Source organism: Chryseobacterium ureilyticum, from assembly GCF_900156735.1.
GTDB classification, from domain to species: domain Bacteria; phylum Bacteroidota; class Bacteroidia; order Flavobacteriales; family Weeksellaceae; genus Chryseobacterium; species Chryseobacterium ureilyticum.
In genome coordinates, this window is record NZ_FTOL01000002.1 from 1 (window position 1) to 230,686 (window position 230,686).

At 33.9% G+C, this 230,686-nt stretch carries 218 protein-coding genes, 1 tRNA gene, 1 other RNA gene and 3 pseudogenes (1 of these 223 cut by a window edge); 73 read left to right on the forward strand and 150 right to left on the reverse strand.

Annotated features, from left to right (window positions below; genetic code table 11):
* The 3 genes from BW983_RS06165 to BW983_RS06175 all read right to left on the reverse strand — a co-directional run.
* Nucleotides 1-1,130, reverse strand: a 1,130-nt coding sequence (locus BW983_RS06165; protein WP_228408975.1) for a DUF6443 domain-containing protein, incomplete at its 3' end; no start/stop codon positions are given.
* 6 nt (nucleotides 1,131-1,136) lie between these two features.
* Nucleotides 1,137-4,496 carry a hypothetical protein gene (locus BW983_RS06170; protein ID WP_139329238.1) on the reverse strand — a complete coding sequence of 1,120 codons (3,360 nt, stop codon included), beginning with the start codon at nucleotides 4,494-4,496 and terminating at the stop codon, nucleotides 1,137-1,139.
* Between the two features lie 3 nt (nucleotides 4,497-4,499).
* A complete protein-coding gene (locus BW983_RS06175; RefSeq protein ID WP_076550893.1) occupies nucleotides 4,500-6,098 on the reverse strand; it encodes a T9SS type A sorting domain-containing protein in 1,599 nt (532 codons plus the stop codon).
* A 515-nt stretch (nucleotides 6,099-6,613) separates the two neighbouring features.
* Between BW983_RS06175 and BW983_RS06180 the strand changes: the two genes are divergently transcribed.
* Both BW983_RS06180 and BW983_RS06185 read left to right on the forward strand, forming a co-directional pair.
* Nucleotides 6,614-9,415, forward strand: a complete 2,802-nt coding sequence (locus BW983_RS06180) for a GH92 family glycosyl hydrolase (protein WP_076550894.1) — start codon at nucleotides 6,614-6,616, stop codon at nucleotides 9,413-9,415.
* Between the two features lie 84 nt (nucleotides 9,416-9,499).
* On the forward strand, nucleotides 9,500-10,207 hold the full coding sequence (locus tag BW983_RS06185; RefSeq protein ID WP_076550896.1) for a hypothetical protein: 708 nt from the start codon (nucleotides 9,500-9,502) through the stop codon (nucleotides 10,205-10,207).
* A gap of 40 nt (nucleotides 10,208-10,247) precedes the next feature.
* Here BW983_RS06185 and BW983_RS06190 read toward each other — a convergent pair whose 3' ends face one another.
* Both BW983_RS06190 and BW983_RS06195 read right to left on the reverse strand, forming a co-directional pair.
* Nucleotides 10,248-10,970, reverse strand: a complete 723-nt coding sequence (locus BW983_RS06190) for a phytanoyl-CoA dioxygenase family protein (RefSeq protein ID WP_076550897.1) — start codon at nucleotides 10,968-10,970, stop codon at nucleotides 10,248-10,250.
* 6 nt (nucleotides 10,971-10,976) lie between these two features.
* Nucleotides 10,977-12,227 carry a dicarboxylate/amino acid:cation symporter gene (locus BW983_RS06195; protein ID WP_065394854.1) on the reverse strand — a complete coding sequence of 417 codons (1,251 nt, stop codon included), beginning with the start codon at nucleotides 12,225-12,227 and terminating at the stop codon, nucleotides 10,977-10,979.
* Nucleotides 12,228-12,447: 220 nt separating this feature from the next.
* On the opposite strand from BW983_RS06195, the gene BW983_RS06200 reads away from it, so the two are divergent.
* The 4 genes from BW983_RS06200 to BW983_RS06215 all read left to right on the forward strand — a co-directional run bounded on the left by BW983_RS06200 (nucleotide 12,448) and on the right by BW983_RS06215 (nucleotide 18,376).
* Nucleotides 12,448-12,936, forward strand: coding sequence for a BON domain-containing protein (locus tag BW983_RS06200; protein ID WP_076550899.1), 489 nt, complete (start codon nucleotides 12,448-12,450; stop codon nucleotides 12,934-12,936).
* A gap of 10 nt (nucleotides 12,937-12,946) precedes the next feature.
* Nucleotides 12,947-13,366, forward strand: coding sequence for an SH3 domain-containing protein (locus BW983_RS06205; protein ID WP_076550900.1), 420 nt, complete (start codon nucleotides 12,947-12,949; stop codon nucleotides 13,364-13,366).
* A 74-nt stretch (nucleotides 13,367-13,440) separates the two neighbouring features.
* Complete coding sequence (locus tag BW983_RS06210) at nucleotides 13,441-16,143, forward strand: TonB-dependent receptor (protein WP_076550902.1); 2,703 nt, start codon at nucleotides 13,441-13,443, stop codon at nucleotides 16,141-16,143.
* 373 nt (nucleotides 16,144-16,516) lie between these two features.
* Nucleotides 16,517-18,376, forward strand: a complete 1,860-nt coding sequence (locus BW983_RS06215) for a CocE/NonD family hydrolase (protein ID WP_076550903.1) — start codon at nucleotides 16,517-16,519, stop codon at nucleotides 18,374-18,376.
* A 170-nt stretch (nucleotides 18,377-18,546) separates the two neighbouring features.
* Here BW983_RS06215 and BW983_RS06220 read toward each other — a convergent pair whose 3' ends face one another.
* From BW983_RS06220 to speB, 3 genes are all read right to left on the reverse strand, one after another.
* Nucleotides 18,547-19,158, reverse strand: a complete 612-nt coding sequence (locus tag BW983_RS06220; RefSeq protein WP_076550905.1) for an alpha-ketoglutarate-dependent dioxygenase AlkB family protein — start codon at nucleotides 19,156-19,158, stop codon at nucleotides 18,547-18,549.
* Between the two features lie 250 nt (nucleotides 19,159-19,408).
* Entirely contained in the window at nucleotides 19,409-20,251 is an 843-nt protein-coding gene (locus tag BW983_RS06225; RefSeq protein WP_076550906.1) for a bifunctional helix-turn-helix domain-containing protein/methylated-DNA--[protein]-cysteine S-methyltransferase, read from the reverse strand.
* Between the two features lie 69 nt (nucleotides 20,252-20,320).
* On the reverse strand, nucleotides 20,321-21,181 hold the full coding sequence (speB, locus tag BW983_RS06230; protein WP_076550908.1) for an agmatinase: 861 nt from the start codon (nucleotides 21,179-21,181) through the stop codon (nucleotides 20,321-20,323).
* A 186-nt stretch (nucleotides 21,182-21,367) separates the two neighbouring features.
* Here speB and BW983_RS06235 point away from each other — a divergent pair, with 186 nt between their 5' ends.
* Nucleotides 21,368-22,027 (forward strand): HAD family hydrolase, encoded by a 660-nt coding sequence (locus BW983_RS06235; protein ID WP_076550909.1) that lies wholly within the window; start codon nucleotides 21,368-21,370, stop codon nucleotides 22,025-22,027.
* A 116-nt stretch (nucleotides 22,028-22,143) separates the two neighbouring features.
* Here the strand turns inward: BW983_RS06235 and BW983_RS06240 are convergent, their stop codons facing one another.
* From BW983_RS06240 to BW983_RS06260, 5 genes are all read right to left on the reverse strand, one after another.
* A complete protein-coding gene (locus BW983_RS06240; protein ID WP_076550912.1) occupies nucleotides 22,144-23,538 on the reverse strand; it encodes a type III PLP-dependent enzyme domain-containing protein in 1,395 nt (464 codons plus the stop codon).
* 122 nt (nucleotides 23,539-23,660) lie between these two features.
* Complete coding sequence (locus tag BW983_RS06245) at nucleotides 23,661-24,536, reverse strand: tyrosine-protein phosphatase (RefSeq protein ID WP_076550914.1); 876 nt, start codon at nucleotides 24,534-24,536, stop codon at nucleotides 23,661-23,663.
* Between the two features lie 155 nt (nucleotides 24,537-24,691).
* The gene (locus tag BW983_RS06250) at nucleotides 24,692-25,339 is read right to left on the reverse strand and encodes a thiamine diphosphokinase (RefSeq protein ID WP_076551751.1); all 648 of its coding nucleotides are present in this window, start codon (nucleotides 25,337-25,339) and stop codon (nucleotides 24,692-24,694) included.
* Entirely contained in the window at nucleotides 25,329-25,898 is a 570-nt protein-coding gene (locus BW983_RS06255; protein WP_065394867.1) for a cob(I)yrinic acid a,c-diamide adenosyltransferase, read from the reverse strand. The genes BW983_RS06250 and BW983_RS06255 overlap by 11 nt, the downstream gene beginning before the upstream one ends.
* A gap of 213 nt (nucleotides 25,899-26,111) precedes the next feature.
* A complete protein-coding gene (locus BW983_RS06260) occupies nucleotides 26,112-26,693 on the reverse strand; it encodes a hypothetical protein (protein WP_076550916.1) in 582 nt (193 codons plus the stop codon).
* A 175-nt stretch (nucleotides 26,694-26,868) separates the two neighbouring features.
* Here BW983_RS06260 and BW983_RS06265 point away from each other — a divergent pair, with 175 nt between their 5' ends.
* Complete coding sequence (locus BW983_RS06265) at nucleotides 26,869-27,360, forward strand: DinB family protein (protein ID WP_076550918.1); 492 nt, start codon at nucleotides 26,869-26,871, stop codon at nucleotides 27,358-27,360.
* Nucleotides 27,361-27,487: 127 nt separating this feature from the next.
* On the opposite strand, the gene BW983_RS06270 is transcribed toward BW983_RS06265, so the two are convergent.
* The 3 genes and pseudogenes from BW983_RS06270 to lptB all read right to left on the reverse strand — a co-directional run.
* The gene (locus tag BW983_RS06270; protein ID WP_076550920.1) at nucleotides 27,488-28,441 is read right to left on the reverse strand and encodes a helix-turn-helix transcriptional regulator; all 954 of its coding nucleotides are present in this window, start codon (nucleotides 28,439-28,441) and stop codon (nucleotides 27,488-27,490) included.
* 42 nt (nucleotides 28,442-28,483) lie between these two features.
* Nucleotides 28,484-30,211: an ABC transporter ATP-binding protein gene (locus BW983_RS06275; protein WP_076551752.1), complete on the reverse strand. Its 1,728-nt coding sequence runs from the start codon at nucleotides 30,209-30,211 to the stop codon at nucleotides 28,484-28,486.
* 504 nt (nucleotides 30,212-30,715) lie between these two features.
* Nucleotides 30,716-31,441 (reverse strand): annotated as a pseudogene (gene lptB, locus BW983_RS06280) (LPS export ABC transporter ATP-binding protein); the annotation flags it as partial.
* Nucleotides 31,442-31,689: 248 nt separating this feature from the next.
* Here lptB and BW983_RS06285 point away from each other — a divergent pair.
* The gene (locus BW983_RS06285; RefSeq protein ID WP_076550924.1) at nucleotides 31,690-31,872 is read left to right on the forward strand and encodes a bacteriocin; all 183 of its coding nucleotides are present in this window, start codon (nucleotides 31,690-31,692) and stop codon (nucleotides 31,870-31,872) included.
* Between the two features lie 68 nt (nucleotides 31,873-31,940).
* Here BW983_RS06285 and hemB read toward each other — a convergent pair whose 3' ends face one another.
* On the reverse strand, nucleotides 31,941-32,930 hold the full coding sequence (gene hemB / locus BW983_RS06290; protein ID WP_076550926.1) for a porphobilinogen synthase: 990 nt from the start codon (nucleotides 32,928-32,930) through the stop codon (nucleotides 31,941-31,943).
* Nucleotides 32,931-33,048: 118 nt separating this feature from the next.
* Between hemB and BW983_RS06295 the strand changes: the two genes are divergently transcribed.
* The 3 genes from BW983_RS06295 (at nucleotide 33,049) to BW983_RS06305 (ending at nucleotide 35,728) form a co-directional block, all read left to right on the forward strand.
* The gene (locus BW983_RS06295; RefSeq protein WP_065394873.1) at nucleotides 33,049-33,399 is read left to right on the forward strand and encodes a T9SS type A sorting domain-containing protein; all 351 of its coding nucleotides are present in this window, start codon (nucleotides 33,049-33,051) and stop codon (nucleotides 33,397-33,399) included.
* 103 nt (nucleotides 33,400-33,502) lie between these two features.
* On the forward strand, nucleotides 33,503-34,414 hold the full coding sequence (locus BW983_RS06300) for an ABC transporter ATP-binding protein (protein ID WP_076550929.1): 912 nt from the start codon (nucleotides 33,503-33,505) through the stop codon (nucleotides 34,412-34,414).
* Between the two features lie 3 nt (nucleotides 34,415-34,417).
* Complete coding sequence (locus tag BW983_RS06305; protein WP_076550931.1) at nucleotides 34,418-35,728, forward strand: ABC transporter permease; 1,311 nt, start codon at nucleotides 34,418-34,420, stop codon at nucleotides 35,726-35,728.
* A gap of 239 nt (nucleotides 35,729-35,967) precedes the next feature.
* Here BW983_RS06305 and BW983_RS06310 read toward each other — a convergent pair whose 3' ends face one another.
* The 8 genes from BW983_RS06310 to BW983_RS06345 all read right to left on the reverse strand — a co-directional run bounded on the left by BW983_RS06310 (nucleotide 35,968) and on the right by BW983_RS06345 (nucleotide 43,767).
* Nucleotides 35,968-36,639: a porin family protein gene (locus BW983_RS06310; RefSeq protein WP_076550933.1), complete on the reverse strand. Its 672-nt coding sequence runs from the start codon at nucleotides 36,637-36,639 to the stop codon at nucleotides 35,968-35,970.
* 17 nt (nucleotides 36,640-36,656) lie between these two features.
* Nucleotides 36,657-37,529, reverse strand: coding sequence for a succinate--CoA ligase subunit alpha (gene sucD / locus BW983_RS06315; RefSeq protein ID WP_047488432.1), 873 nt, complete (start codon nucleotides 37,527-37,529; stop codon nucleotides 36,657-36,659).
* Between the two features lie 90 nt (nucleotides 37,530-37,619).
* Entirely contained in the window at nucleotides 37,620-38,522 is a 903-nt protein-coding gene (locus BW983_RS06320; RefSeq protein WP_076550935.1) for a UDP-3-O-(3-hydroxymyristoyl)glucosamine N-acyltransferase, read from the reverse strand.
* A gap of 66 nt (nucleotides 38,523-38,588) precedes the next feature.
* Nucleotides 38,589-39,152 (reverse strand): elongation factor P, encoded by a 564-nt coding sequence (gene efp / locus BW983_RS06325; RefSeq protein WP_076550937.1) that lies wholly within the window; start codon nucleotides 39,150-39,152, stop codon nucleotides 38,589-38,591.
* A gap of 101 nt (nucleotides 39,153-39,253) precedes the next feature.
* Entirely contained in the window at nucleotides 39,254-40,048 is a 795-nt protein-coding gene (gene lpxA, locus BW983_RS06330; protein WP_076550939.1) for an acyl-ACP--UDP-N-acetylglucosamine O-acyltransferase, read from the reverse strand.
* Nucleotides 40,049-41,446: a bifunctional UDP-3-O-[3-hydroxymyristoyl] N-acetylglucosamine deacetylase/3-hydroxyacyl-ACP dehydratase gene (locus BW983_RS06335; protein WP_065394880.1), complete on the reverse strand. Its 1,398-nt coding sequence runs from the start codon at nucleotides 41,444-41,446 to the stop codon at nucleotides 40,049-40,051.
* Nucleotides 41,439-42,470 carry a UDP-3-O-(3-hydroxymyristoyl)glucosamine N-acyltransferase gene (gene lpxD, locus BW983_RS06340; protein ID WP_076550941.1) on the reverse strand — a complete coding sequence of 344 codons (1,032 nt, stop codon included), beginning with the start codon at nucleotides 42,468-42,470 and terminating at the stop codon, nucleotides 41,439-41,441. The genes BW983_RS06335 and lpxD overlap by 8 nt, the downstream gene beginning before the upstream one ends.
* A gap of 85 nt (nucleotides 42,471-42,555) precedes the next feature.
* Nucleotides 42,556-43,767 carry an HD domain-containing protein gene (locus tag BW983_RS06345; RefSeq protein ID WP_076550943.1) on the reverse strand — a complete coding sequence of 404 codons (1,212 nt, stop codon included), beginning with the start codon at nucleotides 43,765-43,767 and terminating at the stop codon, nucleotides 42,556-42,558.
* A 262-nt stretch (nucleotides 43,768-44,029) separates the two neighbouring features.
* Between BW983_RS06345 and BW983_RS24265 the strand changes: the two genes are divergently transcribed.
* From BW983_RS24265 to BW983_RS06365, 4 genes are all read left to right on the forward strand, one after another.
* A complete protein-coding gene (locus tag BW983_RS24265) occupies nucleotides 44,030-45,670 on the forward strand; it encodes a S41 family peptidase (RefSeq protein ID WP_076550945.1) in 1,641 nt (546 codons plus the stop codon).
* A 132-nt stretch (nucleotides 45,671-45,802) separates the two neighbouring features.
* The gene (porX, locus tag BW983_RS06355) at nucleotides 45,803-47,347 is read left to right on the forward strand and encodes a T9SS response regulator signal transducer PorX (RefSeq protein WP_076550947.1); all 1,545 of its coding nucleotides are present in this window, start codon (nucleotides 45,803-45,805) and stop codon (nucleotides 47,345-47,347) included.
* 108 nt (nucleotides 47,348-47,455) lie between these two features.
* Nucleotides 47,456-47,746: a YciI family protein gene (locus BW983_RS06360; protein WP_076550949.1), complete on the forward strand. Its 291-nt coding sequence runs from the start codon at nucleotides 47,456-47,458 to the stop codon at nucleotides 47,744-47,746.
* A complete protein-coding gene (locus tag BW983_RS06365) occupies nucleotides 47,746-48,510 on the forward strand; it encodes an exodeoxyribonuclease III (RefSeq protein WP_076550951.1) in 765 nt (254 codons plus the stop codon). Before BW983_RS06360 ends, BW983_RS06365 begins: the two co-directional genes overlap by 1 nt.
* Nucleotides 48,511-48,581: 71 nt before the next feature.
* On the opposite strand, the gene BW983_RS06370 is transcribed toward BW983_RS06365, so the two are convergent.
* From BW983_RS06370 to BW983_RS06515, 30 genes are all read right to left on the reverse strand, one after another.
* Nucleotides 48,582-48,953 carry a septal ring lytic transglycosylase RlpA family protein gene (locus BW983_RS06370; protein ID WP_065394887.1) on the reverse strand — a complete coding sequence of 124 codons (372 nt, stop codon included), beginning with the start codon at nucleotides 48,951-48,953 and terminating at the stop codon, nucleotides 48,582-48,584.
* An 817-nt stretch (nucleotides 48,954-49,770) separates the two neighbouring features.
* Nucleotides 49,771-50,529 (reverse strand): hypothetical protein, encoded by a 759-nt coding sequence (locus tag BW983_RS06375; RefSeq protein ID WP_076550953.1) that lies wholly within the window; start codon nucleotides 50,527-50,529, stop codon nucleotides 49,771-49,773.
* Between the two features lie 25 nt (nucleotides 50,530-50,554).
* Nucleotides 50,555-51,172 (reverse strand): hypothetical protein, encoded by a 618-nt coding sequence (locus tag BW983_RS06380; RefSeq protein WP_076550954.1) that lies wholly within the window; start codon nucleotides 51,170-51,172, stop codon nucleotides 50,555-50,557.
* A 406-nt stretch (nucleotides 51,173-51,578) separates the two neighbouring features.
* Nucleotides 51,579-52,880 (reverse strand): 30S ribosomal protein S12 methylthiotransferase RimO, encoded by a 1,302-nt coding sequence (gene rimO / locus BW983_RS06385; protein WP_076550956.1) that lies wholly within the window; start codon nucleotides 52,878-52,880, stop codon nucleotides 51,579-51,581.
* 96 nt (nucleotides 52,881-52,976) lie between these two features.
* Nucleotides 52,977-53,522 carry a dTDP-4-dehydrorhamnose 3,5-epimerase gene (gene rfbC / locus BW983_RS06390; RefSeq protein ID WP_076550957.1) on the reverse strand — a complete coding sequence of 182 codons (546 nt, stop codon included), beginning with the start codon at nucleotides 53,520-53,522 and terminating at the stop codon, nucleotides 52,977-52,979.
* A 20-nt stretch (nucleotides 53,523-53,542) separates the two neighbouring features.
* The gene (locus BW983_RS06395) at nucleotides 53,543-54,508 is read right to left on the reverse strand and encodes an MraY family glycosyltransferase (protein WP_084184360.1); all 966 of its coding nucleotides are present in this window, start codon (nucleotides 54,506-54,508) and stop codon (nucleotides 53,543-53,545) included.
* The gene (locus BW983_RS06400) at nucleotides 54,505-55,410 is read right to left on the reverse strand and encodes an NAD-dependent epimerase/dehydratase family protein (RefSeq protein ID WP_076550959.1); all 906 of its coding nucleotides are present in this window, start codon (nucleotides 55,408-55,410) and stop codon (nucleotides 54,505-54,507) included. The genes BW983_RS06395 and BW983_RS06400 overlap by 4 nt, the downstream gene beginning before the upstream one ends.
* Nucleotides 55,407-56,228: a glycosyltransferase gene (locus tag BW983_RS06405; protein ID WP_076550961.1), complete on the reverse strand. Its 822-nt coding sequence runs from the start codon at nucleotides 56,226-56,228 to the stop codon at nucleotides 55,407-55,409. The genes BW983_RS06400 and BW983_RS06405 overlap by 4 nt, the downstream gene beginning before the upstream one ends.
* Nucleotides 56,228-57,622 carry a hypothetical protein gene (locus BW983_RS06410; RefSeq protein WP_076550962.1) on the reverse strand — a complete coding sequence of 465 codons (1,395 nt, stop codon included), beginning with the start codon at nucleotides 57,620-57,622 and terminating at the stop codon, nucleotides 56,228-56,230. The genes BW983_RS06405 and BW983_RS06410 overlap by 1 nt, the downstream gene beginning before the upstream one ends.
* A 32-nt stretch (nucleotides 57,623-57,654) precedes the next feature.
* Nucleotides 57,655-58,479, reverse strand: coding sequence for a 2OG-Fe(II) oxygenase (locus BW983_RS06415; protein WP_185116860.1), 825 nt, complete (start codon nucleotides 58,477-58,479; stop codon nucleotides 57,655-57,657).
* Nucleotides 58,479-59,357: a hypothetical protein gene (locus BW983_RS06420; RefSeq protein WP_167369967.1), complete on the reverse strand. Its 879-nt coding sequence runs from the start codon at nucleotides 59,355-59,357 to the stop codon at nucleotides 58,479-58,481. The genes BW983_RS06415 and BW983_RS06420 overlap by 1 nt, the downstream gene beginning before the upstream one ends.
* Before the next feature lie 32 nt (nucleotides 59,358-59,389).
* Nucleotides 59,390-60,241: a glycosyltransferase gene (locus tag BW983_RS06425; protein ID WP_076550967.1), complete on the reverse strand. Its 852-nt coding sequence runs from the start codon at nucleotides 60,239-60,241 to the stop codon at nucleotides 59,390-59,392.
* Nucleotides 60,238-61,290 (reverse strand): EpsG family protein, encoded by a 1,053-nt coding sequence (locus BW983_RS06430; RefSeq protein WP_076550969.1) that lies wholly within the window; start codon nucleotides 61,288-61,290, stop codon nucleotides 60,238-60,240. The genes BW983_RS06425 and BW983_RS06430 overlap by 4 nt, the downstream gene beginning before the upstream one ends.
* 29 nt (nucleotides 61,291-61,319) lie before the next feature.
* Nucleotides 61,320-62,384, reverse strand: coding sequence for a glycosyltransferase family 4 protein (locus BW983_RS06435; protein ID WP_076550971.1), 1,065 nt, complete (start codon nucleotides 62,382-62,384; stop codon nucleotides 61,320-61,322).
* A 6-nt stretch (nucleotides 62,385-62,390) separates the two neighbouring features.
* On the reverse strand, nucleotides 62,391-63,638 hold the full coding sequence (locus BW983_RS06440; protein ID WP_076550973.1) for an O-antigen translocase: 1,248 nt from the start codon (nucleotides 63,636-63,638) through the stop codon (nucleotides 62,391-62,393).
* 25 nt (nucleotides 63,639-63,663) lie between these two features.
* A complete protein-coding gene (locus BW983_RS24335) occupies nucleotides 63,664-64,257 on the reverse strand; it encodes an acyltransferase (protein ID WP_076550975.1) in 594 nt (197 codons plus the stop codon).
* A complete protein-coding gene (locus tag BW983_RS06450; protein ID WP_076550977.1) occupies nucleotides 64,250-65,353 on the reverse strand; it encodes a DegT/DnrJ/EryC1/StrS family aminotransferase in 1,104 nt (367 codons plus the stop codon). Before BW983_RS06450 ends, BW983_RS24335 begins: the two co-directional genes overlap by 8 nt.
* Nucleotides 65,350-66,282, reverse strand: a complete 933-nt coding sequence (locus BW983_RS06455) for a GNAT family protein (RefSeq protein WP_076550979.1) — start codon at nucleotides 66,280-66,282, stop codon at nucleotides 65,350-65,352. The genes BW983_RS06450 and BW983_RS06455 overlap by 4 nt, the downstream gene beginning before the upstream one ends.
* Nucleotides 66,279-66,953, reverse strand: a complete 675-nt coding sequence (locus BW983_RS06460; RefSeq protein WP_167369968.1) for an SDR family NAD(P)-dependent oxidoreductase — start codon at nucleotides 66,951-66,953, stop codon at nucleotides 66,279-66,281. The genes BW983_RS06455 and BW983_RS06460 overlap by 4 nt, the downstream gene beginning before the upstream one ends.
* A gap of 28 nt (nucleotides 66,954-66,981) precedes the next feature.
* Nucleotides 66,982-67,974: a 3-oxoacyl-ACP synthase III family protein gene (locus tag BW983_RS06465; protein WP_076550983.1), complete on the reverse strand. Its 993-nt coding sequence runs from the start codon at nucleotides 67,972-67,974 to the stop codon at nucleotides 66,982-66,984.
* Nucleotides 67,974-68,390 carry a sugar 3,4-ketoisomerase gene (locus BW983_RS06470; RefSeq protein WP_076550985.1) on the reverse strand — a complete coding sequence of 139 codons (417 nt, stop codon included), beginning with the start codon at nucleotides 68,388-68,390 and terminating at the stop codon, nucleotides 67,974-67,976. The genes BW983_RS06465 and BW983_RS06470 overlap by 1 nt, the downstream gene beginning before the upstream one ends.
* Nucleotides 68,380-68,784, reverse strand: a complete 405-nt coding sequence (locus BW983_RS06475; protein ID WP_076550988.1) for a sugar 3,4-ketoisomerase — start codon at nucleotides 68,782-68,784, stop codon at nucleotides 68,380-68,382. Before BW983_RS06475 ends, BW983_RS06470 begins: the two co-directional genes overlap by 11 nt.
* Nucleotides 68,785-68,786: 2 nt before the next feature.
* On the reverse strand, nucleotides 68,787-71,150 hold the full coding sequence (locus tag BW983_RS06480) for a GumC family protein (RefSeq protein WP_076550990.1): 2,364 nt from the start codon (nucleotides 71,148-71,150) through the stop codon (nucleotides 68,787-68,789).
* Between the two features lie 75 nt (nucleotides 71,151-71,225).
* Nucleotides 71,226-72,518 (reverse strand): nucleotide sugar dehydrogenase, encoded by a 1,293-nt coding sequence (locus tag BW983_RS06485; protein WP_076550992.1) that lies wholly within the window; start codon nucleotides 72,516-72,518, stop codon nucleotides 71,226-71,228.
* A gap of 66 nt (nucleotides 72,519-72,584) precedes the next feature.
* Nucleotides 72,585-73,403: a polysaccharide biosynthesis/export family protein gene (locus BW983_RS06490; RefSeq protein WP_076550994.1), complete on the reverse strand. Its 819-nt coding sequence runs from the start codon at nucleotides 73,401-73,403 to the stop codon at nucleotides 72,585-72,587.
* A 37-nt stretch (nucleotides 73,404-73,440) separates the two neighbouring features.
* Nucleotides 73,441-75,369, reverse strand: a complete 1,929-nt coding sequence (locus BW983_RS06495) for a polysaccharide biosynthesis protein (protein ID WP_076550996.1) — start codon at nucleotides 75,367-75,369, stop codon at nucleotides 73,441-73,443.
* A 128-nt stretch (nucleotides 75,370-75,497) separates the two neighbouring features.
* Nucleotides 75,498-76,634: a DegT/DnrJ/EryC1/StrS family aminotransferase gene (locus tag BW983_RS06500; protein WP_076550998.1), complete on the reverse strand. Its 1,137-nt coding sequence runs from the start codon at nucleotides 76,632-76,634 to the stop codon at nucleotides 75,498-75,500.
* A 22-nt stretch (nucleotides 76,635-76,656) separates the two neighbouring features.
* Complete coding sequence (locus BW983_RS06505) at nucleotides 76,657-77,121, reverse strand: regulatory protein RecX (RefSeq protein ID WP_394333182.1); 465 nt, start codon at nucleotides 77,119-77,121, stop codon at nucleotides 76,657-76,659.
* Nucleotides 77,122-77,173: 52 nt separating this feature from the next.
* Nucleotides 77,174-78,439: a serine hydroxymethyltransferase gene (glyA, locus tag BW983_RS06510; RefSeq protein WP_076551755.1), complete on the reverse strand. Its 1,266-nt coding sequence runs from the start codon at nucleotides 78,437-78,439 to the stop codon at nucleotides 77,174-77,176.
* 149 nt (nucleotides 78,440-78,588) lie between these two features.
* On the reverse strand, nucleotides 78,589-79,494 hold the full coding sequence (locus tag BW983_RS06515) for an NAD(P)/FAD-dependent oxidoreductase (protein WP_076551000.1): 906 nt from the start codon (nucleotides 79,492-79,494) through the stop codon (nucleotides 78,589-78,591).
* A gap of 181 nt (nucleotides 79,495-79,675) precedes the next feature.
* Here BW983_RS06515 and BW983_RS06520 point away from each other — a divergent pair.
* Nucleotides 79,676-79,906, forward strand: a pseudogene (locus BW983_RS06520) (IS982 family transposase); the annotation flags it as partial.
* Nucleotides 79,907-79,938: 32 nt separating this feature from the next.
* Here the strand turns inward: BW983_RS06520 and BW983_RS06525 are convergent.
* Nucleotides 79,939-80,529, reverse strand: a complete 591-nt coding sequence (locus BW983_RS06525; protein ID WP_076551003.1) for a DUF6624 domain-containing protein — start codon at nucleotides 80,527-80,529, stop codon at nucleotides 79,939-79,941.
* 79 nt (nucleotides 80,530-80,608) lie between these two features.
* Between BW983_RS06525 and BW983_RS24340 the strand changes: the two are divergent.
* Nucleotides 80,609-81,010 (forward strand): annotated as a pseudogene (locus BW983_RS24340) (transposase); the annotation flags it as partial.
* Between the two features lie 30 nt (nucleotides 81,011-81,040).
* Here the strand turns inward: BW983_RS24340 and BW983_RS06535 are convergent.
* The 5 genes from BW983_RS06535 to BW983_RS06555 form a co-directional block, all read right to left on the reverse strand.
* On the reverse strand, nucleotides 81,041-82,564 hold the full coding sequence (locus BW983_RS06535) for a glycosyltransferase family 39 protein (protein WP_076551007.1): 1,524 nt from the start codon (nucleotides 82,562-82,564) through the stop codon (nucleotides 81,041-81,043).
* Nucleotides 82,565-82,713: 149 nt separating this feature from the next.
* Nucleotides 82,714-83,925 carry an efflux RND transporter periplasmic adaptor subunit gene (locus BW983_RS06540; RefSeq protein ID WP_076551009.1) on the reverse strand — a complete coding sequence of 404 codons (1,212 nt, stop codon included), beginning with the start codon at nucleotides 83,923-83,925 and terminating at the stop codon, nucleotides 82,714-82,716.
* Nucleotides 83,926-84,045: 120 nt separating this feature from the next.
* Nucleotides 84,046-85,317: an ABC transporter permease gene (locus BW983_RS06545; protein WP_076551011.1), complete on the reverse strand. Its 1,272-nt coding sequence runs from the start codon at nucleotides 85,315-85,317 to the stop codon at nucleotides 84,046-84,048.
* A 32-nt stretch (nucleotides 85,318-85,349) separates the two neighbouring features.
* Nucleotides 85,350-86,579: an ABC transporter permease gene (locus BW983_RS06550; RefSeq protein WP_076551012.1), complete on the reverse strand. Its 1,230-nt coding sequence runs from the start codon at nucleotides 86,577-86,579 to the stop codon at nucleotides 85,350-85,352.
* A gap of 77 nt (nucleotides 86,580-86,656) precedes the next feature.
* Nucleotides 86,657-87,346, reverse strand: coding sequence for an ABC transporter ATP-binding protein (locus BW983_RS06555; protein WP_065394913.1), 690 nt, complete (start codon nucleotides 87,344-87,346; stop codon nucleotides 86,657-86,659).
* A gap of 424 nt (nucleotides 87,347-87,770) precedes the next feature.
* Between BW983_RS06555 and BW983_RS06560 the strand changes: the two genes are divergently transcribed.
* From BW983_RS06560 to BW983_RS06570, 3 genes are all read left to right on the forward strand, one after another.
* A complete protein-coding gene (locus BW983_RS06560; RefSeq protein ID WP_041461620.1) occupies nucleotides 87,771-88,745 on the forward strand; it encodes a ribonucleotide-diphosphate reductase subunit beta in 975 nt (324 codons plus the stop codon).
* 121 nt (nucleotides 88,746-88,866) lie between these two features.
* Nucleotides 88,867-89,157, forward strand: a complete 291-nt coding sequence (locus BW983_RS06565) for a hypothetical protein (RefSeq protein WP_076551014.1) — start codon at nucleotides 88,867-88,869, stop codon at nucleotides 89,155-89,157.
* A gap of 54 nt (nucleotides 89,158-89,211) precedes the next feature.
* A complete protein-coding gene (locus tag BW983_RS06570) occupies nucleotides 89,212-90,870 on the forward strand; it encodes a ribonucleoside-diphosphate reductase subunit alpha (RefSeq protein ID WP_076551016.1) in 1,659 nt (552 codons plus the stop codon).
* A gap of 318 nt (nucleotides 90,871-91,188) precedes the next feature.
* Here BW983_RS06570 and BW983_RS06575 read toward each other — a convergent pair whose 3' ends face one another.
* Entirely contained in the window at nucleotides 91,189-94,374 is a 3,186-nt protein-coding gene (locus BW983_RS06575; RefSeq protein ID WP_076551018.1) for a TonB-dependent receptor, read from the reverse strand.
* Nucleotides 94,375-94,669: 295 nt separating this feature from the next.
* Between BW983_RS06575 and BW983_RS06580 the strand changes: the two genes are divergently transcribed.
* From BW983_RS06580 to BW983_RS06590, 3 genes are all read left to right on the forward strand, one after another.
* On the forward strand, nucleotides 94,670-96,805 hold the full coding sequence (locus BW983_RS06580) for a T9SS type A sorting domain-containing protein (RefSeq protein WP_076551020.1): 2,136 nt from the start codon (nucleotides 94,670-94,672) through the stop codon (nucleotides 96,803-96,805).
* Between the two features lie 100 nt (nucleotides 96,806-96,905).
* Nucleotides 96,906-97,796, forward strand: a complete 891-nt coding sequence (locus BW983_RS06585; RefSeq protein ID WP_076551021.1) for a DUF72 domain-containing protein — start codon at nucleotides 96,906-96,908, stop codon at nucleotides 97,794-97,796.
* A 177-nt stretch (nucleotides 97,797-97,973) separates the two neighbouring features.
* Nucleotides 97,974-98,204: a hypothetical protein gene (locus tag BW983_RS06590; protein ID WP_076551023.1), complete on the forward strand. Its 231-nt coding sequence runs from the start codon at nucleotides 97,974-97,976 to the stop codon at nucleotides 98,202-98,204.
* Nucleotides 98,205-98,290: 86 nt separating this feature from the next.
* On the opposite strand, the gene BW983_RS06595 is transcribed toward BW983_RS06590, so the two are convergent.
* Nucleotides 98,291-98,809, reverse strand: coding sequence for a hypothetical protein (locus tag BW983_RS06595; protein ID WP_076551756.1), 519 nt, complete (start codon nucleotides 98,807-98,809; stop codon nucleotides 98,291-98,293).
* A 134-nt stretch (nucleotides 98,810-98,943) separates the two neighbouring features.
* Between BW983_RS06595 and BW983_RS06600 the strand changes: the two genes are divergently transcribed.
* Nucleotides 98,944-100,188: a porin family protein gene (locus BW983_RS06600; protein ID WP_076551024.1), complete on the forward strand. Its 1,245-nt coding sequence runs from the start codon at nucleotides 98,944-98,946 to the stop codon at nucleotides 100,186-100,188.
* Here the strand turns inward: BW983_RS06600 and BW983_RS06605 are convergent.
* The 6 genes from BW983_RS06605 to BW983_RS06630 form a co-directional block, all read right to left on the reverse strand.
* A complete protein-coding gene (locus BW983_RS06605; RefSeq protein ID WP_076551026.1) occupies nucleotides 100,185-100,829 on the reverse strand; it encodes an HD domain-containing protein in 645 nt (214 codons plus the stop codon). The two genes, BW983_RS06600 and BW983_RS06605, sit on opposite strands and share 4 nt — an antisense overlap.
* On the reverse strand, nucleotides 100,826-101,671 hold the full coding sequence (locus BW983_RS06610) for an alpha/beta hydrolase family protein (protein ID WP_076551027.1): 846 nt from the start codon (nucleotides 101,669-101,671) through the stop codon (nucleotides 100,826-100,828). Before BW983_RS06610 ends, BW983_RS06605 begins: the two co-directional genes overlap by 4 nt.
* A 90-nt stretch (nucleotides 101,672-101,761) precedes the next feature.
* Nucleotides 101,762-102,652 carry a ribokinase gene (locus BW983_RS06615; RefSeq protein ID WP_076551029.1) on the reverse strand — a complete coding sequence of 297 codons (891 nt, stop codon included), beginning with the start codon at nucleotides 102,650-102,652 and terminating at the stop codon, nucleotides 101,762-101,764.
* A gap of 68 nt (nucleotides 102,653-102,720) precedes the next feature.
* Entirely contained in the window at nucleotides 102,721-103,356 is a 636-nt protein-coding gene (locus BW983_RS06620) for a DUF4241 domain-containing protein (RefSeq protein ID WP_076551030.1), read from the reverse strand.
* Between the two features lie 9 nt (nucleotides 103,357-103,365).
* Nucleotides 103,366-103,728: a GIY-YIG nuclease family protein gene (locus tag BW983_RS06625; RefSeq protein ID WP_076551032.1), complete on the reverse strand. Its 363-nt coding sequence runs from the start codon at nucleotides 103,726-103,728 to the stop codon at nucleotides 103,366-103,368.
* 73 nt (nucleotides 103,729-103,801) lie between these two features.
* Nucleotides 103,802-106,417, reverse strand: coding sequence for a valine--tRNA ligase (locus tag BW983_RS06630; RefSeq protein WP_076551033.1), 2,616 nt, complete (start codon nucleotides 106,415-106,417; stop codon nucleotides 103,802-103,804).
* Between the two features lie 128 nt (nucleotides 106,418-106,545).
* Between BW983_RS06630 and BW983_RS06635 the strand changes: the two genes are divergently transcribed.
* Entirely contained in the window at nucleotides 106,546-107,010 is a 465-nt protein-coding gene (locus tag BW983_RS06635; protein WP_076551035.1) for a DUF1573 domain-containing protein, read from the forward strand.
* Between the two features lie 320 nt (nucleotides 107,011-107,330).
* A complete protein-coding gene (locus tag BW983_RS06640; RefSeq protein WP_076551037.1) occupies nucleotides 107,331-108,200 on the forward strand; it encodes a polyphosphate kinase 2 family protein in 870 nt (289 codons plus the stop codon).
* 58 nt (nucleotides 108,201-108,258) lie between these two features.
* Here the strand turns inward: BW983_RS06640 and rnpB are convergent.
* An RNA gene (gene rnpB, locus BW983_RS06645) (RNase P RNA component class A) lies at nucleotides 108,259-108,583 on the reverse strand.
* A gap of 185 nt (nucleotides 108,584-108,768) precedes the next feature.
* Between rnpB and BW983_RS06650 the strand changes: the two genes are divergently transcribed.
* The 3 genes from BW983_RS06650 to BW983_RS06660 are packed head-to-tail and all read left to right on the forward strand — an operon-like array spanning nucleotide 108,769 to nucleotide 111,610.
* On the forward strand, nucleotides 108,769-109,260 hold the full coding sequence (locus BW983_RS06650) for an RNA polymerase sigma factor (protein ID WP_045500386.1): 492 nt from the start codon (nucleotides 108,769-108,771) through the stop codon (nucleotides 109,258-109,260).
* Complete coding sequence (locus BW983_RS06655) at nucleotides 109,253-109,927, forward strand: MFS transporter (protein ID WP_076551038.1); 675 nt, start codon at nucleotides 109,253-109,255, stop codon at nucleotides 109,925-109,927. Before BW983_RS06650 ends, BW983_RS06655 begins: the two co-directional genes overlap by 8 nt.
* A 60-nt stretch (nucleotides 109,928-109,987) precedes the next feature.
* On the forward strand, nucleotides 109,988-111,610 hold the full coding sequence (locus BW983_RS06660) for an AMP-binding protein (protein ID WP_076551040.1): 1,623 nt from the start codon (nucleotides 109,988-109,990) through the stop codon (nucleotides 111,608-111,610).
* A 165-nt stretch (nucleotides 111,611-111,775) separates the two neighbouring features.
* Here BW983_RS06660 and rpoN read toward each other — a convergent pair whose 3' ends face one another.
* From rpoN to BW983_RS06690, 6 genes are all read right to left on the reverse strand, one after another.
* On the reverse strand, nucleotides 111,776-113,239 hold the full coding sequence (gene rpoN, locus BW983_RS06665) for an RNA polymerase factor sigma-54 (RefSeq protein ID WP_076551042.1): 1,464 nt from the start codon (nucleotides 113,237-113,239) through the stop codon (nucleotides 111,776-111,778).
* A 159-nt stretch (nucleotides 113,240-113,398) separates the two neighbouring features.
* Nucleotides 113,399-114,847 carry an asparagine--tRNA ligase gene (asnS, locus tag BW983_RS06670; RefSeq protein WP_076551044.1) on the reverse strand — a complete coding sequence of 483 codons (1,449 nt, stop codon included), beginning with the start codon at nucleotides 114,845-114,847 and terminating at the stop codon, nucleotides 113,399-113,401.
* A gap of 194 nt (nucleotides 114,848-115,041) precedes the next feature.
* Nucleotides 115,042-115,701, reverse strand: a complete 660-nt coding sequence (locus BW983_RS06675; protein ID WP_076551046.1) for an LA_2272 family surface repeat-containing protein — start codon at nucleotides 115,699-115,701, stop codon at nucleotides 115,042-115,044.
* Between the two features lie 11 nt (nucleotides 115,702-115,712).
* A complete protein-coding gene (locus tag BW983_RS06680; protein ID WP_228408976.1) occupies nucleotides 115,713-116,309 on the reverse strand; it encodes a hypothetical protein in 597 nt (198 codons plus the stop codon).
* Nucleotides 116,306-116,956 carry a hypothetical protein gene (locus BW983_RS06685; protein WP_076551050.1) on the reverse strand — a complete coding sequence of 217 codons (651 nt, stop codon included), beginning with the start codon at nucleotides 116,954-116,956 and terminating at the stop codon, nucleotides 116,306-116,308. The genes BW983_RS06680 and BW983_RS06685 overlap by 4 nt, the downstream gene beginning before the upstream one ends.
* Before the next feature lie 141 nt (nucleotides 116,957-117,097).
* Nucleotides 117,098-118,810, reverse strand: coding sequence for a S41 family peptidase (locus BW983_RS06690; RefSeq protein ID WP_084184370.1), 1,713 nt, complete (start codon nucleotides 118,808-118,810; stop codon nucleotides 117,098-117,100).
* Nucleotides 118,811-119,080: 270 nt separating this feature from the next.
* Here BW983_RS06690 and BW983_RS06695 point away from each other — a divergent pair, with 270 nt between their 5' ends.
* A complete protein-coding gene (locus tag BW983_RS06695) occupies nucleotides 119,081-120,007 on the forward strand; it encodes a helix-turn-helix domain-containing protein (protein ID WP_076551053.1) in 927 nt (308 codons plus the stop codon).
* Nucleotides 120,008-120,127: 120 nt separating this feature from the next.
* A complete protein-coding gene (locus BW983_RS06700) occupies nucleotides 120,128-120,565 on the forward strand; it encodes a hypothetical protein (RefSeq protein ID WP_076551055.1) in 438 nt (145 codons plus the stop codon).
* A gap of 141 nt (nucleotides 120,566-120,706) precedes the next feature.
* On the opposite strand, the gene rimM is transcribed toward BW983_RS06700, so the two are convergent.
* From rimM to BW983_RS06730, 6 genes are all read right to left on the reverse strand, one after another.
* Nucleotides 120,707-121,249, reverse strand: a complete 543-nt coding sequence (gene rimM / locus BW983_RS06705) for a ribosome maturation factor RimM (RefSeq protein ID WP_076551063.1) — start codon at nucleotides 121,247-121,249, stop codon at nucleotides 120,707-120,709.
* A 14-nt stretch (nucleotides 121,250-121,263) separates the two neighbouring features.
* A complete protein-coding gene (locus BW983_RS06710) occupies nucleotides 121,264-121,818 on the reverse strand; it encodes a 30S ribosomal protein S16 (protein ID WP_065394937.1) in 555 nt (184 codons plus the stop codon).
* A gap of 108 nt (nucleotides 121,819-121,926) precedes the next feature.
* On the reverse strand, nucleotides 121,927-122,511 hold the full coding sequence (locus BW983_RS06715; RefSeq protein ID WP_076551065.1) for a hypothetical protein: 585 nt from the start codon (nucleotides 122,509-122,511) through the stop codon (nucleotides 121,927-121,929).
* Nucleotides 122,512-122,514: 3 nt separating this feature from the next.
* Nucleotides 122,515-123,024, reverse strand: coding sequence for a nitroreductase family protein (locus BW983_RS06720; RefSeq protein WP_076551067.1), 510 nt, complete (start codon nucleotides 123,022-123,024; stop codon nucleotides 122,515-122,517).
* 46 nt (nucleotides 123,025-123,070) lie between these two features.
* Nucleotides 123,071-123,706, reverse strand: coding sequence for a DoxX family membrane protein (locus BW983_RS06725; RefSeq protein ID WP_076551068.1), 636 nt, complete (start codon nucleotides 123,704-123,706; stop codon nucleotides 123,071-123,073).
* Between the two features lie 118 nt (nucleotides 123,707-123,824).
* A complete protein-coding gene (locus tag BW983_RS06730) occupies nucleotides 123,825-124,274 on the reverse strand; it encodes a hypothetical protein (RefSeq protein WP_076551070.1) in 450 nt (149 codons plus the stop codon).
* A 75-nt stretch (nucleotides 124,275-124,349) separates the two neighbouring features.
* On the opposite strand from BW983_RS06730, the gene BW983_RS06735 reads away from it, so the two are divergent.
* The gene (locus BW983_RS06735) at nucleotides 124,350-124,796 is read left to right on the forward strand and encodes a DUF805 domain-containing protein (protein WP_076551072.1); all 447 of its coding nucleotides are present in this window, start codon (nucleotides 124,350-124,352) and stop codon (nucleotides 124,794-124,796) included.
* Nucleotides 124,797-124,844: 48 nt separating this feature from the next.
* Here BW983_RS06735 and BW983_RS06740 read toward each other — a convergent pair whose 3' ends face one another.
* Nucleotides 124,845-125,375 (reverse strand): SRPBCC family protein, encoded by a 531-nt coding sequence (locus tag BW983_RS06740; protein ID WP_076551074.1) that lies wholly within the window; start codon nucleotides 125,373-125,375, stop codon nucleotides 124,845-124,847.
* 212 nt (nucleotides 125,376-125,587) lie between these two features.
* Here BW983_RS06740 and BW983_RS06745 point away from each other — a divergent pair, with 212 nt between their 5' ends.
* From BW983_RS06745 to BW983_RS06775, 7 genes are all read left to right on the forward strand, one after another.
* Nucleotides 125,588-127,606 (forward strand): M3 family metallopeptidase, encoded by a 2,019-nt coding sequence (locus tag BW983_RS06745; RefSeq protein ID WP_076551076.1) that lies wholly within the window; start codon nucleotides 125,588-125,590, stop codon nucleotides 127,604-127,606.
* A gap of 219 nt (nucleotides 127,607-127,825) precedes the next feature.
* Complete coding sequence (locus BW983_RS06750) at nucleotides 127,826-129,112, forward strand: hypothetical protein (protein WP_076551078.1); 1,287 nt, start codon at nucleotides 127,826-127,828, stop codon at nucleotides 129,110-129,112.
* Nucleotides 129,113-129,237: 125 nt separating this feature from the next.
* On the forward strand, nucleotides 129,238-129,621 hold the full coding sequence (locus BW983_RS06755; protein WP_139329241.1) for a tetratricopeptide repeat protein: 384 nt from the start codon (nucleotides 129,238-129,240) through the stop codon (nucleotides 129,619-129,621).
* Nucleotides 129,622-129,648: 27 nt separating this feature from the next.
* On the forward strand, nucleotides 129,649-130,068 hold the full coding sequence (locus BW983_RS06760; RefSeq protein ID WP_076551081.1) for a hypothetical protein: 420 nt from the start codon (nucleotides 129,649-129,651) through the stop codon (nucleotides 130,066-130,068).
* A 124-nt stretch (nucleotides 130,069-130,192) separates the two neighbouring features.
* Nucleotides 130,193-130,870, forward strand: a complete 678-nt coding sequence (locus BW983_RS06765; protein ID WP_076551083.1) for a M949_RS01915 family surface polysaccharide biosynthesis protein — start codon at nucleotides 130,193-130,195, stop codon at nucleotides 130,868-130,870.
* Between the two features lie 74 nt (nucleotides 130,871-130,944).
* On the forward strand, nucleotides 130,945-131,145 hold the full coding sequence (locus BW983_RS06770; RefSeq protein ID WP_185116861.1) for a YqaE/Pmp3 family membrane protein: 201 nt from the start codon (nucleotides 130,945-130,947) through the stop codon (nucleotides 131,143-131,145).
* 117 nt (nucleotides 131,146-131,262) lie between these two features.
* The gene (locus BW983_RS06775; protein WP_076551087.1) at nucleotides 131,263-131,994 is read left to right on the forward strand and encodes a class I SAM-dependent methyltransferase; all 732 of its coding nucleotides are present in this window, start codon (nucleotides 131,263-131,265) and stop codon (nucleotides 131,992-131,994) included.
* Nucleotides 131,995-132,035: 41 nt separating this feature from the next.
* On the opposite strand, the gene BW983_RS06780 is transcribed toward BW983_RS06775, so the two are convergent.
* On the reverse strand, nucleotides 132,036-133,484 hold the full coding sequence (locus BW983_RS06780) for an MFS transporter (RefSeq protein ID WP_076551089.1): 1,449 nt from the start codon (nucleotides 133,482-133,484) through the stop codon (nucleotides 132,036-132,038).
* 39 nt (nucleotides 133,485-133,523) lie between these two features.
* Complete coding sequence (locus BW983_RS06785; protein ID WP_076551091.1) at nucleotides 133,524-134,087, reverse strand: TetR/AcrR family transcriptional regulator; 564 nt, start codon at nucleotides 134,085-134,087, stop codon at nucleotides 133,524-133,526.
* A 249-nt stretch (nucleotides 134,088-134,336) separates the two neighbouring features.
* Between BW983_RS06785 and BW983_RS06790 the strand changes: the two genes are divergently transcribed.
* Both BW983_RS06790 and BW983_RS06795 read left to right on the forward strand, forming a co-directional pair.
* Entirely contained in the window at nucleotides 134,337-134,714 is a 378-nt protein-coding gene (locus tag BW983_RS06790; RefSeq protein WP_076551092.1) for a VOC family protein, read from the forward strand.
* 247 nt (nucleotides 134,715-134,961) lie between these two features.
* Nucleotides 134,962-135,576, forward strand: a complete 615-nt coding sequence (locus BW983_RS06795) for a hypothetical protein (protein WP_076551094.1) — start codon at nucleotides 134,962-134,964, stop codon at nucleotides 135,574-135,576.
* Nucleotides 135,577-135,583: 7 nt separating this feature from the next.
* Here the strand turns inward: BW983_RS06795 and BW983_RS06800 are convergent, their stop codons facing one another.
* Complete coding sequence (locus tag BW983_RS06800; RefSeq protein ID WP_076551096.1) at nucleotides 135,584-136,597, reverse strand: NAD-dependent epimerase/dehydratase family protein; 1,014 nt, start codon at nucleotides 136,595-136,597, stop codon at nucleotides 135,584-135,586.
* A 59-nt stretch (nucleotides 136,598-136,656) separates the two neighbouring features.
* Entirely contained in the window at nucleotides 136,657-137,232 is a 576-nt protein-coding gene (locus tag BW983_RS06805; protein WP_076551098.1) for a Crp/Fnr family transcriptional regulator, read from the reverse strand.
* 130 nt (nucleotides 137,233-137,362) lie between these two features.
* On the opposite strand from BW983_RS06805, the gene BW983_RS06810 reads away from it, so the two are divergent.
* Nucleotides 137,363-139,729: an outer membrane beta-barrel family protein gene (locus BW983_RS06810; protein WP_076551099.1), complete on the forward strand. Its 2,367-nt coding sequence runs from the start codon at nucleotides 137,363-137,365 to the stop codon at nucleotides 139,727-139,729.
* 86 nt (nucleotides 139,730-139,815) lie between these two features.
* On the opposite strand, the gene BW983_RS06815 is transcribed toward BW983_RS06810, so the two are convergent.
* Both BW983_RS06815 and BW983_RS24485 read right to left on the reverse strand, forming a co-directional pair.
* On the reverse strand, nucleotides 139,816-140,181 hold the full coding sequence (locus BW983_RS06815; protein WP_076551101.1) for a hypothetical protein: 366 nt from the start codon (nucleotides 140,179-140,181) through the stop codon (nucleotides 139,816-139,818).
* Complete coding sequence (locus BW983_RS24485) at nucleotides 140,181-140,315, reverse strand: hypothetical protein (RefSeq protein ID WP_262484586.1); 135 nt, start codon at nucleotides 140,313-140,315, stop codon at nucleotides 140,181-140,183. The genes BW983_RS06815 and BW983_RS24485 overlap by 1 nt, the downstream gene beginning before the upstream one ends.
* A 100-nt stretch (nucleotides 140,316-140,415) precedes the next feature.
* Between BW983_RS24485 and BW983_RS06820 the strand changes: the two genes are divergently transcribed.
* The 5 genes from BW983_RS06820 (at nucleotide 140,416) to BW983_RS06840 (ending at nucleotide 144,288) form a co-directional block, all read left to right on the forward strand.
* Nucleotides 140,416-141,036 carry a TetR/AcrR family transcriptional regulator gene (locus BW983_RS06820; RefSeq protein WP_076551102.1) on the forward strand — a complete coding sequence of 207 codons (621 nt, stop codon included), beginning with the start codon at nucleotides 140,416-140,418 and terminating at the stop codon, nucleotides 141,034-141,036.
* Nucleotides 141,014-141,511 (forward strand): GNAT family N-acetyltransferase, encoded by a 498-nt coding sequence (locus tag BW983_RS06825; RefSeq protein WP_076551104.1) that lies wholly within the window; start codon nucleotides 141,014-141,016, stop codon nucleotides 141,509-141,511. Before BW983_RS06820 ends, BW983_RS06825 begins: the two co-directional genes overlap by 23 nt.
* Before the next feature lie 379 nt (nucleotides 141,512-141,890).
* Entirely contained in the window at nucleotides 141,891-143,090 is a 1,200-nt protein-coding gene (gene tyrS / locus BW983_RS06830; protein WP_076551105.1) for a tyrosine--tRNA ligase, read from the forward strand.
* 165 nt (nucleotides 143,091-143,255) lie between these two features.
* The gene (locus BW983_RS06835) at nucleotides 143,256-143,804 is read left to right on the forward strand and encodes a hypothetical protein (protein WP_076551107.1); all 549 of its coding nucleotides are present in this window, start codon (nucleotides 143,256-143,258) and stop codon (nucleotides 143,802-143,804) included.
* A gap of 25 nt (nucleotides 143,805-143,829) precedes the next feature.
* Nucleotides 143,830-144,288, forward strand: coding sequence for a GNAT family N-acetyltransferase (locus BW983_RS06840; protein WP_076551108.1), 459 nt, complete (start codon nucleotides 143,830-143,832; stop codon nucleotides 144,286-144,288).
* 142 nt (nucleotides 144,289-144,430) lie between these two features.
* On the opposite strand, the gene BW983_RS06845 is transcribed toward BW983_RS06840, so the two are convergent.
* From BW983_RS06845 to panD, 8 genes are all read right to left on the reverse strand, one after another.
* Nucleotides 144,431-145,942, reverse strand: a complete 1,512-nt coding sequence (locus BW983_RS06845) for a helix-hairpin-helix domain-containing protein (protein WP_076551757.1) — start codon at nucleotides 145,940-145,942, stop codon at nucleotides 144,431-144,433.
* Between the two features lie 5 nt (nucleotides 145,943-145,947).
* Nucleotides 145,948-147,216: a PP2C family serine/threonine-protein phosphatase gene (locus BW983_RS06850; protein ID WP_084184372.1), complete on the reverse strand. Its 1,269-nt coding sequence runs from the start codon at nucleotides 147,214-147,216 to the stop codon at nucleotides 145,948-145,950.
* A 12-nt stretch (nucleotides 147,217-147,228) separates the two neighbouring features.
* On the reverse strand, nucleotides 147,229-148,272 hold the full coding sequence (locus tag BW983_RS06855; RefSeq protein ID WP_076551110.1) for a TerY-C metal binding domain-containing protein: 1,044 nt from the start codon (nucleotides 148,270-148,272) through the stop codon (nucleotides 147,229-147,231).
* Nucleotides 148,273-148,290: 18 nt separating this feature from the next.
* A complete protein-coding gene (locus BW983_RS06860) occupies nucleotides 148,291-148,929 on the reverse strand; it encodes a vWA domain-containing protein (protein WP_076551111.1) in 639 nt (212 codons plus the stop codon).
* An 82-nt stretch (nucleotides 148,930-149,011) separates the two neighbouring features.
* Complete coding sequence (locus BW983_RS06865; RefSeq protein ID WP_076551113.1) at nucleotides 149,012-149,692, reverse strand: TerD family protein; 681 nt, start codon at nucleotides 149,690-149,692, stop codon at nucleotides 149,012-149,014.
* Between the two features lie 25 nt (nucleotides 149,693-149,717).
* Nucleotides 149,718-150,293: a TerD family protein gene (locus BW983_RS06870; protein WP_065394963.1), complete on the reverse strand. Its 576-nt coding sequence runs from the start codon at nucleotides 150,291-150,293 to the stop codon at nucleotides 149,718-149,720.
* Between the two features lie 179 nt (nucleotides 150,294-150,472).
* A complete protein-coding gene (locus BW983_RS06875) occupies nucleotides 150,473-151,498 on the reverse strand; it encodes a lysylphosphatidylglycerol synthase transmembrane domain-containing protein (RefSeq protein WP_076551114.1) in 1,026 nt (341 codons plus the stop codon).
* A gap of 3 nt (nucleotides 151,499-151,501) precedes the next feature.
* Nucleotides 151,502-151,852, reverse strand: a complete 351-nt coding sequence (panD, locus tag BW983_RS06880; RefSeq protein ID WP_029294648.1) for an aspartate 1-decarboxylase — start codon at nucleotides 151,850-151,852, stop codon at nucleotides 151,502-151,504.
* Nucleotides 151,853-152,251: 399 nt separating this feature from the next.
* Here panD and BW983_RS06885 point away from each other — a divergent pair, with 399 nt between their 5' ends.
* The gene (locus tag BW983_RS06885) at nucleotides 152,252-152,542 is read left to right on the forward strand and encodes an HU family DNA-binding protein (RefSeq protein ID WP_047097388.1); all 291 of its coding nucleotides are present in this window, start codon (nucleotides 152,252-152,254) and stop codon (nucleotides 152,540-152,542) included.
* A 297-nt stretch (nucleotides 152,543-152,839) separates the two neighbouring features.
* Here the strand turns inward: BW983_RS06885 and pdxH are convergent, their stop codons facing one another.
* Nucleotides 152,840-153,481, reverse strand: coding sequence for a pyridoxamine 5'-phosphate oxidase (gene pdxH, locus BW983_RS06890; protein ID WP_076551116.1), 642 nt, complete (start codon nucleotides 153,479-153,481; stop codon nucleotides 152,840-152,842).
* Between the two features lie 24 nt (nucleotides 153,482-153,505).
* Here pdxH and BW983_RS06895 point away from each other — a divergent pair, with 24 nt between their 5' ends.
* Together BW983_RS06895 and BW983_RS06900 are read left to right on the forward strand one after the other, a co-directional pair.
* Nucleotides 153,506-154,054 carry a YqgE/AlgH family protein gene (locus BW983_RS06895; RefSeq protein WP_076551117.1) on the forward strand — a complete coding sequence of 183 codons (549 nt, stop codon included), beginning with the start codon at nucleotides 153,506-153,508 and terminating at the stop codon, nucleotides 154,052-154,054.
* A gap of 102 nt (nucleotides 154,055-154,156) precedes the next feature.
* Entirely contained in the window at nucleotides 154,157-154,738 is a 582-nt protein-coding gene (locus tag BW983_RS06900) for an N-acetylmuramoyl-L-alanine amidase family protein (protein WP_076551119.1), read from the forward strand.
* A gap of 83 nt (nucleotides 154,739-154,821) precedes the next feature.
* Here the strand turns inward: BW983_RS06900 and BW983_RS06905 are convergent, their stop codons facing one another.
* From BW983_RS06905 to BW983_RS06965, 13 genes are all read right to left on the reverse strand, one after another.
* Entirely contained in the window at nucleotides 154,822-155,637 is an 816-nt protein-coding gene (locus tag BW983_RS06905; RefSeq protein ID WP_076551120.1) for an aminotransferase class IV, read from the reverse strand.
* A 78-nt stretch (nucleotides 155,638-155,715) separates the two neighbouring features.
* The gene (locus BW983_RS06910) at nucleotides 155,716-156,102 is read right to left on the reverse strand and encodes an START-like domain-containing protein (protein ID WP_076551122.1); all 387 of its coding nucleotides are present in this window, start codon (nucleotides 156,100-156,102) and stop codon (nucleotides 155,716-155,718) included.
* Nucleotides 156,103-156,318: 216 nt separating this feature from the next.
* Nucleotides 156,319-156,885: a hypothetical protein gene (locus BW983_RS06915; protein ID WP_076551124.1), complete on the reverse strand. Its 567-nt coding sequence runs from the start codon at nucleotides 156,883-156,885 to the stop codon at nucleotides 156,319-156,321.
* Nucleotides 156,886-156,943: 58 nt separating this feature from the next.
* Complete coding sequence (locus tag BW983_RS06920; RefSeq protein ID WP_076551126.1) at nucleotides 156,944-158,020, reverse strand: hypothetical protein; 1,077 nt, start codon at nucleotides 158,018-158,020, stop codon at nucleotides 156,944-156,946.
* A gap of 67 nt (nucleotides 158,021-158,087) precedes the next feature.
* Complete coding sequence (locus BW983_RS06925; protein ID WP_076551759.1) at nucleotides 158,088-159,263, reverse strand: aspartate aminotransferase family protein; 1,176 nt, start codon at nucleotides 159,261-159,263, stop codon at nucleotides 158,088-158,090.
* Nucleotides 159,264-159,452: 189 nt separating this feature from the next.
* Complete coding sequence (locus BW983_RS06930) at nucleotides 159,453-161,195, reverse strand: OstA-like protein (RefSeq protein ID WP_076551128.1); 1,743 nt, start codon at nucleotides 161,193-161,195, stop codon at nucleotides 159,453-159,455.
* 3 nt (nucleotides 161,196-161,198) lie between these two features.
* A complete protein-coding gene (locus BW983_RS06935) occupies nucleotides 161,199-161,672 on the reverse strand; it encodes a Fur family transcriptional regulator (protein WP_027374694.1) in 474 nt (157 codons plus the stop codon).
* A 67-nt stretch (nucleotides 161,673-161,739) separates the two neighbouring features.
* The gene (locus BW983_RS06940; protein WP_076551130.1) at nucleotides 161,740-163,731 is read right to left on the reverse strand and encodes a KUP/HAK/KT family potassium transporter; all 1,992 of its coding nucleotides are present in this window, start codon (nucleotides 163,729-163,731) and stop codon (nucleotides 161,740-161,742) included.
* A gap of 116 nt (nucleotides 163,732-163,847) precedes the next feature.
* A complete protein-coding gene (locus BW983_RS06945; protein WP_076551132.1) occupies nucleotides 163,848-164,828 on the reverse strand; it encodes a pyruvate dehydrogenase complex E1 component subunit beta in 981 nt (326 codons plus the stop codon).
* A gap of 271 nt (nucleotides 164,829-165,099) precedes the next feature.
* The gene (locus BW983_RS06950) at nucleotides 165,100-165,717 is read right to left on the reverse strand and encodes a hypothetical protein (RefSeq protein ID WP_076551133.1); all 618 of its coding nucleotides are present in this window, start codon (nucleotides 165,715-165,717) and stop codon (nucleotides 165,100-165,102) included.
* A 1-nt stretch (nucleotide 165,718) separates the two neighbouring features.
* Nucleotides 165,719-166,216: an RNA polymerase sigma factor gene (locus BW983_RS06955; RefSeq protein WP_076551135.1), complete on the reverse strand. Its 498-nt coding sequence runs from the start codon at nucleotides 166,214-166,216 to the stop codon at nucleotides 165,719-165,721.
* Between the two features lie 99 nt (nucleotides 166,217-166,315).
* Nucleotides 166,316-166,735, reverse strand: a complete 420-nt coding sequence (locus BW983_RS06960; RefSeq protein WP_076551136.1) for a DUF2147 domain-containing protein — start codon at nucleotides 166,733-166,735, stop codon at nucleotides 166,316-166,318.
* A gap of 242 nt (nucleotides 166,736-166,977) precedes the next feature.
* Nucleotides 166,978-168,906 carry an LTA synthase family protein gene (locus tag BW983_RS06965; protein WP_076551138.1) on the reverse strand — a complete coding sequence of 643 codons (1,929 nt, stop codon included), beginning with the start codon at nucleotides 168,904-168,906 and terminating at the stop codon, nucleotides 166,978-166,980.
* An 89-nt stretch (nucleotides 168,907-168,995) separates the two neighbouring features.
* Here BW983_RS06965 and BW983_RS06970 point away from each other — a divergent pair, with 89 nt between their 5' ends.
* The 5 genes from BW983_RS06970 (at nucleotide 168,996) to BW983_RS06990 (ending at nucleotide 172,098) form a co-directional block, all read left to right on the forward strand.
* A complete protein-coding gene (locus tag BW983_RS06970) occupies nucleotides 168,996-169,709 on the forward strand; it encodes a CDP-alcohol phosphatidyltransferase family protein (protein WP_076551140.1) in 714 nt (237 codons plus the stop codon).
* 50 nt (nucleotides 169,710-169,759) lie between these two features.
* On the forward strand, nucleotides 169,760-170,524 hold the full coding sequence (locus tag BW983_RS06975; protein ID WP_076551141.1) for a 3'-5' exonuclease: 765 nt from the start codon (nucleotides 169,760-169,762) through the stop codon (nucleotides 170,522-170,524).
* A gap of 2 nt (nucleotides 170,525-170,526) precedes the next feature.
* Complete coding sequence (locus BW983_RS06980; protein WP_076551143.1) at nucleotides 170,527-170,925, forward strand: putative signal transducing protein; 399 nt, start codon at nucleotides 170,527-170,529, stop codon at nucleotides 170,923-170,925.
* Between the two features lie 70 nt (nucleotides 170,926-170,995).
* On the forward strand, nucleotides 170,996-171,601 hold the full coding sequence (locus BW983_RS06985; protein WP_076551144.1) for a fumarylacetoacetate hydrolase family protein: 606 nt from the start codon (nucleotides 170,996-170,998) through the stop codon (nucleotides 171,599-171,601).
* A 59-nt stretch (nucleotides 171,602-171,660) separates the two neighbouring features.
* The gene (locus BW983_RS06990; protein WP_076551146.1) at nucleotides 171,661-172,098 is read left to right on the forward strand and encodes a universal stress protein; all 438 of its coding nucleotides are present in this window, start codon (nucleotides 171,661-171,663) and stop codon (nucleotides 172,096-172,098) included.
* Nucleotides 172,099-172,181: 83 nt separating this feature from the next.
* Here the strand turns inward: BW983_RS06990 and BW983_RS06995 are convergent, their stop codons facing one another.
* Nucleotides 172,182-172,415 carry a DUF6341 family protein gene (locus tag BW983_RS06995; RefSeq protein WP_076551147.1) on the reverse strand — a complete coding sequence of 78 codons (234 nt, stop codon included), beginning with the start codon at nucleotides 172,413-172,415 and terminating at the stop codon, nucleotides 172,182-172,184.
* A gap of 42 nt (nucleotides 172,416-172,457) precedes the next feature.
* Here BW983_RS06995 and BW983_RS07000 point away from each other — a divergent pair, with 42 nt between their 5' ends.
* Both BW983_RS07000 and BW983_RS07005 read left to right on the forward strand, forming a co-directional pair.
* Nucleotides 172,458-173,363, forward strand: coding sequence for a DUF6427 family protein (locus BW983_RS07000; RefSeq protein ID WP_076551149.1), 906 nt, complete (start codon nucleotides 172,458-172,460; stop codon nucleotides 173,361-173,363).
* Nucleotides 173,364-173,369: 6 nt separating this feature from the next.
* On the forward strand, nucleotides 173,370-173,954 hold the full coding sequence (locus BW983_RS07005) for a DUF3109 family protein (RefSeq protein WP_076551150.1): 585 nt from the start codon (nucleotides 173,370-173,372) through the stop codon (nucleotides 173,952-173,954).
* A gap of 77 nt (nucleotides 173,955-174,031) precedes the next feature.
* Here the strand turns inward: BW983_RS07005 and BW983_RS07010 are convergent, their stop codons facing one another.
* The 13 genes from BW983_RS07010 to BW983_RS07070 form a co-directional block, all read right to left on the reverse strand.
* Nucleotides 174,032-176,887 carry a M16 family metallopeptidase gene (locus BW983_RS07010; protein ID WP_076551152.1) on the reverse strand — a complete coding sequence of 952 codons (2,856 nt, stop codon included), beginning with the start codon at nucleotides 176,885-176,887 and terminating at the stop codon, nucleotides 174,032-174,034.
* Nucleotides 176,888-177,039: 152 nt separating this feature from the next.
* Entirely contained in the window at nucleotides 177,040-177,726 is a 687-nt protein-coding gene (locus BW983_RS07015; RefSeq protein ID WP_076551154.1) for a hypothetical protein, read from the reverse strand.
* A gap of 167 nt (nucleotides 177,727-177,893) precedes the next feature.
* A complete protein-coding gene (locus BW983_RS07020) occupies nucleotides 177,894-179,228 on the reverse strand; it encodes a trigger factor (protein ID WP_076551155.1) in 1,335 nt (444 codons plus the stop codon).
* A gap of 176 nt (nucleotides 179,229-179,404) precedes the next feature.
* Nucleotides 179,405-179,956, reverse strand: a complete 552-nt coding sequence (locus tag BW983_RS07025) for a hypothetical protein (RefSeq protein WP_076551157.1) — start codon at nucleotides 179,954-179,956, stop codon at nucleotides 179,405-179,407.
* A gap of 27 nt (nucleotides 179,957-179,983) precedes the next feature.
* Nucleotides 179,984-182,368: a TonB-dependent receptor gene (locus BW983_RS07030; RefSeq protein ID WP_076551158.1), complete on the reverse strand. Its 2,385-nt coding sequence runs from the start codon at nucleotides 182,366-182,368 to the stop codon at nucleotides 179,984-179,986.
* Between the two features lie 273 nt (nucleotides 182,369-182,641).
* Nucleotides 182,642-182,848, reverse strand: a complete 207-nt coding sequence (locus tag BW983_RS24345) for a hypothetical protein (RefSeq protein ID WP_228408977.1) — start codon at nucleotides 182,846-182,848, stop codon at nucleotides 182,642-182,644.
* A 294-nt stretch (nucleotides 182,849-183,142) separates the two neighbouring features.
* A complete protein-coding gene (locus BW983_RS07040) occupies nucleotides 183,143-185,074 on the reverse strand; it encodes an ABC-F family ATP-binding cassette domain-containing protein (RefSeq protein ID WP_076551160.1) in 1,932 nt (643 codons plus the stop codon).
* A 164-nt stretch (nucleotides 185,075-185,238) separates the two neighbouring features.
* Complete coding sequence (locus BW983_RS07045) at nucleotides 185,239-186,585, reverse strand: phospholipase effector Tle1 domain-containing protein (RefSeq protein WP_076551161.1); 1,347 nt, start codon at nucleotides 186,583-186,585, stop codon at nucleotides 185,239-185,241.
* A gap of 152 nt (nucleotides 186,586-186,737) precedes the next feature.
* Nucleotides 186,738-187,415 carry a response regulator transcription factor gene (locus BW983_RS07050; protein WP_076551163.1) on the reverse strand — a complete coding sequence of 226 codons (678 nt, stop codon included), beginning with the start codon at nucleotides 187,413-187,415 and terminating at the stop codon, nucleotides 186,738-186,740.
* The gene (locus tag BW983_RS07055; protein WP_228408978.1) at nucleotides 187,384-188,055 is read right to left on the reverse strand and encodes a sensor histidine kinase; all 672 of its coding nucleotides are present in this window, start codon (nucleotides 188,053-188,055) and stop codon (nucleotides 187,384-187,386) included. Before BW983_RS07055 ends, BW983_RS07050 begins: the two co-directional genes overlap by 32 nt.
* A 110-nt stretch (nucleotides 188,056-188,165) precedes the next feature.
* Nucleotides 188,166-188,789, reverse strand: coding sequence for a hypothetical protein (locus BW983_RS07060; RefSeq protein WP_076551167.1), 624 nt, complete (start codon nucleotides 188,787-188,789; stop codon nucleotides 188,166-188,168).
* Nucleotides 188,790-188,804: 15 nt separating this feature from the next.
* Nucleotides 188,805-189,578 (reverse strand): hypothetical protein, encoded by a 774-nt coding sequence (locus tag BW983_RS07065; RefSeq protein WP_228408979.1) that lies wholly within the window; start codon nucleotides 189,576-189,578, stop codon nucleotides 188,805-188,807.
* Nucleotides 189,579-189,642: 64 nt separating this feature from the next.
* Nucleotides 189,643-190,263 (reverse strand): DUF5715 family protein, encoded by a 621-nt coding sequence (locus BW983_RS07070; RefSeq protein WP_076551170.1) that lies wholly within the window; start codon nucleotides 190,261-190,263, stop codon nucleotides 189,643-189,645.
* A 220-nt stretch (nucleotides 190,264-190,483) separates the two neighbouring features.
* Here BW983_RS07070 and aqpZ point away from each other — a divergent pair, with 220 nt between their 5' ends.
* Nucleotides 190,484-191,200, forward strand: coding sequence for an aquaporin Z (gene aqpZ, locus BW983_RS07075; protein ID WP_065395408.1), 717 nt, complete (start codon nucleotides 190,484-190,486; stop codon nucleotides 191,198-191,200).
* Nucleotides 191,201-191,248: 48 nt separating this feature from the next.
* Here the strand turns inward: aqpZ and BW983_RS07080 are convergent, their stop codons facing one another.
* From BW983_RS07080 to aceB, 14 genes are all read right to left on the reverse strand, one after another.
* Nucleotides 191,249-191,794 carry a hypothetical protein gene (locus tag BW983_RS07080; protein WP_076551171.1) on the reverse strand — a complete coding sequence of 182 codons (546 nt, stop codon included), beginning with the start codon at nucleotides 191,792-191,794 and terminating at the stop codon, nucleotides 191,249-191,251.
* Between the two features lie 159 nt (nucleotides 191,795-191,953).
* A complete protein-coding gene (locus BW983_RS07085) occupies nucleotides 191,954-192,943 on the reverse strand; it encodes a LuxE/PaaK family acyltransferase (RefSeq protein WP_076551173.1) in 990 nt (329 codons plus the stop codon).
* A gap of 191 nt (nucleotides 192,944-193,134) precedes the next feature.
* The gene (locus BW983_RS07090) at nucleotides 193,135-193,905 is read right to left on the reverse strand and encodes a UDP-2,3-diacylglucosamine diphosphatase (protein ID WP_076551174.1); all 771 of its coding nucleotides are present in this window, start codon (nucleotides 193,903-193,905) and stop codon (nucleotides 193,135-193,137) included.
* Nucleotides 193,906-193,929: 24 nt separating this feature from the next.
* Complete coding sequence (locus BW983_RS07095; RefSeq protein ID WP_047097353.1) at nucleotides 193,930-194,376, reverse strand: 6-pyruvoyl trahydropterin synthase family protein; 447 nt, start codon at nucleotides 194,374-194,376, stop codon at nucleotides 193,930-193,932.
* Nucleotides 194,377-194,473: 97 nt separating this feature from the next.
* Complete coding sequence (locus tag BW983_RS07100; RefSeq protein ID WP_076551176.1) at nucleotides 194,474-195,730, reverse strand: erythromycin esterase family protein; 1,257 nt, start codon at nucleotides 195,728-195,730, stop codon at nucleotides 194,474-194,476.
* Nucleotides 195,731-195,757: 27 nt separating this feature from the next.
* On the reverse strand, nucleotides 195,758-197,200 hold the full coding sequence (locus tag BW983_RS07105; RefSeq protein WP_076551177.1) for a serine hydrolase: 1,443 nt from the start codon (nucleotides 197,198-197,200) through the stop codon (nucleotides 195,758-195,760).
* Nucleotides 197,201-197,312: 112 nt separating this feature from the next.
* Nucleotides 197,313-197,981, reverse strand: coding sequence for a DUF6624 domain-containing protein (locus BW983_RS07110; RefSeq protein ID WP_076551179.1), 669 nt, complete (start codon nucleotides 197,979-197,981; stop codon nucleotides 197,313-197,315).
* A 122-nt stretch (nucleotides 197,982-198,103) separates the two neighbouring features.
* Nucleotides 198,104-198,487, reverse strand: a complete 384-nt coding sequence (locus tag BW983_RS07115) for a hypothetical protein (RefSeq protein ID WP_076551180.1) — start codon at nucleotides 198,485-198,487, stop codon at nucleotides 198,104-198,106.
* Between the two features lie 27 nt (nucleotides 198,488-198,514).
* Nucleotides 198,515-199,039, reverse strand: coding sequence for a hypothetical protein (locus BW983_RS07120; RefSeq protein WP_076551182.1), 525 nt, complete (start codon nucleotides 199,037-199,039; stop codon nucleotides 198,515-198,517).
* 19 nt (nucleotides 199,040-199,058) lie between these two features.
* On the reverse strand, nucleotides 199,059-199,967 hold the full coding sequence (locus BW983_RS07125; RefSeq protein WP_076551183.1) for a DUF2268 domain-containing putative Zn-dependent protease: 909 nt from the start codon (nucleotides 199,965-199,967) through the stop codon (nucleotides 199,059-199,061).
* 63 nt (nucleotides 199,968-200,030) lie between these two features.
* A complete protein-coding gene (locus BW983_RS07130; protein WP_076551185.1) occupies nucleotides 200,031-200,426 on the reverse strand; it encodes an acyl-CoA thioesterase in 396 nt (131 codons plus the stop codon).
* 130 nt (nucleotides 200,427-200,556) lie between these two features.
* Nucleotides 200,557-201,126: an OmpH/Skp family outer membrane protein gene (locus BW983_RS07135; protein ID WP_076551186.1), complete on the reverse strand. Its 570-nt coding sequence runs from the start codon at nucleotides 201,124-201,126 to the stop codon at nucleotides 200,557-200,559.
* A gap of 184 nt (nucleotides 201,127-201,310) precedes the next feature.
* Entirely contained in the window at nucleotides 201,311-202,591 is a 1,281-nt protein-coding gene (aceA, locus tag BW983_RS07140; RefSeq protein WP_065395014.1) for an isocitrate lyase, read from the reverse strand.
* A 24-nt stretch (nucleotides 202,592-202,615) separates the two neighbouring features.
* Nucleotides 202,616-204,190 carry a malate synthase A gene (gene aceB / locus BW983_RS07145; protein ID WP_076551188.1) on the reverse strand — a complete coding sequence of 525 codons (1,575 nt, stop codon included), beginning with the start codon at nucleotides 204,188-204,190 and terminating at the stop codon, nucleotides 202,616-202,618.
* A 126-nt stretch (nucleotides 204,191-204,316) separates the two neighbouring features.
* Here aceB and BW983_RS07150 point away from each other — a divergent pair, with 126 nt between their 5' ends.
* From BW983_RS07150 to BW983_RS07160, 3 genes are all read left to right on the forward strand, one after another.
* Complete coding sequence (locus tag BW983_RS07150) at nucleotides 204,317-205,789, forward strand: helix-turn-helix domain-containing protein (RefSeq protein WP_076551189.1); 1,473 nt, start codon at nucleotides 204,317-204,319, stop codon at nucleotides 205,787-205,789.
* Nucleotides 205,790-205,877: 88 nt separating this feature from the next.
* Nucleotides 205,878-206,531, forward strand: coding sequence for a ComF family protein (locus tag BW983_RS07155; protein WP_076551191.1), 654 nt, complete (start codon nucleotides 205,878-205,880; stop codon nucleotides 206,529-206,531).
* 94 nt (nucleotides 206,532-206,625) lie between these two features.
* Nucleotides 206,626-207,312 (forward strand): alpha/beta fold hydrolase, encoded by a 687-nt coding sequence (locus BW983_RS07160; protein WP_076551192.1) that lies wholly within the window; start codon nucleotides 206,626-206,628, stop codon nucleotides 207,310-207,312.
* Between the two features lie 4 nt (nucleotides 207,313-207,316).
* Here the strand turns inward: BW983_RS07160 and upp are convergent, their stop codons facing one another.
* On the reverse strand, nucleotides 207,317-207,967 hold the full coding sequence (upp, locus tag BW983_RS07165) for a uracil phosphoribosyltransferase (protein ID WP_065395019.1): 651 nt from the start codon (nucleotides 207,965-207,967) through the stop codon (nucleotides 207,317-207,319).
* Between the two features lie 155 nt (nucleotides 207,968-208,122).
* Nucleotides 208,123-209,433 carry a ribosome biogenesis GTPase Der gene (gene der / locus BW983_RS07170; RefSeq protein WP_076551194.1) on the reverse strand — a complete coding sequence of 437 codons (1,311 nt, stop codon included), beginning with the start codon at nucleotides 209,431-209,433 and terminating at the stop codon, nucleotides 208,123-208,125.
* Nucleotides 209,434-209,690: 257 nt separating this feature from the next.
* Here der and BW983_RS07175 point away from each other — a divergent pair.
* Nucleotides 209,691-209,761: transfer RNA gene (locus BW983_RS07175), tRNA-Gln, on the forward strand.
* Nucleotides 209,762-209,888: 127 nt separating this feature from the next.
* Here the strand turns inward: BW983_RS07175 and BW983_RS07180 are convergent.
* From BW983_RS07180 to katG, 4 genes are all read right to left on the reverse strand, one after another.
* Nucleotides 209,889-210,653, reverse strand: coding sequence for a GLPGLI family protein (locus BW983_RS07180; protein ID WP_076551195.1), 765 nt, complete (start codon nucleotides 210,651-210,653; stop codon nucleotides 209,889-209,891).
* A gap of 61 nt (nucleotides 210,654-210,714) precedes the next feature.
* On the reverse strand, nucleotides 210,715-210,894 hold the full coding sequence (locus BW983_RS07185; RefSeq protein WP_139329242.1) for a hypothetical protein: 180 nt from the start codon (nucleotides 210,892-210,894) through the stop codon (nucleotides 210,715-210,717).
* A 195-nt stretch (nucleotides 210,895-211,089) separates the two neighbouring features.
* Nucleotides 211,090-211,278: a hypothetical protein gene (locus BW983_RS07190; RefSeq protein ID WP_167369969.1), complete on the reverse strand. Its 189-nt coding sequence runs from the start codon at nucleotides 211,276-211,278 to the stop codon at nucleotides 211,090-211,092.
* A 522-nt stretch (nucleotides 211,279-211,800) separates the two neighbouring features.
* Nucleotides 211,801-214,077 (reverse strand): catalase/peroxidase HPI, encoded by a 2,277-nt coding sequence (gene katG / locus BW983_RS07195; protein ID WP_076551199.1) that lies wholly within the window; start codon nucleotides 214,075-214,077, stop codon nucleotides 211,801-211,803.
* A gap of 431 nt (nucleotides 214,078-214,508) precedes the next feature.
* Here katG and BW983_RS07200 point away from each other — a divergent pair, with 431 nt between their 5' ends.
* Nucleotides 214,509-214,976 (forward strand): heme-binding domain-containing protein, encoded by a 468-nt coding sequence (locus tag BW983_RS07200; RefSeq protein ID WP_076551201.1) that lies wholly within the window; start codon nucleotides 214,509-214,511, stop codon nucleotides 214,974-214,976.
* Nucleotides 214,977-214,980: 4 nt separating this feature from the next.
* The gene (locus BW983_RS07205) at nucleotides 214,981-215,391 is read left to right on the forward strand and encodes a thiol-disulfide oxidoreductase DCC family protein (protein ID WP_076551203.1); all 411 of its coding nucleotides are present in this window, start codon (nucleotides 214,981-214,983) and stop codon (nucleotides 215,389-215,391) included.
* 130 nt (nucleotides 215,392-215,521) lie between these two features.
* Here the strand turns inward: BW983_RS07205 and BW983_RS07210 are convergent, their stop codons facing one another.
* Nucleotides 215,522-216,961 carry an alpha-amylase gene (locus BW983_RS07210; protein ID WP_076551204.1) on the reverse strand — a complete coding sequence of 480 codons (1,440 nt, stop codon included), beginning with the start codon at nucleotides 216,959-216,961 and terminating at the stop codon, nucleotides 215,522-215,524.
* 187 nt (nucleotides 216,962-217,148) lie between these two features.
* Between BW983_RS07210 and BW983_RS07215 the strand changes: the two genes are divergently transcribed.
* Together BW983_RS07215 and murA are read left to right on the forward strand one after the other, a co-directional pair.
* On the forward strand, nucleotides 217,149-217,811 hold the full coding sequence (locus BW983_RS07215) for a DUF4290 domain-containing protein (protein WP_076551206.1): 663 nt from the start codon (nucleotides 217,149-217,151) through the stop codon (nucleotides 217,809-217,811).
* The gene (murA, locus tag BW983_RS07220; RefSeq protein WP_065395026.1) at nucleotides 217,811-219,118 is read left to right on the forward strand and encodes a UDP-N-acetylglucosamine 1-carboxyvinyltransferase; all 1,308 of its coding nucleotides are present in this window, start codon (nucleotides 217,811-217,813) and stop codon (nucleotides 219,116-219,118) included. Before BW983_RS07215 ends, murA begins: the two co-directional genes overlap by 1 nt.
* A 395-nt stretch (nucleotides 219,119-219,513) precedes the next feature.
* On the opposite strand, the gene BW983_RS07225 is transcribed toward murA, so the two are convergent.
* Both BW983_RS07225 and BW983_RS07230 read right to left on the reverse strand, forming a co-directional pair.
* Nucleotides 219,514-219,825: an NIL domain-containing protein gene (locus tag BW983_RS07225; protein ID WP_065395027.1), complete on the reverse strand. Its 312-nt coding sequence runs from the start codon at nucleotides 219,823-219,825 to the stop codon at nucleotides 219,514-219,516.
* Between the two features lie 160 nt (nucleotides 219,826-219,985).
* Nucleotides 219,986-220,633 carry a YiiX/YebB-like N1pC/P60 family cysteine hydrolase gene (locus tag BW983_RS07230; protein ID WP_139329243.1) on the reverse strand — a complete coding sequence of 216 codons (648 nt, stop codon included), beginning with the start codon at nucleotides 220,631-220,633 and terminating at the stop codon, nucleotides 219,986-219,988.
* Between the two features lie 117 nt (nucleotides 220,634-220,750).
* On the opposite strand from BW983_RS07230, the gene BW983_RS07235 reads away from it, so the two are divergent.
* Entirely contained in the window at nucleotides 220,751-221,449 is a 699-nt protein-coding gene (locus BW983_RS07235) for a response regulator transcription factor (protein WP_076551207.1), read from the forward strand.
* A gap of 10 nt (nucleotides 221,450-221,459) precedes the next feature.
* Entirely contained in the window at nucleotides 221,460-222,827 is a 1,368-nt protein-coding gene (locus BW983_RS07240; RefSeq protein ID WP_076551209.1) for a HAMP domain-containing sensor histidine kinase, read from the forward strand.
* Nucleotides 222,828-222,901: 74 nt separating this feature from the next.
* Here the strand turns inward: BW983_RS07240 and BW983_RS07245 are convergent, their stop codons facing one another.
* Complete coding sequence (locus BW983_RS07245) at nucleotides 222,902-223,753, reverse strand: EamA family transporter (RefSeq protein WP_076551210.1); 852 nt, start codon at nucleotides 223,751-223,753, stop codon at nucleotides 222,902-222,904.
* Between the two features lie 440 nt (nucleotides 223,754-224,193).
* Here BW983_RS07245 and BW983_RS07250 point away from each other — a divergent pair, with 440 nt between their 5' ends.
* Genes BW983_RS07250 through BW983_RS07265 form a run of 4 tightly spaced genes read left to right on the forward strand, consistent with a single transcriptional unit; the run spans nucleotide 224,194 to nucleotide 230,165 of the window.
* A complete protein-coding gene (locus tag BW983_RS07250) occupies nucleotides 224,194-224,676 on the forward strand; it encodes an MgtC/SapB family protein (protein WP_076551212.1) in 483 nt (160 codons plus the stop codon).
* A gap of 4 nt (nucleotides 224,677-224,680) precedes the next feature.
* Entirely contained in the window at nucleotides 224,681-225,778 is a 1,098-nt protein-coding gene (locus BW983_RS07255; protein ID WP_076551213.1) for an efflux RND transporter periplasmic adaptor subunit, read from the forward strand.
* A 42-nt stretch (nucleotides 225,779-225,820) separates the two neighbouring features.
* Complete coding sequence (locus BW983_RS07260; protein ID WP_076551217.1) at nucleotides 225,821-228,916, forward strand: efflux RND transporter permease subunit; 3,096 nt, start codon at nucleotides 225,821-225,823, stop codon at nucleotides 228,914-228,916.
* Entirely contained in the window at nucleotides 228,906-230,165 is a 1,260-nt protein-coding gene (locus BW983_RS07265) for a TolC family protein (RefSeq protein WP_228408980.1), read from the forward strand. The genes BW983_RS07260 and BW983_RS07265 overlap by 11 nt, the downstream gene beginning before the upstream one ends.
* A gap of 100 nt (nucleotides 230,166-230,265) precedes the next feature.
* Here BW983_RS07265 and BW983_RS07270 read toward each other — a convergent pair whose 3' ends face one another.
* A protein-coding gene (locus BW983_RS07270; RefSeq protein ID WP_076551220.1) for a DUF1801 domain-containing protein crosses the window boundary here: on the reverse strand, nucleotides 230,266-230,686 show its 3' portion. It continues 35 nt past the right edge of the window; 421 of the gene's 456 nt are visible here — the last part of the coding sequence; the start codon falls outside the window, past its right edge; its stop codon occupies nucleotides 230,266-230,268.

Consider the following 230,686-nt stretch of genomic DNA (forward strand, 5'->3'; position numbering starts at 1 on the left):
GGATAAGTATCATAGTAGTTGATACTTAAAATGGTTTCAATATCAACAAAATATCCATTACTATATTGAATCTGCATCCCGTTTTTAGTAAATCCTGAACCACTCCTTCCCTCTACAATGATAAGGTTTTCTGCCTGAGCCTGCATACTTGTTCTGCTTCCTCCTCCAATGATTCCGGTATAAGCAACTCTTCCCAATGATTCATATTTAGTAATCAACCATTTATTCTTCTCTCTCATATTGGCATCCTGAGTCATAATAAGTCTATCGGCTTTGTCATACACCATAAATTCCCAGCCTTTGCCGGGAAGCTTCTTTTCTACAAGTCTCCCTCTGCCATCATAGCGGTATTGATAATACAACTTTTCTTTTGTTGAATTATCGATAGTCGGTGCTGATGCTAAAGGAGGAATAACAAAAGCAAGTTGGTCGTATTCATTATAAACATAGTAGGTATCTGCATTTTCTGAGACACTTACAACTTTCCTTACCAAAATAACCTGTCCTTTTCCGTTTTTAAATTCTATGGTTTTGTTGCCGTCTTCGTCAGTTATGGTGTTTTTGTATAATTGTGCAGGCAGAAAATATTGATTCAGTTCAATCGCAGTTTCTGTCCTTCCTTCGATCCATGTGGTGATGGTTTTATATTGCCTTACATAATCTTCATGAATATTGGCATCATAATCAAATTTAACAGGCTTTCCCGTCCAGTCATTTCCTACCTGAATCTGTTGCTGGATTCTGTCCAAAGGAGAATTCTCCAATATTTTTTCGGAATAGATTTTCTCTCCACCATAGATGGAAGATGCATTTCCCAGAGGTGAGGTATAAACTCCACCTGACTGCGTTCCTGATTGAGGAATGGGAAGAAAATCTTTTGCATGTCTTCCAAACTGGTCATATTCGATATGAGTGACAACATCTTTTCCTTGGGGAGAGGCGTTTACACCAATCACCTGCTTAGGTCTGCCAAGTCCGTCGAAATATTGAACGGTTTCAGAGGATTTTGTAGCCTGGGTTCCACTATAATCCAGATACGTTTTTGTTTGAACATAGTTTTCGGTGTTGGATACCTGTGCTTTTACAGTCCCAAACATCAGAAATCCTATGGGAATTATGAGTTTTTTCATCGATGATTAGTTTTTATAGTTGTACTTCATTTCCTTCAGCACTTTTCCATCCACATCCACTACTTTCTCAAGTCTGTTTGCGGAATCATAAAGATATAATTCTCTTATTCCTGATGGTGGGGTGATACTTCTTACTCCAATCAATGGATCATAAGTATAGGTTGTAACCTTATTATTAGACAGTCCATTTCTGAAAGTATTAAGGGCATTCAATAAATCCGTTTCATCATTATTTCTACCTGCTGATGCATCAAGATTAGAAGCATTTACAAGAGTACTAATAAGCGATTGAGAAACATCTGCATATCTGGCATTCTCTATTTTAGCAATTGGATATGTGTTGTTATATCCCCAGATAATCACTGTAGAAATACCATCTTTGGTAGTATACTGTTGAAGATTACCTTTATCATCATATTTGTCATAGGTGATTTCTGTGGAAACAACATCTAACAAATCTTTTGAATTCACTTTATAAGGTAAGGTCAATCCTGACGTTTTCATATCTGCTTCTGCTTGATTAACAGGATATAAAGTTTCAAATTTTGATAAAGTTTTCTGATTATTAGCTATAGATTGGGTAGTTACCGTTTCTAAAGGAATGCCCACCATGTTTTTACCTACCATAAATTCATTGCCTTTTTCATGAGCATAACCATATGAAGTTTCATTAACTTTCAAATCCGGAAAAGTTACTTTTTGTGATGTTTGTTGATAATGTAAAGGATTATTATATAAGTACTCAACAGTGGTTCTGGCAACACCATTATCAAAGTTTTCATTAGTTGTTACTTTTGACAGGTAATAATCATGTGAAAAGAACTTATATTGAAGTACTTCTCCAAACATTCTAAGGTCTATAGGAGGAAAGTAGTAGATTCCATAATCTAATGGCTTGCCAAAGCACGGATTAAAGCCAGTATTATTCTTTACTATATCTGAAGCTGTACATTTATAGGTCTTTTTTGAAATCATTTGAGTATCACCATACTTAATTCCTGTAAAATTCAAAAATTCCTCTTTTTTACTAGTATTATAGAAATATTCGTTTATTACTTCCTTAACCGGGCTTAATACTCCGTTCTTAAGAATCAAATCTTCTGTCTTTTTAACAAGTCCTTTATTCCATTTTGAATTAGAATAATTTCCTCCTCGGTAAATTCCTTCTCCAAATATATTTGATGCTATTGGGTCACTTCCTGCAACGTATTCAGTAAATGTCCCCCCTTTTTCAAAGTTTAATCCACCATAACTTTTTGTTACATACTCATACCCTACATTTTGTGATTCATTTCCAAAAAGAGGAATTAAGCTGTTCGAAAAAATACTAACATATTTGTAAGGTGTATATTGGTAAAACATTGGATTGAGCTCAGTTGGCGGGCAATAATGTACCCCTTGTGTATACTTCCAAAGAACAGGCATAAAAGAGCTTACACCAGAAGATTTATGAAGCTGATTTTTATGAGAATAGTACCATTTTTCAACTTTTGGAGATGAAGAGACATTATCATAATGTTCTATTTTCTCTACACGGTTTCCTCCGATAGAAAGATTAGTATCCACAACACTATCAGGAGCATCAATATACCTGAAACTAACTCCACCTCCAAAACATGGTCTTGATACGCTGATGGAAACTTGATATTCTACAGACGCTTTAGCATCAAGATAATATTCATTCGATCCCCCTGGATAATAATAAGGACTTACTTCATTTATATAGCCAAGAGAACTTAAGGTACTTAACTTTTCAAATTGCCCTGTTGAAAGATTTTTAACCTTAATGTAAACCCGAACCTGATGCGTCATAGCAGAACAATCCTGATTAAATTTAGCTCCTCCAGAAAATTTTATCATCTGAGATTTTCCAGAATAAATTTTTTTCGTGGTTGTATTACTATCAGTTATATCATCTGTCAATACTGTCATATAATCAAATTTAGTGGGGGCTGGGGTTATCTTAGTTCCCCATTTAGTATGTGGCTCATAGAATATTTTACTATATCCTTTAGTGGGATAAGTAATTTTTGACAACAAACCTGATTGTGAAAGATTAGTATCAATCTCTCTATTTGCAAAGGAAAAATTAATAAAATCCAAATAATAATGATCTACTTTTCCAATCAAGTGAGAGTTTTGTGTTGCCCCATTAAAATATCCCCAAAAATCCTGAGCATTAGATAATCTTCGTGGAAGAAGTTCAGGATTAATATATTCAAATTTATATTGTTTAGTATTTGTTTCAGAATAAACTTTTGTTAAAAACACCCTATTGTTTGATGTTAACAAATATTCCATTTTATAGGTATCAATAATAGTTGGATTACCGTTACCATTTTCTTGCAAATTTTTAATTTCATGCAAATATCCTGATCGATTCTCTTGTGTATTTTCTCCTAAAGGAGCATAATTAAATTCCAAAACATTCTGATTGATATTATTTCGTATTTTTTTTAGACGATGGCTATCATAAGATACAATTGTAGAGGTTTTCTTCATTCCGTTTATGGAAGCAAAAGGAATTCCTTGATCAGAAGAACAATTAATAGACATCATCGTATCAAAGAAGTTATAAGTATTATTATTATTTGCAGTATATCTAAGTGGATCGGGACCATATTCAAAATAGACAATGTTATTTTTTGTATCCTCAATACGAGTAAGGAAATATGCAGATTCAAAAGAGACTTCTGAAGGGACCCATCCTACACCTTGCACCCTGCTTTCACTGGATTCAGTGACAGTGAAATAATATTTTATACCTTGCGGTGATATAATTAAAAAGCCTTCAGGAATCTTTTTTATTTTGAAATCACTTTTTTTCTCCTGAATCCAAGTGTCGGCTCCATCTCGTACAAATGATGTGGAAAATACTCCGGGTATATTTACTCTATATAAATCTTTTTCCGTATCAAAGTTTTCCATCATACTGGTATATTCATAAAAGTTAAGCTGTAATGCTCTATACCCTGTGGCTTGATCTTCAGTCTCATCTTTTTGCCAAAGTGCACCATTTAAAGGATCCTCTTTATCTCTTACAATTTTAGAAATTATACCATTAGCACTCATTGTCCAACCCAGCCCCGGAAGAGAAGTATACTCATCTACTTTTATTCCGTTGCTTGAATATTTAAGAGATACGGGCACTTTTATGTCTCCTATTGAATATTCATAAAGAGGAATATCCTGCATCATAGTACCGGTATATTCTCCAATATTAACATTTCCGTAAGTCCCTAAGTTATAAGAGTCCGGAGAAGAAGGAAAAATATTGATGCTTGTATTAATATTGTTATTAGGACCTTGAGAATATCCTTTTATAAATAAAGCCAACAGTAATGTTATGTAAATTTTCTTTTTCATTGTTTACTTCTTTATCAGCTTCGCATTCGCTGTTTTGTTATCATTAGTTTTTATAGTAATCAAATAAGCTCCCTGAACCAAAGCCTGGGTATTAATCTTAGTTACCTTGTTCTTCGTTTTCAGGTTTTGTAACTGCCTCCCACCCATATCATACAACATAATTTCACCTTCTTTAAAATCAAAACCGATTTCTACATAAGCGTAATCTGTGACTGGATTTGGATAGATTTTGATGTCATATTTTTCAATCAGGTCATTCACCTGTTTATCGCCTAGTTTTACGATTTTCCAATTCTCTTTACCTAATTCTTCAGCACTGGTTCCGGCAAGAATAATAGAGCCATCTCTGTTTAGTTTTAAATCTGAAAGTCTTTCTTCTCTTTTTCTGGATTCGCCTTTCACATGTTTTCGCCACTGTTCATTTCCATTTCCATCAAGATATAGCATCAAGAAAGTTTCATCATCCGTTTCTATTCTTCCTTCGGCTTGAGTATAACCACCTAATAAAATTCCTTTTGAAGATTTATCATCTGCTGAATGAATCACGCTCATACCCATTAAAACATCCCTGTTTTTAAAGTTGTAGGATTTTTGCCATTGTTCATCTCCTTTTTCGTTCAAAGCAATCAACCAAAGGTCTGTTCCTTCTTCAATTCCTACGGTTTTATTTCCTGATCTATCTGATCTGGACTCTCCACCAATAATATAACCATTGGAGGTTAAAGCAAGGGTTCTGAGATGGTCATCTTCTTTTCCACCATAGTTCTTTTCCCATTCTACTTTTCCGTTCTTGTCCAATTTTACGATCCAGTAATCTCCTTCCCCGAAATTGCTGCTGGCTTTTGGCATCTGGCTGATTTTAGAGGTACCAGGATCACCTGTTTTAGGTCCCAAATCACGAACCTCGGAACTTCTTGAGTAAATTCCCAATAAAGCTCCGCCATCTCTGGTCGGAATCATTTTCTCTACTTCATCCAGACCTTTCCCGCCAAGGATAATTTGTGATAATTCTTTACCGTCTTTATCCAGTTTAATGATTAAAACATCTTTAGAACCGTAGCCTTTTGCTGAGTTTTGTACATTTCCTGCTACAATAAAGCCTTGATCCATAGTTTGAATAACAGCTCTTGCTTCTTCATCGGAAGAACTTCCCAAGGTTTTCTGCCATAATTCATCCCCAAATTCATTGATTCTGATCAGCCAGATATCCGATCCGCCCTTTGCTTCATCTTTTTTATCCAGTCCTTTTGCTGAATAAGAAGTTCCAGCCAAAAGGAATCCTCCATCTTGCGTCGTTACGGTTGCTGATAAATAATCGTGGTCTTGTCCTGAGAAATACTTTTCCCATGACTGTTCGCCTTGTTGGTTCAGTTTAACCAAGTGGAAATCGTAGCCGTTGTTCTGCTTACTTCCAGCCTCCAGCTTCCCGCTTCCTGACTGAATAGCGCTCCCTGTAATAAGATATTGCTGATCGATGGTTGTCGTTACCTGGCTTAAGAAATCCTGAGTAGAGGATTTGATATCTTTTTGCCAGAGAACTTCCTGAGCAGAAGTGCTCAGAATTGTGCATACAAGAAATGCACTCGTATAAAGTTTCTTCATGTTTATATTTTAAGTATTGGAAATTAGTGTTTTAAGAAAGTATTAAACAATATATTGGTTATAATTGCTTAATACTGATCATAATACAACCTATTTTACGAAACAAATTCAATGTTAAATTACATTTCACTGATTTACATTCAGAAATAGATTGAATATTCCTGTACTTTGACCGTAAAATCATTTAAAAAAGAGTATTGAATGATACCTGAAAAGATATCTAAGGATTATATTGAGTTATCATTGTTATTAGTTTAATGGTTAGTTTTTTTTTGCGAAAATAGTATTTTTAAACAACTACAGATCATATTAATGTGATTTAATATTAAAATACTCCCTTGAGTTTTATCATCTATTTGTTATTCTTTCACAAAGCTACTACAGTAAAGCGACAGAACCTGACGCAATATATCCGCTTTTCTACAAAAGATACTTATAAAGTTCTCATTATAAAACAAAAAAGAACCTTGAGACATACTTACATTTTCAATATATTCGCTACATAAAATCAGAACATGAAAAACAGGCTGGTCGCATTTTCTATATTGATTACTCAAATTATTTATGCGCAAAATTATTCCCAATATGTAAACCCATTTATTGGTACAGGAGGTCACGGACATACCTTTCCCGGGGCAATCGTTCCTTTCGGAATGGTACAGCTTTCCCCCGATACAAGAATTGACGGAAGTTGGGATGGCAGTAGTGGTTATCATTATTCAGATTCTGTGATTTATGGTTTTTCTCATACTCACCTCAACGGAACAGGAGTTTCGGATTACGGAGATATTATGCTGATGCCTACCATGGGAAATCCAAACTTGAACAGCAAAGATTATTTTTCGAAGTTCTCTCACAAAAATGAAAAGGCTTCCGCTGGATTTTACAGTGTAAAGCTGGATAAAAATAATATAGACGTTCGCCTGACAACAACAAAAAGAGTCGGATATCACGAATATACTTTTAATAATGCAGGAAATGCTAACATTATACTGGATCTCAACCATCGTGATAAGCTTCTCGAAGGGGAAGTAAAAATCATTGATGATAAGACCATAGAAGTTTTCAGAAGAAGTGAGGCTTGGGCAACCAATCAATACATTTATGCAAGAATTGAGTTTTCAAAACCAATGAAAATTTCCAAGAAGGAAGTGAATGGCAAAAATGAAAACAACCTGTTGTCCGGAACAAAACTGGCTCTTGCATTCTCCACAGATGTTAAAAAAGGAGAAAAAATCAATGTAAAAGTGGCAATTTCTCCTACAGGATATGAAGGTGCAGAAAAAAATATGCTTGCAGAAAGTCAATCCTTGAATTTTGAACAGGTAAAAAAACAGGCAGTTGCCGATTGGGATAAAGAATTGTCGAAAATAGAAGTAAAGTCTGACGATAAAAATAAATTGTCTGTTTTCTATACAGCGATGTACCATGTTTTTACCCAGCCGAATATCAATATGGATGTTGACGGAAGATACAGAGGTCGTGACAACAAGCTTTACTCAGCCAAGGATTTTGATTATTACACCGTATTTTCACTTTGGGATACTTTCAGAGGAGCACATCCTTTAATGACTTTGATCGACAGAAAAAGAACGGCTGACTTTATCAATACTTTTATCAAACAATATGAACAGGGCGGAAAACTTCCGGTATGGGAATTGGCTTCCAATGAAACGGAATGCATGATCGGTTACCACTCTGTTTCCGTGATTGCAGATGCGATGGCAAAAGGGATCAAAGGATTTGATTATGAAAAGGCGTATCAGGCTTCAAAAAATTCTGCTATGCTGGATATTTTTGGTTTAAATGCTTACAAACAGAATAACTACATCAGTATTGATGATGAGCATGAAAGTGTTTCCAAAACCGTGGAATATGCTTATGATGATTGGTGTATTGCCCAAATGGCAAAGATTTTAGGCAAGAAAGAAGATTACCAGTACTTTATGAAACGTTCTCAGAACTGGAAAAATCTCTACAATCCTAAAAGTGGTTTCATGCAGCCAAGAAAGAACGGAAACTGGTATGAACCATTTGATCCGAGAGAGGTCAACAACAATTATACGGAAGGAAATTCATGGCATTATTCTTACTCTGTACAGCAGGATATTCCGGGGCTTATAGCAGCTCATGGCGGTAAAGAAAAATTTGAACAGTTCATTGATGCTATTTTTGCTGCACCCGACAAAACTACAGGTAGAGAACAGGTAGATATTACAGGTTTAATGGGACAGTATGCACAGGGAAATGAACCCAGCCATCATATTGCTTACCTATACAATTTTGTAGATAAACCGGAAAAAACAGATGCTAAAATAAAATACATCCTCGATAATTTCTATAAAAACACGCCGGACGGGCTGATCGGAAATGAAGACTGCGGACAGATGAGCGCATGGTACATTTTAAGTTCTATGGGAATCTATTCTGTAACACCCGGATTACCTGAATGGGAAACGACAACTCCTTATTTTGATGAGATTAAAATTCATCTGGAAGACGGAACTACAAAAACCATTACGAAAAATACAGGTAAAGCAGAACTTAAAAAACTGGGATTTGAAAATATAAAACCTATCAGTGAATCCAAATATGCACAACTCACGGCTTCCCCAGTGATTGCTGCAGACAGAATTTTTGATTTTTCCACTAAAGTGGAGATTACACCGTTAAATCTAGGTGACAAAATCTATTATATGACTATGGATGAGAGTGATGCCAACAAAAGAAAAACATTTACAGCCTACAAAGGACCTTTCACCATTACGAAAACGACACAGGTTCATGCGTATGCGGAAAGAAAAGGCGAAAAAAGTTCAGTGACTGTAGCCAATTTCAACAGAAGACCTAATTATTGGGATATCAATATCCTTTCAAAAGCAACTCCTCAATATACAGCCAACGGAAAACTGGCATTAATCGACGGAATCAGAGGGGATGTCAATTGGAGAAAAGGTGAATGGCACGGATATCAGGGACAGAATTTTGAAGCAATAATTGATTTTAAATCTCCACAACAGATCACATCATTGTCATCCACTTACCTTCAGGACAGCAAAGCATGGATCCTGATGCCTTCTAAAGTAGAATATTACGCATCAATGAACAATAAAGATTTTATCCTTCTGAAAACAATCGATAACAATATTGATCCAAAAGATGAAAAAGTACAGCTTAAAGATTTTACCACTGAAATTCTTCCTACTGAAACAAGATATATTAAGGTAAAAGCATATTATTACGGAAAATTACCGGAATGGCATCAAGGAGCTGGCGGAGAAGCCTATATCTTTATTGATGAAATTTCCGCGAAATAAAAACAATTACAATACATGAAAAAGTTATCATTACTTCTATTCTTGTTTTTAAGTTTTATAAACGTTTCAGCATGCAAATGCGTCATGAGTAATTTTGCAGAAAATTATTTAGATGCTGATGTTGTGGGCGTTATCAAAATCCTGAAAGTATATGGTGAAAACGCTCAGCAAAGAACCTATAAAGCAGATATTGAGTTCGAGAAGTTATACAAAGGAGCGAAATTCACAACATTGAATGTAAGAGGATTAATCGGTAATTCGTCCTCTGCAGCTTGTGAAAAAGATGTAAAACCTAATGAAAGATATTTGATTTTATTAAAAGGATCAAACAAGAATTTTTCTATTTCCTCATGTTCTCCGATGTCTCAACTACCAGAGAAACCTATCAAGGACGAAAGCATTGAAATGGAAAAATTAAGCAATGTCTTTTCTTATTTAGACAAGAATAAATTCAAATTTAAAGGGCTTCAATTTACTTATTACTATGATGAAACAATGGGAGCCAATACAAGATCCGAACTTTCAAAAATAAGAAACTTCAAACCCAAGCAGCCATTTGCCATATACAAAGTTAAGTTGAATGATTCTTTCAAAATTAAAGAAATTACACCGATGACAACTTTTGGAAGCAAAGACAAAACTATAGAAGCCATCATGAAAAAAAATCTGACTATTGAAACCCCAATGTTTAAAGATACTTCAGAAAAAAATGAATACCTGGTATTACTTTTTTACAACAAACAAAATATCAAAACAGAGAACAAAGAGATCATATCTGATTCCTGGTTCTAAAAAAATAGCCTCTTCACTTTTGAAGAGGCTATTTTTTATCTTAATTCATTCTTTCTGCCCATTGAAGAACTTCCGGAAGTTCCATATCGGAAAATTCAATATGAATGACTCTTCTTTTTTTCCCATTAGTTGTTCTGTTTGAGCCATGTAGTGTAAGAGGTTTCATAAGCATTATTCCTCCTTTTTCCACATTACAGATTTCTTCAGTTTCTACTGTCCAGTCAATAGTTTCCGGTCTGTAAATTCCTTTACTATGAGACGTTGGAATCACTTTTAACGCTCCGTTACTTTCATCTGTATCATCCAGATGAATTCTGATGGTATAAATATTTTCCAAAACATTTAATGGAGGCTGAACCGCAAACTGATTCTGTTTTGTAGTCCAGGGACCAAAACCAGATAATTCCAGCTTCTTATCAACGGAAATGGTCAGATCCTGATGATAAGCCACATACCAATTAGATGTTTCAGGTTTATCAAAATAGATACTTTTAACCACAAAATATTTTTCTCCAAAGATATTCTTTACAACCTCTTTAATATTATCATTAAAGATGAAGTCTTTTATCTCTGGAATTTCCTTTAAAAACTGTCTTATTGCAAAAAGATCTTCTGACTTCCTGAAGTTGTCTCGTGAAGTATCAATATGATCTAAAACATTAATTATTCGTCCGACTTCTTCATCAGAAAAGACCTTGTTTATAACTGAAAAGCCATATTTTTCAATATGGCTTTTGTATGTTTCTAAGTTTTTTAAACTCATTGATATTTAAATTTTGTCTAAAGGTTCGGTTAACTGACCTTCCCACTTCGATACCGCTGAAGTCGCTAATGTATTTCCTAATACGTTCGTCATACTTCTTCCCATATCACAGAAGTGGTCAATTGGTAAGATCAATGCAATTCCTTCTGGTGGAATACCAAACATTGAACACGTTGCCACAATGATTACCAAAGAAGCTCTCGGAACTCCGGCAATTCCCTTTGAAGTAAGCATCAGTACCAAAAGCATCGTGATCTGCTGTCCAAGCGTCATTTCAATACCGTAGATCTGTGCAATGAATATAGAAGCAAACGTCATATACATCATACTTCCATCAAGGTTAAACGAATATCCTAAAGGTAAGATGAAAGACACTACTCTGCTGTTACATCCAAATTTCTCAAGCTCTTCAACCAATTTCGGGAATACCGCTTCTGAACTTGTTGTAGAAAAGGCGATCAATAAAGGCTCTTTAATTCTTTTTAATAAATCAAATAAACGGTTTCCTAAGATAAAGTATCCAACCAGTAAAAGAACCAGCCAAAGCACACCTAACGCAAAGAAGAAGTCTCTTAAATAGATGGCATATACTTTAAAGATTTCAAAACCGTTGGTTGCCACTACCGCTGCAATAGCTCCCAATACCCCAAGAGGAGCAAACCACATAATATACCCTACCATTTTAAGAATACCATGAGCCATGATATCAAAAAGCTTTACTACAGGCTTAGAATATTCTTCTCCTAAATTGGCTAAAGCAACCCCAAACATAATGGCAAATACCACAATCTGTAATACCTCATTGGTAGCAAAGGCTTCAAATAAACTTTTTGGAATCATGTGCTTTACAAAATCTTCTAAAGAAAAGCTTTTACTGCTTTTCAATAGTTCATCTGCTGAAGCAACATCCTGAATTGGTAATTTGGTAACATGTCCCGGCTCAAGCCAGTTCACAAGGATCAACCCGATGAAAAGGGAAACCAAGGAAGCGGAAATAAACCAAAGCATAGCTTTTGTTCCTACTCTTCCTATCATTTTGATGTCACTCATTTTGGCAATTCCCACTACAAGAGTTGTAAAAACCAAAGGCGCAATGATCATCTGTACCAGCCTGATGAATACGGTTCCCAATAATTTTATATTCTTGGAAAAAGGTTCTGCACTCTCCGGATATTTCACGTGTACAAGTCCTCCAATCCCTACTCCCAGGATAAGCGCGATGATAATTGCTATAAAAAGTTTATTCTGTCCTTTCATATATATAGTTCAATTTGCGCAAATATAATGGTTTTTGAATTGACAGAAGATTTTCTTCAATGTCTGTTAATTTTACATTAAGTTTTTAATACCTAAAAATTAAAACACTGATTCAGAAAATATTGTAAAAATTTTAAGAAAGATTTATTGAATTTTTATTCTTTTGGTACAAATTTTATTATTACATTTGATTGTATAACAACATTAATAAATATACAATATGAAAAAAACTATCGCAATGGCTGCATTAGCTGTAGCTGTATCTTTCGGGGCAGTTTCTTGTAAAAAGAAAGTTTCTGATGCCGATCTTCAGACTCAGGCTACAACTGTAGTAACTTCTAATCCCAATGCTTCTGTTGAAGTAAAAGAAGGTGTGGCTCACTTAAGCGGAACTTTCGCGGACCAAGCGTCTAAAGATGCTATGATTGCACAATTAAAGGCAATTCAAGGAGTAAAAGACGTAATGGATATGTCTAAAGTTGAAGTAACTCCAGCTCCGGCACCTGTTGAAACTAAATCTGCTGTAGATCCTGCTGTTCAGAAAAAAGTTCAGGATGCTGTAAAAGATTTCCCTACTGTAAAAGTAGAAGTTATCAATGACGAGCTTACCCTTACAGGAAATGTTTCTCAGGAGCAGGCTAAAAAAATTAAGCAGTCTGTTGACGCTTTAAAAGTTGGTAAAGTTAAATTTAACTACACTGTAAAATAATTAATTTAAGATGAGTACATTACAAGATAAATATTCAAGCGTAGTATCAGCTGCTCAGTCTGCTGGAATTTCAAATCTACAGGTTCAGGAACAAGACGGAATTTTATATGTTTCCGGAGATGCTTCCAATACCGCTGCAAAAGACGCAGTTTGGAATGCTTTAGGAGCTATTGATTCTACTTATTCAGCTTCAGATATCAATATTGACGTACAGGTTGCAGGTCTTGCTTCAGGTGCTTCTCTTGTTGTTGCTACTGAAGAGTCTAACTTAAACATCAGACAGGAGCCTTCTACTGAAGCTGCTGTAGTAGGTAAAGCTGCAAAAGGAGCTTCTGTAACTTTAATTGAGCAGACTTCTGATGACTGGTGGAAAGTAAAAACTGCCGACGGACAGGAAGGATATGCTTATTCAAGATATTTAAAAGCATAAAAAATTATAGAAATTTTTCTAGGAAACATCCCAATCTTGGGATGTTTTTTTATTTTTACGCTTTGAAATGCTAAATGAAGAAAATCTTACTGCTATTGTTTGGGTTATTCAGTTTTCTGATGATTCATGCCCAAAAACTGCATATTGACGGAAAAGTAACTGATCTGGAAAAGAAGCCTGTAGAAAATGCGACTATTTATCTGCTCAAGGCTAAAGATTCTTCAATCATCAATTATACGGCAACCAATAAAGAGGGTAAATTTTCATTAAAAATAGATGAGGTAAGTGAACCGTCCCTTTTAAAAATTGATACCGAAAAGTCATCCTATTCAAAATCATTTGAAAAGATTGAGCAGTCTTTATCTTTAGACGATATAACTCTTGAAAGCAAAAAAATAATCAATATTGATGAAGTAAAGATTACCGTTTCTCCAGTCAAAATAAAAAATGATACCATAGAATTCAATGCTTCAGCAATCAAAGTACGTCCTGACAGTCAGGTTGAAGAACTTTTAAAGCAGATTCCGGGGGTAGAGGTCAGTAATGACGGAAAAATTACAGCTAATGGTAAAACCGTAGATCAGATTATGGTCAATGGCAAAGTATTTTTTGATAAAGACGGTAAAATTGCCCTACAGAATCTTCCTGCTGATATTATTAAAAACATTCAGTTTACCACTACCAAAACCAAGGAGGAAGAACTTACCGGAAAAGCTCCTAAATCTCAAAATACAACCATCAATTTCAACATTGATGAAAAGAAAAATAAAGGACTTATGTCCAAAATACTTGCTGGCTATGGCTCAGATAAACGATATGAAGGCAATGTTTTTCTAAATTATTTTAAAGGAGATACCAAGATCAGTCTTTTAGCTTCCTCCAATAATATCAATTCAAAAAATGCTTCGGCAGATAATGTTTTTGATAGTATGGGACGTGGCGGTGCGCAGAAAAGTGCCGGTGGAATTCAGAAATATTCCACGATTGGGCTGAATTATAATGATAAACTTGGAAAAAATTCGGATCTCGATAACCTTAGTTTAAGATATACGGATTCTGATGGAGAAACCCGTTCAAAAGTATCCAAAACTACTCTTCTTCCCAATAATACCCTTCAGACCAACTCTGAAAGCAGCAATAACAGCGAATCCAAACAATATAATTTTAATGGTTCTGTGCGAATCAATCTGGATTCATTGACTAATATTTACATCTCTCCTTCTTTTTCAAAGACAGAAAATTTCAGCTTAGGAAATTCAAAATCGTTTACTTTAAAAGATGATAAGCTTCTGAATGAAAGTCAAAGTTCAACCCAGACCAAAGGAGACAATAATACATTTGGCTCCAGCGTTTATTTATTCCGAAATTTTAAGAATAAAAGGAGAACCTTAACTGCGACGATCAACAGCAGTATTTCAGAGTCTAAGAATGATAATATTAATCAGTCTTTAAATACATTTTACGGTGACTCCGGTACGACTACAGATAATCGTAATCAACTGCAAAAAACTTTATCACAAAACAGTAATTACAGCTTCAGCACAGAATATACGGAACCTATCTCGGATTCTGCGACTGTAACTCTTGGGTTACAATATAGCTCAAAACTGTCACGAGATCTAAGAGATTTCAATGATTTTGATCCTATTACAGGAAAATATTCTCAATACAACACCAACCTTTCGAATAGTGTGGATCAAACGTTTAATCAACTTTCACCGTCTCTTTCTGTTTATTTACACAAAAAGAAATTCAATAGTTGGGCAACTGTGAATTTTGATATTTCAGATATGGATGTCAGTTCTGTATTCAAAGGTCAGGAGTATGATTTACAGAAAAATTTCGTCCTTCCAAGATATGCAGCCAACTTTCAATATTCTTTTGCAGAACGAAAATCATTGTCATTAACCAATTCGGCAAGTTTCACAATTCCTGATCCTGGAAAATTAATTCCTTATAGAGATGAAGCCAATCCATTAATTACTTATACCGGAAATCCTGATCTGAAAAACACATGGGCAAATGAAACAAACCTTTCCTTCAACAGTTTTAATATGATAAAAAATATTAATTACTATATCGTTGCTGGATTTACCTATAGAAATAATGATGTGACTAATTTCTCCCAGTACGACAGCTCCGGAAAGCAGATTGTCACTTACAGTAATATCAGTGGAAATAAAACGTTCAACGTAAGCTTCGGTTTAACCAAAATTTTTAAATGGAATGATAATAAACTTAGCATTTCACCAAAATTCGGGATGAATTATAGTTACAACAACGGGTTTATTGAAGGTGAAACTTTTAAAAGCAGATCATATAACTTTACGCCAGGGCTGAATCTAAATTATGAGATTAAAAATAAATTTACAATAAAACCATCTTATAGTCTTGGATACAGCTTTTCAGATTATACCAACTATAATGTAGACAGAGCCAATACAGCAATTCAATCTTTAAAACTTGAAATGACCAATTATCTGTTCCAAAGCAGATTCGTCATAGGAAATGATTTTTCATACAATACAAACTCCAACATTGCACCCGGATTTAAAAAAGATTTTTATTTCTGGAATACGAGTTTGGGATATTCATTCTATAACAAACAATTTACCGCGAGAATTAAGATTTATGATGTTTTGAATCAAAATCAAAGTGTTAAAAAGACCATTACAGATTCTTATTTTGAAGACCGTGAAGAGCTAATCCTGAAACGATACGTCATGTTTTCTCTGAGTATGAAGCTTAATAAATTTGCAGGCAAAAAGAAAAAATAAACACCATACTTTTATATATATTTTTAGAAACGGTCGGGAAAATTCCTGACCTTTTTGTTTCACAAAAGTTTTTATAATACCTAAGTTATTTTTGAGTGGCTACTAACTGTTTGAGAAGCACACTTGAGTTTTTTGAAAATCTCCATTCTTCACTTACTTTTCTACTGAAACACTAATATTCCCCTCCGCTGGAGGGGTGTCAAAAATTCTTTAATTTTTTGACGGGGTGGTTACATCCGCACAACGCCTAAAACTTTTATACCTTTCACAATCAGAAGTAAAAATTCAATATAAATCTATTTTTGAAAGAAGATTCGTCTGATAAAATACTATGAAAGTATTTTTATTTCTAAATTAGCCACAAATTTTACTTATGAAGACCCATATTTCAGTTTTATTCATTCTCTTTTTCATTCTTGGAAAGGCTCAGAAAGCGGAACAGCCAGACAGTTTTGTGAAAGATAATTTTACCAAGAAAGAGTTTTATATTCCAATGCGTGACGGCGTTAAGCTTTTCACAGCTGTTTATATTCCAAAAGATGCTTCCAATAAAAATAAATATCCGTTTCTGATGCAGAGAACATGCTACAGCATCGCTCCATACGGAGAAAATGAATATAAAACGAAAGTAGGTCCCAACTCTTTCCTGATGAAAGATAAATATATTTTTGTGTATCAGGATGTACGTGGAAGATATATGAGTGAAGGAACGTTTACAAATATGACCCCACAAGTGGAACATAAAACAAAAAAGGATGTTGACGAAAGTACAGATACTTACGATACTATTGAATGGCTTTTAAAGAATGTTAAAGATAATAATGGCAAGGTGGGACAATTCGGAACTTCTTATCCAGGATTCTATACTGCTGTAGGGACATTGGCACAACATCCGGCATTGGTTGCTTCTTCTCCTCAGGCTCCTATTTCCGACTTCTGGAACGATGATTTCCTTCACAACGGAAGATTTATGCTTGGGTATTTCAGAACATTCCCTGTTTTCGGAGTACAGAAGACAAAACCTGAAAATAAGGCATGGTACATGGATTCTTTTATTAAGCAGACTTCAGAAGACGGCTTAAAATTCTATAGAGATATGGGAACTCTGAAAGATGGTTATGAAAAATATTATAAAGATAATTTCTTCATGACAGAAATTATGAACCATCCCAATTATGATGAATTCTGGCAGAAAAGAGGATTATTACCTCATTTAAAAAACATCAACCATGCGGTAATGACCGTTGGAGGTTGGTTTGATGCAGAAGATCTTTCAGGACCTTTAAATATCTATAAAACCATTGAGAAGACAAGTCCTAAAGCTAAAAACACAATTGTGATGGGACCTTTCTCACATGGTGGCTGGTCTCAGGAACAAGGGAAGCATTTCCATAGTGAAACCTATTTTGGAGACAGCATTGCTACTTATTATCAGAAAAATATAGAAACAAAATTCTTCACTCATTATCTGAAAGGAAATACAAAAGAAGATGCAGGACTCCCTGAAGCCTTGATGTATGACACCGGAGCAAAAGTGTGGAAGGAATTCACTTCTTATCCTCCTAAAAATGCACAGAAGGTTAATTTCTATTTAGCTGATAAAACTTTAAAAAAATCATCAGGACAAGGTTTTTCAGAATATTACAGTGACCCGAATAATCCTGTTTTAAGCTCTGATCATTTAAAGGATTTCAATGGTTTTACACCAAAAAATTATATGTCGGAAGATCAGCGATTTTCTGTTGGAAGACCTGATGTATTAACGTTCACTACGGATGCTCTGACAGAAGATATTACTTTCGCTGGAGAAATCATGGCTAAGCTTAACATTTCCTCTTCTTCTACGGATGCAGACTTTGCGGTAAAGCTGATTGATGTTTATCCTGAAGATTTTAAACCCTCAGAAAAGAAAGACGGAGTTATTTATGGAAACTACCACCAGATGGTAAGAAGCGAGATTATGCCTGCAAGGTTCAGAAATACTAAAGAGAAAGGAGAAGCGTTAGTTCCTGATCAGAAAACAGCTGTAAATTTCAGACTTCAGGATGTAGTTCACACCTTCAAAAAAGGACACAAAATTCAGATTCAGATCAGCAGTACGTGGTTCCCGCTTTTTGCTTTAAATCCACAGAAGTTTATGGAGAATCCAAATTTTGCCACGAAAGAAGATTATACTAAAGCATTGATTAAAGTGTTTGGTGACAGTTCTATTGAAGCTGAAATCTTAAAATAATTAAAAACGCTGTTCATCTGAACAGCGTTTTTGTTTTTTGGGTATCTCGCGGATTAAGTTGATTTTGTGAATCATTATTATAAAAGAATAATTTCATTTCCCACTGATTGCACAGATTTTCACAGATGATTAAGCGAACATCTGCATGATTTGCTGAATCTGCGAGAGTTTTATTCTTCAATCGTCCTGAAAGTAAGGTTTACTCTTGGAGTTTTTACTTTTGTTGTGGGAGGAAGCCTGTGAAGCCAGTTTTCTTGAGTGGTTCCTTTCATAATTAATAAACTTCCGTTTTCCAGGAATATTTCTACCTTTTCTTTTGTTGTTTTATGTTTGAATAAGAATTTTCTTTCTGCTCCAAAAGTCAGAGAAGCAATTGCTCCGTGCTTTTTCAAATCTGTTTCTCCATCACTGTGGTATGCCATACCTTCACTTCCGTCATGGTATAAATTAAGCAGACAGGAATTGTAAGTTTCACCTGAAACTTCTTCACATTTTTTCTTTAATTTCAATAATTCCGGGGTCCAGAATTTGGCATATTTCGTTCTGTTGGAATAAGTATATTCAAATTCTTTTTCTCCGAACCATGCTACTTTTCGCTTGGTTAAAATTAATTTACCAAAGACTATTGCCTCATCATGCTGCCAGGGAATCTGATTGAAAAGATAATCATAATAAATATCAGCCTCCTCTTGTGAGAAAACTTTTCCATAATACAGAACCGTTCCATCATTGGGAAGGAGACTTAAAGGATAATCTGGTGTTTCATCGAACAGGCTGAGCATTATTTTTAATTTTGGTAATACAAATTACGTAATGTTTTTTGGAAAGGAAATCAGGATTGAACCACCCCGTCAAAAATTCTTTGAATTTTTGCCACCTCTCCAGAGGATGGGAATGTTTCCTCCTTCAATTGAAATATAAGTAAAAATTGGAAATTTTCAGAAAACTTAATTGTACTTTTCAAACACTTAGTAGCCACTCAAAAATAACTTAAGCGTTCAAGAACTTTTGTGTCTTTTATGATTAAAAATACTAAGAGTAAAGCTGTGAACTCTCCCAGCCCACCATCATTTGTTTTCTCTCACTTCCCCATCTGTAGCCACCAAGATGCCCCGTAGACTGAATAACACGATGACAAGGGATAAGAAATGCTACAGGATTACTTCCTATTGCGGTTCCCACTGCTCTCGAAGCTTTTGGATTTCCTATTTTTTCCGCTAAAGTTCCATAGGTTGACAATTTTCCCATGGGAATAGTCAACAAACTTTCCCAGACTTTAAGCTGAAAATCGGTTCCTTTTAAATGAAGTTTGATGGTGTTGAGTTTCGTCCAGTCTTTATCGAATATGGACAGTGCATTTTTCTGAAGCGAATCCTGCTTTTCAAAAAAAGAAGCATTAGGAAATTTATGTTGTAAATCCCCTAATGCTGTTTCTTTATCATTTTCGAAAGCCATATAGCAGATTCCTTTCTCTGTGGAAGCTACCAGAATATTTCCAAATGGACTTTCTGAAAAACTATAATTAATGACAAGGCTTTTTCCACCATTTTTATATTCAGCCGGAGACATCCCTTCTATTTTTACAAACAGATCATGCAATCTGCTTGTGCTGGAAAGTCCCGTTTCATAAGCGGTATCAAAAATACTTGCCTTTTCTTCCTTCAATAAATTTTTAGCATGCTCAAGACTAATGAACTGTAAAAATTTCTTCGGACTTGTTCCTGCCCAATCCGTAAAGATTTTCTGAAAATGAGCCGGACTCAAGTGAATATTCTCTGCCACTTCCTCCAAGCTTGGCTGAAGTCTGAAATTGCTCTGGATATATTCTATCGCTTTGGCAATTCTGTTGTAATCTATTTGATTTTGTGTGGACATCTTACTATGTTTTTATGTCACAAATTTCCAAAGAATACACGACAGAAAAAATCCGATTCTTGCGGAATTTTAGTTATTGTTATTATAAATATCGTTATAAGCAAGCATTTTATAATATAACTTCGCTGCAAGGAAAGCTGTTGGCTTAGCCATTGGAGAATCCATTAATTCTACAATATCAAATGCTACTACGTTACATTTTTCGAATACTTTTCTTAATAATTCCAATGTTGGATACCATTGTAATCCACCTGGCTCAGGAGTTCCTGTAGATGGAGCAATAGAAGGATCAAAAGCATCAAGGTCAATCGTAATATAAACGTTTCCTGAAACTTTTTCCAATACGTCATTTACCCAATTCTCATTATTAGCAATTTCGTGAGCAAAGAATACTCTTCCTTCCGGTAAATACTGAGCTTCTTCTGCATCCATAGAACGGATTCCCACCTGAACTAAGTTATGCTTTTGATTAGCTTCAAACACTGCACAAGCGTGGTTAGAAGTAGAACCATGGAACTCAGGACGTAAATCTGTGTGAGCGTCCAATTGAAGAACTGTAAGATTTTCAAATTTCTCTCCTACTGCACGGATAGAACCGATAGAAACAGAGTGTTCACCACCAAATAAAGTGAATACTTTTCCTTCATTGTTCAAAAGCTCTTTTGTTTTTTGATAAACAGCTTCTGTCATTGCTTCAGGGCTAGAGTTTTCAGAAACCTCTCCAGCTAGATATACCCCTTGAAGATAAGGTTCAGTTTGAGTTTCAATATCATAAAGCTCCATGTTTTCAGAAGCATCTAAGAATAACTCAGGACCTTTATCTGCTCCTTTACCCCATGTTGAAGTTCCATCGTAAGGAACAGTTACCAACATTACTTTCGAATTCTCTAACGTTGCGTTTTCCTCGGGAATTCCTGCGTATGTTTTCATATATAATTATTAATTAAAAAATTAAATGATTGAAAAATTAAAATACTCCGCAAAGATACAAAATACTCGTTGAGTTAGAGATGAACTATTGTTTGTTATGAATTTTTAATCCTCATTCTGATTTTTTAGTTTTTAAATGTTCTTATGTTTAAATTTTAAAAGTTATTTTTGTGAAAAACTTAGAATATGTCTTTAAAAGCTGTTCTTTTCGATATGGATGGAGTGATTGTAGACACAGAACCATTGCATAGAAAAGCTTATTTCAAAACTTTTGATGAACTGGAAATTGCAGTTTCCGAAGATTTATACACTTCTTTTACAGGAGCTTCTACCAAAAGGGTTTCAGAAACTCTGATCAAGGAATTTAATTTAAATCAGACTTACGAATCCATTGCAGGAATTAAAAGATCTCACTTCAAGGATTATTTTTATAATGATGATGAATTTGATTTGATCCCCGGAGTAAGAAATCTTATTCAGCATTATCATGAAAATGGGATAAAGCTGATTCTCGCTTCTTCTGCAACCATGACTACCATCAATATGGTTTTTGAAAAATTCGGGCTTGAAAAATACTTTAGTGGAAAAATCAGCGGTGCAGATTTAAAAGAATCAAAACCTCATCCTGAAGTTTTTCTTCTTGCTGCTGAAATGGCTGGAGAACCTGTAGAAAACTGTATGGTAATAGAAGATTCCACCAATGGAATTCTAGCCGCCCACAGAGCTAAAATATTCTGTGCAGCTTATAGAAGTCCGCATTCTAAAAACCAGGATTACACATTGGCTGATACGGTAGTTTCTGATTATGAAGAACTGGAACTGGATAAAATTTCAAAATATTTTTAAATAAAAAAAGCTCTCAGAATCTGAGAGCTTTTGCTTTGTATAAGTTTTGGCTAAAGCCAATGGGCTTATTATTTTTTTGTAAACGGGCTAAAGCCCGGTTTCTATTGATATAAAAATTATTTATACCCAAGAAGTCTCAATACATCTTCCGGTTCTTGTTTTTCACGGAAAATTTCATATTGTAATTCACCATTTTCATCTTTCTGAATCAGGACGTGTCTTGGCTGAGGCATCAGGCAGTGGTGTACTCCACCGTAACCTCCGATCGTTTCCTGATAAGCTCCTGTATGGAAGAATCCGATATACAAAGGCTTCGTATCACTGAAAACCGGTAAATAAATAGCATTCGTATGCTGCTCAGAGTTATAATAATCATCTGAATCACAAGTTAATCCCCCTAGGAATACTCTTTCATAGCTATCTTCCCAACGGTTTAGCGGAAGCATGATAAAGTGTCTTGAAATCGCCCATGTATCAGGAAGTGTTGTCATGAAAGAAGAATCGATCATATTCCACTTTTCTCTGTCATTCTGACGTTTCTGAGAAATAATTTTGTAAAGGTTTGCTCCACTTTCTCCAACTGTAAAACTTCCGAATTCAGTATAGATATTAGGTTCTTCCACCCCTTCTTCTTCACAGAATTTCTTGATCTGAGAAACAATTTCCTCAACCATGTATTGGTAATCGTAATCAAAATTTAAAGAGGTTTTGATTGGAAAACCACCACCGATATTCAATGAGTCTACTTCGGGAGCGATTTTTTTCAAACGTGCATATACACGAAGACATTTGTACAATTCGTTCCAGTAATAAGAAGTATCTTTGATTCCCGTATTGATAAAGAAGTGAAGCATTTTCAATCTTGCATTCGGGTGTTCAGCAATCTTCTGGCTGTAATAAGGAATGATATCTTTATATCCGATTCCTAATCTTGAGGTATAAAATTCGAACTTTGGTTCTTCTTCTGAAGCGATTCTGATCCCGATATTGAAGGTAGAATCTATACTTTCTGTAAGCTTATCCAGTTCACGGTAATTATCCAGAATCGGAGTAATGTTTCCAAAACCGTTATTGATCATATCTGAAATCTTTGTCAGATAATCATCCGTTTTGAATCCATTACAGATTACCTCAATGTTTTTATCTACTTTTCCTTTCTCATAAAGAGATTTTACAATATCCATATCATAGGCAGAAGACGTTTCTATTGAAATATCATTCTTCAATGCCTCTTCCAATACGAAATTGAAATGACTGGATTTTGTACAGTAACAGTAGGTATAATTCTTTTTATATTCAATTTTTTCAAAAGCCTCTTTAAACCAGCTTTTGGCTTTCTGAATATTTTGAGAAATTCTCGGCAAATAGCTAATCTTTAGCGGAGTGCCAAATTGCTCAACAACGTCCATTAATGGAACATCGTGAAACAACAAATTGTTCTCAGAAACATTAAATTCCTCCGTAGGAAAATATAATGTCTGATCAATAAGTTCCGAGTACTTTATTTTCATTTCTAAACAAGTGAATTAAGAAATGCAAAATTGCTAAAAAAGTTTGATTTTTGGATGTTAAAATTATTATAATTTTAAATAATCCCCCAATATTATATCTTACAGAAATTTATTCCTGATAATCAGTGGGTAAACTTTTGAATATACTCCTCTCTTTTTGCCTCAGAAATACCCAGTACCTGCTGGATATAAGCATCTGTGGAACCATATTTTTTATTGATCTCATCAAAAGCGGCATCAAGATATCTTTTTTCAACCCAGCTCAGTTTTTCCAGAACCTGTAAATCCATTTTCGGATACAGGAAATGTAAGTTGTTGGCAAGGCTCATTCTCTTCTCTACCAAGCCTTTTCTAAAGTTGTTGGATAAAAGATATTCATTATAAATGATTTCTTTATCAAACTTCAATATTGTTAAGATCAAAGCTGTGATAATTCCGGTTCTGTCCTTACCCGCAGTACAGTGATAGAGTACGGGTTCTTTAGATTCAAGAATTTCGTTGATGATTGTTTTGATCGTTGCGGGATTTTCAGTGACATATTCACGATAAAAGTCGATCATTCTTTTATCAGCATCGGAAGCATTCACCTTTCCTTTTAAAACAAGTTTTCTTGCCTGTGACAATTGATCTCCTTCATCTTCAAAGGCTGAATATTTTTTATAAGTAATTCCGTTTGGAAGCTTATCCGGTTTATCCAAAATCTCTTTTGAATTTCTTAAATCAATGATTTCTTTTATTCCAAGTTTTTCCAATTGGTCAAAAGATTTATTTTTAAGTTTATGAAGGTGGGCACTTCTGTAAAACGTTCCTTCTTTTAAACTTCTTCCTTCTGAATTTTTAATGTTCCCTACAGCACGGAAGTTGTGGACCTTTTTGATCTTAATAGTCTTTTCTGTTTCATTTTTCCCATATTCAGGTGTTTCAAAATTCTGTGTTTTACATGAGAAAACACAGAATAATGAAATAATGACAACTGGTATTTTAATAAATGTATTCAATCGTTTTCGGATTTACCACAAAAGACAAAAAAATCACTTAAGTCTTTTGTCGTTTAAAGGTTATTTTAGATTTTGGCTAAAGCCAATAGACTTTATTTTATTTTTATTAAACGGGCTAAAGCCTGTTTCTATTGATAATTTTCTCGGAAATATAATTAATAGATTGTTGGATATTCTATCTCGTTGATACCAACAAAAAACAACACATCTCCTGATTCATATTCTACCGAAACTTCATCTTCAATAGCAAAATTACGGGTTCCAATCCTTGAGGTGATATTTAAACTTCCGTTTGTTAAAGACCAATTGAGCCCTTTGGTTGTTATGTTATTTACCGATGGAAAAGGATAAAGGGAAATCATTTTGTTCTTTACACCTTTCAATTTAAAATCGTTAGGAATAAAATAATATTCTGAAAACTCATCATAAAATTTAATCTTCATACCATCTTTGAAGGCATAAGCAACCGTCAAATTTCCAAGAAAATGATCCTGTTCTCCTCCACTTCCTCCAAAAACATCTACATCTGAAAAACCTTTTTCCATAATAATTTCCAGAGCCTTATGAAAATCTGTCTTATCCTGATCTAGAGTAAGAATAAATTTATCCTGATACATATCCTCATCCGATCCGGAATGAGAGTCAAAATCACCGGAAATAAAATCAAGTTTATCTAAAGGAAAGCCCATTCTTTTAAGATAGTGAAATGCACCATCAGTACAGGCTATTAAACCATACTTTTCTGGATTGGGTAAAGATTTCGGAGCATCTCCGTTGATGAAAAGTAATACTTTATCTCTCATTCGGGTTCCAGTATTCTTCCGGTTCATTATTTACTTTTGAAATATATCTTGCCAATACGAAAAGATAATCTGATAGTCTGTTTAAATATTTAATCAATTCCGGACGTACTTCCTCAGCTTCATTTAAGAAAACCAATGAACGTTCTGCTCTTCTGCAAATTGTTCTTGCTGCATGTAAAAACGTTGCCGGTTTTCCTCCGCCTGGAAGAATAAAATACTGAAGAGGTTCCAATTTTTCATCAAAAGCATCCATCCATTGTTCCAATTCTTCAATTTCCGTATCTGAAATAATGATCGGAAGACGGGATTTCCCATTTGCCAACATCAATTTATCCACGGGTGTTGCTGCTTCTGAACCTACCGTAAATAAATCGAACTGAATTTTTTTCAGTTGCTTTAAAACTTCTTCATCCTCAATATGGCTTTTTGCAATTCCGATGAATGAATTTAACTCATCAATATTTCCGTAGCTGTCTACTCTTGCACTTGCTTTGGAAACTCTTGTTCCTCCATAAAGTGCAGTCTGACCTTTATCTCCTGTCTTTGTATAAATTTTCATACTACTAAAATACTTTTTTTTGTACAATGTAAAAAGTAAAATGTACTGATGATGTACTTATCAGGTATTACAGGTATTATTTGTAAAAAGCTAAACTACAAAAAACACGAATCTTTGATTTTTACGAATATTTATGTTAAAAATGAAAAAACATTCAAATCTATAGGTAATCTGGAAGTAAAAAATGACCGGTTAAAAACCGGTCAATCCAAATTATTTATTTACCTCTACGTATTGTATGATGGTCTGATTTTTTGGGTTGTAGATGATTGTACTACTGTTAGGGAATCTTTTCAGCTTATAATACTGAATGCTTTTATCTGTTTTGATATCTTCTAAAAAGCTTGTATCAAAAGTATTTTCAGGTAAAAATTTCGAAACAAGACTGATTTTACTGATAATACTTTGTCCATCAATTTTTCTTGCGGTTTTTTCTGATTTACTTTCATCAGAAGTTGCCTGTTTTTCTAAAAAAGGAAGTAATACAGCTATATCAGCTTTGTATTTAAAAACATATCCTTCAGTTCCTGTAGGGAGTTTTATCTTTTTGCCTTTCTCTTCTGAAATCAGGGATTCTGAATTAGGGAAAACTTCATTAAATTTTACATCCTGAGAGTTTGTGATAGAGTTTATAGACTCATTGACTGTCTTTTTAACGGTTTCCTCTACTGCCTGCTGAGCTTTTTGCTGCACTTTTTCAGTAGTTTCCTGAACTGTCTGATCTATTTTCTCCTCAATTTTGTTGCATGATACTAATAAAAAGGTTGTCACTACAGACAAAATATACTTCTTCATAATTTTAATTAATCAATTTGTTTTTATTAATATACTTTCTTCTAACGGAAAAGTAAGGTGTAATATTTTAGCAAAGAAATAAAATATTTTTCAGCATTAAAAATCCTGCTGACAAACTGTTGTCATTACCTACTCCTACCTTTGTATCAACAATAACAAACAAAAACGATACATTATGACAACTACAGCAACCGCTACACAGCAATTCATGACTACTGAGCAATTATTAAAAGACTGGCAGGGACACAGAAACCTGACAAGAAGAGTAATCGATGCTTTTCCTGAGAAGGAATTATTTGAATTTTCCATAGGTGGAATGAGACCATTCGCTAAAATGGCAGTAGAACTTATCATGATTGGAGGAACTGCTTTAAAGGGAATCGTTGAAAACAAAACGGACGCTTATAATGAAGAAGGTTTTAATCCAACAACAAAAGCAGAGATTCTAAAAAAATGGGACGAGGAAACTGAAGTGATCAATCATTATTTCAGACAAATCTCTGAGGAAAGATTCCAGGAAACTTTTAATTTATTTGGTGAATATGAATTCCCGGTATATGAGAATATTCTTTATTTCGTAGATAATGAAATTCACCACCGTGCACAAGGATATGTTTATCTGAGAGCTTTAGGAATGGAACCTCCTTTCTTCTGGGAAAGATTTTAATAATTAAGCAAGCGGTAAAATTGCGAAAGAGAAAAATAAATTTACTTTTTTGCAACGTTACTTTTTTACTTCAAACCATTTCATCTATTTGCATAATCTTAACCTCAACATATAATTTGTTGAGGTTTTATTGATGCCTTCCCATCATATTGGTAAGAAGTTCTTTCAATCTTGTACGAAGGCTTTCCGGTTCAAGAACTGTAGCATAATCTGCAAAAGTAATTACCCAACGTGGAAATCCGTCATTAATCCATTCTGTCTCAAAGGTAAGTTCAACACCTTGGTCGGTTTCTACCTCTTCAATCAAGCCATAGTATTTTTTTGAATTCACAAGGTGAGCCATTATCTTTTTATCCACCAAAAGTTTAGCTTTCACTTTATTCCCATGTGATTTTCTGTAATCATTGATCTGTCCGTATTCCTGTAAGAAGGGAGTTTGTGTTTTATAAATTTTCAGAATCCGGTCTACTCTGAACTGCCTGAAATCATTTCGTAGTGTACAATATGCCATAATGTACCAAAAATTAAATTCAAAGAAAATCCCAACAGCTTCAATAGTTCTGTTGGAAATTTTTGAATCTACAGTCTGATATTCTATATTTAACTGGGTCTTCTCGGCTATACTTTCCAAAATAATAGGAATGACATTTTTCAGAGAGTCTTCAGTCTGCTGAGTATGAAAATTAAAAACGTCGATCTGTTTCTCAATATTCTGAATTAAATTTTTATCGGAATGCCTCAATACAGAGCGTACTTTCTCCATTGCCGTCTGATAATGATTTCCCAAACTCTGATGGGAGAATTTCTGCATAAGCTTTTCGGCAGTGATAAAGCTCAGGACTTCTTCTTTAGTAAACATGATCGGAGGAAGTTTATAGCCATCCATCAATGAATATCCGTTCCCTGCTTCTCCTACAATTGGTATTCCTGCATTTTCCAATGTTTTCACATCCCGATAGATGGTTCTGATACTGACATCAAATTTTTCAGCAAGATCCTGTGCTCTTACAACAGATTTTGATTGCAGCTGAGTAAGAATTGCCGTTACTCTGTCGAGTTTTTTAAGATAGTGATCGTTCATGTATTGTCGTTGCCGGCTGAAGGTTTACAGTAAGCAAAATTATTAATTATCTTTTAGAGTATTCACCAGTTTATCCAGATTTAAGCTGCGTGCTGAAGCATCAAAAATTTCGCGATAAGTACCGTCTTTACTATAAAGTTCGTCATGAGTTCCGTTTTCCACTACTCTTCCTTTTTTCATGACATAAATAATATCTGAGTCTAAAATCTGGGATAGTGAATGGGAAATAATGACAACAGTCCTTCCTTCTTTTATGGCATCAAGGGAGTTTTTGATTTGCTCAGTAGCAATGGCATCAAGACTTGCGGTAGGCTCATCCAGAAAAATAATAGGTGGATTTTTAAGGAAAAGCCTTGCAATGGCTATTCTTTGCTGCTGTCCTCCTGAGAGTTGGGTAGCATCATGTTTATATCCATCGGGAAGATCTATAATCTGCTCATGTAAATATGCTTTTTTAGCCGCTTCCTGAATTTTTTCAAAATCAGCATTCATGTCTCCGTAACGGATATTGTCTTCAATACTTCCCTGGAAAATATGATTCTTTTGGAGAACAAGCCCTAAATCACTTCTCAGAAAAGTATTATTATATTCATCAAGATTTACATGATCAAGCAAAATTTCCCCGGAATCCGGAAGATAGAATTTACATAAAAGATTGATAACCGTAGATTTTCCGGCACCACTCAATCCAACAAGCGCAGTAGTTTTTCCATGTTCAATTTTCATAGAAACATTGTGTAATGCTTTTGTTCCGTTGGGATAAGTAAAGTCAACATTCTTCAGTTCAAAGGTTCCTTTGATATCTTTTTCTGTGAATTTTCCATTTGGTTCGGCTTCATTATCTGCATTGAGAATTTCAAAATATCCTTCCGCATAGATCATTGCATCATTCATATCATCATAAATCCTGTGCAATTGACGAATAGGTGCTGAAACATTATTGAAAAGCATAATATGAAGCATAATTGCCCCAATCGTCATCTGCTGATCAAGTACCAGATAAACAGTAAGAAGGATAATTAAAACGACTCCAAACTGTTCAATAAAAGTCTTTAAGCCATCATAAATAAAGTTGGTTTTTCTTGTAAACATCTGACTTTCCATCAGCTGCATCTGTAAATCATACTGCTTCTTTCCTTCAAATTTTTCACGGACAAAACTTTTAATCACCATTATGGAATTGATAAGATTCAACAGACCCGAAGTCTTCTTTTCTCTCTGATTTCTAAGCTGTCGACGTACTCCTCCTAATTTTTTTGCCTGTAAGGAGCTTATATAAAAGTAAATCGGGACAATAATCGTAGAAACTGCTCCTACATATACATTCTGCATATACATGATTATCAAAGCAATAATAGCATTGGAAAACAGAGGTAAAATATCAATGAAAAAGTTCTGAACTAATTTTGTTAAACTTTCAATTCCGCGGTCTATTCTTATCTGTAACTTTCCCGATTCATGGTTTTCATCATTGAAATAGGCGACACGATAGGTTAAAATTTTATCAATAGCCGATTGAGCCAGAACCGAACTTACATTGATTCTGATCTTTTCACCATAAAATTTCTGCCCGAAATTGATAAAAATATTCAACAGTTCCTTCCCTAATAAGATGATAGAGATGATGATCAGAATATGAATACCTTCTGTCATTGGATGTGGAAGATGGGTAAGTTTCGTCACCTCATCCACGGTATACTTCAATACAATTGGGTTTACCTGTGCCGCCAAAGCGCCTAGAAAAGTAAGAAACAACGTTCCGTAGATCATTAATCTGTAAGGTCTGATGAATGGAACAAGCTGTTTATAAATCCCGAATAAAGTGACTGTTCTGTTGAATGGTTTTGCCATAGGAATTATTTAAACTGAAAAACGTACCGTTTCCAAGAGAAAAGGTACGTTTTTATTATGGTTTTAAGCAAATATTAATCCGGGAATTTATCCTTCGTACATATATGTCGTCAGATAGTGCAATTCCGGTTTACCTGCTTCTTTAGATTCTGTTTGTGCCTGTTCCAAAGAATAATTGGTATTGATCTCTTTTTTCTGAAATACAAATGAGTTATTGGCATTTTTATCTACTACATCATTAAAGATATGCTCGATTTCAGAATTCGCAAGGGAAGCGAAACTGATATCTTCAAAGCCATACATCAATCTAAGATCATCATACTGCTTGAAGTTTTCATCTACAAATCCCTGTAACTGACTTTTAGAATCAAAATTACCTGCCCAGATATTATAAGCATATTTTTTCTTCTTCGGTTTATCAAGAATACTTTGATACACGAAGTTTTCTCCAAGATAAGCTTCTCTTACCTGTGGATCATTGGCAAGATCTTCCGGAAGTCCTTCCTTAAGAATTTTACCCTCAAACATGATATAGGTTTTGTTGGTAATCGCCAGCGTCTGCTGTACGTTGTGGTCGGTGATCAGAATTCCGATATTTTTATCAACAAGACTTCTTACAATCTTCTGAATATCTTCCACCGCAATCGGGTCTACCCCTGCAAACGGTTCATCCAAAAGGATAAAGTTTGGGCTTGTAGCAAGACAACGGGCAATTTCCGTTCTACGTCTTTCTCCACCGGAAAGAAGATCCCCTCTGTTTTTACGAACGTGTTGTAAAGAGAATTCTTCGATTAGCTCATCGCATTTGATTTGCTGCTCACGTTTTGAAAGCTTTGTCAACTGCAATACTCCCATAATATTCTCTTCAACGGATAATTTTCTGAAAACAGAAGCTTCCTGAGCCAGATAACCGATTCCTTTTTGGGCTCTTCGGTACATTGCATCTGTGGTAATTTCCTGTTTATCCAGAAAAATTTTTCCTGAAGTGGGCTTAACCAACCCTACGATCATATAAAACGATGTAGTTTTCCCTGCTCCGTTGGGACCAAGCAAACCAACAATTTCTCCCTGCTGAACCTGTACAGAAACGCCTTTTACAACTTTTTTAGGACCGTATTCTTTGATTAAGTTTTCTCCTCGTAAAATCATAGCGCAAATATATCAAAAATGCAAACAAGTTTGAATACCCCGAAGCATTGTTTATATCTGATTTAACGTTCATCATCTTAATTGTTAAATTTATTTACTTCTAACCTCTCAATTTTCCACATATAATTAGCCATATCTTAATTTAAAATATGCCATAAAGACACTTTTTTTTGCAAAAAAGATTAAATACTTCATCACCGTGTGATATTTTTCATTATCTTAGGCTCACAAACTAAAAAATAATTATCATGAAAAAATTAAGTAAAAAAGATTTGAAGAATATCAGTGGGGGAGCTATTCGTTTTCCTGATTCAGAAGGCAGATGTCCGGCTGGTTGGTATTTATGCCCTACTAATATCTGTGTGGATGATAAAGGTGGAGAAAAACCAATTCATGAAGGGCATCCTCATTACACAGCGTGTTTTGGATAACAAGATATCATTATACAAAAAAAGAGATTGCTTTATCAGCAATCTCTTTTCTATTAATGTAAAATTGATTATTTGTTAAGGATCATAGCTGCTTCCTTAGCAAAATAAGTAAAGATCATATCCGCACCTGCTCTTTTGAAGCAAGTAAGGCTTTCGATGATCGTTTTATCATTATCAAGCCAACCGTTTTGAACAGCAGCTTTTACCATTGCATATTCACCGCTTACGTTGTAAACTGCTATCGGCAGATCAATCGCTTCACGTACTTTGGAAACAATATCCAGATAAGGAAGTCCCGGTTTGATCATAATCACATCGGCACCTTCTTCAATATCTTTAAATACTTCATTCATTGCTTCACGCGAATTGTGATAATCCATCTGATATGTTTTTTTATCCTTTGGAATTTCCATGTCATCTTTCGGTGCACTGTCTAAAGCACTTCTGAAAGGACCATAGAAAGAGCTTGCATATTTTGCAGCATAACTTACAATCCCAACATCAGTAAATCCACTTTCTTCTAATGCTTCACGAATCACCTGTATTCTACCGTCCATCATATCACTTGGCGCGACAAGATCAGCCCCTGCTTCTGCATGAGATACTGACATTCTTGCCAAAGCATCATTAGTAGCATCATTTAAGATATTTCCGTTTTCGATAATTCCGTCATGTCCATAGATTGAATAAGGATCTAGAGCTACGTCAGGCATTACCACCATTCCCGGTACTGCATCTTTGATCGCTTTGATCGTATTCTGCATTAATCCGTTTTGGTTCCAGGCTTCTTTTCCTGTATTGTCTTTCAGATGTTCAGACACTTTCATGTACAAATTGACAGCTTTTACGCCTAAAGAAAATAATTCCTTACATTCTTTCACTGTTAAATCTATGCTTCGCCTAAAAATTCCCGGCATCGATGGGATCGGTTCTTGCATGTTTTCGCCCTCCATTACGAAGATCGGCATTACAAAATCATCAGTTGTAAGCACATTTTCTCTTACCAAACTTCTGATAGATTCATTAACTCTAAGTCTTCTATTTCTTGAATGTATCATTTTGGAATACTTTTTGAATAAGTTTCTACAAATTTACTACAAGTTCTATAAAAAACTATTGTACGAGATTATAGAATTTGTTATATTTGTTATATATATTAGAGAAAATATAAATTTGATGAAAAAACTTTTACTTTTAATTTTATTTGTAGGCACTTTTGTTGGATTTTCCAACAATTTACAAGCTCAGCTTAGAGAGCCGAGTTCCATCTCACAGAAAGCTGATGATGGTGTTCTACTTGCCTATCCAAATCCTGCAAAGGACTTCCTTATCATTAAGGCAAAGGATTCTTCTTTAAGAATCAAAAGTGTGACTTTTTATTCTATTTTGGGTATGCAAGTCGCTAATTATACAGTCAATATGAATTCCGGCGAGATTAATATTGAAAAATTAAAACCCGGAAAATACATGATTCGTTATATTTTAAGTGACAATACGCAGAAAGTTACTCAAATCGTGAAACAATAAAATAAAATCCTGATAATCATCAGGATTTTTTCTTTTGCAATAATTTATTTTAATATTTCCGTAACTTTAGGAACTTTTTTATACTAATTGTAAAAACAATTTAATGCTTAAAGCTGAACATATTAAAAAGACCTATAACGCCGGAAAAAAGGTCGCACTGGATGATTTTAGCATCCATGTTCCAAAAGGCAGTATTTATGGGCTTTTAGGACCCAATGGAGCCGGAAAAACTTCTTTCATTCGTATCATCAATCAAATTACTCAGGCAGATTCCGGAGATATCTTTATCAATGGTGAAAAACTGAATCCAAGCCATATCAAAGACATCGGTTATATGCCGGAAGAAAGAGGTCTTTATAAGAATATGAGTGTAGGGGATCAGATTCTTTATTTCGGGGAATTAAAAGGGATGAGTAAAAATGATGCTCTGAACGAAGCCAAAAAATGGTTTGAAAAACTGAATATCGACCAATGGTGGAAGAAAAAACTCTCTGAACTTTCTAAGGGGATGGCTCAGAAGATCCAATTTGTGGTAACGGTACTTCACAGACCTCATCTTTTAATTCTTGATGAACCATTTTCAGGTTTCGATCCTGTAAATGCTAACTTAATTAAAGACCAGATCATTGATCTTAAGAATAACGGAACTACGATTATTCTTTCTACCCACAGAATGGAAAGTGTGGAAGAGATGTGTGACTATGTTGCATTGATTAATAATTCCAAGAAGATCATTGACGGAAGAGTTTTTGATGTAAGGGAAAAGTTCAAGAAAAATATTTTTGGAATTACTCTTTCCGAAGTAAACAACGAACAACTTGAAAGTTTTAAGAACAAGTATGAGATCTTCAATTTCACGAATGAAAACAGTCTTGTTTCTTTTGATCTGAAAAATGAAGCGGATCAGAATAATATTCTTGTTGATCTTGTGAATGTAGGTAAGGTAAGATCATTTGATGAAAGAATTCCTAGTATGAATGAAGTGTTTATTAATGCTGTAAGTAACCATTCTTAATTTATGAATAATATTTTTTTAATTACAAAGAGGGAGTTTCTTACACAGGTTAAGAAAAAATCCTTTATCATATTGACTTTGTTGGCTCCAGTAATGATTATTGCTTTTGGTGCGGTTATCGGGCTGATGTTCAAAGCCAATGAATCTCACAGCATCATTGAGGTGGTTGACAAAAGTGGATTATTTATTAATCAGCTTAAATCCAATGACAAACTTAATTATGTTTTTGTTTCTGCTGCGGATGAAAAGTCCAAGATCAATAATTTAAAAGGAAATGAATCGCTAGATGGCGTTCTTATCCTTCCCGAGTTAAGAGGTCAGAATTATGACGAGCTTGAAACAGGAACAAGGTTAGTGATCAACAGTAAAATGGGGTTTGATACGAAACAGAAAATTGTTTCTGATATCAGTAATGTTGTGAAAAAAGAAAAAATCAAGCAACTTGGTATTCAGGAAGTACAGCTTAATGATCTTGATAAAAGTTTCAGCTTAAAAACGATTAATGTTGCGGATAACAATAAAGAAGATTCTGATTTAACTTTTGGGGTAAAATCCGGGCTTAGTATGGTTCTGATGTATGTTACCTTTATGTTTATCATTATCTACGGAGTAAGAGTTATGCGTAGTGTTCTGGAGGAAAAGAACAATCGTGTAGTGGAAATCATTATTTCATCCGTGAAGCCTTTTGAGCTGATGATGGGTAAGATTCTTGGGGTAACTTTAGTTGCTTTAACACAGTTCTTAATCTGGATTACAATGTCTGTGATTGGTGCTTTGGTTTTAAATACAGGGTTTTCTCCTCTTCAGCAAACTGTACCAGCCGGAAGTGAGCAGATCACAAGTAAACTGGATATGACGCAGCTTGCTACTCAAATTTCCCATAGCTTATTGGAAATGAATTTTCCGCTGATTATTTTTGTATTCATCGTATTTTTCCTTTTAGGATATATTTTCTATAGCTCTATTTATGCAGCTATTGGTTCTGCGGTAGATAATGAAACTGAAACTCAACAGTTCACTTTATTTGCTATTTTACCATTAACACTGGGAATGTATGGAAGCTTCTCATTAATGAATAATCCTGACGGTCCGCTAGGATTCTGGTTATCGATCATTCCGTTCACTTCCCCTGTAGCAATGATTGCAAGGATACCTTTTGGGGTTCCTGCTTGGCAGATTGCATTATCTATTGTTTTATTATTAGGAACAACTGTTTTTATGATATTCCTTGCCGGAAAAATTTATCGTGTAGGTATTTTAATGTATGGTAATAAAGCAACTTTAAAAGAGCTTTGGAAGTGGATTAAGGGATAGTTATAGAAGAATCACTAAAAGGCTTGAAAAGGCTAAAAAATAAGAAGGATAAATTCACAGTCATTGTAAATTTATCCTTTTTTATTTGACTAAAGGAAGCATCGTTATTATAGAATCTTCTGATAAAAGATAATCTTAAATTTGTTGTTGCACATTTTGTTATTTTACCAATAAAGAAATAAAAAACAAAAAATCCCGGAAATTACTTTCCGGGATTTTTATATTCTGATGAATAACTTCTATTTGAATATATAGCTTAAAGTAAGCGCTACAACCTGCTCAGATTTTTTCTTGTCGCTACCTCCTTTTTCTTTTGCAAGACCAGGGAAAGTATCAGACAGTCCTAAATCATATTTAAGAGCTACTTCCAGCTGTCTCTTGTAGCTATATCCTATTCCTAGTCCAAGTCCCCAATTAAAGCTTTTTGCTTTACCGTTCACTCCCGGTGCCTGTGTAGGATCTGTAACATCCGGATCGTAGTAAGGTCTGTTAGCAGGTGGATTTTTAACATCCTGGCTTACCAGAAAGTTAAACCTTGGACCTACCAATCCAAAGAATTCAGATGCAGATTCAGAGAAGTATCCTTTAAAGTATAAAGGAACACTTAAGTAGTTATTAGCATATACTGCATCGTAACCATCTTTTCCTTTTGCATCTTTATCCTTACCTGTTTCTCCTGCACCGTAATACAGAACTTCAGGCTGAATGTAGAATTGGTTTGCCTTTCCTACCGGAATCAAAGCTAAAGCACCACCTTGGAAGGTGTATCTTGGACCTGAAGGGTTATGGGCATTTGCAACTCGGGAATAGTTTAAACCTCCTGTAAGACCGAATCTTGTGTTTTTCCACTGCACTTGTGCAAAGGATAAAGCAGAAAGAGTCAAAGCTGAGGCTAATAAAAGTTTTTTCATATGTTTTGGTTTTTGTATTATCCTAGAATTTTCGCTACAGTAGCACCAATATCAGCAGGAGAGTCAACAACGTTGATACCGTTTTCTCTCATGATTTCCATTTTTGCCTGAGCTGTATCTTCTGCACCACCTACGATAGCACCAGCGTGTCCCATAGTTCTTCCTTTTGGAGCTGTTTGTCCAGCGATAAATCCAACAACAGGTTTAGTAGATCCGCTTGCTTTGTACCATCTAGCAGCTTCTGCTTCTAATCCTCCACCGATCTCACCGATCATTACAACAGCTTCAGTTTCAGGGTCATTGATGAATAATTCCAAAGCTTCTCTTGTAGTTGTACCGATGATTGGGTCACCACCAATACCGATAGCTGTAGAAATACCGTAACCTGCTCTTACTACCTGATCAGCAGCTTCGTAAGTAAGGGTACCTGATTTTGAAACGATACCTACTTTACCTTTTTTGAAAACGAAACCTGGCATAATACCAATTTTAGCTTCTTCAGAAGTAATGATTCCAGGGCAGTTTGGTCCGATTAATCTGCAGTCTCTGTCAGCGATATAAGATTTTACTTTTACCATATCAGCTACAGGAATACCTTCAGTAATACATACAATTACTTTGATCCCTGCTTCAGCAGCTTCCATGATAGCGTCTGCTGCGAATGCCGGTGGTACGAAGATAATACTTACGTTTGCTCCTGCTTTTTCAACAGCGTCAGCTACTGTATTAAATACTGGCTTTCCTAAGTGCTCGCTACCTCCTTTTCCTGGAGTAACACCACCTACTACGTTTGTTCCGTATTCAATCATCTGGCTAGCATGGAAAGTACCTTCGTTCCCTGTAAATCCTTGTACAATTACTTTAGAATCTTTGTTTACTAAAATTGACATTTTATTGTTGTTTTAATTTATTTATTATTTTATTAATGCTCACAAATTTACTCAAATTTCTTTGATTTTGGATAAAACCTTTGGAATAGTTTATTTGAGATTTCTCAGTTTTACTTCTTTTTTCAGGTAAGTTTTGAAATCTTCTGCAAACATCCCAATATAGGTACCTTTTTCCAGGTCTCTGTTCACTCCGGTTTTGCCTAAAAGCACAGATCCGCTTTCAATTTTATTCCCGGAAGCGATCCCAACTTGTCCCCATAATGTTACTTCATCTCCAATCACGCAGCATCCTGCAATTCCAACCTGAGAAGCGATAAGACATTTTTTTCCGATAATGGTATCATGTCCTATCTGAATCTGATTATCTAAAACAGAACCTGCTCCAATGATGGTAGAGTCTGTAACACCTCTGTCAATGGTACAGTTATTCCCTATTTCAACATTGTTTTCAATAACAACATTTCCTACAGAAATCAAACGGTCAAAGTTTCCGTTAAGCTTTCTGTAATAGAAGGCATCACCTCCCAAAACGGTTCCTGACTGTATGATCACATTATCACCAATCTCTGTTCTGTCGCCGATCACAACATTAGGGAAAATTAAGGTGTTTTTTCCAATTTTCACATTGTTTCCGATCACTGCTGAAGAATGTATTTTTGTACCTTCTCCAATTTCAACGTCATGAAGTTCTTCGATGAAATTGTATATTCTTGTAAAATGAGTATTGATTTTATTAAAATCCCTGAACGGATCATCAGAAACCAGAAGTGCCTTTCCTTCCGGGCATTCTACTTCTTTATCAATTAAAATAATAGTAGCGGCAGAATTTAATGCTTTATCATAGTATTTAGGGTGATTCACGAATACGATCTCTCCCGGTTTTACCATATGAATTTCGTTGGACCCTAAGACTTCAAAGTCTTCAGGACCTACAAATTTTGAGCCTATTAAATCTGCAATTGTTTTAAGTTTTTGTGGAGAATGAAACCTCATAACAATGTTTTTCTTATAAAACAAAATTCGGACTGCTAATGCAACCCGAATTTATGTAAATTTTATTTATTTTACTCTTTCTAAGTAGCTACCGTCTTCAGTGCTTACTTTAATTCTGTCTCCCGGCTCAATGAACAAAGGAACCATTACTCTTGCTCCTGTTTCAACGATTGCGTTTTTAAGAGCGTTTGTTGCAGTGTTTCCTTTTACTCCCGGATCAGCCTCAATAACATCTAAGTATACTGACTGAGGAAGTTCAGCAGAAAGTGGAGTTTCATCAGCTTCTTTCAAAATGATTGTTACTTCTTCACCAGCTTTCATAAACTGAGCGTTTTCAATCATCTCTTTGTTGATATATAACTGAGAGAAATCTTCGTTATTCATGAAGTGGAATCCGTTCTCATCATCATAAAGATACTGGAACTTTCTTGTGATTACTTTTACTTCATCAATTTTATGTCCTGCAGAGAAAGTATTATCAATTACTTTCCCGTTAGTTACTGACTTTAATTTTGTTCTTACGAAAGCAGGTCCTTTACCTGGTTTTACGTGAAGGAACTCGATTACTTTAAAAATATCATTGCTATACTCGATGCAAAGACCTTTTTTGATATCGTTACTTGTTGCCATTAATATATATTATCTTTTTTACTTAATTTTTATCGGCATCAATAAGCAAATTTACTGTCTCAGCTTTCTTTGCCTTTTAGCCCTTTTGCTGTTTAGCTTTATTAGTTGCTGTCTTTGCTTGTTCCGTAGCCTTTCACAATACCTCTTGGAGAGTTTTGGATAAACTGTAGAATCTCATCTCTTTCAGCGGTAGGTAACATTTCTTTTTCGATGTATGCCAATGCCTGAGAAACGTTCATCTTCATTTGGAAGATTGCTCTGTAAATTTTTTGAATTTCAAAGATTTTTTCATTAGAAAAACCTCTTCTTCTTAAACCAACAGAGTTGATACCTGCATAGGAAATAGGATCTCTTGCTACTTTTACGTAAGGTGGAACATCTTTTCTGATCAACGATCCACCGGAAATCATCGTGTGTTTTCCTATTTTACCGAACTGCTGAACTGCTGATAAACCTCCCATTACTGTAAAGTCACCGATTTCCACGTGTCCTGCAATACCACAACCATTTGCAATGATTACATTATCACCGATAATACAATCGTGGGCAACGTGTGAAGTCGCCATAATCAGGCAGTTGCTTCCTACTTTGGTATAACCTAAAGCTTTTGTTCCTCTATTTATTGTTACACATTCTCTTAGAGTGGTATTATCTCCAATAATGGTTCGTGTATCTTCACCATCGAACTTTAAGTCCTGAGGAATTGCTGAAATTACAGTCCCGGGAAAAATCTTACAATCTTTTCCTATTCTTGCTCCATCCATGATGGTAACATTGGGACCAATCCATGTTCCTTCTCCAATTTCTACGTCCCCTGCAATTGTAGTAAAAGGTTCTACAACTACATTTTTGCTGATTTTCGCACGTTTATCTACGGCTGCTAATTGATGGATCATTTAATCAACTTTATTTTTTGCAACTTGAGCCATTAGCTCTGCTTCTACTGCCACTGTGTCTCCTACATATCCGTACCCCTGCATGTGAACGATACCTCTTCTGATAGGCTCTATCAATTCAATTTTGAAAATAATAGTATCTCCCGGAACTACTTTTCTCTTGAACTTCACTTTATCAATTTTGATAAAATAAGTAGAATAGTTTTCTGGATCTGGTACACTTGCCAATACTAAAATACCTCCTGTCTGAGCTAATGCTTCTACCTGAAGTACACCAGGCATTACAGGCTCTTTAGGGAAATGCCCAACGAAGAAAGGTTCGTTCATTGTTACATTTTTCAGCCCTACAACATGAGAATCTGATAATTCAAGAACTTTATCGATCAATAAGAACGGAGGTCTGTGAGGCATAAGCTTCATAATACCGTTGATATCAAATACAGGTTCTTTCGTTAAGTCAAAATCAGGAACATTTTTTTTCTTCTGTAATTTCCACTGACGGTTCAGTTTTTTTGCAAACTGAGTATTTACGAAGTGTCCTGGCTTGTTAGCAATTACTTTACCTTTAATTTTCACACCTGCTAAAGCTAAGTCACCGATTACATCAAGTAATTTGTGTCTTGCAGCCTCGTTAGGATAGTTTAGGTTAAGATTATCAAGAATACCGTTTGGTCTGATAGACACATTGTCTTTACCAAAGGCTTTTTTAAGTTTTTCTGTAGTTTCAGGAGTAAGATCCTTATCTACGTAAACGATCGCGTTGGAGATATCTCCTCCTTTGATCAATCCGTGGTCTAAAAGCATCTCCAATTCATGTAAGAAACTGAATGTTCTTGCTGAAGAGATTTCGTCTTTAAATTCGGAAATATTTTTAAGAGTGGCATTTTGAGTTCCTAACACTTTAGTTCCAAAATCTACCATCGTAGTTACTTCGTATGTATCGGAAGGGATGATTGTGATCTCCGAACCTGTAGCCGGGTCACTGTAAGTAAGAACTTCTTTTACTACTAAATATTCTCTTGCTACATTTTGTTCTACTACACCTACACTTTCAATGGCTTCAACAAAATATTTTGAAGATCCGTCTAAAATAGGTGGCTCGGATGCGTCCATTTCCAACACTGCGTTGTCTATGTCACAACCTACAAGTGCAGCCAAAAGGTGCTCACAGGTAGTGATTTTTACGCCAAGCTTTTCTAATGTTGTTCCTCTTTCTGTTGCTACTACATAATTAACATCAGCTTCAACCTGAGGATTGCCCTCTAGATCTGTTCTTACAAATACAAATCCCGTATTTTCTTTTCCGGGTTTGATGGTAAGTTTTACTTCTTTACCAGTATGAAGACCTTTTCCAGAAAGTGTTACCTCTTCCTGAAGCGTTTTTTGCATATCACTCATTAGTATGATCTTTTGAGTTATTCTCAAGATTATTTATTCTGTTTACTATTCCAGGTAAGTTCCTGAAATGAACATAGCTTCTCAAATAGTCATTGTAGCTGATTGCTGGTGAGCCATACAATGTTTCTCTATCATTAACACTGGAGTTCACGCCACTCTGAGCCTGAATTTTCACCTGGTTTCCGATTTTGATATGTCCAACAACTCCTACCTGACCTCCAATTTGGTTCCAATCTCCGATGGTAGTGGAACCTGCAATTCCGGCTTGTGCTGCAATTACATTATTCTGTCCGATTTTCACATTGTGAGCAATCTGGATCAGATTATCAATTTTCGTTCCTTTTCCAATGATTGTAGAGCCGATTGTCGCTCTGTCTATACTACAGTTAGAACCGATTTCAACGTCATCTTCAATAATTACATTACCAAGCTGTGGAATCTTTTTAAATCCCTCAGCTGTTGGCTGAAACCCGAATCCGTCTCCCCCTACTACAGTATTGGAGTGAATAACACAGTTGTCCCCAATAATACAGTAATCGTAAATTCTGGCACCACTGTCTATTTTACAGTTTTTACCAATTTTTACTCCTTTCCCGATATATACGTGTGGATAAATCTGCGAACCATCACCGATTTTAGCTTTTTCAGAAACATAAGTAAATGCTCCTATATAAACTTGATCACCTATCACCGCAGAATCGTGGATAGATGAACCATCTTCAATACCTTCTTTTCTTCCTCTCATTTCCTGATACAAATTCATCAGAACCTGAAAAGATAAGTAGGCATCTTTTACTACGATTAAGGTAGGTATATAATTATTTTCATTCAGAAGTTTTTCCGAAACGATGATAACAGAGCACTTTGAGGTATCTAAAAAATGAGAAAATCTATCTTGTGCTATAAAAGAAAGATGTCCTGATTCCCCATTTTCAATTGGAGAAACCCCTGTAATAAGTGCATTCTCATCACCTATTATTTTTCCGTCAATAAAACTTGCAATTTGCGAAGCTGTAAATTCCATATTCTGCAAAGATAAGAAATTCTATAATTTGCAAACATTTTTTGAATTCAGATCGTAAATTTTAATATTATTTAAGAGTCTCCCTTTATATATCTCTCGGAAACATAAGGATATAGCGTGTTGTTTTATTCATCATTAATCCTGATAAAAGCTGGTCTTCAGACTCATGAAGCTTTATTCTTTTGCCATTTTTCTGCAGCAAATAGATCGGTTGCTTTTCCCTGTCATAAGGCAAAAGCTTTCTTTTTATCTCATGTACCAATTCTTTACCATTATCTATTCCAAAAAATTCATTGATATTTTTTACTTTTTCATCAATAACTTTTTCCTCGAAAGGATGTGATGATATAATTGTTTTAGGAAGATTTCTCTGAATAACGCATTTACACCAATAAGATAACACAAAATCATCTGAATTCTGCCATTCTTTCATTGCCTGAATAACATCATTATCATCCAGCTGAGTAAAACGTTCTACATCTTCGTCCGTCGCAGCACTTTTTTCTCTATATAAAAAGTATTTAAGATTTTCAGTTGCGGGAAGTTCAATGCCCTGAGAGATCAGATATTTGGCTCTTTCAAGAATTTTCACCAAAAGAAACTCCGCCAAAGCAGATGTTTTATGATAATATACCTGCCAATACATGAACATTCTTGCAGTTAAAAAATTTTCTATGGAATAAATTCCCTTCGCATCAATAACCAACTCTCCTTCCTCACAAACATTCATCATAGAAATAATCCTTTGTGTATTGATATTTCCTTCTGAAACACCCGTAAAGAAACTATCTCTTTTAAGATAATCCAGCCTGTCCACATCCAATTGCGAAGATATAAGCTGATTAAAAAACTTTCTGTGATATTTTCCCTGAAACATTTCGATTGCCATGGATAGATGACCGTCAAATTCTTCATTTAATTTATTCATCAGCAAAAGCGAAAGGTTTTCGTGATGCCAGTCGTCCATCAGCATACTTTCTAATGCGTGAGAAAACGGTCCATGCCCAATATCATGCATTAAAATTGCCAACATAGCTCCTTTTTCCTCTTCCTCAGAAATTTTCACCCCTTTCTGCTTTAATGTTTCCAATGCCGTAAACATCAGATGCATTGCTCCTAAAGCGTGATGAAACCTTGTATGCGTTGCTCCCGGAAAGATCAGATTCAAAAGTCCGGTCTGCCCTATTCTTCTTAATCTCTGAAAATAGGGATGTTCAACAATATCAAATAAAATTTCGTGGGGAATTTTTATAAATCCATGAACAGGATCGTTGATAATTTTTAGCTTATTCTGCATTGAATCGTCAATATTAGTAAACAAAGTTAGGGATTTTAAATTTGAAGGATGATTAATTTAGTATTAAATGGAAGGAAGGTGGGAAATGGATACAGGAAGTTATTCTGAACTCATTATTACTTTTAAGTAAAATGATTTAAATACTTTTTTAAATTAATATAGAAACTCAATACTCTTAGTTTCCTCCTATTTATTAATTATTATTAAACCCTTGCTCTTGTTACTTTAAACGTTTACCTTTGAGAAAAACCGATACCTTTTGATGAGAAAATATTTTCTTTTCATTTTATTATTTTTAAGCTTACCATTTTCCGCTCAGATTTTATCTGAAAATCAAAAACTGGAATCCCTCTGCAAAGTTTGGGGATTTTTAAAATATTACCATCCCAATGTTGCTGCAGGCAATATAAACTGGGATCAACAGCTTTTTCAAAAGATTAATGAACTTGAAAAAATCAATAATAAGACAGAACTTAACAATCTCTATTCTCAATGGATAGACAGTTTAGGAAAAATAGATATATGTAAAGATTGTTTAAAGGAAGACAATGCTCCCTATTTTCTGAAAAACTTTGATCTGACTTGGATAGACAACTCCGATATATTTTCCAAAAGTACTTCTCAGAAACTTCATTATATTCAAAACAACCGAAATACCGGAACTAATTATTATGTAGGAAAAGGCGGAAGAAAGATATATTTCAAAAATGAGAATTCTTATGGTTCAAAATTTACATCAAGCTCAGTAAGTTTATTGGAACTATTCCGATACTGGAATTATGTAGAATATTTCTTTCCTTATAAATATGAAACAGATCAAAATTGGAACACCGTTTTAATAGAAATGATTCCTAAGTTTCTTTCTGTTGATAATGATACCCACTATCATCTTGCATTAGCTGAACTGGTCACCAAAACTGATGATTCTCACGCCTATTTATTTTCAGCACCCATAAGTCTTCATTTGTATGGATCCAAAAAACTTCCTGTAGAATATTCTTATGCGGAAGGGAAACTGGTGATTACAAAGATCAATGCGAATCATTTTCATGAAAAAACACCATTAAAAGTTGATGATGTGATTTATGACATCAATGGACAAACTATTCCTCAGGTCATTAATAGTCTAGGCAAATATATTCCTGCCTCCAATTCCTGGGGAAAGGTGAATAAGATTAAAAACAAACTTATTTTCAGTAAAGATGATTCACTCACTCTTAAAGTTGAAAGAGAGGGGCAAAATATAGAAATTACCGTTAAAACATACTTTCCAAAAGATATTCTTATCAAAAAAACACCTGCTCTCAAAAAGTGGAAATTCATAGATCAGGAAAAGAAAATAGGTTATGTTAATATGGGAATCATTACCAAAGATGATTTGAATGAAATGTACAAAAACCTGAAATCTGCGGAATCTATCATTTTTGATCTTAGAAATTATCCTAAACTGACAATCATTCCATTAAGTGAGATGCTTCTTCCCAACGCCAGCTTTTATTATCAGTTTAATTTCCCGGAAACAAATTATCCTGGCAAATTTTATAGCAGAATCAACAGTATTGGCAGAAAGAATCCTGATTATTATAAAGGAAATGTAATAGTTTTGGTAGATGAAAATACCCAAAGCCAGGCAGAAACCACTACAATGATGTTCAAGCAGCATCCCAAGGTAAAGGTGATTGGCAGCAATACTTCTGGCGCCAATGGTGATATTATTAAATTTAAAATTGCGGATCTTGATACTTGTTTCACAGGACTTGGAGCTTATTATCCTGATGGCAGAGAAACACAACGAATAGGAATCATTCCAGATATCATTATAAAGCCTACATTAGAAGGAATTAAAAACGGTAAAGATGAAGTTCTCGAAAGGGCTTTACAATATATAAAGACTAATGAATAGATAGCCCAGAAAGATGAAATATTATACAGTATTTTCATTTAACTAATATTTAACTTTTAATCTTTCGATTTTGTGAGATTTTAAAAGGATTTGGTCAACATTTTGATAGAATAATCATGTAAAAAATAAATTATGTCAGAAAAGATATTATGGATCGATGATGAAATAGATTTACTTAAACCTCATATCGTATTTTTAGAAAAGAAAGGTTACCAGGTAACCCCTGTAAATAACGTGAACGAGGCTTTGGAACTTATGGATTCAGAGAAATTTGCATTAACACTAATTGATGAAAATATGCCTGGAATTTCCGGGTTAGAAGCTATACCTATGATCAAAGAAAAGGATAGTGCCTTAAAGATCGTAATGGTTACCAAAAGCGAAGAAGAACATATTATGGAAGAGGCAATCGGTTCTCAAATTGCCGATTATATCTTAAAGCCGGTAAATCCAAACCAAATATTACTTTCATTAAAGAAAAATCTTCAACAGGAAAATCTGGTGGAGCAAAAAACCATCTTACAGTACCAGCAGGAATTCAGAAACCTTTCTATGGAACTTTCTTATTTGAGAACGTATCAGGAATGGGCTGAATATTACAAAAAAATCTTAAGCTGGGAAATCAAGTTTGATAAGGTAGCAGACAATGAATTTGCGGATCTTTTACAATCTCAGAAAGAAGAAGCCAATATTCAGTTTGCTAAATTTATTGAGAAAAACTATGAAGACTGGCTTACGGATTCAGACAAACCTATGATGAGTCACACTCTTTTCAAGGAAAAAGTAAAACCAGAGGTTGAAAAAGATAAAGTTCTTTTATTAATGGTAGACAATCTTCGTTACGATCAATGGAAAGTGATAGAACCGTTGTTCACGAAGTATTACAATAAGATTTCAGAAGATTATTATTACAGTATTCTTCCTACCGCTACTCAATACGCAAGAAATTCTTTCTTTGCAGGTTTGATGCCGTCAGAAATTCAAAAAAGATTTCCAGATAAATGGTTTAACGACAATGAAGAAGGAAATAAAAACGAATTTGAACGTGACTTCCTGGAAGATCAGATGAAAAGAATCGGGCTTGGTTCTAAATCTATGAAGTACCTTAAAGTACTGAATGCTGATTTTGAAAGAAAGATCTATGATGATTTTAATCAACATAAGAACAATGATTTACTTGTAATCGTTTATAACTTTATTGATATTCTTTCACATGCTAAAACTGATAACCATATTGTAGATCAGCTTATCCGTGATGATAAAACTTTCCGCTCCCTGACTTTCAATTGGTTTGAAAACTCTTCATTATTGAAGATTATTAAAGCTGCAGCTGAAAATGGGTATAAGTTGGTGATCACTACCGACCATGGAACAGTTTACGTTAAAAAACCAAGTAAAGTAGTTGGAGACAGAGAAACATCTACCAACATCCGATATAAAACAGGTAAAAGTTTAACTTATGATGACAGTGATGTTTGGGCTATTACCAATCCGGAAAAACTTTTCCTTCCAAAAGGAAACTTAAGTTCGAAATATATTTTTGCGAAAAACAATACCTTCCTTGCCTATCCTAAGAACTACAATCACTTTGTAAATTACTATAAAGAAACTTACCAGCATGGTGGAATATCATTGGAAGAATGTATTATCCCTATAAGTGTTTTAGAACCCAAATAGTTTTTTTCATAGTTTATTAATTTTGGGTTTAAGCGGGAAAAATCGGTTGATTTTTCCCGCTTATTTTTTATAGTCTTCAAGAGTTCATATCTTCGTAAAAAATAAATCATGTTTATTATTTCGCTTACCTATAGGGTTGCTCTTGAGAATGTAGAACAGCATATTCCGGAACATAATATCTTTCTGCAGAAATATTATGATTCAGGACTTTTTATTGCTTCAGGAAGAAAAGAGCCGCGAACTGGCGGTATTATCATCAGCAATGCTCAATCTAAAGGAGAAGCTCAGGAAATCATCAAAGAAGATCCGTTCTATATTCATCAGATTGCGGATTATGAGATCACTGAATTTATTCCATCAAAATACAACGAAAACTTTAAAATCTTTATAAAAGACTAATGAGATTAATTACATACAATGTCAACGGAATCAGGGCCGCTTTTATCAAAGATTTCCTTGGCTGGCTAAAGACTGCAGATCCGGATGTGATCTGCATTCAGGAAAGTAAAGCAGGAAACGATCAGATAGACATCGAGAGCCTTGAAAAATTAGGCTATCACAGTTATTGGCATTCGGCAGTAAGAAAGGGCTATAGTGGCGTTGGAATTGCCTCAAAAATCAAACCTAATCACATAGAATATGGTTGCGGTATTGAAAACTATGATAATGAAGGAAGAGTTATCCGTGCAGACTTCGATGGTTTCTCTGCTATTTCAGTCTATGTTCCGTCTGCATCTAATATTGAGCGACTTGAATTTAAAATGCAGTTCTGCCATGACTTTCTTGCTTATATCAGAAACCTAAAAAAGGAAATTCCAAATCTTATTATATCGGGAGACTTTAATATCTGCCACGAAGCAATCGATATTCATAATCCTGTTGGCCTAAAGAACGTTTCAGGATTCCTTCCTATGGAAAGAGAATGGATGACTAATTTCATCAATGAATGTGAATTGATTGATAGTTTCAGATTCTTTAACAATGAACCGGATAATTATACATGGTGGAGCTACAGACAAAATTCAAGGGAAAGAAACAAAGGCTGGAGATTGGATTATAACTTTGCATCTTATAGCTTAAAAGAAAAGCTTACAAGAGCTGTTATTTTAAAGGAAGCTGTACATTCTGACCATTGTCCTGCTTTACTAGAATTAGATATATAATAACAAGCGAATATCTACCAACGCAAAAGCCAGCTGAAATCAGCTGGCTTTTTTTAATTTAAATCATAAAATTAATCGACAATTTCATATTCAACCGGAATTGTACCATGACTGATATCTCCGATCTCATCGAACGCAGCTTTAGACATGTCTAAAGATCTTGATGAATGGTAAGGTCCTCTGTCATTAATTCTCACTATTACCTCTTTACCATTTTTAAGGTTTGTTACCTTAACATTTGTTCCAAATGGAAGCGTTCTGTTTGCTGCAGTAAACTTTGAGTTATCAAAAATTTCTCCGCTAGCGGTTTTTCTACCGTTAAATTTATCGTGGTAGTACGATGCATAACTTGTTTTTTTCGCATCTAAGGTATTATTCGTAAATGAATAAACTCCTAAGGTTGAAATCATCATTATGATTACGAGAATGAATCTTTTCATCATTTTGAACTTTTATTGGTTTTGACGGAGCAAAAGTATCAGGAATCTTTTTATCTCCCTATTTCAATTGTTAAAAACTGTTAACGAAACAAAAACAAAATGTTAATTAACTCTGTAACCACCTATAAATAGGGACTTTGAAAGACACTGTTAAAAAGTGTTAAAAAAAATATCAAAATGTTAATTTTTTTAACTAATTAGCGCATAATTTCATAATTTTTCAAAAATTAAAGTACTAATAATCAAGTGTTTAAATAAAATAAAAAATTACTTTTTTTAGGTGAAAAATTAATGATAGAAATAAAAAATCTTAAGATTTAAAATCACCCAAACCACCCCTAAACAAAAGGCTGAATGACATTTAGCTTATACTTTAGTTCTTATTTTAACAGTAAAAATTATCTTTAAAAATATAAAAATTCAATACTGACTTATATTTTAAATAAAAAACATTTGGATTTCAATAAATTAAATGACCATCTATGCTCATCCGAATACTTCAAAAATAAGTTTAAAAGATCATATCAGAAAATTATTAGTAATAAAAAATGAATTATTTTATACTTAAATCTTTGTGATATGATGGTAATTTAAAATTACAGAAGTATTAGAGAGCTAAAATTGACATCACTTTAAATAAGAACCCCAAGTTTAATATTTATATATAATAAGCCATTTTAAGCTTTAAAAAGCTGTTAAAGGAGCTAATCATCTTCTCATAAGAAAAGCTAGTAGTAAGGTTCTCATAAAAGAATTAAGGTATATAAAACAAAAAAACCAATGATTGCTCATTGGTTTCTATATAATTAAAATATTAATCTTATTTGATGTATTCTAATACGTAGTCATACGTATCAGCAGGATATACGACAGACATGCTAGGAGAACCTGTAATAGCATTATTTGTAGCACCGATATTATAAGAATAAAGGTCTCTTGAATAAACTACTTTATTTCCTGTTCCGTTCACTTTATAGATAGTAATTCCATATAAAGAAGTCATACCTGTAGGTGAAGGGATAGTCACTGAAGTAGAAGTACCTGTTGTTGTAAAGCTTCCTTTGATTGCATATACTTGCTTATCAACTCCTGTACTAACATTGATTAATGTATTAGTAGCTACTTCATTAGTTCCGATAGTTACTTTAGGTGAAGCACCTACAGCAATCCACTGACCTGTAGTAACAGCTGTTGGAGACCCAGGATTTGAAAAGTAATAAAAACCAGGTGCAACAGGTTGGTTACCAATACCAGATCCAGTCGCAGGAGTATTACCAGTTGCAGTATTATAAACAATAATACCATCAAATCTATTAGGGTTATTTCCCGCTAAAAAACCTCCGTTATTAGTAAGAACTAATTGTGTTAAATCTGTTCTAGGGAATAGCATACCTTTTCCTAATGTACTGCTTCCATTCCAGGTAACAGAACTCGCTGCATCTAAAAATGCTGTACTACTATTAATTGAAGCATTTGCAATAGTTTGGTTTGCCTTAATTTGAGCCTGTGTATTAGTACTAAACATAAAAGCACATACAGCAAAAGCCAATCCTAATTTAGAATAAATATAATTTTTCATAAATCTGTAATTTTAAAAATAAATCTTACTGAAGACTGTCACTATACCAAAAAACACCATCTGTAATTAAGCTAACACCTGTAGCATTAACGATTACACCTGCACCTGTTGATTTATAATCAGTACTTGTAATAGTAGGACCAACACCACCAGTAACTTCAAAGATTTTGACAGTCTTACCTGCCATAGCCAAAGTAGGAGTTGGCAACGTAACGCTACTAATTGTTGTAGAATTCAGTATTACACAATTTCCAACATCAGTTGGTAAAATAGCAGCTACAGTCCCAGTAGTAATAGTTCTAAAAGTAGGAACAGTAGGAGTAACTACACCACCAATTCCGATCCATGTATTTGTAGTCTGACCATCATAATAATAGAATCCAACTGCAGTTACATTAGCTGTTTTAGTAGTAGCTGTACCGTCAATAGTAGTAACAAAAGCAAGCGCACCATTTTGAGCAGCAGTGTAAGCATTATCTTTTGCTAATAACTGAGCTCTTGTCATACGAGGGACCAATAAGGCATCAGGTCTAGCATTGTCTGTTGTATTTGCTACAACATCTAAAGTAGCGGCAGGTGTGGTTGTGTTAATCCCCACTCTCCCTTGCTGAGCCTTTGAAAGCGCCGTAAAGGCAACGAGCATAGTCGCTGTTAATAAAAATTTTTTCATAAGTTTTTAAAGATTTTAATTACATTATTTTTCATCAATATTTCCAAAAGGAAGATACATCTCAATTTGTTATCATCTTGAAACTAATATACATAAAATACTCTTTCAATGAAATTTTATTTCATTTTGATGAATAACTTACTGAAAGCATATGATTTAAAAACATTGCTTATTGTGCAAATTTAAGACATAATTTTTTAATTTGTATACTTTATAAAAGAAATTTAAATAAATCTTAATACCTTAAAAATACAACAAATTGAAAATCAAACATATATTATTTTTCAACGAAAAATATCTATGTTAAAATCCATTAATATTTCAGTTTTTTATCAATCAAAAAGTATTTTTTACTTCCTGATTAATAACCATTTATAGTTTATAGCAGTTCACCATATAAGTCAAATTCTTCGGCTGAAGTAATTTTCACATTTGCAAACTCACCGATAGAAATATAAGTATCTTCTGCAGATACTAAAACAGTGTTATCTACATCAGGAGAATCATATTCTGTTCTTCCGATAAAGTAGTTCCCTTCTTTACGGTCAAAGATACATCTGAATACTTTTCCTATCTTCTCTTGGTTCTTTTCCCAAGAAATCTGAGATTGTAATTCCATAATCTCTTCTACTCTTGCTTCTTTTACTTCCTGTGGAATATCATCTTCCAATACGTGTGCCGTAGTATTTTCTTCATGAGAGTATGTGAAACATCCTAACCTGTCAAATTTCTGTTCTCTCACCCAATCTTTAAGTTCCTGGAATCTTTCCTCTGTTTCTCCTGGATATCCTACAATAAGGGTAGTTCTGATTGCCATATCAGGCACTTTTTCTCTGAATTTTCCTAAAAGAGCATCTGTCTTTTCATGAGTAGTTCCTCTCTTCATTGATTTTAACAAATCAGAATTGATATGCTGAAGCGGAATATCGATATAGTTACAAACTTTCGGTTCTTCACGGATAATATCTAAAACATCCTCAGGGAAACCACTTGGGAAAGCATAATGAAGACGGATCCATTCCACACCTTCTACTTTTACCAATTCTTTTAGTAAATCACCCAGTGCACGTTTTTTATAAAGATCCAATCCATAGTAAGTAAGGTCTTGTGCAATAAGGATTAATTCTTTTGTCCCTTTTTTTGCTAATTTCTGAGCTTCAGTGACTAACTTTTCAATAGGTGTTGAAACGTGACCACCTCTCATCAAAGGAATAGCACAGAAAGAACATGGTCTGTCACATCCTTCTGAGATTTTAAGGTATGCATAATGCTTTGGAGTAGTTGTTAACCTCTCCCCTACCAGTTCATGTTTATAATCTGCTCCTAAATGCTTCAATAATACCGGAAGATCTCTTGTTCCAAAATACTGATCTACGTCCGGTATTTCTTTTATCAAATCCGGTTTATATCTTTCGGAAAGACAACCTGTAACAAAAACCTTTTCTACCTCACCTCTGTTTTTTGCGTCTACATAATCAAGAATCGTATTGATGGATTCTTCTTTTGCATTATCAATAAATCCGCAGGTATTGATTACCACAATATCTCCACGGTCTTCGTGAACCACTTCTTTACCATTGGCTTTCAGCTGGCTCATTAATACTTCGGAATCGTATACATTTTTGGAACATCCAAGTGTCACTACATTGATTTTCTTCTTCCCTACAGATTTTGTACGCATCTTTTTGATTTTGAGTGTGCAAAGATACAAAATATTGATAGAGTAAAGATTATAAAAATAAAAACCACTTTAAAAAAGTGGTTTTTAGGGTTTTATTTAAAAGTTACCTTCAGCAAATGTTGGTAAAACTCTGTCTTTATCAGATAGCTGAATCACATCTAGAGGCAATTTCCAGTCTATATTAAGATCCGAATCATTCCAGATAACACTACCTTCTGAATCTTTATTGTAAAAATTATCACATTTATACGAGAAAATAGCGGTTTCACTTAATACTGAAAATCCATGAGCAAATCCTCTCGGAACATAGAGTTGAAGTTTGTTCTCCGGAGTTAATTCTACACCAAACCATTTTCCGAAGGTGGGAGATTCTCTACGAAGGTCTACAGCTACATCAAAAACTCTTCCTTCAAGGCAAGATACCAATTTTGCCTGAGCGTGTTCTCCTTTTTGAAGGTGCAGTCCTCTCAATACACCGTAAGAAGATTTAGAAATATTATCCTGTACAAAGTGACCATTCATGCCTGTAAGCTCTTCAAATCGTTTTTCATTGTACTTTTCAAAGAAATAACCTCTATCATCTTCAAAAATAGTTGGTTCAATAATATAACAATCCTTTAAAGGAGTTTCTTTTATTTTCATATTTAAGTTTTTATTCTATTTTATAAACTGTATTTCTTTTTTAAACTCAATTTTAATCCCAAATATAAACATCCTGTAGGGATAAAAATTATGGGTAAAATACCCCAAATCGGGAGCTCTGACTGTATTAAAAATATATTTATTATTAATTGTACAAAAGCATATGTACTACTGATCAGTAAATGAGATACTTTTTTTTCATTAGCAAAAAGCTGATATAAATGCCTTCTATGAGCCTCAAAAATATTTTCCTTTAACAGAATTCTTTCAATAATAGTAAGTACAACTTCCACTCCATAAATAGATAATAGTAAAATATAATTGTACTCACCAGTCTTCATAATCAGTAAAGTAATCAAGCCAATTACCCAAAAGCCAATTCCCATACTCCCCACATCTCCTGCAAAGCATTTTGCTTTCTTTCTAAAATTAAAGAATAAAAAAACAAGGCAAGCTAATATTGGATAATAGATAAAGTCATGATCTGTAAACTGTACAATTTCTTTATTAATATAAGCTAATGAGCTTAATGTTACAAGGCTATAAATACCCGTCATACCATTAATACCATCCATAAAATTATAAGCGTTCAATGTACCTATAATTAGTATAAATAAGACAGGCCATACCCAGAAAGGCATCAATACAAAGGCTCCCGTAAAGTATAATAACAGAACAACTGAAATTAAGTGAACAGCAAGCCTTATTTTATTAGATAACGTCTTAATATCATCAATAAAGCTTATGGTACATATGGCAAGAAGCCCAAGACCAAAAGACCAATATTCTTCTATAATCAAATTGAAGTTAAACACTGCAAAAATAATAAATGCTACAGGAAAGATAATTCCCCCTCCTCTTAAAGTAATTTGAGTATGAGCACTTCGGTGATTAGGTTTATCAATAATGTTATATTTATCAGCTATTTTGAAATACACAAGCATCGCAATAAATAGAGCAGCTACTATCACTAAATATTCAATCATTTGTTTTTAAAGCTTTTTATAGTTTTCAGAAGACCTTGTTCTGCAGAAATAGGTAATTTCTTTATATCTAAGGCGTTTTTTATCTTTTGATTAGAAACTTCATAACTTTCTGTTAGCTTTTTCAATCTTTCAGAATTTAATGGAAGTTTTATTTTATCTCCAAACTTTGCCATTGAAGAGATCATCCCTGAAGGTAATTTCCATAGTTTACTTTTTCTTCCAGAAGCTTTTCCGATAATCTCAATTAAATGATTCGTAGAAATACTTTCATCGTCTGCAAAGTTATAAATCCCCGAAGGAATATTTTTGTTTTTAAGGATTTCAAGTATTAAAAAGTTTAAATTATCAATACTTAAGAATGATCGTTTATTTTCAAACGCAGCCAAAGGCCATGGAATACCTTTTTCTACAACTTTATATAAAAGATTCAAGTTTCCTTTATTCCCTGGACCGTGAATCATAGAAGGCCGTATTATAAAAAGTCTTTTATCTTGCGGTAAGGTTTGAGATAAAAGATATTCTTCGGCTAAAAGTTTAGATTTTCCATAGGGAGTCTGCGGAGATGAAAAATGTTTCTCATCTAAAATACCATCTACAGTATCTGCCACAGCTTTTACACTACTAAAATAAATAAAATCTTTACTGTCTGAATTCAGAAACTCATCAAAAAGTTTTCTTGTAAGCTTAGTATTTACGTTAAAATATTCTTCATCTGCAGAGGTATTTTGAGTATCGTGTGCTTTTCCTGCAAGATGAATTATAGCATCAGATGATTTATCAATAAGCTTTTCCCAATAAGGAAATCTTAATGAAAGCCCTAATATTTCAATCTTATCATCGGATAAACATTGTGAAAGATTTTGCCCTACAAAGCCTGTGATTCCTGTTATGATGACTTTCACTTAAATTGTTTTAATGTTTTCTTATTAATTTCTCTTCTTTCTGAATCAAAAAGCCAACCATATTTATTAAAATAATGAATACAGGATTTAACAAAAATTTTAAAAAGATGCTTACTTTTATTGGCTCCAGATTCATATTCGTGAATTACAGAAGCAGGCTGAAATACAATAGTTTTATAACTTTGATTTATTCTCCTTGAAATATCCCAATCCTCAAAATACATAAAAAAAGCATCATCATACATACCTTTTTTCTTTAAAGCATCACATCTGAATAACGTAAAACATCCTGATAGAACTGGAGCTTCATATATTCTATCATCCTCTACAAATCTTAATTCATATTTATTGATAAAGGAGTTATATATAAAATCAGGTTTCTTCAATTTCCGAAGAAGTATATCAATAGGAGACGGTAATAATTTAGGTAAGTTTTGTTTTGATAAGTCTGTATTTAATACTTTCGGCATCATCATTCCGATATCATCATGAGATTCCATGTATTCAATCATTGGATTAATTGCATCTTCATTTAAAATAATATCAGGATTGATTACAAAATGATATTTTGAATTTAATTCTAAAGCTTTAGTAATTGCTAGATTATGCCCAGCACCAAAACCCTTATTTTCAGGAGTATGAAAATAATGTAGAGGAAATTGAAAATATTCATTTTTTAATTTTCCCAATTCATTTGTAGGAGAGTTGTCTATAAGATATAGTTCTATATTTTTTGTATAAAAAAATATATGATCAACTAATTTTTTTATCTCAGAGTAATTGCTTCTATATAAGACAATTGAGGCTGAAAACACCATTAAGGATTAATTTTTATTGTGTTAGGTGGCAAATTCACTAATACTGATTTATCTGCCTTAACTTCTTTAAGGTTTGTTTTTTTTATATGATATTGAGCAACTTTTTTTAAATCAGGTCTCGTTAAAGAAAAAGAAACATCATTTAAGTTATTCTTCTGAAAATTGGAAATATTTATTTTTTTAACGTTATAAAACAAAACATCATTTGCATTAACATTTAAAGTTTTAAAATTTAAAGAAATATCAGCTGAGCTATCTAAATCACCAAAGAATATTGATTTATCTCTAAATTTCCCAGTCAAATCTACCTGATCAATATTGACAAAATTTTTGCCTTTAAATGCTCCTTTTATTCCTTTATTTAAGGTTTTGTCATTTGCGTTTATTTTCACATTATTAATCTGTATATTACTGTTATATCCATAAATATAAATAGCAGAATTATCAAATCTATAATCATTAAAATTTCTTTTAGAAATATCAATATCAACATTTTCAACTTCTACTTTCTGACAAGCTTCAAACCATAAAGCTCCAGATGGATTGTTTGAATAGGATTTGTTTAAATTATTTCTTATTATTATATCTTTTGCTTTAAAAAATGAATTTCTATCAGGAGTTACAGCGGTTGATCCATAATTTTCAACTTCAAGCTTATCAGCGTAAAAATTGCCATAAGAAACTACAAAATTGAATGAAGATTGCGCCATAAATACACCATCCTTGGTACTTCTCTTTTTTTTATCAAGTAAAATATAATCAGGCAACTGTCCTACATTTTCTGCGTATGCATATCCTATAGTGGTTTGCCCTAATGCATTTTTCCCTTCATCATTAGAGTGATATATATCAAATGTTTTATTACTAATATTCTTAAAATATAGATTATCCATATTAACTGTACCATGAGTAACAATAGTAATACAACTTCCAGCATGTATGTTAATCATTTTCAGATTTGTAATAACATATTTAGCAGTTTCTTCTAATCCTATAATATAAAATACATCTGGAGTTTGAGGATAAATACTTGGAATATTGTTTTCTTTACCTAAAGTATACCAATTTTCAAGTCCTTTTTTATAAGTATTTCGTCCTCCATCAATAAAAATATTTTCTAATATAACATTAGGACTTTTTAATACAAATCTGCCCTGATCCTTATAGTCTTCACCTAATATGAAATTAAAATTTTTAAGATTAGCATAAGAAATAGTCAGATCTATAGAAGTTAAAATTCGATAAGTCCTATTTTTACCATCAATAATATTTTTTTTCTCCGCATTATCCTGAATAGCAGCATAAAAAGCTTTAGTATCATCAGTAATACCATCACCTTTAGCTCCATAATTTTTTATATCAACAATTGATTGAGCATTAAAATTAAAAGCCATTAAACTGCACATTAATAAAAAGCAGAGTCTCATTATTCTTTTTCTTTTTTATAAATATGTTTTGTTTCAACAATTCTTTTACCTGTTATTCTTCTAATTCCTTGTCTAAGAAAAGCATCTAAACGTAAAAGCACATTCTTAACAGGCTCCTCAGGTCTTCCATAAAATGAAGTTACGTGAAAATATTCATGGGATTCTGCTGGTTTTTTAGAAAAATAATAATTTGACACACAACATCTTTTTCCATCAGTTACAACCTTACTTACAGAGTGTATAGAGGTTTTATTTGTAATCATTAAAACTAATCTGTTAAATTTAGAATGTATAGTCCTTTGCTTGGAATTCATTCCATTATCCCATAACTCAAGATTACCTCCAAATTCTTCCTTCCATTCAGGTGTTACATAGTATAATAAATTAAGAACCCTATAATTCTCTTTACCATTATCATGAGAATTGTCTAAGTGCGGGTTCAAAAAGTTCCCTGTTGCCATTAAACTAATACCTCCAGCATAAAGATTACTATCTGGCAACATTTCTTCTAAGCTTGTAATTTCCTCTACTATTTTAACAATTCTCTCATCTTGAAATGCAAAAACAATTTCTTCTAATAATGAATCATATAAATCCATTTGAGCAGCAATTCTTTTATTTTCTCTAAGAGATTTGTATGTTTTCATTTCTTCAGGACTAGGAAACTTACTGTAAATTTTCATAGCTATATCCTGAGGAAGCAAGTCATCAATTACACATGAATTAATTCTCCCTGATTGTAAAAATTCTTCTCTATAAATATTTTTATTAGCAGATAATTTTTCAAGTATTAAATCCGCTATATTTTTCCTGGTTAATTCCATTATTTAAGTATTTTATTAATTTTATTAGGTTTTTTAACAAATTGACGCATATCTCCTTTAGGTAAATCCCATCTATTATAACCGTTATCTTTTCTACTATTTTTACCAAATTTGAATATTTTTCCTTCTTCAGTTACAACGGCAAGATTGTATCCCAGGTTATGTGCTAATACAGACATTTTAATCTCTCCTTCTCTAATCAATAATAATTTATCTGCTGTATCTTCTCCAGGAAATTTACCATTGTTAAAATTAACAATTTCTTTTAATACATCAATTGTGGTTAAATAAAAAAAGCTTTGAAGATGCGGGATAAAATTATTTCTAATTAATGATTGTCCCATCCTTGTCGAATAAGATATTCCTAAAATAGCCACATCCTTATTATCTTCCATATAATTTATATAATCTTCCAGAAAATCTTCTGGAGAAATTGAATTCACAGAAGTATTCGTCAAAATCAAATAAGCATTTTTTTCATTTTCAATTTTATTAAAAAAAAACGAATATCCTGAAAAGTCCATTCCAAAGTTACTTACAAAATCAACATTATCTGTATTAGAATGTACAAAATCAAACTCCTTATACTTTTCTTCCTCAGACATAGTAACATTTACATACTTTTTGAACCCATCTACTTTTTGTTTTTTAAATCTTTCTAATTGATAATATAGACCACATTCAAAAGTCGGGATTTTTTCATGAATAGATTTACTTCTTTTTAGTCCATACCCTCCCCATTCATGTATATTTATATATATTTTTTTTTCCTCTATCTCTTTTCTCTTCTTTAGAATATTCAATTTCTCTTTTGAGCTATTGAGATTCTTATATAACTCTCTAATATAAATAATTGGAAAAAGAAATAGTTCTAACACTATCAATAAAAAGAATTTTATCTTATGTTTATTCATTTTCTATTAAAAATATAATTACTGAAAAATATTTTAAAAAATATAATTTTCTTTGTATCTAAAAATAATCTTGTTGTTCTTTTCAGTGCAAGAAGATGGTAGAAAAATATATCTGTTGTTTCATGAGTTTCAAATCTTTTTACATCTGCAAGAAATATTTTATATCTTTTGATAACTTTATTGATATCCGATTCAAATAAAGAAAAGTTTTGAAATCCCTGAACATCCAAAACATAGTATGATGAGAATTTACGTTTATAACGTTCTATAAATTGAAAATCGGCTCCATCCACCTTTACATTTTCATTGTATCCTCCCACTTCATCAAACTTATCTAAGCGAACACATAATCCGCTATTTACAGGTGATGTTTTATTAAAGTAGTGTATTCCTGGATCGATTGTCTTTGCAAACCTGCCCCATTTATGTTTACTTATAAAAGGAGACATTATCTTCCCATTTTCAATATTAAGAACCGGTACAAACATATAAATAGATTCATACTTATTCATTGCACGTAAATATAATTCTAAAGCATTTTCCGGAAATTCAGTATCCTGATCTAATAGAAATAACCATTTTTTATTATTTTGAGACGCATACTCTGCAGCACAATTATAAGCCTTACTTAAGCCTGAATTTTTAGGATCATTAATATATTCTGTAGACCATTGTTCGTATTCCTCTAGTTTCTGAGGTATTGGACTGTTGTCATACACAAATAGAGATGCTTTTTCAGTTATATTTAAAGTGTTTAAAGATTTTGTAACGGTCTGAAAACTTTCACTGTTATTGAGAGTTTCATTGTAAAGAACAATTACAAATTGTATATCATTTATATTTATCATTTTTTGAATATTAATAAGGTTTCAGCTCTAAAATGGAAAAAAAGAAGCATAAATGCGAATAGATAGATGCTAAATTTCAATAGTACAAAGGTCATGTCTTTTTTTACATATGAATATAGTACAAATGGGATTACAACCATTTCAACAACTCCGAAAAGCTCATTAAACCTCATTGCTAATGTGGTAACTTCGGAGAGTTGAACAAGAAGTATTTGAGATATTATGTAAACTTTAAGTAATATAATAGCATATTTATTTTTTTCATATATTTTCTCAATATTAAATAAAAGGATATAAGTAAATATAAAACGAAATATAACTAAAGTATTAAATACATTTACTTTCTCACTACCAACCTCTTTTCCTGCATTAAAGTAAACTTCAAGTTTTTTTTGTATTAATTCTAAGCTAAAAATTTTTGCAAGTCCTAAAGGGGTAAATCCTATAAATAATAAAATATAAGACAATGGTAACAGAAGTTTCCATACTTTGGTATTAATTTTTTTAGGATCTAAAAAGTATAAGAATAAAATAGGTATCCCCGAAAAATGAAAAGAAACAGCCAAAATCGCAAATAGATAGAAAAGTTTCATATTCCTATCATACAATGGAATTAGAGACAACAATAAAAATGCCGAACAAATTGCGGCTCTAATCTGAGTAAGATCTTGTAAAATGTATGTATTACATATATAAATTACTATCGACAGGAAAAAAAAATCTGTCATCTTTCTAATCGCCATTAATTTCAGATAAACTCCAATTAATGCATATATGAATAATAACCAAACAAAATTTCCTGAAAATATTTTTATAGTATTGACAATTATAGTGAATGTATATTCTAGATTTTCAAGACTTTTGGCATTATTAAAAGAATAAAGATATAAAGGCTGATCTCTATCAAAATCAACTCCTCTAAAAGTAGCAAACAAAATAAGACCTATAGTCTGTAAGATATAAATATACTTTTTAACGATTGGATACCTTATTGGCAAACAAGAAATTAAAACATTAATAATAAATAATAAAAGAAATAAGTTTAACATTTAAATGACTATTAATCTATATAAATAATCTATTGTGAAAAATAGGTTAGCATTTTTTGGGATATAAGCTTCCAATCAAATTGCTCTATATTAGTAAAAGCTCTATTTTTCTTTAATTCAGCTAAAATAGGATTATCAATAAATTCCATAACTGCATCTTTAATAGCTTCACTATTTTTTATAGGGACCATAAAAGCATTATCCAGACTAGCCGGGTAATAACCGGTAGTAATCACCGGCACACCGCAAGCCATAGATTCTATTACAGGATAATGAATTGCTTCCATTTGTAATATACCTCCACAAATATAAGCATCTAAAGAATTATAATATTCGGCTAATTTATGATCTCCATCTGGAGTAACTACTTTTATTCCTTCAAAATTTTCTAAATCTTTTTCTCCAAAAGCAATATGCAATTCAATTTTTGTTCCAAGTTCTTTCCTTAATAGTTTGAATGCTTCTAATATATAAATAGTCCCTTTATGGATTTCTGATCTACCGATTGTTCCTAAAATTATTTTATTACCATTTTTAGATAATGATAATGGCTTAAAAGTATTCAAATCTAATCCAGGAAAAACCACTTTGTCCGTTTTCAACTCTTTATAATTTTGGTACATCAAAGCATTAACTATAATATCCAAGCCTAGCGTATAGGAATTTTTGCTTATTCTTCTTAAAATATAGTTCTTTAACCCTTTTTCTCCATAAAATTCTGGTTCATATGCTTGTACATAGTAACACTTCTTTGCTTTAATTTTAGAATTCTTTACAGGTAAAGCACTGAAAGAATGATTGGCAAGAACTACATCTGCTTCTAAAGTATCTAGTGCTTTTCTTAGAAATTTTCGAAGTCTAAACATCCCAAAGGTTAATACGGCAGAATCATTATTTTGATGTTCTACTACATTTCCTTTGTTATCATAATATAATAGTTTTGCTTTAGTAGGAAAATAAGGGAGATCACCATTAACATAAGATAAGAAAATGACGTCATGCCCTTCTTCAATCCAATAGTTTGACAATTTTGATAAAACCCGAAAGCCCCCTGATTTTCCAAAAGAACCTACAAGTGGAATAATTATTTTCATACGAAATTAATTTTTTGAAAAAATTAAATTTTTAAAAATACAAATCATTGTTATTAAGTGCATAAAATAAATAAGACAATACGATTGTGTAGCACCTATAACCCCATTTAAATTGATAAAATAATAAGAGATTAAAATTAATAAAATAGCGAAAACTGTTTCTGTAATAATATACATTTTAGTCATTGATTTGGCTATCATTAAAAATCCAAGCAACCAACTCATTATTTTAAAAAAGTCTCCTAAAAGTTGCCAAAAGAAAAGGTCCTTCATAGGATAAAATTCTTTTGTAAACAAAATATTAACTATTAATTCTCTAAATAAATAAATCAATACTAAGCATACAAATATTATCGGAGTAATTATTTTATATGTTTTAAAAATTTCTTTCCTTAAAAGTGAATCTACTTTTATTTCTGATAATTTGGGAAGATAATATACTCCCACAGATGTTGTAACAAACAATAAATAAAGTCCTGATATTCTATTAATTCCCTCCCAAAACCCCGCTTGTTGTATTGAATATTTGTTTATAATATAGCCTCTAACAAGCATTTGAGTAACAGGTACAGTAACAACTGATATTAAAGCCATTAAAGAATATGAAGAGTATTTTTTAATAGTTAACTTATCCCATTTACCTAAAAAAAATTCTTTACTAAACCAAAAATATTTTCTAATAAAAAAAATAGTTACAAACAGGATAATACTCTGATAAGTTACATTTGCAATAAGAGCTCCTTTGAGTTGAAATTTCACAACTAAAAAAACGGTAAATAAAAGGCCTAAAATACTTGTAATAATATTTATAATTACAAATTTTTTAAATTCTTTAAATCCATTTAAAATTGATAAAAAATAATTGTTTAGAGATAGAGGTAATAAACTTATTCCTAAAAATATAAAAACATAATAATACTTAGGATCTAATAAAATAATTTTACTGAGGTAAGAACAAAATACAATAATTAGTAATCCCAAAAATAAGGATAATACAAAAGTGATTTTAAAACCAACATATAAGAATTTTTTTAAAATAGTTTCTTCATTTTTAAACTCTGAAACATACTTTATTACCCCATTATTAATACCTCCTGCTCCAAAGGTTGTAAATATGCTGGTAACATTTTGTAGCTGTCCTATTAACGCTACACCACTAGGGCCAATAATAGATGCTACTATTTTTACACTTATATAACCAGTAATTATTTTTATGAGAGTAGAAAGACCAGTAAAGGAAAATATTTTGAACATTAAAATTTAGTATTTTAGAGTGATATTAATTTGTAATCTCTCTTATTATTTTAGCTGGTACTCCACCTATAATTACATTAGCTGGAAATTTCCCTGAAACAACTGATCCCACCGCAACTATTGAATTGTCACCAATAGAACTATTCTTAAGAATAACAACATCATTTCCTATCCAAACATTCCTTCCAATAAATATTTCACCTATCTTTCCTATTTCACTTCTTTTAGATGGGTCAATTCCATGAGCTTCAAAATCCATAATTGTAACATTTTGCCCTATAAGTGTCTTAGACGATATGACAATTTTATTAGCCGCACAAATAAATAGATTATTATTAGTCTGAACATCATCCTCAATTATAATCTGGGAGTTTTTTTCTCTGGGCTGAAACTCTATTACCCCCTTATAATTATATCCTCCTCTTTTTATTCCAAATAAACAATTTTTACCTACAGTAATTTTTCCTTCTCCTCTAACCAATAATAATTGTCCTAGAGATGGAGTTTCTGAGAATTTTATTTTTCCTAATCTGAACAAGTTTCTGGTAACAAAATAATAAAAATAGTGATGATATTTAATGAGTTTCAAATAAATAAAAACGACCTTAGCTTTAAACATAATTATTTAATTTGTCAATTACTTTGGTTATTTCTTCTTCACTCATTACCGGACTAATTGGCAAACTTAAAACCTCATTATGAATTTTCTCACTGATTGGAAATGATAAATCATTCCATTCTTCATATGCTTTTTGCTTATGTGGTGGGATAGGATAGTGAATAATTGTTTGTACTCCGCTTTCTGTAAGATAAGTCTGAAGTTCATCTCTTTTCTCTGTTCTGATTACAAAAACATGCCATACATGCTCTTTTTCATCTGCAGGATATTCTGGAAGTATAATAGCTGGATTTTTAATTCCTTCTATCATTTTTTTAGCAACTTCTCTTCTTATATTATTTTCATTGTCAATATACTTCAGTTTGACGTCTAATACAGCTGCTTGAATTTCGTCCAGTCTAGAATTTAAACCTTGATAGATATTAACATACTTTTGATTTGAACCATAATTAGCAAGTGCTCTTATAGCTTTTGCTAACTCATCATCATTGGTCGTCACTGCTCCAGCATCACCTAAAGCACCCAAATTTTTCCCTGGATAAAAACTAAAACCTGCAGCATCTCCAAGATTACCAGCTTTTATTCCATTCCATTCTGCACCAATTGCCTGAGCATTATCTTCTATAATTTTAAGGTGATGCTTTTCGGCAATTTTTTTAAGATTATCAGAAAAAACAACTCTTCCCTGAAGGTGAACTATAAGAATTCCTTTGGTTTTAGGCGTGATTTTTTCTTCGATTTTAGAAATATCAATATTATATGTATTGATTTCCGGTTCTACTAATACAGGAACTAGCCCGTTATCTGAAACAGCAAGAATAGAAGCTATGTAAGTATTCGAAGGAACTATAATCTCATCTCCCTTCTTCATGATTCCTAATTCAATATATGCTCTGAGAATCAAACGTAAAGCATCTAATCCATTGGCTACTCCAATAGCATGTTTTGATCCAATATATTGAGCTAATTTCTCCTCAAAGATTTTCACTTCCTCTCCTAACAGGTACCATCCTGAGCGGAAGGTTTTAACAATTCTATCTTCAATCTCCTGCTGATAAGCCAGGTTGATTTTTTGTAAATCTAAAAACTTAATCATCTTTGTTTGTATGTTAAAATATGTGAAACTTTACCTAATTTACATCCTAGTTTTTCATAAGAGTGAATTACTGCCTTATTTGTAGATGCGGGATGCATAAGAGCAAATTCTGCTCCTTGTTCTCTTAAGTGATAAGCCATTTCCGAAATCAACTTAACATACCATCCTTGATTGGTTTTGGATGATACAGCACTTAGTACCATTTTAGAAACTTTAGTATCAATATGATCCCACCAATTCTTATAATACTTTGCTGTTAAAAATGAATCTGCAGGTACACCTTCTTCATTAGGAACCATCACATAATCTGCAAAACCTTTCACTGATTCTTCTGCAAATACTCCCAGAAAACTATCTGCAATGACAGGATCTAGGCAAACATCTGCATGAAATCTGTCAAAAGGATTAACCATTTCAGAGGAAACTCTTTTCAAATTTGTAATATCAGATTCTTGAGCTTCTCTAACAGCATATCTATTATTTTCAAATTTATTGAGTTCTAAATAATATGTCATTCTTGTTTCTACAAGCCTAAACATATTCTCATTAAGAGCCTGAATAACAAAAATATCTTCAGAAGGAATTTCAATAAAAATGTAATTATCTTTTACAACATTTTCTTTAAAAGCTAAAATAGCTTTCAATAAATTATCATAATTAGTTTCATTGAAAAGGATATACGTAAGCTTAAGAGTAGGCATTTTAAAAAAATCACTGTCCCATTCTAAAAATTCATAGAAGAAATTATAAGTATGGCCTTCTACATCCACACTATATAGCTTACCTTCATTCATTTTCAAAAGAATGTCATTTTTAACGAAATATTCAAATGATTTCTCAATAGTATTTCTAAAAAAACTTGTGGGTGAATAATGCAATAGTTCATTCTTTCGAAACTCTATCTGTCTTTCTATTATTTCTTTAATCATATTAATGCTCCATTTAGGTCAATTGATGAACCATTGATATACTCACAATTGATTAGATAATCTACTGTTTTAAAAATATCAATAGGTTCACATAATTTTTTAGCTGGTATCTGCTTAACTAGATTTTCAAGAAATTCTTGTGGTACCTGATTGATCATTCCTAGTTCACTATACCCCAAATTAATATTATTAATCGTTATATTCAGTCCTGCATTCTCTTGAGCTAACGATTTAGACATTCCCCATAATGCTGATTTAGATGCTGCATAAGCACTTATTCCAGGAGTACCTTTAGAGGCAACAACAGAGGAAAAATTAATAATTCTACCAAATTTCTGAGAACGCATTATTGGTAATACTGCTCTTATACAATTGAACGAGCCTACTAGATTTACATCAATCACTTGTTTCCATGCATCAGGATCTGATTTATGTGCAAATGCATTATAAGTAATTCCTGCGCAATTGATTAGAGTAATATTTTCTAATGACTCAGTATTACTTTCAATCCAATTTGAAACCTCTTGGTAATCTGTAACATCTACTTTAGAAAGTTCATCGGCAGAAGTGGAAGTACTGTTATAAGTGCCTAAAACTTTAACACCTAAAGATTTATATTTTTCGTATAGGAATTTACCTATTCCTTTTGATGCTCCAATAATTATAATCATAATTGTGTATATATTTTTATTACTAAAACTACATCCATCTGATAATAGATGCTCCATAAGTCCAGCCACTACCTACAGCAGCAAAAAGAATAATATTTCCTTTTTTTATCTTTCCTGCTCTATGTAGTTCGTCTAATAAAATAGGTAGAGTTCCACCTGAAGTATTAGCATATTTATCCATATTTGTCATTACTTTTTCAAAAGGTAATCCAATTATTTCAGCTGTTTTTTGTAAAATTTTTATGCTTGGTTGATGTGGTACCATTAAATCTATGTCATCAATTGAGAGCCCTGTATCTTCTAAAACCTGCATAATAGCTTTTGGAAGCACTTTTGTTGCTGTTTCATAAACAGCACTTCCATTCATTTGAAAGAAATGTTTCTTTTCATCCAATGTTTCTGAAGTTGCAGGAAACTCTGACCCACCTCCTGGAATTGTAAAATTTTCTTTACCTCTGCCATCAGAGTAAAGACGATAAGCTAAAAACCCACCATCATCCTTACAATGAGAAATAACAGCTGCTCCTGCTCCATCGCCAAAAAAGACAGCATCTCTCCTTGTCCAATCTGTAATCTTAGAAAATGTATCTGCACCAATGATGAGAACATTATCATAAACCCCGCTTGCCACATATTGTGAAGCAACCGACATACCAAATAGGAAACCACTACAAACTGCTGAAATATCAAATGCAGCAGCATTATAAGCTTGTAATTTATCCTGAACGATACATGCCGTTGAAGGAGCTAAACGATCCGGAGTGGCAGTTGCTACAATGATTAAATCTATATCATCTTTAGTCAACCCAGCATTACTAATTGCTCTTTCACCTGCCTTCCATGCTAAATCACTGGTAGCTTCGGTATCATCTGCTATTCTCCTTTCCTTAATGCCTAAATTTTCAAATATCCAATCAGCATTTGTATGTAAAATAGTTTCTAAATACTCATTCGTATATATTGTTTCTGGCACATAAGATCCAGTTCCAATAATTTTAACATTTCTAACTAATTGTTTCATTATTTCAAAAATTCTAAGAAATTATTATAGTCTCTGATATAGTCTTTTTCATTATAAGTATGGGACGCTAAGACTAAACAAATAGCACCAGAGGAAAAATTAACCTCTGAAGCCCATATACCTGGAGGAATATGTAGTCCCATATTTGGATTATTTAGAAAAACCTGTCTTTTATAAGTACCATCATCCAATTCAACTTCAAAACTTCCGCTCGCTGCAATGAGAAATTGATGACATTCTTTATGGGCATGGGCTCCGCGGCTTTCACCACCAGCTATATCATAAAGATAGAACACTCGCTTTACATTAAAAGGAAATGAAGAATTGTTCTCAACTACAGTAAGATTTCCTTCTGCAAAATTGATTTTTCCCAAATCAATTACACTACAATCAAATACTGAAATATTATTTTTCATTGACTAACGTTTTAAATTCTTCAAAATCTCTAATATAATCTTCGCTATTATAAGATTTATCTGATACTATAAGAGCTAATGAATTGGTAGAAAAGTTTTCTAATCTTCGCCAATACATTTTGGGGATATATAGACCATAATAAGATCTATTTAAAGAAAATCTCTCTTCTTTTATACCATCGTTCAATACTATATCAAAGCTTCCAGAAAGAGCAATAATAAATTCCTGTTGTTCTTTAAATGCATGGCTGCCTCTTACTTCTCCTCCTGGCACATCATAAATCCAGTAAGTTCTTTCTATTTCAAAAGGTAATTGATTAGGATGCTCAAAAAAAGATAGATTTCCCCGAGGGTCAACAATTTTAGGTAATGTAATAAGAAGTGGTTTATCCATAATTAAAATCTATTTTTAAGTTTTGTAAACCAGTTTTGTTCTTCAGCGTGGTACCCATAACCATATTTATTACCGTATCCAAAATAATCTTTATCTACATCATTTAAAATGAAACCAACATTTTTGATTTTCTGACTACTGATACTCTTATTAGCAAAATCAATTAATGCATTTTCTGTATATTGAGACCTTGTTACATATAACGTAACATCAGCCATATCAGCAATAAGGAACGTGTCTGTAACTAACATTAAAGGTGCTGTATCTAAAATAATATAATCGTATTTATCTTTCAGTTCTTCAATTAAGTTTTGATAACGACCATTTGTAAGAAGCTCTGTAGGATTTGGAGGAATACTTCCTGAATAGATAACGTCTAGATAAGGATTAAATGTCGAAACATGTACAATCTCTTTATTCGTTATCTTTTCATTATACAAATATTCTGTAAGACCTAATAATCCTTTTCTAGCCGGATTGTATCTCTGAAGCTGTGGGTTTCTGATATCCGAGCCAATAATAATAACTTTTTTGTTTGGAGTAGCCAAAGTAAGTGCAAGGTTTACAGAAACAAAAGTTTTACCTTCACCTTTTACCGTTGACGTAACGAAGATAATTTTAGCATCTTTCTTTTTAGGAATCATAAAATTCATATTTGTGATAAGAATTCTAAATGCTTCTGCTAAAGGAGAAAGATCATTAAGTTTTACCAATTCATCCTGACCTCTTAATAAGCCTGGAATTTCACCAATTACCGATTTACCATGAGAAAGTTTCTCAAGATCACTTCTTGATTTTACTTTATTGTTAAGAAGATCTTTAACATAAACAATTAAAAAAGGAATAGCAAAACCACAAACTAACGCTCCCAAAAGTATAAGTATCTTTTTGGGTGCAACAGGCTTAGGCGAAGCATAAGCATAATCAACTATTCTTGCTTTGCTAGCCGTTACAGCTAAAGAAATTGCAGTTTCTTCTCTTTTTTGTAATAGAAGTAAGTATAAATTTTCTTTTATTTGCTGCTGTCTCTCAATACTTCTAAACATTTTTTCCTGTGCAGGAATCTTAGTAATTTTTGAACTGATTTTATTCTGTTCTCCTTCATATTGATTTTTAGCCAGTTGAATTCCAGTTCTATTTTTAATAAGACTTTCCATTACAGAACCTTTTAAAGAAGAAATCTGTTTATTAAGATCTATTATTAATGGGTTTTGAGGCGTTGCATTTTCTAATAATCGATTTCTTTCCAATACTAATTGATTATAAGCAGAAATATTTGTAGCTGCTGTAGTATTGTTTAAGCCAACATTAGTAGGTAAAACCTGGCTGTTACTTTGCTTACTCATAAAATCGATCAAGGCATTTGTCAATTCAAGCTGAGATTCCAAATCAATTTGTTTTGCTCTTGCTTCTGCAGAAACCTCTAGATTAATTTTAGCTTCTGTTCCTAAATCTGTAATTTGATTATTAGATTTGAACCTTTCTTTTTCATTTTCTACCTGTCCTAATTCATTAGAAATAATATTAATCCTGTCATCTATAAAATCTTTTGTTTTTTTAGATTCTGAATTTTTATCTGAAATTGCTTCGTTGTTATATGCTTCAACTAATTTGTTTACTATATCTTTAGCTTTAGATACATTTGCATAATTCAAAGATAACCCTATTACTGTTGCATCTTTATTTACTAAAGCAACATTTAATATTTTTTGTAAATTATCTACGGCACCATCAACAGTTGCATAAGAGATGTACACATCGCCCATTTCACCAGCCTCTATTTTATTAAATTGGGTATTTTTTAGAATAAGAATGTTAGCATAAGGAAGATTAATAAGTTTGTTAAACTTAGTTTTAACTTCAGGTAATTCGTCACTTGATAAGGTAATATTATCACCAGATATTTTTATTAAAATTGGCTTTTTAGGCCCTTTTGTAAAAGGTTTTTCATTAACAACTTCAATTGTAATAGGAGATGTATTTTTATAGAGTTCTTTTTCTTTTAAACCATATTTGGTATAAACTGAAGTTTGTAATCTTAATTGTTTTACAACTTCGTGCATCAATTTTTTTGATTTAAAAATTTCAATTTCATTTTCTATACTATTGGTTCCCATTCCTCCCAGAACCGATAAATCTTGCAATACACCGAAATCTCCGCCCCCAGAAGGAGCTTTTTTAGCATCTTTGATAAGTACAGATGATTGGATACTAAATACTGGTGTAGCTAGTTTTAAATAAAAATAACTGATAATTAATGATAGTATAGGGATAATAACAAACCATATCCAGTTTCTTATATAAGGTTTGATTAATTCCTGAATATTAATATTTTTCTCTGAGTCTTCAATAACTGGATTATCCATTATTTAGTTTTAAATTTTACAAATTGCTTTGTTATTAATTATAACAACAAAAATTGATTAGTTTTATTATTTAAATTATAGTCTTGCATCAACTAAACTTCTATCAATACAAGCTTTAGTATCAAAAATAACACTATCTTTCTTTCTAAGTTTTTCAAAATCTAAGCTCAAAAACTCTTTATGAGAGACGGCAATGATAATAGAATCATATTTTTTATCTTTCGGAAGTTGATCAAGAATAGAAACACCATATTCTTGTTGAACCTCTTGTTTATCAGCCCAAGGGTCAAATATATCCACTCCAATTCCATAGTCTTTTAATTCGTTATAGATATCAATTACTTTGGTATTTCTAACGTCGGGGCAATTTTCTTTAAAGGTCACCCCTAAAATTAAAGACTGAGAGTCTTTAATAATATTACTTTTTGCAATCAATAACTTAACCACTTTAGAAGCTATGAACTTTGCAATTGAGTCATTTACTCTTCGACCAGATAGAATAACATCCGGGTGATATCCCAATTGCTCAGCTTTATGTGCAAGATAATATGGATCTACAGATATACAATGTCCACCAACAAGACCTGGCTTATATTTAAGAAAATTATATTTTGTACCTGCAGCTTCTAAAACATCATTAGTATCGATTCCCATTCTATCAAATATTAATGCCAGCTCATTCACAAAAGAAATATTTACATCTCTTTGAGCATTTTCAATTGCTTTTGAAGCCTCTGCTACTCTAATACTTGGCGCTTTATGAGTACCTGCTGTAATAATTTTTTTATATAGATCGTCAATTTCCTGCGCTATTTCGGCAGTTGACCCGGATGTGACTTTCATTACGCTTGTTAAGGTATTGATTTTATCCCCGGGATTGATTCTTTCAGGAGAATATCCTACAAAAAAATCTTCGTTAAACTTTAATCCGGAATATTTTTCCAAAATCGGAACACATTCTTCTTCTGTACAACCAGGAAAAACAGTAGATTCAAATATAACAATATCTCCTTTCTTAAGAATTCCTCCCAACATCTTTGAAGCAGTAAGCAATGGATTCAAGTCTGGAGCATTATATTTATCAATAGGTGTAGGTACCGTTACAATAAAAACATTGCATCCGGTAATTTCATGAATATTATTTGATCCTATATAGCCAATGGTTCCTTCTGATTCATTATAACGGTTTAAACAAAATTTAAGTTTATCTATATCCGCTTCTAATGTTGTATCATGACCATTATTAAGTTCATTAATTCTTTCTTTATTAATATCAAACCCCCAAACTGGGTAATGATGAGCAAACTCCAAAGACAAAGGTAATCCTACATATCCTTGTCCGATAATGGCTATATTATATGATTTCATTCTTTTGTGATTCTTTCAAAAAATTAAATTAACACTTATATTTTTGGTAATTTAATTACTTTACTTTTATTTTTTAAATAAACCTATAACAACAGCAATAGCTGTAACACCGATAGAAATAGCAGTCAGGTAAAGACCAGTATTAGGGTTCTGTCTTGATGCAATTTCTTTTGCTTTAGTTGACTGAACAATGATAGCATCACCCTGTTTTAAGTTAAAAAACGGAGAATTAATTAAATTACCATCCTGTAAATTAATTCTGCCATGAGTAACTGTTCCATTTTCAGTCCTTATTACCAATACGTCTGACCTTTTTCCATACCCGGTTAAATCACCAGCAAGCCCCAGTGCATTCAGAATAGTCGCCTGTCCATTAGCAACCGTATAATCTCCTTGTCTGTTAACTTCCCCAAGTACTGTAACTTTAAAATTTGTAAGTCTAACACTTATAGTAGGGTTAATAACATATTGACTTACTTTTTCTCTTAATTCATTTTTTACATCAATCAGAGTTTTATCTTTTGTAGTAATTGTACCAATTATTGGAAAGTCTATATTACCATTATTATCTACAATATAAGTAGGTCCCGATATTGTTGTCATTCCTTGATTAGGTGTATTCCCCCCTGCATAGGTATTGGTTTGAATCATTTCAGAGGAAGAATAATTCTGATTAAACGGCTTTACTACATCCATATCTTTAGCAGTAATCATGATAACCAGCTGATCTCCTGCTTGAATGGTATTTCCAGAATTTTTCGCAGATGATTCAATAGCCACTTGTTCTATATTCTGCATATAATTTAAATCATTCTGAGCATTATCTTTAACCTTACATGATACTAATAAGAGTATAGAAAACAGTCCTAATATTCTACTTTTCATATTTTAAAATTGTACAAATATACATTTATATTTTTTCCTATTTATCCAAAACCTCGTAGATCGAATTATTACTTATGAATTCTGGTACAATCAGTTTTAGAATCTTAACAACTTCTACTTTTTCCTGCATTATAGAAGCTTCTGTTATATGATTCACCAGACGTTCTATTTCCGAAAACGACATCGTAGGATCTTTAGAAATCATAATTTTTTCATTATGTGTTGGAAGAGTTTTTGCATTATCACTTAACAACTCCTCGTATAATTTTTCTCCGGGTCTTAACCCTGTATAAATAATTTTGATATCAATATTAGGTTCAAAACCTGACAATTTGATCATCCTTCTTGCAAGATCAAGAATTTTCACTGGTTCACCCATATCGAAAACAAAGATCTCACCTCCCTGCCCCATAGTTCCAGCCTGAAGAACCAATTCACATGCTTCAGGAATAGTCATAAAATATCTTACAATATCAGGATGGGTAATCGTAACCGGTCCTCCTGCTTCAATTTGTTTTTTAAAATGAGGAATAACAGACCCATTTGATCCTAATACATTTCCAAATCTTGTTGTAATAAATTTTGTTGTGTTTCCTTCAGCATGTTGTAAAGACTGAACAAATAATTCAGCTGCTCTTTTGGATGCTCCCATTACATTAGTAGGATTTACCGCTTTATCTGTTGAAATCATTACAAATCTGTTTACCTTGTAACGACTGGATAAAACAGCAATATTCTTTGATCCTAAAACATTTACGCGAATTGCTTCATTTGGATTATCTTCTACAAGAGGAACGTGCTTATAAGCTGCTGCATGATATACCATGGAGAAGTTGTAAGCCTGAAATAATGGTTCTACTCTATGAATATTGGAAACATCTGCTAATACAAATTTAAATCTGATATGAGGAAACTTTTCCTTCATTTCAAGCTCAATATCATATAAAGGTGTCTCAGCTTGATCTAAAACAACAATTAAAGATGGTGTAAACTGAGCAACTTGTCTTATAATTTCACTACCAATAGATCCTGCCCCCCCTGTAACTAATACATTCTTACCATAATGCCTGCTCTTTACCTCTTCGTTCTCAATCTTAATAGGTTTTCTGTTAAGAAGGTCTTCAATTTGAAGGTTTCTAATGGAACCTCCTAAATCACTATCTCTTAACTTTCGTACCGAAGGGGCTTTAAAAACATTTAGGTCTTTTTCAAGAAATAGATTTACCCAAGAATTCATTTCATTTTTGGACATCATTTCCTTTACGATAATTACCCCATCAATGACAAGGTCCTCTTTTGTATTTTGTTCAATTCTTTCTTTTGTATAAATTGGCTTGCCTAGAAGTGATGCTCTTTTTGAATCTGATCTTTGAGTCAAAAAGCCTACTACATGATAAGGAAGATTAGGGTTATCTAAAATGGCTCGTGCAATTGCTATGGACTGTTCATCAATCCCTAATACTAAGATTCTTTTTTTCAAAGCACTTCTTCTGTATTCTCTTACGATATGAAAAAATTCTTTAACATAAAGCCTGAAAAGAAATAACCCCATAAAGGATATAACAAAGTACAGAACAAGGTAAGGTGTTAAAATAAACTTTCCACCTGTAATCCAAAAATACGCCACATTAATTGTAGCAACGACAAACATTGTACAAAAACATGATACAAAAAGTTTAAAAAGATCTATAAAAGTAGAATGTCTGATAATCCCAGCATAGGTCTTAAAAACATACATAAAAACTGTGTTTATCAATATAATAAAAGCAAAAACAACGCTTTTATCACTATGATAAACAAATTCTCTTTGAGTAATTTTCTCTATTATATATGTAGAAAGAAATAAAGATACTACAAGAATAATAATATCTATTATTAGTATAATCCACCTAGGAAGATACCTGACATCTGAGAGATTGACAACATTATCTCCTCCGAATATTTTTTTTCTGAAAGAATTATACATTGTCTTTATTTGTGTTCATATATTATTAGTACGGTACAAAACCTTTATTAAGTTAATCATTAATCTTAGGCATTCCTGCAAAATTAAAATAAAATTTCATCAAACTGCTAAATCTAAATAAAATAAATCTAGACTCTGATATCTGTCAATAAATCTCTTATTTTACTTTTGCTTTCATCAGTCAGATTAGTGCCTGATGGTAAACATAAACCCTTGTCAAAAAGTATACCACAAAGATTATTACCAAAAAATTTATATCCACCAAACAAAGTCTGCAGATGCATTGGCTTCCATAAATATCTGGTTTCTATATTATTTTCAATAAATATTTTTTTGAGTTTTTCTTTTGTAATCTGGTAATTATTTTCTTCAATTGTAATTGTATTCAGCCAGTAATTGGAATAGAAGTCATCATTGGGTTCTGCAAAAAGATCAATTTCATCATAATTTTTAAAAATTTCATTATAAAAACTATGATTTTCTCTCCTTTTTAATATCCTATCTTCCAAAACTTCCATCTGCCCACGACCAATTCCCGCGGAAATATTACTCATTCTGTAATTATATCCTACTTCTGAATGACTATAATAGTCTCTATTTTCTTTTGCCTGCGTTGCAAGATAAAGTGCCTTATCTGTAAGCTGTTGATTTCTCGAGATAAGTATTCCTCCTCCAGAAGTTGTAATAATTTTATTCCCGTTAAAACTTATAATTGACAAATCACCAAAAGTTCCACAGGGTCTATCTTTATACTTACTGCCTAAAGCTTCCGCACTATCTTCAATGATAGGAATTTCATATTTTTTGGCTATTTCTGTAATCTCATCCACCATAAATGGCATTCCGTAGAGAGATACTGCAATAATAGCTTTCGGTTTTTTACCTTGTTGCAAACAATATTTAATGGCATCCTCTAAAGCATTAGGACACATATTCCAGGTAGAAGCTTCACTGTCTATAAAAACAGGAATAGCATTTTGATAAAGGACAGGGTTAGCAGAAGCGACAAAAGTGAAAGATTGGCATAAAACAAAATCTCCTTCTTTAACATCCAACAATCTCAAGGCAATATGTATTGCTGCAGTGCCGGAAGACAGAGCTGTTACAAATGAATCATACCCAAGATAATCTTCAATAGTTTTTTCAAATGCATCTATATTTGAACCATATTGAGAGATCCAGTTGGTATCAAATGCATCTTGTATATATTTCAATTCACTTCCTCCCAGGTGTGGAGGTGATAGCCAGATCTTTTCCCCTTGCAAGCTTTTTGTGTTTGTTTTTTAATCAGTCAAAAATATCATTTATTTTCTCATATTCAAAGCCTCTGCTCATCAAATATTTTATTGTCTTTGATTTTCGTTGATATTCCTGTAATCCTTTTTGTTTGGACGAATAATCTTCGTAAATTCTCTGAATTGTCTTAAAATAATCCTCTTCATATATTTCATCAAAACACATATTCATGAGTTTTTCAGAGATCTGTTTCTGCTTAAGATTCATTTTAATCTTATTTCGTCCCCAATGTTTGATGTAAAACTTTCCTCTGATGTAGCTTCTTGTAAACCTTTCTTCATTAAGGTAGTTTTCTTTCATCAGATAAAGAATGATTTCTTCTTTTGCTTCATCAATCAACAAAAACTCTTTCATTTTCTGTTCTACCTCTGCATGACAACGATCTTGGTACACACAATAGTTAACCAGTTTCAATTTAATTTCTTCAAAAGTAAAAGACTTCTTTTCCATATGGATAAAAAAAGAATGAGCTTACCGCCCATTCTTTATATGATATTATATTCTATTATTAGTAGTTGAATAATGCTTTTCCTTCCATTAATTCATTAACTTTCTTTCTTACAGATGTAAGAACTTCTTCGTTTTTGATATTATCTACAACTTCAGAGATTAATTCTGCGATAGTATCCATATCATTTTCTTTAAGTCCTCTTGTTGTAATTGCCGCAGTTCCTAATCTGATACCAGATGTAGTGAACGGAGATTTATCATCGAAAGGAACCATGTTTTTATTACAAGTAATATCAGCAAGTACTAGTGCTTTTTCAGTTTCCTTACCGTTTACTCCTTTATTTCTAAGATCTACAAGCATTAGGTGATTATCTGTGCCACCGCTCACAATATCAAATCCTCTATCGATCATCGCTTTTGATAATGCCTGAGCATTAGCTTTAACCTGTTTTGCATAAGTTTCAAACTGCCCGTCTAAAGCTTCACCGAAAGCAACTGCTTTACCAGCGATCACATGTTCTAGTGGTCCACCCTGAATTCCTGGGAATACAGCACCATCCAATACCTGGCTCATCATTTTAGTTTCTCCTTTTGGAGTTTTGTGACCATAAGTATTTTCAAAGTCTTTCCCCATCATGATCATACCACCTCTAGGACCTCTTAAAGTCTTGTGAGTAGTAGTAGTTACTACGTGGCAGTGCTCAAATGGAGAGTTTAATAATCCTTTTGCTACTAAACCTGCCGGGTGTGCGATATCTGCCCAAAGTGTAGCTCCGATTTCATCTGCAATCTCTCTGTATTTAGCATAGTCAAGGTCTCTTGAATAAGCAGAGAAACCAGCAATCATCATTTTCGGTCTTTCTCTTAAAGCAACTTCTCTCATCTGATTGTAATCAATAAGACCAGTTTCTCTTTCTACTCCGTAAGAAACCACTTCATATTGAATTCCTGAAAAGTTAACTGCAGAACCGTGAGTAAGGTGTCCTCCCATTGAAAGGTCCATCCCCATAATTTTATCTCCAGGTTTCAAAACTGCAAGATAAATGGCTGCGTTCGCCTGAGAACCGGAATGTGGCTGTACGTTCACATAGTCTACTCCGAAAAGTTCTTTTGCTCTGTTGATCGCCAATGTTTCAACCTCATCTACGACTTCACATCCTCCGTAATATCTTTTCCCGGGATATCCTTCAGCATATTTATTTGTCAGTACACTACCCATTGCTTTCATTACATTTTCAGAAACAAAATTTTCTGATGCAATAAGTTCTAATCCATGAGTTTGTCTTTGTCTTTCCTTTTCAATCAGGTCGAAAATAATATCCATTTTACTTTTAGTTTTTGAAATTTTCCACCCCAAATGTACGGAATTTTCGTTGAGATTTTAGCATTGAAAAAGATGATTTTTAAAGCAAAAAAAGAATTAATTCAAATTAATTTCTCAATTTATTCTGAATTTTTCATCAATGTTTTGTTTTAGAAATCTTCTTCGGAAAGTTCCTTATTAACCATTGCACCTGTAAAGTTACCTTGTGCAATAGCGTTTGCTACAGACCTCATCATAGTTATATTATCACCACAGGCAAAAATTCCGGGAACGGTTGTTTTTTGCATAAAATCAACTTTGATATATCCCTGTTCTGTTAGTTCGCAACCTAAGTTTTCTGAAATATTGATGTTTTGCTCAAAAGGAACTTTGGCATATAATGCTTTTAAAGAAACAGCATTTCCGTTTTTAAAAATAATCTGTTGAATCTGTCCATTTTCATGTTCTATTTTTTCAATTTCAGCTTCATTAAGATTAATATTATTATGCTTCAGTTTTTCAATTTGTTCACCGTTCAGTTTAGTTTTCCCATTGGTAAATAAGGTTAAGCTTTTGGTCATATTAAAAATCAATTTTGAAAATTCGTATGCCATATCGCCGTCAGCCAAAATTCCTGTTACTTCATTTTTCACTTCATATCCATGGCAATAAGGACAATGTAATACAGAAATTCCCCAACATTCTGCAAATCCAGGAATATCCGGCATGATATCTTTCACTCCGGAAGCAAAAATTACTTTTCGTGCCTGGAATTTTTCTCTATTGGATATTTCAACTTCAAAACTCTCAATATTTTTTATTACAGAAACAACTGTTCCTTCATAAAATTGAACTGTTTGATATTTTTCCACATCTTTTTTAGCCAACTCACTAATTTCTTTTGGAGTTTTCCCGTCATGCGTTACAAAATTATGCGAATGAGGAGTCTGCCTGTTGCAAGGTTTTCCGTTATCAATAATTAAGATATTTCTGAGGGATCTACCCAATGCCATTCCTGCTGATAAACCTGCGTAGCTTCCACCTATGATAATAACATCAAAATTTTTATTTTCCATGTTTCGGTTGAGATTAAATTTTATACCTACAAAGGTAAAACAAAACTCAACTAACGCAATTAAGTTGCAATAAATTTTATGTATTATTTTAATTTAACCCGTTGTGTATTATGAATGTAAAGAAATAAGTTGTTCATTCGATTGAAATTCAGCAAATTGTTTTTAACACAAAACATTTACAATGAACAACTTAATTGCAAATTACGAAAGAATTTTGGAGGTTTTACGGGAAATTTCAGATGAAACACTTTTATCTTACCAGAGACGTATTCCCAAAATGAAGGATTTAGAGGTTGTAAGCCTCGTCTTGACTGCCGAATATATGGGGATTGACAGCGAAAATCATCTGTTCCGCCAACTTTCTGGTCTTATAAGCGAGAAGATAGAGCGGAGTGTTTACAATCGCAGAAAGTGAAAATTATATTTGAATTACATGTTGTGTTGTTAATTCGGATTGAACTGAATATTGAAATTCTTTAAATAATCCTCTATTGGTTCCATTCCCATTTCTTTCCTTCTTTCGTTCACAGTTTCAGGATTCTCTAATTTATACAATTTACCATTTTCTATTTGTGAACCATATATTTGGGGGTTTCCTTCGTCCATTAAAATCCTATCTTTCATCAATGCATATTGTTGTTTAGATAAGTCTCCATTTTCAACCGCTTTCTCTATTTGTGGAAAATACTTTTTTCTGATTTCTTTAGTACTATGTTGCAGTCCCAACCAGATTGCATCCATTTGTTTTTGACCTACTTCCTTTAATGTTGGCATACCACACTTTTCAATAATGCTAATCACTAATTCTTGATTCCTATGGTCTTCTTTAGCATATTTGATGAGATCGTTTGATTTTCTAATCTTTTGGTCACTTTCTAAAACTTCGCTCAAGATTTGATGTTTTTTGCTGCAATCGACTTCAATAATATCTACTGAACCTACATAGACAAATTTATCCTTATTCACATAAAGGAATATTGATATCATTAAAACAAGAGCGGTTAATATGCTAAATAATATTTTTTTTATTTTCATTTCTATTTTTGTGTCATATCCCAAAATAGATTGACCATTTTTGGTTAAAGATTAATTGTAAAAATAGGAATTATTTTTAAGCGCACGCTCTAAAATATGTAAAGATGAACAGTATTGTTATCCAAACAGAGGTTTTTGCGCATCACAGCGTCTGATTGTATCTTGCTTGGTGATAAAGGCTCTCATCAGGGGCACAGGTAAATTTGTTTAATTATGCTAATATTACCTTGGGAACTCCGAAAAGAATCAACCAAAAAGACTACAAACCACAGTTTTGCTTGTTTAAAAAGCACAGAAAAAGAATTGAAACTTTATTCTCTCAGCTATGTGACCAATTTATGATAAGAAGGAATTATGTAAAAACATTTGAAGGATTCAAAACAAGAGTTTTAGCAAAGATTACAGCTCTTACAATTGTTCAATTTGTTAATAAAAACTATTAAACAAAAAAATCAACAATCTAAAGTCAAGCATAATTTAAAACGCACAACGGGTTTAATTTATTAAAACTTTACTTACTCCATCGGTCTTTCACTTCATTAATCTCATTCTGAATTCTCTTTCGTATGTCAATTTTCGCATCTTCAAAACTAAAAATGACAGTTCCTCTTCCTCTTGCATATGGGTTTGTCACAGAATCAGCTATTACAGAGTGTTTAAAAAAAGCACCTGTTTCCTCAAGTTCATTTTCCGAGTTATCTTTAACTCTAATTAGATTTTTATAGTTCTTATTTAAATCCATCCAATTGATATAATCTGCATTGAATGAAACGGCTTTTACTCCTTTTGTTGAATAAAAATTAATCGCTCCCGCCTGTCCGTAATTATCACAAAGCACGAGGGTATTTCCTGATTTTGACAATCGTGAATATTCTTTATCTACTTTCTGGGCTAATTCTTTCCAACCTAGCATATCTGCAAAATCCTGAGGTAAAGGGTGATCTTTACCATCTTCCCAACGCAAGAGTCCAAATCTTTTATAAGAGTCTGGATTTTCAACTATAAATCCAGGGGCTTTATTGGGGAATGCTAAGTTATATATAGGTAAAAACAAAACGACAGGATGCAAAAGACAAACAGGTTTGAGAAATCTTTTCCATCCACTATTTAAAACACTCTCCAGATAAACCGCTCCGAATCCTATATAAATAGGATAAAGACCTATTGCATAATAGTCTTTTGCCTTAAAGAACATAAACAATGACATGGTGAAAACATATCCCCAGAAGAAAAATCTAATTTTCTCAAAAGCCTTATAAAACAGCAATGCATAAAAGCCAAACAGGATAACAAAAATAACTCCGATAAAGAATAGTAATTGTGATTTCAAGAAGTCAAATCTATTGACATTTACTAGCTGGTATTCAGAAAGCTCTTTCATGTGATGAACTACAGGAAATCCATTATTATACTGCCAGATAAGGTTGGGAAAAATAATTATTAAAGCTAAAAGCGCTGCTCCATACGTATGAGGATTTGCAAAAATTCGTCTTTGTTTTGTTAATAAAAGTGCAGGAATAAATCCTAATACAAGAAAAGCAATATTATATTTATTCAATATTCCAATCCCAAAGATAGCTCCGCCCCAATAAAGCCAACTTACTTTTTCAGTATTGATATATTTTATCAGAATATAGAAAAAAGAAGTCCATAACAGAACGTCTAGTGAGTTGGGCTGATATAACATATTCAAGCGAAGCAATGAAGAAAACAGTAATCCTAAGGATGCCAGAAGAAAAGCAAAAAGACCGCCTTTCAATTCTTCGATAGCTTTCCAGACAACGATCATCGTAAATGCTCCGAATAAAGCCGGAAAAAATTTAATCCAAAATACAGAACCACCCAATATCTTTATCAGCCATGAAATCCATGAGCTTACTGGAGGAACTGAAAGATATCCCCAGGCAAGATGATTTCCCTGATCCAAATGTAAGTATTCATCCCGCTGCAATTCATATTCAGGACTTATCAGCGTGTATTGAAGAATAAATTTTACAATAACAAGCAGAAATAAAATCAGGTAACTTTTCTTCATGGCTATATTTTAAAACTAAAATTAAAACATTTCTAACTGTCTTTTTATTACATTTTAAATTTAATTTGATGATCAAGCTAAATTTTATTCACAAAAAAAAAATCCCGAAGAAAATTCTCCGGGACTTACCAATTTATAATGTCAGTTTATTATTTCGACTTTGATTTTTCTTTTAGTTCTTCTTTATCTTTATCTGATGGGTTCCAAACTTTCACTTCTGAATCTTTTGTAATATCGGATCCTGGAAGAATCTGAACATTGATTCCGTCACTAGCACCAAGCTTTAAGTATACTTTTTTAAACTTACCGTCTTTTTGCTTCACTTCTACGAAAGGAACATCTTTACCTTGTTTCTTCTCATACTGAACTAAAGATTCATCCAGCAATAAAGCGTTTTTCTGAGAGCTTAATACAATCTCACCATTAGCAGAGAAACCAGCTCTGATATATTCGTTATTAGGGTTTTCTACATTTCCTTCTACCGGAAACTTGATAGTACCTGCGTTATCTTTTCCTTTCGGAGCAATCATTGTAAGTTTTCCAGGGAAAGTCTTATTTTGCAATGCACCGATTACGATATTCATATCCATTCCTTCGCTTAGCTTTCCTGCTTGTGCTTCATCAATTTCTCCTTTGAAGATCAAAGAGTTTAAGTCTGCGATGGAACAAATCGTAGTTCCGGCGTTGAAGTTATTCGCTTCAATTACCTGACTTCCTACTTTTACAGGAACTTCAAGAACAGTACCTGCTACTTTTGAACGGATTTGTGTAGTTGCCAGCCCTTGTCCCTGTAATTCAGGAGTAGCACCTGTTTTTGCGATCTGTAATCTTTTCTGGGCAGTATTCAATTGTTGTTGTGAATTTTTAAGGGTCTGCTGTTGTGAATACAATTGTTGCTGAGCGTTCAGGAACTCTTGTTTAGAAGCAACGCCTTGCTTGTACAGTTTATCCTGCATTTCAAATTGTTTCTGCATGTTCCCCACATTCATCTGAGCATTGCTGATCTGAATCTGAGCATTCTGAACTTCCTGCTGAGCAGCATTTACTTCGGAGATACTTGGTACAATTTTTAAGGTAGCAATCAATTGACCTACTTCTACCTTATCACCCTCCTTTACTAAGATCTTATCAATAATCCCTGCAATATTGGGTTTAATTTCAATTTCTTCTTTGGGAACAATTTTTCCGGTAGCCATTACCTTATCATCCATATTCTGAATGTTTGGTTTACGGGTAAGGAAGGATTCGCCTTCTTTTGAATTTGACTTCACAAGATAACCAATCCCTGAGAACAATGCCACTGCAAATAAAAGCCCCAACACAATATAAATGGCTTTTTTCCAAGTGAATTTCTTTTTCATATGTCTAGTTTATTTTTTTAAATTAAAAGATTGAAAGATTTAAAAATTAAAAGATTAACACCATATGATTACGGATCATTTTCAATTTTCAAATTTTCAAATTATATCATTTTCAAATTATTATTCTGTTCTCAAAGCTTCGATCGGTCTAATCTTTACAGCTCTCTGCGCAGGAATCATTCCGATAATCAGCCCCAATATTACCATTACTGCCATTGCGGCAAATACGTTTCCATAGTTTACCGTCGGATTATAGAAAGGGAAAGAATCCTGTCCTTGGGTGACGGCATTTAGGATCATCAGCACAAAAATCCCGAACATAAATCCTAACAATCCTGAGGAGAGTGTGATAACAACACTTTCCAGAAGAATCTGATTTCTTACTTCAGCAGGTTTTGCTCCCAATGCTCTTCTGATCCCAATTTCTTTGGTTCTTTCTTTTACGGTGATCAACAAAATGTTAGAGATCGCAATTACTCCGGCTAGGATGGTTAACGTCCCTACAATAATGGTCAGAAGCTGCATTCCGGTAAGAAAACCTGTCAGTTTTTTAAATTCTTTTCCAAGGTTGAAACTACCGAATGCGTTGGTATCTTCAGGTGAAACTTTATTTTTAGCCTTTAAAACCTGTTTTACATCTTCTTCCACTGAGTTCACATTCGCATTTGGCTTACTTACAATCGCAAACATATCAATCTGATCTCCTGCATTATACATTTTCGTATACGTAGAGAGTGGAATAAAAGCCGTCTGATCATTCTCAAAACCGCCTCCTTTTTTTACTCTGAATACTCCGATTACATTAAAAAACAATCCTTTGATGTTGATAGATTGTCCTATTGGGTTTTCTTTTTTCTTGGAATCAAAAAAGTTCTTATAAATCTCTTCTCCGATGACTACCACATTTTTGTTACCAGAAACGTCTGCATCATTGATATATCGTCCGAAAATAAGTTTCTTTTCTGAAATTTTATTCCCCACCGAATAATCTCCCGTAAGAGAATAGGTAGCACTTTTACCGTTTCTGGACATAGATTCTCCAGGAGTTCCCGTAAAGCTTCCTCTGGCATTCTGAGGCGATATATAATCTACCTGTGTTACTTTTCTTTTCAGCATTTCCATATCGGAAAGGTTCAGGTGAACTTCTCTTCCTTTTGGAAACCCTTCGTAAGGAATAGAGGTTTTCTGTGCCCACAGGAAAATGGAATTGGTAGCAAACCCGGAAAATAATTTATCAAAACCATTCTCCATACCTTTTGCTGCCCCAAGAAGGCTCACATACAGGAACATTCCCCATCCCACTCCAATCATGGTAAGAAATGTACGAAGCTTATTATTTCTCAAAGAATAATAAATCTCCTGCCAGGTATCTTTTTTAAATATAATATTCACCTTTCTGAATTATTAGTTATAAATGATATACGTTACTCTGTTCTCAATGCTTCAATAGGTTTGATCTTTGAAGCTCTGTAAGCAGGCACAAATCCTGCTATAAACCCAGAGAAAACCAGTGCTATAAATGCCATAAAGATCTCTCCCCATCCTACACTCGGACTTTTAATGAAAAACTCTTCAAGGCTGTCACCAATCATGCTTAATGTCAAAACACCGACTGCAATTCCTACAATACCGGAGATCACAGTAATCACAACACTTTCCTGAACAATAAGCGCTACAATTCCTCTTGGTTTTGCTCCAATGGCTTTTCGCACTCCTATTTCTTTGGTTCTTTCTTTTACGATATACACCATGATGTTACTGATCCCGATAATACCTGCCAGCAATGTTCCCATCCCGATAAAACCAACAATAGCTGTAAGAACTGCCATGAAGGTAAAAGTATCGTTCATGTTTTTGGCGTTATTCCAAACACGAACACCGTTTTCATCGTCAGGAGAAACGCTTTTTCTTGATTTTAATTTATCTTTCAGCTCATCACCATATTTAATAGCTTCCTGAGGGGTCATTTTATCGCTGTATGTGATGTAAGCAATATTTACCGTATCAGAACCTTTCTTCATTTGCTGCAAAGTTGTGATCGGAACGGTAATGTGTCTTTCATCCCAGTCTCCGCCATCATCCGAGAATACCCCTACGATTTTAAACATGGTTCCGTTGATATCCAATTCTTTCCCAACCGGGCTCCCGTTTTTAATCAAATCTCTTTGAACCATTCTTCCGATTACGGCAACGTTCTGTTTTCCTTCAAGATCTCTGGGAGTAATGTATCGCCCATCGATCATTTTTCTGTTTTCAATGATCTGTTCGCCCGGTTCTGCTCCATGCACCTGATAGATTCCACTTTCTTTACCGTATTTTACCATCAGACTGGCATTATATCTTGGGCTGGCTGCTCCAACGTTTTTCTTTTCTGCATTGATCAAAAAATCATAATCATCATTATTCATGGTTACGGTACGTTCAGACTGCAAACCTTTATAAGCTAAAGTGGTTTTCCCTGTAGAAATTGTAATCAGGTTTTTAGCATCTCCTGAAAATCCTTCCGAAAAAGCATTCTGAAGCCCCTTTCCTATTCCAAAAAGAACAATGAATATAAATAAGCCCAAAGCCACCGTAAACCCTGAAAGCACCGTCCGAAGCACATTACTACGGATAGAACTGAATATTTCCTGCCAACGATCTAGGTCAAACATTTTTATTAGTATTAAAAGATTGAAAAATTAAAATCATTTAATTTTCAAATTATCTCATTTTCAAATTTTCAAATTGTTTAAAGCACAATCTGCTTAATAAACTCATCACTTTCAATGATTCCGTCCTTCAAAACAACGTTTCGTTTTGTCTGTGCAGCAACATCCGGTTCGTGGGTTACAACGATGATTGTTTTTCCTTCATTGTTTATATCCTGAAGAAGCTTCATAATATCGTGTGTCGTTTTTGAATCCAATGCTCCGGTAGGCTCATCTGCCAGTACAACTTTTGGATCTGTAATCAAAGCTCTGGCAATAGCAACTCGTTGTTTCTGTCCCCCTGAAAGTTCACTGGGAAGGTGATTTGCCCATTGTGCAAGACCTACTTTTTCCAGATACTCCATTGCTTTCTGGTTACGTTCTTTCCTTGGTACATTTTGATAATATAAAGGAAGCGCTACATTTTCTAAAGCCGTTTTATAATTGATAAGGTTAAAGGACTGAAAAATAAATCCTAAAAATTTACTTCTGTACTCCGCAGCTTTCACCTCGGATAAGTGCTCTATCGGAACACCATCTAATTCATAGGTTCCTGAATCTTTTTCATCCAAAATCCCAATGATATTAAGAAGCGTAGACTTTCCGGAACCGGAACTTCCCATAATAGATACAAACTCGCCTTCTGAGATATTCAGATTGATTCCCTTCAGAACATGAAGTTTGCTTTTTCCTGTATCGTATGATTTATGTAAATCCTGAATTACTAACATTAAGTGATCTATGTTTTATACCCAATAAGTAGATGATATTTTCAAATTGTTACAAGAATGAAAATTTATTCAAATATTTTTTTGTTTAACGACTTTATCCTTTATTTAAAGCATTTTATCATTTTTTGTTTAACGGTAACTTAAGTTTTCCATGTATTTATCCCCAAGAAAGCTGTCTAGCCTATTATTCGTGCCCGTTTCATGTAAATGTGGAAAACTTTTACAGCTAAAAGTCAGCCTATTAGTATTTACCTCTTTCAAAATCAGTTCTTTTTTTCGAACTTTGTATTTAGATTCTGATCAGAAGCACAAACTTAGAATGTGAATAACTTAAATTCACAACCATCACAAAAACAAAAAGTTATACATTTTCTGAACGTTATCCACATAGATCTGAATTATTTAATTATAAAGATATTTTAATATGGGAATTTTTGATAAGAGAGTAAGTTATAAGCCATTTGAATACCCGGAGGTCCTTCAATTCGTGGAAGCGATCAACAAATCGTTCTGGGTACATTCGGAAGTGGACTTTACTGCAGATGTACAAGATTTTCATTCGCAGTTGGAACCACATGAAAAGCATGCTGTGAAAAATGCGCTTTTAGCCATTGCACAGATCGAGGTGTCTGTAAAGACATTCTGGGGGAATTTATACAACCACCTTCCGAAACCGGAATTCAATGGATTAGGATCTACTTTTGCAGAATGTGAGTTCCGTCATTCTGAAGCATATTCCCGTTTATTGGAGGTATTAGGATATAATGACGAGTTCCTTAACGTAATTGAAATTCCTGCTGTAAAAGGTAGAATTGAGTTCCTTGGAAATGCCTTAAAACATGCCAACTCTGCTACACCTAAAGAATACGTTTCTGCATTATTACTATTCAGTATCTTAGTAGAAAACGTTTCTCTTTTCTCTCAGTTTGCCATTATCCTTTCTTTTACAAGATTCAAAGGATTCATGAAAAATGTTTCTAACATTATCGCATGGACTTCTGTAGATGAGCAAATTCACGCTAATGCAGGAATCTACTTAATCAACAAAATCCGTGAGGAACAACCTGATCTATTAACGGACAGCGATATTGAAGATATCTACACCCTTGTGGATGAGTCTATTGCAAGAGAAGGTGATATCCTTAGCTGGATCTTTGAACTTGGAGAAATCGACAATGTATCTAAAGAAGACTTATTGAACTTCATGAAATATCGTGTAGACGACAGTTTGAAGAAAATCAATATGAAAACAAGATACAACATCACTCCGGAACAATACAGACCAATGGTATGGTTCGAAGAGGAAGTTTTCGCAAATTCTCTGGATGATTTCTTTGCAAAAAGACCTGTAGATTACACGAAACACGATAAGAGTATTACGGCAAACGATTTATTCTAATATAAATTGTAAAAGCGCGAGCGAAGCGAGCGTCAAAGCAGACCGTATTAGCGTTTTTGTATGATGAATAAATTTATTATTTTTCAAGAACACTAAGCTTTTAATAACACAAAGATAAAATATGATTAATGTAATTGTAAGCTATACCGTAAATCCTGAATTTGTTCCTGCAAATAAGGCAAATATTCAAAAGTTTTTGAATGATTTCAAAAATCTGGATCAGACAACATTTGAATATAAGGTCTATGTAAAGGAAGACGGTGTTACTTTTGTACATTATTCAAACTATATCAATGAAGAAGTTCAGCATGAAGTTTTGAATGTTCCGTCTTTTAAGGAATTTCAAAGATTGAGAGATGAAAGTGGACTGAACGGCTCTCATAAAGTCGAAATTTTACAACCAATAATATAAAAAACAAAATTCCGGGGTGATCATCTCATCCCGGAATTCGAAAATATAACATCTATGGAAGAGCAAAATTCAAATATATGGTGGCTCAACGAAGAGTCTGAGCAAATGCTGAACAGAGGATATCTGTTGAAAGGTGAAACGGTAGACGGAGCTATCGACAGAATTACCACAGCTGCTGCAAAAAGGTTATACAAACCTGAACTTCAGCCGGCTTTCAAGGAAATGATCACAAAAGGATGGATCAGTTTCTCTTCTCCTGTATGGGCTAATATGGGAACTGAAAGAGGTCTTCCAATCTCTTGTTTTAATGCTCACATTCCGGACAGCATTGAGGGAATTACTCATAAAATGGGTGAAGTCATCATGCAGACAAAAATCGGAGGGGGTACTTCAGGGTATTTCGGAGAGCTTAGAAACAGAGGTACAGCTGTAACGGATAACGGAAAATCTTCCGGAGCAGTTTCATTCATGAAACTTTTTGATACAGCTATGGATGTTGTTTCTCAAGGAGGAGTAAGAAGAGGTGCGTTTGCTGCTTATTTAGATATTGACCACGGAGATATTGAAGAATTCTTATCAATCAAAGATATTGGTAGCCCGATTCAGAACCTGTTCACTGGAGTATGTGTACCTGATTACTGGATGCAGGATATGATCGACGGTGATATGGACAAACGTAAAGTTTGGGCAAGAGTATTAGAAAGCCGTCAGCAAAAAGGTCTTCCTTATATTTTCTTCACTGATAACGTAAACAGAAACAAACCACAGGTATACAAAGACCTTGGAATGACAGTAAACGCAAGTAACCTTTGTTCTGAGATCATGCTTCCTTCTACAATGGAAGAATCATTCATCTGCTGTCTGTCTTCTATGAACCTTGAGCTATATGATGAGTGGAAAGATACAGATGCTGTTAAATTAGCGGTATACTTCCTTGATGCAGTATTATCAGAATTTATTGATAAAACTGAAGGAAACTACTACTTACAGGGAGCAAGAAACTTCGCAATGCGTCACAGAGCGCTTGGACTAGGTGTTTTAGGATACCACTCTTACCTACAGAAAAATATGATTCCTTTTGAAAGCTTTGAGGCGACTCAATTCAATGCAAGAGCTTTCAGACATATCAAAGAGCAGGCAGAGCTGGCTTCAAGAGAACTTGCCAACATCTACGGAGAACCAGAAGTATTGAAAGGATACGGATTAAGAAATACCACTACAATGGCTATTGCTCCTACCACTTCAAGTTCTGCAATCTTAGGGCAAACTTCTCCTGGAATTGAGCCTTTCTCTTCTAACTATTATAAAGCAGGTCTTGCTAAAGGAAACTTTATGCGTAAGAACAAATACCTGGCAAAACTATTGAAAGAAAAAGGGTTGGATAATGAGGAAACATGGAGAACTATCATGTTGAACCATGGTTCTGTACAACATCTGAATGAGCTTACTCCTGAAGAAAAAGCGGTATTCAAAACGTTTAAGGAAATCTCTCCTATGGAAATCATTTCGCAGGCAGCACAGAGACAGCAATATATTGATCAGGCTCAATCTCTGAACCTTCAGATTCCTTCTACAATGCCGGTAAAAGATGTAAACTATCTATACATTGAAGCTTGGAAAAAAGGAGTGAAAACTCTTTACTATCAAAGAAGTTCTTCTGTTTCAAAAGAAATGATGGTGAACTTTGTATCATGTTCAAGCTGTGAAGCATAAGATCAAGTAATAAACACTCTATATTTACAAAAGCATACCGAAAGGTGTGCTTTTGTCGTTTTTTAGCTTTATAAGTTTTGGCTAAAGCCGTTGGAAATATAATTTGATTATAGAACGGGCTAAAGCCCGTTTCTATTGAATTACAAAAACCAATAACTATAAATAGATTGATCAATTTCTATAGTTATTCACCGATGATTATTTACAAAAAAGAATAAATATTTAACATCATTCATTCACTTATTATCCATAAAAAAAGGTTCGGAAAGAAAATCCGAACCTATGAAAGAATTGTATAAAAGTAAAATAAAGCAGTAATTAAAAATTATATCTAACTCCTAACTGTGCTTGAAATCTTGAAGCAAACTGATCGATTGTATAAGGTAACCCTGGTGTTTTAAAGTTGTAAATTGGGTCTCCTGCAGCAGGTTGTCCCGCAGCTACATTTCCTACTTTCGTTAAGCCTACACTTGCGGTAGAATTAAAGGTATTGGGTACAAAGTATACTTTACCCCAGTTTTTGTTTAATAAATTGGTAAAATTGATGATGCTCAAAGAAATCTGAATATTGCTCTTTGATTTTTCACTCAATCTGATTTCGTCCATGATTCTGATGTCAGCCTGAACATTCCAAGGAGTTGTATCTCCATTTCTTTCTGTAAACGTACCTCTTCTGGATTTCAGATAATCGTTATTATTGACAAAGTTCTCATAATCTGCAATCTGTTGCTGAGCCGTTACTAAAATATTTCCTGATCCATCTTTAATAGGCACAATATATTTTGCAGCTTCGGCGGCATCTTTAAATACATAAGCAAGACCTGCAGCCTGTCCTGTATTAGCAATAGTACTGTTTACAAATCCCCAAGAAAATGGATTTCCTGATTGAGCATTGAAGTACAGATTGGTATACAGTTTATTTGAATTGGAAATATTAAAAGCATACCCAAGGTTGGCAACAATTCTATTTTTAATGGCGAAATTAGAAGTTGTTAATTGAGGATCATTAGGTGTCAGAGACTGGTTCATCTGCCAGTTACTTTCCATTGAATTTCGGATTCCGTTTGTAATATCTTTTGCATCTCCATAAGTATAAGCAGCGAAGAAATTAAATCCGAAGCTATATGATTTTGAAATCTGAGCTGTCAGGTTGTAACGATATCCTTCTTTTGTATTGGATAAAAGGTATGCATTGGAAAACTTACTATTGATATTCGTTGTATAAATCGGCATTTCATGATTCACATCATAGCTGTAATAGGTCACATTATCCGTTTTATTCACCTGTTGGAATTTCAGGTCATAAAGAACCTTAGTATAAATACCTTCCAATGTAAGTTTATATCCGGCAAGCGTATAATCGAATGCCAGGGAACTTCTCCAAACTCGTGGCATTTTGAAATTATTATCAATAAGATCCACCTGTACTTTTGAAGAATTTTGCCATTTAGAGAAATTGGAACCTACCAAAGGATCTCCATTAGCCGCAAGTTGAGCTGCAGTTGGAGCATTATAATCATAGCTTCCGAAACCTACCCCGTCATTATAATAGGCATATCCTAACCATGCAAATGGAATTCTTCCTACAAAGATTCCTGAACCTCCTCTCAATACCATAGATCTGTCTTCTGTAACATCAATAGTGAATCCAAGTCTTGGAGATAATGTCGGTTTATTAAGATAAGTATTGGTAAGTTGGCTCAATGGAGTATAATTATAAGTATTTCCATAATTAGGATCCTGAGGTGAGCTGTTCACCAATGGGCTTAGTTGCGGCTTGTTTGGTAAATCAGTGTAATCTACTCTGATTCCCGGTGACAGTCTTACTCTACCCCAATTAATTTCATCCTGAAGATATAATGAAAGAAGATTCACCTTATACTGAGCATAAGGATTGTCAAAAAGAGTTTGTCTGCTCTCTCCGTTAAAAGGATATGTACCTCTTATTCTTGCAGGAGTTCCATTATAAAAATCATTTAAACTTTTATAGGATATTCTTCCGTTCAGGGCATTTACAAAACCGTAATTGATATTATACAGCTCATTGTGTGTTCCTAATAAAAATGTATGATGTCCTGTTTTATAAGTAAGGTTATCTGTAATTTCAAAAGTTTTCTGTTTCATATTGAAAACAGTTGCCTCCCTGTCATTTCCTAATAGAATAGTTCCTCCGTTATGGGTAATTTCAACCTGTGGAAACATAGCATTCGCAGAAGTAGGATCTCTGTAATCATGAATTGAAGAATATCCTACGACTAAATTATTGTTCCATTTATCATTAAAACGGCTTTTCAACTCAAGGGTTGTAGTAGAAGCGGTATTCTTTTGAACAAAATCCATGCTTGAGAACCTGAAATTGGCACCATCTCTCTCTAAATTGGACGCTTGTGAAAATACCGTATTATTTTTAATCGATAATGTATGTTGGTCATTAATTTTCCAATCTAACTTATTGAAAAGTTTAGAACTTTCAGAAAAGTTATTGTATTGATTAAAACTACCCACGTTGAAACCATATTTCTTCTGTACAAAGTCTGAAATCTGTTGAGCAACAGTCTGATCAATCAAAGCATTTGGATCACCGGCATTATAAAAAATAGGATCTGTTCTTTTTGTATACTCAAGGTTTGTGAATAAGAACACTTTGTCTCTCACCACTGGTAGTCCTACTCGCCCTCCATAGATAAAGTCAGAGAAATCCTTTGGCATTTTTGAATTATCTCCTACCCTGTTGTTTCCTGTAATCGCTGCATTTCTTCCGTAGGTATAAAGAGATCCGGTAACCTCATTACTTCCACTTCTGGTAACAGCATTGATACTTCCACCAAGGAAATTTCCCAATTTAACATCATAAGGCGCAATATACACCTGCACATCCTGAATAGCATCCAAACTGATAGAGTTGGAACGCGTGCTACTTCCCGGCATTCCTGAAGTTCCCGTTTGCCCTCCTAATGAAGGACTAAAACCAATGGCATCATTATTAATAGAACCATCAATGGTAACGTTATTATAACGGAAATTCGTTCCGTTGAATGAATTATTGGCACTCTGAGGAACAAGTTTTGTAACATCCTGAATACCACGATTGATATTAGGCAATCCTGAAATTTGCGCCTGACTGATTCCTACTCCGTTTTTTACGGCAGTCCTTTTTGAGGTAATTTTAACCTCATCAATGGTCTTTTCTTTGTTGCCTATTTCCACTACAGGCAAATCATTATTTCCTAAGGAAAGCTGCAGAGCTGGATTTTCATAAATAATCTGGGATCCGTCGGAAATCTCAATTTTATAAGGTCCTCCAGGTTGAAGATTATCCAAACTGTATTGTCCTTTGCTGTTCGTTTTGGTTTCAAAGGTACTGTTGGTAGGAATATGTACTACCTTTACGGTGACTTCGGAAGAAATACCTTTTAATCTTCCAAAAATTTTAGAACTAGTTTCCTGTGAGAATGCAAAACCAAAAGATAATAAAGCAAAAGCACAGATTATTTTTTTCTTCATATTTTTTCTTCTAAAAACTTGGTGTAAAAGTATATCTACTAAATATGAAGTATGGTAACATAAAATTAACATTATGTAACACAAAGTTTAAGATTTCCTTAAAAAAAACTTAATACAAATAATAAAGTCATTTCGGTATTTTTTCTATAAAAAATGGAATTTAACCTCAATTTGACACAAAAAACAATATAAATTCTTTTAAATGTTCCAAAATTTAAAAATTCACTATCTTTGCCACATCGGAAATTAATCTAAAAATATTCATTTAAAATCCGATAAATGAAAAACTAAAATCATGAAAAAAATTCTACTTACACTATCTGTAAGCTGTGCATCCATAGCTTACTCGCAGAATCTCAATTTTACAGATTCGAAATTCAAAGCCCTTCTTTTAAGCTCAAATTCAGCCAATGAAATTGTAAAAGATGTTAACGGAAATTCTATTGCTATAGATCAAAACGGAGATGGTGAGATTCAACTTTCAGAGGCACAGCTGGTAAAAATATTGAATATCAAAATCAGCGATCAAATGTACATTGATCCCAATGGAAACAGATCTGACCCTGGAAATATCAATGCTGCTTATTACGACAGCCACCTTCCGGATAGTATTTCGGATGCTTTACTTTTCTCCAATCTTGAAGAACTTTATTTCTGGAATACAAAAGCTGCGAACATAAGCTTTACCAATCATGGAAAAATAAAAAAAGTACAGGGAAGACCTTTCTATTATGATTTCTCTCAATCAGGGCAATATACTGCTGCTCCGATAAATCTTTCATTTGATAACTGTCCTGGAATTCAAAATATCAACGATGTAATTGCTTATCAGGCTTCAGGAAATCCATGGTATTCGCCTGAAAATAGTCTAAGTATCAAAAATATTCAGTTAACTAACAGCAACTTAGTTATTGATAATACTGAACTTAGAGAACTATATATTCAAAACAGTAATGTCAATACTTTAACGTTTAATTCCTGTAAGTTTTTATCTAAAATTTCGGTACCTAATCTTACTACTTTAACAAAGGTTTCAGTATTAGGAAACAGCAGCGTTAATGAACAAAATATTGAACTTATAGCCAATAATTGTACAAATTTGGAGGAGATCATTGCCAATACGGATCATTATGAAACAAATGGCGCTTATTTTTCTTCAGTAAATCTTAACGACTGCTCAGCTTTAAAGAAAATAATGGGTTTAAATGCTGCGTCTATTGATTTCAGTACGGCAGGATTAATTAATCTTGAGGAACTAGATTGTTCATTTTATAACAGATATGGATACAATACTACATCCGGTATTTATTTTGGTAATGTAACATCACTAAATCTTGCGGGTCTTCCAAAGCTTAAAGTTTTAAAGGCATTTAATCAAAAAATATCCAACAATGTGAATTTCAGTGCAGCACAGGCGTTGGAAAACATTGATATTACGAATAGCTGTGGTTATATGAATACTGTAAACGTAAGTAATCTTTCTCATCTGCATACTTTAAGAGCCAACCGTCATTACACTGATGGTACACCAGGTGCAGATAATCTTCAGAATATTATCACTAAAAACTGTACAGCATTAACTAGTTTTCAATTTGATTACAATAGTGATTTAAGAAAGCTTGATTTGGAAAACTGCCCAGGGCTACGATATTTAACAATAGGAACTTCTTTAGCAGATAAGTTCCCTAATTTACAAGAAATTAATCTTACGCAATGTACCGGATTCAAAGAGATCTCTGTAAGTTCAACAAAAATTTCAACGCTGGATACGAAAGATTGTTCGGCATTACAATCCTTAACTTTGTCTTACAATCACCTTCTTACTTCACTCAATATTTCCAATAATTCAAACTTGGAATCATTATCACTTTCAGCTCTGCCTTTACTTACACAAGTCAATACTTCTGGGAATATTAATTTAAAGAACGTTTATTTCAATATTTGTCCACAGATTACCCACCTTGATTTTTCCACATCATCTCAACTTGGAACCATTGCTCTTTTAAATATGCCTAGTTTAAACTACGTTAACCTGAGAAACGGATCTATAGAAAACTTTTGGGAATTCATGAACTATAATTCTAACCTATCTGTTTGCGTAGATGATGCGCAATTAAGTGATTTTCAAACTTCATATCCTGATATCAACTTTACAACAAATTGTGGAGCGACATTGTCAACTGCAAACCCCAAAATTAATGTAGCTCACATGAAAGTCTTTCCTAATCCTGTAAAAGACATCTTACAAATCAACTCAGAATATCCTGTAAAAAACATTAAGCTTATTGATAGCCAGCAAAGAATTATTTTTAATCAGAACTTCAATCAGAACGCAGTAAAAATTGATCTTTCAAGCTATCCAAGCGCTCTTTATTTTATGAAAATTACAACAGAGAAAATTGAAACAACAGAGAAAATCATTAAAAAATAATCCTTTTCAATACAACTCTTTTCACCAAAAATCATAGAACTTTCTATGATTTTTTTGGTTTATATTTGTGTTGATTGTTTAACACTACAAAATTACAGATATGAAATTCGGACAAGTAGAAGATCCTTCAAAAATAGATTTTACACTTCCAAAGGATCATTCAAAAACCAAAGAAATTTTAAGTCTTAATAAAAAAGGATTGGAAAACATCTCTATCGGATGTGCCAAGTGGAATAAAACGGATCTTAAGGGATTTTATCCGAAAGGTACGAAAGACGAACTGACATATTATGCGACTCAGTTTAATTCTATTGAACTTAATGCTACTTTTTATGGTATGCCAACTCCGGATCAGGTAAAAACATGGAAGGAAAAAACTCCTGCTGATTTTAAATTTTTCCCTAAGATCACCAATACAGTATCACACTTCAGAAGATTAATTGATGTTACAGATCCTGTCACTCATTTTGCATCGGCTGTAATGAACTTTGATGAAAAACTGGGAATGGCTTTTCTTCAGCTTCACGATAATTTTAAACCAAAAGATTATGACAGGCTGGAAAAGTTTGTGAAAGAATGGCCTAAAGAAGTTCCCCTTGCTATAGAGCTTAGAAATACGGAATGGTTTACCAATGAAGATATTCTCAATACAACCTGTGAGCTGTTTGAAGCCAATAATATCACGAATATTATCGTAGATACTGCCGGAAGAAGAGATATGCTTCATATGCGTCTTACAACCCCTAATGCATTTATCCGTTATGTAGGAGCTAATGCGGAAAGTGACTACGACAGATTGGATGATTGGATGAAACATCTTACGCAGTGGAAAAAGGATGGATTGCAAAACCTTTATTTCTTCGTTCATCAAAATGTTGAAAAAGCTTCACCTCTACTCTCTGCTTATTTTATTAAAAAAATGAATGAGGAATGGAAAACTGATATCCATATTCCTCAAATGGCAACTGAAAGTACGGGTACTCTTTTTTAGAAAGAAATTGATAAATATTATTTAAAAAACAATAATTATTCAACAATAAAAAAATTAAATAGATTCATTTTAATTTAACCCTCAGCTAGTAATAAACGCCTTTTCTTATTGGAAAAATATATACATTAGGGTATACCATATTTTGACGAATGTGGTGAACTTAAAAAAATTAACGTCATGGAAAAGGAAATTTGCAAAATCAGTATTGCGAGCAATTGGCTTGGTGATGAATATACTTTTTATGAGAACCGTACCATAAAAAGAGTATATGATAATCACAGTTTAAACTCCAATAAGACTGAATGGCTGGAACCTCAACAAATCAGCAATCAAAGTAAAGACAAGATCATAAAGAATTGTCCTGAGGAATTCAAGGAACGAATCATGCAGATCCTTGATTATCCTTAATAAAAACTCTCGCAGATTTCACCAATTAAAGTAGAATAATCAATCATCTACCATCAGTAAAATCTGCGAGAGCAAATATAAGTTTACTATTTATTTTTCTTCAGAAGCAATACCAGATTCAGAAAAAGAAGAAGGAAATCTAATGTTATCCATATCCCAAGCTTAGTGTTTTCATAATTATAAGCGTCTACCTGTTTCTTCGCTGCTTCCGAAAGTTTCATACTTTGATTAATATAATTCTGTACTTCCACAATCTGATCTATATTCTTATTAGGAACAGAATGCTGAGAAAAGTATACCAGATTCTTTTTTCCGAGATACCCTACAATCCAATATTCATCAGACTTATCCATTTTCAGATATTCTATTCTGTAATATTCAGGACGTATTTTACCAATATGTTTAGGCTCAAGTACGGTATTCTTATCAATCTTATTGACATTAACAAGATAGAAATCCAAAGCCTGAGGAAGCTTATTAACAACCTGCAATCCTACGGAATTATCTACAAATGCTACTGCACTTTTTTTGATAAACCAATACGTAAAAACAGAGATTGAGGAAACCACTGTCACAATGCGAAACAGTCTTGCCCATTTTGCCATCCTTCCTGATTTGACCTTAAACAGCATTAAAGACAAAACTGAAGCTAGAAATATTATAAAAATAATCAGTGTCATATTTTACAAAGATACTTAATCTATATTTTATTTATATTTGCCGTCAAATTTTAATAACCATGAAAAACGTATTTTCAGTATTTGCTTTTTTGAGCATAACTTCTATGTATGCTCAAGTAAAATATGAAAAAGGCTACATTATTAATAATGATAATGTAAAAACAGAAGTACTTATCAAAAACAAAGGATGGGTAAGTAATCCGGATTCGTTCAGCTATAAAAGTAATGATAACGCTCAGGAATCTACTGGAACAACTTCTAATATTAAAGAGTTCGGTGTTTACAATGATTCAAAATATGTTACTTATAATGGTGACATTGATTATTCTTCCGATGATATTGCCAGTCTTACTCACAGCAAAGAACCTAAACTTGTTAAAAGCTCAGTATTTTTAAAGGAAATTGCCTCTGGAAATAAAAAACTATACACTTATAAAGGTCATATTACCAGATATTTTTATTCTGCTTCAGACTCTGTTATACAACCTTTGATCTATAAAAAATATTTATTGGATGGTAATAAATCATTAGTTGCAACGAATGATGAGTATTTAGATCAGTTGAAAACTCTTTTTGCAGATAACACAAGCACACTATCTAAAGTAGACAGGACACAATATTCTACATCCAGCTTAACAAAAATCTTCAATGATTATAACAGTAAAACAACAGGAAGTTCAAACAGTCAGTCTGATGTAGTAGTTTCTACTAAGAAAAAAGAAGTGAAGTTCAATCTTAATATAAGACCTGGAGTTAACTTTTACTCTCCTCTAAAACTGGAAGAGTCATATCCTTCTCCTGAACTTTTATCATCAAAAACTAATTTTAGAATTGGTGTTGAAGCAGAGCTGATCCTTCCTTTTAACAGAAATAAATGGTCTGTTATTCTGGAGCCAACCTTCTCTCAGTATTCTAATAAAAAGGCAACGATCCGTACTAATGACAATCTATATAATATAACAATGGATAGTTATTCATCTATTAGTATTCCTCTAGGAGTAAGACATTATATGTATATCAATGATAAATCAAAGATATTTGTAAATGCCAGCATCAATGTCTTTACTATAAAAACGAGCTCTCCTTCTTCTATAGATGTAGATTATGATGGGTTTGTATTTGACAAGTTAGAATTGGCATCTACTCAAAGCTTCAGAAACGCGTCTTTCGGAGTAGGGTATAATTATAACAGTAAGTATAGTTTAGAAGCAAGATTTAATACCCGCAGCAATATATTGGATAAGGATCTTCCACATGCAGATATTAAATCTTTCTCCTTAATTTTTGGATATAATATTTTTTAATCTACATTCCATTCTTTATAAAACTGGTCGAGGAAATTCAGCATATAATCATGTCTTTCTTCGGCCATTTTTTTTCCTTTTTCAGTATTCATCAGATCTTTTAGAAGTAATAATTTCTCATAGAAATGATTGATCGTTGTTCCGTTTGATTTTTTATACTCTTCTTTAGACATATTCAAACTTGGCTGAACTGCGGGATCGTACATTGGATTATTCTTAAATCCTCCAAAATTAAAAGTTCTTGCAATTCCAATTGCTCCTATAGCATCAATACGGTCTGCATCCTGTACAATCTGCAATTCCAGAGATGGATTTACCGGAGCATTTCCTCTGTTTTTAAATGATATATTTTCAATGACAAACAAAACTTTTTCAATGGTTTCGTTTGGAACATTTTGTGATTCTAAAAACTCTCTTGATATTCTTGGAGCTATCGTCTCATCTCCGTTGTGAAATTTAGGATCAGCAATATCATGCAACAATGCTGATAATTCTACCACTTCCTGGTCGCAATCTTCTGTTTCTGCAATTTTTCTTGCCAGTTTCCAGACTCTTTCAATATGGAACCAATCGTGTCCAGCTTCTGCTCCCTCTAACTTTTCTTTTACAAATTCTACGGTGTTTTCAATCGTACTTTTCATTTATCTATCAGTTCATTTAAAATAATATCCCAGAGTTTATGATTGTAGCTTCTAAAAAAGTTGACATGTCCAATCTCTTTTTTCTCAGATTCGGAAGTTTTTACAAGTCTGTAGGTAGGTTTAAGGTTAGGATATGTATTATTCAATAAGCTTAATACCCCTTTTTCCGTAAGCCATACATCATCTTCAGCTCGAATTACAAAGACTTTCTGCGTTAAATTTTTAGAATAATCATCAATTTTCTCCAGCAATCGGTTGGTTGATTTCTTATTTAAAATTAAGGTTCTCCAGTCATATGCGCAATTTTTTGGAAGACTTTCTCCAAGCCCAAACCAATTTGCCGGAAAATAGCCTAATAACGAAGTAGTTAAAGGCTGAACAATTCCGAATCCCAGATAAGCTTCTATTTTAGTTTTCAATCTCAAGTTACCAACAAAAGCATTCTGAGTTCCTACGAATACAAGCTCTTCAAACATTTCCGAGTCTTTATTCATACCAAGGATCAATGCGCCTACAGAATGCCCTAAACAAAACTTTCTATATTCTGAAAAGTGGGTTTTGATATATTGAGTTAAAGTTTTAAAATCCTGTGAACCCCAAATCCTCATAGACCCGTGAAATCCTTTCATTTCTTTAGGTTTAGAAAGCCCTATTCCTCTATAGTCATAAGTGATTACGGTGAATCCCTGCTCGGAAAAGTATTTGGCAAAAGAAAAGTATACCTGTTGTTTTACACCAGTTGCAGAATTGATAAGCAATAGTTTTCCATTATTTTTTTCAGGACGAAAAAGATGAACGGAGAGAGAGGCATGGTCTTCTGTAGTCAATATTAGTTTTTCCATAGGATAAAAAGAAAAAATCCACTATAAAAGTGGACATTTTCAATATATTTTTATGTTAAGTTTTGATTTTTTGATATGTCGTAAATAGCTTTAAGACAGAAAATCTGAAATTCTTGGTAGCCCAGTCTGAGAACCTTTACCTCTGGAAACTCGTGATGAAACTTCATTTCCAAACTTTACACATTCTTCCACGGAGTTTCCATGACAAAGCGCAATGGCAAATCCTGAAGTAAATGCGTCTCCCATTCCCATTTTATATACAGACTTTTCGTTATTGTTTCTGTAATATTTCATTTCTGTACCATCAAAATAAATGGTTGAATTCGCATCATCTCTTACGAAAACCTTATTAAAATATTTTCTAAGTACTTCTTCTCTCTGCTCTTCACCAAAAATAATATACAGTTCGCTGCTTTTTGCCACAATAAAATCAACGTTTTCAATAATTTCTTCACTGACTCTCATTGCAGGTGATGCATACAAACCTACTTTTTTACCGTATTTTTTGGCTTTTTTCACTGTATACTCTACTACTTCCATAGAAACCTCAAGCTGCACCAACACCAGATCTGCCGTATGGAAATAACGGTCTGCTTCATCAATATGAGATTTGCTAAGATATTTATTTGCGGCAGGAACTACTACAATAGCAGCATTTCCTCCACAAGTGGTTACATAAGCAGTACCTGTAGATTCTTTATCTGTTTCATGAACAAAACCTACATTCACGTTTTCTCCCACAAGATTTCTCATAATCTGTTGTCCCAAAGGATCCATTCCCACACAACCTACAAAGTAAACACTCGCTCCAAGTCTTGCTGTACCCACTGCCTGATTAGCCCCTTTTCCTCCAAAATAGCTGTCTGAATTCACTGCTAATACAGTTTCATTAGGTAAAGGTAGCTTCTCGGTTTCTAAAACCAGATCTATTGAAGAACTGCCTACAACAATAATTTTGGGTTGTTCTGATGAGAAATTCATTGTGTTTTATGTTAGTTTTAAAATTAATAACAGACAAAAATTCTACTTTCAAAAATAACTAATTTTACTTAACTAATTTCAATAAATTCAGTAATTATCTTTACAGGAGATTTATCCTTATCATAAGCGATATAGCTGGCATAAAAACCTTCTCCGTATCCTGTCTCAAAAGCAAATATAGTTCCAGGGTGTAATTCTGACGGTTTTAAAAATGCATATTGATCTATCGCTCCGTTTTCATCAAAGAAATATTCATGGAAAAATTCTTCATAGATTCCCATAAAGTCTCCTCCTTTATTATGATAAAGTTTTTGCTCCAGCTCATTAAGACTGTGTTGTGTATCAACATCCATAAAGCATCCCATTCCACTTTCTACAGGATAACCGAAAACTTCTTCTTCAGCAAGCTCTTTGATATTCTGTCCTGCGGTAGTTGCTAACTTCCAATCTACGATTTCTTTGGCATTGAAAACAATTTCCGCATACGCTACACAATTGCTTTCTCTTTCTTTATGTAAGGTAACAGAAAATTCTCCTTTAGGAAATTCTGTAGAAAAAGGGAGCATATCATTTGTGATCAAAGGATCACAGGCAACTAATTTTCCACTGGAAAGATAGATTTTCCCTACTTCAAAACTTTCTAACAACGGACTTTCTACAAAGTCTCTCGAGAATAGTTTTTTTATGTTTTCTATATGTGTCATTTTATTCTATTACTTAATATGAGTGTCAGGCTGAGCGGAGTCGAAGCCTTTTGGGGTTTTATTTTCAAAATTATCTGAATGACTTTTATTTTGGCAAACAGATAATTCTTTTAATTTATCCCAATTATCATTGATAATGGCTTCCTTTTTCTTTCTACTCCAACCTTTTACTTGTTTTTCAAACGCAATTGCTTGAATTATGTCATTAAATACATAAAAGAAGACTAGTTCAACCGGTCTTCTTTTATATGTATAACTTTCAGGAAATTTACCTGACTGATGTTGAGATAACCTAACTTCAATATCATTTGTAACTCCTGTATAATAAGAGTTGTCAGAACATTTTAAAATATATACAAAATACTGTTTCATTTTATTCCAAGACTTCGACTCCGCTCAGCCTGACATTCCAACAACTACTCTACCCAATTGGGTTTATGTTTATTTACAAACTTTTCAGCTTCTCTTCCAAGATTGCAATCTTATCAAGAGCATCTTTTTGTTTCTTACGCTCTACCTCTACAACTTCAGGTTTTGCATTAGCAACAAACTTTTCATTGGAAAGCTTTTTATCTACTGAAATTAAGAATCCTTTCAGATACTTCAATTCTTCTTCAGTTTTAGTTTTTTCTTCTCCTAAATCAAGGTTTTCACTTAAAGGAATTGAAACTTCCGTTGCTCCAACCAGGAATGTAAAGCTTGGCTTATCTGTTTTCTGTCCGAAGTGAATTTCAGAAACATTAGCAAGTTTTCTTATTACTGCATCATTAGCAAATTCAGAGGCGTTGGTATATATTTCAGCTGCTTCTCTTGGTGAAATACCTTTTGTCTGACGGTAATTTCTTACTCCGGAGATGAGTTCTGCTGCCGTTTCAAAGTTTTTAATAATTGTTTCATCAAATGCACCTGCTTCTTTCTGTTGAGCAATCATTAAAGCTTCCTCAATGCTTCTTTCTGAAATCGTCTGCCATAATTCTTCCGTTAAGAAAGGCATGAAAGGATGAAGTAATTTCATCAGTTCTTCAAAGAAGTATATTGTTTTATTATACACTTCTTTAGAAATACCTTCTCCGTAGTTAGGCTTGATCGCTTCAAGATACCAACCGCAAAAATCATCCCAAATTAATTTATAGATCAAGTGAAGAGCATCAGAAATTCTGAATTTCTCAAACTGATCATTAATTTCAGCGATTGTTTTATTTAATTTATTTTCAAACCATTCTATTGCCTGGTTGTCTGTAGCTATTGCTGGTTTATCTTCATGATTCCACATGTTGATCAGACGGAATGCATTCCAGATCTTTGTCATGAAATTTCTTCCCTGAAGCATCAGATCTTCATCAAAAAGAAGGTCGTTTCCTGCTGCAGAACTTAATAGAATTCCTACACGAACACCATCAGCACCATATTTATCCATCAATTCAAGAGGGTCTGGAGAGTTTCCTAAAGATTTTGACATCTTTCTTCTCTGCTTATCTCTTACAATTCCTGTGAAGTAAACATTTTTGAAAGGAACTTCTTTTCTGTATTCCAATCCAGCCATGATCATTCTTGCTACCCAGAAGAAAATAATATCCGGTCCTGTTACCAGGTCAGAAGTCGGGTAATAATAATTGATATCTTTATTTTCAGGATCAAGTAATCCATCGAATACAGACATTGGCCACAACCATGAAGAGAACCATGTATCTAAAGCATCATCATCCTGTCTAAGTCCTTCTATTGTTAAATCCTGGTTTCCTGTCTTTTGTTTTGCTAATTCTAAAGCTTCTTCTTTTGTTTCAGCTACTACAAAATCTTCATCTCCTGTCCCATAATAATATGCAGGAATCTGTTGTCCCCACCAAAGCTGACGTGAAATATTCCAGTCGCGGATGTTTTCCATCCAGTGCTTATAGGTATTTTTGAATTTCTCAGGATAGAACTTCACCTCATCATCCATCACTACATCTAAAGCAGGTTTAGCGATTTCAGACATTTTAAGGAACCACTGTACTGAAACTTTCGGTTCAATAACAACTCCGGTTCTTTCGGAAGTACCTACTTTATTTACGTAGTCTTCTGCTTTTAATAAAAGATCTTTTTCTTCTAATTCTTTTGCGATTTGTTTTCTTACATCAAACCTGTTTTTTCCGGCATAATGTAAACCATGTTCGTTAAGGTTTCCGTCATCATCCAAAGCATCAATCATCTTTAACTGATGTTTCTGTCCGATTTCGTAGTCATTAATATCGTGTGCCGGAGTGATTTTCAAAGCACCTGTTCCGAACTCGATGTCAACATATTCATCCTCAATGATAGGAATTACCCTGTCAACAATTGGTACGATTACATTTTTACCCTTTAAGTGAGCGTATCTTTCATCATTAGGATTGATACACACGGCAGTATCCCCGAAAATTGTTTCAGGACGTGTAGTGGCTACTGAAAGGAACTCTTCTGAACCTTCAATCTTATATTTAAGGAAATATAATTTTCCGTTCTGCTCTTTAAATATTACCTCTTCATCTGAAATATTAGTTTTTGCTTCCGGATCCCAGTTTACCATTCTGTAACCTCTGTAGATTAATCCTTTATTGTAAAGGTCTACAAAGCTTTTGATAACCTGCTGTGAAAGCTTGTCTTCCATTGTAAAACGGGTTCTGTCCCAATCACAAGAACACCCTAATTTTTTAAGCTGTTCAAGGATTGTTCCTCCGTATTTATTAGTCCATTCCCAAGCGTGCTCAAGGAATTGTTCACGGGTAATGTCTGACTTATTGACTCCTTCAGACTTCAATTTAGCAACAACTTTAGCTTCGGTAGCAATGGAAGCGTGATCTGTTCCCGGAATCCAACAAGCATTAAACCCGCGCATTCTTGCACGACGGACCAGAACATCTTGGATGGTATTGTTCAACATATGCCCCATGTGTAGTATCCCCGTCACGTTTGGTGGCGGAATCACAATGGTATATGGTGGTTTGTCATTAGGCTCTGAGTGGAAATATTTGTTTTCCAACCAGTAATTGTACCATTTTTGTTCTGTTTCCTGTGGATTGTACTTTTCTGAAATCTGCATAAATTCTATTTCTTTGGCTTGCAATTTGCAAAAATAGTCTAAAGAAAAAAATTTTTAAGCATGAATTAAAATAATTTTTAACTTTGTTTCACAAAATTTATCTAACAAACATATTAACATTCAAGAATATGAAGAAATTAATCGCAGGAATTGCATTATTCGGAACATTTGCTTTAGCATCTGCACAAACTATTACGTTTGATAAAACTACTTTTGACTATGGTACTATTAAGCCAAATTCTGAAGGTACAAGATTTTTTACTGTAACGAACACAGGTGACAAGCCTTTGATTCTTTCAAACGTTAAACCTTCTTGTGGATGTACAACTCCTGAGTTCAGCCAAGATCCGATCATGCCGGGAAAATCTGCTAAAATCAAAGTTGGATACAACACTGCTCTTACAGGAGGATTCAACAAAATGATTGAAGTGTTCTCTAATGACCCTGCAAACAGCAGAAGTGTAATCTATATCAAAGGTAATGTAGATCCTAGCGCTCCAGAAGCAAAAGTATTGACTCCTGCTGAACAGAAAGAAGCTGCTAAAGCTGAGAAAAAGGCTGCTAAAATAGCTAAAAAAACTGCTGCGAAGTAAGCTCTACTTAAAAAATAAGGAAACCGTCTCTATCAGAGGCGGTTTTTTTATTACATTTATGTTAGATATTATAATTATTTTGGATTAATTATTGCAATTTGATATGCCTGTTAGGTTTTGGCTAAAGCCTGTGGAATTTACTTCATTATTTAGGCGGGCTAAAGCCCACCTCTATTGATGGAAGATGGTATCACTTAAAATTTATCAAAAAAATCTTTTAATCTTTTAATCTTTTAATCTTTTAATCTTTTAATCTTTTAATCTTTTAATCTTTTAATCTTTTAATCTTTTAATCTTTTAATCTTTTAATCAAAAAATATATGGACACCAATTTCTCAGACGATTTTAAAGTAAACGGAAAATTTTCAATAAAAAAAGCGGCTACAGCTTATAAAGGAAAACTTACAAAAGAAGAAGGCACACAATTATTAATTCAGGAAAAGGAAAAACTTCGTGAGCTTCAGGAAAAGCTTTATGCTGATGGAAGCCAGTCTCTTCTTGTAGTACTTCAAGCTATGGATGCGGCAGGCAAAGACAGTATGATTGAGCATGTTTTTGGTGGGGTAAATCCTCAGGGTTGTAATGTAACAAGCTTTAAAACTCCAAGTTCGAAAGAATATTCTCATGATTTTTTATGGAGACATTATCTTGCTTTGCCTCAAAAAGGTATGATAGGAATATTTAATCGTTCTCATTATGAAAGTGTTTTGGTGTGTAAGGTTCATCCTGAATATAATTTAAGTGAAAAAACCTGGTCTTCTATAAAAGATTTTGACAATAAATTCTGGGAAAACCGTTATGAAAGCATACGAAATTTTGAAAAACATCTTGCTCAGAATGGAACAACCATCATTAAAATTTTCTTACATGTATCCAAAGATGAACAAAAGAAAAGGCTTCTGGATAGAATAAACGAGCCTGATAAAAACTGGAAATTCTCTTCAGGTGATCTTCCGGAAAGAGCTTTATTTGATCAATATATGGAGGTATACGAAACGGCTATCAATGAAACCTCAAAGGATCATGCACCATGGTATGTACTTCCTGCTGACAATAAATGGTTTGCAAGAATGGCTGCCATCCAGATTATCATAGATACTCTTGAAAAAATGAATCTTAAGTATCCTCAGCTGTCTGAAAAAGATAAACAGGGACTTTTAGAATCCAAAAAAATACTGGAAAACGAATAAATAAAAATCCTCAGATAGTTCTGAGGATTTTTTTATCGCAATTTATGATGATTAAAAAATTACGAGAAAACCTATAAGCCGGATTTTGTACTTCCGAAGAAGTGCCTGTTATTTATCTACGTCTTACATTGCTGCAAGACTTGAGCTGATTACCCCTCGGTTTTCAGGACGAGCCGCCCCTATTTCCATTACTGAAAAGAACCGATATACTTACCATTGCACCGCAAAGAGTTTACCTGGTTTCACTACAGCCGAACTGTACTTCCTTTCTGTTGCACTTGTCCTACCCTCACGGGTGACGGATGTTATCCGCTTTGCTGCTCTATGGTGTCCGGACTTTCCTACCTCCCGTAAAACGGGAAATCAACAAGCCGATTTTCTCGTAGGGCAAAGATACGCAAATTTCATGGTAAAAAGGTAAAAAAGCGAAATGGCAAAGCCGTTTTGCCTCTATGCAAATGACATTGATTTGTAAATACAATTTTTATGTTTTTTGCCTCTTTACGATTTTGCATTATATTTTTCACTGATTCCTACATTATTATTATCTTCGTGGCATTATACATCTATGGATTCCAGAGAGAAAGAATTTGCGCAGCTTATCAAAGATAATCAGGGTCTGATTATTAAGGTATCGCGCCTATATACCAATTCTCTGGAAGACGAAGAGGATCTTTTTCAGGAGATTGTCTTACAGCTTTGGAGAAGTTATGATTCTTTTAAAGGGAATTCCAAAATTTCCACATGGATGTACCGTGTAGCGCTTAATACAGCCATTACCCTCTTTAGAAAAAAAAGCAAAAGCCTCCCAACCAATGAACTGGACATCAACCATAAAGATTTTGTGGAAGATGACGATGAAAAACAACAACAGATATCGCTTTTGTATACTGTAATCAAGACTCTTCCTAATATAGAAAGAGCCATTGTCATGATGTATCTTGATGATCTGCCTTACAAGGATATTGCAGAAAACCTCGGAATCACCGAAGTGAATGCACGCGTGAAAATGAACAGATTAAAGAAAACCCTTAAAGAACAGATGGAAAAATATGCCTGAATTTGATTTAGATAGCTTTAAGAAAACATGGCAGGAACAACCTGTTCAGCCAAAATATGACAACCTTGAGATCCTTCAGATGTTGAACAGAAAGTCACGTAATTATATAAAATATATTTTCTGGATCAGCGTTGTAGAATTTCTGTTCTTTTCCGTTGCGGGATTATTTTACTTTTTTCAGGAAGAAGAATCAGACAATTTCCGTAAAATGCTTGAAAGACTTGGGGCACAAGAAGCTCCTGAAGTGGAAAATAATTTCGGGCATGCTTATCTTGCTATAAAAATCCTAAGCTTATTAATCACAGCCTATTTCGTTCTGAAATTCTATCAAAATTACCGTAGAATCAAAATTGAAGAAAATCTGAAAGGGCTTATTACCCGAATTATTAATTTCAAAAAAACAGTCAATGCATTCATCCTCATCAGTATTGTATTATTGATTGCATTTATGCTTGTCTTAACATCTTTCATATTTTATACTTTAAATTCTCAGAATATACAGCCTACCAGTTCCAACCTTACCATCTTTATTGTCGGAATCATAGTCAGTACTTTACTTGCCATATCCATGATCTGGGTTTACTACAGACTGGTATATGGTAGTATTATTAAAAAACTTGATAAAAATCTGAAACAACTTAAAGAAATAAACTCACAGGAAAATTAGAATCCATAGGCTATAGTTCAAGATATTATTGTTAATTTTATTTCACCAAATCTTTTTACTATGCCTTTATCTTATGTTTATGGAGCCTCAGAGGTTCCATTATTAGGACAGACTATCGGAGCCAACCTTAAAAGTACTGTCGAAAAATACCCCAATCAGGAAGCATTAGTCTGCGTTCATCAGGATTACAGAGCTACTTACCAGGAATTTTACAACCAAACAACCGCTATTGCCAAAGCACTGATCTTTTTAGGAGCAAAAGCCGGCGACCGAATAGGAATATGGTCTTCCAACCGCTATGAATGGGTATTATTACAGTATGCAACCGCCAGAATTGGGACTATTTTAGTTAATATCAATCCCGCGTACAGAACCCATGAGCTGACTTATGTTCTTAATCAGTCTGAAATTCGTTTTATTTTTTCTTCTTTAAGCTTTAAATCCAGCAATTACAAAGAAATGGTAGAATACGCCAAAGAGGTGTGTCCTACCCTCGAACATGAAATTTTCTTTGATGATAACTGGGAAGCATTTGTAAACAACGGACAGGAGATATCAGATGAAGTTCTTCACAGTTTTGAGGAACATGTACAGTTCGATGATCCTGTGAACATTCAATACACATCAGGTACTACAGGTTTTCCTAAAGGGGTAACTCTTTCACACCATAACATTCTGAACAATGGTTATTTTATTGGTATTCGATTAAAGTATACGGAGAAAGACCGTGTCTGCATTCCTGTACCATTTTATCACTGCTTCGGAATGGTCATTGGAAATATATGTTGTACAACACACGGAGCCTGTATGGTTATACCTAATGATAGCTTTGATCCCGATATTACTTTAAAAACGGTTTCGGATGAAAAATGTACATCTTTATATGGGGTTCCTACCATGTTCATTGCCGAATTGGCAGTAAAGGATTTTGACACTTATGATTTTTCAAGCTTGAGAACTGGAGTAATGGCTGGTTCTGTATGCCCTCCGGAAATCATGAAAAAGGTGGAAAACCTTATGAACATTAAAGAAATGAGCATCTGTTATGGAATGACGGAAACTTCTCCTGTATCTACACAGACTTTAATTGGGACTCCTCTAGAAAAACAGGTAAGCACAGTGGGAACTGTTCAGGATCATCTGGAAATAAAGATAGTTGATGAAAATGGAAGAATTCTGAAACGTGGCGAGCATGGCGAACTTTGTACAAGAGGCTATTCCGTTATGCTAAAGTATTGGAATGATCCTGAAAACACCAAAAAAGTATTAGACGATGCCCGATGGATGCACACCGGAGATATGGCTGTAATGGATAAAGACGGATATATTACCATTTCGGGGAGAATTAAAGATTTAATTATTCGTGGTGGAGAAAATATCTCACCTAAGGAAATTGAAGACTTTTTATATACCTATACTCATATCTTAGATGTACAGATCATTGGAGTTCCAAGCGAGAAATTCGGGGAAGAAGTAATGGCTTGGGTAAAAGTGAGAAAAGGATTTAATATCACCGAAGACGAACTTCTGGAATATTGTAAGGGAAGAATTGCTCATTATAAAGTTCCAAAGTACTGGAAGTTTGTGGATGAATTTCCAATGACAATTTCCGGCAAAATAAGAAAAGTGGAAATGCGGGAAATCTCTATGAAGGAACTTGGTCTGGAAAGTTATAAAGCTTAATTTTTACTATTGAAAGTTTATAAGATTTTTCGAGAGTTTCACTTACATTGAAGGACTTCCTCTCCTCTGTAGGAGTGGCGAAAATTCAAAGAATTTTTGACGGAATGGTTCTACTAATAACGTATAAATAAAAAGCATTTCGATTTGAAATGCTTTTTATTTTATTTAAAGTTCTTTTCTTAATCTTGCTACAGGAATATTGAGCTGTTCACGATATTTAGCAATCGTTCTTCTTGCAATATTATAACCCTGTTCTTTTAAAATTACCACTAAAGCATCATCTGTTAATGGTTTTCTCTTATTCTCTTTACTGATCACTTCTTGAAGATGAGTCTTAATTTCTTTTGTAGAAACTTCTTCTCCATCATCATTCGTTAAACTGTCGGAGAATAAGTCTTTAAGATAAACAATACCGTTTGGAGTATCAGCATATTTACTTTTTACCACTCTTGAGATCGTAGAAATATCAAATCCTGTGATATCTGCAACATCTTTCAAGATCATTGGCTTTAAAGATTTCTCATCACCAGTTATAAAGTAATCTTTCTGGAACTTTACAATAGCCGTAATGGTCTGCAATAATGTATTCTGACGCTGATTAATTGCATCAATATACCATTTTGCAGCATCCAGTTTTTGCTTGATAAATAAAGCAGCTTGTTTGTGTTCTGAAGAGTTTTTATCGTGGGAATATGTTGTCAGAATGTCTTTATATTCCTCGGATACTCTTAAAGTAGGGGCATTTTTACTGTTAAGCATAGGAATTACCTGCCCATCCTTCACCTGAATCACAAAATCCGGGATAATTTCCTGGTTGATGGTAATCGTTTGTGTATCAAAGTTTCCTCCAACTTTTGGTGATAATTTTGAAATCTCATCTAATGCATCCTTCAGATCATCTTCTTCAATATCATATTTCTGAATAATCTTATTGTAGTGCTTATTCGTCAAAGCATCAAACTGATTTCTCAGAATATTAGCAGCTAAGGAAACCGCTTTATCAGAGCTTACTTTCTTTTCAATCTGCAATAATAAACATTCCTGCAGCCCTCGAGCACCTACACCCGATGGGTCAAGCTTCTGAACATAGTTTTCTAATATATCCTCTATTCTTTCTTTGGTAGTGTAAATTCCTTGGGAGAAAGCCAGATCATCAACAATAGATTTGATTTCTCTTCTTAAATATCCGTCTGTATCTAAGTTTCCGATCAAATATTCTGCAATCTTAAGATCTTCATCGTTGATATTCACCAGATGAATCTGTTCCATCAAATAATCATACAATGACTGTCCTTCCGTTAAGAGACTTTCATTATCAAATTCCTCATCATCCGGAGAGTAGTTGCTGGACGCGGTTTTATAGCTTGGTTCGTCGTCATAGATATACTCATTAACGTCGAAGTCTGTCTCAATGCTTTCTGTACCCTCATCCTGATAAGCGTCTTCCAAAGAAGAATACTCATCTTCCTTAGAATCATCCTTTGCAATTTCCAAAGCAGGGTTTTCTTCTAACTCTCTCTCCAACTCCTCTTCAAATTCAAGAGTATGAAGCTGAATAAGCTTCATTAATTGGATCTGCTGAGGTGCCAGCTTCTGTCCTAATTTGAGTTGTAAGTGTTGTTTAAGCATATTAATATTGGCGTTTTAACATAACATATTCTACGAATTTAATAAATTTATTTGACAAAAAATACATTTAGCATGATTTTTGCTTTATACATCTAGTATAATAAACTATTAATAAATAAAAAAAGCCTTAAACAAATGTTAAGGCTTTTTTTTATTGCTCTAGAATTCAGCGCTTTTTGGCGTTCTTGGGAAAGGAATCACGTCTCTGATGTTTGTCATTCCTGTTACGAAAAGAACCAGTCTTTCCAACCCTAAACCGAAGCCTGCATGAGGCACAGAACCGAATTTTCTGGTATCAAGGTACCACCAAAGTTCATGCTCATCTACATGCATATCTGCCATTTTCTCTTTTAATACGTCTAATCTTGCTTCTCTTTCTGATCCACCGATGATTTCACCGATACCAGGGAAAAGAACGTCCATTGCAGCAACTGTTTTGTTGTCTTCGTTCAGCTTCATATAGAAAGCTTTGATTTCTTTTGGATAATCGAATAATACAACCGGGCACTCAAAGTGTTTTTCAACTAAATATCTTTCGTGCTCAGACTGAAGATCAGCCCCCCATTTTTCAACAGGATAAGCAAATTTCCCTTTCTTATTTTCTTTTGAGTTCAATAAGATCTCGATAGCTTCTGTATAGCTTACACGCTTGAAACGCTTTGCTACCACATTCTGAAGTTTTTCAATAAGACCTTCTTTTGCTCTTTCTTTTTCCGGTTTTGTCTTTTGTTCTTCTGCAAAACGATTATCTAAGAACTCAAGATCGTCTTTACAGTTATCCAATACATACTGGATCACATATTTTAAGAAATCTTCTGCAAGATCGATGTTATCTTCAAGGTTGTTGAATGCTACTTCCGGCTCAATCATCCAGAATTCTGCAAGGTGTCTTGTTGTATTTGAATTTTCAGCACGGAAAGTAGGTCCGAATGTATAGATTCTTCCTAACCCCATTGCCGCTGTTTCTCCTTCAAGCTGTCCTGAAACGGTAAGATTCGTTTTTCTTCCGAAGAAATCCTGAGCAAAATCAATTTCACCTTCTTCAGTTCTTGGCATATTGTTCAGGTCAAAGTTCGTTACTCCAAACATTTCTCCTGCACCTTCTGCATCAGCCCCTGTAATTACCGGCGTGTTGATATAGAAAAATTGGTTTTGGTTGAAGAATGAGTGAACGGCAAAACTTACCGCGTGACGTACTCTGAAAACAGCTCCGAATAAGTTCGTTCTGAATCTTAAGTGCGCTTGCTCACGAAGTTTTTCCAGACTATGTTTTTTAGGCTGAAGGATCGTGTTTTGAAGTTCTTCTGTAAAGTTATCTCCTAAAACGATGATCTTTTTAGCAACAATTTCCACAGATTGACCAGCTCCCTGACTTTCCACCACTTCACCTACTACTTTAAGGGAAGAAGCTGTGCTAATTTTCTTGATGATCTCTTCATCAAAATTTTCGAAATCAACAACTATCTGCAAATTATTAATCGTAGATCCATCATTAAGAGCTATAAAGCGATTAGCACGGAATGATCTTACCCATCCGTAAACTGTAATGTCATGATGTAATACTTTCTTGTAATCCTTTAGGATTTCTTTGATCGTTTGCTTTTTCATTTGTTGATAATAAATTTTTGTATAAAAATTAATGGTTGCAAAGTTACAAAAAAACGGCGCAACTTGATGATTGCGCCTTCTTTAAAAAATCATTTATCAATTATTTAATGTATTCAATAAAAAAACAGGTTTTCATTACCCTTTCCAGCAGGTTAAAAAGAAGAAGTTGAGGTCTATTTTTTATCTTTTTATTTTTAAAAATTAATAACCGGAAGACTTCTTTTGGCATTTTTGTTCCATAGTCCTATTTGAAGTCCCTTTCCTTTTTTAGATTTGTTAATGATGCCTATCTGAACTCCTTTTATTTCATCCGCTCCATTGAATCCTCCAATTTGTAACCCTTCCATCTTTTCTGACGAATTAAAAGCTGATATGCTCATACCTTTCAATACATCCACATTATTCCCCATCATTGAAATGAAAACACCATTCCCTTTATCCATATAATTCATAAGTCCCGAAACCGAAATACCGCTTACTTTTTTGCTATAATTGTAAAGGGATACTGACACCCCGTTATGAGTTACTTCTCTGCCATATCCTGCACTTGAAATATTAAGCCCGTTTACAGTAAGCAAACTACTATCATTTCTCGGTTTTGATGGATCATAAAACATCCAGATAACAAGCCCTAAAGGATTAAGCTCCAAATTAAAGCCATTAATCTTCTGATCATACCTATTATTATCCATAAGGCTTCCGCCCAACCCTACAGCAAGTCCATTCACTTCTTTTATTTTCCCACTCAAAGGTGTTATTGAAACCACCTTATTTTTTGTAGCAACAAGAGAATCCTGTGCATATGTCATTCCTTGAACTAGAAAAAGACATATTATTAAAAATGTTGTTCTCATAAGTGTATTTTCTAATTAATTCTTTTATATTTTTCTGCATAATTGATTGTGTATCCGGACCAGAAGAAAAGTAGTAAAGCACCACTATTATCCCTATATTTCTGAATAAGAAGATTTTGATTTTTTGTCAATCCCATTCTTGACTGAGAAACCTGACAGCCTCCTAATAAATAAGGAACTCCGTGGCATTTTGAAATGTAGTTTTTAAGTAAAAGCATTCCTTTTTTAAGTAAAAGCATTCCTTTTTTAAGCTCTGCATCATATTTAAAAAGACATTTAACTTCATTATCCTTTAAAAAGGCAAACTGTATCTCATACATTTTGTCTTTCACCAATGGTACAGATTTTATCCTCACCCGATCGCAATTATTAATTAATGAACTTTTCACATCAAGTATATCTCCAACATTCCCTGCTCTATCTGATTTCACATTATTATTCCTTACATACTCATATCCATTGTAATTATATTCTCCGTCAATCATATGAACATTTTCTTTTTTTAATTCCAGCAAATCATCTTTAATCATTGATTTCCCAAAACTCACACAAGAACTCAGACTGAAAACTATTATTATTAGTACAATCGTTAAAGCAAACTTTTTCATGGCTTTTGATTTTTTTGTTTTCTAAAATTCCAATTGATAAAGGGTAATTTTCTTTTCCCGTTCTCATTCCATGCTCCGATCTGTATTCCCCGAAAATCCTCACAACTGTTATACAATGATATTTGAAGTCCTCTACATTTCTGCCCTACATTCGTAAAAGGAGCGACAGAAACACCTTTTATTTCGTGATGTAAATTATAAAGTGGAGAAACAGCCATTCCGTTGGTGATAGCATATGAATTTATATTACTTGAAACATTGATTTCCAAACCATTGGTTATTGTAGGTTCCATATTAATTAGAGATAACTGAAGTCCATTGATTTTATTCATTTTATTTTCAGAAACAACTTCATAGTCATCGTTCAAACTTCCTTTACTTAATACATCCGGTAAATTAAAAGCCAATAAAAAAGGATAAAAAATGCCCACTATATTTGCTCCCACAACCAGTCCGTTTACTTTCTTGGGAACGAGATCACCATCCTCTTCAAAATATTTAAATAAAACACCATTTACATTTTTTACATGTTTTGAGGGTGAAAATCCAAAAACTTTAGGTCTTAAAGAATCTACTTTTATAGCGTCTGATGCATAGATCAGATTACAGAATAAAAGAATCGGTATTAAAAAAAATTGTGTTTTCATAACTTCTAACTTTAAAATTATAAGTCAAAATTATCTGCTCAAGGCAGATTTTTGAATGTGAAAACACATTAAAAAAAATATCCTATTTGCGAAAATCACAAATAGGATACTAAAATTTTATATAAAGAATTACTTATATATTCATTTCATATTCAGAAAATCAATAGCTTTCTCTATGAAAGTATCTTTACCGTTTTTGATATCTTCAAGATTATCTTCCACCACAATATCAGGCTGTACTCCGATAGTATGAAACAAAGATCCATCAGGATTTCTTACTTTCATCCCTGTGAAAGAATATCCCATAGTATTCAATAGTGGTCTACGATTAATATTTCCATTCACACCTCCCGTAGGTCTTCCTATCAGTGTTGCATAGTTATTTCCTTTGATATATTGAGCAATTGACTCTTGAAAACTGCCACATCCTTCATTTACCAATAAAACTATTTTTGCATTGAGTTCTTCTTTTTTCTTAAAATCCCATCCTTTCCAATTTGAATATGAAATATCATTGTAAAATGGATTCTCAATTTTTGGAAAACTCATAAATTTAACTTTATTTCTATCTGGAAAGAAGGTAGCTAAAATAGCTGTTACCCCACCGTTACTCGTCTTAGGATAACCTCTAATATCAATAATAATTTTACCAAAAGACTTAATATAATCGATTTTACTTTCTACTGTTATTTTTTTTAAATTCTGTAGGTTAATGTACAATACATTATTTCTTAATTCCTGCATTTCAATTTCGTTATCATAGCTAAAGAAAGTTTGATTCATCGTATTAAAGTCTCTTTTTAGGTAAACAATATTACCATTATCAAGACTAATAGAAACAGCAGTATTTTCCTTTCCTTTAAAAAGTTCCTTTACAGCATTTTGTGTGTTATAGTGATCCGAACCAGACCAATATTGCTTAATACTATCAATAACCGATTCTACGTTTTTATCATCAATTTTAGTTATTATATCTCCTTTTTTCAATTCAGTATTATTTCCTAAAATTTTGGTAACAACAAGTTGTTTTGTTGTTCTCATATATCTTGTTTTTATTCCTGGTGAAAAGTAATTCAATTTGAAATAGTCCGGATAAGAAATCCACATATGTCCATCATTGAAATAATGTGATATCTTTCTAAGCGTAAAATAATTTTCCTCTTCATTTTTGTTCTGATAGGCTGAAATAAGACCTTCTTTCAATATTTTATCCCAATCCAGTTTCATTTCATCCTGATAAGGAAAAAAATGCCTCAGCCCGGACCACATGATGATCATATTCGCAAGAGCTGTATTTCGGTCAAAAGTTTTTGATTTCAAACTTTGATATCCATTAAGGTTTCCTTCAGGAAAAGTTTTATTATTTTTAGAGTAAACAATAAGAGGAATAATTGGCGAAAAATTATTGGAAAGTTTTAGAGTATAAAACGGTTGCGGAATAGGGATACTTCCTATATTAAAATCAATGCTGTCTACATTTTTTCTTTTTCTGTCATATGTTTTTTTTTGAGAATCATTTCCTAGCCCTTTATTTACCCAATAGACAGGCTTCGTTCCGGTTTTATCCCATTGATATTCATTTTTACCATACGTAACAGAGGGTGCCAATGGAAGAAAAAGTTCCTTTATCTTTATTTCAAATTCCTTTTGATTCTTCGTTTTCAATATTTCTTCTACTCCATACATTGCGAACAAGTCCCAATTAAAGTTTGCAGACTCATCACTTGGATGAAAATGCCTTACCACAGAATACATTTTAGCAAAATCTTCAAGCTTCTTGATTTCTGAATTACTTTGTCCGAAAATCAATCCACTGCATACAATACATAGGAAAAATAATTTAAGTTTTGTCATATTTATCTTGAGTTTATGAATATTTCAGGATGATTAGCGAAGCAAAGAAAAAGTAAATTTGGTAAGACCAACGAAAAACAAAACATAAACTTTTTTTAAACTTTGGCAAAAAATCATAAAATTTCGTAAAAACAACCTGTCTTTCTTCTATACAAAAGCTTTTATAAGGAAATTAGTAAAAAACAGGTTCTCTATTTCAGCTTTATAAGATAAAAAAGTATAGCATTATTCAATATAAAAAAACAGTACATTTGTGAAAATCACAAAACTATGCACCAGGAAGCTTTATTAAAAGAGATCCGGAGAAAAATTGGTGACCGATCACTGAACGACGAGATTGCCAATATTCTTAATATCAGCTATGATGCTGCTCATAGAAGGACATCTCAAAAAGCAAAATTCAGTTTTGAAGAAGCGCTGGAACTTGCAAAATATTACCAAATTTCTCTGGATCAGTTTTTAGGTACAGAAAATCAATTGGTTGTTAAGAGAACACAACCTGTGAAAACTACTGAAGATCTCTTAAATTACTTTGAAAATTCACTTAAAATTCTAGATGTATTTCAGGATATTACCAATTCTAAAGTATATTATTCCGCTAAAGACATTCCGTTTTTCTATACCATTTCAGATTCTGTTTTGTCCCGTTTCAAATTTTATGTCTGGATGAATCTGTTGAATCAGGATAAGTTTTTAAGCCCTTTTCATGAGTTTAATATGCAATATCATTCTGTTAAAAATGAAATGCTTAAAGATTTATATGACAAACAAAATGTTACAGAAATTTGGAATGACACTACCATTATGAGTGCTTTAAGGCAGATTAAGTTCTATTCCGAAATGGGACTTCTGAGAAAAAGTGATATTGAACTGATTCTTGAGGACCTGAAGAAATTATTAATGGATCTGGAAAATAAAACCTTGGAAAAATCTAATTTTCAAATTTATATCAATGATCTTGTGATCTTAAACAACAGTATTTTGTTTAAAAATGAACAACAATGTTCTTTCTTTATCCCTTTCAGTATGTTTGGATACATGATGACCAATGATAAAATAACCTGTGAAGATTCTTTAAGCTATTTTGAATATCAGATCAAAAATTCAAGATCGTTGAATGAATCCGGAAACAGGGAAAGAAAAATGTTCTTCAATAAAATGTATGAGCAGATTGAAAATTTAAATCAGAAATTATAACATTTAATCAACTCTTTAGGATGATTATAGGTTGTATTAAAATAAATTCTTTCACCTGAAGTTAAATTATGTATATTTAAACAATAATTACTTTTTTATAAAACTAATCCCATATAAACAATGACATTTAACGAAATAAAGAAAGAAATTAAATTTGATATAAAAACAGATAAAAAAGTAAAAGCAATTTGGTATTGGGGATTATTTTCTATGACTGGCGTATTCATTTTAAAATGGATCAGAGCAAGACATATGCATCTTTCAGAAACTCAGGATTTTCTTCAGGGAACGTTACCTAATTTTTTTGCGGCTACCGGAATTTTCGCGTCAGTTTTTATTTTTTATAAGCTTCTTTTTCGTACAGACGCCTCTTCTTCTAAGAAGTTAATCTTTTCAACATTATTTACTTTTTTCGGATTAATACTTTGGGAAGTTATTCAGTATTTTATGGGTTCTCCTATGGATATTTACGATGTATTGATGACCATTTTAGGTTGTATTCTTACAGGAGGTTTTATACAGATTCTTTATTCTGAAAATTCATCACAAAAAATATAGACATTTAAGTATATTTTAAATGTTCTCAATAGAAATATTCCTGAAAATCAATCAACAATTGAATTCAGTTTTTAAATGATGAAAATTATTTATGAATAAGTGAATGATCAACAAGGAAATTGACCATCATTAAAAAGAAATTTATTCGTCTTTCTTAGAAGGAACTAGAAAAACATCAATAAGACCTTCAGGAAGTACCATTTTGATGGTTCTTTCTTCTCTGTCTACCTCAAGAATCCAGTCTTTGATCATAGGGATAACCACTTCTTTTCCATCCAGATTGGTAATGAAATACACCTGTGCGGTCTGATCATTTACAGATCTGATCACTCCACAGTTGTTATCATTTTCATCAAAAATTTCAAATCCGATGATTTCGTGGTAGTAGAATTGCTTTCCTGAAAGTTTTGGAAGAGAAGCCAGTGGAAGGTAAACACTTTTACCCAAAACCTGGTCTACCATTGCTTCAGAAGAGTTTTTGAAAGCAAGGTTCAGAGCGTCTAATTTGCTCCATGATGATTTTTCAATAAAAAATGGAACCAATAATCCGTTGATTTCAACGAATATTGATTCCAATTTATTGTAAAGCTCAGGCTGATCGGTATCCAATTTAAGAATAACGTTGCCCGCAAGTCCGTGTCTGCGTGTAATTTTCCCCAACAAATAGCAATCTTCTTTACGCATAACAGGAAATGTTCTTAAGCTTCAGTGTTTTCTTCAGTTTCAGCAGCAGCTTCTCCTTCTGTAGCAACTTCTTCAGCAGGTGCGTTTGCAGCTTCTTCAGCAGCTTTAGCATCAGCTTCAGCTTGTGCAGCAGCAGCAACTCTAGCTTCGTTTACTTTTACTTCAGCTTCTAAAGCAGCTTTTTTAGCATCAGCTTTAGCAGTAGCTAAACCTTCAACTTTACCTTGTACTTTAGATTCTTTAGCTTCTAACCAAGCATTAAATCTTTTTTCAGCTTCAGCTTGATCAAAAGCACCTTTAGCAACACCACCTTGTAAGTGTTTTTTGTAAAGAGCACCTTTGTAAGATAAAATAGCTCTAGCAGTATCAGTAGGCTGAGCACCGTTGTTTAACCACTGTACAGCAGAATCAACGTTCAACTCGATAGTTGCTGGGTTAGTAATTGGGTTGTAAGTTCCTAGTTTCTCGATGAATCTACCATCTCTTCTAGCTCTAGAATCTGCAACCACGATGTGGAAGAAAGGTTTTCCTTTTTTACCGTGTCTTTGTAATCTGATTTTTACTGACATAATGTTTGAATTTTACGGGAACTCGTCCCAGTTAAATATTTAAGAGTGCAAAGATAGAATAAATTTTCCAATTAGATAATCTTAAATTGATATAATTTTATATTTTTTTCAAACCAGCAAAATAAAGGGCAAAACGGTTGAAATAATAACCGAAATCAAAACAGCCAAAAATACAATGATATTATCCTTGGTTTTCTTTGTAATCCATCTAATCACCAAATAATTTAAGATATAAACTGGTATAAGCAAAAAGAATGAAAATTCAGAAGTAAACGAAAGTATAGTATAAAGAAAAAGTAATCCATTAATAGAAGCAAAAACAATTCCTAAAAGACTTCTATAAATTGTTTTTTTATCAATTCTATCATTGTCCCTCACTCTCGAAAACTGATCAAACTTTTCAAGAATAAAAATTTTTAAATCTTCTTTGTCCATTACTTCTGATGAAATATTATTGAGAACAGAATTGATTGTTTCTCCTTTCTGTACACTATGATAAACCTCAAAAGCAACTCTACCCTTTTCTTTAATCAAAGCTTTCCTCTGTTCAGCCTTACTTACAAACTCATTATAATTAAATTTTTGATTGATCACCTCACGCATCTCATTATTTATTGTGCCGGTATGATCAGTCATATGAAGATAAGCCACAAGCAGATCTTCTTCATTATAATTACGGTAAATATTCTTCATTAATTATACTTCTCCCATATAGAAAAGTCCAAGGCACTTCTGGTTTTCTTCTATTGTCAAGGATTCTTTAAGATAGTCAACGATTTTAGGGGAACTCCAGTAGCAACCGACATTATTGGCAGTACAGCTTAGGTACATATTCTGAACCGCCATAGATGTTGCCGCAATCTCTTCCCACTCAGGAACCATGCCACTGAAATTAACAACTATGGAAACAATTACATTTGCCTTATTGATTTTAAAGCCGATATCGTTATACTTTTTCTCCAAAAAAAGCTGTTCAGGCTGGGTAGCCTTATAGATAGCCTGCATTTCTGAAGCCAGTTTTGCTTTTTCCTCTCCTTTGAATATTTTAAAACGCCAAGGTTTCGTACGTTTATGATTAGGAGCAAGTGTCGCTGAATGTAAAATTTCATCAATAATCTCCTGAGAGATTTCAGCATCCGTATAATCTTTTGGGAAAATACTTCTTCTTTGCTCTATAATTTCTTTTAAAACTTCTGCTTTATTCATACCTGCAAATTTACAACATGAAATTCAATCTGTTGTACTTAAAATGTTAAGTATTTATAGCTAGTTTCTGATTTTTATATGCTTTGTAATTACTGATAACAAAGGTTACAAGAATAATTAAAACAAATAATATTCCCAACCATTTTTCATATCCTTCTCCCATCATAGGATTCAGCCTATATAAAGCAATAAAACTTATGGCATATATCACACCTGTAATAATCCAGCCGTAACCAGGATCGGGATATACCTTCACTGTGCTTGCTTTATTATAACTAAAAATTGGAAGTAGCTTATGCTGATCCCACATTATAAGTACCAGAACAGCAATCATCATTAAGGACGTTATAATCCAGGTTCCTGTAAAAGAAAGACTGATAGTAATGATCCATATATTCGTCAATATGGCAAGAAATAATAATGCTCCCAAAGTTGCAAACCGCTGAGTCATCAGTAAAATTCCGGCTGTGAGCTGAACCAGTCCTAAGAAATTCCAGTAAAAGCCAGATTGATATAAGGCTTCAAAAAAATATCCTATTGGATGATCTGTTGAAATTCTGGTGAACCTCTCTCCCAACAATTTCACTAATCCCGATGGGAAAAAAGCGAACCCCAGCAAATAACGCAAATGGATAATGACCCATTGATTGAATCTATTGGTTCTTAAACTCTCAAATGTCATGGTTATATATTTTGAGGTCCAAAGTATTAAATAAAAAACAAAAACTTCAAATAAATTTGAAGTTGTATTTATCGAATCATAGAAAATTCAATCGCGAAATAAAAATTTATCATTCAGGTTATAGTACTTCCACTATTTTCTGATGGATTTTATTCAAAGTAAATTCATCACCTGCTCTCATTCCCATCATTTTTTTTGCCATGGGGCTTTCCGGAGAAATGGCATAGAAGCGATCTCCTTCAAAGAAAAATTCTCCTAATGAAACGGAAATATAAAAACGGGCTTTATTGGTAATCACCAAAGATCCCAGCTGAATTCTTTCTGTAGAGTTATTCAGTACTTTTGCCATGTTTCTTTTCAGATCATTCAAAGCACCAAGCTGTCGCTGCATCTGATAGATTTCTTCCTGCATTTCTTCTCTCATGCTGTCGTACTTTGGTGTCTTTTTAATATCACGACTGGCTTCCAGAGTAAATTCAATAAAATTTTTAAGCTTCTCAATTTTCTCTGCAATGGTAGTTTTTACAAAGTCTCTGATATCACTTTTTTCAAATACAATCTTCTCCATAAATCGATTCTTTATATAAAGATAATATTTTTTAAAATAATAATTATACTTTCGTGTTTCTATAAAAACTAATTAATGATTCATAGAATTCTAAATCAATTCTCCCGCAAAGGCAGAATCACCAGAGGAGAATATATTATTTCATTTATGATATTTGTGGCAATCTGCTATCCTTTATCCTGGATTGACAAAAATTATGATTTACCCGTAGGAATTAAGGAACCGCTTAAATTATTATCCCTTCCCATACTTGCTTTTATTTTACTAAGAGGAGCAAGAAGATGTCATGACAGAGGTAATAGCGGATTATATCAGTTTATCCCCGGCTATTTTTTCTTTATGATTTTAGGAGAAAGTGATTATGGGATCAATAAATACGGTCCGAATCCAAAGGGAAAAGGCAATGATACCATTAATACCACTACAGATAATTTTCAGAATGCTTTAATCAGTAATCTGATGCATGATCATCATTGCAATCATTGTAAACATCACCACTGTAATTGTAAACATAAAAGATAAAATCTACGAAATAAAAAAGCCTTGTAACGTTCTACAAGGCTTTTCATTTTATTTTTCCGATAATTTCTTCAGGTCTTCAAGTCCCTGATTGAACATTTTATTCATATTCATATCCATCATAGGTTTCATAGGTTTCATCATTGTATTCATTTCATTATCAAATATCCAGGTTACTTTTGTACCATTTCCATTAGGTGTTAGCACGAAAGCAATTTTCGCATCTCCTTCAAATGGCTTGATGAAATGAAGTTTCGCACCCAGTTTTTCATTCGGAATGATATCTGTAACCGTCTGCTCACCTTCGCCCACTTTTTCATTTCCTTTCCACTTGTAAGTGTCACCTACCTGCCCGCTTGTTCCAGAATACGTAATCTGAATATTAGGGTCACCTTTAGCAAAAGGATTCCATGCGTTTATTCCTTTATTGGAGCCTATATATTGCCATACTTTTTCTTTTGAAGCATTGATGACAATAGATTTTTCATAATGATAATCTTTACTGAAAGCCAACATGGCAATTACAGCATATACAATAACCAGCAAAATGATGATGCCGATAAATTTTAAGAGTGTTTTCATAGTCTATTTATTTAAGGTTATTTATTTTAAATGAATCTAAGATTTGTTTTTCAAAATTAAATATTCCCACATCACTCCCTCTTTCCATATGACAAGATTATTTAAAGTTAAGGCATTTTTGTCATAATTCAGTTTCCGGGCATTATTTTTGTGCATTTCAACCGGGATTCCCCGATGAATCCTTACATTTACGTTTAACTAAAAATCGAAAAATGAATATTTTAACAGAAAAATTTAACACTCCATATCACTCAGCACCATTCGGTGACATCAAAAATGAAGATTATCTTCCGGCATTTAAGGAATTGATCCAGAAATCAGAAGAGGAAATCAATGCTATTGTTGACAATTCTGATGCTCCTACTTTTGAAAATGTTATCGAAGCTCTTGCCTATTCCGGTGAACAATTAGACGTGGTTTCCAATATTTTTTTCAATTTAAATTCTGCAGAAACCAGTGATGAACTTCAACAGATCGCTCAGGAAGTTTCTCCTATTTTAACAGAATATTCTTCAAAAATATCTCAAAACGAAGCTCTTTTCAACAAAATCAAAAAGGTATATGATGAAAAGGAAAAATATAACCTTAATGAAGAGCAGGAAATGCTTTTGAATGAAACCTACAAAGGTTTTGTAAGAAGTGGTGCTTTATTAAATGAAGAAGACAAGGAAAAATTAAAGAAAATCAGTATGGATCTTTCTTTAAAATCTCTACAGTTCGGACAAAATGTACTGGCTTCTACGAATGCTTATTTCAAACACATTACGGATAAGGAACAATTGGCAGGAATTCCGGAAGCAATCATTGAACAGTATGCAGAGGAAGCAAAAGAAAGAAATCTTGAGGGCTGGGTTGTTACGTTACAGTATCCAAGCTATATTCCTTTCATGACGTATGCCGAAAATCGTGAGCTTAGAAAGGAACTTGCGCTGGCAAATGGCAAAAAATCTTTTGATGGCGGAGAGTATGATAACCAAAACCTGATCAAAGAACTTCTTACTTTAAAACAGCAGAAAGCTGAACTTTTAGGATATAAAGATTATGCAGATTTTGTGTTGGAAGAAAGAATGGCAAAATCTCCAGTAAAGGTTTTTGACTTTTTAAATGAACTTTTAACCAAAGCAAAACCATACGCTGATAAAGAAATTGAAGAATTGAAATCTTTGGCAAAAGCTGATGGTATTGATGAAATGCAAGGCTACGACCACGCTTTTTATGCTGAAAAACTTCGTAAGGAGAAATATGATTTTAATGATGAGGAGTTAAAACCTTACTTCCCATTGAATCAGGTTCAGGATGCTGTTTTTGGATTGGCTGGAAAACTATTTGATTTAACTTTTGAGGAAAGAAATGATATTCCAAAGTACCATGAAGATGTAAAAGTGTATGAAGTAAAAGAAAATGGAGATTATAAATCACTTCTGTATGTTGACTATTTCCCTAGAAAAGGAAAAAGAGCCGGCGCATGGATGACCAGTTATAAAAACCAATATCAGCAGAATGGAGAAAACTCCCGTCCACATATTTCTATTGTTTGTAATTTCAGTAAACCTACAAAAGATACGCCTAGTTTACTGACATTCCAGGAGGTAACGACTTTATTCCATGAATTTGGTCACGCACTTCACGGAATGATGGCAAATACTCAATACCCTACTCTTTCAGGAACTTCTGTAAAATGGGACTTTGTGGAACTTCCGTCACAGTTTTTGGAAAATTTCTGCTATGAGCCTGAATTCTTAAAAACGTTTGCAAAACATTATAAAACAGGAGAAGTTCTTCCAGATGAAAAAATAGAAAAAATAGAACAGTCTAAAAACTTCATGGAAGGCTATCAGACTTTAAGACAGCTTGGTTTTGGATTACTGGATATGAATTATCATACCAAAGTCAACGAGCTGGAACATGAAAGTGTAAAAGAATTTGAAGATAAATACACCAAAGCCATAGCGCTTTATCCTTCCAACCCTGAAACAGCGATGAGCCCAAGCTTTTCACATATTTTCCAGGGCGGATATTCTGCAGGATATTATTCTTACAAATGGGCAGAAGTATTGGATGCTGATGCATTCCAGTATTTTAAGGAAAATGGAATCTTCAATCCTGAAATTGCAGCAAAATATAAAATTCTTCTTTCTTCAGGAGGCACAAAAGATCCTATGGAGCTGTATAAAGCCTTTAGAGGAAGCGAACCTAAAGTGGAAAGCTTGTTGAAGAGGGCATTTGGATAAAAAATAATATTGAAAACCATTAAGACTTATTAAAGCTTAATGGTTTTTTAATTTAATACAGAATCAATAGAACTAATTTGCCTAAGCATGAAGTATTGAATTCGGATTACTCTTTCAGAATTGATGACAAAAAAAGCTTTAGTTGAATTTTGAAATAATGGGTCAATATTAATTTTCTTTATTATATATTTTTTATAGTTTCGCATCATAAAAACAATTATGAAAACGGTACTATTTTTATTACTTTTTATTTCGAATTTCGTCTATTCACAAATTACAATCAGAAACGAAAGCTTAGTTGAAAAGCCCTATTATAAACCAAAATCTTTTGACAGTTTATCAAATATTCGGGAGCAAAAAAGATTTATCGATTATAAGCAATATTTAGGGTATAAACTCTATTTAAAACCAAAATCAACTAAATTCACACCGTCTCAAACAGATAAAAAATTTATTGATTATTTAACAACTGACAAAGAAAAGTCATTGAAAAAACCCGGAAAAATTCCTTTCAATGATATCATAATATACAAAGCTTTTAATGGTGGAAAAGGGCTTTCAGGAGCTGCAAAAGATCAGTATGAGAGGGCTCTCAAACAATATGAAGATCTTGATAAATTAAATACCAATATTTATTTGCCGGAATTCACTTCTGTAAAAACAGATCCTACTGATGGAGTAATCTATGGATATGCAGCTACAAAACAATCTGAAGTAGAATCAAAGTATTTTACGATACTCGAAATAGAAGGAAGAGATAAATATTCCCAAGACAAGAAATTCAAAAAACTGGAAGATCTTCCATCAGATTTATCTACCCAAACTGCTGAATTAAGAATCAAGCTGAAAAAAGATCAAACGAATGACACCCTTTACTGGAATGTAAATGAGGCTAGAAACTTTGGAAACTATCCTTTCATTCTTGTTCCTTACTTTGAAAAAGCAAAAAAGGATTTTGTTGGTCAAAATTTAGTGGCTACAAAAAGTCTTTCTAATTTGGTCAATAGCAAGACAGGAGATATTGTCAATATCGAGCAAAATCAAAAATGGTTTTGTGAAGATTTGAGTTTAACCGACACCAATAAAGCTAAATATTTAAAACCTCTTTATTACCTCACGAATCAAAATAATACGATTGTTTTAGATATAGATCAACTACGCAGCTCTTTCATTACTGAAGTACAATACGATAAAATTCAGGAGGAGAAAAAATTAGCAGAAGCAGAAAAGATAAAGCAGGAAAAAGCAGATGAGAAAAAACGTATTGCGGAAGAGAAAAAAAACAGACAATTGTATATCAATAAGTATGGCGCAAAACTCGGAAGTTTAATTGCTGACAATAAAGTTGCCATAGGAATGAATATGGAAATGTGCAGACTTGCATGGGGAGAACCTTTGGATATCAACAGAATCACAATGAAAGGCTACGCCCATGAACAATGGGTTTATGGTTTTGGAACCTATCTGTATTTCAATAATGGAGTTTTATCTACAATACAGGATTAAAAAACCTCTAAGTTATCCCAGTTTTACATAAAATTTTCATCAATATTCTGGATGCACTGGAAACCACTACTGAAGAAAGGAGATTATAAGGAAGAAAAATAATTCAGTAATTTTAAATCATGAACATGAATGCGATAACAAAAAGACTAGAAAATGTAAAAAAACTCCAAGCTAAAAGATGGGAAAATGAAGACCATTGGGATGACATCAATGATCTTTTAATCAAAGAACTGGATGAAATTCTATTGCTTGAACCCAACAATACTTCTGCACTTACCAATATAGGTGCAATTTATTCCGATATGGGCGAAAATGAGAAAGCTTTGGATTATTTAAAAATGGCTTTAAATTTAGGTTCTGAGGATAAAAATCTTTTTGTAAACCTTACTATTGTGATGATTTATATGGAGAAACATCAGTCAGAATATTTAGAGTATCTTGAAGATGTTGAAGAAAAAGTGGAGAATCCTCTTACCTTTAAAGCGCATTTCGAACCACAGTCCCGTTAAGAGTTTTAGATAAGATCTTTTTACATAATGAAAGAAAAAATAAATAAATTGGAAGCAGCTTTTAATGAATCGCTAAAAGCTGCTCTTCACAATATTGATTCGGAAAAGATTGATGAAATCCTGGATAACAGAGATTCTTCAACATTTTCAGATACATGGATGAAAGCTTACCATGTCATTGAAGAAAAAGTAACGGATGATGAAACAGAAGATACAATAACCCAAATCCGAAAGGAAATTTTTGTGTCTATTTTTAAACTTACCGGATCATCTGAACTCTCTTCTTATATTTCTGATGATTTTGGATTAATCAGTTCTTATTATATTCACGATATTGAAAACAGTTGGGTTTCCGACTTACTTTTCACGTATCTTAATCATCAGATTCCACAGGGAAATTTGTTGAAAACAGATAAAACGATCAAAGAAGTGGTTGAAAACAAATAAAATGGAGATCAGCAAAACTGGAGAATAATTTCTACAGATATATCCCAGTGGCAGAACACATTCTGTTGAACCGGGAAGACTTAGATTCAAGCCCTTTTATCAGACCAACAAAACGAAATAACACATGAAAAAAACTTTTCTTTACTGCATTCCTTTCATGTTTCTGCTGAGTTGTAAAAAGGAAAAGAAAAATTCTCCAGAAATCACCCAAACTGAAAAGACCGACTCTCTGATTGCTACAAGAATTGATTCTGCAAAAATTCCGGCAACAATACAGTATAAAGGAAATTTTAGAGATGGGTTCCGATGGAAAGATAAAACAGGCGAATATATTGTCATTACTTCCGAGACGGGAATTTACAGAAATGAAAATCTTCCACATGAATTTGATGACAGTGGTGACGCTGAGATTTTTGCCCATTGTTATTCATTGCAAAACAATCAACAGGTATGGAAAGTTTACGATTACATTAAAGACTGTCCGGTAGATATCGTGGCTGAATTTGTAAAAAACACTTTAAGCATAACCGATCTGGATCACAACGGAATTGCTGAAGTCTGGATGATGTACAAAACTGTTTGTCATGGTGATGTAAGCCCCTCAGATATGAAGATCATTATGTATGAAGGCAATAAAAAATTTGCTATGCGTGGAGAATCAAGAATTCAGTATGGAATCAATGACAATAATGAACCTATGTTTGAAGGAGGTGCCTTTACTTTTGATAAAGCATTTAAAGAAGGTCCGAAAGTATTTAGAGAATATGCTGAAAAATTATGGAATAAACACATTCAGAATTAATTATCAGACAATTACTTTCATTATATTGAAAATCAATATATTTGTTTAACTATATAACCTTAAAAGTATAAATCATGTTTTTAGCTATTGTACTTCCCTTCTTATCCTTTATTGTCCGTGGAAAAGTTCTTACCGGAATTATTTGCTTTATTCTCCAAATCACATTAATCGGATGGCTTCCTGCTGCAATCTGGGCTGCAATGTCTCTGAATAATGAAAGAGCCAATGAACGAAACCAGGAATTAATTCGTGCAGTGCGAGAAAGTCAAAAATAAAACAATTTTACCCTTATAATTTATAATCCTTTATTCTTTAAAGGATTTTTGTTTTTTTAAAGCTTAAAAACTATTCGGTTAATAATCATAATTTTATCATAACAAATCCTATTTCCAATGAAAGAAAATAAATACGACAATCAGTCATTTTTTGACCAATACAAGAAAATGTTACGTTCCCAATTGGGATTGGAAGGTGCCGGAGAATGGCATGCTCTGAAAAATATGTTACCGGATTTTAAAGATAAAAATGTTCTGGATCTTGGCTGTGGATTTGGGTGGCATTGTCGATACGCTATAGAAAACGGAGCAAAATCTGTAGTTGGAATTGATCTTTCAGAAAAAATGCTGGCAAAAGCTCAGGAAATTAATAATCTGAGAGGAATTCAATATGAAAGAAAAGCTTTGGAAGATGTAAACTATCCTGCCGAACAGTTTGATATTGTCCTAAGTTCACTTACCCTTCATTATGTAGAATCGTTTGATGCTATTGCAAAAAATATCTATCAATGGCTAGCTGTTGGTGGACATTTTGTATTTTCTGTGGAACATCCTGTTTTTACAGCGGAAGGAAGCCAGGACTGGGTATATGATCAATCCGGAGAAAAAACCTGCTGGCCCGTCGACAGGTATTTCATTGAAGGAAAAAGAAATACCACATTCTTAGGAGAAAACGTTATCAAATATCACAGAACTTTAACTTCCTATCTGAATACCCTATTAAAAAATGGTTTTAAAATAAAAGAAATCATTGAACCTGAACCAAGTCAGGAAATGCTAAAAGAAATCCCAGAAATGAAAGAAGAACTGCGCAGACCAATGATGCTGTTGATCTCTGTAGAAAAATAATTCAACCATATTTTTAACTGTAACCATTAAATTCAAATTTACTATCTGTGAAACTTTTCATTAATGGAAGATTCAGTAATTTCCGGATTCACTTTAAGCAGTTTCGGAAGGACATAATCCGGTACTTTAACAACTGCAACCAATACAAAGATTAGACAAAAAACATTAAGAATTACCGCTATTGTAAAAGCATTATGATAATGCCTCATCACAGGTTTCTCCCCAAGGAAATAATAAAAAACACTTCCTATCAATACTATTCCAATGATAGCTGCTATCTGCTGAAATGTATTGTAAACTCCCGATGCATTGCCTATCAGTTTTTCAGGCATACCCGAAAATGCTATATTGGCAAGCGAAGGAATGATGGTTCCTACACCCAAACCATGTAAAAACAATAACAGGCAAAACAGATAATAATCATTCTGAAATCTGAATACAATAATCTGTAAGATAAGAATCATCATAATAAATCCAAGTCCAAAAATCAGAGCTATTTTCCCGTATTTCAATATAAATTTCACTGAAAAAACTGAAGCTAAAATAAATCCTATTCCCTGAAAAACGATTACTTCTCCGGCTTTCAGTGAACTTATTTTTAACCCGTCCTGAAAAAAAACAGACAGAATATAGAAATAAGAATCCAGCATGATAAAAAAGAAAGAAACCGCAATAATTCCCAGATTGAAATTTTTAAAACAAAACAGTTCAAAATCAATCAGGAACGGCTTATTATTTTTCAGTCTATTTTTCTGATTTTGTATAAAATACATTAATATTAAAAACGAGAAAACGATTACAAGCATATTTTGAAGAGAGAATCCTCCCTGTTCCAAAGCGGTAAGCGCATAAGTTATACTAAAAAGCCCTGTGGATAAAATAAGCACACCCCAAATATCAAACGATTGCTTCATCATCATTTTAGATTCCTGCAATTTTATAACACTAAAAAACACTGCAAGCAGACATACAGGAACATTAATAAAGAAAATAAACCGCCAAGGTTCTTCAAATCCTGTTAATGATGAAAAATAGCCACCTAAAAACTGCCCTGCAATTGTTCCAATTCCAATGGTGATTCCGTACCAGCCCATTGCTTTTGTGCGCTGTTCATGATCTGGAAACAGAATCTGTATCATTGAAAGTACCTGCGGAGCCATTAATGCAGCACTTGTTCCTTGTATAAATCTTGAAATCACAAGCTGTATTGCACCGGATGAAATTCCACAGCCTATAGAACTGATCATAAAAAAGAGCAGTCCAATGACGAACAACTTTTTTCTACCGTACAAATCCCCCAATCTCCCACCAGTAATTAAAAAAGAAGCAAAACCAATGAGATAAGCAGCAATCATAAACTGCATCTCTCCGTTCGAAGCCTGCAAATCTCTCTGTATAGACGGAATGGATACATTGATGATAAAAATATCCATAATTGTCAACAATTGTCCAAACAGTATTATACTCAATATTAAATAGTTATTTTTCATTTTTATATAGATATATCTATTTTTATTGATCAAAAAAAATTAAGGCAATAAACCCTGAACAATTTTTTTTACCTGATCAAAAGAATCATTGTTTTTATTAATCGTAGAGCTCACGACAGCTCCTTCTATTAAAAGGAAAATTTGTTCAGTAGTCAAATCAATATCAATAGACGGATTACTTTCCGAATACTCTTTTACCATTGTATGAATAACTTCTTTTTGTTTCTCTTTATGCCTTTTGGCAAAAGCTGATACTACAGGATTTCCTTCACCGATTTCAGAAATAATTTTGATAAAATGACAGCCTGCAAACTTCGAGGATTGTTGAAGCTTTTTACGATAATCAATAATTGATGAAAGTTTTTTACCTGGTTCGGTGAGATTGACAAGACTCTTTTCTAATCCCTCAAACCAATTATTCTCTTCTTTAATGAGATAAGCATGAAGAAGATCATTTTTAGATGAAAAGTGATTATACAACGAACCAATAGCTATATCAGCCTCAGCAATAATCTGATTGATCCCGGTAGAATTAAATCCCTGTTTATAAAACAATTCTGAAGCTACTCTAAGAATTCTGTCATGCACTTTCTCTTTTTTCATTCTGAAAAATTTTAACAAAGCTACATAAAAAATAGAGAAGTCTATCTATTTTTAACAATTGGAAAATTCTATCGACTTAATGGATAATTAAAACCTGACAAAAATTTCAATTGCAATTCGTGTTATTGCAAAATAAGAACGATATTTAAACTAAAGAAAAAGTTAATGAAACTATCATTATTATTCCTTATTTTGATATTGGGTTTTTCATCTTGTAACCCACCACAAACAACGAACAATAATAAAAATATGAGTAAAACTAATCCTGTTGTCTATTTTGAAATTCCTGTGCATAACCTTGAGCGAGCAGAAAAATTCTATTCGGATGTTTTTAACTTCAGTTTTGAAAAAGAAATCATAGATCATTATGAAATGGCACTCTTTCCTTTTGAAGAAAAAAACAGTGGAATCACTGGTGCACTGGCAAAAGGTGATGTTTATAAACCTTCAAAAAATGGAATTATTATCTATTTTAAAACAGAAAATATTGATGCTACCTTAGAAAAAGTACTCCAACAAGGCGGAAAAATTCTTTACCCTAAAAGGATTGATGAAAAATATGGATTTGCAGTGGCGGAAATTGAAGATTCGGAAGGGAACAGAATTGCTTTGCATGAAACGATCTGAGTTTTTAAGATATTGAAAAAGCAGGATACATTTACAACCACATAGATTAACCATATCATTATTTAAGTCTTATCATAAAGTTCTATGCTCTTATATGGTACAAAAAGAACCATCTAATTAAACCTTTTATATGTCGTTCATTTTCTGTTGTTATGATTCCATTCGCTACATAATATTTTTATAATAAAGTTTCAACATATTTTGTATCTTTAATTACCATTTCCATAAAAATATTTGGTAATTCGTTATGACAGAAGAGCTGTATTTCATCAAAACCAATCCAAATATTGCCAAAATTAATTTGTACAATAGACTTTGCCGTGAAGAAGAAAATATACTAACCTTTCTTCAGCCAAAAGGTGTGGCAAGTCTTGAAGCCATCAAAGAGAAAGTAAAAGACTCTGTAGAGGAACTTTCCAAAGAAGAGCTTTCGCAGATATTTTCTTGGTTCAATAAAGCTTATCATTCTGATCACGAGGAAATAAAAACCCAGCTTTTCATTAACGGAATTGATCTTTTTTATGAAATTCCTTCTGTTCATCATACAGAAAATTATTTACAGATTCTTTCAACATATGAAAAACTGTTTCAGCAGAATATGAATTATATTGTTGATTCTAAAAATTTCAGTGAATTTCTGATCTATGGAATCTTCGTCATGGAAATCATCAACAAGAAGTATGGTAATGAAAATATCCTTTCAGATTATCTAAAACAGGATTACCAGGCTCTTTATTCTTCAGCAGAAAATTATCCAAATTTAAAGAATTTTGATCAGAAAAACAGTGCTGATCTTCAACGTTATTTTAATGATCTGTATGATCTTACAAGATTTTATAAGGGATCAATTATTCAGTTGTAATTTAAACTTATTTCAATAATTCAGGATTTTTAAGCAAATAATCCAACGCTTTTTGTACAGCTTGCTCAGGATTTTTCGGATTAAATCCTAGTTCATTTCTGGCTTTGGAAATATCAAAATTTTGTTGTAGTCCAGAGAACATAGAAATATCTTTTCTCGTTAATACCGGAGCTTTTCTGCTCAGCTTTGCAGAGAATTCCATCATCATTGCAATCGCCAAAAGAGCTACTTTTGGAACTGAACCCGGAACTTTCAATTTTAAATCCGGATAAAGTCTGTTTGCCAGAATGGTTGTATCTGTAATGGTCATACATTTTTCATTCGCCAGAATATAACGTTCTCCGGGGCGTCCTTTTTGAGCTGCCAGATAGCATCCTTCTGCAACATCTTTTACATCTATCCAATTCAGGGTAATTTTTGTATCTACAGGAATCTTTTTGTTCAGAATAAGCTTCAGTACACCATAAGAAACATTTAAAGGTGAAAAGGCTTCACTACCAATCATTGCAGATGGCATAATGGAAACCAGTTCTACTCCAAGTTTTGTAGCCAGTTCAAAAGCTAATTTTTCACCATCATTTTTAGAATTATAGTACATATCTCTACGATCCGGATTATATCCGTTGCTTTCCTTTGTTGGCAATTGGGAATAATCAAGAGCTGCAATAGAACTTACATACACTATCCTTTTCACTCCTGCTTCAGCAGCAGCTTCAATGGTGTTTCGGGTTCCATTCATGTTAACATCGTAGATTTCTTTTTTGGGATCTTTAGCCCATAACTTAAAAGAGGCTCCCACGGCATAAAACGTTTCTACTCCCTGAAGTGCTTTTACAAAGGAAGCTTTATCTGTAATATCAGCTTGTACCAATTCGCAATTCAGACCTTCAAAAGGTTTTGTATTATGGATATTCCGAACTGTTGCCCGTACCGGAATGCCCTGTTTCAATAAAAATCTGACTAAATTATTTCCCAGATGTCCATTCGCTCCTGAAACAAGGCTTAGATTATTCTTTGTCATTACATTTATTTTAATGCAGCAAAGTTCAGTTTCTTGCTTCCGGAACTACTTGACATTTGTTAGTTAATTATTTTTCTTCTGATTCTACTCAAACTTTCAGGCTTCATTCCGAGAAATGACGCGATATATTGAATGGGAACATGCTGGATAATTTCAGGATAATCTTTTAAAAGTTTAAGATATCGTTGCTCTGCATTGAGGGTAGACAATTCTCTCGACCGATTTTCATTATAGGCAATAGAGTGCTGAAATACAGAAATACTAAAGTCCTTCATAGCATGGCTTTGCTTTACCAAATGATCGAGATTTTCCTTGGTAATTCTTAGAAGCTCACATGCCGTAACACATTCCACATTATGATCCGAAACGGTTTCACTGATAAAATGAGAATAAGAGGTAAAAAATCCTGGTGGACAATTGATATGAGTGGTTATTTCATTACCATTTTCATCCATATAAAACAATCTGAGGTATCCTGAAACAATATAATAAAGGTAATTGGGAACCTTTCCGGCTTCTTCTATCACAATATTTTTTGAAAAAGATACAGGCTCAAAATAGTGTTGAACCATCTCAATTTCTTTTTGGGAAAAATGATAGTTGGAGTGAATATATTGTAAAAGCTTGTCGTGCATGGAAGTTAAGTTAATGTCAGCTACAAAAATAGCCAAAAGAATATTCAAGTCTTTTTTAATTAAAAAAGGTTTTTCACAAAATCATGTAATATTCTCTCCAAAATAATTGTCTTGTATAAAAAAACTAAATATGAACCGGAGAATTATTCTTCTTTTAAGTCTTATTTCTACAACATTCGTTTTTGCGCAAAGTGTAGAGGGAAATATTACAGACAAAGACAATAAGCCAGCAGTTGAAACTGAGGTAGTGATCACAAAAGATAATAATAAGTTTACAGCCATTACAGATGAAAAAGGAGCTTTCAGAATTCCTTTGAAAGAAAATGGAAATTATTTACTTGAAATCATAAAAGACGGAGTAAAAACCAATAGTGAAAAAATTGCAGTAAAAGGAAATGCCAGAAAGGATATTCAGATTAAAGAAGAGCCTGTGGTACAAAAGGTAGAAGGGGTAACCGTTACGGTAAAGAAAAAATTATTCGAGAGAAAAGTAGACCGATTGATCTTTAATGTTGAGAATTCAGTCGCTTCACAAGGTGTAGATGCTATTGAAGCTTTAGCTAAAACACCAATGGTAAAAACCAGTGATGAAGCGATAAGTATTGCAGGAAAAAGCAATGTAGCTGTTATGATCAATGACCGTCTCCTGAACCTCAACGGACAGGAACTTATCAATTATCTAAAGACACTCCGTTCCGATGATATTCTTAAGATTGAAGTGATCACTACTCCACCTGCAAAATATGATGCGGAAGGAAAAAGTGGGCTGATCAATATTATTCTTAAAAAAAATGCTAATCTGGGCTGGAATGGTTCTCTTCAAACTTCAGGAAATTATTATTGGGGGAAAACCACTGTCTCTACCAGAAGTGGCGCCAGCTTTAATTATCAGGGAGAGAAATTGTCTTTAAGCACCAATTTATCTGCAGGAGATAACTACTGGCAATATTATAATGACAATTATCTGACAAGCACTACCAACAGCTATTACTGGAACAGAAACAGTGATAATTTAAATAATTATAAGTACAAAAGTGGAAATGTAAAGGCTGAATATAAGATCAATGATAAAAATCTTATCGGAATCAATTATAATTATTCACACAGTAATCCTTGGGAACAAAGTAAAAATAATTCTTCAAGGTTCAATGAGAATGGTTTGGTAAATATTTTATCTGATTATAATTACAGGACAAGCAGAGATGTTCATAATGCAACAGCATTTTATGAGACGAAAATAGACAGTGCAGGTGGTAAACTTAGCTTAGTTGCCAATATGATGCTCAATAATTCTGACGCAAGAAATTTCTCCAATACATTCACATCAGATGAAAGTATTTATACCATGTTAAATCCTATTAGTAAATACAGAATTTATTCCGGGCAGGCTGATCTTGAAAAAACTTTTGCTAAGATTAAAACGGAATCAGGGTTAAAATACACAAAGATCAAAAATGATTCTGAGTTTAATTTCTTTGATGTTAATAATGGACAATATCATCTTATCCCTGAGAATACCAATACATTCTTTTATAATGAAGAGAATTATGCTGCCTATTTTTCAACCAATTTCAAGATCAATGATAAATGGGATGCAAAAGCCGGGCTTCGCTATGAATATACCACATTGGAAGGGATATCAATGAATGACAATACTTCTGCAAAGATCAAGTATGGCAAATTTTTCCCAACTGCTTATTTGAGTTATAAGCCTAATGAAAACAATTCATTTTCTCTTAATTATTCCCGAAGAATCTCACGCCCTTATTTTGGGAACCTGAATCCGTTCAAATATCTGATTTCTAATTTTGAATACATTACCGGAAACCCTTATCTCCTGCCTTCATTTTCAGATAATTTTGAAATGGGATATGTGTTAAATAATAATCTTAATGTAACTCTATATTATAATTATAACAAGGATAACTGGGACAGAGTTCAGATGGTAGACGGGAATTACCGGTATACAGTTGCTAAAAACTTTTATAATGAAGACCAGGCAGGAATTAATGTCAGCTACAATTATAATAAACTGAAATGGCTGGAATCTAATGTTTTTCTAAATGGTTTTTATGCAAAATCAAAATCTTATGATCCTTCTATCATTTCAGCTTCTGCAGGATATAGTGCTAATATCAATATCGATAATAATTTCTTCCTTAATAAAGAAAAAACAGTAACTCTGATGCTTGGATTATGGGGAAGCTTACCAAACAGAAACGGGAATACTTATTACTATAGCAATGCTTCATTATATGCTGGAATGAAATTGAATATGATGGATAAAAAACTCTTTTTAAACCTTTATCTAAACGATCTTCTGAATACAAACCGTGAAAAGGGAATAAAATACTACCCAACTTATAATGTAGATTATCAATTCAAAGGAATTACAAGAAATGTACATCTTTCTCTTACCTATAAATTCGGAAACAATAATGTGAAAGGCGCTACTAAACAAATGAAGTTTGACGAATCCAAGAGAGCAGGCAGTTAATCATTAAAAAACAGGATAGAAACTATAACCCCAATCGGCAGTATTTTCAATAAGGTACTGCTGATTTTTTATTATAATCATTTACTTCAATCTTTATTTACCTTGTGAAATGATTGAATTTTAAAAAAGTAGTAAAACATTCCACCCACAAAATACATCAATACATCTAAAATATCTCCTGTAAAAAGTTCTGATAGCTTAGGACATATTACTTCAAATAACAGAGAAAGATATAATACAGAAGTTAAAACAAATTCAAAATCAGGTTTCCACCGAAATCCCAGCCATGCATTCATGATATATTCAATCAGATAACAATACATCGGAACGGTAATAAAGTCTGTGAAATGATTGTTGATAACAGGAATATAAATTCCCTTTTTCCGCATTTGAATGATCAATAACCAAACGAACAGTCCCAGCAAAAACCAATATGAAATTCTTTTTTTCATTACATATGTAGTACAGCCATTATAAATCCAATGACAACCTGCAGAACTTTTGCCACCACGTCCTGAATATCTGTTTCATTCTTTTTAGAATTCTTCTCAGCATTCTCATAATCAAACTTTTGTTTTCCTTCCATTGTAATAAGATTTGATTAGGCAAAGATAATCAAATTAGAACATTTGTTCTAATTTAGAAAATATGATATAAATCCTATCTTATATTCTTATCTTTGAAGCATGGGCACAAAGGAAAAAATTTTAGTAAAGGCTCTGGAACTTTATAACGAAAAGGGCTACAACACTATTACCACAAGACATATTGCTGCTGAACTTTCAATCAGCCCCGGCAACCTTCACTATCATTTCAAACATTCTGAAGACATTATCAAAATCCTTTTTTCCGAGTTAATTGTGAAAATGGATGAACTACTGAACGGAATGAAAAAAAAAGAGAATAAAGTACTGAAGGACCTTTATGACTTTACTTTTTCCACCTGTGAAATATTTTATTCGTATCGTTTTATTTTTGTAAACTTTGTAGATATTTTAAATAATATTCCGGATATAAAAGCTCAATATGAAGGGATTAATTTTAGTAGAAAAGAGGAATTTTATTTTATATTTTCAGGACTTCAGAAGAATAATATTTTCAGAGAAAATGTACCTGAATTTATTACAGATTGCCTTACAGAACAAATTTTCATAATTGCCGATAACTGGCTCACCCATAACAGACTGATTTCAAAGTTTGATAAAGAAAAAGCGATTCATCATTACACCCTTCTACAGATGAATCTTTTCTATCCTTTTCTGAATGAAGAACAACAAAAACTTTATGAGCAGCAATATATTAGATAACCAATCCGTAAATATCAGACCGGGAAATTTACAGGACCTTCCGGAAATGCTTATTCTGTTTAAAGAAACCATTATTTCCATTTGTAAAAAAGATTACAATACGGATCAGCTTGAAGCATGGAAATCGGGAGCCTACAATCTTGAAAGATGGTTGAAGGTAATGAAAGAACAGATTGTTTTAGTTGCCGAAATGGATCATCAAATTGTAGGCTTCTGTACTCTTGATCAAGGACATTACATTGATTTATTATTTGTTCACAAAGATCATCAACATTTGGGAATAGCATCTCTTCTTTATAACCTCATTGAAAAAGAAGCAATAAAACAGAATAATTTATCCCTCACGGCTGACGTCAGTAAAACGGCAAAACCTTTTTTTAAACGAATGGGTTTTCATGTCATTTCTGAGCAAACCGTTCATGTAAAAGGGGTTGACCTCATCAATTATAAAATGCAGAAGAATCTGCTCACATGATAAAAAACATATAAGATCATTTTAACAGATTTGTGGCACAGAATTAGCTTAAAGAACGATAAGTAAAATTGTTTTGAACCTTTATTTTAAACCATTAAGATTGGTAAATGGTTAAGTTTTTTTATAAAAACAAATCTTGTTATAACCACTACAAAATTTCTTAATGGTTTAAATATTGGATCTACAGGAAAATCCTGCTATATTTACCTCAATGAAACATTTAAACAGCATATTGCGTCTTCCATTCTTCAGTGAATATTACACCCCGAGTTATCGTTCGGGAAGACTTTCTATATCTGTAAACTAATTATATAATCAAACCTATATAGAGCCCGGACAGTATTGTTCGGGCTTTTTTTCGTTTAAAAAACATTTCAAAATGACTTCTATTTTACAAGAAAACGTAGCTATTATTCTGCCTGAAAATGGGCTGGAAGAAAAATTAAAACAGGCTGAAAGCGAAGGCAGAAAGCTGAGTATCAAACTGGGATTTGACCCTACTGCTCCCGACTTACATCTGGGACATGCTGTTGTTCTTAAAAAACTGAAACAATTTCAGGATCTTGGACATCAAATCATTATTGTTGTGGGAAGTTTTACGGCAAGAATCGGTGATCCTACAGGAAAAAATAAGGCAAGAAAACCTTTAAGTGCAGAAGATGTTCAGCATAATGCCGAGACTTATATCAATCAACTATCCAAAATTATTGATGTCGAAAAAACAAAGATTGTTTTTAATTCTGATTGGCTGGATGCACTCCAATTCTCAGACGTCATCCAATTGTTATCAAAAGTAACAGTAGCACAACTCATGCACAGAAATGACTTCAACAAAAGATTTACGGAAAATACTCCTATCGCAATGCATGAATTGGTATACCCTATCCTCCAGGGATTCGATTCAGTAAAAATTGAATGTGATATTGAAATGGGGGGAACTGATCAGCTTTTCAACTGTACCATGGGAAGACAGTTACAGGAAGTACATCAGATGCCGGCTCAGATTGTCATGTGTATGCCCCTTTTAAAAGGACTTGACGGAAAGGAAAAGATGAGTAAATCATTAAATAATATTATTGGACTGACTGATGAACCTAATGAAATGTTCGGAAAAACAATGTCTATCCCTGATGCTTTGATTGATGAGTTTATCGACCTTACCACTGATTTCTCAATGGATGAGAAAAATAGTTTAAAATCGAAAATCGAAAGCGGTGAAAATCCAATGAATATCAAGAAACTGATTGCAAAAAACATTATTTGTCAATACCATAATGAAGATGCTGCTAAAGATGCAGAAGAGTTTTTCAATAATCAGTTTCAAAACAAAAATTTTGAGGAGAAAAGCTTTGAACCTGTATTGATCAATAAATTGAATCATACTCATAACAAAACGACAGTGATTGAGCTCTGTCATCAGTTAAAAAATGACATAAGCAAATCTGCTGTACGAAGACTTATCCAAAGCGGAGGAGTCCAGATAAATTCAGTTAAAATAACGGAACCTGATGAAGAAATTGAACTTGTAAAGAATATCAAAATAAAAATTGGGAAAAGAGGTTTCTTTGAGTTATTATAAAGACTGGGGGATGGGGCTGGAAGTACTTTAATCAAATGTAAATAGTTAGATTATCGTCTTAAATTCCAGCTTCTGTCCTTCTTTTTCTAATTTCATTTTTTACCTTCTTATTATATTTCCCCTAGTCCGATTAAATCAATATCTTCGTTTTATAAATAAAATGTAATGACGCAGGCTGAAATCCTTACCCTGATTGATGACGAACTGTTTTTTGATAATATTAAAACTGAGTTGAGTGATCAAAAAATCATCTGGAAAGATCATTCTGGAACAGAAAATTCAGTATTACCTCATCAGACTGCCTTTAATAATGAAGGGGTTTTTGCATGGTGGCAGTGTAATGAAGCGGGAAAAGAACATGTTCATATCAGATTAAAGGAAAGAAATGTCATTACATGGAAACCTCCTGTTGATACCTTGATACAACCTATATTCCAGGAGGGTCTTTTATATTTTCATGAAAATTATCTGATCATAAAGTATAAAGACAGGCATTATCAAAGGTTATTTATCTTTAATATTAAAACTTCAAAAGACGAGGAAATCATTCTGAATGCTCTTACTATTCAGGTGAAAATTATTAACAATGAATTGTTTTTAGCCGGACTTTATAGTGATGAGGATTTCATAAAAATCACCATGCATCCGGATCATATTGAGAGAGAAACAATTGATGAAAATTATCTCAGAGAAAGAAATATTATATTTGATTAGGTCTAAAAATTGAATTTAAAAAGTTATGAATACTTCCGTTACCTATAAAAAAGCTACAGAAAACGACATCGATTATCTTTTTGATCTCAGAACGAAAACTATGGTTCCACATTATGCGGAAGCTAATCTTCCTACTGACCGGGAAACGACTCTTAAAAGAATTCTTTATCAATTCGAGAAAGGGAATATTATTTTCCTTAAAGATGAGCCGATAGGATTGCTAAAAGTAGATAGAACGGAGACGCATATCGATATTTTACAGCTTCAGATTGATCCGAGCCAACAAGGTAAAGGACTTGGAAAAATGATTCTTACCGATATTCTGAAAGAAGCTTCTGCTACAGGGAAAACTGCAACATTAAGTGTCTTAAAAGAGAACAAAGCCCAGCATCTTTATATGAGTCTTGGTTTTAAAACAGTACGTGAGGATGAGCATTCTTATTTCATGGAGTTCTCTTCTGTAGGAAATACAAATAATCTGTGAGAATAAAAATAATTCAGATTTGGATATAAGTTTTGGCTAAAGCCATTGGATAAAAGAAATATTTCAAAGCGGGCTAACGCCCACTTCTATTGAATTCTGATACTATTATTTCTAATAATTATTAGTACTTATCCATTCCTAGTTATTGATTTGCCATCGTCACATAGATAAGCCTTCCGCCTTCTTCTGCAGACAGTAATATTTTCTTTCCATCAGTAAGTTCTACCATAGATCCGGGAGGAATTTCCTTTTGTTCTCTAATATCTTTCATTCCTGATAAACTTTGATTGACCAACACCCATTTTCCCTGATGAAATGTAAAATAGCCGACAGGCATTTTATCCTGCATGGTCAGGTTTTCATTTCGGATCATTTTTCTGGAAACATGCCACTTGAATAAATACTGATTGTGATACACCATCAATCTATGATTCTCCGGTTTCCAAACCTCATCATCGAATTTAAAGTAAAGATCGAGCACCGGAAGTGTTCCCTGATGTGGAGTTCCACAGAAAGGACATTTCGGATTGCTGGTATTGTCAAAAACATACCACTTTTCTGTACAATCTGTATTTTGGCAAGGTTGTATAAGATCTACTGTTTTCAGTAAAGCGGTTTCCCATTCATTCGCTGTTGGGCGTCTGATCGGATCATGTAATCCGTCTATGAATGTTTTTTTGAACAAATCTGAAATATAAGGTCCTGTTATCGTATAAGGAATTTGTTGAGGATCACCCCAAAAGGTATCCCATTTTCTGAGATGGTCGGCTTTTACATGGTTTGAAGAATCTATCGGATGTTCTACAAACAAGGCTTTTTCTCCCATGGATAAAATTTCATCCTTTTCAGCATCAAGATCCCATATTTTTCCGCCACGGAGAGGGTGACGTCTTAGCAGATACATATAGATCAGTACGGCAAGAGCGTGTAAATCTGTTTTCTGATCCGGAAGATGTCTTTGAGGATCCTGAAGTTTCAGATGCTTGGTTTTTAATACTTCGGGAGCAATAAAATCAGCAGTTCCAATAACTTCAGGCTGAAATAATTTAGGAACAACAAGACCATCAATATCAATGATACATGCCGACTTTGTTACCGGATCCACCAAAATATTATTGTAAGATAAATCCGAATGCGCCAATCCCATCTGATGCAATTTTTTCACCCCTCTGCTGATATTAATGGCGATCTGAAAATAACTCAGCCAGTCTCCAAGCTCAGACCGGTCAAGCCTCAATGGATATTGCGGATTTCTGAACATTGGAGCAGTAAACCATTTCCCTACTTTATCTTCTCCCTGAATGGTATCTGAACCTATATACCCTTTAGCAAAGAAAAACTTTTGATTGTAAATAGGAACCACAATTCCTGTTAATCTGTTTTTTTCAACAATATCATAAGGCCAACGAAAAATCTCGTTAAGAAAATATTCTGAAGCATTCCCATTTTGAAGATTTTGAAGATAAGTGGAAACGATTCTCATAATCCTCTCTTTTTGTCCTTCATCTAAAGGATTTCGGTAAAATGCAACAACATAGTCTCTCTCAGGCGAAAAATAAACATCTTTCACTCCGCCCTGAATGGGTTTTTCGTCAACGTATTCATAGGATTTGGATGAATCCAGAACAGAAACAACCTTAATCGTGTTTTTCATAGTCATTAATAAATTATTGCCAATGTACGGTCATCATGATTTCCTCTGCTCCAGAAGTCTGTCCATTGTAAAAGTTGTTGATCAATGCCGATATCATTCATAAAGTTTACCTGAGTTTGATCTTCATTATCTCCGTTCAGATCTCTAAAAAAAGTGTTCCAGCTTTCTATATCTTCCAACTTATTTTCAGTAAGAAATTTAGGGTCATAAATACCATCCGTCATCAGTACGAGATAAGAGAAGTCTTCTACACAAGTCATTGTGAAACGGGAAACGATCTGTTCATTGAAAACTTCTTTCATGGTAATAAAGCGGGTTCCGCCGCTGAATTCTCCTACATCCATTGAATTGAGAAGCTTTACTTCGGAAAAATCAGTGTTAATAATATTAATCGGACAATCTCCTACTCCAAAACTAAGGATCACATACCCAAAACTGAATTTTTTAACCAATGAAAAGATAAGAGTAGCATGAAAATCATTAATGGAAAGATTATTTTCTAAAGCGGTCTTTTCTAAAACATGATGTACTTGCAAAACGCCCTCATATAAACATCTTATAATATTTTGGTGTGCTTCATTCTGTTCTTGTGTAGAATGTTTTTTGGAGTAAATAAGATGAATATTCTTTTCGATTTCGTATAAAATTTCTTCGGAACTGAAAAAATCATTTATTGAAGCTGTAACCAATTCGGAGGCTGCTCTTGCCATTACTGCAGAACCTGCCCCATCGGAAACGGAAACAATGTTCCAATTTCCCGGAAGTGTATTCACTGCGAAGTCATCCTCTCTGAATTTTCCTTCATGGGCATGGGCTCGACCTCTTTTGGAAGCCACCACAATTTTTTTGTCTGAAAATGTTCCATAAAAGGAAGCTTCATCGTCTTTATAAAAATCAGTATTTTTATCAGTTGGAATATTTTTCCATAAATCTTTCGGATCGGTATTGATAAACAGCTGAACTTTTTTAATGTCAATATTATCTTGATCTTCTGTATGAAAAAATTCAATATCCAGATCATGAACGGTATTGGTTATCGGAATTCCAAAAATCCTGCTATTCTCAAATACTAATCCCGTTTCTTCCAGGTTTTTGATATTTTTAATTCTGATATTCGGAAATTCTTCCATCTCAAAACTAAATTCATAGAATTTCTTGAAGATGCCATTTTTTAATACCCAATGAGCATCTTTAAAATCTTCTTTTTCCTGATGAATAATGGATTTTCTCTTGGGATCTTTGTCTCCACCAAAGTAAAACAGCGGTATTTTCATAAGTTTATATGATTATCCCAATGTTCTGTTGATATCGTATCCGCCTCCCGAATATCCATAATAATCTGAAGTACCACACCAAGGGCATTTATTATATCCTTCCCCCTGCAAACAATGAATTCCGCCACATGAGCAGGTTGCTAATGCAATATAATTGGCACAATGAGGACATGAAGCTCCTCCCTGCAATTCTTCAATTGAAATTTTAAGATTGCTTCGCTGGGGTGAAGAAAGTCTGTAATATGCCTTTTCATCAATTTTATAAGCACCCTCCATTTTATAATATCGGGTAGACATTCCTGGAATACTAGATTCCCCGAAGGTTTTTTTAAACTTCATCAGATAAAGTTTATTCGTTTCTGAACATTTACCGTTCAGAACTACAAAATTATTATCCGGAAAACGCTGCTCCATCTGTGGATCAACTTTCTCAAGAATAACGGAATCTATTTTAGATAAATTAATTCCTTCTTTATGTGCTTCCGTTACACTTTGGCTGGTTGTTTTAATGGAATCTGTCACCCATTTGAAAAATTCTTTATATGAGTTTTCATCGGTATTATTGAACAGCAATACATTATCTGCCAACAACCCCAGAAGTTTATAATTTGTATTTTCTCCTATGGATACCGCAATAGTATTTGCTTTCCCATTATATTTATTATTCCACCTTTCTATAGCTTTCGTAGCATCATCGGTAGGAACGCCGTCCGTAAAAAGGAAAACAATAGGCTTCCAGTCTCCTTTTCTGTCATACGTGGTTTTTATGACATCCTTATCTATGCAGTCCATAATTTGAATAAGACCTTGAGATAAAGAGGTACCACTTCCAATCGGAATTTTCGGTGGATAAAAACTGATAATATCCTGAAGCGGTGTAATAACTTCTGCTTCCCCGGCAAAACCTACAATAGAAATATAAACCGTTTCTAATGAATACGGATCTTTTTTCAATTCCCTGATGATATTGGAAATTCCTTCCTGTACCTGCTCAATAGGTTCTCCTATCATAGATTCGGAGACATCAATCAAAAAGTAAATCGGCAGTCTTCTCATAGCTGTAAAGACAATTTTTTAGATAATAATATTAAGCTCCGATGGTGGAGGAGGCAATGTGATATTTTCCCCTGTATTTTGAGATTGCCCTCCTTGTGTAATGGAAGAACTTACCCATCTGAAAAAGGAAGAAAGTGTAATAGCATCAGTGGTATCCAATTTCACCACGTGATCTGTCAGTTCTTTAAGAAACTGTTCGTCCGCTTTTGGTCCGGCAGCACAGCCTACAATGGCTCCAAATTCTAAATCTTTAAGCACCGGAATCATCTGTCTGTATTTCTGAATATCAGAAGGTTTTCCATCCGTGAATATGAAGAGTAACGGCTGCCAGTCTCCTTTATCATCTCCGGAACCTTTTACAAGATCTTTCTGCACAAGCTCTGAAACCATTTCCAATGCAGCTCCCGTATGGGTAGGACCGCTATCCGGACATGTAATTTCCATCGGATAGAAATCTTGCAGAGCAATTAAAGGAATAATATTTTTAACTTCTCTATCGAAAGTAATCACGCTTAAATAAAGGCTGTCCATTGCCTGCGGATCTGCCCGCAGCATACTGATCAATCCATTGAATCCATTATTCAATGCCTGGATAGGTTCTCCGTTCATAGATCCGGAAGTATCCAATAAAAAATAGGCTAATAATCTTCTGGTCATAAGACAATATTAATTCTGAATCCGGCGGAGGAAGTCTTCGACTTCCTCCGCCGGATTATATGTTAAAATAGAAATTTAAAACCTAGTTTGAATATGAATATTGCTGTCTCAGAATATCGATAAAGTTATCTGTAGGAGAAGGCTCTCCCAGTGCACGGAACTTCCAGTCACCATTATGACGGTATGCTTCAGCAAAAACCATCGCACACATTCCATTCATACTTGAATCTCCAGAAAGACTATACTTTGTAATTTCTTTTCCTGTAGCGTCTACTGCACGGATAAATGCATTTTCAATCATTCCGAAGTGCTGATTATTGCTTCTTCCCTGATAAATCGTTACAAGAAACACAATTTTCTGGTAGCTTTCATCCAACTGATCCAGTCTCACAATGATCTGCTCATCATCACCGTCTCCTGCTCCGGTTCTGTTGTCGCCCGTCAACCATACATTTCCGCTTGGGTGCTGCATAGAATTAAAGAAAACCACATCGCCCTGATAAAGTCCCATCTGCCTACCATCATTCGTCTGAACCGTTCTTCCAAGATTGGCAACCTTTCCGTTACCATCTAAAAGGAATGCCACTGCATCAAGATCATACTCAGCTTCTTTACTGAATAGCTTTCCAAAGAAGCCACCACCTCCCTGCTTTCTTACATCCCATCCTAAGCCGATCGTTACCTTTGAAAGGTCATAAACACTTTCCCCACGGTCGTTTTTTCTTAGATCTATCGTTTGACCTTTCTGTAAATTAATTGCCATAGCTATAGTTTTGTGTATTTGATAATTATTTGATGATTTGTCCCTTATAATATTTCTCAAGGAAGAATCCTAAATCTGCTCTGTAACCTATTCCTGAAGCTTCAAATTTCCAGCTCCCGTTTCTCTTGTACAGTCTTCCAAATTCAACACCTGTTTCAATGGAAAAATCTTCATCCAGTTCATACTTTGCAATCTCTTGGTTTGTACTGTTGTCCACAACTCTGATGTATGAATTTCTTACCTGTCCGAAATTCTGTCTTCTCCTCTCAAAATCCTCTATCGTTACCACGAAAAGAATTTCTTCTACTCTTGAATCTACTTTATCAAGATCGATAACGATTGCTTCATCATCATCGCCGTCACTATTCTTACCACTTGGGTCATCACCTGTATGTGTAAGAGCTCCATCTGGAGAATTCAGATTATTATAAAAAACAAAATATTCTTCGCTTACTAATTTTCTGTCAGAATCAATCATGATTGCAGAAGCATCAAGATCAAAATCGTAGCCTGTCCCTTCATTAGGATCCCAACCAAGTCCTATCGTCATTTTTGTCAATCCGATCTCGATTTTCTGTCCTTTCTGTAGATTAATTGCCATAGTATTTTATGTTATGAATTATTTTTTGCATTAAGATAGATTTGATTTACGAATTGACCAAATTTATTTATTAAAAATAATGGATATAAAGCAATTAAGTCTAATTTTTCTATTAAATAAAAGACAATAAAAAAGGTCCAATTAAAAAATTGAACCTTATATATAATAAATATGTTTGATTATTTGATATCCTTATCAGAAACAGCAGCATTTCTTGCTTTTGCCAACATTGGAATAGAAATAAGCCCCATCACCAGCATAATCACAATCTGCAGCGATAAAGAAATAAAAGAATAAGTAAGCCCCATTTCACCTCCCAGATCTGCACTTTTTCCTATTGAGATAAAAAGAGCCATAAAACCATACTTCATCGCAAGATTATAAGCCCCGATTCCTCCACTGGCTGGAATAATCATTCCCAATGTTCCTACCACAATGATAAAGAATCCATCCGCAAAAGTAAATGCTGAGGTTTCAGGAAGTGCAAAACAGACAAGATAAGCTGCAAAATAATAGGAAATCCAGATTCCTAATGTATATAATATAAACTTCCCTTTCTGTTTTAATTTAAAAATAGTTGTTAATCCCTGGAAAATTCCATCTATAAAATTGACAATCTTACCCAAAAAAGGCACATTTGCTAATCTCTTTTTAAAGACAAAAAACAAAATGGTACCTCCAACCAATATAGAAAGAACGAGTAATATTTTATTGGCATTAAAATTTACCCCGGAATTTTCATAAAATGAAAGGATTGCCTCATATTTGAATAATAAAGTTAATCCGAGAAATCCCAACATACAAACCAAATCCACCACTCTTTCAAGAATAATTGTTCCAAAAGATTTGTCTACCGGTACCTTTTCCACTCCATATAAAGCAGTAGCTCTTGCCAATTCACCACTTCTCGGAATGGTAAGATTCATCAGATACCCAAATGATATAGACCAAAGAGAATTGGAGTTTGAAATCTGATGTCCCATTGGCTCCAGCATTAAGTTCCAACGAATTGCTCTGAACCAATAAGCAAGAAGCCCAAATACAGCTGCAAACAATACCCAAAGATAGTTTGCCTTAGCCAATGACTGCTGAATCACCTTAAAATCAAGACCTTTTAAGGCAAGCCATAAAAAAAAGCCTGCAAAAGCAAGCGATATTACTATTGTAAGTATTGATTTTAAAGGATTTTTTGATGTTTTCTCCATGAATTACGTAAGAAGGTTTGTTTTTTCATCCGGGAAAACGATTTTCGGCTGGAAGTCTTTTGCTTCTTCCGGTGTCATCTGTGCATAGGCAATAATGATGATGATGTCATCTCTTTGTACCTTTCTTGCAGCAGGACCGTTCAGGCATACTTCTCCCGACTTTCTTTTTCCTTTGATAACGTAGGTATCAAAACGCTCCCCATTGTTCACATTCACGATATAGACCCTTTCTCCCACTACCAATCCGGCAGCTTCTATAAGATCTTCATCTATTGTTATACTTCCTATATAATTAAGGTCAGAGGCTGTTACTCTTACCCTATGGATCTTGGACTTGAAAACTTCTATTAACATGCTGCAAATTTATTAATAAAAATTAATAAATCAGACCTTTAGTATCATTAAAAAACTCCCATCAACACACGCAATTAATTTTATTAAAGATAAAAAAAATGAATTTTAGATGCAGAATTATTAATTATATTCTTAAAAACATCAATACTTTACACTCAATTTAGGATTTAATAAATACAGGAAATAATATTAAGTTTTTGCTAAAGTCAATAAACATAAGCATTTGGCATGATTTTAGTAACCTGTAACGTAGATTTTTCGTGAAAAACCGAATTATCATATTTTAACTATTTTCACTAAAAAGCAAAAAAATTATACAAGTTTTAATAAAAAAATTGCACAATTAGAAAATAGTATTATATTTGCTATAATTACGAACTAACTTTAATATTAAAAATTATGAACAAGTCTGAATTAATCGACGCAATCGCAAAAGATGCAGGTATCACTAAAGTTGCAGCAAAGGCTGCTTTAGAATCTTTCATTTCTAACGTAACTTCTACATTAAAGAAAAAAGACGGAAAAGTTTCTTTAGTAGGTTTCGGTACTTTCTCAGTAGCTGAGAGAGCAGCTAGACAAGGTATTAACCCTGCGACTAAAAAACCAATCAAAATTGCTGCTAAAAAAGTTGCTAAATTTAAGGCTGGTGCTGATTTATCAAATGCAGTTTCTGGTGCTAAGAAAAAATAATCATTCAGATTACGAAAATTCAAGGGCTGTTTCTCGGAAGCAGCCTTTTTTTTTGCCTTGTAATTACAGATAACAAATTGTGAATTCCTAAAACAGAGATTAAAGACTATTCCATTGAAATCATTAAGGTAAATAACGATATTAAGATGATTAAATTTGGGGTAAATCCTTTTGATTGGGGTAAAAAATAAGCGGGCTAAAGCCCGCTGCAATTCTTTATAATACTTCCATTATTTATCAATATCCTAACCCATGTTAAAAGCGGGTATTCAAGCCTTATTATCTATCCTAATTTCTCTATGGAGCCAATCGTGAAACTTTCCAATCGAGATCTTCTAACGTATAAATGATCCTATCATGAAGGCGATTGGGACGTCCTTGCCAAAACTCAATTTCATAAGGTTTCGCAAGATAACCACCCCAATGAGCAGGTCTTGGGATTTCGCTGTTTTCATATTGTTTTTCCAGATCTTTTAATTTCTCTTCAAGAAACTCTCTGTCTGGAATTTCCTGACTTTGTGGAGAAACCACAGCTCCCAGCTGACTTCCTTTCGGTCTAGAATGAAAATAACCATCACTCAGGTTTTCCGCTACTTTTTCAAGATTTGCTTTAATGATAACCTGTCTCTCTAGATTTGGCCAGAAAAAATGCAAACATGCTTTATGATTGTTTTCTATAGCTTTTCCTTTTTTACTGTTGTAGTTTGTATAGAAAATAAAGCCTTCATGAGTATAAGCCTTCAGCAACACCATTCTTGTTCTCGGGCAGCCATCTTCTTCTACTGTAGAAACCGCCATAGCATTAGCTTCTGAGACTTCCGGACTCTCACTGGCATCCAAAAACCAATCTCTGAATTGCTCAATTGGATTTTGTTTTATCTCACTTTCAATAAGTTGGGATTTCTCGTACACTTTTCTTTTGTCGTGCAGGTTTTCCATAAATATTTTTTATTAAATTTGAGTATGAATCACTCATACAAAGGTAAAATATTAATCTCGACACCTGACATTTCCGGCGATATTTTTTCAAGATCGGTGGTATTGGTTATTGAACACAACGAAAGTGGTGCATTTGGTTTGATATTAAATAAGAAAAACAGCCAGATGAGTAGTAAATTCAAGGATTTCTTTGATTTTAAAATCGAGGTCTATGACGGAGGTCCTGTAGAAAATGATAAAGTATTTTTTATTGTAAAAGGAAAGAAGGTTACCGAAATCTATTCTGAGATCAATGATGAATATTACCTTACGGAAGATATTGAACGTATCATCCATGCAGTATTGAACAATGAGCTGGATATTAATAATGTAAAGATCTTTTCCGGATATTCAGGGTGGTCTCCCAATCAATTGGACACTGAGGTTCAGAGAAAGCTTTGGACCGTGGTGGATGTTTATAATCTGGATTATACTTTGCCTAATGATCAGACTTTATGGAAATCAATTATGCAAAACCTCGGTGGCGAATTTCTTCTATGGGCAAATTCTCCTGAAGACATTTCATTGAATTAATAAAACCTTTTCGTTCAAATAAAACAATTAACAAATTTTAAGATTCTGTTAACCAATTTTAAAGAAAGTTTTTCCGTTCTTTGAAAAACCAAAATCACTGAAATGAAAGGTATTACATTACTTGCTTTATCAATCTTTTCGACTGCTTTTTTATCATTTGCACCTGTTAGCAAGAAGTATATTGTTATAGATGCCAGCCATGGAGGAAATGACCAAGGAGTTATTTATGGTGATTTTAAAGAAAAAGATATTACTCTCAGCATTGCTAAAGAAATACAAAAACTTAATGGAAGCCAAGGCGAATATGAAGTAATTCTGACAAGAGATACTGATATTTTCCCTACTCTTTCTGAAAGAACAGCACAAATCAATAAGCTCAATCCTGAAATGGTTATTTCACTGCATGTGAATTCTTCTCCTCAAAAGGAAACCACTAACCAAGGAACTGAAATTTTCACTCAAAACTCTGAGGTTTCAAGAAAGCTTGCAGAAAAAATTTCTAAAAAATTTGACGCCCAAAAGATTGAAGAACGCAATCTTCACATGTTAAGAGAAACCAAGGCTCCGGCTGTATTGGTAGAACTTGGATTTATGAATAATTCTGTGGACAGAAAATATATCACGAGTGAAAATGGGCAAAAAGAAATCGCACAAAAATTTGTTGAGATCATCAACGAACATTAAAATAAAAAACAAATTCTGATTTATTCAGAATAAAACCCGGTAAAGGACTTTTGGAACTTTGTTGTTTACCGGGTTTGTCAATTTTATTGATTAAAACTTTTTTTCCAGCCTTCTACCAATTCTGAAAATCGGGAAGTTTCGAAAGTTTTATTTCTTATTTTACCTACAGAAAATATGCCTTTCTCATCTGAAATCATTAAAATTTCTTCGGCTTTCTGAGATTCAAATGCAATAATCTCATGTTCCTGAATATCTGCAAGTTTATTTTTATGTAAAAAAGTAACAAGATTTTCCATTAAAGGAGAAATATAGGCTCCTTCGGTTTGTTTTGGAACTTTAATCACATCTCCTTCCAGAAATAAAAGATTGCCTGAAGTAGTACGGGCAATTCTCTTATTTGGATTTAAAAGAATAACGTCATCAAGGTCGTTTTCCTGGGCATAAATACTTCCGTAAATATTTTCCGGACAATGTACTCTAATATTGCTTAACAGGTTATTATTGACATTAATTTCTTTGATCAGATCCAGTTCCAAAGGTCTTTCATGAACAGCCAGTACATCATCCATTTCTGTGACTTCATAAAAATAGGAAACAGAAGATTTTGCCAATGTCAATTCATCCTGATTTCTGAATACCTGGAAATTAATAATTCCGTTCTTTATACCTTTACCGTCTATTATTTCATTTTGGAATAATGTCTGAAAAAACTCCAGTGTATACGTTAAAGGAATATTCAGTCTCATCTTTCTCATGGAAGCCATCAGGAAGAAATAACATTCTTCATCCATGATCAATCCGCTGTTTCTTACAAAGAAAGAAACCTTTACTGCGTCGCCCAAAAGAAAGGCTCTATTTTTTACATTTAATGTGTCTGATGTAAAATATTGATTTTCCAATTTTCGATGTGATTTATTTATAAAAAAATAATGAACGATAAATCGTTCATCAGTTTTATCATTTAATACAGTCCTGCATTATGCAGCACCTAATTTTATTCTGAGGTTCTCAATAAGATTTTCCCAATACATTGCGTTTTCTTCTTCATCTCCTTCTTCACAGAAATCTGTAATATTCAGCGCTAAATCTTCTGTAATATCGTCTATTATGATAGTCATTTCAAAGAAATTCTTAGTTCCTTCGTCTTCTTCCCATCTGAAACGCACGAAACCTTCAGGCTTATATCTGATCAAAGTGGCCTTTTCAGCAGGACCTCCACCCCAGCTAAAAAAGAAATCATCGCCTTTCTCTGTAACCTCATCCGCAAACCATTCAGACAATCCCTCTGCAGTCGCCAGATATTCATATAAAATCTCTGATAAACAGTGCATTGGAAATTCGTAATGGACTTTATGTTTCGCCATATATCTTTGTTTTTATCGTCCCGCAATATATAAATTAATTTTTTTATTACACAAAATTGCACTTACTTTTTTAAAGAATCTGTATGATATTTATCAGAGATCAAAAATCCGTATTATGTTAAGTATTAACCTATAAAACCATGATGCATTACATAAAAAAATCTCTCTGTAATAGAGAGATTTTATATTGAAGCCTGAAGTTAGACTTTATATGATTTAGAAATGAAAATTAAGTTCTACAAAACCTATTTTTCCAAATCCTGTTTCACTCCACCCTCTTTTTTTATCTTTTTGGAATGTATCTTTATCTATGATATAGATGTATTTATAATAAAACATTGGTTCGGTAGAGATAGAGAAATGTGGAGAGATAAAGTACTGTACCCCTATAAAAGCTCCTATTCCATTATCATATTGAGGTTTATTGATATTTTTATAATTAGAGTACCTCATAAAGTAATCTGCACCGTAATAGAAGTTCCAGTTTCTGTATCTTTTCAAATTTCTATCTACTCCTAATTTTATGGCAAATTGAGTAAACCCACCTTCACTGTCGTCTTTTTTGAAATCGAATCCGGTTCTGTAAGACCATTTCCCTTTTGGTGAATATCTGTAATTGATGATCATGGCATTATCATCTGATGCAAAAATGGATTTAATAAACTTATTGATCCCAATTCCGATCTGATGCTGGGGAATGGTAAACAAAGTGTCTTTCTGAGCTTGTGCCAAACAAAGTATTGAGCAAAAAAGAAAGAAAAAAGCTGTAGTAATACGTTTCATAATAAAAACATCTCAAAGACTGATTTTGTCTTTGAGATGTGTATTTGGGTTGTTAAATTTATTTTATGTAGTTTGCAAATATAGCTTTGATCTTTTCTTCAAAATCACCGATATATACGTCAGTATTCTCCGTTGTTCCGTCAAAGTAAACAATGAAGAATTCTCCTTTTCCATTTACAGTTTTATAAACGATATCACCTACTTTTTGTCCTGAATAGAACACTTCAGCCTTAGAGTTTGCATTGATCTGAGCGTCTGTAGGATCATTAAGCGGTGCTAATGCCTCAACATTCATGCTGTAAGTAATTTTCAGATTTCCTTCACTTACATATCCTGATACTGCTTTAAAATCGTCCTTAGATGAAATGTTTGCATAGTCAGCATGTTTTAAAGTAACGTTAGCCACTACTTCACTGCTAGGACCCTGAGGAGTTGCTGCAGCATATTTAAGCTGGAAATCTTTGCTTGAATTTCTTTGCCATACGATATTCTGCGTCATTGGAGATGCATAGATCTGAACATTTGCGCTGATTGGCATACTAAAGTTAGTACTGTTATCAAAAGTAACATTTGATAAGTTCATACTAAAGATCGTGTTATTGCTTCTTTTTAATGTAAGATTAAAAGTTTTTGGAAGCCAGATTGTTTCAGAATTGTAGCTTGTCTGTGTATCTGTGTAAGAAGTAAGTGTTAATTCTCCATCGATAGCTGCTTGATTTTGTACGGACGGAAATTTTAGAACAACTGCTGAAGCATTTGGCGCCTTAGTCCATGCCCCTGTAGCGTTGTTATAAGTATATGTTCCCAGCTTACTTGCAAATTGTAGTTTATTATCGATCAAAACATCACCGTATTGATTTTCAAAACTTTCTACAACATTATTCAGATAGCTGTCATCATACTCCTGAGCAGTATTATTGAACATCGTATACAAGATATACTTGGACAGATCTCCATCGTCCAATGTATTTAATTTGTCGTAAAAACCATTGATGGTTTTCTTAATGTTTTCTTTGTCTTGTGCTACTGAAGTTGTACGATTCTCTGATACAACATCATCGGAAGAACTTCCGCACGCTTGAAATCCAAGAATGGTTACTAGTCCCATTCCTGCGAATAAAATAAATTTTTTCATGGTTATTTTTTTACGGTGCGAAAGTATATATTTTTTTTATTTATTCAAAACTTTTAACTAAAAACGCTTATTTATCATCTAAAATCTCTAAAATAATCTCACATCCTTTTCTTATCTCATCTTTTGAAATAGTCATTGGTGGGGAGATTCTCAGATATTCGTTTCTGTAGAGCTGCCAGAAAACAATAAGTCCTTTTTCCATACATTTCTTAGCTACTTCCAATGTATATTCAGGTTCTCCAAGATTTACAGCAAGCATTAAGCCTTTTCCATTGATATTTTTAATCTTCGGATGAACCAAAAGTTCTCTGAATAATTTTTCTTTTTCTTCCACTTCATTCATCAAACCACTTTCCAATACTTCTTTTAAAGTAGCATGACTGGCTGCAGCGATCAAAGGGTTTCCTCCAAAAGTGGTAACGTGTCCCAGCTTTGGTGAATGGGATAATGTTTCCATAATTTTTCTGGAACTCATAAAAGCTCCAACAGGAACTCCGCCCCCCATTCCTTTCCCCATAACAAGAATATCCGGAACGATTCCAAAATGTTCAAAGGAGAATAATTTACCTGTTCTTCCGAATCCCGGCTGGATTTCGTCTAAAATTAAAAGAGCTCCTACTTCTTCACATCTTTTTTTCAGCTTGATCAGATAATTCTGATCCGGAACTAAAAACCCTGCTGCTCCCTGAATGGTTTCCAGAATAACACAAGCCGTCTTTTCTGTAATTTTATCGAAATCATTTTCATTATTGAATTCAATAAAAGTGACCATTGGCAATAAGGGACGGAATTCTCTCTTATGATTTTCATTTCCTGAAACACTTAATGCGCCGTGAGTATTCCCATGATAAGAATTTTTAAAGGAAACAATTTCTTCTCTTCCTGTATATCTTTTAGCCAGTTTTAAACTTCCGTCTATTGCTTCTGCTCCACTGTTAACCAAATAAGTAACTTCCAGAGGTTCCGGAGTAGCTTCTGCCAGCAACTTACACAATGCAATAGGCTTTTCCTGTGCGTATTCGCCGTATACCATTACATGAAGATATTTATCTGCCTGTTCTTTAATGGCATTCACAACTTTTGGGTGTGAATGTCCTAATGTATTGGCAGAAACTCCTGCTACAAAATCAAGATATCTTCTTCCATCGGTACCATAGATATAGTTTCCTTCTGCTTTTTCTACTTCAAAACCTGCGGCAAATTTAGTAGTCTGTGCCTGATATATAAAAAAATCTTTGTGCATTTCCATTGTCTCAAAAAATTTCAGCAAAGCTATAAAAGATTCAGCAAATGCCGAAATTATTAGCTGGGAATAAAAAGTTACACTTTAATAATTTAAGAGTACTATTGAATTTGAAACATTAGAAAATATGCCTACCACAATTAAACTTAGTAGAATAAAAAAACCGCTTCGGTAAAAGCGGTTCGTATATTATTTTCTTACTCTTTTTGGTTTCTTGGCTTCTTCTTTGGCTTTTTCGTCGTCAATCGTTTTCTGAGCCTGATTAAAGAGTTCGTTATCTGCGGTATACTTTATTTCTTCGTTATTAGGGCTGTCTACCAAAATATCCTGCCACTTTCTGATCCTGTCTTTGGTATTCCAGTTGAAGTCTGGAAATTTCCTTCGTGAAGGTTCAATTTTGCTCATCGGATAGGTATCTGATACGGCTCCTATACTGCATGAAATGATCTGTAAAGCTTTTTCTTCAAATAAAGCACCGATAATTCCGCATGTTGAAAGCGTGATTCCTATTCTTTCAGGTTTTTTGGTTTCCTGGTCGGTATCGTCTACATATGCAATCGCCTGTGCATTTCCTACAACTCTTGCTTCTTTAATATCATTCCCTTGGTAATAAACAGTCATGAATTTTCCTTTTACCTGATTGAATTCATCTTTCAGGGTTAAAGAATCTACTTTACTGATTGCAAAGGCATTTCCAATAACTTTTAAGGAATCTATATTTTCATTTTTTGTATTAAAGTAAGCTTCTACTTTATCTCCCGTTACCTGCTTTTCTCCACTCCAAAGAATAGGGTTTGTAAACATATGCATTACTCCATCTGTTTCATTAAAAGCAATAGAGTCTGCTCTACCCTGCGCATTGGATTTGTATATTCTTGCTTTTTTATAGGCTCTCAAAAAGCTTTTCTTTACAGTGATATCTAAAGTATCCGGTTTTTGATAAGAGATAATTTTTTCTGCTGCAAAATATGCTGTATCTTTCTCCATGATTTTAACAGCATAAGGATTCTTAGTCATCATTGAGGAGTCTTTTTTCTCAAAGATTTCACCGTATCCTCCTTTTATATAGCGTCTTTCTTTTGGATCATCCAGCGTTACATTTCCGGTTGCTTTACCAAATCCGGTAATCTGATTGAAATACATATCATCTCCAGTCAGAATTTTATCATTATAAAAGATCTTGGAATTCTTATTCAGGAAAGCTTCTTTGGTTTCCATTCTGTAAGTTCCTCTTTCCGTATAAACTCTGTTTTTAGGATTTGCTCTGTTGGTAATGGTGGTAGGACCAAAAAACTCAGCAACTTTTGTATTCTGGTTTTGTTTGATATTTACTCCTTCAATGATGTATTGCGCGTTATCTATTTTCACATTTCCAACGAAATCAATCATTTTAGTATCAAGGAAATAGGTAGCAGATTTGGTATACATCACATTTCCCTGAGTATCAGAGATGGTACCACCTGTATTAAAATATGCCTGACTGGCAAGCTTATCATAATACAGAATTTCTGTTTTAATGGTTTGTTTAGGATCTGTAAGGACAACATTTTTTCGGGCAACACCTTTTTGGGTATTACCATCATACTCCATTTCTCCTGCTGTAATGACAGAGCCGTCAGCATTTTGAAGTCTTACGTTTCCGATTGCTTTAGCAAAGTTTTCTTCACTGTAAAGCACCACTTCATCTGCTGTAAGTATAGACCCTTTTTGTTCTATCTGAACGTTACCGATGAAATATTGATTTCCATCGTATTTTGCGGGGTCTTTGATAATTTTATCTGCATTGATAAGCTTTATTTTCTCCTCTGGTTTCAGCGGTTGTGTTTTAGCCGGTGAAGGATTCTGTAAATAAGGATCTCTCTTCACAGGGGTTTTATCCTGCGCCATGCTGAGCGTAGAAATAAAGATAAACAGAAAAAGGATTATTCTCATTAATTAATCATTCTTAGTGCCATAAAAATATAGCGAATGAGAATCAATTTTTACGCCAAATGCTTCTTCAATGGCTTCTTTGATTCCTTGGATTCTTGGGTCACAGAATTCAATAATTTCTTCGATTTCTTTATCAGAGTCTTTTTTGTAGATCACCAAATGGTCATGCTGTTTATCAAAATAAGACTTCTCATAAGATGAAGAGGTCAGGGTCTTTTCTCCAAACTGATGCTTACGGATCAATCCTGCATCAAGGAAAATTTCAATAGTGTTGTAAATGGTAGCCTTAGAAACATGATATTTCTTCTGCATCATGAGAAGATACAGATCATCAACATTAAAGTGATGATCCATATTATAAATCTCTTCTAGTATCGTATACCTTTCAGGAGTGTTTCTGAACCCTTTTTCTAATAAGTAGTTTCTCAAAACGTCCTTGATCAAGGCTATATTTTTTTCTTTTTGTACTGTATCCATTAAAAAAATTATCTACAAATTTATTGATTTTTATTTAAATAGATAGTATGGTTAAATATCCTAACGCTTAAGAGTTGTGACGGAAGTACCCGGATTGTTCGATTTTATTGTCATAAACTGTAAGCTCTGTGATAGGGGCAGATTCTACTTCAACGTTGTGAGAAGATACTCCCCAAGCCTTAAAGTCATCACTTCCGATATACTTCACGAAGTTATAAATATTAAGGGTAATCTTTTGTTTAACAGTTAAAAGTATATCGTTGATATAAGTATTATCTATAATCACATATTTCAGATCCGGTGGTATATCATGAGCTCTTAAAGATGGGTGGCTGCTTCTTGAAGGAATGGTTCCGTCTGCCATAAGATCTCTCAATACCATATTGAAATAATCGTTGATTCTTCGGTCTACTTTAAATCCTAGAAGGAAATTGATCTTATAAACAGTTCCTGGTAAAATCTCGTCTACTGTATACTTGAATGTATATGGATCTTCCTGGTTTACAATACTTAATATAAAGTAATGATCGGCTCTTTTAGGTTGTTTTTTAATGATGGAATAGATAATTTTTGATTCTACTTCATCGTTTCTTTTTGCTCTGCTCAGATAAGCAAGGTTTGTGGCATATTTTGGAATCGTTTCATCCAGCTTCATGTCTTTAATGATTGAAATGTATTTATCAATCTTTACATACTGAATAAAGTTTGCTTTAATTAATCTTCCGTTATACCAAGCGTACATACATACGGCAATGAATCCACCTAATACCATTGTTAACCAACCTCCGTCAACGAATTTAATTACGTTTGCATAGAAGAACCCTGATTCAAGGAACAGATAAACGATAGCAAAACCGAGGATAAATATTTTATTAACTCTTGTACGGCTCAGCCAGAATAAAAGAAGAATGGTGGTCATCAGCATGGTAATGGTAATCGTCAGTCCATAGGCTGCTTCCATACTTTCTGATTTCTGGAAGAATATTACTACTACAAAACAGAATGCCATTAATCCCCAGTTGATTCTAGGAATATACATTTGTCCTTTGATCCCTGAAGGATATTCAATATGTTGGTTAGGCCAGAAAGAGATAGACATTGCTTCTGAGAACATGGTGAATGATCCTGTAATTACAGCCTGACTAGCAATAATTGCAGCTGCTGTAGCCAAAATTACACTTGGTAAAACCGCCCATTCCGGCATGATTCCAAAGAAAGGGTTTACTCCGTTGTGTACCTGGTGATAGTTATCCAACAACCATGATCCTTGCCCTAAATAGTTCAGGATAAGCATTAGTTTAACGAATATCCAGCTGATTCTGATATTTTTTGCTCCGCAGTGTCCTAAATCTGAGTATAAAGCTTCTGCTCCTGTTGTACAAAGGAAAACAGCTCCCATAATCACGATAGCACTTGATGAGTGGGTAATCAGGTTATAGGCATACATCGGATTGAAAGCCCTGATAATTTCGATATGATCAAAAATATGCATTGATCCTGAAATTCCTAAAACCAGAAACCAGGTCACCATGATGGGTCCGAAAAATTTACCAATAGATGCTGTTCCGAACTGCTGTACAACAAAAATGATAAATAGGATGACTAAGGTGATGAGAACAACCGGTGTTTCGGGGTTATAGATCTTTAATCCTTCAATTGCCGACATTACGGTTAATGAAGGTGTAATGACACTATCTGCCACCAGCGTGGATGCTCCTATGATGGCGACTACATAGAGCCATTTTTTCTTGAGCTTTTTTACTAATGAATATAACGCCAGAATTCCCCCTTCACCATTGTTGTCTGCTCTAAGAGCAATGATCACATATTTAAGGGTGGTTTGAAGCGTCAATGTCCAGATGATACAGGATAATGCTCCCTCAATGTATTCATCAAACGGCATGGTAGCACCGTCTTTTCTTGCGTTCACAATCGCCTTCATTACGTAGAGCGGAGATGTTCCAATATCCCCGAAAACGATTCCTAGCGAAACAATAACGCCTACAAATGAAAGCTTCTTTAAGTCAAAGTGATGACCGCCTTCTGTAACTTCTGCCATATCAGCCAATTTATTTTTTTAAAAGCGCAAATTTATATCAATTTTATGACCCCAAGAATTTTTCTTCATGAATATAATAAATGAAAAAACTTCCTTTCGGAAGTTTTTCTCTATAATTATTTTACGTACATCGCTTTTTTGATTTCCTCTTTCACTTTTTCAAGCTTAGGGAACCATTCTGCAAATAATGCTGCAGAGTAAGGTGCAGGTGCATCAGGAGTAGTAATTCTCTTGATTGGAGCATCTAAATAATCGAATGCTTTTTGCTGTACCATGTATGTAATTTCAGAAGATATAGATCCGAATGGCCAAGCTTCTTCTAAGATTACTAATCTATTTGTTTTCTTTACAGATTCTAAAATGGTATCGAAATCTAAAGGACGAACGGTTCTAAGGTCAATAACCTCTACAGAAATCCCTTCTTTTTCCATATCTTCCGCTGCCTGCATCGCTAACTTCATGATTTTACCAAAAGAAACTAAAGTAACATCTTTACCTTCTCTCTTGATATCTGCTTTTCCGATTGGTAAATAGTACTCTTCTTCAGGAATTTCCATTTTATCACCATACATCTGCTCAGATTCCATAAAGATAACCGGGTCATTATCCTGAATAGCTGTTTTCAACAATCCTTTTGCGTCATAAGGGTTTGAAGGTACTACAACCTTAAGCCCTGGACAGTTTGCAAACCAACCTTCAAAAGCTTGAGAGTGAGTAGCTCCTAATTGTCCTGCAGAAGCAGTAGGTCCACGGAAAACGATTGGGCAGTTCCACTGTCCACCACTCATCTGACGGATCTTTGCCGCATTATTGATAATCTGGTCAATCCCTACTAATGAGAAATTGAATGTCATAAATTCTACGATAGGTCTGTTCCCATTCATTGCAGCTCCTACAGAAATCCCTGTAAACCCAAGTTCTGCAATCGGTGTATCGATCACTCTTTTTGGACCAAATTCATCCAGCATTCCTTTTGAAGCTTTATATGCACCATTATATTCTGCAACTTCCTCCCCCATCAGGTAGATAGATTCGTCTTTACGCATTTCCTCGCTCATTGCCTGTGCAATTACCTCACGAAAAGTATATTCTGCCATATTCTCTTGAAAAATTTAGACTACAAAAATAGTGTTTTTTTATTATACACATAATAAAAAGGCATCTCATTTGAACGAGACGCCTTAATATTAATGATAATTTAAGAAAGGATATTTGGTGGGAAAGGGAGCTGGAAGCTGGAAGAAGTAAGTTATTGAGGTTTACAAAACTACTGAAAATGTATTTTTATGACCTTTTACAGCCTGTTTCATTATAAAATTCTAATATAAGTTTTCAAAAACCATCTATGCTGGCATCCGTCTTCCTTTATCAAATTGCTTTTCCCTCCTGAAGGCTCAATTCCTTATAGTTTTTCCTAAGGTCCTGTAAAATTTTCCCGTAGGTTCTTTTATATATTTTATACAAAATATAGAAACCTATAAGTACACAAATTCCAAAAATTATATAATTTACTGTTCCTGGCATCATAGTATCAGGATTTGTAGGTAAAGCTGTTGTATTATGAGAACTATTCCAACCATCTCTGGATCCAGCCATAAAGTCTCTTGTATTATGATCAAAATGAATAATACTATCCACAATTGCCAGCAGTAATGAAATACATGCATATCCTAAAATAAGCATTCTCAGATTTAAAATGCTTTTCATTAGCGTAATACTATTCTGCCCGGTTTTCATTTTACGAAACAGAAAAACAATTAATCCTGCAAAAACTAAAAACATTGTTATTCTGATATAAGGAAACTGTTCATCGAGGTATCCGTATAAAGTCCATAACATAACTTCAATAGCACCAATCAACAATAATGTTTTGGTAATAGAAACTGATTTATTCTTTATCATATTATAAATTTCGTTGTCGGAATATTCTTTAAAATCATCTGATTCCTTATTCCAGTCTTTTTTCAGTAGTTCTAATTCGTCCATATTATTTTGTGTTTATTTTGGTTCTCAAATTATTTTTAGCTCTGTTCATCTTCACTCTTGCATTTCCTTCCGTGATCCCGAGAATCTCTCCTATTTCTTTATAGGGTTTATCTTCCAGATACATCATGATCAATGCTTTTTCCACATCAGACAGCTCATAGATTGCCTTATACATCTTCTGCAGCTTATGTTCGTCGTCTTCATAATCTTCATATTCCATTTTAAGAGTGGAAATATCCACATCTACTGCTTGTGCATCTTTCTTTTGGGGCTTTCTGAATAAAGTGATCGCCGTATTCAAAGCAACCCGATACATCCAAGTAGAAAATTTTGAATCTCCTTTAAATCCTGGAAAGGATTTCCATAACTGTATGGTGATTTCCTGGAAAAGATCCTGATGATCATCCATATTATCCGTATAAATCCTGCATATCTTATGGATAAGCTTTTGATTCGGCTTAAAGAATTCGATAAATGTTTTCTCCTGTTCAGTGCTCATATTCTATAAGTGGGGAGATTTTATTTTCGTTACATATTTTTATATAAAAAAATGACATTTCATTACGAAATGTCATTCAAAATTCTATTTAAACTTATATTAGTTTACTTTCTCCCAAACCTGGGTTCTTCCTAATAATGATAGTCCTAAGTAACCTCTTACATTAAGCTTATCGCCACTTTTTGTAATAGTACATTTATACGTTTTACCTGTTTTAGGGTCTGTGATATTTCCTCCAGTGAATTCATCACCTTCTTTTTTCAAACCTCTGATGATTTCCAATCCTAAAACTGGTTTTCCTTTTCTGTCATCTTTACAAGCGCTACAGTTTGGATCAGCAGGTTTTATTAATAACTGAGAAACTTTTCCATAGTATTTCCCATCTGATTTTTTAAATATCTCTACAATAGATTTTGCTTGTTTAGTTTCATCATCTATCGTTTTCCACTTTCCTTCAATCTGTGCAAAAGTAAGCACACTGAACAGAGAAAGTGCGAATGTTAACATTAACTTTTTCATATTTCTTATAGTTTTAATTTTAATACAATAATCTTATCTACGTATTGATAAAAATATAAATTAATTTTCAACGAACAAAAACTTTTATTATACAAAGCATAATGAGGTTATGAAAGCGAAATCAACTGATAAAACAAATAGCCTAAAGCACGAATAAAAAGATCAATCAATAGATTTATACTGAAATACGTCTTTGTTTTATTAGCTTTCTTTAATTTTTTTTATCTTTTTTATCTTTTCACCTAATAAAGTTTCCTATTGATAACCCTATTCATATAATCCTGATACCAAGCTTTAGCTGTCTGTTTTCCTTTTTCCACTTCTGGAGTTTTTAACTTGTCAATCAGATTCTTCTCAAATCCAATATCTGCTTTATCATAAACTCCCACAATTTCCTTGCCATCAAAACGATACATATAGTTTCCGATAATGAATTGCTCTGTATTTCCATCGGAATTAACCATAATCTGCGAATATTTTTTATCACTCACTAAACTTCTGCCCCAGCTTCTGATAGGTTTATTATAGCCAATAAGATCTGCTAATGTAGGGTAAATATCCATTTGCTGAGCAATTTCAGGATTTTCTCCTTTAAGATTATATTCCGGATTTGGAGAATAGAAAATTAACGGAACTGCAAAACGGTTCATTCCTTTTTCATATTCGGGATAATAAATCTGATTGGTATGATCTCCTGTGAACACAAAAATGGTATTCTTGAACCAAGGTTGTTTTTTTGCTGTTTCAAAATATTCTTTAATAGCATAATCCGTATACTGTATCGGTTCATGCATTTCCAGCGGTCCTTTCTTGAATTTCCCTTTATATTTTTCAGGAATTTTAAACGGATGGTGAGAAGAAGCAGTAAACATAGTCGTCATAAAAGGTTGTTTCTTTCCGACATTTTTCGCAAAATACTGTAAGAATGGCTCATCCCAGATTGCCCACATTCCATCAAAATCTTCATCATGATTATATTCTGTCTTCCCAAAATAATGTTTGAATCCTAAAATATTTCCGAAACCAAGGAATCCCATGGAACCATTAGGCGCTCCATGATAAAAAGAAGTATCATATCCAAGATCATTACAAACAGAAACAATGGACTGAATTTTCTGATTGGAATACGGAGATCCCGTAAAAGCATCCGTAAGACTCGGAATACCAGCCAAGACACTGCTCATCCCATGAATAGACTGTCTCCCATTGGCAAATGTATTAGGAAAAATAAGACTTTGAGTCGCCAAACTGTCTATAAATGGAGTATAGGAAACGTAATCTTTGATATTTTTAGCTTTATTAAAAGCTCCGGAATATTCTCTACCAAAAGATTCTACAATAAAAATAACAATATTGGGACGGTTTTCTACTTTTCTGTCATAGACTTTGTAAGGCTGTACATTTTCCTCAATGTATTTTTCATCTACAAAATGAACCTCCTTAAAACTATTGGTATTTAATGTTCTAAAGAAAGAAAATGTACTGTTAAGAACCATATTTCCCTGTATCGGATTCGTCACAAAACGCGTAGCATCTACCATATTGATAGGTCTTGTACTGTGTTTGAAATCTCCTCTGATTCCTCCTACAACCAAAACAGCCGTAATACATAAGGTAACAATGGATGAAAGGAAATAAGGAAGTAGTTTCGCAGGTTTTGATTCTTCTACCTTTACTCTTTTATAAAGGAAAACCCACAATCCCATTAAAACAATGAACCAGATCAGAACAAAAGGATGTTCTCCGATAGAAATCGTCAAGGTCTGAGAAACGTTAGACTCGTGTTCTGCAACCTGAAACACAGCAGAAGTAAGCCTTGCCTGAGAAAATTTATAATAAATAAAATCCCCGAAATTCATGGCGTACGTTAAACCATTGGTAATAAAGTAAATCCAGAAAAGAGCTTTCTGAAAACCTTTATTTGTATTGATAATCAATGGAAGAAGACTGAGCAAAATAAACAATGCGTTGACGTACAAAATTGCCGTCGTATCAAAAGCCGTCCCGTGATAGGCAAGCTTCAGGTAATCTGAAACGGAATCTACCTTGATCAGGTCCTTATTAAAATACCAAAATAAAAGTCGTGCAATCTGATAAAAAACATAGGCTAAAAAAATCCTGTACAGCAATGCCAGAACTTCCTGTTTTCTAAATCCTTTTAAAAATTTCATGGAACAAATTTACACCAAAATCACTTTATTGCATTTTTTAGTTCATATTATTTTGAGTTAGAATTTTTAAAAACATTAATTTTGTGGTTATGGATTTTATAAAGAATAATCTTGCCAATGCCTTGACTCTGGCTAATTTATTTGCCGGATGTATAGGTGCAATACATCTTATTTTAGGAGACTATCAAACTACGGCGATATGCCTTATCCTCTCCTCTATCTTCGATTTTTTTGACGGGTTTGTAGCCAGAGCCGTAAAATCAAACTCCAATCTGGGGCTTCAGCTGGATTCCCTTGCGGATATGGTAAGTTTTGGGCTGATCCCTGGGCTTACAATGTATAAAGCACTTGAGCCATTCGGTACAGAGCTTCTTGGAATTCATTTTCCTTTTGAAATTAAATATATAGGACTGGTAGTTACTACTTTCTCTTGTCTGAGACTTGCCATTTTTAATCTTGATGAAGAACAGAGATATTACTTTAAAGGATTGAATACTCCTACCAATACTGTTTTACTATTTGGATTATACTATGCTTTTAAAGAAACCGGAAGTTTCAGCTTCTTATTTGAGAACAGCCTGCTTTTGGTTATCTTAAGCCTTCTTACCTCATGGCTTCTAATCAGCCCTATTAAGATGATGGCTATGAAGTTTAAATCCAAAGCATTAAAAGATAACTATCCGAAAGTAGTATTACTTGTAGGAGGTATTGCTATTCTTGTAATCTTCCAGATTGTAGGAATTCCGATGCTTGTAATTTATTATATATTGGTATCACTTATTTTTCAAAGACAGCTCAAATAGAAGTCAAAGAATCTATTATTTAACACATTTTCAAATTATTAATTATCAACATGAACTTAAAACTCCATAAACCACTTTGTATTTTTGATCTTGAAACAACAGGAACAAATATCGGAAAAGACAAAATCGTTGAAATCTGTATCTTAAAGGTAAACCCTGATGCATCCAGAGAAAGCAAAACATGGCGCGTTAATCCGGAAATGTCAATCCCAAAAGAAAGCAGTGAAATTCACGGGATCTACGATGAAGACGTAAAAGATGCTCCTACTTTCAGAGAAATTGCTCCTAAAGTGATGGAAATGATTACCGGTGCTGATTTGGGAGGCTTTAACTCTAACAGATTTGATGTTCCTCTTTTAGCAGAAGAATTATTGAGAGTGGAAATGGATTTTGACCTTAGTAAGTTCAGATTGGTAGATGCACAGACCATTTTCCATAAAAAAGAACCGAGAAACCTTGGTGCTGCTTACCAGTTTTACTGTGGAAAAACATTAGAAAATGCACACTCTGCGGAAGCTGATGTAATGGCAACATTCGAAGTGTTGGATGCTCAGGTAGGTAAATATGAAGATATTCCGAATGAGATTGCTCCTTTGAGTGAATTTACATTCCATAACAAGAATGCAGATCTTGCCGGATTCATTGGATATAATGATAAGCAGGAAGAAATTTTCAACTTTGGAAAGTATAAAGGACAAGGTGTAAAAGCTGTTTTCCAAAAGGATCTTGGTTATTTCGGATGGCTTCAGAATGCTGATTTCCCGTTGTACACTAGGAAAGTCTTTACTAAAATTCAACTTTCAAGCAGATTTTAAATATGTCCAGTCTGGTTCGTTTTAAATTTTATGAAACTGCCCTTGAAGCTAACAGGGACAAACAAATTCTGTTTGAAAACGGAATCAATAGTTTCATTGCGAATGAACAGCTTATTCAATCGGATTGGCTGCTTTCTCAGGCTGTAGGCGGAATTCAGCTTCAAGTTTTTGAAGAAGATCTCGAAAAAGCAGGTCAGATACTCCAGGATTATAAAGATAATGAGCAATATTCACTGGAAGTGGATCATACCATTGAAAACCCTGAGTTTGATTTTGTATGTCCTAAATGTGGCTCCAATCATATTTACAGAGATGATAAAGCTACCAGTTTCTTTGGAATCTCATTTTTAACCAGTGATAAGTTTATATGCTATTATTGTGGCAATGAATTCACTCATTAAAGTCTGATATTGAAAAGAAACAGAGCAGTAAAGATCATTTTAAAAGTATAGTAAATTAAAAAATAAAATTATGAAAATCATCTGCATAGGAAGAAATTACAGCGAACACGCTAAAGAATTAGGAAACGAAATTCCGGAGAATCCTGTTATTTTCATGAAGCCGGATACAGCGGTTTTAAAAGGAAATGATTTTTATATTCCTGAATTCTCCAACGACATTCATTATGAACTTGAAGTCGTGATAAAAATATCTAAAGGAGGAAAATATATACAGAAGGAAACAGCTCACAAACATTATGAAGAGCTTAGTTTAGGAATAGATTTTACGGCAAGAGATCTTCAAAGCGAATTAAAATCAAAAGGACTTCCGTGGGAACTTGCCAAGGGATTTGACGGTTCTGCTGTGGTAGGAAGCTTCTTTAAAAAGGATAAATACAATCTGGACAACCTTTCTTTTTCATTATTAAAAAACAAAGAAAAGGTTCAGGATGGTAACACAAAAGATATGTTGTTCAATATTGATGACATTATTGCTTTTGCCTCTCAATATTTCACTTTAAGAGTGGGTGACCTTATTTATACAGGAACTCCAAAAGGGGTTGGAAAAGTAGAGGAAAATGATGTTCTTGAGGCTTATCTTGAAGATGAAAAAATCCTTGATATCCGAATATTATAAGTATTTAACATAAAAGTTTAGCAAATTTTTCATATCTTTAGGTAACAAAATGAAAGGTTATGATAAATATTGTATTACCCGTAGATTTTGGGGACAAAACAGACCAATTGGTAGACGGTGCCATAAAATTTGCAAAACAACTTAATGGTAGAATTTACCTGATCCACGTTGCACCATCAGATATCGGCTTTGCGATTGGAGATATGGGATTTCAATATTTTCCGGAGGTGGAAGCCAATGAAATAAGGGAAGAACTGGTACAGCTTAATAAGATTGAGCAAAGAATCATCAGCCATGATGTAGATTGCGAGCATCTTTTAAAGCAAGGGCTTGCCAAAGAAACCATTCTTGAATTTGCCAAAGCAAAAAATGCTGATTATATCGTAATGGGATCACATGGTAGAAGTGGAATTTATGATGTATTCGTAGGAAGTCTTACCAAAGGGCTTACGAAAAGTTCACCCGTTCCTGTTTTGGTACTTCCAATCCACGACTAAGTAAAAGAAAATTTTAATCGTTAGTAATAAAAAAGCCGATCAAATAAATTATTTGATCGGCTTTTTACTATATAACCAATTAATTAACCTTCTTTTTTGTAGATATTCGGATCGTAGTAAGGATTCTTACCTTCCGTTGGAGAATAATAATCTTTATCTTTATCACCACCTAATGTTACCACTAGTACGTAGCACCAATAAGTAAATAGAACACAGCAAACTATAAATAGAATCCAGTTTAAAACATTACCAAAAGTATCAAAGAACCCGAAACTCGATTTGAAAACTTTGCTTAAGAATAGAAAGAAAGACGTCATTATTTTCCTTTTTTAAATTAACTTTGTACAAATTTATAAAAAATGTTTAAATTACTTTCAAAAGAAAGCAATATTTTTTCAATTCCTGTTTATATTGGTTTTCTTCTTTTAGTAGTAATTATATTTAACATACTGAATTTCAACACTTATGAAGCAATTATTGCCGGAATCACATTTCTGGGAATCGCTTTAGGATATTTTTGTTTTCACAGTATAGCTCTTAATTATCAGACCCACTTGCCTTTATTTTTGTATACCCTTTTTATTTTTGGGTTATATCCTGGGAATCTGGATGTAGGAATTGCTGTTTCCCTGCTTACCAATTCCTTTCTGATCCTTCTTCTTACCAGCGCAGATGAAGACGTTAGAAAAAAATCTTATGTATTGGTAGGAGCTATTGTTGCGCTGAACTTTATTTTCCTTCCTACTACCTGGCCTATGGCTGTTTTTGTAATCATTCACGTGATTGCCACTTCCGCTAAGATAGGTTTAAATCTTTTCAGATTTTTGTTGGGAATTATTTTGATTGCATTCAGTTATTTTTCTGTCATGTATTTCGTTCAGTTTACCTCATGGAATATCGATTATTTTCCGTTTGGAAAGATGAAACCGGTAACAGATTACACGGAAATGTTACCTTTGATCCCCGTGGTGCTTATGCTGATCTATGCGGTATATGACCATTTTCAAAATTATAATAAGAAAAGTCCTATCAGCAGATATAAGTATACTTTTCTGTTGGTATTTTCTTTAGCCCAACTTATTACCATCATTCTCTATATGAATACAAGCTACGAATATTTGCTTCTTTTAGCATTTCCTTCCAGTATTATCTTAAGCAGAATGATGAGATTTTTACCAAAATATTGGATGCAGGAAGCCAGTTTATGGCTTATTATTACCAGTTTACTTACCTTTAAAGTGGGTACAGTTTTTGATTTATTTTAAAAAATTATGATTCAGATAGACGATAAATTGATTTCTGAGGAGATCTTTTCCGAAGAATTTGTTTGTAACCTTACCAAGTGTAAGGGTGCATGTTGTGTGGAAGGAGATGTAGGTGCTCCTTTGGATAAAAATGAGCTTGAAATATTGGACGGTATTTTTGATAAAATTAAACCTTATCTTACTCAGGAAGGAATTAAAGCCCTGGAAGAACAAGGAACATGGACTACCGATCCACACGATGGAATGTATGTAACTCCTATGGTGGAGAACCGCGAATGTGCGTATGTAACCTTTGACGACAAAGGAATTACAAAATGTGGTATTGAAAAAGCCTATGAAGATGGTGCTGTAGACTGGCAAAAACCTATCTCATGCCACCTTTATCCTATTCGTGCTACAGAATACTCAGCATTCACAGCTTTGAATTACCACGAGTGGAATGTATGCAGTGATGCCTGTACTCTAGGAAAAGAACTTCAGGTTCCTGTTTATAAGTTCTTAAAAACACCATTAATCAGAAAATACGGTGAAGAATTTTACACTGTTTTAAGTGAAGTAGCTGATGAATGGAAGAGAGAGTATGGTTCTTAAATGCTTACTTTTTTAATGTAAATAACAAAAACCGCAGATAAATCTGCGGTTTTCTATTTTTAATAGATGGACTGTTATTATTTTACAATTGCTGCACCAGCCACTTCTACTTTAGCGTCTGCCTTTGCTGTTTTTTCCCAACCATCTTCCGGCATTAGCATTGCTACCACCCTTCCTTTGGTAAGGTATTTTTTAGCAACATCCTGCAGGTCTTTTACAGTCAGTGCTTTTACTTTATCCTGATAACTCAGAACATCATATTTGTCACTTCCATCCAATTGGTTTTTAACAAGTGAATTCATCCAGAACATATTGTCTTTCAGTTCTGTTTTGTAATCATTGTATTCTCCTTCTTTGTATTTATCCAGATCTTTCTGTTCAGGACCTTTATCTATCAGCTTCTGAAGTTCTGTAACGGCACTTTTTGTAAGTTTTTCAGCATTTTCAGGACCACAAGGGAAACTGATACTGAAATTATAAGCCCCAAATGGAACCTTGCTCATATTTCCTCTGGCACCTCCACCATAAATACCGCTTTCGTCTTCTCTTAACTTTTCTATCACCTTGATGGTTGCTACTTCTCCTAGTGCAGATAAAGCAAGTGCTTCTTTCTCGTTGTAAGGAGTTTCACCACTATAAGAGATGGTCACCATACTTTTAGGATCTTTACCTTTTTTATATACTTTGGTATAATCTCCGGTTAATTGTCTGTATCCTGTATCTTTGAATGCAGCAGCTTTTCCTGATGATGGCAAACTGGCAATGTATTGTAAAACTTCATTCTTGAATTTCGCTTCATCAATATTTCCTACGAAATAGAACTGAAAGTTCCCTGCATTGGCAAATTTTTCTTTATAAATATCATAAGCCTTCTTATAATCTGTATTTGCCCAGTCTTTTTCAAGTGGGAAAAGACCGATAAATCTAGGATTTTTCTGATTCATGAATTTTGCGTGCTCATTGGAAAAGTATGCCTGTGGATTAGATAGCAGGTTATTCAACATTGCAGATTGCTTTTCTTTATAAGCATTAAATGAAGCGGGATTGTAATTTAAGCTTGTAAAATAAGCATACATCAACTCCATCGCTGTTCCTAAATCCTTTTGAGTGGTCTTTCCTGAAATTCCTTCGAAAAGAGTAGATATCATTGGATTCACGCTTACTTGTTTTCCTGCAAGATAATTGGTAAGATCTGCTTTGGAAACCCCTCCTACTCCAGCTTCAGATAAAGCACCAAAAGCAAATTGTGTTTTATTGTAATCAGCATCAGGAATAATAGAATTTCCACCTAAGTTCCTTGCCGTAAACACGATCTCATCATCTTTAAAATCAGTTTTCTTGAAAGTTACTTTAGCTCCGTTGTTTAAAGTCCAGGTTGTCGTTCCAAGTTTTGCATCTGTTTCTGTTTTGGTAATCTGTCCTTCAGATTTGAAAGGCTTGATCAGATTTTTAATTGCAGCTTTTTCCTCATAAGGTTTAAGATCTGCCATTTTCACGGCATCAAAAGTACTCAGAACCATTGCTTCTGTAGGCATAGAAATATTATCTTTCTTAGGACCTGTGATGATGATAACCCGGCTGTCATCTTTTACCATTTTCTTGATCACCTCATTAGTTTGTGCAAGAGTAACAGTTGGTAAGAAAGATTTGGCACCCTCATATTCCCATGCAATTCCCGGAATTGGTTCCTGCTCCAGGAAGTTTCTCACATATTCATCTACCAGCATATCACTTTCTGTCTTATCCCTGTTGTTATAAGATTTTTCAAGATTGGAAAGCACCTGAGATTTTGCCCTGTCAAGTTCAGATTGAGTAAAACCAAACCTTTTTGCTCTTTCTACTTCTTCCAGTAAAACCTTTAATGCATTCAGCTGACTTCCTTCTTTTACCATTGCAAACCCCTGGAAAGCTTCTTTGCTTCTGGCATAAGTTCCACCATGATAGACAGAACCAAAGGTAAACGGAGGATTGGTAGAGTTGATAAGTTCTCTCAATCTGTTATTGATCATCGCAGTTGAAAGATTCTCGATAATACTCTGGTTGTACTGTTCAACAGTAACATCAGGTTTATAAGCTCCTGCATCTTTCATGATAAACTGAACCATAGAGTTTGTGGCATCCGGATCAGTTTCAACAGCTACTAATGTTTCGTTATGATTGGGAAGGTCAAAAGATTTTCTTTCTCTAGGTTTTGAAGGATTTTTATATTTACTGAAGTTATCTTTGATCTTCTTTTCAACTTCATCTACATTGATGTCTCCTACTACCACAATTGCCATCAGATCCGGTCTGTACCAATCCTGGTGAAACTTTCTGATCACATCCGGTTTGAAGTTTTCCAGAACTTCTTTTTTACCAATGGGCAACCTGTCAGCATATTGAGATTTATATAATAGTTTCGGAAGATATTTATCCATCATCCTTTTGTCTGCTCCAAGACCTAATCTTAGTTCTTCCAATACTACTCCTCTTTCTTTATTGATCTGCTCATCAGAAAGGGTAGCATTAAAAGCCCAGTCTTCCATAACCTTTAATCCTGCATCCAGATTTCCGGGCTTATCTAATGGAACAGGAAGCATATAAACGGTTTCATCAAAACTGGTATAAGCATTAAGGTGTTGTCCGAATTTAACCCCGATAGACTGTAAAAAGTCAACTAATTTATTATCCGGAAAGTTTTTAGTTCCATTGAAGTTCATATGCTCCATAAAGTGAGCAAGACCTCTTTGGTTTTCATCCTCAAGAATAGATCCGGCATTGATAGCCAGACGGAAATCTACTTTTTTCTCAGGTAACGTGTTTTTTTTGATGTAGTACTTCATTCCGTTGGAAAGGGTACCGATTCTTACAGATGCATCCACAGGGATATTCTGCCCAAAGGCATTTGTGGACATCAGGAAGATGACCGCAAATGAAGATAATACTTTTTTCATGTTATTTGATTTTATTTACGTGCTAAAAGTATCAATTATTCACAACGTGAAGAAATCCGGAAATTCATATTATAGTTAAATTCAAGTTAAAATTATTCATGCATAAAAAAAACCGGATATTCTCCGGTTTTTATATAATAAGAAACTAATTGTTATTTAAAATCAGCATCCGTAACGCCGGAGTTGATCACGATCTTAGTTGTTTTGATACTTACTTTCTGTCCTGATCCTTCAGCCTCTACGTCAGCTGGAAATTTCATGCCATCAACAGTCATATAACTTTTTATGATTACGGTTCCTTCTCCTGCAATGGTTTTATATAAAAGTCCGGTAGCTGCATCAAAATAGAACTTCCCTTTACCTGATGAAAGTACATTATAGTCTTTTCCATCTAATTTTTCTACATTCACATTGTCAAAGGTTGTTCCTTCAAATGCTAATGCATCTACAGGTTTTCCTTTTTTCATTTCAGCAATTTTATCTGCAGGAATATCTATTTTGGTTCCCATCTGATCAAAATATCCTTTCTCACCATCAAAAAGCTGAACCATCTGCTGTCCCATCAATGACTGTACAGACTTAAATTTATTTCCTAATCTTTTAGTTGACATAGTAATTTCCATTTTCTGAGCACTCATCGTGTTTTCAGTAATAATAGATTTTACACCATCTAATTTATCTTTACCACCTAATGCTTTGAAATATTTGTCTATTACTTCGTTTGCTGTTAGCTTCGACTTCGCAGTTTCTGTTTTTACAGAAGCGGCATCTTTCTTCTGAGCTGATGCCGGAACAGAGAAAAGTACGGCACAGAAAAATGGAATGATGATCTTTTTCATAAATATAAAGTTTAGGTAGTAAATATAGGAATATTGACGGACATACCTAAATTATGAATGATGAGGAATAAATAATAAGTAAAGAATAACTGTAAAATAAAGGAATTTTTAAATAAAAAAACCGCCAAAAAAATTGACGGTTTTCAAATATTTATATCTGTATATAATTATTTCTTAAGTTCTTCTAAAAATTCGTCGTGAGAAATTTTAGTTTCTTTTTTGCTAGCTTTTTCAAGAATAACATCTTTTAGTTTAGCCATAGCAACTTCAGAAGAGATCTGTCTTACTTGCTCCTGATCTTTTAACATCTCAACAGCATATTTCTGGATTTCTTCATCACCTAAGTGGTGAATTCCGTAGATTGCTAATTGGTTTTTCACTAATTGCTCAGCTTGTGCCAATACATCAGCATAGTCAAGGTTGATTTCGTTATCAGTCATCAATTTACCTTCGATGATCTGGTATCTCAATTGGTTTTTCTCAGCTTCAAGGATTTCTTTAGCCTGATCTTCAGACTGGATATTCTGGTTAGAGAACATTAACCATTTTACTAAGAAAGTTTCAGGAAGAGATACTTCTTCTTTTTCAGTAACTTGCTCCAATACTTTATTCACGAAGTGAACGTCAGCATTCTGTTGGAAATACTCGTCTAATTCAGTTTTCACTTTATCTTTAAGCTCATCTTCAGACTTGATGTTTCCTTCTCCGTATACTTTGTCGAATAAATCTTGGTTAAGCTCAGCTAAGTTTAATGAATAGAAGTCTTTTACTTTTACTTCTACTTCATTGTGGTGTAGGTGCTCTACTTCTTCTTTGCTGAATCCTAATTCTTTAGCTAATTCTTCATCACCTGCAAGAGTTTCTTTAGTTACTTTTACAGAACCGTCCATTTTTAAAGCTTTTACTAATTTGAAAGCTTCTTTGTTTTCAGCTGTAACAGTAACGTTCTTTGGGTGGTGGTGGTGCTCTCCTTCAGCATCCTCTTCTACTACCTGAGAAACTTCTAAAGAAACGTAAGAATCTTTAGTGATTTTATCTTGAGGAACTTGTTCAGCGAAACGCTTCTGCATGTTTTCAATGCTCTTGCTGATTTCTTTGTCTGAAGCTTCTACTTTATAGTGAGGAGCCTCATATTTAGCTAAGTCTATAGTGAATGCAGGCTCATATCCTACTTCGAAAGCAACTGTTACCTGATCAGCGTTGTAATCTAATTCGTTTACTGGCTGAGGAATCGGCTGACCAACTAATCTTAACTTGTTTTCGTTAACATAGCTGTTCAAAGCATCAGAAACCTGTCTGTTGATTTCTTCAAATGCAATTCCTGCTTCATATTGTTTTTTAACCATACTTAAAGGCACTTTCCCTTTTCTGAATCCAGGAACTTGCGCATTTTTAGCATAATTAATCAATTGCTTCTCTACTTTTTCTTTGTAGTCAGATTTCTCCAATGTTACAGTAAGTAATGCACTTACATCATCATGGTTTTGTGCGGTAACCTTCATTATCGATTAAAATTTTAGGTTGCAAAAATATGAATTTTTTATGAAAATCACCCATTTAAAATCAACTAATACAGCCAAATATTGTTAAATAAAAAAACCACTGAAAAAATCAGTGGTTTACCAAATTTAATATGATGATATGTAGGTCCTTTTCCCGAAAGGACTTTTTTTTTCAATTAATGAAAATCTATAGCGATATCTACGTCACTTTCTCCTCCTACAGTACTTCCAAGCTGGTTATCCGGTGAAGGCGAGTTATCATTTACAGCACTAGCTCCGTGTACAAGAACAATCTGTACTTTGCCGGCTGCAGCTGTTGCTACAGTCCATTCTGTCTTAAGACCTAATTTTTTACCATCCGTTCTTACTACATCATCGGCAGCTCTTTTTACTTTTACATCTGCTCCTGTAAATTTATAGGTAACAAAATGCATATCTTTTTCTTCTATAATCTCTTCAGCATCATGATAATGGTCATCATGTTTAATCTGAAAATTAACATCTACAGCATAGGTAGCTCCCTGAGTTAAATGAAAATGATCTAAAGTCTGCCCGTTAGTAACCGTTACTTTCTGTGATTTTCCATCAGCTTTGTTCGTTAAAGTGACCACTACCTGTCCTACTTCTTCATGCTCGTGAATATCTTCAGGAATATCATTCCCGTCACGACAAGAAAATAATAATACAGCTGCGAATAATAAAAGTGATATGTTGAATATTTTTTTCATTTTAATTTAAATTTTAAATAATAAGAGTTAAAAATTGTATTTAAGAGTAACCACAAAGTTTCTTCCTGGTTCCGGCATATAATATCTTAGTCTGTTAAGATATTCCTTGTACTCTTTGTTAAAAATGTTGTTGATTCTGAAATTCAGATTCATGTTTTTGAATAGATCTGCACCAATAGATGCGTGAAATATTGAAAATCCGGCAGGAGGTGTACTGTAATCTATTATTTTAGTCACCCACTCGCCATCTTCTATCAACTGTACCGGCTGATCCCTGATCGGGAAGCGATTTTGTTTGAAAGAATTTTCATTTTCCAGTCTGATATAAAAATTGGATGGTTTATTCAGTTTAAATTCCAGTGAGTTTCTAAGACTCATCGGCATCATCAGAATAAGAGGTTCATTATTGGTTAAATCATCTCCTCTCAATGCACTGAAGCCGGTTGTCCATTTCAGATTATCCGAAATACTAAGCTGTGCATCGGCGTCTATTCCGTACATTCTGGCTTTCACCTGCTGATAAGTCCAAACAGCAAAAGTTCCTCTGCTGGTATTCTGAATTTCTGTAGGAATTTGATTGATAAAACTATCAGAAAATATGACGTACGGATTGGCTTCTATCTGAAGTCCTTTCAAAACATTGAAACGCCCTGTCAATGAAAGGTTAGCATTATAAATCTCTTCTTTTTTGATTCTCAAATCTCCTTTTTCAATGATTGCAGCAGAATGGTGAAGCCCGTCTGCAAATAATTCTGCGGGGTTCGGTGTTCTACTCATTCTTGAAAAATTAAATTTGATATCAAAGTCTTTGGAAGGATTATAATTCAACCCAACATTTGCTGAAAAATTATGATAATCAAAAATAGGACGTGATAAAGTTCTGCTTCCGCTTTCAGCAATATAAAACTGAGGGAAAACGTCTGCATATTTATCATTCCATTCTTTGGAATCATAATATTTATAGGAGTCATATCTACTGAAATCATATCTTACACCGGCTTCAGCATTCAATTTTGGAGTAAAACGGTATTTAAATACAGAAAAAGCTCCTGCATCATAACGGTAATAATCCGGAATCAAACGTCTGACTTCTGTTGCCGGATTGGGATAATTATCCTGAAAACCTGCAGAAATCCCACTTTCAAGGCTCCATTTTGAACGTTCGATAAGATGGGTAAGACTTGCTGAATGACTAATCAGCCTTAAATCCATCGAAGGAGTATCTTTAAGATTTCCTTTTCTGATATCATATTCTCTACGTTTGTTCAACTGGAAACTGTATTGAAAAGTAATTTTCCCGAAATCTGCAAAGCGTTTATAGGCTGAAATTTTCGCAATATGATGTTCTACTTTCTGCTTAGGATATCCGATGTCATAGCTGAAATCATCAAGGAAATAAGGCTGCCCCAGATTCATTGCACGATAAATATCCGCGCCACTTCCAAGGTGAGCTCCTCTATAGATACCGAATTCCTGATTAATTCCGCTGTAAGAAACATCAAATCCCTGCATAAACCCATGATTTCCGAATGAAAAGTTGAATGAATTCATTTCTGCACCCGTATTTTGAAGGGTATGGTGCGGAATATAGATATCTCCTAGCTTTTTATAGCTACCTCCTGCTTTTACAAACCATTCGTTTTCCCAGGATTTTAATGCATTTGCAGAAATTTCAGCTCCTCTTCCGTTAGAAATCCCTGATAATTTAATATTTCCCATCAGAGTATCTTTCTTTGGAGGAATTGCTGGTTCCAGAAGTACAACTCCCGCTACTCCATCGTTTCCATATTTCAGTGCGGAAGCTCCTTTGATCACATCAATATGCTCAAAGTCATTCACATCTACATTGGGTGCATGCTCTGCTCCCCATTCCTGTTCTGCCAGCTTCACACCGTTATTCATAATGGAAATACGACTTCCATAAAGACCGTGAATAACAGGTTTTGTAATATTATTCCCTGTTTTCAGTACGGCAACCCCTGAAATTTTAGCAAGGATATTTCCGAGATTTTCTGTAGAATTCCTTTCAATATCAGTTTTATCCAAGGTTTTCATCATTACGGAACCTTTATTTTTATGGCTTCCGTGTATGGTGATGGTTTCAATGTCACCCGTATGGTGTTCAAGGGTAATACTGATGTGAAGATCCTTATCAACTCCTATATTTTCAGTATAATCATTGCAATCAGGATGTTTGGCAATGAGTGTATACTTCCCTGCAGGGATCATATTGAAGGAAAATGTTCCTTTTTTATCTGTTCTTGCTGTAAAGTTCCCGATTTTAACCACCGCATTTTCAAGCATGGTTTTATCATGAAAATCCTGAACGGTTCCCTGTACAGTGTAAGTTTTCTGTGCACTTGTAAATACTGATCCACAAAAGATCAGCAGCAGGCAATATATCAATTTCATTGTAAATAGATTGATGGTATACCCCTTTATGGAAGGGTATATTTTTTCGTTAAAATTTATTGAATGGGTTAGACTTCCTTGTACGATGTATGATGTACAATAAGAATGTATTAATGAACAATAAAAAGGATGTTAAAATATTTGAATAAGTAAGTAACCGGATATTTACCCATTACAAACTGACCGCTGCTTTCTACAGCTTTAAATATTAAACTTCAGTTCTTGAACATTAAACTCTATGATATAGAGCTAAACCCAATAAGAATGTATTGATTATGAAATTGCGGGTGGTCCGCGAAGTTGAAAAGTGAATTTGGTCTGAGACCAAATTTTCTCCTGAATGGCGATAATTTGCTCTACTTCGTGCGTATAATGCTCAAAGCTAAAGCTGAACTCTTCAGGAGCCAATGTATGCCCGGTAGCCAAAAAATGACAAGCCAGACAGTCGCCAGCTTTCTCTTTAGGTGTAGCTTTCGTCATTGAATTTTCGACTTTCTTAATGTTGAATGCTTTAAAAAAGTCTGCTGATTCGTGATGGTGAAAGCTTTGAGAAAGCAGCGCGAGGAAATACACCCCAAACAATAGCCTGGAGATAAACCTTTTTAAGTTTCTGCTTTCTTTAATCATTTTTCAAAATTAGGAAAATAATTTAATTTTCAGCCTAAACTTCCATTAAATTACTTTTACGATTTGCTAACAATACGTCGAAACATCTAAATATTTGTTACAAAAAAAAAGCTTCATCACTTTTGAGTTGATGAAGCTTTTATATTTTTAATCAAGCTGAGTTCCCAGATATTCCCATTCTTGCAATGCATTATCCAGTTCTTCTTTAGCTTTATTATATTTTTCTAAAGTTTCTTCGGAAGGATTTTCCTTAGCAAAAGAAACTTCCATTTCCTCTACTTTCAATTCCAGTTCGGAAATTTTCTCTTCTACTTTCTTGATCTTATTCTGAATGTTTTTCTGCTCCTTAGTAATGATATTGGACGCCTGATTGTTACTCACAACAGGTTTCTCCTCCACTTTCTTAGGTTCTAATTTAACTTCTTCTTTGTGAAGTTTAGCTTTTTCTGCAGAAATTTCCCTGATGGTTTCTTTTTGTCTGTACTCCAAGTATTCATTGATGTCTCCAAGGAATTCTTTCATTTTCCCATCACGGAATTCGTAAATTTTATCACAAAGTCCCTGAAGGAATTCTCTGTCGTGAGAAATTACAATTAATGTCCCTTCAAAGTTCTGTAATGCCAACTTAATAATTTCCTTAGACTGAATATCCAAGTGGTTGGTAGGTTCGTCCATAATCAACGTATTGAAAGGACGAAGCAATAGTTTACAAAGTGCCAGACGGTTTCTCTCTCCTCCGGAAAGTACTTTTGTTTTTTTAGAAACAGCATCTCCCTGGAATAGGAAAGATCCTAGTAAATCTCTTACTCTTGGTCTTGTTTCTTCTGTCGCCGCATCTTCTGCTTCTTCCAGAACCGTTTTATTGGGTGTTAAAACCTCTTCCTGATTCTGAGCGAAATACCCGATGTTTACATTATGTCCAAGATTCCATGTTCCTGAATAGTCTTTAATATCTCCGGCAAGAATTTTAGCTAAAGTTGTCTTACCCTGTCCGTTTTGTCCCAAAAGAGCAATTCTGTCTCCTCTCTGAACGATAAAGTCTACATCATCAAAAATCTGTTTTTTCCCGTAAGCTTTTCCTAAATGATCTGCTTCAAAAATGATTTTCCCAGGAACCATAGATTGTACGAAACGGATATTGAATTTTGAAACGTCTTCATTATCAACTTCGATACGCTCGATTTTATCTAATTTTTTAATCAAAGACTGAGCAAATGATGCTTTGGTAGCACTTGCACGGAACTTGTTGATATTATCTTCCATCTGTTTGATCTCCGCATCCTGATTCTTCTTAGCCTGAATCAGTTTTTCACGGCGATCTTCACGCATGATCAGATATTTGGTATAATTGGCTTTATAATCGTCAACTTTTTTATTGTTGATATCGAATGTTCTGTTACACACAGCTGTCATGAACTGCTTATCGTGGCTTACCAGAACGATAGCTCCCGGATAGTCTTTCAGGAAGTTCTCCAGCCAGATGATAGATTCCATATCAAGGTGGTTGGTAGGCTCATCGAGAAGCATAATATCATTCTTTTGAAGAAGTAATTTTGCCAATTCGATTCTCATTCTCCATCCTCCGGAAAATTCATCGGTGATTTTTTGGAAATCATCTGCTTTAAATCCTAAACCGAATAATACTTTTTCCATATCACCTTCCAGATTGTAGGCATCATGGTTCATCAAAAGGTCATTCAGCTCGGTCATTTTATTAATCAGATCCGTATAGGAATCACTTTCGTAATCGGTTCTGGTTGTCATTTGGTGGTTAACTTCTTCAAGCTCATTTTTCCAAGCGTTGATTTGCTCGAAAGCCTGCATTGTCTCATCCCAAACAGTTCTTCCCTTTACAAAGTCAAGATCCTGCTTTAAGAAACCGATTGTAACACTCCCTTCGGTCACAACGTTTCCTTCGAAGAAATTAATTTCCCCTGATAACATTTTCAATAAAGTGGATTTTCCCGCTCCATTTTTCCCCACGAGACCTACTTTATCATCCTTTTTAATGGTGAAATTTACATTTTGAAATAAATAATTTCCCGAATGGTGTAATCCTAAACCTTGAACCGAAAGCATTTTTGTAATTAATAATTAATGAATAATGAATTTTCGGGGGCAAAAGTACGGAAAAAGAAATGAATAGCAGAATTAGATATCAATGTATGAGTGATTAAGGATGGAAAAGGGCACCAAATCAGATGCCCTCAATAACCTAAATTTAAAACTGAGAAGTACTAACACTAATAATTCATTTCATTTAATTTTTTTTTTACCGGAGCTTTCATGATTGAACGAATCCAAATATCATTATTGGGGACATTGGTTCCATAGAGAAAATCTGCAACAAAGCTGTCTTCCGGCAGATGGAGTTCTACAGAAAGTCTTGCACCGCTGTCCTGATCTACCGTAGTGCTACTGGAAACATTTAATCCGATATTAAGAAGTTCAACATTGATCTCATATTCGGTTCTTTTCAGCAAATCTTTACTGTATAAACCGAAATTTCCTGAAATATGAATATAGTCGGTTAATTGATTATAATTATATCTTGGCTTTCTATTTCTTGAAATATTTTTCACATAGTTTTTTAATTCTATAGATAACTCTTCAAGAAATGGATGTCTGCTGTAGTTTGTTTCAAAAGAATTATTTAAATCAAAAACGGGAGATATTGCATTGGTTTCTTCCAGCATTAATTTTCCGTACACTTTTGAAAGTTCATTATATACTTTATCTCTGCAAACATATGCCTGTAAAAAAACTTCTTCTTTTTCAATTTCATACTCTGAAAGTAAGGCATCCCAGATTTTATTTCCTTCTGCATCTTTTTTTGCGTTTCTTATATCCTTGATATAATCTTCAAGATCATCATGGTTTACAAAGTCTGTAGAAATATAAACCGACTGAGGTCCTTCCAGATATCCACCACCAATGTCTGCATGAGCTCCGGGCACAAAAATTTCTTTCCAAACAGCAGTATGACTTTCTGATTTTTGGTCCTGCATAGCTTTTGAACCTTCAAAAAAACCTGTCAATGGAAAGAAAAACCTGGATTCATTTACTGCACAAATATGAAATGCATTTTCCACATGATGGGAAAGACTCAGATCATAGGTATTGAAAGGTTTGGATTCTACGGTATCAAAAACTCCTAAAAACTTTATTTTTATATTTTCAGGAAGGTAATAGGATAAAATCTGGTTACAGAATGTTCTCGCCAGCATTCCTCCTCTTCCGAATCCATAGAGATAAAAGTGGTATTCAAAGTCTTCATTACTGATGATATTTTCTACAAATCCGTGGGCTTTTTGAAGTTTGTCATCTGAAGAATATCCGTTTCCATACGGCGGGTTGGCACATGTAGCCATGGCAAAGTTATTATCTTCACTTCCTACGATCGTTCCTATTCCTTCTATATATATTTTTTCGTTTCCGTTAAATGATTGATATAGTTTAAAAATATTGGTAAAAGCTCCATGATAACTTTCATTATTATTCAGCGGTTTATCCGATGAAAGGGCATTCGTACCATTATTTCCCGTACCGTCAAAAAATATTCCGACGGAAATCACTCTGCTGTCATCCATAGTTTTTATTCATTTTTATTACAGGATTCCCTGCTCATTTATGTTTTTATTCAAAATCCCTATCTGAGACATTTCAAAATAACGGAAGAAAGGAGACTAAAGCTAGAGTGGAAAGTACCAAATAAAAAATTCCGTATTTCTACGGAATCAGGTTATATTTTTTCGAGAGAGTATATATTGTTCACAATGGCGTAAATGACTATTCCCACAGTGTTTTTGGCTCCAATTTTTTCAAGGATACGTTGCCTGTGGCTTTCAACTGTTCTGGGGCTGATGAAGAGTTTTTCTCCGATTTCGTTGTTGGTAAATTCCTGACAGATCAGTTTCACAACATCTTTTTCTCTTTCCGACAGTTCGTCTGCTATTTCAAAAAGAGAATTTTTCTTAGCAGAACTGTTCATATATGTGAATAGCATCTGATGATCTTCGGCAGTAAAGAATACTCCGTTTTTATCTACCATAGTAATTGCCTCGATAAATGTCTTTTTGTTTGAGTTTTTGGGAAGAAAAGCAGAAACGCCCAGCTTAACCATATATCCGAGAATGGAGGTCTTATAATGGGAAGACAAAATAATGATTTTCAGATCGGGATATTTTTCTTTAAGAATTTCTACCAGTTCAAAACCGTTCATAGGCTTCATCTGTACATCCACAAGTGCAATATCCGGGAATTCTGAAGGGGTAATTTTTTCCAGAGATTCAATAAAATCGGGACCGTTATCTGAAGTAAGGCAGACGGAAATGTTCTTTTCATTAGACAGCAGCATTTTTACTCCTTCAAGGATCAGCTGTTCATCATCAATCAGTGCTATTTTGATTTGGGAACTCATGTTGTTTGGGAATTTTAATAATTAAACGACTTCCTTTATTTAAAAAAGTTTTCTTCCATTTATGGGTGGCATTCATAGATTTGATTCTGGACTCAATATTTTTGATTCCCATTCCTTTTTTTACCTCTTCATATTCAAATCCCTGCCCGTTATCCGAAATAACGACTGCCATATTTTGCGGATAATCTTTAATATAAATCCACAGGTCTGTAGCATCTGAATGCTTGATCACGTTGGTTGTAAATTCCTGAATAATCCTGTACAACTGTACTTCCACGAAAATATCCTTTTTTTTATATCCCGGCATTACCTTTAGGGAAATATTGATTTTATGAGAAAGGTTGGCGATCAGTTCTTCTACATAAAGTACTAATCCTACAGATTCGAGATTGACAGGATATAATGAGTGTGAAATACTTCTTGCCGCATCAATAAGTGATGACATCTGGCTGTAAATATTGTTTTTAATCACCTCATCTCCTTGAGTATCAAGATTATTCAACCATAAAGAAAGGATATTAAGCCGGTTTCCAATATCATCATGGATCATGACGGCTATTCTTTTTCTTTCTTCTTCCTGAGCTTTAATATTTTCAAGAACTAGCTTTTTTTGGTGAAGAACTTCTGCTTCATGCTGCACATTTTTTTCTTTGATAATCCTTCTTATAAAAGTTCTGTAGGCAAGCATAATAAAGGAAACTATAATTGCTATGGTAACAATTATAAGAATCAGCAGGTTGATATTTAAGGTTACTTCTTTAATTTGATGAAGGTATATAAAAGTGAACAGTATAAAATGCTGGAAAGAATATTATTGGCACTGAAAAGAATGTAATAACTGTTTTCCGAAAGATTAGCGATCTGATGCTGAACAATAAAAATAAACACTGACACTGAGTAATAGAAAAATATACTCGCATCCACAAAAAGGAAACGGTTGTCAGCAGATGTATCTTTTATCTCACGAATCAGGGTAAATCCTGAAAGACAGATTATGATGATATTTGAAACTACTTTGGCAATATCAGCATTGGCGGGATAATTAAACCCGTATTTTGAAATCATAAATGCTATTGCCAAGGTTCCGCTTATTCCTAAAAGATATTTTGGTAGGTTTAATTTCCTGATGAATAATCCTGTCAGCAAAAAAAATTCTCCGGCAATATAAAACGGATAGAGAAAAGAAGTATCATCCAGCTTAAAAATATAAGGCAGAACAAGATTCAGAAATTCAATAAAAAAAAGAAAAGCAATACAGTGAAAATATTGCTTTTCTTTATGATTTAATATGCGGTATTTATTGGCTCCCAACAGTATAACAGCCAGAAGCAATCCATAGTTCAGGAATAAAATCGTCTTATAAAGATCTGCCATTCCTTATTTTATATTTTAAAATTCATTTCCTACATCTACATCCGGTATACGACAGATGGGAGGACATGGTTTTGCCCAGTCATAAGTATTGGAAATCATCTGTGAACGCTCAGACCCCTGAAGATTTTCACGGAAAGAGATAAAGATCAACGTCACAAGCATTTTTCCATAAATATCGTTGTATTTAAGTCCAAAAGAACAAGTGATACCCGTTAAATATTGGTCCAGACACAAATCTGCTGTAGGAACATAGAACTTTCTGAAAATCCCTATTCCTTCTGTTTCTTTATATTCTCTATAAAACCAATCCATGCCGGATTCTCTCCATTTCTCAATAGCTTCCACGGCTTTATCTTGCTCCAGAACAGGTTTATTAGAGATAGGAAAGGCTAAATCTGCATCTTTCTCTATTTTTTCAAAACCTTTGGAAAGAATTGTGTTTTTCACAATGGTATACTCCTGAATTTCCTGAAGTTTAAGATCAGAAACCATTTCAGTAAGATAAGTGTAGGGATATTCTTTTTCCGCGATTCTCTTGCCTTCAGAATCCATTGGATAGAAAATAAGAACCAAACGTCTATTATACACTCCTACTGCTGCACAGAATTCAGGGTATTCTCTGAAGCCTCTCATCCAATTAAGATGATTTTCAGAAATATTAAAAACAAAATTGGTAGGAATCATATCCTTTAACCGTGAATAATCTGAACGGCAAAGATTCCACTCGTTTGTAGCTTCTCCACATTCCTTTACGGGAAGCATGTAATCTAGAATGTTTAATGTTGTCATAAGCATGGTTTTTAGGTGTATAAAATTATACAAACTAAACATGCTATGCAAGTAAGAATTTAACTTAATAATTTTTCACTGTAATATGATAACAGCTTTGTTGCTTTTCTTTTATGTAATAAATTCTACCAGCATCCGCATAGTGCTTTAAAACTTTCTCCAGCGCCACTTCCATTTTGGGATTATACTTCAGAACATTATTGAATCTTACATATGAAATATCAAAAGAATTACCATAATTGTGAGAACTGATTCCCAATGAAGCATTTGAATTTACCTTTCTTAAACGGCATTGATCTTCTAAAGTTCTTGTAATAGATGAAACGGTAAAAGTTCCTCCTTTGGTTGCTTTACTGAACTTGGAACCCATATTTTCCAAAGTAGTTTTTGCTTTAGAAACCATATAAGCTCTGCTGTAATCCAGTTTTTGGACCTGAAATCCTTTTCCTGATTTTTTTATTTTATGGAATTTTCCGTTACCGATATACTTTTGTACCGTCTTGGAATCTTTCAGTAGTTTTACTCCGAAACTCTTTGAAGCATCAAGATGGGGTTTGTATAGTGCAGTAGGCTCCACCTTTAAAACAGTCGAAAGATCATAGCAAGGAAGACTTTTTTTTGCTGCCTGCGAATAATGTAAACTATAAACAAAAGGTACAAAGACCACACATAGAAACTTTTTCATTAACCACCACTTTAAATTACTAATGAAGGATAAATCATTTATGTTATATCCTCCAACTATCACTACAAGAGTATTCAAATAAATCCCAAACAAACATTAAACCAAATTGTTGAATTTACAATTTTTACCCACCTGATTTTGAAATATTTTTTCAGTTTTAACTTTTTACTTTAAGATATAAATTCTACATTTGAGTTACATTTTTAAAATAAACAACATGATAAAAAAACTTTTTGCTGAATTTTTCGGCACATTTTGGCTTGTTTTCGGTGGTTGTGGAAGTGCTGTTTTTGCAGCTGGTGTTCCCGACATCGGCATTGGACTTTTAGGGGTTGCTTTAGCCTTTGGTCTTACCGTTCTTACTATGGCTTATGCAGTAGGACATATTTCCGGAGGACATTTTAATCCAGCTGTTTCTTTTGGACTTTTGGCAGGAGGAAGATTTTCTGCAAAAGACCTTATTCCTTACATTGTAGCACAGTGTCTTGGTGCGCTTGTTGCGGCAGGATGTCTATACACAATTCTTAACGGAGCCGGAGTCGTAGATTTTTCCCAACCGGGAGCTTTTGCCACCAACTTCTATGGCGAAGCAGTCTATAACGGAAAAGCATTTAGTATGGGAGCAGCATTCCTTGCTGAGTTCTTATTGACAGCTTTCTTTCTGATAGTAATTATGGGTGCTACAGATAAATGGGCTAATGGTAAATTTGCAGGGATCGCTATTGGTCTTGCTCTTACTTTGATCCACTTAATCTCTATTCCTATTACCAACACTTCAGTAAATCCTGCAAGATCTTTATCTCAGGCTGTTTTCACTGGTGGACTTGCGATGTCACAACTTTGGTTATTCTGGGTAGCTCCGATCTTAGGTGGAATTGTAGGCGGATTAATCTACAAATTCTTACTTCAGAGAGATACTGCTGAAATAACAGATTAATCTTACCATCATAGATAATAAAAAAATCCTGTCAGGCGGCAGGATTTTTTATTTTTTATTCTTAATATCAAAAGGATTTCTGAAAATAAGTTCTTCATGTTTTCCTTTGATTTCCATTTTACGCTGGAGTAAATTAAGTGCCATTTTTCTGATGAAAAGATCTTTATCATTCAGTTTCCAGTAAGAATCTTCATGAAGTTTTTTCGGTGAACGAATAAAATAGAATTCGGTCTCCCATGTGTCTACATTATGATAAAACTCAATGATTCCACAATGTTCGGGAATTGTATTTGGATCTACCATTCCCATTGGCAAAAGAAAACTGAAAGTATTACACACATAATCTCCGCAGGAAATTTTATCATGTTTCAGAAACTTTTCTCCAGTATCTTTATTGAGGTACGATTTTTTAAAATCATTTTTAAAATCACTTTTAGAAAGCTTAATTTCAATTTCATGGCTTATTCCTTCAGCATCAATAATAAGTATATCGGCTTCCCAATCTGCTTGAAAATAATTAGTCAGGACGAGTTCTTTTTCAAAATCGCAGTGGGTATGAATATAAGCGTGGACAAGTTCTTCTATTTTGATCATTCTTTATTTAATGATGTTAATGGATATCAATAACCTGGCATCAAATTTAAACGCTAATATTCGCTAAACTTTATATTAATTCTTTAATATTGTTCGCAAAGGTATTTCATTCACAAAGATAAAATTGATCTTTAGTGATTAGCAATTCTCACGTTTTATTTAACTCACCAAAAGGCTGCACCCTCTGATATCCGAATGATCTATTCTTCCCAGCACCTGAAATTTTTCTCCCAATATTTTCCCCAGATCCTGAGTGGCAATAAAAGAACATGAATGAGTGTTTGCAAGGTCTATGATATTAACAGCACCAGTCCTTCCCTCTTTTTCATAAGAAAAAGGATCTTCTGCATTTCTGATCATAATTCTCATCCAATTGGGGCAGTTATATTCATTATTTCCCAGAGAATATGCCTGTGAAAGAAGTTCTGTCATTGAATATTCTGAGTAGATTTTATCGGTTTTAAAACCTTCCTGCAAAATCTTCAGAAGTTCATCCTTTGTCATTTCTTCTTTTCTTCCTTTCATTCCGCCTGTTTCGATCACGATTAAGTTTTCAAGGAAGTTTAGAGATTCGTTTCTCTCGGCTTGACAATAATCTAAAAAGTCCAATAAGGCAAAAGAAACTCCAAAGAGAATTACTTTTTTATCCTGTAATGTATTCAGCAGATCAAATAGTTCACCATGATTGTAAAGGAAATATCCATTTTCAGGCTTGGATGATTTTTTCATCAGGTAATCTACCATGTAAATCAGGGATGAATTTTGTTTTTCCAAATAGCTTGGAAGTAAGCCCAGAAAAATAAAATCTTCAGGTTTTCCGATAAACTGCTCAAAACTTTTATAAATACTTTCTTCATACAAGACTGGGTCAGCAATAAAATGTTTTGAAAGATTCATTTGCGTGGTTCCTGAACTCTGAAAGAAAAGATCTGTCGTTACATTTTCATCCAGAATCTGATGATTTTTGAACATTTCTATGGGCAAAAAAGGAATTTTCACCAAGCTGTCAACCTCATCCGGATTGATATTTAAAAAGTCTACGAACTTCCTATATATCTCAACATTTTCATACTGATAACGAAATGTTTTCAATGATGCATTCAGGAAATCCTGCTCTGTTTGTATGTTGAATATACTCTTAAGTTCCATAATTTTTTGATGTTCTACTGCTTTAAAACAAAGCGGTTATCAATAAAAAATATTTTATTTAATAATTTTTTAATACCAAAATAACACTTTGGTAAAATTCTTGCAATTATTTATTTGGAATATGGATTAAAAACAAGAATGGGCTTCCACCTATTCGCAAATTACCTCTTTTTAGGGGTAATTTTTTTGTTTTATTTTTCAAAAACCTTCAATTCAAAGTCTTTTTCAAAAACACCATATGTGAAATAGGAAATCCAGTCTCCCAGATTAATATATTTTGAATTCTGTCCTAAATCCAGAACCATTGGCAAGTGTCTGTGTCCGTATACAAAATAATCGATCTTCTGAATCTTCAGCTTTTCTTTTGAATAAATAATGAGAAACTCTTTATCTTCTCCTAAAAATGCTTTGTCTTCTTCTCCTGAGATCATCTTATTTTTTTGAGACATGTATAATGCAATCTTCATTGCAATATCTGGGTGCAGCCATTTAAAGAACCACTGTGCTATAGGATTTGTGAATACTTTTTTCATTCTTTTGTATCCTTTGTCACCAGGTCCCAACCCGTCTCCATGAGCAAGTAAAAACTGTTTTCCGCCCATTTCAAAATATTGTTTTTTATAAAAAACAGTACAGCCAATTTCATCTTCCAGGTAATCTTTCATCCACAGATCATGATTTCCTACAAAGAAATAAATATGTATTCCACGATCTTTCAGCTCTGCGATTTTTCCCAAAACGCGTACATATCCTTTGGGAATCACATGCTTCCATTCATGCCAGAAGTCAAAAAGATCTCCCATTAAAAATAAAACCTGCGCGTCTTCTTTGATCTCATCCATCCAGCGTATAAATTTTTCTTCACGCACACGGCTTTCCTTAGGCGTAGGAGCACCAAAATGCTGATCTGAAGCAAAATATACTTTTTTTCCAGGTTCTAAATTAATTGTTGTTTTTAACACCGTCTGAGTTTTATGGGATGAAAATTATTGATTGTCTTCTGCAAACCATTCTCCATAAGAGTTTTCTGTCTCATGAAGTTTAAGATAAGCAAGGGAAATTCCTTCCGGAAGTCTTGATTTTATTTTTGCGGCAATGGCATACAACATATTTTCGCAAGTTGGCTGGAAACTGCAATAAATTACTTTATGACCTTTCTGCTCAAGATCATCTCCTAATTCTTTATGTGGTGACAGGGCATTTACAAGAACGGCGTGATCCCAAACATCAACAATTTCAGATTTTACGATACTTTTAATATCTCCGAAATCAACTACCATCCCGTTTTTAGGGTTTTCAATATCATTAATCGGTTTTCCCTTCACTGTTACGAACAGCTTATAGGAATGTCCATGCATATTTTTACATTTTCCATCGTAATTATAAAGTACGTGGGCTGTTTCGAATGTAAAAATTTTTGTAATTCGTATCATATTGCAAAGATATAATAAAACAGTCTAACTTAAAAAAGCCAGACTGCTATTAATGGATTCAAATATCCATTGAAAATCATTAAAAACTTAATTAATTTTATAAGTGTTCTGATGCATTAGTCTGTTTGATGAAAACTACTCCATTAAAGCTCTCATTAAGCTTTAGAGGTTCTGTAATCGTAAACTTTTCTGTTGCAGGAGTAATGGGACCATAGCCTATAAATCTCATTTTAAAAGGTTGCCCATATGTATTTTCTGAGTTCCTATTAAAGTTTATAAAATAATTTTCGTATTTATTATTTACTAATTTTTCTTCCCAGCTATTTTCCATTTGTTTTGGAAGCGTATAAGAAGTGTATTTATTATTTTTTATAGCGCGAGGATCAGTTGTAGCACTATAGTTACCAGAGGCTGTAGAAGTTGCAAGAGCATAATATTGTTGTCCATACTTCTCTTTTAGGTATCCACCCATTCCATCTACGATAATTGGTTTTAGTGCAATATGGGCGTTATGAGCTAAAAGAATCATTTTCTTATTATACCCGGATTGAATTTTTTGAATCATTTCAGCCATAATAAGGTCTCTGGACACATCATAGTTTTTTTTACTGGCTTCATAAGGAATTTTAAAACCTTGTTCAAGATTATATAAAGCCAGCTTTGAGTTTAAATCTATCTTTTTCCCATAAAGACTATCTGCCTTTTTTACTAGCAAGAATCCTTCTGTTCCATTTTTTATAACTGCTTTCATATCAAGTTTAAAAGATGGATCGTTCTGTTTTTCCCACATTTCATCCTGTAATGCGGCTTTTTTTCTAATCTCATCAGTTATCTCAGCATATTCTTTTCCCAGACCGATAGATTTTTTCAGAATTTCTGCACTATTGGTAAGAACATCGGTATCAAAACCGGAAATAATGACTTTGTCTTTATGGTTTTTATTATATTCTCTTATCCACATCATAAGATCATAGATCTCTTTTGTCTGCCAAATAGAAGTTATATATTTCTTTAGAGCAACATGTAAATCCGCATCAGAGTTTACAGCCTCATTAAGAAGTGAAGCGTCACCATAAGCGCTCTCAAAAGCTATAATTCTAAAATCACTTTTATTAATTAATTGTTTTGAAATTTCACTTCTGATTTCATTAAATTCTTTGGTTCCATGTGTTCCTTCTCCTAACCCAACGATAGTATAGTCTTTGAATTGTGTATTGATATTTTTTACAGCTTTAGTCATATTTTTATGATCTGAAAACTGTTTAGGAATTTGAATTACATTTTTGTCATTTTGTGAAAAAACTATCGAAGAAAACAATAGAAAAGCAAAGGTCAGATGTTTATTATTGAGCATGATTACGTTATATTTAAAGATTATGTCTTAATTGATTGTCAGGGTTAAATTATTATCCCTTGTGCCATCAATATTCAAAGCATTGTAAGGAATTGTAAGCCATCCGGTTTTATTCATTACAAATTTAAAGCTGTAATTTTTTCCTTTTTCAAAAGTGGATTTTGGAACTGTAACTTCAAAGGTATTATTCTTTTTAAGAGTCATCTGGTAAGAAAGATCATTCATATTCCAATTGTTAAATGCTCCTGCTACTGAAATACTTTTAACAAATTTTGTGCTTTCACCTTTAGGATATTGATAGGAAAAAATTATCTTGTCATTTTCAGTTCTGTATCCGTAGGTTTGTTTCTTCAGATTGTGGTTGATAAATGGTTCCGCAATAGTAATCTCTTCTGCAAGCATGTAAGGATCCATTAATTTTTCATCCATAATCCCAGCAATATGGTTCATCATCTGGTACATCACCGGAAAACCTTTATTCCCGTTGTACATTATAACAATAGACATATCATTAGCAGGAAAAATACTATATGCACTTACATTTCCACCTGAAAAACCATACGATCTTATCTTATTGGAATCTGTAATTTCCCAACCATGAGCAAATTCCCAACCGTTATTTTTATAGTCAAATGGCTGCCACATCATTTTTTTTGTTTCCGGTTTCAGGAAATCATTTTTACTAAAATGAATACTCCATTGTAGAAAAGCAGGAAGAGTAATTGCCAATCCGTTTGATGAATGTGCCCTTACTCCATCAACAGCTGTTAATTTCTCGTATTGCTTTGCTACCTCATTATAATTATACTTCTGTATTCTGTGTGGAATTTCCTCAACAGAATTGGAAGAAAACACTACCTGATTTTTAGAATCCGGAAATTGATTTTCAATGATATAATCTTCATAAGATTTTCCTGTTATCTTTTCAATGATCATTGTGATCAGCAGATAATTAGTCTGATTATATCGGTAATGGTCTCCGGTTTCAAATTCCATTTTTTCTTTCCCTAGACTCTCAAGAACTTCTGAATTGGTTGCATTTACTGAAATATCTTTAAAATCTACAACATCAGGAACTCCCGATGAATGTGATAGCAGATGTTTTACCTGAAGGTTTTGCCAGTCTTTTGCCAAATTATCCACATATTTTGAAACTTTATCTTCCAATGAAAGTTTTCCATCTTCAATCAGTTTAAAAAGTCCGACATTTGACATCAGTTTTGTATTGGAATATACTCTGAACATAGAGTTGGTGTCAACTTTTTTGGTACTTTCCAGATTTTCACGCCCATAATATTGCTGAAATGTTACTTGATTATTTTTTACAATTCCTACCGCCATTCCCGGAATCTCATTGATCTGAATGACCTTTTTCACATAATGATCAATTACTTTTGACTGTTCGGCAGTTTGGCTGTATCCCAAAAATGGAACGCTTAAAAAAAGTGCTACGAAAAATGATTCTTTCATGGTGTGTTAGTTATAATATCACTTAATAAGACACTCCTTTTCCTGATTATGTTACATTAAGTTTTAAACATTTAGAGATACCATTGAAAAACAAAAGTTTAGATATTAAATTTTATTGGTAAAGCTTTGGTTCTGTAATTCCTTTTTTAAGGAACAATTCTTTATTCATTTCAAAATGTGAAGTTGTCATGAAATTATAATATTCTTTAAACGAGGGTAGACCATATTCTGTTCTTAGTTTTTCAACATTTACGCTATCAGTCAAACCATTTTTGGGAACAGCCTGTCCTACTTTATTGTAAGTAACCTGTGTTCCAAATCTTTGTTTTTGGTCAGAATTAATCGCTACTCTGTCCTCCAATAATGCATACTCATTTTTATGAGCATTATTTTTCTTCATTTCTTTTTTCAAAGCTTTAAGAATTTCTTTTTGAAAATCAACGTCGTCATCAGCATGCTGAACGGAAATCCAAAATTTGGTAGTATTTTCTTTTCCGACCTGCTTAAAACCTAAAAAACCATACTGAGCATACATTTTTTTGATTTTATTTTGATTATCTTTTCCTACACTATCTCTTTTGGCTTCAAATATTTTCCAGACTTTATCTTTTCCATATTTTCTGGTCATTTCTTCAGAAGGAATTTTTGCATATTCCTGATCTATTTTTGCAATATAATCAAGTTCTGAAATAATTTTTACGCGTTCGGAATCTGATATTTTTTTAGTGGAATTACAACCGATAAAGGATAAAGAAATAAATAAAAAGAGTGTTTTTTTCATGGATAGTTTTTTATTAATTCTGTTTGGTTAAGAATGGAATAAAAATAAGCCTTAGTTCTTATGCTCAAAGAACCAAGGCTTACCTTTATTAAAACTTTATGCTTTTTAATACTTTTTTAGCATTATACCGGTTTTAATTTTTCTATTTCGAAACCTAGATTTGCTAAATACTGCACACCGTTTTGCCTTTCCAGAATATTTTCTCCCGTCCATCCGTTTTCACGTCCTAGGAGAATAAACTTTCTTATATATTGAGGTTCATTAAGATTTACATTTTCAGTAGAATTCGTTGTTGTATTGACTAAACTAACCCCTGATTTTAATGGTTGTCCCATTATATAATCATCGAAGGTCAGAAAATCAATACTCAAAGGAAACTGTTTTTTACCAATGAGAAAAATTTTCACAGTCAAAGTATTTGTTTCTGTTCCCGGATGAAATGTATCAGTAACAGTGTAAAGATATTCCAGATTATCAACAACAATTTTTCTTAATTTATTTTTCATGATGTACCTCCATTTCCGGGATTGCAGCTATTTGTAATAATCTTTTACTCCGACTCCTATAGTCCAGAAGTTTTTTGCTTTCTTCAGATCTTCTTCCAGCCATTCTTTATTTTCTTCATATTCATTATTGGCTTTCATATCTGCCATTTCATCTTCCACATCCTGCTCGGTTGCTTGTCTCCATAGCCCGACTGAAAGATTAAAAAATGTGTAACAATATTCTGCTTCCCAATCGTCTACTTTACCATTATTTTTCTCTGAAAGCAAAGTAACAAGCTGAGCGGCTCCAATCTGAAACGGATTGATCTCATAGAGTTCTAATTCTGTTTTTTCAGGAAAAGGACCGTAAATAAACTCTATAAATTCGGCGTGTCCATTTTTATCAAAGTCAATTCTTAATTCGTAATCATCATAATAAGATTGTACTTTATCAGAAATTACTGAGGGTTTCCCCAACAGTTTTTTTATATTGGGTTTTGACTCTCCCAAGAGAAGCTTTCCTATATTTTCAATTTCAATTCCTTCTAGCGGAATAATTTTAATTTTTATCATTTGTGTGTGTTTATCGAATTTATTGTAGCCAAAAACTTTGTTCAAGAACTTCTATGGGTTTCATGGTATAGATCTTTTTCCAGGAATCCTCTCCATTTCTTTTAACGAATTCTTCTACGATTCTGAAGCCTAAATAATATCCTATTGCTCCAGGGTATTTTTCACCAATTTTAAAATTTCTATTCGCAAAATCCCTTGACTGCTTTTCATCTCCTGATAAATAGTATTTCTTTAAAAGACCTTTCAGCTTATCCTCATTGCTGATACAATATTGAAATTCTTCTTCAGAATATTTCAATTCACTGGCTTTTGTATATTTCTTTTCGTGAAAGATATAGCTTACATAGGTTGCGAATCCCTCATCAATAATTCTGTCCAGTACAATTTTTTCTGTTGGAGGTTTGGTTGCAGAATATATTTGATGATTGAGTTCATGCGGATAAAGATTGATGATAACATCATTGTTAATATTCACCTTATTGGCAAGGTCGATTAACATTATTCCTCCGGACAATCCTCCTAAATCTGTAAATGCAGGACCATATAACAGATACCATTTTCCTTTGGGCTTATATCCTGTAAAGGCAGACATTTCTCTTGCATATTTTTTTAGTCCATCCGAAAGAACCCGAGAATTTACTTTTTTATTTTCTTTCCATGAATCCTCTTTTACCAAAGCTTTTTCATTGGTCCATTTTAAAAAAGCATGCTCATCACCTATATATCCTTCCCATAATTCTTTGTTGGGAACATATATTTTTTCTACAAGAATTTCATTTTGATTTTGAGGTTTGCTTTTTTTGATATCGGCGAAAGTGGAAATTTGCGTAGTCCCCAGATCAATAACCGAAAATTCATTATTCAGATTTTGTGTTTTACAGGAAAGCATTAAAACCGGAAGTAGGAATAACAGAAGTTTTTTTTTCATGAATAGTTTTTAATGGTTCAACTTTTAAGAACCTTCGTTGAATATCGTTAAAAGTACTCATTTTCAGAGTATCAACCCTAATTTTTCCAGCCAGTTTCTTTCCAAACGTTTTATTTTTTTCGTTTCGGTGTCAAATAAAACCCACAATGTAGTTGAATCCACTACAAGCTCATCATTACAGTAAAATTCCACTTTTCTCGGCTGTTTTGCGCCTTCAGGAATTTGCGGATACGTTTTCACGGTGATAATGTCATCGAGATAGACTTGTTTTTTATATTGAATATGATGATCCAAAAGCATCCAGGCATCATTTACATATTCTGTATTTTGCTTCAAAAGATCCCAATGTTCTGCGGCTACTTCCTCTACCCAATGTACATATTGTACATTATTGACATGTCTGTTTTGATCAATATATTCTTCTGTAACTCTGATTTGTTTTTCATGCATTAAATTCATCTCGCGTAAATGTTTACTCAAATTTATGACTTAAAATACAAATATATCAGTCTCTTCAATACAAAAAACAATAAAAAACGGAACCAGATATTGATCTGATCCGTGTATATTCTTTATGATATTAAGCTTATTATTTCTTCGCTGCCGGTTTAGTAGCAGTTGCAGAAGCCCCTAACTTTGTTTTCACCTGAGCTGTGATATCCTCACTTCCGTCTGTGTACACAAGGTTGTTCCCATCCTGTGCTGAAACGTCAAATACATAACTTAAATTTCTTTCTTTAGCCACCGCTGAAATAGCAGCTTTTACTTTCTGCTGAATTGGGGTAATCAATTCTCCTTGCTTTGTAGAAATTTCTTTTGCAGCCTGAGCTCTACCATCTTCAATCTTCTTACCTAAAGTCTGAAGTTCTGTCTGAGCTGCCATCAGTTCTTTAGTAACAGCTTCTTTATTTGCTTCACTCAATGTTTTTTCTTTGTCCTGAGCAACCTTCAGTTTAGTCTGATATTCAGTGATCATTTTTTCAATTTCTCCCTGTTTTGTTTTAGTCAGATTGTCAATAGTAGCACCTGCAGTTTTCACTTCAGTTAAACTTGCAAAAATGTCTTCTGTGTTTACATTTCCGATCTTCTGCTGAGCATTTGCAACATTCGCTGTTAGTGTTAATCCTGCTGCAATAAAAAATAATTTAATTAGTTTCATTGTTATCTCTTTTATTCAAAAACTTTTGTTTTTTCCGGTTCCAAATATAAATGTAATTTTTCATTTAACTATTATCACTTAAAAAACAGTTATAAAACTTTAAAAACAAGCTTGGATTTTATTCATTTCAAATAAAAACCTTCCCGAAATGAGAAGGTTTACATCAAAAAAATATGGAAAATGATTAATGAAACTGAGCAGTTTCTGTAGAATCTTTCATTGCCACGGTAGCAGAGGAACCATTGGTAACAACATTTTGCACCTCATCAAAGTATCCTGTCCCTACAAAAGACTGGTGTTTTACAGCTCTGAATCCCTTCTGCTGTAAAGCAAACTCACGTTCCTGTAGTTCTGAATATCCAGCCATTCCTCTTTCTTTATAAGCTAATGCCAATTCAAACATTGCCGTATTCAATGCATGGAATCCTGCCAATGTTATAAACTGGAATTTATAACCCATTTTTGCTAGTTCTTCGCGGAAAGTAGACATTTCTTCAACACTCAGCTTTGCAGCCCAGTTGAATGATGGTGAACAGTTGTAAGCAAGCATCTTTCCGGGAAACTTAGCATGTATACCTTCTGCGAATCTTCTTGCCTGCTCCAAATCAGGATTGGAGGTTTCCATCCAGATCAGATCTGCATAAGGAGCGTAAGATAAACCTCTGTCGATACCTTGTTCTACTCCGTTTTTTACTACATAAAATCCTTCAGAAGTTCTCTCACCAGTCACGAATTTTTTATCTCTGTCATCGATATCTGAAGTCAGTAAATCTGCCGCATCCGCATCTGTTCTTGCAATAATAAGTGTTGGAACACCCAATACATCCGCTGCAAGGCGAGCTGCAATTAATTTATTAACGGCTTCCTGAGTAGGAACCAATACTTTCCCTCCTAAATGACCACATTTCTTTGCTGAAGAAAGCTGATCTTCAAAATGTACTCCTGCTGCACCTGCTTCGATCATCTGTTTCATGAGCTCAAAAGCATTGAGGTTTCCTCCAAAACCTGCTTCAGCATCAGCAATAATAGGTACCAGATATTCTTTATTTCCTGCTCCGCTTACAGATTGTACCTGATCTGCTCTTATTAAAGCATTATTTATTTTTTTCACTACTGAAGGCACGGAATTCGCCGGATACAATGACTGATCGGGATACATTTCTCCAGAGAGATTAGCATCAGCTGCCACCTGCCATCCAGAAAGGTAAATTGCTTCCAAACCAGCATCTACTTCCTGTACAGCTTGGTTACCCGTTAATGCTCCCAGTCCAGCTACAAAATCCTGGTTATTTAATTTATCCCAGAATTTTTTAGACATTTCCGTTGCAATCGTATAATCTATTTTATAAGAACCACGAAGTTTTAAAACTTCTTCCGCCGTGTAAGGTCTTTTTACACCGTTCCAGCGTGGATTTGTCAGCCAATCTTGCTCTATAGCCTGGATTTGTTCTTGTCTTGTTTTCATAATATTTGGATTTTGTTTGTTGATTTAAATAAAAGGATATGCTTTTAGGGTTAAAAATTCTTCAAAGTTTTCTGAGAATATCAATTCATTGAAAAGTTCTTTGGCAAGGTTGAATTTTCCATTTTTGAAACGGTTTTCACCTACATATTTTTCAATATTCTCCATTTCTTCGCTTTCCCACTGAAGGATCATATTTCTAGTCAATGTTCTGTCATCACTTAATACCGCTTCATTTTTAAGCCATTGCCAGATCTGTGTTCTTGAAATTTCTGCCGTGGCAGCATCTTCCATCAGATTATAAATGGCTGCTGCCCCTACTCCCATCAACCAGCTTTCGAGATATAAAATTCCAACATTGATATTTTTACGGACTCCTTTTTCTGTAATCTCACCTTTTGGAATTTCCAGCAGGTCTTTTTCCTGGATGTGATACTCAACTTTTTTATCAATCTGATTTTTTGAAGGCATATATTGATCAAAAATGTCTTTCGCAATTGAAACCAATGCAGGATGTGCCACCCAAGTTCCGTCATGACCGTTCTTAACTTCTCTTTCTTTATCACTTCTTACTTTTTCAAAAGCGATATTATTAGCTTCATCATCATTCTTTACAGGAATTTGTGCAGCCATTCCGCCCATGGCGTGTACGTTTCTTTTATGACAGCCTTCAATTACCCTTTTGGAATATGCACTCATAAAAGGTGAGGTCATGGTTACCTGATCTCGATCGGGAACTATAAATTCTGGTAGGTTTCTGAATTTTTTAATGTATGAGAAAATATAATCCCATCTTCCACAGTTCAATCCTGAGCTATGCTCTTTTAATTGATATAAAATTTCATCGATTTGAAATGACGCTGTAATGGTTTCTATCAAAACGGTTGCTTTAATGGTTCCCTGAGAAATTTCAAGGTAATCCTGAGCAAAAACAAATACTTCATTCCACCAAGCGGCTTCTTTATAATGTTCAAGTTTGGGAAGATAAAAATAAGGTCCACTCCCTTTTTCCAAGAGTTTTTTTACGTTCCTGAAAAAATAAATTCCAAAATCAATTAATGAACCGGATGTCTCTTCATCATTAATCTTAATATGTTTTTCGGGAAGGTGTAATCCTCTTGGACGAACGAGCAGAACTGCTGTTTTTTCATTAAGCTTGTAAGCTTTTCCCTGTTCGTTTACAAAATCAATCGTTCGGTTAATCGCATCTGTAAGGTTGATCTGTCCTTCCATACAGTTTTCCCAGGTAGGCGCTGTACTGTCTTCAAAATCTGCCATGAAGGTTAATGCACCGGAATTAAGCGCATTAATAATCATTTTTCTATCTACAGGACCTGTAATCTCTACTCTTCTGTCCAATAAATCTTCTGGTAATGGAGCACACACCCAATTTCCGTTTCTGATTTCTTCGGTTTCTTTTAAAAATGTAGGAAGAACACCATCATCAAATTCTTTCTGAGTTTTTTTCCTTTCTTCTAAAAGTGTTGATCTTTTCTGATTAAAATTCTGATGAAGGGCAATCAGAAAATCTATCAAATCAGGAGTGAAAATTTCTTCAAACTGCTTCTGAGCCGTAATTTTTAATTGGGTCTTGGTTTCCATAACATATTGATTTTGAGATTTGATGTTACAAACATAAATAAAAATTTTCACAAACAGCGAACGTTCGCTAAATTTATTCAAGAATTATTATGCGAATAATCGCATCTAAATATTTATATTTGAGTAATGAATTCAGAAAGCGACTTTATCAAAACGGTTTTCGGGCTAAAACTGAAACAACAGAGACAAAAGAAAAACTGGTCTCTGCAGGATCTTGCTGTAAAGACAGGATTATCAAAATCTTATCTCAATGAAATTGAAAACGGAAAGAAATATCCGAAACACGATAAAATCATTCAACTTTCTGAGGCTCTCAATTGTACTTTTGACGATCTGGTTTCCACAAAACTGGATAAAAGTTTAGCTCCTTTTAATGAAATTCTTCAATCTGACTTCTTTAAGGAGGTTCCTTTGGAGTTATTTGGGATCAATAAAAACAATCTCATTAGTATCATCAGTGATGCTCCTAAAAAAGTAACAGCTTTTATCAATGCTCTGATAGAAATTTCGCAGAATTACAACTTGGGAAAAGAAAGGTTTTATTTTGCTGTGCTAAGATCATTTCAGGAGTTGTACGATAATTATTTTCCGGAAATTGAGGAGAAGGTGAAGCAATTTATTGATGAAAATCAATTACAAATTGATAAAAACTTAAAATCTGATATTCTGGAGAGCATTCTTACGGAGAAGTTCGATTATAGTATTCAATCTGAGGATTTTGAGAAATATGGAACACTGGATAATCTACGTTCTTTATTTATTCCTGAGAAAAAATTATTGTTACTAAATAAAAAATTGGAGAAGGATCAGAAAACATTTATTCTCGCGAAAGAAATAGGGTTCAAAGTTCTGGAACTAAAAAACCGCCCCACAACCTATTCATGGCTTGATTTCGGAAGCTTTGAAGAGATCCTGAATAATTTTTATGCATCTTATTTTGCCGGTGCTTTATTAATTTCAAAAGATATTGTAATTGAGAAGACTTCAGAGTTTTTTCAGCAAAATACCTGGGAACCTAAAGGTTTTGAACTGCTGATTAATAGTTTCACCAATTCACCTGAAACATTTTATTATCGTCTGACTAATATCCTTTCTGCAGAAATGGGGATTAAAGACCTATTCTACCTTTGCCTGGTTAAAAAGAAAGGTTCTGATAAAATCCAAATTTTAAAGGAACTTCACCTGAATCATCAGCAGGCACCTCATGCAAATGCCACCAACGAACATTATTGCCGCAGATGGATAGCTGTGAAAAACCTGCATTATTTAAAGGAAAATGAAACGCTTACCGACGCACAGATCTCGCATTATAAAGATCAGGGTATAAGTTATCTGGTAATTTCCACCTCACAAAGAAATCCTTTTTCTGATGGGAGCAACAGAAGTTATTGTTTGGGAATTTTATTGAATTCTCAAACCATTAAGAAGATTGGTTTTATAAAATCTCCAACATTAAAAACTATTAATGTAGGTGTAACCTGCGAATCCTGCAGCATTCCTGATTGTGAAGAAAGACAGGCTCCTCCGGTAAGATTGGAAAAGGAACATTTCAACCTTAGCATGAAGAGTGCTATTGAGAAGATCAGGAAAGAATTTTAAGCATAAGTGTTTGAGTGTAAAAAAGTTTTCATGAATTATTGAATACCGATAGTTCGAAACAATTTTATATCTTAGTAAAAACACAATCATGATATTGGATCTTCTTTTTCCCAATCGATGCCTTCATTGCAACAGAATTATTGAAGCTGAGCTTCTTGTTTGTAATTTATGTTTCAATCAGATCAATTTTATGCATTATGATTATTCTGAAAATAATCCGGTTAAAGAGAAATGTAAGCTTCTTTTTCCTGTTGAGAATACCTATGCATTAATTCAGTTTGAGGAGGAAAGTTTAAGTCGGAAAATTATTCATGAATTAAAATACAGAAACAGGGAAATAACCGGAAAAATTCTTGCAGAATGGGCAACGGAAAGGCTTGATTTTAAAGATCAGAAACCAGACCTCATGGCAAGTATCCCTCTTCATCCTAGAAAACTGAGAGAGCGTGGATACAACCAGCTTCATCTGTTTACGGAAACTCTGTCTAAGTTCTACGAAATACCTTTCGATCATCAGCTAATTAAAAGGAATCATTATGCAAAAGCACAGGCTTTGAAAGATAAGCAACATCGTATAGATACGATTAATACTTTTTCAATAACAAAACCCGTTACCGGAAAGCATATTCTTCTGATTGATGATGTTTTCACAACAGGAAATACGGTTTCTTCTGTTGCGTGGGAAATTCTGAATGCCGGTAATAATAAAGTGAGTGTGTTGGTGATGGCGATGGACGTTTAAAGAAGTTTAAGGTTTACTACAAATTATTAGTTTTAAGTAATTTCTTTTTTTCCTGTTCCGATTCTTTTGATTAATTTTCAGGAAACAAATAGCTATGCCCAATCTGATCTTATTACATGGAGCTTTAGGTCACTCTGATATATTCAATCCTTATCTGGAAACACTTTCATCCTATTTTACTATTCACACGCCTCTATTTTCAGGACATGGAAATATTGACATTCCTTCGGATGGAATTAGTATAGAAAAATACACTCAGGAATTGGTGGAATATTGTACAAAAAATAAACTTAAGGATGTATTTATTTTTGGGCACAGCATGGGTGGTTATGTAGCGCTTTGCTATGCTTTGAAAAATCCAGAAAATGTCAATTCAATTATTACTTTGGGGACAAAATTTGAATGGAGTGAAGAACAGGCTGTCAAAGAAAGCAAAATGCTTAATCCTGATACAATTCTTGAAAAAATCCCACAATATGCCCAAATTTTAGAGAAGCAGCATGGTACAAAATGGAAACAACTCCTTCCTTCCGTTGCTGATTTAATGATAGATCTGGGGAAAAATCCCCCTTTGAAAAACAGTCTTGCAACGATTAATATACCTGTTCAGGTTATGGTGGGAGATAAAGATAATATGGTAACTATTGAAGAAAGCACTGATGTTTACAGGGCACTTCCGAATGCAAAATTGGTCGTACTCCCGGATACCAAGCATCCTATGGATAAAGTACGACCAAATTTATTGTTCAGCTTAATAAAAGATTTCTGGAATCTTTCCTAGCGTATTATCTCTGAAGTTTTTCTCCGTAGCTAAGATCTCCGGCATCACCCAATCCCGGCGTAATATACCCTTTTGAAGTTAAATCTTCATCAATAGCTCCTACCCAAATGTGAGCATCAGGATATGCATTTTGAACGGTTTCAACACCTTGTCTTGAAGCGATTGCTGCTACGATATGAAGTTGCGTAGGATTTCCGTTTGTTAATAAGTCTTTGATTGCTTCAATCAGAGAAGCTCCTGTAGCTAGCATTGGATCTGCAACGATTAAAGGTCTTCCTTCTATATTCGGGCAAGTAAGATAATCTTGTTTGATGGAAAAATAATCATTAGCATCGTGTTTTCTGTAAGCTGCTACAAAACCACAATCTGCTCTGTCAAGATAGTTCAAAATTCCTTCAAATAAAGGAACACCAGCTCTTAAAATAGTTGTAATAACAGGTTGTACTGCTATTTCGGTGCTTTTAATGGTATCTAAAGGAGTTTGAATTTCAACTTCTCTTACTTCCAATCCTTTACTGATCTCAAAGGCAGCAATTTCTCCGATTCTCTCCATATTTCGTCGGAATCTCATCCGATCATGCTGAACCTGAACGTTTCGAAGTTCATTAATCCATTCATTAACAAGGGAAAAATTTTGCGATAAAATAGTAAGCATGAAAATTTTAGGTTTTTAATTACAGTTAATCGACATTGATTCTACAAAATTACAACTAAAAAATGAATTTGCAGATTCATGTCCGAGGAATAAAGTAGGTCTATAAAAAATCTGGTAAGGAATTTACCTCACCAGATTCTATTAAAAGTCGTTTTTTATTTTTGTCTGAAATAGACTTCGATAGGAACTCCGGTAAACCCGAATTCTTTTCTCAATTGATTTTCAGTAAATCTCTTATATGGTTCTTTCACATACTGTGGCAGGTTGCAGAAGAATACAAACTGCGGCGATGGTGTAGGAAGCTGAACGCAATATTTAATTTTAATATATTTTCCTTTCAACGCTGGTGGCGGAGTATTTTCGAAAATAGGAAGCATTACTTCATTCAGTTTTGAAGTTTTGATCTTCTTTTTACGGTCTTCATATACCTCCATTGCTACATCTACAGCTTTAAGGATTCTCTGTTTCGTTAATGCTGAAACGAATAGAATTGGAATATCCTGGAACTGACCAATTTTATCTTTGATCGCTTTCTCGAAGTCACGCATTGTATTAGTCTGCTTGTCTTCAACTAAATCCCATTTGTTAACAAGGATAACGATACCTTTTCTATTTTTCTGTGCCAATCCGAAGATATTCATATCCTGAGATTCCCATCCTTGTGTAGCATCTACCATAATGATCACTACATCAGAATATTCAATAGAACGGATAGATCTCATTACAGAGTAGAATTCAAGATCTTCGTTTACTTTGGATTTTCTTCTCATTCCGGCAGTATCAACCAATACAAACTCATGTCCGAATTTGTTATATAAAGTTTGAATACTGTCTCTTGTTGTTCCGGCAATATCTGTTACAATATTTCTTTCTACATCCAATAAGGCATTAGTCATGGTAGACTTTCCTACATTCGGACGACCGGCAATGGTAATTTTAGGTAATCCTTCGAAAGGATCTTTATATTCTGTTGTTGGGAAATCTTTTACAATATCATCTAATAAATCTCCTGTTCCTGAACCTGTAGCCGAAGAAAGAGTGTAATATTTATCAATTCCTAACTGGTAGAATTCTGTTGCAGGAAGTTCTTCTTTTGAAGAATCTACTTTGTTGATAACGATGTAAATCAGCTTGTTGGATCTTCTCAGCAATCTGTAAATTTCCTGATCTGTATCAGTAAGTCCCTCTTCCACATTCATCATAAAGATAATAGAAGTAGCTTCATCTACTGCCAATTGTACCTGCTTACGAATTTCTTCTTCAAAGATATCGTCAGTACCTACATCATATCCTCCTGTATCAATTACGGTAAAGTCTACTCCATTCCAGTCAGATTTTCCGTAGTGACGGTCTCTGGTTACACCGGCTGTAGAATCTACAATAGCCTCTCTTCTTTCTAATAAACGGTTAAAAAGCGTGGATTTTCCTACGTTGGGACGTCCAACGATTGCGACAATATTTGACATAAAAAATGTTTAATAATCCTTTTGCTGTGCTCAGGATAAGTTATTAATGGGTTACTCCAACTTTTGGAGCCCAATTTTTTGCAAAGATAAGATTTTATTATTTAGCATTAAAAATCTTCTTGATTTTGATTTTTTTCTTTAAAAAATAATTATTTGGCTATCAATGAATAAGCCCGTCAACACTCCATTATGTTAATAAATTTTTAATTTTGGTTTTTGTAGTTCAAATAATTTTTCTAATTTTGCAGCATCAAAACAGACTCATGGTGTAGCGGTAACACTACTGATTTTGGTTCAGTCATCTGGGGTTCGAATCCCTGTGAGTCTACACAAACAAAAAATTAGCTTATTGATAATCAATAAGCTAATTTTTTGTTTAAAAATATTTGTTCCGAAAATAGTCCGAAAATTTTATTGAAAGCCATTTTGATTTCGATATTTACATAAGCTATGTCTTAATTAATTGGATATTCAATATCTAATAAAGGAAAAGAAGTATATCTTTCTTCAAGCTTTTTCATCCAGCTTTCTCTTTCTTTCGCATTATTAAAAATAACAACACCATTATCAGCCGTTTGTATTTTAAATCTTGATTTATTAAATGTAGATTTAGGAATACTTTTGAAGCTTTTTGAATTTGGAAGCTTTAATTTTTTTATTTTCTTTTTGAACTTTTGAAGAGTAAATACAAAGTTCTTTTTTTCATCATATAAAGAAACGATAAAACCAGGCAAACCATTAAATTTATAGGGTCCAAAATCAATTGGAACATCCTTACTAAACCAAGCATACCATGTTCTTCCATAAGCACTAGTCTTTGCCAATTGCATAGTTATATTTTCCTCTTTCTTAATTTTATCTAATATTACCCATTTTATTTTTTGATTTTCTGAATAAGATAATTTAGCATCTATAACTGTTTCAAAAACTTTAAATGAATTTTTATCAAATAAAACTTTCTCATTGAAATCACTTTCATAACCAGCTAACTGCAAAGGATCTTTTATATCTACTGTATCTTTTGCATAGTTAATTGAACTTTGAAAAAAAGATTTTTTATTAATAGCATCAATAAAAAGGATGAATTGTTCAGTATCTTTTTTCCCATTTATTGAATAATCTAGTTTATATGTGCAGACGTAATTGGATTTTAAATCTTGAGAGTGTAAAAAATTGATTGTATAAATTAATAATAGGAACAATATTTTTTTAAAATTCATTTTTATATAATATGGTTTATAAACAGGTTCGTCAAATTGACGAACCTATTATTATTAAAGTCTATGGTTCAATAGAAAGATTAATCTTAGCAGGTCTCACCCCACATTGATTATAATTGTATTGACTTACTGCCTGAGCGACTTGAGAAGTACTGGCATTATCAGCAATTTGAATAGTTCCAACAACTCCGCAAGTAGTTGTGATTGTCCATGATGCAGCAAAAGATAACGTGCTAACCATCAATAATCCTGTAAAAAATAGTTTTTTCATTTTAAAAAAATTGATTTTTTTTGCTTTGAATCTCAAGTTTAAACACATTGATTACTCTTTGGTGCTTGTTTGCAAACATATTTAACCATCTTACTTTTGTATTGTACACTATAAAATATCGGATGGGCACATACGTATTTTCCATATATTTTGAATCGTTCCCTATTACAAAACACTAAAAATCAAAACTTTAAAAATAGAATTTAAAACTACTATCCAATTATAAAAAGCAGCCTTTGCTTTAGCAGAAACCATATTATGATGAGCTGATTTTTTCTCCATAGTTTCTACTTTTTTGATTACTTTTTTATCAGCACTACCTTTAGCACTCATAAATCCTGCTATACTAACCATAGCAATAAATAACATTTTTTCATAGTTGTAAAATAACAAATTAACAATCGTTTTACTATCGATAATTACACAAACATACACATTAAATAAAAATACATCAAATAAAATAGTTTAAAAATAAAAATTTCACTTTTTACAAATTTCACAATTTCAACTAAATAATTAATTTAACCTTTATTAATTTTAAAAGCACACTATCTCAGTTTAATTATTTTACATTTTACAAAGTAGTCATTAAATTATTTTTTTTGATAATTCTTAATAACAATATGAAAGCCTTAATTTCATTTAGAATATTCAAACCTATTTTAACAATTAGAATTACTTTTCACATGTATTCTAGCTATGATGATTACACCATTTCTTTATGATTAAGGCTACCTTCTTATCTTTTTGATGATCAATAGAACAATTTCAATACTAATCAATTTTTCATATCATAATGTGAATATCAGATCTTTCCCATAAAAATAACAGGCTGCCTTTTTCAAGACAGCCTGTTTATTATAAGATTAAAAAAGATTAAGCCAGATCGAATCTATCCAGATTCATCACTTTCGTCCACGCTGCTACAAAGTCATTAATAAATTTCCCTTGTGCATCAGCACTTCCGTAAACCTCAGCTACAGCCCTCAATTCAGAATTTGATCCGAATACAAGATCCGCACGGGTAGCTGTCCATTTTGGCTGTCCTGTTTTACGGTCTGTTCCCATGTATACTTCTTTATCGTCTGACATGGCCTTCCACTGTGTTCCCATATCTAAAAGATTCACAAAGAAATCATTAGTAAGAACTCCGGGACGGCTGGTGAATACACCATGTTTAGAACCATCAAAATTAGTATCTAAAGCACGCATTCCTCCGATTAATACAGTTAATTCTGGAGCAGTAAGTGTTAACAACTGAGCTTTATCAATTAATAAAGACTCTGTGGAAACTGTAAATTTTGTTTTCAGATAATTACGGAATCCATCAGCAGCAGGTTCTAAATATCCCATAGATTCAACATCTGTTTGTTCTTGAGAAGCATCCATCCTTCCTGGCACAAAAGAAACTTTCACTTCTTTTCCTGCATTTTTTGCGGCTGCTTCTACCGCTGCATTTCCTGCAAGAACAATTAAATCCGCTAATGATATTTTCTTACCTCCATTTTGAGCATTGAATTCGTTTTGAATACCTTCCAATACTCCTAAAACTTTTTGTAATTGAGTAGGATTATTTACTGCCCAGTTTCTTTGAGGCTCCAATCTGATTCTTGATCCATTAGCACCACCACGTTTATCACTTCCTCTAAAAGTAGAAGCAGAAGCCCAAGCAGTAGATACCAATTCCGAGATACTTAATCCGGAATTCAAAACTTTAGATTTTAATGCTTCAACATCTGAATCGTTTACCAGTTCGTGATTTACTTCAGGGATTGGATCTTGCCAGATTAATTCTTCCTGTGGAACATCTGGTCCTAAGTAGCGGGCGCGAGGTCCCATATCTCTGTGTGTTAATTTAAACCACGCACGCGAAAATGCATCTGCAAACGCATCGGGGTTTTCGTAGAAATGCCTTGAAATTTTTTCGTAAACAGGATCCAATCTTAATGAAAGGTCTGTTGTAAGCATTGTTGGTCTATGCTTTTTATTAGGATCAAATGCATCAGGAATGATTTCAGCTCCATCCTTTGCTACCCATTGATGAGCTCCGGCTGGGCTTTTTGTCAGTTCCCATTCATTTTCGAACAAGTTTTTAAAGAAATAATTACTCCATTGAGTTGGAGTTTCAGTCCACGTTACTTCCAATCCACTGGAAATAGCATCTCTTCCACTTCCGGATTTATAGCTGCTAGACCATCCTAATCCCTGCTGTTCAATTCCGGCTGCTTCCGGTTCTTTACCAACATGATCTGCAGGACCTGCTCCGTGAGTTTTTCCAAAAGTATGTCCACCTGCAATCAATGCTACAGTTTCTTCATCATTCATTGCCATACGTCCAAAAGTATCTCTGATATCTTTGGCTGCTGCAATCGGGTCTGGATTTCCGTCCGGTCCTTCAGGATTTACATAAATCAATCCCATCTGTACTGCAGCTAGTGGATTTTCAAGATTTCTGGAGTGAATATCTCCATCTGCTTTATCATCTGTAGGTAAAATTGCGGAATGTCCTTCCACTACACCTTCTGAGCCGTGAGCATAACGTAAGTCACCTCCAAGCCATGTTTTTTCTGATCCCCAATATACATCTGCATCCGGTTCCCATACATCTGCACGCCCTCCTGCAAATCCGAATGTTTTGAATCCCATAGATTCAAGGGCAATGTTTCCTGTAAGAATTAAAAGGTCTGCCCAAGATATGTTTCTACCGTATTTTTGTTTGATGGGCCACAATAATCTTCTTGCTTTATCAAGACTTACGTTATCAGGCCAGCTGTTTAATGGTGCAAAACGTTGTTGCCCTGCTCCAGCTCCACCTCTACCGTCACCTACACGATAAGTTCCGGCGCTATGCCATGCCATACGGATGAATAACGGTCCGTAATGTCCAAAGTCTGCAGGCCACCAGTCCTGAGAATCTGTCATTAAAGCATGAAGATCTTTTTTTACCGCCTCAAGATCAAGGCTTTTAAATGCTTCTGCGTAATCAAAGTCTTTATCCATAGGATCAGACAGCGATGAATGCTGACGTAGAAGATCTACTCTTAACTGATCAGGCCACCAATCTTTATTTTGAGTTCCTTCACCTGCTACGCTCTTCTTCATTGTTCCGTTGTGAAACGGGCATTTACTGATGTCATTCAAATCTTTTTCCATTGTCGTTTATTTATTTTATATTGATTAATACAGTTTTAAGTAATTCTTTTGTTGTAAGGGCATGACAAACTTACAACGTTCACGTAATAAATACAATCTATTAATATTTATTTCAATGATAGTTAAAAACTATAAAGAAATATTTCCGACAGCATCTGAACTCTAGACACAATTGTGGTATTAAGTTAGTAATTTTTTAAATCCGTTTGATCATCAATGCTCTATTTAGAATAACTCAACGTAAGGAAGAAAGATTGAAAGATTGAAGCTGGAAAATGGAAGCTATAATAGCAGAAAACAATTTTAGAACCTTTATTAAACGTGTAAAAGAAAAAATTCTCACTGTGTTTTCAAGTATCCACTCACAGCTGTCAACCTTATCATAAAAAAAATTAACTATCTTTATAAATCACAAGTATGAATATTATCCCATGAAAAAAATATTAGTTATTATTCTCGTAGGATTCATTATGATCCAGTTTTTTCCTATTGATAAGACCAATCCACGCCCTACTCCCGGTATGGACTTTTTGAAAATAAAAAATACTCCGGAAAAAGTAGCTAAAATTATCAGGACATCGTGCTATGACTGCCATTCCAATGAGACAAAATACCCGTGGTATGCTGATATTTCTCCTGTTTCATGGTATGTAAAAAATCATATTGATGAAGGAAGAAAGCATCTTAATTTTTCTACCTTTGCAGTATATGAACCTCAAAGACAACTTCGTAAATTAGAGGAATCTATGGAAATGGTTGAGAAGAAAGAAATGCCACTTGAATCTTATTATATCGGACATCAGAATGCGAAGTTAACGGATGATCAACGTACGGAACTTGTGAAATATTTCAAACAAGTAAAAGAAGATACAGAAAGAAGGATCATGTTTAATAAATAATATTGTGGAAAACTGGGAAAACAAACATATTGTATTTTTTGACGGTGATTGTGGAGTATGCAATTTCTGGGTACAATGGATTCTGGAAAGAGACAAGAAAGACAAGTTCATGTTTGCTTCTCTCCAATCTGAATTCGGGCAACAGTTTTTATCTGAAAGAGGATTAGAAACTCAAGTTTTCAATACCTTATATCTTTGGAAACCGAAACAATATTATCTTATAAAATCGAAAGCAGTATTGCAAATTGCCAATATTTTAGGAGGAGTTTATAAACTTTCTGCTATTGGTAAAATGTTGCCATCCTTTTTGAGTGATAAAGCATATGATATGGTTTCAAGAAACAGAATGAAACTTGCCAATCAGAAATGTTTTCTTCCGGATCAGCATCAGAAAAAAAAGTTTATTCAGGTATAATCTCCCACAGATTTCACAAGTTTACACAGATGTTGATTCTATAAATTGTAAATCTGCTTTATCTACAAAATCTGCGAGAGATAACAATTATATTACTTAAGTTTTGAGCTCTGAGCACCTTATTCATTACTCATAAATTAAGCGACCATACAGAATAACTATTGGGAGGACACTGAATCTTCACACGCTTATCTGCCTGCGTAGTCGGATACCAAGTCGAATTACCTGTAAAATCTTTGATCTGTTGATTACTCCAATTCGTATCAATCCATCTTTCCTGCCAGTTTGACGAGGTATTGATATATACTACTAACCCTGGATTACCATTGTATCCATTACGTCTTGCGATGTATTCATCATTATCTGTATATAAAATAGAGGTTGTTCCGGTAGCTTTGTTATTATGAATCCAGATTAAATTATTTAGTCTTTCTTTATTGAGCCACTCTTCATAATCTCTGTAAAAAATAGTTGGATATCCTTCATGAGTTAAAATATAGGCATAAGCTGGCATTTTATTATAGATAATATCCGTATCATGATTTGCTACAAATGTTACTGCTTTGTATGGATTTCTTTTCCACATCATATCATCATTCAACACATTCAGATTTCCATTATCAAAAGCTTCATCCATTTTATAGTACGCAGCAAAATCGAATACAGAACTGTTTGCATTATTTGCCCACCATTCTAAAGTATTAACATTGGAGTCCCATAATTCACCGACAGAAAATCCACCTACTTTTGAGTTCCAGTTATTAACAACCCAAGGACCAAAACCTTTAACGTAATCAAATCTCCAGCCGTCAAATTTCATTACATTTTTATAATATTTTGCCACTGAGTCATCTCTTCCCCACAACCAATCCTGTACATGAGGGTTAGCATGACACAAATCCGGAAATCCACCAAAGGCACCTTCATCATTATTTCCGTAGGCATTTTTATAAAAGTCATTGTAGTTTCTTTGAAATTTTCCGGAAGCTACTCCTGAGAAATTGGTCCAGGTATTTGTTCCGGTAAAAGGATTGGCTTCAGATTGCCCGCCACTGTTATGATTAATAACAATGTCAGCATATACCTGCATGTTTTCTGCGTGGGCTTTTGTAATCAATGCTTCCAGTTCTGTTCTTGATCCAAAACGGGTTTCTACGCTTCCGTTTTGATTAAAGTTTCCAAAATCATAATAATCGGCAGGATCATACCCCATAGAATATGCACCATTCTGCGCTTTTGAAGCTGGAGGAAGCCAGACTGCACCAATTCCTGCATTAGACCACGCTGTTAATTTATCTTTAACCGTATTCCACCAGTTACCGCCATCAGGAACATCCCAATAAAATCCCTGCATCAGAACACTGCCACCAAGTCCTGCTACAAATTTTCCATGAATTGATCCGGATCCACTTCCTATACTGAAAGGTTTTCCGTCGTGGTGGGTAACATTTACAATTTTATCATGTACTTCTTCCTGCTTAGAAGTTTCTGTATCAGTTTCATCTCTGTTCTGGCAAGAGCTAATCAATGCTAACGCCAGTAGGGAAAGAATAAAATTCGTTTTTTTCATTGTAAAATTCAATTATTAACCTATTAACTAAATTACATTTTTATTGAAAACAAATTCAATATAACGAGAAATATTTTTATTTTAAATAATAATTCAATAAGAAACTCATCTAAATTTTTCATTAAAAAATCATAAATTTTTAAGATTCTCGAAACAATTTTTCTTTTAATCCATATATTTGCATACTATGGAATACAATACCCAAAAAACTCAGCTTCATATGCCGGAATACGGCAGAATTATACAACAGTTGGTTGAGCGCTGCAAAGAACTTCCTACCAAAGAGGAAAGGAACGAAATGGCTATGGCAATCATCGATTTTATGGGTCAGAGAAACCCACAACTTCGCGACGAAGAAAATTATAAACATAAACTTTGGGATCATCTTTTTATTCTTGCCAACCATGATTTGGATGTAGATTCTCCTTATCCGTTCCCTACCATGGAACAATTGGCAGAAAAACCTAAAAGAATGGAATATCCAAAACTGCAGGGTGACTTTAAATTTTACGGAAAAAGTATTCTTCAATTAATAGAAAAAGCAATTGAATTGGAAACGGGTGATGAAAAAGAAGCCCTTATCGAAGTAATTGCCAACAATATGAAGAAGTCTTATAATGTTTACAATAAGGAACACGTGACTGATGATGTTATTTTCAGACACTTGAAAGAATTGTCTGAAAACAGGTTGGATCTTACAGGAATTGATTCTCTTGAAAAGAGTAAAATTTATTATACTAGTAATAACAACAACCGAAACAACAATAACAACAACCGAAATAGCGGTAATAATAACAAGAACCAACCTAACAAAAGAAGGCATAACAACAATCATAAAAACAGAAAATAATGAGTGGAACATTTCAAATAAGAGGAGGAAAAAGACTGCAGGGTGAAATAACTCCACAAGGAGCTAAGAATGAAGCTCTACAAATTTTATGTGCAGTTTTGTTAACTGACGAGGAAGTAAGAATTAAAAATATTCCGGACATTCATGATGTAAACAGACTGATTGAGATTCTTGGAGATTTCGGAGTAAAGGTTACTAAAAACGGTCATGGAGATTATACTTTCAAGGCTGATAAAGTAAACTTCGATTATATAAAATCAAACGAATTCAAAAAAGACGGTGCAAAGTTACGTGGATCTATTATGTTGATGGGACCAATGTTAGCTCGTTATGGAGAGGCTTATATGCCAACTCCCGGAGGTGATAAGATCGGAAGAAGAAGATTGGATACCCACTTCCAGGGATTAGTAGAACTTGGTGCGGAGTTCCATTATGATGAAGAAGAATATTTCTATTCTTTAAAAGCAAAAGAACTTACAGGTAAATTTATCCTTTTGGAAGAAGCTTCTGTAACCGGAACGGCGAATATCGTAATGGCTGCAGCTTTGGCAAAAGGTAAAACAAGAATTTACAACGCTGCTTGTGAACCTTATCTTCAGCAATTATGTAAAATGCTGAACAGAATGGGAGCCAATATTTCAGGAATCGGATCTAACCTTCTTACCATTGAAGGAGTAGATTATTTAAGAGGTACTGAACACACTATGCTTCCTGATATGGTAGAAATCGGGTCTTGGATTGGTCTTGCAGCCATGACAAAATCAGAAATCACCATTAAAAATGTAAACTGGAATCAATTGGGAGTAATTCCAAATACATTCAGAAAACTAGGAATTCAGCTTGAGCAAAGTGGTGATGATATTTACATCCCGGCTCAGGAACATTATAAAATTCAGAAATTTATTGACGGATCTATCCTTACTATCTCAGATGCTCCATGGCCAGGTTTCACACCGGATTTATTATCTATTATTCTGGTAGTGGCTACTCAGGCTAAGGGAAGTATTTTGGTTCATCAGAAAATGTTTGAATCCAGATTATTCTTTGTGGATAAATTAATCGATATGGGAGCTCAGATCATTTTATGTGATCCACACAGAGCTACTGTAATCGGATTGAACCAGGAAGCGCCGTTAAGAGGAACTACAATGGTTTCCCCAGATATTAGAGCTGGTAACGCCCTTCTTATTGCGGCCCTTTCTGCAGAAGGAAAATCTATTATCCATAACATCGAGCAAATCGACAGAGGATATGAAAACATCGATGGAAGACTAAAAGCATTAGGTGCTGATATCGAAAGAATCTAAACTTATTTTTATTACTATAGAGCGTTCAGAGAAATCTGAGCGCTTTTTTATTGCCTTCATTTTTTCGTAAGCCTCATCAAATCAATTTTAATTGATTAACTCTTTGCGTCTTAAAATATAGAATTTGGAGAATAGAACTTTGTATTTAAGAAAGTAATAATTGTTCTTTTTATGACCACCCCGTCAAAAATTCAATAAATTTTTGCCACCCCTCCAGAGGAGGGGAATTTTTATTCCATCCATTGGGATATTTGTGAAGATTGAATGTTTGTATAGGTCAATATTTACTTTTTATTAAAAAAATCTGCGTAATGTGTTTCATCTGCGAGAACATAAAAAAAGCGTCCGGTAAAAGAACCAGACACTTTGAGTAATTAAAACTATATGAATCTCCCTTAAGAATATTTCCGGCAGAAGTACTCCACCGTTGTATTCAGAAGTTTATTTTTATTCAGATAAACTTCAAGCTTATGATAGTCCTCTGAATTTGCATTTATATATAACTGTACTGAACCAAAGCTGTATCCGTTCACATATTCTACATTGGCTGATAACACTCTATGACAAATACCCAATTGATTATGGATGGTATTCATTAAATGCTCAAATTTCATTTTACCATTTAATTCTATTTCCAATAACAATTCTTTTTTAGGCAGGTTCAGTTTATTTTGAAAAACCTGCAGGCTTGGGTTAGGTGTAATCATCGTTAAACATTTTTGGGTTAAATACTCTCAGATCATATTGCGCTCTGCATTTAAATCTGTCACAAAAATATAAAAAAATATTAGTCCACCAAATTAGTAGACTAATATTTTTAAAAAAAATATAAAAAAAAGAGAAGCAATAATTACTTCTCCTCATATTTTAAAGGTCACCTACCCTTTCAATTTTTTCAGATCCTGCCAATCCATTCGGATTACAGCCTAACTCTCCTTCAGGTACTTTCAGATTTTTCTTCCCATAAAACTCTTCCCAGAATACATTGATTTTCATTGTCTTTGGATCAATGAATGTCATTGGTTCTAATTTAAAAATATGATTATCCCGAAAAGCTCTTTCCACAAAATCTGAACAATAGTACGAGCTTTCATCTAAGATATAGTTGAAATTATAAGGTTTTCCCAACATGGAATGTGCCTTTTCTATAGCCGTAGGAATTGCTTTGTTGTATTCTGGCTTTAATCGGTAGACAACAATATTCTGCTGATCTCTTTTCTGATCTTTAATAAAATTCTTCAGGCTTTGTTTTTGAGACCCGCCTTTGGGAGCAGCATGCAACACATACATTTTGTTCCCATCATTTTCCAGAATCCCAATATGATCAAAGGAAGCAGTTTTCTGTTTTTGAGTAACATTATTAATAGCTCCTGAAAGTCCCGTTTCTTTTGCCGTTACAAAAAGTAAATCTCCATTTTCAAGCTGGATCGCATTCTGATAAGAAGTACACTGTACAAACAGTATGATTAAAAGAGATAAAAGCCCTGTACCAATTCCTTTTTTATTTAATATCATTTTAAATCCTTCTATTCTAATTATTATTTCAGCTCAAAATTACAAAATAGAAATCATTACATTTGTAGTACGTATCGAGTAACTTTTCTTAGTAACCCAAACACATTATCCTTTCTTATGCCTCATATTTTGCTTGTTGAAGATGATAAAAGACTTTCACGCCTTATCGGCAGAGGACTTTTGGAACAGGATATGGATGTAAGTTTCGCCTACGATGGTGAAAAAGCTACAGAACTTGCCTCTACTCAGGATTTTGATCTCATCATTACCGATATTATTGTTCCGTTAAAAAATGGATTGGATTTTTGTAAAGAAATTAAGACCCTAAAACCCCAAATTCCGGTCATTATGCTTACGGCACTAGGAACTACAGATGACAAACTGGAAGGTTTTGATTCAGGGGCTGATGATTATCTTACCAAACCTTTTGAAATGCGTGAACTGATTGCTAGGGTTAAAGTTTTAATGAAAAGATTCTCCCTTCACTCACCTACAGAACAAGTATTAAAATACGAAAGCATTGAAATGGATCTCAAGCTGAAATCTGTAAGCCGAAGCGGAATTGCGATTAAACTTACCCCAAAAGAGTTCAATCTGATGAAATACATGCTTGAAAATCCTGAAAGAGTTCTTTCTCGTTCTGAAATTGCTGAAAATGTATGGGAAACTCATTTTGATACTGGAACCAATTTCATTGATGTATATATCAATTATATCAGAAAGAAAATTGATAAGGATTTTGAAAGTAAACTGATTCATACCAAAGCCGGAATGGGTTTTATTTTAAAGAAAGGATACGAGGAACATCAGCAATAATACTTAGAACATGAAAGTCAGAACCCGCCTTACCTTACTTTTCACCTTTGTCACGGCAATGCTGATGGTATTTTATGGTATTGCGGTATATTATTCTTCAAGCGAAGCAAGGGAAATCTCATTCTATGCCCAGCTGAGAAATGAAGCGGTGGCAAAGGCTAATCTTTTTTTTCAAAGTACATTGAGTGAAAAGGAAATGCACCGTGTTTACAAGAACAATACAAAGACCATCAACGAGGTTCAGGTAGCCATTTATGATCCGGAATTCAACCTTATTTATCATGATGATTCAAAGGTAGATTATGTAAAGGAAGACCCGAAAATGCTTTCCAATATTCAAAAAAAGAAGGAGCTCAGTTTCTTTATTGATGATCTACAGGCAATAGGAACCATTTATTCTCATAACGGAAAAGAGTATCTGGTAACAGCAGCAGGATATGACCAATACGGATATAAATCTATCAACCATTTATTAACGATCAGTATCATTGCTTTTATCAGCATTTTGATTCTGGTTTATCTGGCAGGAATATTTCTTTCAAAAAAAGCATTGAATCCAATCAGTGAAATGGTGAATCAGATAAAAAAAATTACTGCCGGAAAATTACAATTGCGACTGAAAACAACAGGTGAAAAAGATGAGCTTAATGAGCTAGCACAAAACTTCAACGGAATGCTGGAAAGGCTTGAGAATTCCTTTGATGCTCAAAAACATTTTGTTTCCAATATTTCACATGAGCTTCGTACTCCATTATCTGCCATTATTACAGAATTGGAACTTTCTGCAGAAAAAGAACAAACCAAGGATGAATATCAACAGACTATTCAATACGCATTGGATGATGCCCGCAATATGGTTAAATTATCCAACAGCTTAATGGATCTCGCCAAAGCCAGCTACGATCCTAATGAAATCAGTTTTTCTGAAATACGACTTGATGAAATTCTTCTGGAGTCTTATTCAAAGATAATAAAAGAGAATTCAGAATATAAAGTTTCTTTGAATATTGATAGCGATATTGATGAGCCCCAACTCCTTCTACAAGGGAATGAATACCTGTTACAGGTTGCCTTCAACAATCTCATCGATAATGCCTGTAAATATTCTCCAATACACACATGCTCCATTGAAGTGAAAGGAGACTCAAAAACACTTTCAATCCAATTTATCAATACAGGAATTACTATTTCTCAGAATGACTTATTACATATTTTTGAGCCATTTTATAGAAGTGAAGATTCAAGAAAGGAAAAAGGATATGGAATCGGGCTTTTCCTGACAGAGAAAATTATTCATCTTCATCATGCAATGATCAAAGTAGAATCTAAGAATAATGAAACTGTTTTTACGGTAATATTTGATATTGAAACTAATTAGTATTACTTATTTTCATATCCATAAACATCCGTGCTAACCTGTGTTATCTGTGGGAAAATAAAATTATAAATTCTTTAATTATGAGATGTAGCTGTTTTATTAAAAATGGTAGTCCCTATACTTGCTGCAATTACACAACTGATGGAAATCCATTGTAAAAAAGAAAGTTCTTCCGCTAAGAAAACTAATCCCGAAAGTGCCGCAAATGCTGGTTCCAGGCTCATCAGAATACTGAACGTTTTGGCAGGAAGCTTTTTCAGAGCCATCATTTCTAATGAAAATGGTAAAGCACTGGATAAAATGGCTACTCCCAAACCTTTTATAAAAATAGTTGGAGTCATATTAAAAACTGCACCGTCCCAAATCGTAAAAGGAATAATCACAAGACTGGCAAATAGCATCCCCGTGGTTACAGCATCTTTTCCATCCATTATTTTAGAAACTTTTCCACCCATTACAATATAAAGAGCCCAGAATATCCCAGCAAGAAAAGCTAATCCAAGTCCTAACAAATCTATATGATCACTCTTCCACGGAACAATAAGCAATATTCCTACACAAGCTAATAATGCCCATACAACGTCCAACACTTTACGGGACAATGCTAATGCAAGAAATAAAGGTCCTGCAAACTCAACGGTAACAGCTAGTCCTAAAGGTATCCTTTGAATCGCCATATAAAAAATAAGATTCATAGCTGCCAACCCCGTTCCATACATTGCACAATATTTCCATTTTTGCCAGGTAAACTGTAAAAATTTTGGTCGGTTAATGATGGTAAGTATAATAGCAGAAAGTACAATCCTTAAAGTAACGGTTCCAATAGCTCCAATTGCCGGGAAAAGCTGTTTGGCAATGGATGCTCCACCCTGTACGCAGATGATCGCTAAAAGTGTAGCAGGAATCGCTAAATTCGAATTTTTCATTTCTAAAATTATATAATTTATAAGACAACTTTTGGTTTGAAACCGGGAGATACAGCAAGCTTTATTCTGCAAAATTAATCATAGTACAGTACAAAACCAGACTTTTGTCAAATGTATTGAATTTTTAACTTAAAAAATGGTTACAGATGAAGGCTTTATTTCTCTATCTGTACCCATTCATCAATCTATACATAGTATAAAATTATACTATCAATTATATAATTTTCACTGAAAATAGCTCAATTTCATTTTTTCTAATAAAATTCTAATAGCATTCTAAACCTTTTCTAACGGGTAAAAAAAAACATCATCTCTACTTTTGCACTGTAAAAAATAAAGCACATGGACGCAGATCCTTACAGTAATTATCAATCTTAAAAGCTTTAGTTGTATTCACTTTTCCCGTACAGCTTACAGGCTTTATAAAAAAAGGAAAAGTTATGAATACATTTGAATTTACACTTCGTTTATTGACTGCATTCTGTCTAGGCGCCGGCATAGGTTTCGAAAGACAGTGGCGTAAAAAAAATGCTGGTCTTCGCACCAATACTTTAGTTTGCATTGGCTCCGCAGCATTTGTACTTATTGCCATCAGAATTGGTGGTGATGCAGCCGGAAGAATTACCTCATATATTGTCAGCGGAATTGGTTTTCTCGGTGGTGGTGTTATCATGAAAGATGGGCTTACCGTAAGAGGACTGAATACCGCAGCTACCTTATGGTGTTCCGCAGCTATAGGAGCATTATGCGCTCTCGGATACCCAAAAGAAGCAATCATTACCGTCTTTTTCATTGTTTCTACCAATATATTTCTACGTCCTACTTTATCTACCCAAAAGGAAGCACGAAGTAAAAAGCTGGTCATTAACAAGAAAAAGAATAATACAAAACCAAAAATCAGCAACAGCACTCAATTTTATTAAGATCATGAAAAGAATAATCTTAAGCATTATCATACTTTTTGCAGCCTCATGCAAAGACAATGTACCTCAGCAGTCTCCGGAACAGGAAATTACTGTTAAAAATAATCAGGTTACCATCCCAGAAAATAGCCCGGTTTTAAAAAAAATTAAAACTTTAACCGTCAGCGATCAGGAATATAATCATGACATTACTTCTGTAGGGACCATAGAAGCCATACCCAATAATTACGCAGAAATAGCCAGTCCTTTTTCCGGAAGAGTGACCAGAGCTTTTGTTAATATCGGTCAAAAGGTAAATGCAGGAAGTCCTTTATTTGAGGTACTCTCATCAGGTTATCTTGATGTACAAAAAGAATATTCCGATGCGTTGAATGAAGCGGGCTTGGCAGAAAAAAGATATAAACGCCAGCAGGACCTTGTAAAACATGGTGTAGGTATACAAAAAGAACTGGAAGAAGCAGAGACCGAATTTAAAAACAAAAAAATATCATTATCCAATGCTTCTACAGCGTTAAAAATTTACAACAGCCAAAGTAAAGGTTCCGGAGGATTGATCGTAAGAGCTCCTATTGCCGGAGAAGTGATTTCCAACAAAATTGTTACCGGGCAATATCTCCGTGAAGATGCGGAGCCTGTGATGATAGTTGCTGAACTTTCAAAGGTTTGGATCTCTGGAGAAGTCAAAGAAAAAGATCTTCGCTTTATCAAAAATGGAGATCAGGTATCCGTGAAAGTCAATACTTATCCTGACAGAGCTATTACCGGAAAAGTATACCATATTAACGACTGGGTAGATGAAGCTACACGAAGTATCAAAGTTTTAATAGAATGTAATAATCCCGACAAAACATTAAAGCCCGGCATGTTTGCCACCATCATCTACTCTACTGATTCTGAAAACACAATTATCATCCCTACCTCTGCCCTGATGCAAAAAGATGACAATCAATATGTATGGATCAAAACAGGAAAAAATCAATTTATGAAGCGTAATGTAACGACTGCTGAAGCTTCTGAGAAAACCATAAAGATCACATCAGGGCTAAAATCCGGCGATGAAATCATGACAACAGGAGGAATCTATCTTTTGGATGTAAAATAAATGTTGAATGAGGAAGCTGAAGTTTCCCATTAAAGTTAGAATATGAAAAAGTTATTAACAGTTTCCATACAGAAAAAGTGGCTTATACTGGCTCTTTTTATATTATTAGGATTTTTTGGATATTATTCATGGACTAAGCTTTCCGTTGAAGCTTATCCCGATATTGCAGATACCACTTCACAGGTTGTAACCCAGGTACAGGGCTTGGCTGCCGAAGAAGTAGAGCAACAGATTACCATTCCTCTGGAAAGAGCTCTCAACGGAATTCCCGGAATGCATGTGATGCGAAGTAAAAGTACGTTCGGACTTTCCATGATTACCATAGTATTTGATGATGGCATTGATGATTATTGGGCTAGGCAACGTATTCAGGAAAGGCTTGCTGAAGTTTCCTTACCGTATGGAGCACAGCCGGGTTTGGATCCTTTAACCTCTCCCGTAGGAGAAATTTACCGTTATGTTATTGAAAGCGATAATCACAGCTTAAGAGAACTCACAGATCTTCAGAACTTCGTTATTATTCCCAGGATAAAGCAGGTTTCGGGTATTGCCGATGTGACGAATTTCGGAGGAATTACTACACAATTTCAGATCGAACTTGATCCTAATAAACTTGAGCAATATGGGCTTTCTTTGGCAGAAATTATTGAAACTATCAGTAAAAACAATGCCAGCGCAGGAGGAAGTATGCTACCCCGTGGAGATCTGGCGTATGTTGTTCGTGGAATAGGATTGATCAAAAATCTTGATGATCTTGGAAAAACCGTTGTAAAAACTGAAAAAGGAGTTCCTGTTTTTTTGAATGATATTGGAACTTTAAAATATGGGAATCTTGAACGTAAAGGAATCCTTGGTTTTACAGACCGTAACAGAAACTACAATGAAAGTGTAGGCGGAATTGTCTTATTATTAAAAGGGCAAAATCCTTCGCAGGTCTTGATTGGCGTACACGAAGCAGTAGATGAACTCAATAAAAATATTCTCCCGGCTGGTGTAAAAATTCATACCTATCTGGACAGAACTGACCTTGTAAAAACCACTCTTAATACGGTTTCTCATACATTGACGGAAGGAATTGTATTGGTCATTATTATATTGATTATATTTCTTGGAAGCTGGCGTGGGGCTCTTTTAACGGCGATCACCATTCCATTTTCACTTCTTATTGCTTTTATTCTCATGCATTTTACCAATATTCCAGCAAACCTTCTTTCATTGGGAGCCATAGATTTCGGGATTATTGTAGATGGTTCTATTGTAATGCTGGAAGCTATTTTAAGACAGAGGGAAGAGCATCCTGATAAGGAACTGGAAGAAAAAACAATCATTCAAAAAGCCACTGAAATTGCGAAACCGATATTCTTTTCCGGAATTATCATCATTACGGCTTATCTGCCTTTGTTCGCATTTGAAAGAGTGGAAAAAAAATTATTTACTCCCATGGCATTTACAGTAGGATACGCATTATTAGGAGCTTTAGCAGTAGCTTTACTACTAATTCCCGGGCTTGCTTATATGATTTACAGAAAGCCCAGAAAACTTTATCACAACCGATGGCTTGAAAAAGTAAGCAATGCTTATGGAAAAGGAATTGATAAAATCATGTCCGCACCAAAAAAGATCTTCATTCCGGCAGGAATTGTATTATTGGGAGCAGGAGCCCTTTCCTACAGCGTGGGTAAAGATTTCTTACCGGAACTTGACGAAGGTTCTATCTGGCTGCAGGTACAGCTTCCTCCAGGAATTTCTTTGAAAAAAGCACAGGAAATGAGTGATTCTCTCCGTCTCAGAACTATGAAACACTCCGAAGTCACTTATATCATGGTTCAGGCAGGACGTAATGATGATGGTACCGATCCATGGACTGCTTCCCACTTTGAAGTATCTGTAGGAATCAAGCCTTATAAAGAATGGACATCAGGAAAAACAAAAGCAGACCTCATCAAAGAACTTGCAGAAGATTACAAGGAAATGCCAGGCTTTACAGTAGGTTTTTCACAACCAATGATTGATGGAGTAATGGATAAAATATCCGGTGCTCACAGTGAATTAGTGGTAAAAATCTATGGTGATGATTTTGCAGGAACAAGACAGGTTGCCGAAAATGTTCTTTCACTTTTAAAAACAGTTCCCGGTTCTGCAGATCTTGCCATTGATCAGGAGCCACCGCTTCCTCAATTGCAAATTATTGCCGACAGAAATAAAATCGCACAATACGGACTGAATGTTTCCGATGTTACCGATCTTATTGAAACCGCTCTTGGAGGAAAAGCCGTCTCGCAAATCTTCATTGGTAACAAAGTGTATGATATTTCCTGCCGCTATGTGGAAAACAGCCGTAATACTCCTGAAAAAATAGGAAATCTGATGCTTGCGTCTTCATCAGGAGCAAAAATTCCACTTTCACAGATAGCAACCGTAAAATTAAGTACAGGGGAAAGCACTATCACCAGGGAAATGAATAAGAGACATCTTACCGTAAAACTCAATCTGAGAGGTCGAGATCTTACATCATTCCTCAACGATGCACAAAAAAGCATTGAAAAAAACATCCGTTATGACCATGAAAAATACCAGATCAAATGGGGCGGACAATTTGAAAATAAAAACAGAGCATATTCAAGGCTTGCAGTTATTGTTCCTTTAGCATTGGCTGTGATGTTCCTTTTACTTTATGGAGCCTTTGGAACTTTCAGACAGGCATTGATTTTAATGAGTATTATTCCGCTTGCTTTATTTGGAGGAATGCTGGCGCTCAATATCAGAGGAATGTCATTGAATGTTTCTTCCGCCGTAGGTTTCATTGCCTTATTTGGAGTTGCCATTCAGAATGGAGTGATCATGGTTTCCCATATCAATACGCTCAGAAAAGGAGGAATTCCATTGAAAGCATCGGTTATCCAGGGAGCAAAGGACCGTTTCAGACCCGTTTTGATGACAGCATCCGTAGCAATCATAGGATTATTACCGGCATCACTTGCTACAGGAATTGGATCAGACGTACAAAGACCTTTGGCTACTGTCATTGTGTATGGATTGATGTTCTCTACTTTCCTTACCCTTTTTGTACTTCCTGCCATTTATTATTTAGCTGAATATCGTTTTGAAAAACAAAATGCAACATCTCATGAAATCTAATTTTTTAATCATATTATTTTGTACTGTAACTGGTATTTTCATCAAGGCACAATCTGAAAATGAGCCTATCTCCTTCAATGAGTATCTCAAGTATGTAAAGGATAAAAACCTCGGGCTGGCTGCACAGAAGTACAATGTCAGTATCGCCGAAGCCTCTATCCTTACTGCCGGAATTTTTCCTGATCCTCAAATAGAAATGGAAACCTCAAACAATGGAGTTTCCAAGGACATGGGATATACTATGGGCGGAGCAATCAGCTGGACTCTTGAACTGGGTGGAAAAAGAAAAGCAAGAATAGAAACAGCAAAAAATGAAGCAGAATATTCAAAATTACAGCTACAGGAGTATGTAAGAAATCTGCTTGCTGATGCCACCTTAAGTTATATTGAAGCTTTAAAATCAAAAGCCTTACTGAACGTTCAGAAAGAATCTTATCAAAGTATGCTTAAACTAGCAAAATCCGATAGTATCCGATACAAATTGGGAGATATTTCAAAAGTAACTTCCCAACAAAGCAGACTGGAAGCCTCTTCTTTGCTTAATGAAGTTTATCAGCTTGAAGGAGCACAACAACAATCGATCACTGCTTTGTCAGATTTTATTGGCAGCGACAGCACTGGAAAAGAAGTCATAGGAAATCTCAATTCTTTTAACAGAAGCTATACGTTGAATGACCTTATCACCAATGCCTTCAACGAAAGAGCAGATCTTTTAGCTTCAAAACAGAATATCAATACCGCAGCGAGCCGAATTAAACTTGAAAAAGCCAATCGTGTCATAGATTTAGGATTAAGTGCCGGAGCAGGACACAACACCGTTGCCAATAATGAAATAGCACCTTCACCTGCTGTAAACACTGTAAAATTAGGAATCAGTGTACCTTTAAAATTCTCAAATCGTAGAAATGCAGATTTAAAAATTGCAGAAATGAGCTACTCTCAGGCAGAAACAGAATACAAACAGATTGAAAACAGCATTCGTATGGAAATTACCCAGGCTTACCAACAGTATACTTCTGCACAAAAACAGCTGCAACAATTTGATAATGGCATGTTAACAGAAGCCGAAAGCATATTGAAAGGAATTACCTACAGCTATCAGCGTGGAGAAAGTTCTATTCTGGAAGTTCTCAATGCCCAAAGAACCTACAATGAACTTCGTCAGAATTATTTCCAGCTCCTTGCTGAAAATTCGTCTGCTTTAATTGATCTTGAACGTAAAGCGGGAATCTGGGATATTGATTTTTAAAAAGCGGGAATATTTTTAATAATAAACAATAAGCTCTCAGAAACACAACAGTAACTTCCTACCTAAAAAGCCCTGACATCCATATGATTCAGGGCTTTTTTTATTTCTTATACTGAGATTCATAAATATCAATCCAGTCTTTTGCCGTCATCTTTTGACTCAGTTCCGCAATCAGATCAAAAGGAATATCTTCCGGTTTCTTGAAACGTACACATGATTTCCCCATGTCCAGCTTCTTTTTGGAATGTTTCGGATACTCTGCAACAAACCAATCTAAAAGCTCCGGACGGGAATACAATCCCATATGATATAAGGCTATAAAATTCTTTTGTGAAGCTAGATTGATAAATGGTAAAGGAGTATTTGGTGTACAATGATAGCCTGCAGGATAAGTTTCTAAGGGAACAACCCACCCTATCATTCCGTAATTGGAAGTTTCTTCAAAACCTTTTGGCAGATTGTCATTAATTGCATCAAAAAGTTTCTTAAATGGCTCCTGTCTTTCCTCAGGAATCTTAGAA

Excerpts from the sequence above, each read along its gene's own strand:
- tyrS (WP_076551105.1), top strand. The coding sequence starts at position 141,891 with ATGACTTCTATTTTACAAGAAAACGTAGCTATTATTCTGCCTGAAAAT.
- BW983_RS06435 (WP_076550971.1), bottom strand. The coding sequence starts at position 62,384 with ATGAAAATAATTATTCCACTTGTAGGTTCTTTTGGAAAATCAGGGGGC.
- BW983_RS06220 (WP_076550905.1), bottom strand. The coding sequence starts at position 19,158 with ATGCTCAGCCTGTTCGATGAAACACCAGATTATCCTTTAAGTCTCCTT.
- BW983_RS06450 (WP_076550977.1), bottom strand. The coding sequence starts at position 65,353 with ATGATTAAGTTTTTAGATTTACAAAAAATCAACCTGGCTTATCAGCAG.
- BW983_RS06985 (WP_076551144.1), top strand. The coding sequence starts at position 170,996 with ATGAAAATCATCTGCATAGGAAGAAATTACAGCGAACACGCTAAAGAA.
- BW983_RS07020 (WP_076551155.1), bottom strand. The coding sequence starts at position 179,228 with ATGAAGGTTACCGCACAAAACCATGATGATGTAAGTGCATTACTTACT.
- BW983_RS06965 (WP_076551138.1), bottom strand. The coding sequence starts at position 168,906 with ATGAAATTTTTAAAAGGATTTAGAAAACAGGAAGTTCTGGCATTGCTG.
- BW983_RS07125 (WP_076551183.1), bottom strand. The coding sequence starts at position 199,967 with ATGAAAAAAAAACTTCTGTTATTCCTACTTCCGGTTTTAATGCTTTCC.
- BW983_RS24345 (WP_228408977.1), bottom strand. The coding sequence starts at position 182,848 with ATGACGAAAGCTACACCTAAAGAGAAAGCTGGCGACTGTCTGGCTTGT.
- BW983_RS06820 (WP_076551102.1), top strand. The coding sequence starts at position 140,416 with ATGGGCACAAAGGAAAAAATTTTAGTAAAGGCTCTGGAACTTTATAAC.
- BW983_RS06335 (WP_065394880.1), bottom strand. The coding sequence starts at position 41,446 with ATGAGTGATATGCAAAAAACGCTTCAGGAAGAGGTAACACTTTCTGGA.
- BW983_RS06395 (WP_084184360.1), bottom strand. The coding sequence starts at position 54,508 with ATGATTGAATATTTAGTGATAGTAGCTGCTCTATTTATTGCGATGCTT.
- BW983_RS07095 (WP_047097353.1), bottom strand. The coding sequence starts at position 194,376 with ATGATACGAATTACAAAAATTTTTACATTCGAAACAGCCCACGTACTT.
- BW983_RS07080 (WP_076551171.1), bottom strand. The coding sequence starts at position 191,794 with ATGATCAAAATAGAAGAACTTGTCCACGCTTATATTCATACCCACTGC.
- BW983_RS06265 (WP_076550918.1), top strand. The coding sequence starts at position 26,869 with ATGACAACTACAGCAACCGCTACACAGCAATTCATGACTACTGAGCAA.
- BW983_RS06370 (WP_065394887.1), bottom strand. The coding sequence starts at position 48,953 with ATGATGAAAAGATTCATTCTCGTAATCATAATGATGATTTCAACCTTA.
- BW983_RS06735 (WP_076551072.1), top strand. The coding sequence starts at position 124,350 with ATGATTCATAGAATTCTAAATCAATTCTCCCGCAAAGGCAGAATCACC.
- BW983_RS07185 (WP_139329242.1), bottom strand. The coding sequence starts at position 210,894 with ATGGTTAGCACGTTATCTTTTGCTGCATCATGGACAATCACAACTACT.
- BW983_RS06460 (WP_167369968.1), bottom strand. The coding sequence starts at position 66,953 with ATGATTATAATTATTGGAGCATCAAAAGGAATAGGTAAATTCCTATAC.
- BW983_RS06895 (WP_076551117.1), top strand. The coding sequence starts at position 153,506 with ATGAATCACTCATACAAAGGTAAAATATTAATCTCGACACCTGACATT.
- BW983_RS06970 (WP_076551140.1), top strand. The coding sequence starts at position 168,996 with ATGGATTTTATAAAGAATAATCTTGCCAATGCCTTGACTCTGGCTAAT.
- BW983_RS06650 (WP_045500386.1), top strand. The coding sequence starts at position 108,769 with ATGGATTCCAGAGAGAAAGAATTTGCGCAGCTTATCAAAGATAATCAG.
- BW983_RS06775 (WP_076551087.1), top strand. The coding sequence starts at position 131,263 with ATGAAAGAAAATAAATACGACAATCAGTCATTTTTTGACCAATACAAG.
- BW983_RS06440 (WP_076550973.1), bottom strand. The coding sequence starts at position 63,638 with ATGTTCAAAATATTTTCCTTTACTGGTCTTTCTACTCTCATAAAAATA.
- BW983_RS06535 (WP_076551007.1), bottom strand. The coding sequence starts at position 82,564 with ATGAAGAAAAGTTACCTGATTTTATTTCTGCTTGTTATTGTAAAATTT.
- BW983_RS07025 (WP_076551157.1), bottom strand. The coding sequence starts at position 179,956 with ATGAAAAAAATATTCAACATATCACTTTTATTATTCGCAGCTGTATTA.
- BW983_RS06200 (WP_076550899.1), top strand. The coding sequence starts at position 12,448 with ATGAAAAAAACTATCGCAATGGCTGCATTAGCTGTAGCTGTATCTTTC.
- murA (WP_065395026.1), top strand. The coding sequence starts at position 217,811 with ATGAGTGGAACATTTCAAATAAGAGGAGGAAAAAGACTGCAGGGTGAA.
- BW983_RS06215 (WP_076550903.1), top strand. The coding sequence starts at position 16,517 with ATGAAGACCCATATTTCAGTTTTATTCATTCTCTTTTTCATTCTTGGA.
- der (WP_076551194.1), bottom strand. The coding sequence starts at position 209,433 with ATGTCAAATATTGTCGCAATCGTTGGACGTCCCAACGTAGGAAAATCC.
- BW983_RS06710 (WP_065394937.1), bottom strand. The coding sequence starts at position 121,818 with ATGTCAGTAAAAATCAGATTACAAAGACACGGTAAAAAAGGAAAACCT.
- BW983_RS06785 (WP_076551091.1), bottom strand. The coding sequence starts at position 134,087 with ATGAAAAAAGAGAAAGTGCATGACAGAATTCTTAGAGTAGCTTCAGAA.
- BW983_RS07070 (WP_076551170.1), bottom strand. The coding sequence starts at position 190,263 with ATGAAAAAGTTTCTATGTGTGGTCTTTGTACCTTTTGTTTATAGTTTA.
- BW983_RS06655 (WP_076551038.1), top strand. The coding sequence starts at position 109,253 with ATGCCTGAATTTGATTTAGATAGCTTTAAGAAAACATGGCAGGAACAA.
- BW983_RS06620 (WP_076551030.1), bottom strand. The coding sequence starts at position 103,356 with ATGACACATATAGAAAACATAAAAAAACTATTCTCGAGAGACTTTGTA.
- lpxD (WP_076550941.1), bottom strand. The coding sequence starts at position 42,470 with ATGGAATTTACAGCTTCGCAAATTGCAAGTTTTATTGACGGAAAAATA.
- BW983_RS06485 (WP_076550992.1), bottom strand. The coding sequence starts at position 72,518 with ATGAAATCATATAATATAGCCATTATCGGACAAGGATATGTAGGATTA.
- rfbC (WP_076550957.1), bottom strand. The coding sequence starts at position 53,522 with ATGAAAATAAAAGAAACTCCTTTAAAGGATTGTTATATTATTGAACCA.
- BW983_RS07045 (WP_076551161.1), bottom strand. The coding sequence starts at position 186,585 with ATGGATGACAGCAGAGTGATTTCCGTCGGAATATTTTTTGACGGTACG.
- BW983_RS06770 (WP_185116861.1), top strand. The coding sequence starts at position 130,945 with ATGTTTTTAGCTATTGTACTTCCCTTCTTATCCTTTATTGTCCGTGGA.
- BW983_RS06195 (WP_065394854.1), bottom strand. The coding sequence starts at position 12,227 with ATGAAAGGACAGAATAAACTTTTTATAGCAATTATCATCGCGCTTATC.
- BW983_RS06855 (WP_076551110.1), bottom strand. The coding sequence starts at position 148,272 with ATGAGAAGACTGCCGATTTACTTTTTGATTGATGTCTCCGAATCTATG.
- porX (WP_076550947.1), top strand. The coding sequence starts at position 45,803 with ATGTCAGAAAAGATATTATGGATCGATGATGAAATAGATTTACTTAAA.
- hemB (WP_076550926.1), bottom strand. The coding sequence starts at position 32,930 with ATGATACATTCAAGAAATAGAAGACTTAGAGTTAATGAATCTATCAGA.
- BW983_RS07210 (WP_076551204.1), bottom strand. The coding sequence starts at position 216,961 with ATGAAAAAAACGAATTTTATTCTTTCCCTACTGGCGTTAGCATTGATT.
- BW983_RS06585 (WP_076551021.1), top strand. The coding sequence starts at position 96,906 with ATGAAATTCGGACAAGTAGAAGATCCTTCAAAAATAGATTTTACACTT.
- BW983_RS06225 (WP_076550906.1), bottom strand. The coding sequence starts at position 20,251 with ATGTCCACACAAAATCAAATAGATTACAACAGAATTGCCAAAGCGATA.
- upp (WP_065395019.1), bottom strand. The coding sequence starts at position 207,967 with ATGCTTACTATTTTATCGCAAAATTTTTCCCTTGTTAATGAATGGATT.
- BW983_RS06675 (WP_076551046.1), bottom strand. The coding sequence starts at position 115,701 with ATGAGAACAACATTTTTAATAATATGTCTTTTTCTAGTTCAAGGAATG.
- BW983_RS06525 (WP_076551003.1), bottom strand. The coding sequence starts at position 80,529 with ATGAAAATAAAAAAAATATTATTTAGCATATTAACCGCTCTTGTTTTA.
- BW983_RS06625 (WP_076551032.1), bottom strand. The coding sequence starts at position 103,728 with ATGAAACAGTATTTTGTATATATTTTAAAATGTTCTGACAACTCTTAT.
- BW983_RS06240 (WP_076550912.1), bottom strand. The coding sequence starts at position 23,538 with ATGAAAATAAAGTACTCGGAACTTATTGATCAGACATTATATTTTCCT.
- aceB (WP_076551188.1), bottom strand. The coding sequence starts at position 204,190 with ATGGAAACCAAGACCCAATTAAAAATTACGGCTCAGAAGCAGTTTGAA.
- BW983_RS06305 (WP_076550931.1), top strand. The coding sequence starts at position 34,418 with ATGAATAATATTTTTTTAATTACAAAGAGGGAGTTTCTTACACAGGTT.
- BW983_RS06640 (WP_076551037.1), top strand. The coding sequence starts at position 107,331 with ATGGACACCAATTTCTCAGACGATTTTAAAGTAAACGGAAAATTTTCA.
- BW983_RS06805 (WP_076551098.1), bottom strand. The coding sequence starts at position 137,232 with ATGCACGACAAGCTTTTACAATATATTCACTCCAACTATCATTTTTCC.
- BW983_RS06595 (WP_076551756.1), bottom strand. The coding sequence starts at position 98,809 with ATGGCAAAATGGGCAAGACTGTTTCGCATTGTGACAGTGGTTTCCTCA.
- BW983_RS06375 (WP_076550953.1), bottom strand. The coding sequence starts at position 50,529 with ATGAAAAATTATATTTATTCTAAATTAGGATTGGCTTTTGCTGTATGT.
- BW983_RS06745 (WP_076551076.1), top strand. The coding sequence starts at position 125,588 with ATGAATATTTTAACAGAAAAATTTAACACTCCATATCACTCAGCACCA.
- BW983_RS06835 (WP_076551107.1), top strand. The coding sequence starts at position 143,256 with ATGACGCAGGCTGAAATCCTTACCCTGATTGATGACGAACTGTTTTTT.
- BW983_RS06935 (WP_027374694.1), bottom strand. The coding sequence starts at position 161,672 with ATGGATACAGTACAAAAAGAAAAAAATATAGCCTTGATCAAGGACGTT.
- BW983_RS07240 (WP_076551209.1), top strand. The coding sequence starts at position 221,460 with ATGAAAGTCAGAACCCGCCTTACCTTACTTTTCACCTTTGTCACGGCA.
- BW983_RS06700 (WP_076551055.1), top strand. The coding sequence starts at position 120,128 with ATGACATTTAACGAAATAAAGAAAGAAATTAAATTTGATATAAAAACA.
- BW983_RS07005 (WP_076551150.1), top strand. The coding sequence starts at position 173,370 with ATGATTCAGATAGACGATAAATTGATTTCTGAGGAGATCTTTTCCGAA.
- BW983_RS06275 (WP_076551752.1), bottom strand. The coding sequence starts at position 30,211 with ATGATCTACGGAACGTTGTTTCTTACTTTTCTAGGCGCTTTGGCGGCA.
- BW983_RS06205 (WP_076550900.1), top strand. The coding sequence starts at position 12,947 with ATGAGTACATTACAAGATAAATATTCAAGCGTAGTATCAGCTGCTCAG.
- BW983_RS06800 (WP_076551096.1), bottom strand. The coding sequence starts at position 136,597 with ATGACAAAGAATAATCTAAGCCTTGTTTCAGGAGCGAATGGACATCTG.
- BW983_RS06960 (WP_076551136.1), bottom strand. The coding sequence starts at position 166,735 with ATGAAAAAGTTAATGTTAACATTCGCACTTTCTCTGTTCAGTGTGCTT.
- BW983_RS06575 (WP_076551018.1), bottom strand. The coding sequence starts at position 94,374 with ATGAAGAAAAAAATAATCTGTGCTTTTGCTTTATTATCTTTTGGTTTT.
- aceA (WP_065395014.1), bottom strand. The coding sequence starts at position 202,591 with ATGAAAACAAGACAAGAACAAATCCAGGCTATAGAGCAAGATTGGCTG.
- BW983_RS06295 (WP_065394873.1), top strand. The coding sequence starts at position 33,049 with ATGAAAAAACTTTTACTTTTAATTTTATTTGTAGGCACTTTTGTTGGA.
- BW983_RS07230 (WP_139329243.1), bottom strand. The coding sequence starts at position 220,633 with ATGATATTAAATAAAAAAGGAATTGGTACAGGGCTTTTATCTCTTTTA.
- BW983_RS06250 (WP_076551751.1), bottom strand. The coding sequence starts at position 25,339 with ATGAGAGATAAAGTATTACTTTTCATCAACGGAGATGCTCCGAAATCT.
- BW983_RS06845 (WP_076551757.1), bottom strand. The coding sequence starts at position 145,942 with ATGAAAAACACGATTAAGGTTGTTTCTGTTCTGGATTCATCCAAATCC.
- lpxA (WP_076550939.1), bottom strand. The coding sequence starts at position 40,048 with ATGATCCATCAATTAGCAGCCGTAGATAAACGTGCGAAAATCAGCAAA.
- BW983_RS06900 (WP_076551119.1), top strand. The coding sequence starts at position 154,157 with ATGAAAGGTATTACATTACTTGCTTTATCAATCTTTTCGACTGCTTTT.
- BW983_RS06285 (WP_076550924.1), top strand. The coding sequence starts at position 31,690 with ATGAAAAAATTAAGTAAAAAAGATTTGAAGAATATCAGTGGGGGAGCT.
- BW983_RS06410 (WP_076550962.1), bottom strand. The coding sequence starts at position 57,622 with ATGGCTTTTAATTTTAATGCTCAATCAATTGTTGATATAAAAAATTAT.
- BW983_RS06600 (WP_076551024.1), top strand. The coding sequence starts at position 98,944 with ATGAAAAACGTATTTTCAGTATTTGCTTTTTTGAGCATAACTTCTATG.
- BW983_RS06455 (WP_076550979.1), bottom strand. The coding sequence starts at position 66,282 with ATGATTAAAGAAATAATAGAAAGACAGATAGAGTTTCGAAAGAATGAA.
- BW983_RS06790 (WP_076551092.1), top strand. The coding sequence starts at position 134,337 with ATGAGTAAAACTAATCCTGTTGTCTATTTTGAAATTCCTGTGCATAAC.
- BW983_RS07215 (WP_076551206.1), top strand. The coding sequence starts at position 217,149 with ATGGAATACAATACCCAAAAAACTCAGCTTCATATGCCGGAATACGGC.
- BW983_RS24485 (WP_262484586.1), bottom strand. The coding sequence starts at position 140,315 with ATGGAAGGAAAACAAAAGTTTGATTATGAGAATGCTGAGAAGAATTCT.
- BW983_RS24265 (WP_076550945.1), top strand. The coding sequence starts at position 44,030 with ATGAGAAAATATTTTCTTTTCATTTTATTATTTTTAAGCTTACCATTT.
- BW983_RS07260 (WP_076551217.1), top strand. The coding sequence starts at position 225,821 with ATGAAAAAGTTATTAACAGTTTCCATACAGAAAAAGTGGCTTATACTG.
- BW983_RS06170 (WP_139329238.1), bottom strand. The coding sequence starts at position 4,496 with ATGAAAAAGAAAATTTACATAACATTACTGTTGGCTTTATTTATAAAA.
- rpoN (WP_076551042.1), bottom strand. The coding sequence starts at position 113,239 with ATGCTTAAACAACACTTACAACTCAAATTAGGACAGAAGCTGGCACCT.
- BW983_RS06825 (WP_076551104.1), top strand. The coding sequence starts at position 141,014 with ATGAGCAGCAATATATTAGATAACCAATCCGTAAATATCAGACCGGGA.
- BW983_RS06815 (WP_076551101.1), bottom strand. The coding sequence starts at position 140,181 with ATGAAAAAAAGAATTTCATATTGGTTTTTGCTGGGACTGTTCGTTTGG.
- BW983_RS06760 (WP_076551081.1), top strand. The coding sequence starts at position 129,649 with ATGAAAGAAAAAATAAATAAATTGGAAGCAGCTTTTAATGAATCGCTA.
- BW983_RS07050 (WP_076551163.1), bottom strand. The coding sequence starts at position 187,415 with ATGAGTTCCCAAATCAAAATAGCACTGATTGATGATGAACAGCTGATC.
- BW983_RS06860 (WP_076551111.1), bottom strand. The coding sequence starts at position 148,929 with ATGACCAGAAGATTATTAGCCTATTTTTTATTGGATACTTCCGGATCT.
- BW983_RS06570 (WP_076551016.1), top strand. The coding sequence starts at position 89,212 with ATGGAAGAGCAAAATTCAAATATATGGTGGCTCAACGAAGAGTCTGAG.
- BW983_RS06955 (WP_076551135.1), bottom strand. The coding sequence starts at position 166,216 with ATGAGCACTGAACAGGAGAAAACATTTATCGAATTCTTTAAGCCGAAT.
- BW983_RS07265 (WP_228408980.1), top strand. The coding sequence starts at position 228,906 with ATGAAATCTAATTTTTTAATCATATTATTTTGTACTGTAACTGGTATT.
- BW983_RS06680 (WP_228408976.1), bottom strand. The coding sequence starts at position 116,309 with ATGAAAAAGTTTGCTTTAACGATTGTACTAATAATAATAGTTTTCAGT.
- BW983_RS06380 (WP_076550954.1), bottom strand. The coding sequence starts at position 51,172 with ATGCTCGTTGCCTTTACGGCGCTTTCAAAGGCTCAGCAAGGGAGAGTG.
- rimM (WP_076551063.1), bottom strand. The coding sequence starts at position 121,249 with ATGCGTAAAGAAGATTGCTATTTGTTGGGGAAAATTACACGCAGACAC.
- BW983_RS07200 (WP_076551201.1), top strand. The coding sequence starts at position 214,509 with ATGAAAAAAATATTAGTTATTATTCTCGTAGGATTCATTATGATCCAG.
- BW983_RS06690 (WP_084184370.1), bottom strand. The coding sequence starts at position 118,810 with ATGACAAAACTTAAATTATTTTTCCTATGTATTGTATGCAGTGGATTG.
- BW983_RS06630 (WP_076551033.1), bottom strand. The coding sequence starts at position 106,417 with ATGCAGATTTCAGAAAAGTACAATCCACAGGAAACAGAACAAAAATGG.
- katG (WP_076551199.1), bottom strand. The coding sequence starts at position 214,077 with ATGGAAAAAGATTTGAATGACATCAGTAAATGCCCGTTTCACAACGGA.
- BW983_RS06310 (WP_076550933.1), bottom strand. The coding sequence starts at position 36,639 with ATGAAAAAACTTTTATTAGCCTCAGCTTTGACTCTTTCTGCTTTATCC.
- BW983_RS06255 (WP_065394867.1), bottom strand. The coding sequence starts at position 25,898 with ATGAAAATTTATACAAAGACAGGAGATAAAGGTCAGACTGCACTTTAT.
- asnS (WP_076551044.1), bottom strand. The coding sequence starts at position 114,847 with ATGAAAAAGCAAACGATCAAAGAAATCCTAAAGGATTACAAGAAAGTA.
- panD (WP_029294648.1), bottom strand. The coding sequence starts at position 151,852 with ATGTTAATAGAAGTTTTCAAGTCCAAGATCCATAGGGTAAGAGTAACA.
- BW983_RS06930 (WP_076551128.1), bottom strand. The coding sequence starts at position 161,195 with ATGAGAATAATCCTTTTTCTGTTTATCTTTATTTCTACGCTCAGCATG.
- BW983_RS06850 (WP_084184372.1), bottom strand. The coding sequence starts at position 147,216 with ATGAAAATACCGCTGTTTTACTTTGGTGGAGACAAAGATCCCAAGAGA.
- BW983_RS24335 (WP_076550975.1), bottom strand. The coding sequence starts at position 64,257 with ATGTTTAAAGCTAAGGTCGTTTTTATTTATTTGAAACTCATTAAATAT.
- BW983_RS06755 (WP_139329241.1), top strand. The coding sequence starts at position 129,238 with ATGAATGCGATAACAAAAAGACTAGAAAATGTAAAAAAACTCCAAGCT.
- BW983_RS06590 (WP_076551023.1), top strand. The coding sequence starts at position 97,974 with ATGGAAAAGGAAATTTGCAAAATCAGTATTGCGAGCAATTGGCTTGGT.
- BW983_RS06490 (WP_076550994.1), bottom strand. The coding sequence starts at position 73,403 with ATGAAAAGTAGAATATTAGGACTGTTTTCTATACTCTTATTAGTATCA.
- BW983_RS06975 (WP_076551141.1), top strand. The coding sequence starts at position 169,760 with ATGAACTTAAAACTCCATAAACCACTTTGTATTTTTGATCTTGAAACA.
- BW983_RS06920 (WP_076551126.1), bottom strand. The coding sequence starts at position 158,020 with ATGAAAAAATTTATTTTATTCGCAGGAATGGGACTAGTAACCATTCTT.
- BW983_RS07245 (WP_076551210.1), bottom strand. The coding sequence starts at position 223,753 with ATGAAAAATTCGAATTTAGCGATTCCTGCTACACTTTTAGCGATCATC.
- BW983_RS06610 (WP_076551027.1), bottom strand. The coding sequence starts at position 101,671 with ATGGAAAAACTAATATTGACTACAGAAGACCATGCCTCTCTCTCCGTT.
- BW983_RS07105 (WP_076551177.1), bottom strand. The coding sequence starts at position 197,200 with ATGAAAGAATCATTTTTCGTAGCACTTTTTTTAAGCGTTCCATTTTTG.
- BW983_RS07190 (WP_167369969.1), bottom strand. The coding sequence starts at position 211,278 with ATGGTTAGTATAGCAGGATTTATGAGTGCTAAAGGTAGTGCTGATAAA.
- BW983_RS06555 (WP_065394913.1), bottom strand. The coding sequence starts at position 87,346 with ATGTTAGTAATTCAGGATTTACATAAATCATACGATACAGGAAAAAGC.
- BW983_RS06185 (WP_076550896.1), top strand. The coding sequence starts at position 9,500 with ATGAGTAATTTTGCAGAAAATTATTTAGATGCTGATGTTGTGGGCGTT.
- BW983_RS06300 (WP_076550929.1), top strand. The coding sequence starts at position 33,503 with ATGCTTAAAGCTGAACATATTAAAAAGACCTATAACGCCGGAAAAAAG.
- BW983_RS07065 (WP_228408979.1), bottom strand. The coding sequence starts at position 189,578 with ATGACAACATTAAACATTCTAGATTACATGCTTCCCGTAAAGGAATGT.
- BW983_RS06425 (WP_076550967.1), bottom strand. The coding sequence starts at position 60,241 with ATGATAAATATAAATGATATACAATTTGTAATTGTTCTTTACAATGAA.
- BW983_RS07225 (WP_065395027.1), bottom strand. The coding sequence starts at position 219,825 with ATGATTACACCTAACCCAAGCCTGCAGGTTTTTCAAAATAAACTGAAC.
- BW983_RS07150 (WP_076551189.1), top strand. The coding sequence starts at position 204,317 with ATGAATTCAGAAAGCGACTTTATCAAAACGGTTTTCGGGCTAAAACTG.
- BW983_RS07160 (WP_076551192.1), top strand. The coding sequence starts at position 206,626 with ATGCCCAATCTGATCTTATTACATGGAGCTTTAGGTCACTCTGATATA.
- BW983_RS07115 (WP_076551180.1), bottom strand. The coding sequence starts at position 198,487 with ATGAAAAATAAATTAAGAAAAATTGTTGTTGATAATCTGGAATATCTT.
- BW983_RS07135 (WP_076551186.1), bottom strand. The coding sequence starts at position 201,126 with ATGAAACTAATTAAATTATTTTTTATTGCAGCAGGATTAACACTAACA.
- BW983_RS06840 (WP_076551108.1), top strand. The coding sequence starts at position 143,830 with ATGAATACTTCCGTTACCTATAAAAAAGCTACAGAAAACGACATCGAT.
- BW983_RS07060 (WP_076551167.1), bottom strand. The coding sequence starts at position 188,789 with ATGGCAGATCTTTATAAGACGATTTTATTCCTGAACTATGGATTGCTT.
- BW983_RS06885 (WP_047097388.1), top strand. The coding sequence starts at position 152,252 with ATGAACAAGTCTGAATTAATCGACGCAATCGCAAAAGATGCAGGTATC.
- BW983_RS06345 (WP_076550943.1), bottom strand. The coding sequence starts at position 43,767 with ATGCAGAATAAGCTAAAAATTATCAACGATCCTGTTCATGGATTTATA.
- BW983_RS07130 (WP_076551185.1), bottom strand. The coding sequence starts at position 200,426 with ATGAATTTAATGCATGAAAAACAAATCAGAGTTACAGAAGAATATATT.
- BW983_RS07040 (WP_076551160.1), bottom strand. The coding sequence starts at position 185,074 with ATGCTTTCGGTTCAAGGTTTAGGATTACACCATTCGGGAAATTATTTA.
- BW983_RS07255 (WP_076551213.1), top strand. The coding sequence starts at position 224,681 with ATGAAAAGAATAATCTTAAGCATTATCATACTTTTTGCAGCCTCATGC.
- BW983_RS07155 (WP_076551191.1), top strand. The coding sequence starts at position 205,878 with ATGATATTGGATCTTCTTTTTCCCAATCGATGCCTTCATTGCAACAGA.
- BW983_RS06320 (WP_076550935.1), bottom strand. The coding sequence starts at position 38,522 with ATGAGGTTTCATTCTCCACAAAAACTTAAAACAATTGCAGATTTAATA.
- BW983_RS06560 (WP_041461620.1), top strand. The coding sequence starts at position 87,771 with ATGGGAATTTTTGATAAGAGAGTAAGTTATAAGCCATTTGAATACCCG.
- BW983_RS06605 (WP_076551026.1), bottom strand. The coding sequence starts at position 100,829 with ATGAAAAGTACGATTGAAAACACCGTAGAATTTGTAAAAGAAAAGTTA.
- BW983_RS07180 (WP_076551195.1), bottom strand. The coding sequence starts at position 210,653 with ATGAATTTTAAAAAAATATTGTTCCTATTATTAATTTATACAATCAAT.
- BW983_RS06270 (WP_076550920.1), bottom strand. The coding sequence starts at position 28,441 with ATGAACGATCACTATCTTAAAAAACTCGACAGAGTAACGGCAATTCTT.
- BW983_RS07030 (WP_076551158.1), bottom strand. The coding sequence starts at position 182,368 with ATGAAATTGATATATTGCCTGCTGCTGATCTTTTGTGGATCAGTATTT.
- BW983_RS06470 (WP_076550985.1), bottom strand. The coding sequence starts at position 68,390 with ATGAAAAATAATATTTCAGTATTTGATTGTAGTGTAATTGATTTGGGA.
- BW983_RS06515 (WP_076551000.1), bottom strand. The coding sequence starts at position 79,494 with ATGGAAAATAAAAATTTTGATGTTATTATCATAGGTGGAAGCTACGCA.
- sucD (WP_047488432.1), bottom strand. The coding sequence starts at position 37,529 with ATGTCAATTTTAGTAAACAAAGATTCTAAAGTAATTGTACAAGGATTT.
- BW983_RS06175 (WP_076550893.1), bottom strand. The coding sequence starts at position 6,098 with ATGAAGAAACTTTATACGAGTGCATTTCTTGTATGCACAATTCTGAGC.
- BW983_RS06465 (WP_076550983.1), bottom strand. The coding sequence starts at position 67,974 with ATGAAACAATTAGTTAGAAATGTTAAAATTATTGGAACTGGATCTTAT.
- BW983_RS06685 (WP_076551050.1), bottom strand. The coding sequence starts at position 116,956 with ATGAAAACACAATTTTTTTTAATACCGATTCTTTTATTCTGTAATCTG.
- BW983_RS06550 (WP_076551012.1), bottom strand. The coding sequence starts at position 86,579 with ATGTTTGACCTAGATCGTTGGCAGGAAATATTCAGTTCTATCCGTAGT.
- BW983_RS07000 (WP_076551149.1), top strand. The coding sequence starts at position 172,458 with ATGTTTAAATTACTTTCAAAAGAAAGCAATATTTTTTCAATTCCTGTT.
- rimO (WP_076550956.1), bottom strand. The coding sequence starts at position 52,880 with ATGCGTACAAAATCTGTAGGGAAGAAGAAAATCAATGTAGTGACACTT.
- BW983_RS06995 (WP_076551147.1), bottom strand. The coding sequence starts at position 172,415 with ATGACGTCTTTCTTTCTATTCTTAAGCAAAGTTTTCAAATCGAGTTTC.
- BW983_RS06725 (WP_076551068.1), bottom strand. The coding sequence starts at position 123,706 with ATGACATTTGAGAGTTTAAGAACCAATAGATTCAATCAATGGGTCATT.
- BW983_RS06365 (WP_076550951.1), top strand. The coding sequence starts at position 47,746 with ATGAGATTAATTACATACAATGTCAACGGAATCAGGGCCGCTTTTATC.
- BW983_RS07110 (WP_076551179.1), bottom strand. The coding sequence starts at position 197,981 with ATGAAAAAAACACTCTTTTTATTTATTTCTTTATCCTTTATCGGTTGT.
- BW983_RS06910 (WP_076551122.1), bottom strand. The coding sequence starts at position 156,102 with ATGGCGAAACATAAAGTCCATTACGAATTTCCAATGCACTGTTTATCA.
- BW983_RS06925 (WP_076551759.1), bottom strand. The coding sequence starts at position 159,263 with ATGCACAAAGATTTTTTTATATATCAGGCACAGACTACTAAATTTGCC.
- BW983_RS06540 (WP_076551009.1), bottom strand. The coding sequence starts at position 83,925 with ATGAAAAAGAAATTCACTTGGAAAAAAGCCATTTATATTGTGTTGGGG.
- BW983_RS06865 (WP_076551113.1), bottom strand. The coding sequence starts at position 149,692 with ATGGCAATTAATTTACAGAAAGGTCAAACGATAGATCTAAGAAAAAAC.
- BW983_RS06780 (WP_076551089.1), bottom strand. The coding sequence starts at position 133,484 with ATGAAAAATAACTATTTAATATTGAGTATAATACTGTTTGGACAATTG.
- BW983_RS07120 (WP_076551182.1), bottom strand. The coding sequence starts at position 199,039 with ATGATAAAAATTAAAATTATTCCGCTAGAAGGAATTGAAATTGAAAAT.
- BW983_RS06740 (WP_076551074.1), bottom strand. The coding sequence starts at position 125,375 with ATGAAAACACTCTTAAAATTTATCGGCATCATCATTTTGCTGGTTATT.
- BW983_RS06360 (WP_076550949.1), top strand. The coding sequence starts at position 47,456 with ATGTTTATTATTTCGCTTACCTATAGGGTTGCTCTTGAGAATGTAGAA.
- BW983_RS06405 (WP_076550961.1), bottom strand. The coding sequence starts at position 56,228 with ATGGTGTTTTCAGCCTCAATTGTCTTATATAGAAGCAATTACTCTGAG.
- glyA (WP_076551755.1), bottom strand. The coding sequence starts at position 78,439 with ATGGATATTATTTTCGACCTGATTGAAAAGGAAAGACAAAGACAAACT.
- BW983_RS06565 (WP_076551014.1), top strand. The coding sequence starts at position 88,867 with ATGATTAATGTAATTGTAAGCTATACCGTAAATCCTGAATTTGTTCCT.
- BW983_RS07010 (WP_076551152.1), bottom strand. The coding sequence starts at position 176,887 with ATGAAAAAAGTATTATCTTCATTTGCGGTCATCTTCCTGATGTCCACA.
- BW983_RS06875 (WP_076551114.1), bottom strand. The coding sequence starts at position 151,498 with ATGGAGAAAACATCAAAAAATCCTTTAAAATCAATACTTACAATAGTA.
- BW983_RS06715 (WP_076551065.1), bottom strand. The coding sequence starts at position 122,511 with ATGAAGAATATTTACCGTAATTATAATGAAGAAGATCTGCTTGTGGCT.
- BW983_RS06750 (WP_076551078.1), top strand. The coding sequence starts at position 127,826 with ATGAAAACGGTACTATTTTTATTACTTTTTATTTCGAATTTCGTCTAT.
- BW983_RS07250 (WP_076551212.1), top strand. The coding sequence starts at position 224,194 with ATGAATACATTTGAATTTACACTTCGTTTATTGACTGCATTCTGTCTA.
- BW983_RS06915 (WP_076551124.1), bottom strand. The coding sequence starts at position 156,885 with ATGAAACGTATTACTACAGCTTTTTTCTTTCTTTTTTGCTCAATACTT.
- BW983_RS06260 (WP_076550916.1), bottom strand. The coding sequence starts at position 26,693 with ATGAAGAAGTATATTTTGTCTGTAGTGACAACCTTTTTATTAGTATCA.
- BW983_RS06210 (WP_076550902.1), top strand. The coding sequence starts at position 13,441 with ATGAAGAAAATCTTACTGCTATTGTTTGGGTTATTCAGTTTTCTGATG.
- BW983_RS07015 (WP_076551154.1), bottom strand. The coding sequence starts at position 177,726 with ATGAAAAAGATCATCATTCCATTTTTCTGTGCCGTACTTTTCTCTGTT.
- BW983_RS06950 (WP_076551133.1), bottom strand. The coding sequence starts at position 165,717 with ATGGACGAATTAGAACTACTGAAAAAAGACTGGAATAAGGAATCAGAT.
- BW983_RS06870 (WP_065394963.1), bottom strand. The coding sequence starts at position 150,293 with ATGGCAATTAATCTACAGAAAGGACAGAAAATCGAGATCGGATTGACA.
- BW983_RS06580 (WP_076551020.1), top strand. The coding sequence starts at position 94,670 with ATGAAAAAAATTCTACTTACACTATCTGTAAGCTGTGCATCCATAGCT.
- BW983_RS06235 (WP_076550909.1), top strand. The coding sequence starts at position 21,368 with ATGTCTTTAAAAGCTGTTCTTTTCGATATGGATGGAGTGATTGTAGAC.
- BW983_RS06720 (WP_076551067.1), bottom strand. The coding sequence starts at position 123,024 with ATGAATAAAGCAGAAGTTTTAAAAGAAATTATAGAGCAAAGAAGAAGT.
- BW983_RS06480 (WP_076550990.1), bottom strand. The coding sequence starts at position 71,150 with ATGGATAATCCAGTTATTGAAGACTCAGAGAAAAATATTAATATTCAG.
- BW983_RS07235 (WP_076551207.1), top strand. The coding sequence starts at position 220,751 with ATGCCTCATATTTTGCTTGTTGAAGATGATAAAAGACTTTCACGCCTT.
- BW983_RS06695 (WP_076551053.1), top strand. The coding sequence starts at position 119,081 with ATGCACCAGGAAGCTTTATTAAAAGAGATCCGGAGAAAAATTGGTGAC.
- BW983_RS06635 (WP_076551035.1), top strand. The coding sequence starts at position 106,546 with ATGAAGAAATTAATCGCAGGAATTGCATTATTCGGAACATTTGCTTTA.
- BW983_RS06615 (WP_076551029.1), bottom strand. The coding sequence starts at position 102,652 with ATGAATTTCTCATCAGAACAACCCAAAATTATTGTTGTAGGCAGTTCT.
- BW983_RS06415 (WP_185116860.1), bottom strand. The coding sequence starts at position 58,479 with ATGGAATTAACCAGGAAAAATATAGCGGATTTAATACTTGAAAAATTA.
- BW983_RS06795 (WP_076551094.1), top strand. The coding sequence starts at position 134,962 with ATGACAGAAGAGCTGTATTTCATCAAAACCAATCCAAATATTGCCAAA.
- BW983_RS06430 (WP_076550969.1), bottom strand. The coding sequence starts at position 61,290 with ATGTTAAACTTATTTCTTTTATTATTTATTATTAATGTTTTAATTTCT.
- pdxH (WP_076551116.1), bottom strand. The coding sequence starts at position 153,481 with ATGGAAAACCTGCACGACAAAAGAAAAGTGTACGAGAAATCCCAACTT.
- BW983_RS06660 (WP_076551040.1), top strand. The coding sequence starts at position 109,988 with ATGCCTTTATCTTATGTTTATGGAGCCTCAGAGGTTCCATTATTAGGA.
- BW983_RS06990 (WP_076551146.1), top strand. The coding sequence starts at position 171,661 with ATGATAAATATTGTATTACCCGTAGATTTTGGGGACAAAACAGACCAA.
- BW983_RS06940 (WP_076551130.1), bottom strand. The coding sequence starts at position 163,731 with ATGGCAGAAGTTACAGAAGGCGGTCATCACTTTGACTTAAAGAAGCTT.
- BW983_RS06180 (WP_076550894.1), top strand. The coding sequence starts at position 6,614 with ATGAAAAACAGGCTGGTCGCATTTTCTATATTGATTACTCAAATTATT.
- BW983_RS07085 (WP_076551173.1), bottom strand. The coding sequence starts at position 192,943 with ATGGAACTTAAGAGTATATTCAACATACAAACAGAGCAGGATTTCCTG.
- BW983_RS06495 (WP_076550996.1), bottom strand. The coding sequence starts at position 75,369 with ATGTATAATTCTTTCAGAAAAAAAATATTCGGAGGAGATAATGTTGTC.
- BW983_RS06730 (WP_076551070.1), bottom strand. The coding sequence starts at position 124,274 with ATGGAGAAGATTGTATTTGAAAAAAGTGATATCAGAGACTTTGTAAAA.
- speB (WP_076550908.1), bottom strand. The coding sequence starts at position 21,181 with ATGAAAACATACGCAGGAATTCCCGAGGAAAACGCAACGTTAGAGAAT.
- BW983_RS06765 (WP_076551083.1), top strand. The coding sequence starts at position 130,193 with ATGAAAAAAACTTTTCTTTACTGCATTCCTTTCATGTTTCTGCTGAGT.
- BW983_RS06810 (WP_076551099.1), top strand. The coding sequence starts at position 137,363 with ATGAACCGGAGAATTATTCTTCTTTTAAGTCTTATTTCTACAACATTC.
- BW983_RS06475 (WP_076550988.1), bottom strand. The coding sequence starts at position 68,784 with ATGGATAAACCACTTCTTATTACATTACCTAAAATTGTTGACCCTCGG.
- BW983_RS07100 (WP_076551176.1), bottom strand. The coding sequence starts at position 195,730 with ATGCTCAATAATAAACATCTGACCTTTGCTTTTCTATTGTTTTCTTCG.
- BW983_RS06190 (WP_076550897.1), bottom strand. The coding sequence starts at position 10,970 with ATGAGTTTAAAAAACTTAGAAACATACAAAAGCCATATTGAAAAATAT.
- BW983_RS06980 (WP_076551143.1), top strand. The coding sequence starts at position 170,527 with ATGTCCAGTCTGGTTCGTTTTAAATTTTATGAAACTGCCCTTGAAGCT.
- efp (WP_076550937.1), bottom strand. The coding sequence starts at position 39,152 with ATGGCAACAAGTAACGATATCAAAAAAGGTCTTTGCATCGAGTATAGC.
- BW983_RS06945 (WP_076551132.1), bottom strand. The coding sequence starts at position 164,828 with ATGGCAGAATATACTTTTCGTGAGGTAATTGCACAGGCAATGAGCGAG.